Source organism: Mesorhizobium sp. NZP2298 (assembly GCF_013170825.1).
In the GTDB taxonomy this organism is placed as follows: Bacteria; Pseudomonadota; Alphaproteobacteria; order Rhizobiales; family Rhizobiaceae; genus Mesorhizobium.
In genome coordinates this window covers 2264916-2493062 of record NZ_CP033365.1, presented here as the reverse complement: position 1 = coordinate 2493062, position 228147 = coordinate 2264916, and the positions used below count along the sequence as shown (strand labels likewise).

Below are 228147 nucleotides of genomic sequence, written 5' to 3'. Positions count from 1 at the left end.
CGGTCTATCTGTTCGACGGTGTGCTCGGACTGATCACCGGTTCCGGCTGCCTCGATGCCGGCATCTTCATCAACGGCTTCCGCTCCCTCAACGATATCGAATTCCCTGCCCGCTTCTTCGCCAACCTGCCGCACATCGTCATAGGCGGCTTCGCCGTCTATGTCGGTTTCTGGCTGTCGAAGCGCATACACGACCACTTCGCCACGGCCTGACCGGCCATGCTCGTGTTCCGCTGGCTGAAGCGCCTCATCAAGACGATCCTCTGGCTGATCGTCATCGTCATCCTGGTCCCGATCGCGGGGCTCACCTATGGCTTTCTGACGACGCCATCGCTCGACAAGACGCCGCTGCCCGGTATTGCCGACGGCGCGCCACCCAAGGCGCTGGCCGACAAGGTCCGCGCTGAAATCCCCGGCTACCAGCGGCCGGAGGAATCGACCTTCCTCACCTATCCGGAATGGGCGATCGTCTACGCCGCGCGTGAATACGCCGGCTTCGTCGCCAAGGACCAGCCGAGCGGCTTTCCCTACTGGTCCTATGTCGGCCGCTTCTGGCAGGACTACGCCACGGTGATCCGCGCCAGTTCTCCCTACAAGTTCAACTATGCCAACCATCAGATGCTGGTCATCATCGGCACCAGCCACTCGATCGAGCACATCCTGCAATGGGCCTATGAGAACACGGTCGGCCGCATCACCGAGGCGACATCGGCCAAGCGCACCGCCGCCGACATCTACCAGGCCAAGGTGGCGGCGGAATACGCAGGCTTTCTCGACCAGGTGCCGTGGTACCAGTTTCCCTATGGCGAGAAACGCGCCGGCCTGTTTGCCGTGCAGCCGGCGCCGGGAGACAGCTCCGTCCGCACCAGCGAGCGCAAGCTCGCTTTCGGTCTCGCCGACACCATCAAGCAGGGCTATGCCGACCTGATAAGGCAAGCGCTCGCCGCCACCTCCGACCCGGCCTTGCTCGACATCCACGTCTGGGCCAAGGGTCCGGTCGGCGAAGCCACCCGCAACGAGCCCGACACCTTGCTGGAACGCGACATGGGAGCCGACGGCACCATCTTCGTCACCAAGCGCTATCAGGTCTTCACCGACATGATCCCCCGGCTGATCGACAAGGGTGTCTCCTTCGTCGAGATCGGCGGCAATGACGAGATCATGGTCACGATGCTCTCGACCGACTCGATCGCCGTTCCAGAAGGCATGCGCATCCTGTTCAGCTATCCGCTGCCGGCCGACACCGCGACGCGCCGCACCGGCATGGTCGTTGCCGTGCGCAAGCTGCATCTGGTGCTGCCGTCGCTGATCAAGGCCGGCGCCAGGCTCGAACATGTTTACGACTACTGAGACGACAGCCGCACCATGCGTCGACTGATCCGCATTGTCGGCTGGCTCGCGCTCACGCTGGTCGTGCTGATCGTTGTCGCGCCCGTCGGCTTCCGCGGCGCCGCGGCCTTGCGCGAAACGCTGTCGCCGCAGGAAGCGGCACCGGCGGGAGCCTTGTTCGCGACCGTGGACGGGCTGAAGATGCACTATCAGGTCTGGGGTCCGCCGGACGGGCCGCCGCTGCTTCTGTTCCACGGCACGGTCTCCTGGGCCGAAACCTACCGCGATATCGCCGCTCCGCTGGGCGAACAGGGCTTTCGCGTGATCGCGGTCGACATGCCGCCCTTCGGCTATTCCGAAAGACCAGCCAACCAGGACTATTCGCGCGCCGCCCACGCAAAGCGCGTCCTCGGGTTCGCCGACGCGCTCGGCCTTCGCCATTTCAGCGTCGGTGTCCACTCCTATGGTGGCGGCGGTGTGATCGAGGCCGCTTTCTCGGCCCCGGATCGCATCGACGCGCTGATCCTGCTCGACGTGGCGCTTGGCCTCGGCCAGACCGAGGCGCCAGCCTTGCCGTTCGCATCCCTGCTCGACAGGGATTGGCCGCGCCAACTCCTGGCCGCCTCGACCTTCACCAATCCGTTCATGACCGGGTTCGGTTTGCGCCAATTCATCGAGAATGACGATCTCGTCACGGCGGAGCGCATTGCGATCTACACGCGCCCTTTGAACGTCAAGGGCACCACCAATGCCGTTGGCCACTGGCTGTTCAGCGGCCTCTACAATGACGAGCGGAAATCGCTTGCCGCCAATCGGGTGAATTATCGCGCCTTCATGCCTCCGGTTCTCGTCATCTGGGGGCGAGATGATACGACCACGCCCCTCGCACAGGGCCAGGAGATCGCCTCGCTGTTTCCACATGCCGAGCTGGCCGTTCTCGATGGCGTCAACCACATCCCCCAGGTCGAGCGCCCGCAAGACGTGGTGCGGCTGATCGCCAATTTTCTCAAACGGACCTTGCCGGCAGCCCAATAGGCACGCGCCGCCATGCTCATTCCACAATCGCGGCCAAATCCCGCCTTGTTCGCGCGCGATGGAAGGGGCAAGCCGCCTGAAAGCCCTGAATGGGCGCCCGGGCGGGCATCTCGAAGGGACAAGACCGTGATCAAGACCGCCCTTGTCGCCATGACCATTGTCGGCTGCGACTGCGACGCCAGGCTGTGCGAATATATCGGCGAGACGCCGGCCAAATGGTCGACGATCGCCGAATGCGAAGCCGCGATGAAGAGCCAGATCCTGCACGAGCGCAACTTTAACTATCCGCTGGTGTCCGGCATCTGCCGCGCCAAGGGTTCGTCGTCCTCCTCGCATCTGGCCGCGATTGCATCCCAGCCGGAACTGAAGCCGGCCAGCAGGGTCGTTCGCACCGAAAGCCCGCTGCCGCCGGAACTGAGCCGTCGGCCAAGCGTCCCGGTCGGCACGCCGACGACGGCCGTCGAAGCGGATGCTGCCCGCCCCGTCGCCTATGAACAGGTGGTCGATGGCGGCACCGGCGTGCTCTACCGCACCAAGAACGGCTATGCGGTGGTCAAGACCGATCTCGGTCGCGCTGCATCGGCGACCGCCGACGCGGCCAAACGCTCGGTGAACTGGCTGGCCGGCCTGGTGCCGACAGGGCTGTAGAGCAATTCCAGGAAAAGTGTAAAACCGTTTTCCCGGGAAAAGCGCGCAGCGCCTTCCCTTGGGAATTGCTTCAAAACAAATAGCCTGACCACTTACATCTTCAGCTTCAGGCTCTCCCAGAACTTGTCGATCAGCGGCTGTTCGGTGGCCGCGTCCTCGCCGGCAACGCGCGTGATGAACAAGAGCCCCTGATCGGCGAGGCCGTAGCCGACGATCTCGAAATGAGCGGTGTCGGTGCGCGTCTTCACCTCGGCGCGGATGCCCGTCAGTTCCTTTCCGTCGGCAAGCTTGCGCGTCGTCGGCTGCTGCGTCAGCTCCGCACCGGCCTGCACCGATTCCCTGGTCATCTCCTGCAGCATCAGCTGGTTGAGCGACACAGGGTTCATCTTGCCGTATTCCTGCACCACGACGATCGTGCCCAGCGCCGAGGCCATCAGATATTGCGTGATGTTTTCGCCGAGATCGGTCTTGGTCACCGAAATGCCGCTTGGATGGACGAAGGAGAAACTGTCGCCGGAAAAGGTGGCGAAGTCGTTGCGCTCGAGCGTCACCTTGCTCTGCTTGCCGCCGGGCAGCGTAATGGTCGTGCTCTCACCGGGATCGATATCGACCGCCACGCCGTCGATGGTCAGCTTGAAGGCCTTGAGGTCCTCGGCCCCTGCCGGTCCAGCGCACAGCGCGATAAGAGTGAGGGCCGCCGCTGATGCCATACGCATGATTGTTCTCCTGCTCCATTCCTGAGCAGTTCGCTGGGGAAAGCACTGCGCGGTTTCCCGGGAAAACCGCTTTACACTTTTCCTGGAACTGCTTCCTGCGCCACCCCGCTCAGCGCCTTGATGGCACGGTAGAAGGTCGAGGAAAACAGTTCCGTGGGGTCATGTTGCCGCTTCGCCGCCAGGAAGGCCGGCAGTTCGGGATAGGAGGCCAGCAACTCCCTGGCCGTGTAATGCAGTTGGTAGGGCAGGAAGAAGCGCCCGCCATGCTTGATCGTCACATCGATCAGCGCCCGTGTCAGCGCCCGCATCCTGGCATTGCCGTCGGCATCGGTGGGCTGGTTGATGTAGAGCACCAGCGAATAGGCGGGTTCCGGCGCGTAGGTCAGCGCCACATCCTCCTTGTGGACGATGCGCACCGAGGCATTGAGCACCGGCAGTTGCTGGTTGCGCAGGATCTCACGCGCTTCGCTGATGAACGCGACATAGGCAGCGCGTGGAATAAAATATTCGTGCAGGATATCGGTTTCGTCAGTCAAATCGTTGAACAGATACGGCACCGAATCGTGCATCGGATTGTTGCGTGTGACGAGGCAGGCCTCCCCTTCCGCCATGGCGGAGGTGCGCGCCACCGTGCAGCTTTCGAACTTCGGCTCCAGCGTCTTTTCGGTGAACCACTTCAGCTCTTGAAACACGCTGCCCCATTTCGCCAGATTGATGATCACCCGCTTCAGCCCGACGCCCTCCGGTTCGCCGATTTCAGGCTGGTCGGCCGGCGGCTGGTCGGCCACCTTGTCGTAGCGATAGACGATCATGTCCTCGAGGAAATTGCCCGGTGCCGTCGACAGGTGGCCGTAGAACAGGCCGATATCCTTGTTCGGCTCCAGCACCTCGGCGAAGAATTTCGGGAAATCGTCGGATCTGATGATTTCGCGCGAGGTGCGGTAGACGGCGTTGTCGACGATATCGAGCGTCGCCTCCAGCACCACGCCGAACAGGCCATAGCCGCCGACGACGTGGCGGAACAGGTCCGTATTCTCGCTCGGCGAGCACGTGGACACCGACCCATCGGCCAGCATCACCCGCATGGAGCGGATCGAGCCGGCCACCGAGCCCGCCTGATGGTCCATGCCATGCGCGTTGACCGACAGCGAGCCGCCGACCGAAAAGATGTCGGTCGATTGCATCGCCTTCACCGCGAAGCGTGGATTCAGCAGGTTCTGGATGTCGTGCCAGCGCGCGCCCGGCTGCAAGGTCATGGTCCTGGCCGCCGCGTCGACGGTGACCTTGTTGAATTTCCTGAGGTCGAGCACCAGGGCGTTGTCGTCGAAGGCTTGCCCGCCCATCGAATGACGGATGGCGGCCAGCGATACTTTCAGCCCGTTGGCGCGAGCGAAGGCCAAAGCCTTGGCGATATGATCTTCCTCGCTGACCTCGACCACGCCATAGACCGGCGTGCGCGACAGCCCGCTGGCATCATTGATGTCGCCGCCCCTGACCGACCAGGGCAGCGAAGGATCGAAAGCTGGGACATTCTCCAGTGGCTTGAGCGGCAGGGCAATGCCGTCGATATCTGCGATGCGCCCGGCATTCTTCGGCCCCGAAGGCCCGCGCGCCAGCCGCGCCATGGTGGTTCCGCCCCAGAGCACCGCGCCGCCGACAACCGCCGCGCCAAGCACCAACCGGCGCGACAGGCGAAACCCTTTCTGTTCGTCAGCCATGCGGATCCCCCGTTGCCCAAGGGATAGCGCGGCTCTTTGGCGAAAACCATAGGGGCGCCGGGCAGAGCCATGGCGCCACTTCGGCGTCAGGGCAGCTGATGTTCCGATATTACGGGGCAAGTCTCGCTGGGTTGCACTGCCCCTCATCCAACTGCCGGCACCTTCTCCCCGCAAACGGGGAGAAGGGAGAAGCCTCTACGAAGCCTTCTTGATCGACGTCACCATGCCGGTCTTGTCATCGACGGTTACCGCCACCTTGGCGCCGACCTTCAATTTGCCGATCTTCGCCTCCGGCGACAGCTGGTAGATCTTGCCGTCGTCGAGCGTGATCGACTTGGTCGTCGGATCGACCGCCTGGATGGTGCCCTGAACGGACGCGGCATAGGCCGTGCCGAGGAACGCGAGCAGAGCGGCGGTGGTTACGAGGGTTCTTTTCATCGGATGTACTCCGTGCTGTTTCGGTTTTCCGGGCCGTCGCCTTGGGTAACGACAGCACCGAACGAACTGACACTGGGCCGGAAAGCCTGCTGGCCGCAAATCACGTTGAGTGAATTTTCGCAAAGGAAATCATAGGCTTAATTCTGACACATTGCCTGAGCCCGATGCGGTTTCCAGCCGCGTCGATCAACTCGACACGTGCAGTTCGTCCACGAAAAGAGTCGTTTAGCCGATTGGGGCGGGCGCGTCGCGGCCATCACGCAGCCGCCACAATCCACCCCGGATTGTATCACGCAACACCCTGCCGATCTTCCATTGATACAAGTTTTGTTTCATGGATAAGCTCAACCGGGACTATAAAAATCGGGTTAACACTCGCGCATTGGTTGCAAATTCGAAATGAATGCAGGATCATTCTAACCGCTGCGACGAGGGGGGAGCCGCCATGAGACTGGCAGTCCGAACCATCATATCTCTGATGCTGGCGCTTGCGCCGGGATTGGCCAGCGCACAAGGCGCTGATCCAGGCGATGACAAGACGATTACCTTTGCCCCGGGCGATCCTGAAATGACGGCGGCGACCGCCCAGGCGCTCGCCAGCCTGGATGAATTCCTGGCCCTTGCCGAAGCGCCTCCCTCCGGCACCGAGCGGTTCAAATTGAAGGTCAAGGTGCGTGACGGCAACGTTACCGAGCACTTCTGGGTCATCCCGTTCCGGCACACCGAAACCGGCTTTGCCGGCATATTGGCGAACCAGCCGGAAGAAGTTCGCAATGTCGTCCTCGGCCAGAATATCGAATTCACCAGGGACGATGTTTCCGATTGGGGCTACACCCGCGACGGACGGCAGGTCGGTAGCTTCACCGTCTGTGTCATGTTCAAGAGAATGCCGAAGGAAGAAGCAGACTACATGCGCGGCAAATACGGATTTGACTGCTGATCGTGGCGGCCGGCTAACTGGCTTCGTCCTTCACCCCGATCTTGCGCACCAGTGCGGCCGTCGCCAGCATGGCGCCCATGTCGGAGATCATCGGCGCCACATGCCTGGTGTAGTCGAGCGGCACCGAAATCTCTGGCAGTTCGAAGAAGTTCTTCGCTTGCGGCAACAGCAGGAAACCGTCGCCGCCATTGAGCCCGACGCGAGCCGGGTCGTCCGGCCAGGTTTCACCGAGCCATTTCAACGCCTGCGCCAGCCGACCGGTCACCAGCGGCCGCGCCGCCTCGAGATTGTCGGTGCGGAATTCATAGGCGGCATCAAGCAAGGGCTCGCCCGATGACAGCTCCTGCAGCTTGGACCCGAACAGGCCGCGGAAGAAGCCGACGACAGCGTTGGTGCGCCGCGTCGCCACCAGGATTCCCGGGAACGGCTCGACAGCCTCGAAGGCGACGATGACGCCCTTGAAGGCCGTCGATGAGCCCTTGCCGGTCCCTTCCCGCAGTTCCGCCTCGTAAAGCTCGAATGGAAACTCTTCGTAGCGGCCGGAAACGACATCGTCGAACGATTGCCGGTTGAAAGCCCCGACCGCCTCGCGCGGCAGCCGGTCGAACGAGTTCGGCCTGCCGCCACGCTGGTAACGCACCTCGCGGATGAAGCCAAAGATGATCGGCAGCAACGTGTCGCGGAACGATTGCTGCAGCCGCGTCGCCGGCTTGATGGCCTGGAAGTAGAGCAGGATCGAAGCGGCGAATCCGATGACATAGAGGAACACATGCGGCGTCGAGAACCATTGCTCGTTGGGATCGGCGACCTTGTTGAACAGCCAGGCGATCACCACCACGGCCACCAATGTCAGGCCGACGAACAGCGGCACCCGCCAGCGCACCTGCCGCACCGCCGAGGCCCGCGCCGCCTCATAGGCCTCGATATTCTTCCGGATGCCGGCGATGACAGTTTCATCAGGCATGAAATCCGCTGTTTCCACCGCCACCCCCGCTGCCTCGACAGGTTCATGATAGCTGGTTTTGCGTGAGGTATCGACTGCAGGCTCTCTCCAACAAATGTTCGCCCGTAGAATAGTGTCGTCGCTTGCAGCGCTAAGGAAAGATTGCTCTCAGCCGTCTTTCAACCTTTCCCCTCATCGCACCCTCAAGCCCCTCCACCGGCACCAGCCGCTCATGATCACCGCCCCGCAGCCGCACGAACGGATGCAGCCGGTAAGAGGCAATCGCACCACGCGTCTCGGCATCGGCACTGACATCGACGACGAAGATCCCGCCAATGCGCCCCGGCCATGGCTGTCGCGCCAAGGCGGTGCCAAGGAAATCGCCGAGCCCGTAAGCGACGATCGCGTCGCCGATCCGCTCCACCGGCTGCACCACATGCGAATGGTGGCCGGCGATCAGCCCGACACCCTGCTCGGCCAGGCGCCTGGCCAAAGCCCGCGTCCCGGCGCGCGGAAAATGCCGGAACTCCCAGTCCCAATGCGGCACCGCGCAGAGAAGATCGACGCGCGGCCAGCCGGCCAGATCGCTGCCCATCGACACACGCCCGGCAAACAGGCTCTCATCTGCATTGCGCCACAGCGTGAAGGCCGCCAGGCCGACATCCAGCGGGCCCACCTTGACTGTCTGTGCCGGGCCATTGGCGGCCAGGCCGATGGTGCGGATGCCGAGCCGCTTCAGCGCCGCCACAGTCTCGTCGAAACCCGCGACGCCTTGGTCGAGCACATGATTGTTGGCCAGCGAAAGCACGAGCTTTTCGCGCGCAAGACCGGTCGCGGCGAGCGCCTCGGCCAGAAACCGCTCGTTCATCGCATGGTGCGTGCCGAGCCTCGTGCCCAGCACCGCGCTTGGCCTGTCCACGACAGGGCTTTCGCAATTGCCGATCACAAGGTCGGCGCCGCCGAGCAGCGCCTTGATCGCCGGGTCGCAGTCCGGCGCACGGCTGTTGGCCACCGCCGAGATGTCGCCTATGAAGGCAAGCCGCACCGTCTCTCCCGGCGGCGGCTCCATCAACGTCCCCGCCATCGGCGCAAACCCGTTGCCGTCGCCGCCAAGCGACGGTTTCAGGAAACGCGGCAGCCATGACAGTTTGTAGGAAAGCGGATAGTTCGACACGCAATGCCCAATCGTTTGCCTTTGTGTAGACGCTCCGGAAGGCGGGTAGAAGCACACCCCTCGACAATCATGCAACGAAGTGGACAGTGCATTGGCGCTGACAGGCGCGATGCCTCAAATAGCCCAAATCTGTGTATGATTGTCGGCGACAAATGCTTGGGAGGGGAAAGATGACACGAATAGCAAGCCTGCTGGCATCCGCCTTCATTGTGCTTTTGCCCTTGTCTTCCGCCGGCGCCGCCATGCCCGAAGCGGCAACCGCGCTGTTCGAGGCGAAGACCGTGGCCGCGCGCGACAGCGCCCTGTCGACGTTGGAGGCCGCCGCGGCGAAAGATCCGGCATCGTCCTATGCCGCCGGCGCCGGCGAATTTTTCACCGCACTGGAGTTGCTCGCCAGCGGCCTTCATCGCCACGGTTTCGAAAGCCCGCAATCCTTCATGCTGCCGCTGATGCAGCTGCCGGTGCCATCAAACCCAAACCCCGAGCCGCTGACCTATGAAGAGTTCCGCGCCATACTGGTTGCCTTCCGCGACCGGCTGGAAAAATCCGCCGCGACGCTGGGCTCGGTTCCGGCCAATGCCGATATCGGCATGGTCATCGACCTCACCCATGTCGGCATCGACCTCAACGAGGACGGCACCATCGCCCCGGATGAGAGCATGGCGGCCATCATGGCCGCGCTGTCGCGTGGCAGTATCTCGCAAGGCGATAGCGCACCCGCGCTCACCTTCCGCTTCGACCGCGCCGACGGCTACTGGCTGCAGGGCTATGCCGAGTTCCTGATGGCGCAGGCCGATTTCTGGCTGGCGCATGATTTCAGGAGCACTTTCGACGGCTCGTTCCACATGCTGTTCCCGCGCGCCAAGCTGCCGCTGCAGGATATTCTCGTGCCGCCGCCGAGCGAGATGGGGTCGAACATCTTCTCCTCGGAATGGCGCATCGCCGATTTCATCTCGATGGTGCACATGATCAACTGGCCGGTGGTCGAGCCGGAACGCCGCAAGGCGGCGCGCCAGGAATTGCTCGAAATGATCCGGTTGTCGCGCGAGGACTGGAAGGCGATCCGCGCCGAGACCGACAATGACCGCGAATGGCTGCCCGGTCCGCAGCAGAAGGGCGAGAACCCGCTGACGGGCCTCGAAGTCGGCGAGGAACAGGTGCAAGCCTGGCTCGCCGCCTTGACCATGGCCGAGGACCTGCTCGAAGGCCGGGCGCTGCTGCCGCATTTCCGTATCACCGGCAAGGGCATCAACATGAAGCGCTTCTTCGACGAACCCAAGCCCTTCGACCTGGTGCTGTCGATTACTGGCCCCGGCATCGCGCCCTACCTCGAAAGCGGCAGGATCCTGACCAGCGAGGATTTCGACCAGATCCAACGAGAGTTCGGCGGCGGCGGGTTTTTGACGTTCGCGCTGTGGTTTAACTAAGAAAAGTCATCTCAAGTCGAGAGGAGCGCGCTGCAAGGCGTGTTGAGATTCAGGACAGGCCGAGTCGAAAACGGTGGGTTCCGAGAACCGGAGCGGAGCGTACTTTTGGGTACGTGAGCACCGGAAGCGCAGGAAACCACCGTTTGCAGACCGGCATCACCTGAATATCAATGCGCCTCAAAAAATCGCCCCCTGATACAGCACCGCCTCGGCCTCCTCGGGCGCGAACCGTCTGGCCAGCGAGCGAAACGCGCTGTGCACGCCGTCGCGGTCGATGTTGCAGCTTCTGAGATGCCGCACCGCAAGCGTTGGATCAAAGGCGCTTCGGCCATGCAGGACGCGCTGGTTGTCGAAGACCAACACTTCGCCGGGCTGCAACTGGTGCTGGAACTGGTTCTGCGGATCGCAGATCAGCCGCGTCAGCTCCGCCAGCGCCTCGATCAGGCCGTCGATCTGGTCTTCAGGCGCCCATTGCGGCGCCAGGCAGCGGTCATTGTAGCGGATGCCGGTGACCGCGCCTGCCGCATCGAGGCTGATGACATGCGCCTCGGCGCTGAAGAAAACCTCGCCTTCATGTTCGCGGTGAAAGGTAACACCGTGCCGCGTCAAGAGATCGAACAGGTCGGGCGTGCGCGTCCGCATCCGTTCGGCGACATGAAAGCCGTCGACCATCAGCGACGTGCCGCCGGCGCCGGCGCCCGTACGGATGGCGTGGAAGAAGATGAAGCCCGGCGGCGCGTAGCGGAACGGCTCGTCCGTGTGCGGGATCTGCGCCCGCGCCGTCTCGCCCGCCACCCGCGCATCCGGCCGCGAGATGAGGTCGAACACCTTGCCGTAACTCGTCTCGCGGATCGGCCCGTAGCGGCCGGCGACCCGCGCGGTTGCTTCCGTCTCGGCCGGCACGCCGGTCAGCATCGCTATGCCGTGATCCCTTAGCGCCCGGAGCGACTGGAATAGCGCTTCGTCCTCCGCGACCACCGCGTCGAAGGCGAAGCGGCCGAGCCGTGCGGTGAGATCGTTATTCCACATTTGCGGCGTGAAACGGCCCGGACCCGAGCCGCCGGCATGACCCGCCAGGAAGGTCGGATCGTAATGCGACACATGCCCGTCCTGCCAGATGGCCGTGACCTGCCCCGGCACGGAGACATCGAAACTTTCTGCATGGATTGCCTTGTCGACATCAGCCGGCGTCAGCCACCTCTTGCCCGAGGCGGTGTCGCCACATTGCCCGCATTCGCAGGCCAGCCGCAGCCAGCGCGTCGAGAGTTTTGCCGATCGGCCGTCCGCCAATTCGACGGCAATGCGTGCGCCTTCCACGCGCATGGCGCGGACTGGCGCGACGGCATGTCTTTGCTGTTGCTTTGGCGTGTCGAGCATCTGGCTTCCCCTGCGGTTGAATTTCCTCGACCAGCCTAGGCAAGGAAAGTCCAGCACTCAAACGAGTTCCCTTCTCCAGGTTTTGAGGTAAATTCAAAACATGACGACGCTTAGGGATTTACCGCTGTCGGGGTTGCGAGCGCTGGTGGCCGCCGCCAGGGCCGGCAGTCTGACGCGCGCGGCCGAAGAGTTGGGCGTCACGCCCGGCGCTGTCGGCCACCAGATCCGGCAGCTGGAAGAGCGACTCGGCGTCAAGCTGGTCCGGCGCGAGGGCAACGGCATCGTGCTCACCCGTGCCGCCGAGGCCGCCTTGCCCGATATCGATCGCGCCTTCGATGCGCTGGCCTCCGGCATGCGCCGGCTGCGCTTCGAACGCCAGGCCGAAACCTTCACCATCTCGGCCGATCCATCTTTCGCTTCGCTCTGGCTGGCGCCGCGCCTGGCCATGGTGCGGCCGGCCTTGCGGCGGCTCGAGATTCGCATCGTCGCTTCCGTTGGACTCGATGCCATGGCGGAGGAAGGTATCGACCTCGCCATCAGCTACCGCAAGGGATCGGCATCTGACATCGCCGCACTCGACCTCTTCACCGAACGGGTCATCCCCGCCTGCGCACCGGCGCTGGTCCAGGATCGTGCCGGGACGGACAGGGCCGAAGTGCTGGACAGGATGCCGCTGCTGCACATCGACCCGATGATGGGCGACGATGTCTATCCCACCTGGCGGGACTGGTTCGTCGTGGCGGCGCGACAAAGGAAGGACATCGACCAGGGTCCGCGCTTCGGTTTGACGATCGTCGCCGCGCAAGCGGCGATCGCCGGCATGGGTGCGTTGCTGGCCAGCGAACTGGTGCTGCGCCGCCATCTCGACGCGGGCCACCTCGTCGAGATCGCGCGCGAAGTACCGGCACTGACCATAGGGCGTCGCATCGTGTGGCCCGAGCACGGCCCGAAGGCGCGCCACGCCGCGACGGTGGCGGCGGCGCTTCTGGCGGCGGCCGGCGCCGGCATCGATGGCGCCCTGCCGCGATGAAACTCCAATGCATGTCGCCCGGCGCGCCTTAGAAAAACAGCCTCTGGAGCCGTAGAAGCCCGGCCACTGCGCCGCTATGAGCGCGTTCGCGATCACGCCGATCGCGGCGGTCGTCCAGGCGATATCGCCGGACTGGCCAAAGACCATGAACGGAAATCCGGCGGCTATGACAACAATCGCCACGAACAATCCAAGCCATCCGACGCTTGGCCGCTTGGCCACCCGGCTGAGGAAATACGCGATCCCGACCAGCAGGATCCTGAGCGGGTCCAATATCTGGGCAATGACGATGGCGGTCAGAAGCATGGCCGGGAATTGAGCCTCCAAATCTAGCGCTGGAACCCGTGCAGCCGGGCAAGCAACCACTGCACCGGGTTGCCGACGAAGGCGCGGGTGACGAACGTGTCGTGCGCGGCATCCGAGGCAAGCAACGCGATAGTGCCGGCTTCGAGGCTGCGGGGCGGATCGGAACTGGCGTTGATGCCCTGGCCCGCCAGCAACTGCCTGATCTCGGCATTGCCGGAGGCCGAGGATTTGCCATAGGCGCTGACGAAGAAACGCTTCCGGTGCTGCGCGACCCAGTTGGCGAAAATGTCGGCCTCGTCGAAGACGGCGTCGAGAAGGATGACGCCGAACAGGCGTGCACTGATGTCGCCATTCCTGAGCACGAAAGCGGTCGGGTTGTAGCCGCCGCTATAGGCGACCAGCACCACCGGCATGGCGTCGAACCTTGCCGTTTTGGCACCGCTCAATTTGGCCAGGCCTTGCGCCGCCTCTGCCATGAATTTCGCAAAATAACCCGGCGTCCAGAAATTGCCGGCGCTGGAATCCTGCGCATTGCTGGCGAATTGCGGCGCCACCAGCACGGCGTTGAGGCCGGACGCCGCGACCTGCGAGACGACCCGCTGGCGGCCGACGACATCGCGCTGCAAGGTTGCGCCGTTGCCATGGAAGAATACGACGATGACCGCCGGCTTTGCCGGATCGAACCCTTTTGGCACGGCCAGCAGCGTCGAGCGGTCGGAATAGGTCTCATCTTCCCAATAGACGCCGCCGCGCGGTGAGGTGTGGCCGCGCCTTCCGTCCGCCGCCGTCACGTCGAGAAACGGCGCGGAGCCATCGGGCAGCTTGCCCCGGTAGGGAAAGGGTGACGCCTTGAACGGCACGATGGTCGAGATGGCCTTGTGTAAGCGCGCCCCCTGGCTTGCCACCGGAAACGCGGCCGTGGCCAGCAGTCCGGCAACGATGGCGCGCCGGTCCGGCATCAGGCCGCCACCAGCCGCACATCAGGCGCCTTCGACGGCAACAGCACGGCGAAGAAGGCGGGGATGGCGATGAGATAGGCGATCGCCGACCATTGCAGCACGGCGCTCAGCCCGAAGCTGGTGGCGATGATCGGCACGGCAGCGGAGCCGATGACCGAGAAACAGCCATTGATGCCCCACGCCCAGACGAAAAGATGCTCCTTGCCGAGCCGCGCCAGCCAGGTCATGGCGGTGGCCATCGGCATGCCCATCAGGAAGGCCGGCGGCGACACCAGCAGGAAGCAGAGCAGCAGCCGCACCGCATAGGGATAGGCGCCGATCCGGTCGAGCACCGGCGACAGATAGAAGCCATAGGCGAGCAGCAGCACGCAGACTGCCAGCAGCACAACGGGCAGCAGCGTCCTGGCGCGGTCGAAGATGCGCTCGGCGAACAGGCTGCCGAGCCCGGAAAACACCAGCATCGAGGAGATCAGCACCGAGGCCGACACGGTCGGATTGGCGAGCGCCACGGTGAAGCGGCTGATCAACCCGACCTCGACCATGATGTAGCCGAGGCCCAGACAGGCGAAATAGAGGATGGTGCCGAGCTTGCCGCGCGAGCGCGAGAACACGATGCGCCAGCCGAGGAGGACCGGCAGCAGCACCAGCGATGCCGCGGTGATGCAGGCGATGCCGAGCGTCGCCCAGATCAACAGGTAGCCCCAATCGTCCTGGAACAGGTCGAGCCGGTCCAGCGTGCGCGGCAGGTCGGCGACCTTCACATAGGCAGCGAAATAGGGCTGGTCGTTGCTGAGCGCCCGCACATCGAAGACGTAATCGCTGGCCAACCTCTCCCAGCCGCCGGTCAAAAGCGCGTGCCATGTCATGCGCTGCAGTTCCGTCGCCGGCAGCACCTGCGGGCCGGCATCGCCGCCGGCGCCCGCGCAGGCGTCGAGCGTCGGATCGGCAGGCGCCGTCGGATCGCAGTCGGGATTTGCGGGCGCGGTAGCGTCGGCTGGCGCGGTCGCATCGGCGGCGGGCTGCGTCAGCGTCGCGTCCTGTCCGCTGCCGAAGATCGAGGCGCGGTAATCATCGAGCACCTTTTGCGCGCCCGAACCGTCATAAACCATTCCTGGATAATAGACCTCTTCCCAGGACATCGACCTGGTGTAGTCGCGCAGCGTCTTGATTTCGGCCTCGCTGAAGCCGCCGCGCTTGAACAGCACAGTCGTGGTCGACAGGTAACTCGACACGGCGAAGATATCGTTGGCAGCGCCTTGCGGGTCGAAGGTTTTCGCTGCCTCGGCAACGGTCGAATAGAGCTTCAGCACCGATTTCGGCGGCTCTTCCTTGTTCCACAAGGTGACCGACAGCACGCCCCCATCGGTCAGCGCGTGCATGTAGCTCAACATCGCCTCATGCGTGTAGGCGTATTTCTCCGAAATGGCGAAGCCGCCCGGATTGGACAGGCCGACGCTGTCTGCCAGACTGAGATCGATGACGTCGTAGCGCTCTGTCGTGTTGGCGAGGAACAGACGCCCGTCATAGTCGATCACCTTGAGCCGCGGCTCGGCCAGGATATCGCCGGTGACGTCCTTCAGAACAGGATCCCGGAACGCCCGCAGCGTCATCGGGTTGCTCTCGGCGACGGTCACCGAGGTCGCTCCGGCATTGAGCGCGGCCTGCGTCGAGATACCGCCGCCGAACTGCACCACGAATGTCTTGGGCTTGTCCTTGATGACATAGGGATAGTGCATCGGCAGGTAGCGGAAATAGACCTGCTCGGCCGGCGCCAGATTGCGCATGATGCCTTCCGGCCCGTCGCCGTCGCGGTACATGCCGACATAAGTGTTGGCGGGAACCTCGGGCATGCCGAAGGCGGCATTGTCGCTCAGGCCCGGCGCGAAATGCATGTAGGAGCTGGCATAGACCTGCAGGTCGCCGAAGGGCGAGACGCTGCGGTAGATACGTTTGCCGTCCGGGAAGTTACGGGCATAGGCGACACCCTTGTACTGCGACACGGCGATGTCGGGGATGCCGAGCCAGCCTGGCAGCATGAGGTAACCGGCGATCGACAGCGCCGCCACGACAACCCCTGCGACAACGCTTTTCCAGGCGCCGAAGGCGAAGAACCACAGCAGCGACCCGGCCGCCCACAGCAGCAACGGCACGACGATGATGGTTTCCGGCGCGAACAGATAAAGCGACACCAGAACCACGAGGCCGGCCAGCCCCGAGCCGGTAAGGTCGGCGAAATAGACGCGGCCGAAGGCGGTGCGGCTTTTCAGGAAGACGATGCCGAGAAAGAACGCGCCGGCCAGGAAAGGCAGAAGATAGAGCAGGAAATTCGCCAGGAGCCGCCATTTCTGCTCGGGGTCGGAAACCAGGAAGATGGCGTTGAACGGCACTGTCTGGGCAATGAGGTTGGAGCCGACCGCGAGCGGGCCGATCAGCAGCAGGGCCGCCGTGGCGGCCCCTTGCCAATGGCGGTCGAACCAGCCCTTGCCGGCGAAGATAACGACGCTGGACAGCGAGAAGCCGAGCATGGCGAGGCTGACCACCAGCGAGCCGAAATGCGACCAGCTGCCGACGGCGAAGACGCGCATCACAGCGATCTGCAGCGCGATGATGGCGCCGGCGATCAGCCCGACCGCCAGATAGTGCGCGAGCCGCGGCGCCTCGAGCGAGGCGATGCTTGGCCGAGAGGTCGATACGACAGCCGTCATTCAAGCCCCTTGATGCGGCGGTTCAGCTCAACAGGCTTGGACCGGCGCGCCAACTCATCCGTTGTGCGTGCCGACGATCTGGTCGCCTTCCAGCTTGGTGAACGGCACGAACGGCACCACCTTGCCATTGTAGATGTCCGAGCGGACGATGTTGAACGTGCCGTCGGCGAGCTGCTGCTTGATCACCTTGAGCACGTGCTGGGCGCCCGGCGGACCGACCGGAATGACCATGACGCCATTGGGCTTGAGCTGCTGCAGCAGCGACGGCGGGATGTGGTCGATGCCGCAGGTGACGATGATCTTGTCGAACGGGCCGACGCTCTCCCAGCCATAATAGCCGTCGGCGCTGCGGCTGGTGACGGAGCCGAACACGCTGTAGCCGCGATCGATCAGCGCGTCATAGGTGCGGCGGGTGCGCTGTGCCAGCGGATTGATGATCTCGATCGTGTGTACCTTGTCGGTGAGATTGGCCAGATAGGCTGACTGGTAGCCGGAGCCGGTGCCGACCTCGAGCACGGCTTCGCCAAACTGCACGTCGATAGCCGTCGTCATGCGCCCGACGAGGTGCGGGCCGGAAATGGTCACGCCGTAGCCGATGTCGAGGAAGGCATGATCATAGGCGCGCGCCAGATTCTGCGGCAGCACGAATTCCTCGCGCGGAGTGGCGAGGAAAGCGCGCTTGTTGCGGTCGTCCAGCACGTCCTTGTTGTAGACCATGATCTGGAAGCGATCGAATCGCTCGGCCAGGAACTTCGGATCCTCCCCCCGATTGGCCACCATCCAGTCGATGAACGATTTTTTGTCGTTGAATGGGAGTTCGGCGTTGCGGTCGTAGGGAACCGGCACATTGGCCCTGACCGAGGTCGGAAGAATGGAAAACGCCGCAGCACCCGCCGACAGCGCCAAGAAGTCCCGACGCTTCATGGAAAAGCCTCCAAAAGTGGCCTTTGCCACCCCAAAACCAAGCACTTAATCCGATTGCACCGCCTCCCAAAACGAGTCAATGGCCGTCGAAAGACAGCCGCCTGGCCAGGGATTTTGTGGCAGGAGGGCAACAGTTTGGCCGGTCGACAGGGCCTTTTTCAGCTGAAACGGTCGCCAAGCACCCTCGCCAGGCGGGACCCCGGGTGGCTTTTTGCAGATTTGGCGCAGGCCGTTTTGCTTGACTCGGCCGCCAAAAACAGGCAGCAAACTTGCTTCGGAAGGGCTGCAATACCGCGTGCATGATCGTGGACGAGCCTTTTTTGGCACAAAGTCCACGTCTCTTGGTTGGTTTTGAGAGGGATTGGTTAACCAACTTTGTCCATATTTTGAAGCAATCGGCAACCAACGACAGGCGCGGCAAACGCGTCGGGGACCACCTGGGATCACTCACAGAATGGTCGTCGCGGCTCACAAGGCCACGTACGGGGAAAACCGATTGGAGCAAGATTGGTTGCATGGCGTTGTCGAGTAAACGAAAAATAATCTGGGACCAGCGCGAGGGCGGCGAGTTCGTCGATGCGCCGCGCACCCCTTCCTTCAACCCGCAACGGATCGTCCGCTGGGTCGCGGTGCCCGGTGTCAGCGCTGCCGTCGGCCTCTGGCTGATCGGCACCATGGCCGGCCTCAGTTCCGTCGGCGCCTCGCTGTCGGCGACATCGGGCGGCCTGCCGCAGACGCTGTCCATGCCTGGCTCGCTGGCGCTGGCCGATCCGCTGAAGCAGTATTTCCTCAGATCCTCGGCGCCCTTCGTGCTCGCCAATGCCCATGGCGGCGCGCAGGCGCTGCACGACCACGCCGTGCAATGCGGCGCCAGTTGCTTCAAGCTGGCCAGCGTGAGCCCGCTGGCGGAGAAATCCGCACGCCTCGTGGCGCAGGCAAAGCCGGAACCAATTGTGAAGTCGAAGGCGCAGGAGCGTTTCGAACGCGTGGAAGCATCGCTGTCGCCAACCAGGCTTGCCGCCGCCTTTGCCGGTGCCGGCAAGGCTGTTGCCACGCCCGACGCCCGCCCGGTGATTTCCAAGGCCGCGCCGCAGATTACCGAGGCATCGCTGGTGCCCTCCGTTCAGGTCATGGCCAGCCTGTCTGATGACATGCCGGCTCCGGCGGCGGAACGCTTCGCTCCTGCCGATGCCGGTTCGGTTGTCGTGCAGACCGCGCCCGCGCCAATGGGCTTTGCGCAGTCGGAGACGCCTGACAACACGCAACTGGCGCTGGCCCTCGTGGAGTCGATGCCCGTCGAGGACGAAGCATTTGCCTCGCCGCTGCCGATGACTGAATCCTCCGCCGATGTCGCGGTTGCGCCTGTCGAGACCCAGCAGGAACAGCCCGGCGACGCCGCCTCCTTGCCGGATGCGCTGACCGACGACGTGCCGCTGCCGACCCGTCGCCCGCAATATGACGCGCCGCAACCCAAGGCCGTGGAACAGGATGAGCCAGCTCCGCAGCCCAAGATTGCTCAGCCCAAGCTCGCCCAGCAGAAGCCAGCGCCGCAGGCAAAGCCGGTCCAGCAAGCCCAGCCGGCAAGGCCAGCCCGGGCCGGCCGGTCTGGCGAAGGCGGCGACGTGCTGGCCTACGCCAAGCCGGACACGCCCTCTGGCGGCCTTGGCCAGGCGTTCAGGAACCTGTTCAACGGGCCGAGCGCCGGAAGCGGAGCCGGCCACGGCGTCGCCGTCTATGACATCAGCGCCAAGACCGTTTACATGCCCGACGGCCAGCGGCTCGAGGCACATTCGGGCCTCGGCGCCATGGTCGACCAGCCGCGTTATGTCCACGTCAAGGATCGTGGTCCGACGCCGCCCAACACCTACAATCTGTCGCTGCGTGAATCGCGCTTCCATGGCGTCGAGGCCCTGCGCCTGACCCCGGTCGGTGGCGGCAACAAATACAACCGCGACGGCCTGCTTGCCCACACCTACATGCTGCGCGGCGGCCGCGCCGAGTCCAATGGCTGCGTCGTCTTCCGCGACTACGCCCGCTTCCTCGCCGCCTTCAAGAAGGGCAAGGTCACGCGCCTCGTCGTGGTGCCGCGCCTGAACGGATCGCCGACCCGCGTGGCGGCGGACAACGCACGCGGCGCCTGACCGCGACAGGCAGGCAATCCATGGCACTGCCTCCTCCTGACAGCCTTCTGTCAGGAGCTGCATCCGGGCATGCGGCTTGCCTCATCGCGCTCTTTCCATTTTCGCCAAGACCTCCCATATTCGGGTCATGGCCAAATCCCCCGATAAAAGAACGCCGCCGACGGCGGATGCCGACCGCGCCGCGCCGAAGCGGCGCAGCCCGCTGACCGATTTCCTCGACGCCTCGGAGCCGCTGCACAGAGGCGGCTTCGCCGAGATGCCGCAGCCCGAACTGTCGGGCACGCCGCTGACCGGTTCGATCGCCGACTGGGCCGAGCAGATCGAACAGGAGGCAGAACGCGAAGGCCGCCAGATCGGCAAGGGCGACGGCGGCAAATCGCCAAAGCCGTCGAAGAAGATCCCCGAACGCTCCGCCGCGCCCGGACGCACCGCGCGCGGCACCTCGATGGGCGGCGCGGCCACCGCCCGCGAACGCGCGGCGGCGGGCCTCAATCCGGTCGCCGGCCTCGATGTTTCGCTGGAAGAAGCCGAGACGATGACGTCGAGCGGCGTCACCGCGACGGTCGCCGCTCTGTCGGCACTGATCGAATCCGGCAATCCGCTGCACAAGGACGGCGTCCTCTGGACACCGCACCGTCCCGCCCGGCCGGAAAAGTCCGAGGGCGGCATCGCCATCAAGATGGTGTCGGATTTCGAACCGGCCGGCGACCAGCCGACCGCGATCAAGGATCTTGTCGAAGGCGTCGACAACAACGACCGCACCCAGGTACTGCTTGGCGTCACTGGCTCCGGCAAGACCTTCACCATGGCCAAGGTGATCGAGGAGACGCAGCGCCCCGCCTTGATCCTGGCACCCAACAAGACGCTGGCCGCGCAGCTCTATTCCGAGTTCAAGAAGTTCTTTCCCGACAACGCGGTGGAGTATTTCGTCTCCTACTACGACTACTACCAGCCGGAAGCCTACGTCCCGCGCACCGATACCTTCATCGAGAAGGAATCCTCGATCAACGAGCAGATCGACCGCATGCGCCATTCGGCGACGCGGTCTCTGCTCGAGCGCGATGACGTCATCATCGTCGCCTCGGTGTCCTGCATCTACGGTATCGGCTCGGTCGAGACCTATACGGCGATGACCTTCCAGATGCAGATCGGCGACCGGCTCGACCAGCGCGCGCTGCTCGCCGATCTCGTTGCCCAGCAATACAAGCGCCAGGACATCAATTTCGTGCGCGGCTCGTTCCGCGTGCGTGGCGACACGATCGAGATCTTTCCCGCCCACTTGGAAGATCGCGCCTGGCGCATCTCGATGTTCGGCGACGAGATCGAACAGATCACCGAGTTCGACCCGTTGACCGGCCAGAAGACCGGCGAGCTGAAAAGCGTCAAGATCTACGCCAACTCGCACTATGTGACGCCGCGCCCGACGCTGAACCAGGCGATCAAGTCGATCAAGGAAGAACTCAAGCACCGGCTGGTGGAGCTGGAGCGGGCCGGCCGCCTGCTCGAAGCACAGCGGCTGGAGCAGCGCACCCGTTTCGACCTCGAAATGCTGGAAGCCACCGGCTCCTGCGCCGGCATCGAGAACTATTCGCGCTACCTCACCGGCCGCCAGCCGGGCGATCCGCCGCCGACCCTGTTCGAGTACATTCCCGACAATGCGCTGGTCTTCATCGACGAAAGCCACGTCACCGTGCCGCAGATTGGCGGCATGTATCGCGGCGACTTCAGGCGCAAGGCGACGTTGGCCGAATATGGCTTCCGCTTGCCCTCCTGCATGGACAACCGCCCGCTGCGCTTCGAGGAATGGGACGCCATGCGCCCGCTCTCCGTCGCGGTTTCGGCAACTCCGGGCGGCTGGGAAATGGAGCAGGCCGGCGGCGTCTTCGCCGAGCAGGTCATCCGCCCGACCGGCCTGATCGACCCGCCGGTCGAGGTGCGCCCAGCGAAAAGCCAGGTCGACGATGTCGTCGGCGAGATCCGCGAGACCACAAAGGCCGGCTACCGCACGCTGGTCACGGTGCTGACCAAGCGCATGGCCGAGGACCTCACCGAATACCTGCACGAACAGGGCGTGCGCGTGCGCTACATGCACTCCGACATCGACACGCTCGAGCGCATCGAGATCCTGCGCGATTTGCGCCTCGGCGCCTTCGACGTGCTGGTCGGCATCAACCTTCTGCGCGAGGGCCTCGACATCCCCGAATGCGGCTTCGTCGCCATTCTCGACGCCGACAAGGAAGGATTCCTGCGTTCGGAGACCTCGCTGATCCAGACCATCGGCCGCGCCGCCCGCAACGTCGACGGCAAGGTCATCCTCTATGCGGACCAGGTCACCGGCTCGATGGAGCGGGCGATGGCCGAGACCAACCGCCGCCGCGAAAAGCAGATGGAATGGAATGCGGCCAACGGCATCACGCCGGAGTCGGTCAAGTCGCGCATCTCGGACATTCTCGACTCGGTCTACGAAAAGGACCACGTCCGCGCCGACATCTCGCAGTTCACCGACAGCGCCGGCGCCATGATGGGCAACAACCTCAAGGCCCATCTCGACGCCATGGAGAAGCAGATGCGCGACGCCGCCGCCAATCTCGACTTCGAGAAGGCCGCCCGCATCCGCGACGAGATCAAGCGTCTGCGCGAGATGGAACTCTCGATCTCAGAGGACCCGCTGGCCAAATACGCCGACATGGAGAGCCCGGTCTCGGGCCGCGAAAAGGGCAAGCACAACAAGGGCGTGGCCAAACACCGTACGGCGGAGGAGCAGGAGCGTTTCCGCAAGCTCGACGAAGCACGTGCCGCCGAAGAGGCGGCCAAGGCGGCCCGGCCCAACCTTTTCCGCAAGCCGGCCCTCGACGAGATGGGCGCCGATGGCGCCGTGCCGGTGAAGAAGCCGCTATTCGCCAAACCATCGATTGACGACATGGGCCCAGGCACCGACATGCCGACGCCGGCGGGTGCCGTGTCGCGCTCGCTGTTCAAGAAACAGTCCGCCCAGGAAGCACACGGCTCCGATTTCGGCATTCCCGGAGAGCCGGTCAAACCGCTGTTCAAGAAAAACTCGCTCGACGAGATGACGGTGCGGCGCACCGAAAAGCCGGTCGAGGGAAAGATGCCGGCAAAGCCCCAGCCGATCTCCCCCCTCGTGGGGGAGATGCCCGGCAGGGCAGAGGGGGGCGCGAAGGAACGCGACGGCAAACCAATCGTCCGTCAGCGCGCCGGCATCGGCTCTTACGAGGATCCAGGCGATACGCGCCGCGAAAAGCGCCGGCCGGGCAAGACGGGTCGGCCGGGGCGGTAGCGCTTTTTCCCTTCTCCCCTTGTGGGAGAAGGAAACTGCGCCCCACTTGCCTCCACCCCCGCCTTTGGTGTAATCGCTCCCCAACACTCGAACGTCTTGAAAGGAGGGCTCACGTGTTTACGTTCCATCGTCAGCGTGGCCCGATTTCTGCCCTGCGAGCTAGCTTGCAGGGCTGACCAGGGACGGTCCGGGTTTTTTCCCGCTTCGATTTTTTGGTCTGCCCTTCGTGGTGCGCAACGCCGAGCCTGATGGCCAGCACGCGCACCGTCAAAGTGCATCCGGAGGTGTCTCCGGCAAGACCAGAGAAATCCAAAATGGCCCTGATCAGCCTCAAATCCCTCGGCGTCACCATGAGTGCGCCGCTTTTCGCGCACCTCGACCTCACCATCGGCACTGGCGACCGGCTCGGCATCGTCGCCGCCAATGGCCGTGGCAAGTCGACGTTGCTGAAATGCCTGACCGGCGAGATGGAACCGACCTCCGGCGACATCACCCGCACGCGCGGCCTGCGCGTCGGCCATGTCGAGCAGGCCGTTCCCCCTGCCCTGCTTGGCCGCACCTTCCATCAGGTGGTTGCCGATGCCTTGCCGCCGGATCAGGCCGACAGCGAGATGTGGCGCGTCGACGTGGTGCTGGATTCGCTCGACGTGCCCGAGCCGATGCGCGGCCGGGAAATGCGGGCGCTGAGCGGCGGCTGGCAGAGGCTGGCGCTGATCGCCCGCGTCTGGGTCACCGATCCCGACGTGCTGCTGCTCGACGAGCCGACCAACCATCTCGACCTTGCCCGCATCAGCCAGTTGGAAAGCTGGCTGAGCGCCCTGCCGCGCGAAGTGCCTGTCATCATCGCCAGCCACGACCGCGCCTTCCTCGACGCCACCACCAACCGGACTCTGTTCCTGCGCCCGGAACAATCGCCGGTGTTTGCGCTGCCCTACTCCCGCGCCAGACAGGCGCTCGACGAGGTCGACGCCTCGACGGCGCGCAAGTTCGAGCGTGACATGAAGGTCGCCCAGCAGCTGCGAAAGCAAGCGGCCAAGCTTAACAACATCGGCATCAATTCCGGCAGCGACCTGTTGACGGTGAAAACCAGGCAGCTCAAGGAACGGGCGGAAAAGCTGGAAGAGGCGGCGGTATCAGCGCATCGCGAGAAATCGGCCGGCGCAATAAAACTGGCCAATCGCGGCACCCACGCCAAGGTGCTGATCACGCTCGACGACGCAGCCGTCCAAACGCCGGACGGCACGCTGCTGTTCAGGACCGGCAAGCGCCACATCTGCCAGGGCGACCGCATCGTTCTGCTCGGCCGCAACGGCGTCGGCAAGTCGCGCTTCGTCAGCCTGATCCGCAACGCCATCGTCGAGCCCGACACGGTCGCGAATGTGAAGGTGACGCCGTCGACGGTGCTCGGCTACAGCGATCAGGCGCTGTCCGGCATAGGCGGCGACGACACACCGCTGGCGATGGTATCGCGCCGCTACGATGTCGGCGAACAGCGCGCCCGCTCGCTGCTTGCCGGCGCCGGCGTGGTCATCGAGATGCAGGAGAAAAAGATCGGCGTGCTGTCCGGCGGGCAGAAGGCGCGGCTGATGATGCTGGCGCTGAGGCTCGCCAACCCCAACTTCTACCTGCTCGACGAGCCGACCAACCATCTCGATATCGATGGCCAGGAAGCGCTGGAGGAAGAATTGCTCAAGTACCAGGCCAGTTGCGTCCTCGCCTCGCACGACCGCTCCTTCATCCGCGCCATCGGCAACCGCTTCTGGCTGATCGAGAAGCGGCGCCTGACCGAGGTCGAAGACCCCGAGGACTTTTTCCGCGAAGTGGCTGACGCGGGTGGTTGAAGGCGATGCCTCGGCCGGGCTGGCATTCGAGCTTGCCGGCCCGCACTTTCCCGCCAGCCGAAAAAGGCGCATCCTGAAGGTTCCGCAAGCCGAGGGAGGAGACCGGTCATGCGCGGGGTGGACGTCGTCAAGACCCTTTATGATGCCTATGCGAAACGCGACATCGTGGGCGCGCTGGCCCACTGCTCCGACGATGTCGTCTTCCGCTGGGTCGCCGAACCGCAGGCGCCTTATATCGGAACGGGCAACGGCAAGCAGGAATTCCTTGCCCGCCTCATGGCGCTGGACAGTGATTTCGAATACCGGAACTTCGTCCCGGTGGACATTATCGACGGCGGCGACAAGGTCGCGGCGCAGGTCGAAATCCATTTGACGCGAAAAACCACCGGCAAGGAATTCGTCATGCGCGCCGCCAACTTCTGGACCCTGCGCGACGGCAAGGTCATCGAGATGGTGGAGTATTACGACACGGCGCTGGCCGCCTCGGTCACCTGAAATAATTTCGACGCCCTGTCGGATCGCCTGAACCTGCCTCGTCCTTGGGATGCCTGCACGATGATGCCGGCTTCAACCCAGGGAGAACCTTGTCATGTCCGTCCTTTCATCCATCGGTCGCATCGCAACCCAATATGCCGCGGCACGTGCCCGCCATCGCAGCGAACGCATCCTGCTCTCGCTGCCAGCCGAACTGCGCAAGGACATCGGATTTCCGGAACTCTTCGAAGCGCGGAACAGCCGTCGCGCAACCACCTTCACGACCAAGGTCATATGACCGCGACCAGCCTGTCCATGCGATTGTCACTCAACACCTCCGGTTGCCCGGTGTGCCCGGGCCCGGCCCGCTAAAAAATTTTCGCGGCCATGTAGAATTGCCGTCACCTCGTGCGTCCTAGGCTTTGCAAGGCCAAGCCAAACGCAAAGAGGAGCAAGACATGACCGACCAGACCCCACCACGAGCCGAAGTGCTTGGCGGGTTGACCCCCTATCTGCAGGTCGACGGCGCCATCAAGGCCGCCGAATTCTACAAGAAGGCCTTCGGAGCCGAGGAAGTCTTTGCCTATCCGGCCGACGAAAAAGGCCGCACCATGCACATCCACCTCCACATCAACGGCTCGACGCTGATGCTCGGCGATGCTTATCCCGAACACGGCCACCCGCATAAGGATGCGCAGGGCTACACGCTGCAGCTCCATCTCGACAACGACGATATCGATGCCTGGTGGCAGCGCGCCGTCGATGCCGGCTGCGAAGTCGTGACACCGCTGCAGGTGATGTTCTGGGGCGACCGCTGGGGCCAGGTGAAGGATCCCTTCGGCGTCGCCTGGGCGATGAACGCGCCGGTGAAATAGGTTTTCCTGGCGAGCAGGCGTCGCCCGCCAGGGCTGACGCGCTCACCGCGCCGGGTCGTACCCCGCCGACCCGGCGCTCATTTTTCAACAGAGGAGTTTATCATGTCCTATGTCGATGGTTTCGTGCTTGCCGTGCCAAAAGCCAAACTCGACGACTACAAGAAGCTCGCCAACCTCGCGGGCCCCATATGGATGGAACACGGCGCGATGGCCTATGTCGAATGCATCGGCGACGACGTGCCCTATGGCGAGGTGACCTCGTTTCCGCGTGCCGTTCAGGCAACGGACGACGAGATCGTTGTCTTCGCCTGGGCGGTCTATGAATCCAGGCAAAGCCGCGATGCGGTGATGGCCAAGGTGATGGCCGACCCGCGCTTGACACCCGATTGGGGGCCGATGCCTTTCGATATGAAGCGCATGATCTTCGGCGGCTTCCAGCCGTTCATCGAGCTTTGAGCGGCTGAGCCCTCTCAGCTTCGTCATCCACGGGCGGAGCAGCCGCGAAGCGGCGTCACGAAGACCCGAGGATCCATGCCGCGACCTCGATCGAAGGACGCAGCTGAGCAGTATTCTGTACCGTTTTCAAGGCCTTAACGTCGCGGCATGGATCCTATGGTCTGCGCCGCGTCGCTTTGCTCCTTGCTCCGCCATAGGATGACGAAGCGGTGAGGGCTCCGGCCCATCGGCGAACGATGCGCTAATCCAGCCTATCCAGCAGCGGCTTCAGCCGATCCCCATAGCGTTTCCACAGGTCGACCGAGCCTTGATACATCGGCTGACGCACCTGCGCGGCGGACGCCGTGCGCACCGGCCGGTCGGTCGCGTGGAAAGACAGCACGGCATCGTCCCAGGGCAGGCCGAGATAGTCGATGAGCGCCCGGCTCTGCCCTTCCTGATCGGCGACGAAATCCTCATAGCGAACATCATGCACGACGCCGGGCAGCACCTTGTGCCAATGCGCCATGATGTCGATGTAGAGGTTATGGAAGTCGGCGAGTTCGTCGAGGTCATAGCCGTAGCGGTGGCTGTCGCCGCGGAAATGCACCTTGTAGATCGACAGGCAGGTTGCCGCCGCATCGCGGGTGACGTGGATGATCCTGGCCTTCGGCATCATCATGTGGATGAAGCCGACAAGCAGGAAGTTGCCCGGCATCTTGTCGGTGACGTGGCCGATATGCGGATAGCGGGCATGCAGCATGTCGAGATAGGCCTGGCCTGCCTCGGCAAAATCCGCATCGTCCGTGTCCGACACGCCCCAGGGGAAGCCGCCCGGCATGGTCGACGGGAACTGCTTGCCGACCACCTTCTTCAAGATGCTGAGCTCGCCCGCACCATAGACCTTCGGATGGCTGGCGATGATCTGCTCGACCAGCGTCGTGCCCGAACGCGGCATGCCGACGACGAAGATCGGCGCGTCATCGGTGATTGGGCTCGGTCTGTGCCTTTGGAAGAAGCCGGCATCGAACACCGTCTTCATCGCCTCGAAATCCGCACGCGTCCTGACGGGATCGTAGTTGATGCCCTTGCGGCGAATGGCATTGCCTTCGGCGAAATAATCGAAGGCCCTGTTGTAGTCCTTCAAATCGTCATTGGCCTTGCCGAGGCCGAAGGACAGCTGCATGCGTGCCAGGCTGTCCTGCGGCGCCTTGGCGTGCTGGGCTTCCATGCCGGCCAATTCGGCATCGCGCTCCTTCTGGCGCTTGACCTGCGTCAGCATCAGCCAGGCCGTGGCCATGCCGGGATTGATCGCCAGCGCCTGCCGGAACAGATCGGCCGCCTCGTCGAGCTTGCCCTTTTCCATCAGCCCGACGCCAAGCCCGTGCAGCAGGTCCGCATCCTTGGGGCGGATGGTCAGCGACTCGCGAAAAGTCGCCAGCGCCTCATCCAGCCGCCCTGATTCCTGCAGGGTTTCGGCAAGCCCGATGCGGGCGCGCACATGAAATGGATTGCGCGCGACCGTACCGCGATAGATCTCCTCGGCCTCCTCGAACTGGCCGAGCTGATTCAGCGACGAGCCGAGATTGTCGCGCGCCGCGAGTTGGTCCGGCCGCAGATCGACCGCGCCACGGAAGAAATCGATGGCCGCGGCAACGCGGCCGAGGTCACGCATCACCGTGCCGAAATTGTTGAGGAAATCGGGGTTCGTGGGCTGCAGGCTCACGGACTGTTCGAGGAGATCCAGCCCTTCTTCGCTGCGTCCGGTCTGATGCAGCAGCAGCCCCAGGAAATGTGCCGCGGCCGCGTGTCTGGGCTGACGCGCCAACACCTGCCGGTAGATTGACTCAGCCTCTTGCCTGCGCCCTGCCTGGTGAAGTTGCAGCGCCTGCTGCACATACTGGTCAAGGCCCAGGGGCGGTTGTCCGCCCGCGCCAGACCTGGCTCCCGCACCCGCCGCTCGTCTCTGATCTCTGTTAATGGGAAACCTGCCGTGTTTGTCCGCCTCTGCGATCTAGGCCATTGGCGCGGCAGGTTCAAGTCTCAGTGTGGTTCTGCGGCCTTTCCATCGCCATGAACGCGATCAGACCAGGCGGTTGCTTTCGGCGACCTGTCTGGCCCGCCTTACGGTGCCATCGGTATCGGCGATCGTTCGCCTTGCAGCCTCATCGCTTCTGATGGTCAGCCGTGCCGACTTGACGATCATCGGCTGGCCGGTCGGGCCAACGGCAACGGCGTGTATGATGCCCGGCTTGGCGATCGGGTTGATCGCGACGGTCTTCCCCCTTGAGCCTCTTGTGGAAATCATGGTTCTGTCCTCATTTCGGAGTAAATAAAATGGCGCGCAAGGGAAACACCCTTGCGAATTTTCAATATTTTTTAGAAATATTCCAAACTGATAGCATAATTATATGAATATTCATAGCGATGTGTTTTTCGATGAGAGGTGGAAAATTTCGGAAATCTACTTGAATAGCCAGCCATATCGACATATGTAAGACAAATCGTTTTGGCCAGAATTGGCATCTCGCGGCGTCAGAGGTTTTCGACCCGCCAAATCTTATTCCAAATCGTTGCTACCGGACGCGCCGCACCTTCGCCGCGCGACGATATCTCAACACGCGAAAGACACATATGAACACCGGAACCGTGAAGTTCTACAATGGCCAGAAGGGCTTCGGCTTCATTCAGCCGGCCGATGGCGGCAAGGACGTTTTCGTCCATGTCAGCGCGCTGGAGCGCGCCGGTTTCCCGGGTCTCGCGGAAGGCCAGAAGCTTCAGTTCGAACTGGAGCGTGACGGCAAGGGCCGCGAGTCGGCCGCCAATCTGCAACTGATCTGATCAGGCCGAGTTCGATGAACGCTGACCACGGATGTACTGGCAGCTCTCGAAAGAGGCTTATTTCCAGCGATTGCCGGAAATAGGAAAGCGGGGCTTGTCCCCGCTTTTTTTGCATTCAGGCAGCGGTTTTACATGACGCCCAACGCGTGGGCACATCAAGGCCAGGACAATGTCGGACCGAACCACCCATTCCATCGCGCATTTCGCGGCTCCCTTCACGTTCGGGGGGCTGGAAGGGCCGTTGCCGGCTGGCGACTACGACATCGATCAGGACGAAGAACTGATAGAGGGCGTGTCACGCATTGCCTGGCGCCGCGTCGCCACCTTCATTCACCTGCCGGCAAGGGCTGTTAAGAACCCGACCACCAGCCAGCTTGTCGCCATCGACCACCTCGAACTCGAAAACGCGCTGAAGCGCGACCGGGAGAATGCAGCATGATCCGTTTCCAGCAGAATGCGCGTCCGCGCACGGATACCCCCTCGCATCTCTTCGCCATCGGCCAGACCGTGCGCATGAAAAGCCGTGGCGGCCTCCTCCTCAAGACAGCCGAACTGTTCGAGATCAAGAGCAGGCTGCCGGTCAAGGACGGCTCGCCGCAATACCGTATCCGCAGTGACCAGGAGACCCACGAACGGGTCACCACGGAAGACAATCTCGAACCGGCCGGCAATCCGGTGGTTGGCAACAATCCGGCGGCCTGAGACCTCAGCAACGTCAGACAACCCGCACGAGGAGCAGACAATATGGCCAAGGGCCAACAGCGCAGCAACCGCGAAACACGCAAACCCAAGAAGGACAAGGTGGTGGCCAAGCCCGCCTCTCCGTTCGGCTCGTCGGTCAAGCAGGCCGAGAGCGGCCTGAAGCCAAAATCGAAGGGCTGATAGCCTGGGGTGCCTCGCGCGCCCCAGCCCTGCTCCGAAGCAGGCTGCAAACTGACAAAAAGGCCTTGCCAAGTCCTGCCACGGAGGCTTGCTTGAACTTCGTCATCGAGTTCTACCGGTCGCGCGACGCCGAGGAAGCGATGCTCGACAGGGTGTCGCTGGAAGCACCGACGCTACGCGCCGCCCTGCAGGGCGCGGCCGCTCTGTTCCACAGCCTGGCCATGCCGCAGACCCCCGACCGCCTGCGCATTTCGGACGAGCACGGCAGCGAGCTTTATGCCGGTCCGGCCGATGGAGCGTATCCGGTCTAGGGCATTTCACCGTTTTCACCGAAACGGCGAACCGGTCCGCCTCTTTGTTTCGACGCAATCCCGGCCGGAAAACCGTTCACACTCTTCCTGGAATTGCTCCGGGCTGCCACCAGTATCATTGCCGCGCAACCGCAACCGGCCCGCGACGTTGACCCTGCACATCGACACGCAGGAGCCGCCAATGTCCCTCACCGCCTTTGCCATCAACTGTTCCCTGAAAGCCTCGGGCGAAAAGGAAAAATCCTCCACCGACAAGATCGTCGCCGATCTGCTTTCGGCGCTCAAGCCGCATGGGGTGAAGGGCGAGGTCGTGCGCGCCCTCGATCACGACATCAAGGCCGGTGTGCTCTCCGATATGGGCAAGGGCGACGACTGGCCCGCCCTGCGTGAGAAAATCATCTCCGCCGATATCTTTATCCTCGGCTTGCCGATCTGGATGGGCCAACCCTCCAGCGTGGCCAAGCGCGTCATGGAGCGCATGGACGCTTTCCTCTCCGAAACCGACGACAAGGGCCGCATGCCGGCCGCCGGCAAGGTGGCGCTGGTGGCGATCGTCGGCAACGAGGATGGTGCGCACCATTGCCATGCCGAATGCTTCCAGGCGCTCAACGATGTCGGCTTCACCATACCGGCCAATGGCGGCGTCTACTGGGTGGGCGAAGCCATGGGCGACGTCAACTATGTCGACCTGCCGGCGACCCCCGAAAAGGTCGACGGAATGATCGAGATGGCCGCGTCAAATGCGGCACATCTGGCTGCCCTGCTGAAGGGCAAAGCCTATATCGGCGTGGACAAGTAACGGAGTTCCCGCCTCCTCAGCACGGCCCGTCGCCGACAATGCGGTAGTCCGCGGCGCGGGCTTCGCAGGCATTGGGGAAGCTGCGCGTCTCGCCATGGCGGCGGGCGCAGACCGGAGCGTATTCGCGGGTGCAGAACGTCTGCTCTTCCCCGCCGCCGCCACCGCTGTCGCGGCAAGGACCGTCGCGCACGACGCGGTAACCGGCTCGATCGGCAAGGCATGCATTGGCGAAGGTCTGGCGATCACCGCCGCGACGGGCACAGACCGGTTCGTATTGCCTGGTGCAGAATTGCGGTTCGGGACGCGGCGGACGTGGACGAGGCCCCGGCCCGTCATCGACGACGACGGTGCAGGCGGCCAGCAGCGCCGACAGGAACAGGACGGCAAACCCTTGCCGCGAAAAAACTGACGCCAGGAATTTCATGCTGATCTCTCCCTCGATCCCATCCCGATCGCGATCCTCGCCATTCGCCCTTCAAATGCAACCCCGTTCGCGGCTATCCACACTGCAAACGGAGGGCCATGGCGGGCATTCGATCGCGCCGCTGGGCCACCCCTGGCCCATGCGTGACCCTGTCCGTGGGCCGATGACCCGCCGGACAACCAGGCCTATCTGCGGCCGGTCGACGCTCAGATCGGTCGATTCATGCGTCGGGATGCCCTCATAGCGGCGGCCCGCGGCGCTATCTTGCAACCTTCACGTTTCCGTGCGATAAATTCCGTGTTCGGGCATTTGCGACCCGGAGAGCGGAACGTTTTGGACGACCTTTCCCCGATACTGTGAATCTCTGACGGCCCCGTTTTTCGGCGGGGGGTTTGACCATGCGCCAATGCATGACTGCCGAAAGCAACCACCGGGAACTGCCCTCGACGCCAGGTGGCGGGCAGGACCACCAAAGACTGAACGGGTGAAGGAGTTTCCCCAATGGCCCAGACCGGCACCGTTAAATTCTTCAACGCGACCAAAGGCTTCGGTTTCATCACGCCCGACGGCGGCGCCAAGGACGTGTTCGTCCATATTTCCGCGATCGAGGCATCGGGCCTGCGCACGCTCGTCGACGGCCAGAAGGTCACCTTCGACGTCGAGCCGGATCGCATGGGCAAGGGCCCGAAGGCGGTCAACCTCCGCGCTGCCTGAACCATCGGCACGCCGCGCGTCCTTGAGGGCGAGCGAACGAGGTTCCAAGGCTTGCCCAGCCTCTGGGCACGCAGACAGATTTTGAAAGGCGCGGCGGTTTTCGCCGCGCCTTTTTCATGCCCGCGATGCAGCATGAATGCATGTCGCCCCAAAGTGGATCCGGTTTTGGATCGACGACATGCATCATACCAAGGGCTTGAAGCGTGACGCGCCTTAAGTGCCCAAAAAACTTTCTCTTGCCGATGACGCTAAAATAAAGGACAAATTTCCTCTCGGGCATTTGCCGGCCCGAGACTGGAGTTTATGGGATCAAAGGAGCTTCCCATGCCGCAGACCGGCACCGTCAAATTCTTCAACCATGCCAAAGGCTTCGGCTTCATCACGCCTGACGATGGCGCGAAGGATGTCTTCGTCCATATTTCGGCCGTGCAGGCGTCGGGTCTTCCCGGTCTCGAAGATGGGCAGAAAGTAACATTCGACACCGAGCCGGACAAGCGCGGCAAGGGGCCCAAGGCCGTCAACCTGTCTGTGGGCTGAGCCGGCTTCACGCTGTCGGCTCCGGCAGGGCAGCCCAGCTCATTTCGAGCGTGGTTCTTGACGCCCTCTCGGAAACGCGGGCGAAATCCGTTCAGCCTCCGTTCAGCCACGGTCGCATATTAGTCTTGGGTAAAGCCGGACCGCATCCCCTGCAAAACTGCACGGCCCGGTGCGAAGGAGACCAAGATGAACAGAATTTTCAAGACAGCCGTGCTGTCCGCCGCCATGGCCGCCACCATGCTCGTGGCCCTGCCCGCGGCCAATGCCGATGAGTGGCGCCATCACCGCCACCACGGAAATGGCGACGCCGTTGCCGCCGGCGTGCTTGGCCTCGCCGCCGGCGCCCTGATTGGTGGCGCGCTGGCCAATGACCAGCCACCGCCTTACGCTGACCGCTACTACGATGACGGTTATTACGATCGTGACGTGCGGATCCGCCCGGCTCCGGTCCGCCGCTACTACGCGGAGCCGCGGGTGGTGTATGCCGATCGCTATGCCGAACCGTGGACGCGTGACTGGTACGAATACTGCTCGGACCGCTACCGCACCTTCAACTCCCGCACCGGCACCTTCACCGGCAATGACGGCGAGCAGCATTTCTGCACTGCCAACTGAGTGCATGTCGCCCAAAAGTGCGTAGCGGTTTTGGGACAACGACTTGCACCAAACAAAGCGCGAAAGCGCTTAGGGCTTCCCTGCCCCAGACAAAAAAGCGCTGACCGCAAGGCCAGCGTTTTTTTGTTGGGCGCCCGGGTGTGATTCACGTCAGGAATGGATTGGTCCTGCGCTCCTCGCCAAAGCGGCCGCCGGGACCGTGGCCGCAGATGAAGCCGATATCGTCGCCCAGCGGCAACAGCTTGTCCTTGATCGAAGCGATGAGCGTCGCATGGTCGCCGCCCGGCAGGTCGGTGCGGCCGACCGAGCCACGGAACAGCACGTCGCCGACATGGGCAAACTTGGCCGCGCGGTTGTAGTAGACGACATGGCCCGGCGCGTGGCCGGGGCAATGCAGCACCTCGAACACGTGGCCGCCGAACGACACGGTCTCGCCCTCGGTGAGGAACCGGTCGGGCACACAGTCGCGTGAGCCGACAATGCCGTAGCGCTTGCCCTGGTTCTCCAGATTGTCGAGCAAGGGCTTGTCGGCCTCGTGCGGACCGATGATGTCGATGCCGAGCGCCTCCTTCAATTCCATGGCACCGCCGGCATGGTCGATATGTCCATGCGTGATCCAGATTGCCTCGGCCCTGATTGCATTGTCCTTCAGCACCGCCAGCACCTTGTCGATGTCGCCGCCCGGATCGACGACGACACCACGCTTGTCGTCCATGTCGAACAGGATGGTGCAGTTCTGCTGAAACTGTGTGACCGGCACGATGCCGGCATTGAGCTGACCCATGATCGTCCTTTCGTATCCCTGGCGTGATGTAGAGGTGCCGGCGAAACGCGTCCACCCCTCGAAAGACGAACAGTCAGTCATCTGAAAAACAGAAATGGGCGGCCGAAGCCGCCCATTTGAACAAACCTGAGACCGTCAGGCTTACTTCTTCATGGCGCCCAGGACCGCGCCGATAATGCCGGTCAGGATCGCGCCGCCGCCGGCGCCGCCGACGATGTTCTGCAGATTGAGCGCGCTGCCGAGACCGCTCGTCGCCGCCGCAGCTGCGTCTGGAGTGATCGTGCCGCCACCGAGCAGGCTGCCGAGGATCGCCGCGCCGCCGACGCCGCCAATGGCTCCGCCAAGGATTTTGGGAAGCTGCCCCATCGCCGCCGTCTTGATTGCCGCGCCGACCGCCTGACCACCGATGATGCCTGTAATGATCTGGATGATGATCGGAAGAAGCGTGTTCATGTCCATATGATTAGTCCCTCCATAGCTGCCAGCCTCCCGGGCCGACACCATCATGAGACGCCGAATTGGATGAAAGTCAAATGCAGAAACGCTGAAATAAAAGGGGCGGCTCGAAAACCGCCCCTGCTTGCGTGAAAAGCTGTGACTATCGTTATTCTGCGGCGATCGCGTGCTTGGGCTGAACCGCGGCAGAATAGTCGTTCATAAGATTCTTGGCGATTTCGCCGACCTCGAATCGGTAAGGGCCTATCTCCGAAACCGGCGTTACTTCCGCCGCCGTTCCAGTCAGGAAGCATTGCTCGAAACCTTCGAGTTCTTCCGGCATGATCGCGCGTTCAATCACTTCCAGGCCGCGATCCTTGGCCAGGCCAATGACCGTGCGGCGGGTGATGCCGTCGAGGAAGCAGTCGGGCGTGGGTGTATGGATCTTGCCGTCCTTGACGAAGAAGATGTTTGCGCCCGTTGCCTCCGCCACTTGTCCGCGCCAGTCGAGCATCATGGCGTCGGCATAGCCTTTTGCTTCGGCTGCATGCTTGGACATGGTGCAGATCATGTAAAGGCCGGCGGCCTTCGACCGCGACGGCGCCGTGCGCGGGTCGGGCCGGCGCCACTCCGCCACGTCGAGGCGAATGCCCTTGAGCTTCTGCGCCGGATCGAAATAGCTCGGCCACTGCCAGATGGCGATGGCGACGTTGATGCGGTTGTTCTGAGCCGAAACGCCCATCTGCTCGCTGCCGCGCCAGGCGATCGGCCGGACATAGGCGTCCTGGAAGCCCTGCTTCTTCAACAGCGTGGCCGAGGCGTCGTTGAGCTCGGCGACCGAATAGGGAATCTTGAAGCCGAGCAGGCGCGCCGATTCATGCAGGCGCTCGGTGTGCTCGTTGAGCTTGAAGATCTCGCCGCCATAGGCGCGCTCGCCCTCGAAGACCGCGCTGGCGTAGTGCAGGCCGTGGGTCAGCACGTGGATCTTGGCGTCGCCCCATTGCACGAACTCGCCATTCATCCAGATGAAGCCGTCCAGTTGATCGAAGGGAACGGATGCCATGGTAACCTCCCGCGGGCCACGGCCCGCATATCTCAGTGTCGTTGCGTGTTCTTTTTGGCCGCGCCATGCGATTTGAGACGCCGGCCGGTGTCTCGAAGCGTAGGCGGATAATCGCGCTCTGGCAAACTCAGGAAATTCCGGAAAAAACCGGCCTGACTTGCCTTTTCGTTCGCAATCCGCCCAAAAGCTTGTCAAAAATTACCATTGCAGGGAAATTACGTCAATAGTACTGACATAATCTCCCGTTCCCATGGAGAAATGATGACGGATCGAAGCCCTTCTGCCGGAAAACCGATCAGGACCGCGATGTCAGTCGAGGACGGCATCGACTTCGCCATCATCGAACTGTTTTTCTTCGCCTATCGCGACTTCACCTCCGATCCCGACCAGATCCTGGCCGACTATGGTTTCGGCCGTGCCCACCACCGGGTGCTGCATTTCGTCAACCGCAGGCCGGGCCTGACGGTCGCCGAACTGCTCGACGTGCTGAAGATCACCAAACAGAGCCTGGCGCGGGTGCTCAAGCAGCTGATCGACACCGACCATGTCGTGCAATTGCAAGGCCCGCGCGACCGTCGCCAGCGCGAACTCTACCCGACAGCCAAGGGCCGGGCGCTGGCACTGGCCCTGGCGCGGCCACAGTCGCGCCGCATCCGTGCTGCATTGGAAGATTCCGGCGCCGCCGAACGGACCTTGGTGGAACGCTTCCTCGAAGCGATGGTCAATCCGGAACTGAGAGCTCAGATCGACGTTGGGTCCGCAAAAATGTCAGGGAAAAGCCATGGAGAGCACTGAGAGGGTCGATCAGGCGGCCGCACCGGACGACGACGCGCCGCATCTGCTTGTGGTCGACGATGACACACGCATCCGCAATCTTCTCAAGCAGTATCTGACCGAAAACGGCTTTCGCGTCACCGTCGCCGGCAATGCCGGCGAAGCCAGGCGCAAGCTCGCCGGCCTCGACTTCGACCTACTTGTGCTCGATGTCATGATGCCCGGCGAGAGCGGCGTCGATCTCACTAAATCGCTGCGCGCCGAAAAGAACGTGCCGATCCTGATGCTGACCGCACTTTCGGAGACCGACAGCCGCATCTCCGGGCTGGAGGCCGGCGCTGACGATTACCTGCCCAAACCCTTCGACCCGCGCGAGCTGATCCTGCGCATCAACAACATCCTGCGCCGGGGCGGCCCGGCGACGACGCCCAAGGTCGAACAGCTGGTCTTCGGTCCCTACACCTTCCAGATCGCCAGGCGCGAACTGAAGCGAGGCGGCGAGGCGCTGAAGCTGACCGACCGCGAGCAGGAGATCCTGGCGATCTTCGCCGCGCGGGCCGGCGAGACCATCCCGCGCCACGAACTGGTCGGCGACGATTCGGAAGTCGGCGAGCGCACCATCGACGTGCAGATCAACCGGCTGCGCCGCAAGATCGAGCGCGATCCGTCCAACCCCGTCTGGCTGCAGACCGTGCGCGGTATTGGGTATCGGCTCAGCGTGGAATAGAATATCGGACGCGGCTCTAGGGCATGATCCCGAAAAGTGGGAATGGTTTTTCGGAAAAGATCACGCTTAAACAAAGAGTTGGATCAGACTGACGATTGAACCAGACGTCGTTCTGATCTAGTGCCGCGGGCGAAATGAAAAGAGCCAATGGCGACCACGGAACTGGAACAGCCGGGAAATGACGGCTTGAGCGCACGTGCCACGCGAACGCTCAAGGCGGTGCCGCGCATCTGGAACCGGTTCTGGCGCCTCGTTTCGCTTTACATGCCCAAGCGCCTCTATGCGCGCTCGCTGATCATCGTCATCGCGCCGATGATCCTTTTGCAATCGGTGGTCGCCTTCGTCTTCATGGAACGCCACTGGGCAACGGTGACGCAGCGCCTGTCGCAGGCCACCGTGCGCGACATAGCCGCCATCATCGACCTGATCGAGACCTACCCGCACGACGCCGATTACGCCAACATCATCCGCATCGCGCAGGACCGCATGCAGCTGAAGGTCGATTTGCTGCCGCCGGATCCCTTGCCGCCACCCGGTCCAAAACCGTTCTTCTCGATCCTCGACGACGTGCTCTCGGCCGAGATCACCCGGCAGATCAACCGGCCGTTCTGGATCGACACGGTCGGCAATTCCAACATCGTTGAGGTGCGCGTCCAGCTCGAAGGCAAGGTGTTGCGCGTCTTCGTGCGCCGCAGCCAGGCCTATGCTTCGAACACCCATATCTTCCTGATCTGGATGGTCGGCACCTCGCTGGTGCTGCTGATGATCGCCATCCCCTTCCTGCGCAACCAGATCCGGCCGATCCTCACGCTCGCCGAAGCCGCCGAAAGCTTCGGCAAGGGCCGGCCGATGCCGCGCGATTTTCGCCCGCGCGGCGCCGAGGAAGTTCGCCGTGCCGGCTTTGCCTTCATCCAGATGCGCGAGCGCATCGAGCGCCAGATCGAACAGCGCACCGCCATGCTGACCGGCGTCAGCCACGACCTCAGGACCATCCTCACCCGCTTCAAGCTGCAGCTGGCGCTGGCCGGCGGCAAGACCGAGACCAAGGCGGCACTCAACCAGGACATCGATGACATGCAGTCGATGCTGGAAGGCTATCTCGCCTTTGCCCGCGGCGAAGCCTCGGAGGACCCGGGACGTTTCGATCTCGAAGCCTATTTCCAGAAGCTCGGCGAAGAAGCCGCCTTGCGCAAATGCAAGCTGTCGACGACGCTTTCCGGCGACCCGACGGTGCATGTACGGCCGAACGCCTTCGCGCGGTTGCTGTCCAATGTCATCGGCAACGCATTCCGCTATGCCAAGACGGTAGAGGTCAATGCCAACCATGGCCGTGGTTCGCTTGTGGTCACCGTCGATGACGACGGTCCCGGCATTCCGGTCGACAAGCGCGAGCACGTGTTCAAGCCCTTCGTGCGACTGGACGAGGCCCGCAACCTCGATGCCAGCGGCACGGGACTCGGCCTGTCGATCGCCCGCGACATCGCCCGCAGCCATGGCGGCGACATCACCCTCGACGACAGTCCGCTCGGCGGCCTGCGCGCGGTGATCAAGGTCCCGGCCTAGGCGAGCCCAAGTACCAGGCGAAGCATCAAGCTTCATCCGCCCGTCATGAAACCATGGTGAAGAGCGCGCATGAAGCGCGCGACCACACTTGATTCGGCTCAACCGCCTCACTTCGACCCCGTGCCCACCCGGGTGCGCTGGAGCGAAGCGAGGGCAGCAGGCTGGTCGCCATTCCGGCATCGTCTCAAGGCAACCGTCGACCTTTCCAGCAAAGGGCCGCCATGCGCATATTGATGGTCACCGACGCATGGCGCCCGCAAGTCAACGGCGTCGTCCACACGCTGGAACGGCTCACCGAAACGCTCAAATCCTTCGACGTCGCGGTGGATTTCCTGACGCCCAACATCTTTCGCACGCTGCCCCTGCCGACCTATCCCGACATCCGCCTGGCGCTGACCACGCCCGGCCATGTCGCGAAGCTGATCGACGGCTACAAGGCCGACCACATCCACATCGTCACCGAGGGGCCGCTCGGCATCATGGCGCGGCGCTATTGCCGCAATGCCGGCCGGCCATTCACCACCAGCTATCACACGCGCTTCCCCGAATATCTCAGCGCCCGCCTGCCGGTGCCGGAGAGCTGGGCCTATCGCTGGCTGCGCGATTTCCACAATTCCGGCCAGGGCACGCTGGTGGCCACCCAGTCGCTCGCCGACGACCTTTCGGCGCGCGGCTTCACCAAGCTCAGGCCCTGGACGCGCGGCGTCGACACCGACCACTTCCGTCCGGACAAGAGGAAGGATCTCGGCTTCCCCGGCCCGGTGTTCCTTTGCGTCGGCCGCGTCGCCATCGAAAAGAACCTGCCTGCCTTCCTCGACCTGGACCTGCCCGGCAGCAAGGTGGTGGTCGGCGAGGGTCCGGAGCTTGCCAAGCTCAAGGCGCGCTACCCCAATGCGCATTTCCTTGGCCACCGCCCCAATGACGAACTGGCGGAGATCTACGCCTCGGCCGACGTCTTCGTCTTCCCCAGCCGCACCGATACGTTCGGCAACGTGATCATCGAGGCGCTGGCCAGCGGCACGCCGGTCGCCGCCTATCCGGTGACCGGACCGATCGACATTGTCGGCGACGGCTTTGGTGGCGCCGTCTCGAACGATTTGCGAGAAGCCTCGCTTGCCGCGCTCAACGTCAGCCGCGATCAGGCCCGCGAACGCGCCATGCGCTACAGCTGGAAAGCCTGCGCGGAGATGTTCATGGATACGGTCGAAGAGGCGCTCGGCACAACGCGCAAGCTGGCGGCCTAAAGCCTGGCGCACGGGATGTATTGAGATTCAGGTCAAGCCGAGCTGAGAATGGTGGGCTCCGAGAACCGGAGCGGAGCGTACTTTTGGGTACGTGAGCTCAGTTCTACTGCGACGCAGTAGAACGGGGAAGCACAGGAGACCGCCGTTCGCAAGCCGGCCTCACCCGAATCGTCCTAGAACAACCGCCCGCCGTCCGGCACCTTGCGCTCGATGGCGCCCAGCACGACGGCGCCCTCCTCGTCGGGAAAACCGAGCGTCAGCACTTCCGACATGAACGGACCGATCTGGCGCGGCGGAAAATTGACCACCGCGAACACCTGCCGGCCGACCAGCGTCTCCGGCTCATAATATTTGGTGATCTGCGCCGAGGATTTCTTCACCCCGATGTCGGGTCCGAAATCGATCTTCAGCTTGATAGCCGGTTTGCGCGCCTGCGGAAACGGTTCGGCCTCGACGATCGTGCCGGCGCGGATGTCGACACGATCGAAATCGGCAAAACTGATCTCGGGCTTACGCTCGCTGCTCGCACTCATATCTCTGCCTTACAAGGGCTCAGGCGTTGCCGTAGGTCTCGAACAGCACGCCGGCCAGCGCGTCCTTGGCCGAGGTTCCCGACCAGACGACGAACTGAAACGCCTGGAAATAGCATTCGCAGGCTTCCAGCGCCGAGGACAGAAGCACCTCGACCTGCTGGCTCGAGGGTTCGACCCCGCCGGCCAAAAGCAGCGACTGGCGGAACATGATCGCGCCCTCCTGCTCCCACAGGTCGAAATGGCCGAACAGCATCTGTTCGTTGATCAGCGACAACAGCCGCATCACTTCCAGCGCGCGGGTCTCCGGCACTTTGATGTCGAAGGCGCAGGCCAGGTGCAGCGCCTCGAAATCCTCCATCCAGGAGAAGGAGACGTGATAGTCGGTCCAGCTGCCGGCAACCGAGATCGAAATTTCATCGTCGCCGGCCCTTTCGAAGGACCAGTCATTGTTGTGGGCCACCTGCTCGATAACATCCACCGGATGGATTTCGCGGGAGAATTCGAGTTCGAGAAGTTCCATGGAATGCTTCCTGTCGTTCTGAGGAGCGCCGCCACACGCTCCGCGGGAGGGCACACACAACGAACAATCTGATCTAGAACTCGGACGGCCAGGACTTCTCGACGCAAAGACCCCAGACCGGACCCCACCGCCCGGCCGCATGACCCTGCTCCGAATCATGCAACAAATTCAGTCTATTGATCGGGAGTCGCGTGAACAGCCCAATTTTTCGCACTGCGGCATTCGCATGTGGAAAGGCGCTGTCACAAAGATTCATGCAATGCCGTTAAGCGATTCACGGCAAAGCGATTTTCGGACTTTGACTATGTGGAAAAGTTTAATGATTATTTTTTTGCGCGCGGCTTCGCCGCCGCCGCTGGTGCGGCATCCCCGCCCAGTTCGGCGAGCCTGGCTTCGAGCGCTTCGATACGGGCGGCAAGCCGGGCATTCTCGTCGCGGGCCTTGGCGGCCATCTCGCGCGCGGCCTCGAATTCCTCGCGCTGCACCACGTCCATCGAATTGAGGATACGCTCCGCCTGGCCCTTGAAGGCGGTCTCCACCTCGCGCCGTACGCCTTGCGCGGCACCGGCGGCGTCGGTCATCAGCTTGGCGAATTCATCGAGAATGCGGTTCGGTCCGGTCGACATGGCAAATCCTCGCTTGCTCGAAATGACGTAGTGGCGCTGAGCGCCGAATGCAAGAACGTTGAGGCCCAGTACGGCCTCTGCGTTGCTATGGCGCATGGACGCTGCCATGCCGGCGGGAAGCTCTCGAACCGCCCCAAGCTATACTTGAGAACATCAAATCGCCTATGGTGTTGTCGTCTCCTATTTGCGTCAGAACGCTCTAATCAGGGTCAATCAATGGCAACGCCTCCGCGCCGACCGACAAATCCGTTCGCAGCCGCCGAAGCGGCCTTCAAGCCGGTCAAGAAGCCGGCAGCGCCAGTTCGCGAACCCTCGACCGCACCGAATGTCCGCGAGCTTGTCTCGATCCGGATCGACCGGGCCGTGCTCGACCATTTCCAGGAAGACGGCCCCGGCTGGCAGGACAGGATCAACGACGCATTGCGGCAGTGGGTGGCCGCCAAGGGGTGAGTTGACCACGCACGTCGCGATGGCTCGCAACGGTGATCCGTCGCGGCACTTGACGGCGACCGGCTTGCCTTGACCCCGCCAAAACCCTGCCGCATGGTCCGCGCCCGAACGCGACCGCAACCGAGAGCTTTCCGTTGAACGAATATTTCCTGCTGCCGCTGGCCTCGTTGCCTTTCCCCAACATCAACCCGATCCTCATCCAGATCGGGCCGCTGGCGGTGCACTGGTATGGCGTCGGCTACATTATCGGCATCCTGTTTGCCTGGTGGTACGCCAAGCGTCTTGCCGCCAACCCGAAACTGTGGCCCGACGGCGTGCTGCCGATGAAGCCCGAGGACCTCGACGATTTCATCGTCTGGGCGGCGATCGGCGTCGTGCTCGGCGGCCGCACCGGCTATGTGCTGTTCTACGACTTGGCACGCTACATCGCGCACCCGCTCGACATCTTCGCGGTCTGGCAAGGCGGCATGTCCTTCCATGGCGGCCTGCTCGGCGTCATCCTCGCCATGACGCTGTTTTCCATCAAGCGCGGCATCCGCACCTGGTCGCTGTTCGATGTCGTGGCCGCCGGCGTGCCGGTTGGGCTTGGCCTGGTGCGCGTCGCCAATTTCATCAATTCCGAGCTCTGGGGCCGGCCGACGGACGTGCCCTGGGCAATAGAATTCCCCAATGGCGGGCCGTTTACCCGCCATCCGAGCCAGCTCTATGAGGCCCTGCTCGAAGGCCTGGTGTTGTTCCTGGTCCTGCGCATCCTTACCCATTCGCGCCTCAAGCTGAAGACGCCGCGCTTCGTCGGCGGCGCCTTCATCTGCGGCTACGGCCTGTCACGCGTCTTCGTCGAATTCTTCCGCGAGCCCGACCAGCAGCTCGGCTACCTCCTTGGCACCAACTGGCTGACCATGGGAATGATCCTGTCGACCCCGATGGTGCTGATCGGCATTTGGGCGATGGCAACAGCCAAGCCGGTGACGCAAGCGCAGCCGCAGGCGACATGACGAGGCTGAAGACCCGTATCGTCGACCTGATCGAGGCGCTGGGGCCCCTTCCCGTCAACGAATACATGGCGCTATGCCTGTTCGACCCCGCGGACGGCTACTACACGACGCGCGAACCCTTCGGCGCCGCTGGCGATTTCGTCACCGCGCCGGAGATCAGCCAGATGTTCGGCGAACTCGTCGCCGTGTGGCTTTACCAGGCTTGGACAGCAATCGGCCGGCCGATGCCTGTCACCATCGCCGAGATCGGCCCCGGTCGCGGCACGCTGATGAAAGACATGCTGCGCACGCTGTCGCGGCTTGATCCGACCCTGGCCAATGGCGCCGCCTTCGCCATGATCGAGACCAGTCCACGCCTGACCGAAGTCCAGAAACAGACGCTTGGCGCCACGCCTTTTGCGGTTCGCTGGCATGAGACCATCGACACCTTGCCCCATCAGGCGCTGCTCATCGTCGGCAACGAATTGTTCGACGCCATACCGATCCGCCAGTTCGTCCGCGCCGGCACCGGCTGGCGCGAGCGCATGGTGAGCCTGGACGACGAGAACACCCTTTGTTTCTTCGCCGGCGCCGGCTCGGTCGACCCGACGCTGCTGCCCGTCGACGCGGCTGAAGCGCCGCAAGGGGCGATCGCCGAGGTGGCGCCCGCCCGCACCGCCCTGATGGCGGCCATTGCCGAACACATGGTCCGAAACGGCGGCGCCGGGCTGTTCCTCGACTATGGCCACCTGCAGCCGGGTGTCGGCGACACGCTGCAGGCCTTGCGTAGGCACAATCACGAAGATGTGCTGGCCAATCCAGGCGAGGCCGACCTCACCTCGCATGTCGATTTCTCCGCCCTTGCCGCGATCGTGCGCGCGCATGGTCTCGACGCCCATCTGTCGACACAGGGCAGTTTCCTGCTCGGCATGGGCATACTCGAGCGTGCCGGCCGGCTTGGCGCCGATGCCGGCCAGGCCGCTCGCGACAAGATCACTGAAGACGTCGAGCGCCTCGCCGGGCCGCGGGCGATGGGCGAACTGTTCAAGGTGCTTGCCGTCGTGCCGCGCGGCGCCGCCGTCCGACCCTTCGCGACAGCGGATTGACTTTTCGCCGCTGCCTCTTCCAATCTCCCGTCGGGCAGGAGAGAGGCCGAACCGCCGGCCGCCCCGCTTCTGCTTTTTCTTGACGAAACCGCCCATACGGACAACAACGCCCGCATGCTGAATCAGACCAAACCGGATCCCGTTCGGTCCCCGCTGCTAGACAAGGCGCAGGCACAAGGCATCCGCCACGGCTATTTCACCCGCGCGGGCGGCGTCTCGACCGGCATCTACCAGGGTCTCAACATCGGTACCGGATCTAATGACGATCAGACGCTGGTGGCCGAGAACCGCGCCCGTGTCGCCGCCTGGATGGGTGTGCCGACGAACCATCTGTTGACCGCCTGGCAGATTCATTCCCCCGATGTCATCGTCGCCAGCGGACCCTTTGCCGGAGAACGGCCCAAGGCCGATGCCATCGTCACCGATCGCCCGGGCATCGCCATCGGCGCCTCGACCGCCGACTGCGGCCCGGTGCTGTTCGCGGATGCCGGGGCGCGTATCATCGGCGCGGCGCATGCCGGCTGGAAAGGCGCCTTCACCGGCGTGCTGGAAAACACCATTGCCGCCATGGAAGGCCTCGGAGCCCGGCGCGAAAACATCGTCGCCGTGCTCGGCCCCTCGATCGGCCCTGACAATTACGAAGTCGGGCCGGAATTCATTGCCCGCTTCGTCGAGGCCGACGCCGAAAACATCGGCTACTTCGCGCCGTCCGCCACATCAGGCCATGCCATGTTCGACCTCAATCGCTATACGGTCGACCGGCTGGCAAGGGCCGGCGTGACCGCGGAGGGCCTTGGCCGCTGCACCTATGCCGAGGAAGATCTGTTCTACTCCTACCGGCGCACCACGCACCGCAAGGAGCCCGATTACGGCCGGCAGGTTTCGGCTATCGTTTTGGAGAATGAATAATGGCGCTGCATTTTGAACGGTCGGAATTTGACGCGCGGCGCGACCGGCTGATGATCGAGATGGCCGAGAAGAAACTCGACGCCATCCTGCTGTTCGCGCAGGAAAGCATGTACTGGCTGACCGGCTACGACACGTTCGGCTTCTGTTTCTTCCAGTGCCTGGTGGTGAAGGCCGACGGCTCGATGGTGCTCTTGACCCGCTCGGCCGACCTGCGCCAGGCGCGCCACACCTCCATCATCGACGACATCGTGCTGTGGACCGACCGCAACGGCGCCAACCCGGCGATCGACCTGCGCAATTTGCTCAACGATCTCAATTTGCTCGGCGCCCGCATCGGCGTCGAATACGACACCCATGGCCTGACCGCGTACAATGGCCGCCGGCTGGACGAGCAGTTGCAGACCTTCGGCCAGATCGCCGACGCGTCCGGCATCGTCGGGCGGCTGCGGCTGTTCAAGAGCCCGGCCGAAATCGCCAAGGCCGAGAAGGCCGCCAACCTCTCCGACGATGCGCTGGACGCGGCGCTGCCCCTGATCAAGCAGGGCGGCGACGAAGCGCTGATCCTGGCTGCCATGCAGGGCGCGGTCTTTGCCGGCGGTGGCGACTATCCGGCCAATGAATTCATCATCGGCTCCGGTGTCGATGCGCTGCTCTGCCGCTACAAGGCAGGCCGCCGCAAGCTGACCAAGAACGACCAGCTGACGCTTGAATGGGCCGGCGTGTTCCATCATTACCATGCGCCGATGATGCGCACGGTGCTGACCGGCAAGGTATCGAAGCGCCACCAGGAGCTGTTCGACGCCGCGCGTGCCGCCCTTCTCGCGGTGGAAAAGGCGATGACGCCGGGTAACAGTTTCGGCGACGTCTTCGACGCACATGCCCGCACCATGGAGGCACACGGCCTGACCAAGCACCGGCTGAACGCCTGCGGCTACTCCGTCGGCGCCCGCTTCACGCCGTCCTGGATGGACATGCCGATGTTCTACCAGGGCAACCCCGAGCCGATCGCGCCGCACATGACGCTGTTCGCCCACATGATCATCATGGATTCCGACACCGAGACGGCAATGACGCTTGGCCGCACCTACCTGACCACCGAATCCCAGCCGAAGCCGCTGTCCCGCCATGATCTCGACTTGATCGTACAGTGAATCCATAATGGGAGGCGTTCTTCGCCAAGGAGTTAGAAGGCAAATGGGACGATCGCATGTGACGACCGTGTCATTGCTTGTGGCATTGGCTCTTGCCTCCTGCACCAACGCAAAGGACGTTCTCGAACCTTCCGCCATCACCCCGCCGGCGACCTCGACACCGGCAGCGCCGGGCAGCACGGCGGCCACCGTTCCCGCAACGTCACCAACCGCGCCTGCCGCCACCACGAGCACTGCCGCGACCACCACCACGCCGCTTACCTCAGCCCAGAGTGCCGCCATCATGTCGAAGACCCGGCTGCAGATCGCGCCGATCGTCGGCGCTTCGGTGGAGGCCGCGACCCCGCTGACGGCGGAACTGCAGACGCGCGCCAGGCAGCGCGGCATCACGCTCGCGGGCAGCGCCGACCAGACCGCGACCCATGTGCTGAAGGGTTATTTCTCGGCGATTTCGGAGGGCAAGGACACCACCGTCATCTATGTCTGGGATGTCTACGACCCGGCCGGCAACCGCCTGCACCGCATCAACGGCCAGATGAAGGCGCCTTCGGTCAATTCCGGCGCCGGCGCGGGCGCCGACGGCTGGAAGGGCGTCTCGCCGGCCACCATGCAGGCGATCGCCGACCAGACCATCGACCAGTTCGCGGCATTTCTGGGCGGCAAGGCTGGCTAGCAAGGCATGCTCGAGTGTTGCCTCTCGGCGATGGCACAAACCTTTCTTCAGCTTAGCCGGCGGATTCCCGATCTCGGCGCTTGCAATACCAGCGCGGGCCGCTAAAAGCCCGATTAAAAGGTGCGGGAGAGTCTGTCAGGCCTTCCCATCCCCCACCAGGAACGGTGCATGAAACTCTTCGCGGGCAATTCCAACAGGGTGCTGGCCGAAGCGGTCGCCCGCTATCTCAACATCCCGCTGGGCAAGGCCAGTGTCAGGCGCTTCGCCGACCAGGAAATCTTCGTCGAAATCCAGGAAAACGTGCGCGGCGAGGATGTTTTCATCCTGCAGTCGACCTCGTTCCCGACCAACGATCACCTGATGGAACTGCTCATCATGATCGACGCTTTCATGCGCTCCTCGGCCAAGCGCATCACGGCGGTGATTCCCTACTTCGGCTATGCCAGGCAGGACCGCCGGGCCTCGGGCCGCACGCCGATCTCGGCCAAGCTGGTCGCCAACATGATCACCCGCGCCGGCGTCGACCGCGTTTTGACGCTCGACCTGCATGCCGGCCAGATCCAGGGCTTCTTCGACATCCCGACCGACAATCTGTTCTCGGTGCCGGTGATGGCCCGCGACGTGAAGGCGAAATACAAGCAGCTCGGCAATGTCGTGGTGGTGTCGCCCGACATTGGCGGTGTGGTGCGGGCGCGGGCGCTGGCCAAGCGCTTCGACGCGCAACTGGCCATCGTCGACAAACGCCGTGAGCGCCCGGGCGAATCGGAAGTCATGAACATCATCGGCGCGGTGGCCGGCAAGGATTGCCTGCTGATCGACGATATCGTCGATTCCGGCGGTACGCTGTGCAACGCCGCCGATGCGCTCCTGGCCAACGGCGCCACCAGCGTCACCGCCTATATCACCCATGGCGTGCTGTCGGGCGGCGCTGTCGCCCGCATCAGCGGCTCGAAGCTGCAGGAACTGGTGATCACCGATTCCATCCAGCCGACGCAAGGCGTGCTCGACGCCCCCAACATCCGCGTCATCTCGATCGCCGACCTGATGGGCGAGGCGATCTCGCGCACGGCAACCGAGGAATCGGTGTCGAGCCTGTTCGACTAAACTATGGCGCCGGCCCCTCGAGCCGAGGCGGAGCTCGCCGCACGCTTTCGCCATTGTCGCGCGCGCCGCGCATATAGCCGCGCGGCGAGGAGCCCAGCATACGCTTGAACATGGTGATGAAGGCCGGCACGCTGTCATAGCCCAAGTCGAGCGCCACCCTGGTGATGGGCTCGCCATCGGCGAGCCTCGGCAGCGCCGCGAACAGGCACGCCTGCTGGCGCCATGTCGACAAGGACAGGCCGGTCTGGCGCTGGAAGGCGCGCGTGAAGGAGCGCCGGCTCATGCCGACGGCATCGGCCCATTCGTCGATCGTTGCGTGCGGCGAAGGCGCCGCGACGAAGCGACGGCACAGCGCCGCCAGCCTCGGATCGGACGGGAATGGAAGCCCGAGCGGCCGTTCCGGCAAGGTCGGGATTTCATGCAGCAGCAGGTTCATGATCAACCCGCCGCGTCCTTCCAACTCGCCGCCTTGCGGCAGCTTCTCCGACTCCACGATCAGGCTGTGCATCAGCTCGGTGACGCCGACGACGCGCAAGCCTTCGGGCAGCCCGGGGATCGCACCCGGCATGACATAGACCGAGCGCATCGAGACGTCGCCCAGCATCTCTACGGAATGTTCGATGCCGGCCGGAATCCACATCGCATGGTCGGGCGGCACCATCCAGCGCCCGTGCCGCGTCTTTACCAGCACGACGCCGACCAACGCGTGCAGCAGCTGGCTGCGGCTGTGTCGATGTTGCGGCACATGGTAGCCGTCAGGATATTCGGTCGGCAACGCCACCGCCGGCCCGGCCACTTGTTCCAGCCACTGCCAGCGGCTCTCGTGCAACTTGCCGAGATCGGCATTGCCGGCGTGGAAGATTTCCCTGCCATGTGGCATCGGCTATGGCCCACTCGCGAAACTATTGGACCAAACCACGAAAGAAGTCGCCCTGCAAGCGGCTTATAAGGCAACCGTCCCTAGGGCTGCCGCAGGAGCGGCCGCCAGATTACCTGCGGGCGTGCCCGCCAAAAAGACCACGGAGCCTACCTTGACCGATACGACAGCCGCCAGCGTCGCGCCACCAGCGAGCGCCAGTCACGCCTCAGCCCAGGCGACGGCCTTCACCGTCATCCTGGCGGTGAGCCTGTGCCACTGCATCAACGACATCATGCAGTCGCTGCTATCGGCCATCTACCCGCTTCTGAAAGACAATTACGGCCTCGACTTCTGGCAGATCGGCCTTTTGACCTTCACCTTCCAGGTCACGGCATCCCTGCTGCAGCCGATCATCGGCATGATCACCGACAAGCGGCCGATGCCCTATTCCCTGCCTTACGGCATGGCGGCGTCGCTGATCGGGCTGGTCGTGCTGGCCTATGCCGGGCACTACTACCTGCTCCTGATCGGCGCCTCGCTGATCGGCATCGGCTCGGCGATCTTCCATCCGGAATCCTCGCGCATCGCCCGCTTCGCGTCTGGCGGCCGGTTTGGCCTGGCGCAGTCGCTGTTCCAGGTCGGCGGCAATTTCGGCCAGTCCATGGGCCCCTTGCTGGCTGCCTTCATCGTCGTGCCGTTCGGCCAGACCAGCATCGCCTGGTTCGCCGTCGGCTCGCTGATCGGCATCGTCATCCTGTGGCAGGTCGGCGGCTGGTACAGCCGTCTGCGCGCCGCGCAAGGCAACCGCAAGGCGGCAAGCTTCGTCTCGCCCTTCCCGCGCCGCAAGGTGATGTCGGCATTGATCGTGCTGACCTTGCTGGTGCTGAGCAAGAACGCCTACATCGCCAGCCTCGCCAGCTACTACACCTTCTACTCCATCCATAAGTTCGGGGTGTCGGTGCAGATGAGCCAGGTGATGCTGTTCCTGTTCCTCGGCTCCTCGGCGCTGGGCATCCTGCTCGGCGGCCCATTCGGCGACCGCTACGGACAGAAGGCCATGATCTGGTTCTCGATCGTCGGCGTCCTGCCCTTCACGCTGGCGCTCCCCTACGCCAATCTGGAATGGACGATGGTGCTGACCGTGCTGATCGGACTGATCCTGTCGTCGGCCTTCTCCAACATCGTCGTCTTCGCGCAGGAACTGGTGCCGGGCCGCGTCGGCATGATCGCCGGCATCTTCTTCGGCTTCGCCTTCGGCATGGGCGGCATCGCGGCGGCCGTGCTCGGCGTCGTCGCCGACATGAAGGGCATCGATTTCGTCTTCCAGATCTGCTCGTATTTGCCGTTCCTGGGCCTGCTGACGGTGTTCCTGCCCAACATGAAGGAAGCCCGGAAGGCGCAGGCTGCCTGACCCGGCAGATCCGAATCCAGATGAAAGCACCCGCCCGGATGAGCGGGTGCTTTGTCTATCCAGCAGAACGCCTTACGCCTTGAAGAAGGCCAGCAGGTCGGCGTTGATGACATCGGCGTGAGTTGTCGCCATGCCGTGCGGAAAACCCTTGTAGACCTTGAGCTCGCCCTTCTTGAGCAGCTTGATCGACAGCAGTGCCGAGTCGGCGATGGGGACGATCTGGTCGTCATCGCCATGCATGACCAGCACCGGTACGTCGATTGCCTTCAAATCCTCGGTGAAGTCGGTTTCCGAGAATGCCTTGATGCAATCATAATGCGCCTTGGTGCCGCCCATCATGCCCTGGCGCCACCAATTGTCGATGACGCCCTGCGAAACCTCGGCGCCTGGACGGTTGAAGCCATAGAACGGACCGGCCGGAACGTCGCGGAAGAACTGGGCGCGGTTGGCCGCCTGGGCAGCGCGAAACCCGTCGAAGACCTCGATCGGCAGGCCGCCGGGATTGGCCGCGGTCTTGAGCATGATCGGCGGCACCGCGCCGATCAGCACCGCCTTGGCGACGCGGCCGCCCGAGCCGTGCCGCGCCACATAGCGCGCCACTTCGCCGCCGCCGGTCGAATGGCCCACATGGATGGCGTTCTTGAGATCGAGATGCGCCGCGAGTTCAGCGACATCGGCGGCGTAGGTGTCCATCTCGTTGCCGATATCCGTCTGCGTCGAGCGGCCATGGCCGCGCCGGTCATGGGCGATGACGCGGTAGCCCTGTGCCAGGAAGAACAGCATCTGGGCGTCCCAGTCGTCGCTGCTCAGCGGCCAGCCATGATGGAAGACGATGGGCTGGCCGGCTCCCCAGTCCTTGTAGAAAATCTGCGTGCCGTCCTTGGTGGTGATCGTGCCGCTGCCGGAACCGGATTTTGTCTGCGAAGCCATCTCAATCTCCTTTGATTGCTTTTCGCGATAAACAATATCGCGATATCTATATGGCTAGCGCAGCCTTGAACCTCTGTCTATAGAAATATGTATCGCGATATCATTTTTCGTGGTACCGAAATTCCTACGTCGGCAAACAAGGAACGCGTCGTGCCTCTCCCGTTGGACAACCAGCTCTGCTTCACGCTCTATGCCACCAGCATGGCGATCAACCGCACCTACAAGCCGATGCTGGACGAGATGGGGATAACCTATCCGCAATATCTCGTGCTGAACGCACTGGGCGAGGCCGATGGCATGTCGGTCGGCAGGGTCGCCCACCGGCTGGCCTTGGAATCAAGCACCGTCACGCCGCTGGTCAAGCGCATGGAACAGGCCGGCCTTGTCACCCGCCAGCGCAGCCAGACCGACGAGCGTCAGGTCCAGGTCGACCTGACATCGGCCGGGCGCGCGCTGCTCGTCCAGTGCAACTGCCTGAACGAGACCCTGATCGAGCGCTCGGGCATGACGCTGGCCGAGCTCGATGCCCTGAACCGGCAGGTGCAAGCGCTACGCGACGCGTTGAGCAGCAATCTGGCCGGCACCAGCTGAAGCTTGAGTGCCTCGGCGCAGCTTGAACTGCGCTCACGGCGGATGCGGTACGAAAGCGGATTGCGTTTGCGTCATGTCAACGTCGATTGATTTGGTGAGTGCGGGCCAGTCAATCGCAGCGCTCGTTGCACGGACTTGCAATCAAGCGGAACCGAAATACTTACCTCGTTCGCCCTCTTGTGTTCAGATCCGAACGAACGAAACTGGAGCTTTACGATTCGCGCGGTATTGACCTATGGGCCCCCTATTCCGCTATAGGGTATAGCGCGAGCAATTCTGTGGCAAAGGTGCGGTAATGGGTGTCAACAGCCCCAAGATAAGCGGCTTCGTCATAACCTATAACAGTGGAGAAATTCTCAAGACTTGCTTGCGCTCCTTGCGCTTTGTCGATGAGCTCATTGTCGTCGACAAATCATCCACCGACGGCACGGCTGCCGTCGCGGCCGGCTTTGCCGACAAAGTCATCTCCGTGCCCTGGTCGCCATTGCCCACCGAGACGCGGTTTGTCGCCTACGATGCATGTTCACACGACTTCATACTCTATCTGGATCACGACGAATGCCTCAGCGTCGAGGCTATTCGCTGGGTAAGGGAAAATGCCGGCTCCCATCCGGCTGGCGTGTTTCGCATGCCCAAGCGTGAATACATTATGGGACGCCACGACGATGATGCGTATTACTGGCCTTCCTACAATGTGCGCGCCTTTCGCCGCGGCGCGGCGGAATTCGTCTCGACGCTGCATGAAGAGGTCGGACGAATAACGAGCGAGGTCTACGATGTCCCACATGACGGAGGCGTGTGCATCCACAATCTGTCGCATCGGGATGCGCATCAATGGATTGAAAAAACCAATCGTTATACGAACGAGCGAGACAGGGTCTCGTTCTTCGACGCCAGCACCCCCTTGGAGACTTTCGGACAAGAGCGCATAGCGTACTGGCTGGCTCAATCCAGGTCGCGGTCGGACTACGTTGTCGCCACCGCGCTGCTGCGGGCGGTCTACGACATAGTGGACCGGGTAAAATTATGGGAAGCGCAGGATGGCCTTGATGGCGACGCTGCATTCGCCGCCGTCTGCGCGGAATTGGAGGCAACCTACGACATTGCCGACCGAGCGAAGCTTTGGGAGACCCGCGGCGGGCCTGAGGGAGAGGCAATATTCGCCGCCGTCCGCAAGGAGATGGAAGCATTTCATAACCCGTTGAGGTCCGACCGCCGTCAAACATCCGCCCAGACAGTCGGACCGGCAGTTCGACCGAAGCGGCCATCCCGTCTCAAGAAGACCTTGAGAAAGATCCGCTCGCGCTTGACGGGAAGAACGCGTTGACGCGGGAAAACGGCGCGTCTGCATTCGCCATGCACACCCAGCCGCTTCGTGTTTTGACCCTTCTGGTGCGTCACGGAACCGAGAAGTATCCGACCGCATGGCGGGACTTGCGAGCCATGTTCGCCCACCAGATGCCGGAGGTAGCGCATCGCATGCTCGTGATCGACAATTCGCTGCCAGTCGGTCATTGCTCTGATCTCGACTGCGGGGTCGAACTGATCGGCGCGTCGAACGAAGATTGGGAGTTCTCCGCGTGGGACTGCGGCATCAATCATACCGGCGCCGAACTTCATCACTACGATCTCATTCACTTGGCCACTTCGGCTTTCGCGGCATCCACATCCGACCATCTCAAATTGATTGATGGTGGCTCGTTGCGGTCGTTGCTTGGCTTGCAGGGAGCGCTGGGTTGCATCGATTCTCGCCGCGAGGCCTTCTCGATTTTCGGAATCCGCTCGCAGGCCTGGCTCCGCAGCTCGTTCATCCTGATGCACCCGCGGCAACTCAGCAGCCTGGGATCCTTGGTAAGCGTCGGCAGGAACGCACCGATTTTCAGCGGCAACCCTCGGCAACCCTTTCGTGATGACGCACCGATCTCGCAAGGATATCAGCAGTTTTTGCTGCATTGGCTCACCGGCGACAGAGCCGGCAAAGAGGTAGTCTGGCATTCAAGGTTCGATCTTACGCCTGAAACGCTACCGTTTTTCGAAAGCAAGGCCCGGGCCATTCTCAATGAGCAGATGCTCACCAACCGGTTGCTAGCCAATGGATGCGCGCTTGTCGACGTGCCATGGCTGGCGCGGAAGGCTAGGACGGCGAGCACGGAATCCGAGAATGATATTCCGGACTGGCGCGTGCAAATTACCTTCCGGGCACGATCCAAACGCACTTTGACCCAAAAGCTTCGCCGCTGGTTGTCAAAACTTATGTCGCGGCAATGATGCCTGCCATCGGTCGTTGCCTCTCCCAACGCAGGCTTGGCGTCTCCTTGACGGACTGTCGGATGATGAGACTTCCGGGTATATCGTCGATCCTGGAACTGCCTTTCAAGCCTTACAGCCCAACCGCTTGCGCCTCTCGCTGCCTTCCGCTATAGAGCCGCCACCCGCGTAGACACCCTTGGAGGCAACGCGGCGGAAGGCTGCCTTCCCTTGTGATCCCGAACAAAGGTCCGTCTCAAAGCGGTAGCCTTCATTCGGAAATCCAGGACCGGCGGCTTTCGACGTTTACGGCTCGGGCACATTGCCCACCGCGAACGCTCCATAACACGCGAAAGGAAAAGCCATGAGCCACGATACTTACGAGCTCAAGGCCGAAGCGCGCGAACAGGTCGGTAAGGGGTCCGCCCGTGCAGTTCGCCGCAACGGTAAAGTGCCTGCAGTAATCTATGGTGACAAGCAGCCTCCCCTGGCGATCGCTCTCACCTACAAGGACATCTACTACAAGATCCATGGTGGCGGGTTCCTGACCACGGTCGCCACGATCGATGTCGACGGCAAGAAGATCCAGGTCCTGCCGAAGGACTTCCAGCTCGACCCGGTCAAGGATTTCCCTGTCCATGTCGACTTCCTGCGCATCGGTAAGGACACCGAGGTCAATGTCGACGTGCCTGTCCACTTCCTCAATGAGGACAAGTCGCCCGGCATCAAGCGCGGCGGTGTGCTCAACATCGTGCGTCACGAAGTCGAGTTCCACTGCCCGGCCAATGCGATCCCGGAATTCATCACCGTCGATCTCACCGGTACCAATATCGGCGACTCGATCCACATCTCGGCGGTCAAGCTGCCGGCCGGCGTCAAGCCGGTGATCTCCGATCGCGATTTCACCATCGCGACCATTGCCGGTTCGTCGGCGATGAAGCCGGAGACGGAAGAGACGGCCGAGGCCGCACCTGAGGCGGCTCCCGCCGCCGAAGAGAAGTAACTCTTTTCCGCCCGGAGCAGACGATGCTTGTCTTTGCAGGCCTCGGCAATCCGGGCGCGAAATACGCTGATAACCGGCACAATGTCGGCTTCATGGCGGCGGACGCTATCGCCCGCCGCCATTCCTTTTCGCCCTGGTCGAAGAAATTCCAGGGGCTGATCGCCGAAGGCACGCTCGGCGGCGAAAAGATCATCCTGATCAAGCCGCAGACCTTCATGAACCTGTCCGGCCAGTCGGTCGGCGAAGCACTGCGCTTCTACAAGCTCGACGTTTCCGCGCTCACCGTCTTCTATGACGAGATCGACCTTGCCGAAGGCAAGCTGCGCATCAAGACCGGCGGCGGCGCCGGCGGCCACAACGGCATCCGCTCGATCGACGGCCATGTCGGCAACGCCTATCGCCGTGTGCGCATCGGCGTCGGCCACCCCGGCGTCAAGGAAATGGTCCAGCACCATGTGCTCGGCGACTTCGCCAAGGCCGACCGCGAATGGCTCGATCCCTTGCTCGACGCGATCGCCGACAACGCCGCCATGATCGTCAAGGGCGACGAATCCGGCTTCATGAACAAGGCCGCTCTCGCCGTCCAGGGCAAGGCCGCGCCCGAACCGGAAAAGCCGGCGCGGAAGCAGGAACCCAAGCAGCAAAGTCACGTCCGCCAGGCGCGTCCGCAGCAGCCGGCGGTCAAATTGCCGGAATCCGGCCCGATGGCCGCCATGCTGAAGAAACTCTTCGGCAACAAGGACTGAGCGCCACGCATGCGGCCTTACGGGGCTTGACGTTGATCACCCCTATCGCCCATAGCCCTCATCAAATTTCGCTTTCCCGATAGGACTGGACAAAATGGGTTTCAAATGCGGCATCGTTGGCTTGCCCAACGTCGGCAAGTCGACGCTCTTCAATGCGTTGACCAGGACGGCGGCGGCGCAGGCCGCCAACTATCCGTTCTGCACCATCGAACCGAACACTGGCGAGGTGGCGGTGCCAGATCCGCGCCTGCAGAAGATCGCGGCCATCGGCAAGTCGAAGGAGATCATTCCGACCCGCATCTCCTTCGTCGACATTGCCGGCCTGGTGCGCGGCGCCTCCAAGGGCGAAGGGCTGGGCAACCAGTTCCTCGCCAACATCCGCGAGGTCGACGCCATCGTGCACGTCCTGCGCTGCTTCGAGGATGACGACATCACCCATGTCGAGGGCCGCATCGACCCTGTCGCCGACGCCGAGACGGTCGAGACCGAGCTGATGCTCGCCGACCTCGACAGCCTGGAGCGCCGCATCGTCCAGATCCGCAAGCGCGCCGGCAGCAAGGACAAGGAAGCGGTGACGGTGCTGCCGATGATGGAGGCCGCGCTCGAACTGCTGCAGGCCGGCAAACCGACCCGCGTGCTGCTCAAAGGCATCTCGGCCGAAGACTTGCGCATCCTGCAGGGCTTGAACCTCCTGACGTCGCACCCCGTGCTCTATGTCTGCAACGTCGCCGAGGCCGATGCAGCCACCGGCAACGAGCACACCCGGGCCGTGGAGAAGATGGCCGCAGCGCAGGGTGCCGGCACGGTGGTGATCTCGGCCGCGATAGAGGCCGAAGTCGCCCAGCTCTCCGACGAGGAAGAGATGGAATTCCTGTCCTCCCTCGGCCTCGACGAGCCGGGCCTCAACAAGGTGATCCGCGCCGGCTATGAGCTTTTGCATCTCATCACCTATTTCACCGTCGGGCCGAAGGAGACGCGCGCCTGGACCATCCACAAGGGCGACAAGGCCCCGCAGGCCGCCGGCGTCATCCACACCGACTTCGAGCGCGGCTTCATCCGCGCCCAGACCATCGCCTACAACGACTTCGTCACGCTGGGCGGCGAAGTGGCGGCCAAGGAAGCCGGCAAGGCGCGCGACGAAGGCAAGGAATATGTCGTCCAGGACGGCGACATCATGCTGTTCAAGTTCAACACCTGAACAGCCGCGTCGCATTCCCGACAGGGTGAGGCCGTACGCGGCTGCCATCGGCCGGTCCTTTCCGCTATCCCGTCAATGAAGCGGAAGGGCGAACATGAACAGGACGATCCCAACCCTGGTCGGTTTCTCGGCCATTCTGACCTGGTCGTTCCTCGCGCTGCTTTCGACCGCGGCCGGACCGATTCCGCCCTTTCAACTCGCCGCCATGACATTTCTGCTCGGCGGCTCCGTCGGAGCCGCCAGCTGGATCGTTCGGCCCTCGGCGATCAGGTCGCTGCGGCAGCCATGGCAAGTCTGGGCGATCGGCACGGCAGGGCTGTGCATCTACCATTGTGCCTACTTTTTCGCGATCCAGTCGGCCCCGCCCGTCGAAGTGAGCCTGATCGCCTATCTCTGGCCATTGCTGATCGTTGTCTTCGCCGCCTTCCTGCCGGGAGAACGACTTAAACCTCACCACATTGCGGGTGTGGTCCTCGGCCTGGCAGGCGCCATCGTCGTCATCACGAAGGGCGGCAGCGTGGGGCTTGCCGCCGGGGTGAAGCCGGGCCACGTCATCGCGCTGTTCTGCGCTTTCGTCTGGTCCGGTTATTCCGTCCTGTCGCGCCGCTTTGGCCAGGTCCCGACCGATGTGGTCGCGGTTTACTGCCTCATCACCGCGGCGGTCGCCCTCACGCTGCATCTCACGCTTGAGAGCACGGTGTGGCCGCAAACACCGACGCAATGGAGCGCCATCGCCGTTCTGGGCGTGATCCCTCTTGGCGCCGGCTTTTACGCATGGGACTATGGCTGCAAGCACGGAGACATCATGATCCTGGGCGCGATCTCGTATGCCGCGCCGCTGTTCTCGGTGATCGTGCTGCTGCTGGCGGGTTTCGGCGTCTTCCACTGGTCCGTGGCGCTGGCTTGCGTGCTGATCACGGTTGGCGCGCTGATTGCCGCCAAGGACATGTTGCTCAAGCCGAAAAGAGAGGCCGCGGCGGAAACAGCAGCGCGCGCCTAGCCCAGGTCGATTGGCGGGGCGCCACGCTTCCATTGCCCCGCCACCATCCGGCCGCTCACCCAGACCTTGGCGATATTCGCCCGCGCCGCGTTGAGCACGATCTTCTGGAAGACATCGTCAAGCGTGTCGTCGGCCGCGTTGATGTGGATGTTCGAGGCGCTCGCCCTGGTGTCGATCAACAGCGCGTCGAATTCGTGCCCGACGCGAAAACTGCCTGTCGGCAGGTCCAGCGCTTCGGCACCGCCGGCGGTCGCCAGCCAGAACGCCTCCTGATGGGTGATCGGCTCTCCGGGCGCGCCGCGCTGCTCGGGCGGCAGCCCGGCATGCACGCCGCTTTGCAGCGTCCTCGACGCCGACAGAGCGTGCCGGCAGCCGTCGAACAGGGACGGGCTGTAGCCCCCCGAAATATCCGTCCCCAGTCCAACATGCATCTGCCGGTCCAGTGCCGCGCGCAGCGGAAACGCCGCATTGGCGAAGTAGACATTGGAGAGCGGGCAATGTGCGACGCCGGCACCCTTCTCCTTGATGAGGTCCATGTCCTGCCCGTCGATGAAATTCGAATGCGCCAGGATGGTGTGGCGGGTGAGCAGGCCGAAACCGTCCAGGCTGGCCGCATCGGTCTGACCGAAGCGCTCCTCCACGAATTGCTTTGCCCAGTCACTCTCCGAGCAATGCGTCTGCACATGGCAGCCGAATTCGGTCGCGAGTTCACCCAGCCCCTGCAAGGCCGCATCCGTGCAGCTCGGGATGAAGCGCGGCGTGATCACCGGCTGGACCAGCGGCCTCTCGCCCGAATCCAGTGACTGGACCGCCACGATGAAACGCCTGGTGTCCGAAACGGCACTCGCCGCATCGGCATCGCGGTAGAAGGGCGGGCACTGCTGGGCATCGTCCATCGCCACCTTGCCGACCAGGGCGCGCTGGCCCTTTTCCATGCAAGTCCCGGCAAGCGCCAGGCTCGCCTCGACATGGACGGTGGCGAAATAGAGCGCGGTGGTGGTGCCGTTGGCCAGAAGATTGTCGACCAGATCGGCATAGACCTCGCGGGCATAGTCGACGTCAGCGTAGCGGGCCTCGAGCGGAAATGTATATTTCTGCAGCCAGACTTCGAGCGGCACATCGAGCGCCTTGCCCATCTGCGGCCATTGCGGCGCATGGATGTGCAGGTCGACCAGGCCGGGCAGCAGGAACTGGCCGTCAGCAAGCCGCACCAGCGTACCGGACAGGCGGGCATCGCTTTCCCGCGCCGCATAGTCCGGATGGCCGGGCGCCAGAATCTCGGCGATCCGCCCCTGCGCATCGATGCTGAACAGATGATCTTCCAGCACTTCCAGCCTGCCGCGCTCCGGCGTGTGGAAGGCGGTGCCGAGCAGCGTGAAAGGTTCTCTTGTCATCTGTCGCTCCGGTTGTGCTGGCGCGTGAGACCGTCACTGCGTGGCCCACTAAAAAACAGTTGGCAAACCTTTGCGCCGCTGTCCTTTGCCGGCGACTGATCACATGATCGTGTAGAGATTTCCAGAGGGGACATCATGGCCAGAGGGGAGACCATGGAAAGCGTTGCGCCAGAGATCACTCTGATCGCCCAGTCGGACGATCCGTTGCCCTTGGGCAAGGCCGCCCTGCTCGGTCTCCAGCATGTGCTGGCGATGGACGTCTACATCGTGCCGTTCATCATCGCATCGGTGCTCGCCTTCAGCGTCGGCGATGCCGGCGCCTTCATCCAGTCGGCCTTCGTGGCGGCGGGCATCGCAACGCTGATCCAGTCGCAGCTCCTGATGCGGCTGCCTGTGGTGCAAGGACCGTCCTTCGTCCCGATCGGCGCGGTGCTGGCGATCGCCTTCGGCGCCGGCGGCGGCATTGGCGGACTGTCGGCGGTGATCGGCGCGCTCATTCCGGGCGCCATACTGGTCATGCTGCTCGGGTCGCCGACAAGGATCTTCCATCGCCTCGTCAACCGTTTCGTGCCGCCCATCGTCGGCGGCGCCATCATCATCGTGGTCGGCGTCGCCTTGATGCCGGTGGCACTCAAGGAAAGCGTGTTCGCCGTCCATGGCACCGCCACCGTTGGCGGCAACATCATCCTCGCCTTCATCGCGGCGGCGGTGCTTGTCGGCTGCATGCTGACCGGCATGACGCTCGGCGCGAAAGGCGCGTGGCTGCGCCTGCTTTCCGTCATCATCGCGCTTGTGGCCGGCAGCATCGCAGCCGTCTTCATGGGCCAGCTGGACATGACGGGCGTTTCCGCCGCGACCTGGTTTTCCATGCCGCGCATTGCGTTCCTCAACCTCGACGTGACCTTCTCGCTGTCGGCGACGCTGACCATGCTGATCGTCTACATCGTCGTCCTGGCCGAGACCACCGGCACCTGGTTCGCCGTCGGCGCCGTCATCGACAAGCCGCTGTCGGATGAACAGCTCGACAGGGGCGCCACCGGCGAAGGCCTCGGCTGCCTGGTCAGCGCCCTGCTATGCAGCACGCCGGTCACCGGTTACTCGTCCAATGCCGGCATCATCGCCATCACCGGCATCGCCAGCCGCGCCGCCTTTGCCGCGGCCGGCATCTTCCTGGTGCTGTTCGGGCTGATCGGCAAGCTTTCGGCGGTCATCGCCTCGATCCCGGGGCCGGTCATCGGCGGCGTCTTCGGCGTTCTCTGCGTCGTCATCGCCATGAACGGTTTTCGCGTGGTTCGCGGCACGCCGTTGACCGAGAGGAACATGCTGGTCATCGGCCTGCCGATCCTGATGGCACTGTTTGCCACGCTGGCGCCGCCGGATTTCGTCAAGACGCTTCCGGATATCGTGCAGTACATTCTGGGTTCATCCATCGCCTTCGGCGCCGTCTGGGCCATCGTGCTGCACCAGATCCTGCCGAACGCCCGATAGAGAGATCGGGAGGCCGGACACCAGAGTCCGGCCTTCCCGATCCCCGGCCTCCCAGTCTTTGTCGATGAACTTCGTCCCCGAAAATGAACTGCCGCGGGAGCTGAAGAACAGGCTCTCCGGCTATCGCTGGCACCGGCAAACCATCGGCAAATCAAAGGCCGGTGTGTTCCGGCTGGTAGCCGACGACAAGCCGGCCCTGTTCCTGAAATGCGAGCGGAACGGTCCCTTTGCCGAACTCGCCGATGAAGCCGCGCGGTTGCGCTGGCTTGCCGGACAAGGCATCGCCTGTCCCGATGTGATCGCCCTGGAAAGCCATGCCGGTCACGACTGGCTGCTGATGTCGGCCGTCGCCGGCGAGGATTTGGCGTCGGCGCCGATCGATCCGGCTGATGTCATCGAGATCATGGCCAGCGCGCTTCGCGACCTGCACACGCTGGATATCGGCTCCTGTCCCTTCGACCATCGCCTCTTCAGGCGGATCGCGGCCGCGCGATCGCGCATGGAGGCCGGCGACGTCGACGAAAGCGATTTCGACGATGAGAGGCAGGGCTGGACCGCCGCGAAAGCCTTCGCCGAGCTTGAGGCGCTGAGGCCAACAACCGAGGATCTTGTCGTCGCCCATGGCGATGCCTGCCTGCCGAATGTCATGGCTGCCCGGGACAGTTTCAGCGGTTTCATCGATTGCGGCCGGCTGGGCGTCGCCGATCGCCACCAGGATCTGGCGCTCGCCTGCTCGAGCATCCGCTATAACATCGGCGAGACCTGGATAGAGCCCTTTCTCGAACGCTACGGACCACCGCAAGAGCCGGCGAAGCTCTCCTGGTATCGGCTCCTCGACGAGTTTTTCTGAGCGGCCGATACCGGCCTGTCCCTGGTGGGCTTGTCTTGATTTTGTCATGCCACGGGTCTAAGCGGCAGGCACACGGTCGCGTACACGACGAAGGCCGTGCAATCCGACACGACGCGCAATCCGAACGCACCTTCGCAGGGGAGATCTGGCGATGATCAAGGCATTTGTCGTGGACAATGACCGCCTGCGCGTCGTCGATGACCTGCTGGCGGATGGCGACAGGGTCGTCTGGGCCGACCTGGTCAATCCGACCAAGGAGGAAGAGGCCACCATCGAAAGCTGGCTCGGCGTCGCCATCCCGACCCGCGAGGAGATGGAGGAGATCGAGATTTCCAGCCGCCTCTATATCGAGGACGGCGCCTACTTCATGACCGCCACCTTGCCCGCGCAGACCGAGATCGACGATCCCCTGATGTCGCCGGTCACCTTCGCACTCGCCGGCAACAGGCTGATCACCATCCGTTATCATGAACCCAAGGCCTTCAAGACCTTCCCGCTGCGCGCCGAGAAGGTGGCGACCGGCTGCACCACCGGCGACACCATCCTCATTGGCCTGCTTGAGGCGATCGTCGACCGTCTCGCCGATATCCTCGAGCGCGCCGGCCGCGACATCGAGGGGATTTCGCGCGACATTTTCGAGGCGCGCTCGACCAAGGTGTCGAAGCGCAACCGCGACTTTCAGGAATTGCTCAAAGCCATCGGCCGCAAGGAAGACATCACCTCCTCCGTCCGCGACAGCCTGATCTCGCTGCAGCGCCTCGCCGGCTTCCTTGCCCATGTCGCCACCCAGACCAAGATGAGCAAGGATGTGCGCGCCCGCATCAAGACCTTGTCGCGCGACGTGTTGTCGCTCGCCGACCACGCCACCTTCCTGTCCCAGAAGATCTCCTTCCTGCTCGACGCCACGCTCGGCATGATCTCGATCGAGCAGAACGCCATCATCAAGATCTTCTCGGTCGCCGCCGTCATCTTCCTGCCGCCGACGCTGGTCGCCTCGATCTACGGCATGAATTTCGATATCATTCCCGAGCTGAAATGGGAGCTTGGCTATCCCTTCGCCATCGGCCTGATGATCCTGTCGGCGATCCTGCCCTTCTGGTATTTCCGCCGCCGCGGCTGGCTCTGACCGCTGCCGCCGGCAGCCTTTCGCTGGCGCTGGCTTACCAGAAAGGACTTGACCAAATCGCCCGTGGCCTGCATCCGGGTTTGCCGATCCATGCGGGTCGCGCGTTCCGCAACCGGATTCCAGACCATGACCGGAAAGACATGGGCCTATGAGGATTTCGTCGAGGGTGCCTCGTTCGACCTCGGCACCAAACAGGTAACCGCCGCCGAGATCATCGAATTCGCCAGTGAATTCGATGCCCAGCCCATGCATCTCGACGAGGAAGCCGGCAAGGCCAGCATCCTGGGCGGCCTCTCGGCCTCAGGCTGGCACACCTGCGCCATGTTCATGCGCATGTGGTGCGACGCGTTCCTTTTGGATTCCACCTGCCAGGGTGCGCCCGGCGTCGACCAGGTCAGGTGGAAGAAGCCGGTCCTGGCCGGCGACAGGCTGGTCGGCACCATGGTCGTGATTGCCAAGCGCCTGTCGAAGTCGAAGCCCCATCTCGGTTTCGTCACCTTGCGCAGCGAGCTGGTCAACCAGCGTGGCGAAAGTGTCTTCGAGCTTGAGAACTCCGTCATGTTCCTGACGCGTGACGCGGCGGGGAATGTGGCATGACCCTGGACGAATTCTTCCGCACCGGCACCACCGTTACGCTCGGCTCGCATAAGTTCGAAGCCGAGGCCATCAAGGCGTTTGCCCGCAAATACGACCCTCAGATCTTCCACATCGACGAGGAGGCCGCGAGGAAAAGCCTGCTCGGCGGGCTTTGCGCCTCCGGCTGGCACACCGCCGCCACCTGGATGAAGCTCAACCTCGAAACCCGGATGGGCGCCGAGTGGACCGGTCCTGGCCCCGCGCCCGAATTCGGCCCCTCGCCCGGCTTCAAGAACCTGAAGTGGCTGAAACCGGTCTTCGCCGGCGAGACCGTCACCTTCACCCGCACCGCGCTGTCCCATCGCCCGATCTCGTCGCGTCCCGGCTGGCGGCTTTTGTCGCTGCGTTCGGAAGCTTTCGATTCGATCGGCGACAAGGTGCTGGAGTTTGAGAGCGCCGTGCTGGTGAAAGTGGAGTGATTTCTTCCTCCGCCCCGTCTACGGGGGTGAGAAGTGGTCCGCAACGCGGACGGAAAGCCAATTGCTTGGCTTTCCGAACGACGAATGCCCGCAGCGATAGCGAAGGGCCGGCATGCCCGAAGGGCGGATAAGGGGCGGCGCGAGCGGTGGTGCCTTAAACTCGACGGTCGTACTTGCCCCTCACCTTGCTCCGCTCGTGTTGCTCGCTTCCCTCTCCCCGCAAACGGGGCGAGGGAAAAACCTAATGTCCCTCGAACCCGATCAGCGTCCTTACCGGAACACCCAGTGCCTCGAGCTTGGCGCGCCCGCCCAGATCCGGCAGGTCGATGACGAAGCATGCCGCCAGTATATCGGCGCCGATCTGGCGCAGAAGCCTGACCGCCGCTTCCGCCGTGCCGCCGGTGGCGATCAGATCATCGACCAGGATCACCTTCTCGCCCGGCGAAACGCCGTCCTTGTGCATCTCCATCTCGTCCAGCCCGTACTCCAGGCTGTAGGCGACGCGCACCGTCTCATAGGGCAGCTTGCCCTTCTTGCGGATCGGCACGAAGCCGGCCGAGAGCTGATGGGCGACGGCGCCACCCAGGATGAAGCCGCGTGCCTCGATGCCGGCGATCTTGTCGATCTTCTGCCCGGCATAGGGATGCACCAGCTCGTCGATGGAGCGACGAAAGGCGCGCGCATTGCCGAGCAGCGTGGTGATGTCGCGAAACAGGATGCCTGGCTTGGGGTAATCCGGAATGGTGCGGATGGCCGAGAGCAGCGTCTCTTCTAGGGAGGATTTCATGGGCAATTGTTCCGTTGCCTTACAGTTTTGCCGGTAAGCGGCCGAAAAGAAAAGGGCGCCTTTCGGCGCCCTTGCATTTTCAGGTGCCGGCGCGGCTCAGTGCGCCACGCCTTCCCACACCTTGCGCTTGGTCATGTAGACGAGCGCGCCGAACAGAAGCATGAACACCAGCACGCGGAAGCCCATCTTCTTGCGGGCCTCCATGTGCGGCTCGGCGGCCCACGCCAGGAAGGCAGCCACGTCGCGGGAGTACTGGTCGACGGTCTGCGGCGAGCCGTCATCATAGGTCACCTGGCCGTCGGAGAGCGGCTTGGGCATCTTCAGCGACACGCCCGACATGAAGTACGGGTTGTAGTGCGTGCCTTCAGGGATGACCATGCCGGCCGGCGGCGTCTGGTCGTAGCCGGTCAGCAGCGAATGGATGTAGTCGGGACCGCCGGCGTCATACTGGGTGAAGATGTCGAAGACGAACTGCGGAAAGCCGCGCTCGACGCCGCGCGCCTTGGCCAGCAGCGACATGTCGGGCGGAGCAGCGCCGCCATTGGAGGCAGCAGCGGCTTGCTCATTGGCGAACGGCGCCGGGAAATGGTCCGACGGCTTGCCCGGACGGTCGAACATGTCGCCGGCATCGTTGGGGCCGTCATGGATGGTGTATTCGGCCGCCAGCGTCTTGATCTGCGCGTCGCTGTAGCCGAGGTCCGACAGCGTGCGGAACGCCACCAGGTTCATCGAATGGCAGGCCGAGCAGACTTCCTTGTAGACCTTCAGGCCGCGCTGCAGCTGCGCCTTGTCGTAGGTGCCGAACGGACCGGTGAAGCTCCAGTCCATTTCCTTCGGCTCGTTGATCGGGAAATGCGTCGGAGCCGCCGCATTGTGCGCCTCTTCGGCCGCGAACGCCGCGGTGCCGGCGGCCACAAGGCCGATGAGCGCAAGCGAGGTGAGAATCTTTTTCATGCCAAATCCCCTTAGATTCTCTACCGCTCAGCCCTTGGTCTGTGGTGCGGCCGTGGCGCCCGCCGGATGCCCGCTGCCACCCTTGTTCTTCTCCAGCACCGCCTCGGTAATCGAGTTCGGCAGCCTGCGCGGCGTCTCGATCAGGCCGAGGACCGGCATGATGATCAGGAAGAAGGCGAAGTAGAACAGCGTTGCCATCTGCGCCATGAACACATAGCTGCCTTCCGCCGGCTGCGAGCCCAGCCAGCCAAGCAGGATGGCATCGGCCACGAACAGCCAGAAAAACAGCTTGTACCAGGGCCGGTAGACAGCCGAGCGCACCTTCGAAGTGTCGAGCCACGGCACCAGGAACAGCATGGCGATGGCGCCGAACATGCACAGCACGCCGCCGAGCTTGGAGTTGATCGGCCCTATATTGAAGGTGATGGCGCGCAGGATCGCGTAGAACGGCAGGAAGTACCACTCAGGGACGATGTGGGCCGGGGTCTTCAATGGGTTGGCAACCGTGTAGTTGTCCGGATGGCCGAGATAGTTCGGCAGGTAGAAGACGAAATAGGCGAAGAAGAACAGGAACACGATCATGCCGAACGCGTCCTTGATCGTCGCGTAAGGCGTGAAGGCGACGGTGTCGGTCTTCGACTTGACCTCGATGCCGGTCGGGTTCGACTGGCCCACGACATGCAGTGCCCAGACGTGCAGCACGACAACGCCGGCGATCATGAACGGCAGCAGATAGTGCAGCGCGAAGAAGCGGTTGAGCGTCGGATTGTCGACGGCGAAGCCGCCAAGCAGCAATTGCTGGATCCACTCGCCGACCAGCGGTATGGCGCTGAAGAAGCCGGTGATGACGGTGGCGCCCCAGAAGCTCATCTGCCCCCATGGCAGCACATAGCCCATGAAGCCGGTCGCCATCATCAGGAGGTAGATGATGCAGCCCAGGATCCACAGCAGTTCGCGCGGTGTCTTGTAGGAGCCGTAATAGAGGCCTCGGAAAATGTGGATATAGACGGCGACGAAGAAGAACGAGGCGCCGTTGGCATGCATGTAGCGCAACAGCCAGCCGGAATTCACGTCGCGCATGATCTTCTCGACCGAATCGAAGGCCAGCGTGGTGTCGTTCGAGTAATGCATGGCCAGCACGATGCCGGTCAGGATCTGCGCCACCAGCATGATCGACAGGATGCCGCCGAAGGTCCACGCATAGTTGAGGTTGCGCGGCACCGGGTAAGCGATGAAGCTGTCATAAACCAGCCGCGGCAGCGGCATGCGGGCGTCGAACCAGCGTCCGAGACCGGTTTTGGGCGTATAGGTCGAGTGTCCCTCGCTCATCGAAATATCCCCTGCCTCAACCGATAAGGATCTTGGTATCGGAAATGAACTTGAATACCGGCACAGCCATGTTCTCTGGCGCCGGGCCTTTGCGGATGCGGCCGGCGGTATCGTATTGCGAACCGTGGCATGGGCAGAACCAGCCGCCGAAATCGCCTTCCTGGCCGAGCGGGATACAACCCAGATGCGTGCAGACCTGAACCATCACCATCCAGGCTTCCTTGCCGGGCGTGGTGCGGTTGGCGTCGGTCGCTGGGGCGTCGGCCGGCAGATTGGCGTTGCGGGCGATCGGATCCTTGAGATCGGCGAGCTTGACGGCCTCGCCGTCCTTCATTTCCTGTTCGGTGCGGTTGCGCACCACCACCGGCTTGCCGCGCCACTTGACGACCAGCGACATGCCCGGCGTTAGCGAAGAGACGTCGACCTCGACCGAGGCGAGCGCCAGCGTCGAGGCATCGGGGCGCATCTGGTCGATGAACGGCCATGCGAAGGCACCCGCGCCGACCACCGCAGCCATGCCGGTGGCAACGTAGAGAAAGTCTCGACGGTTGGGATCGTGGATGTCGGTTGCGCTCACGGGTGCCTGATCCTTTCGCCTCTTCCGCGCCGGTGGCCGAGCCTTGTTCCCCGCTCAATCACGCCAACCCGACAGCGCATGGCGAACAGGCTAGCGAATTCCTCCGGCATTTGGACTTCGGTTTATGCGTGAAGCCCGTTTTTGTCCAGACGGGTCAAGGCACAAGGGCAGATTGTCGCGGGGACAAAATCCCCTATTGCGCGGCAAGGCGGGCAACGGCCGCGAAAGGCGGCTAAACAACCGGGAAATATCAGCAAAATCCGGCGTCCTTGTTTACCTCGACATAGGACACCGGTGTGATCTATCTTCCCTGGCATGGCGCACGTCATCGACCGTGAGGAATGGGCCGTTCGTTCCGACGGCTGGAAGGGCGAGTTGGAATGCGGCGCCTACGGCTCCAACTCCTGCCTGATCTTCAACTACCTGCCTGATGTCGGCGGCGGCCCGCGGCTGCATTCCCACCCCTACGCGGAGATTTTCATCATCCGCCAGGGCACCGGCCTGTTCACCATCGGCGATAAGGAAATCGAGGCCTCCGCCGGCCAGATTGTCATCGTGCCACCTCACACGCCGCACAAATTCACCAATCTCGGTCCGGGGCCGCTGGAGACCACCGACATCCATGAGAACGGCAGTTTCATCACGAAATGGCTGGAGTGATCCCTACATGGCGCCGAGCCTGACCAGCACGGCTTTGGGGATGTCGTATTCTCGGATCACGGCGTCGTGCTTTCGCAGGCCGCACAGTTCTCGCTGGATGAAATAGCCATGCACCGCGGCGGCCGCCTCCTTGAGCAGAAGGGCGCGCGTCTGCTCGTCGCCATTGTCGCGCAGTCTGGCCAGGGTTTCTTCCACGCGCTGTCCGGCACGGCCGAGCGCGGCCGCCTTCTCGGCGAGGACCTCATGCCCAAGCGCGTCGAAGGCCGCTTCAGCGGCCGAGGTGGCGGCAGGATGAGATGGCGGACGCAAGGACATTTCAATACCCCTTTCCGAACACCATGCGATGGGTGACGAATTCTTCGCCTTCCACGCGCTGAAAGCCAAGCCGTTCATAGAAAATGAAGGCTTCCCGCGGCGCCCGGGTGTTCAACACGGTGAAATAGCGGCGTGCCCGATCGATGACGGTCTCGACCAGCATGCGACCAAGGCCGGCGCGACGGTGAGGAGCGCTGACGAAAAGGTGCCGGACCCGGCCATGGCCCCTGCCCTCGACATAGGGATCGATGTTGAGCCCGCACACACCGGCGAGTTCGGCGCCATGCCATGCCCCGAACAGCGCCTCGCCCCGCTTCAGGAACTTGTTGCGGCCGCCAGAGCTATTCCCGCTTGCCCAGCCATCCGCCAGGCGCACCAGCATCCAATAGCCTTCCAGCCGGCTCTCGTCCTTCAGCCTGTCGAAGGCCGGCGTGGTCGGCCGCAGCCGCTTGATCTCATAACCGATCTCTGGGCTGAGCGTTCCACCCATGCGCCTACTCCGCCGGCCGCGTCTCTTCGAGCACGCTTTCCTCGTGATAGAGGAAGCCGCCGGACTGCCGCTTCCACAGCCGCGCATAGAGCCCGTCGAGCGCCACCAGTTCGTCGTGCGTGCCTTGTTCGACGATGCGGCCGCCATCCAGCACCACCAGGCGGTCGAGCGCGGCGATCGTCGACAGCCGGTGGGCGATGGCGATGACCGTCTTGTTCTCCATCAACCGGGTGAGGTTCTCCTGGATCGCCGCCTCGATGTCGGAATCGAGCGCCGAGGTCGCCTCGTCTAGGATCAGGATCGGCGCGTCCTTGAGGAAGACACGCGCGATCGCCACACGCTGGCGCTGGCCGCCCGACAGTTTCACGCCGCGCTCACCGACAAAGGCTTCGTAGCCGGCACGGTCCCGGTTGTCCCGCAGACCCAGGATGAAATCATGCGCCTCGGCCTTCCTCGCCGCCGCGATCACCTCGGCATCGGTCGCGTCGGGCATGCCGAGCTTGATGTTGTCGCGCAGCGAGCGGTGGAACAGCGCGGTGTCCTGGCTGACGACGCCGATATTGGCGCGCAACGAGTTCTGCGTTACCTGGGAAACATTCTGGCCATCGATGGTGATGGAACCGCTTTCCAGGTCGTAGAGCCGCAGGATCAGATTGGCGAGCGTCGTCTTGCCGGCACCCGACGGCCCGACCAGCCCGACCTTCTCGCCTGGCCGCACGACAAGGTCGATGCCGTTCAGTACACCGAACCCCTTGCCGTAGTGAAACTCGACATTCTTCACGTCGATGCGCCCGCCGGCGACGACGAGCTCCTTCGCATCGGGTGCGTCGGTGAGCCCGAGCGGCTGCGAGATCAGCGCCTTGGAATTCTCCAGCACGCCGAGATTCCGCAGAATGCTGTTGAGCTGCATCATCAGCCGGCCGAGCAGCATGTTGAGCCTGAGCACCAGCGACAGCGTGAAGGCGACCGCGCCGACGGTGATCGAGCCCTCGACCCAGAGATAGACGGCAAAACAGCCGATCGCCGTGATCATGATGCCCGACAAAGTCGTCAGCGCCATGCGCACGCCGGTCAGCCTGCGGGTGAAAGGACGCAGCGCGTCGAGATAGATGTCGAAGCCATTCCTGATGTAGCGGTCGTCGCCGTCGGCCGCGAACAGCTTCAGCGTCTGCACGTTGGAATAGGAATCGACGATGCGGCCATTGATCATCGAGCCCGCCTCGGCGGTCGCCTCGGCATGCTTGCGGATCGCCGGCAAATAGAGCCTGGCCAGCCAGCCAAAGGCCACGATCCAGATCACCACCAGCGCCGCCAGCCTGAGATCGAGCCCCGCGACCAGCGCCAGCGTCGTGACCGTATAGACGAGCATGAACCAGACGACCTCGATGAAGCTCTCCATCAGGTCGCCCGTGGCCTGGCCCGCCTGCCAGACCTTGGTGGCGATGCGGCCGGCGAAATCGTTCTGGAAGAATGCGTAGGACTGGCGCGAGACGTGGCGATGCGCCTGCCAGCGCACCAGATTGTAGAAGCCGGGCGTGATCGTCTGCTCGTCGACCAGCGCCGACAGGCCGACGACGATGGTGCGGATGACCAGCACCACCGCGACCATGAAGACAAGCTCCGGGCCGGCGGCGGTCCACAACGCATGCCAGCTGCGCTCGCCGGGAAGCTGGTCGAGAATATCGACAAGCCGCCCGACGAAGTAGAACAGGCCGGCTTCGACCAGCGGCGCGATGCCGCCGATGACCAGCATGGCGAAGAAGGCGAATTTCGCCTGGCCGACATAATGCCAGAGAAAACCGCCGACGCCCGCCGGTGGCCGAAGATTCGCCGGCTCCCTGAATGGATAGACCCAGTTCTCGAACCAGCGATAGACGGCTGTCATCATTCGGCAGCTTGGCCCTTTGCAATTGCGTCATTGGCGACTTCGGTCGGTATGTCCTCAAGCAGGAACCCGCCCGACTGGCGTTGCCAGAGCTGCGCGTAGAGCCCGCCTTTGGCGACCAGTTCGTCGTGCGAACCTTCCTCGATGACACGACCCTGATCCATCACCACAAGCCTGTCCATCGCCGCAATAGTCGACAGCCGGTGCGCGATCGCGATAACGGTCTTGCCCTGCATGAGCTTGTAGAGATTCTCCTGGATGGCCGCTTCGGCCTCGGAATCCAGCGCCGACGTCGCCTCGTCAAGGATAAGTATCGGTGCATCCTTCAACATAACGCGAGCGATGGCGATGCGTTGCCGCTGGCCGCCGGACAATTTGACGCCGCGGTCGCCGACATAGGCGTCAAACCCCTTGCGGCCGTTGTGGTCCGAAAGTCCGCCGATGAAGTCCAAAGCCTCGGCTCGCCGCGCCGCCTCGACAAGCATATCGTCGGTGGCGTCGGGGCGGCCATAGAGGATGTTCTCGCGCACCGAACGATGCAAAAGCGAGGTGTCCTGCGTGACCATGCCGATCTGCGCCCGCAGTGAATCCTGCTTCACACCGGCGATCTCCTGGCCGTCGATCAGGATCCGGCCGCCCTCCAGGTCGTAAAAGCGCAGCAAGAGATTGACCAGCGTCGACTTGCCGGCGCCCGAGCGGCCGACAATGCCGACCTTCTCGCCAGACTTCACCGCCAGCGACAGGTTTTCGATGACGCCTTTCTGCTTGCCGTAGTGGAAGCGGATATCCTCGAAACGGATCTCGCCCCTGGAAACGGCGATCTCCTTCGCATCCGGCCTGTCCTCGACAAGGCGCGGCAGCGAGATCGAGGCGATGCCGTCATGCACCGTGCCGATGTTTTCGAACAGGCCCGACATTTCCCACATGATCCATTGCGACATGCCCCACATTCTGAGCACCAGGCCGATGACCACGGCGACCGCGCCGATCGTCACCACTTGCCCCATCCACAGCCACAGCGAGATGACGGTGACCGAGAACAGGAGCAGCGCGTTCAGCATGTAAAGTGTGCCGAAAAGCACCGTCACCAGCCGCATCGACCGATAGACCGTGTCGAGGAAGCCCATCATGCCTTCCCTGGCGAAAGTGGCCTCGCGGCGCGCATGGGAAAACAGCTTGACCGTCTGGATGTTGGAGTAGCTGTCGACAACGCGGCCGGTCATGATCGAGCGCGCATTGGCCTGTTCCTCGCCGACCTTGCCCAGCCGGGGAATGAAGAAGCGCAGCAACAGTATGTAGCCGACCAGCCAGACGCCCAGCGGCGCGGCCAGCCGCCAGTCGGCCGAACCGACGATGAACAGCATGCCGAGGAAGTAGACGATGACGTAGTTCAGGACGTCGATCACCTTGATGACGCATTCGCGCACGGCGAGTGCCGTCTGCATCAGCTTGGTGGCGATGCGGCCGGCGAACTCGTCCTGGTAGAAGCTCATCGACTGCTTGAGCAGGTAGCGGTGCACCTGCCAGCGGATGCGCATGGGATAGTTGCCCATCAGCGTCTGCTGGTTGAGCAGCGAATGCAGCCACACCGTGCCGGGCAGCGCGAACAGTACGATGAAGGCCATGCCGGCGAGCTTCCAGCCCTCCGTCTGCAGGAAGGTTTCGCGATTCTGCCCCGACAGCCAGTCGACGATGCGGCCAAGGAAGCCGAACATCCACACTTCCGCGATGGCGATCGCCGTCACCAGCACCGCATCGATGAGGATATAGGGCCATGCCCCGCGCGTATAATGCAGGCAGAAGGCAACCAGGGTCTTGGGCGGCTCGACCGGTTCCGCTGCGGGGAACGGATCGAGCCTTCTTTCAAACCAGCTAAACAACAACATAAGTCATGCCTGTGAAATCTGTTTTCCGCTTACGCGGCTTGGCGACGTACGAAATCCCCGGCCCGCATGGCGCCGAGGGCCGACGGTCGGGAATCACCCGGACCGTCGGCCCTGCTTCGCGCTATATAGGGGTTCGCGGGCTTTTCGCCGACAGGCGCGTTTGTCGATCCTGCCGACACCGTGCCGCCAGCCCGGTTTTTCGCGCCCGGTCGGATCAGCCGGATGATCCGGCGCACCAGCGACGGCCGGCTCGGATCGGGAACGGCGCGCGAGAAATCGACATCCGGCAGCATGCCGCGATGCGGGCGGCGGCGGACTTCGGCATGAACCGCCGACGAATAAGTGTCGCCGATCAGTAGCGCCCATGTCGGCAGCCGGTGGACATGCAGGCTCCTGGAGCCCGGTATTCTGTAGGGATCGAACATTGGTCCGTCCTCCGTGTGAAAATAGCGATAAAAAGGCGAAGCAACATCCTCCGCCGGCATTCGGCCGGAGGCGTGGGTTGCGTCGGTCCGGACGCGACGCCAAGCATCGGTCCGGACATGTTCAGACTGGGCGTTCAGCCCTTTTGACTTTTTGAAAAACATCGCAGGATTCCTTCAAGGGCCGAAAAGGTGTTTCGGCGGGAATCGGTGCGATCAAGTCTTAGAGAGTCAGGAGAATCGTCGTACCGAAACCGCCGGCAGGCGTACAAGCCCACGAGAGGGGCGCTGGATGTGCATGGTCATCATGAATTACCCCTCCATCGGTTCGGGTTGACAATGCTGGCCGTATACCCGACTTCGCAAAAAATGGCCACCCGCAGGTCCAGGAATTTCCAAAACCGAGAGGCCCCTGTGGCCGATCTGCCACTTATTAGAAGGACGCGGAAATGAACCGTCGTCTCCGCATCGCGCTCTACCAGCCTGACATTGCCGGCAATACCGGGACAATCCTGCGCTTCGCCGCGTGCCTCGGGCTCGGCGTCGACATCATCGAGCCGGCCGGCTTTCCGCTCTCCGACAAGGCGCTGAAGCGCGCCGGCATGGATTATCTCGAAATGGCTGCTCTGACCCGCCATGTCGACTGGCAGACCTTCGAGGATTGGCGCAAGGCCAGCGCGCACCGGCTGGTGCTGCTGTCGACCAAAGCCACGACCGCCTATACCGGCTTCACCTTCGCCGACGGCGACATCCTCTTGTTTGGCCGCGAATCCGCAGGCGTGCCGGATCCTGTCCATCAGGCGGCGGATGCGCGGCTGACCATCCCCATGCAGGGCACCGCGCGCAGCATAAACGTCGCGTTGTCCGTCGCCATGGTGGCGGGCGAAGCCATCCGGCAGCTCGGATAGGATCGGCGGCCCGTCGACAGCGCCCTTGCCGTCGCCGACGACAGTGGTTTCTCCAGTCATTCTCACCCAGGCGCACATCGCCTTCTCCTGTCATTTGCCCGATCAGTATTTCTTCGCTACAAGCTCAACCTAACTTGAGGTCAAGCGGAAAAGTCGGAAATGGCTCCAGTAACGGAATTGACGGTCGGCCAGGTGGCCATGCGCAGCGGCGTCGCGGTGTCGGCGCTGCATTTCTATGAAGCGCGCGGGTTGATCCGCAGCCATCGCACGTCGGGCAACCAGCGGCGCTACGGCCGCGACGTGCTGCGGCGGGTGGCGATCATCCGGATCGCCCAGGAGGTCGGCATCTCGCTCGCCGAGATCGGCGAGGCACTGGCATCACTGCCGGAAGGCCGCACGCCGACGCGCGATGACTGGAGCCTGCTTTCAACGGCCTGGCGCGATGGGCTCGACCACAAGATCGCTCAGTTGAAGAAACTGCGCGACGGGCTGACCGACTGTATCGGCTGCGGCTGCATGTCTATCGACAAATGCCCGCTCAGGAACAAGGGCGACCGGCTGGCAAGGCAAGGCACGGGGGCGAGGCGTCTGGTGGTGGGGTCCTAATCCGCCACCGGCAACCGCCTTATCGTGAACTCGATCAGGTCGCCGGGGCGCTCGAACCAGCTTTCGATCTCGGTCCAGTAGGCTTGCTTCGGAAAGCGCTCGAACCATTCCTTGGCCTTGAGCCGCGCATCGGAGCGCGGCAGGACGAAGGTTTCGCGCAGGAAACCGTCGCGCGGCATGCGTGCGCGCTCGGCCCGACTTTGGTCGAGCCTTTTCTTCAAGCCATCCAGCGGCGGTCTTGCCGGGGTGCGCACGAAAAAACTCCTTGCACCGCAGCGCATGATCCGAAACCGGGTTTCGGAAAGGATCACGCGCAAAACCAAAGTCCTGCGGCGTTCCCTGCGCGTCCAATAGACGCGCGGCGCTGCAACGGGACTTGACCCTGTTCCTCAGGAGATTAGGGATCGCGCCCGGAAAAGACGAGTCTTTTGTCGACTCACCGCCCCGCAATCGGAGACGGCACTTGGAACGACCCGAACTACCTGCCGGCCTGCCCGCCGACATCGAAGAGAAGAAGATGAAAGCCCGCCTGTGGTTCGAGGCGCTGCGCGAACGCATCTGCGGCGCCTTCGAGCAGATCGAGCAGGATCTCCAGGGCCCACTGGCCTCATGGTCCCCGGGCCGTTTCGAGAAGACGCCTTGGGAGCGTGACCAGGGCAAGGGCGGCGGCGGCACCATGTCGATGATGCATGGCCGTGTCTTCGAGAAGGTCGGCGTCCACACCTCGACCGTCTATGGCGAGTTCTCGCCTGAATTCAGGAAGCAGATGCCCGGCGCCGAGGAAGACCCGCGTTTCTGGGCATCCGGCATTTCGCTGATCGCGCACCCCTGGAATCCCAACGTGCCGGCCGTGCACATGAACACGCGCATGGTGGTGACCTCGCGTCAGTGGTTCGGCGGCGGCGCCGACCTGACCCCCGTGCTCGAACGCCGCCGCACCCAGGACGATCCCGACACCGTCGCCTTCCACCGCGCCATGCAGTTCGCTTGCGAGAAGAACGCCGGCGTCGCCGACCATCCGAAATTCAAGAGCTGGTGCGACGAGTACTTCTTCTTAGCCCACCGCAACGAGCCGCGCGGCACCGGCGGCATCTTCTTCGACTGGCTGCATTCGGGCGAGGAGAAAGGCGGCTGGAATGCCGACTTCAACTTCGTCCAGGATGTCGGGCGTTCCTTCCTTGTCGTCTACGGCCACCTCGTGCGCGCCAACTTCAACGAGAACTGGACCGACGGTGACCGCGACGAACAGCTCATCCGCCGTGGCCGCTACGTCGAATTCAACCTGCTTTATGACCGCGGCACCATCTTCGGCCTGAAAACCGGCGGCAATGTCGCCTCGATCCTGTCCAGCCTGCCGCCAGAAGTCCGCTGGCCGTAAATGTCAGGTAAGCGCAAGGCGCACGGAGCTTTGATGCAACCAGACTGCCCCTTCCGTGTTATCGTCTCTGCCCTGCTCATGGTCCAAAGGCCTCACTTGTGATCGACCGTGGGCAAAGGAGTTGTGGAGCCTTTGACAGGCTTCACGGAGGAAAAAGGAGAAATCCGATGAAGCAATTCCACTGCGGGTCGCTCGTTCCCGGCTGTGACTGGCACACCCGTGCCGACGAGGAAGCCGAAGTGATGCGCCGTGCCGTCGAGCATATGCGTGAGACGCATGGTGAGACTGTTATCCGCGAAACGATGATCGAGGCGATCCGCTCGCGCATCGAAAAAGCCCGCGACGCAGCCTGACCTGAAGCAGCTAGTACCCTATCCGGCGTTCAGGGCTTGCGCGGCGCGTTCGAGCAGCGCGCCGCGGTCCGGCGCAAATCCGGCATCGATCCATTCCGCCTCGAGGTTCTTGAGGATTTCACCCAGCTTCGGCCCTGGGGTCGCGCCGAGCGCCGTCAGATCGGCGCCTTTCAGCGGAAACACCGGCTTTTGCCATTTGAGCGCGAAGGCCAGCAGGCGCGAAAAGCCACCGGCCTCTAGCAGCGCGTCATTGTTCTCGACAGCGCGCACCCGCGCTGCCGCAAGCGACAGCCGCAGGCGGTCGACAAACCCTTTCCGGTCGCCGCGATAGAGCCGCTTGGCCAGTTCGCCCTCGGTAATCTTCGGCTCGACGGCGGTCGTGAGTGCCCAATGGCGCAAGCGGTATGCTTCATCGGTCGAAAATCTGAGTCGCTCGGCAAGCGTTTGCATGCGCGCGGCATCCGGCGGCACGATCGCCTCCAGCCGCAGCAGCGGATCCGCCGCCCAGCCGAGATCCGTTTCGGCTTTGGTCAGCCCATGGATGGCATCGATGCCCCATTTCTCGCTTTCCGGCAGCGCGGTGGTCAGCACACTTGCCTGCCGCATCCACAGCAACGCCCGCGACGGGTCAGGTGCCGACAGAAGCTTCTTCAGCTCGGACCAGACGCGCTCCGCCGAAAGTTGAGCCAAGCCCTCCTTCAGCCGGGCGCAGGCTTTCAGCCCTTCGGCGTCCGGCCGGCCCTCGCCATACCAGGCGAAGAAGCGGAAGAAGCGCAGGATGCGCAGATAATCCTCGCGGATGCGCGCTTCCGGGTCGCCGATGAAGCGCAGCCGGCGCGCCTCGATGTCGGCGATGCCGCCGACCAGGTCGACGACAGTGCCATCGGCGTCGGCGTAGAGCGCGTTTATGGTGAAGTCGCGCCGCTCGGCGTCGAGCTTCCAGTCGCGCCCGAACGACACCTTGGCGCGGCGGCCGTCGGTCTCGACATCGGCGCGCAAGGTGGTGACTTCATAGGGCTTGCCGCCGGCGACGACGGTGATCGTACCGTGCTCGATGCCGGTTGGCACCGGCTTGAAACCTTCCGCCCCGGCGCGGCGAATGGTTTCGTCAGGCAAACAGGTGGTGGCGATGTCGACGTCGGCAACCGATTGGCCCATCAGCGTGTTGCGCACCGCGCCACCGGCGACACGCGCCTCTTCGCCCCCTTCAGCCAGGGCGGCAAGCAGGCGCTGCAAATGCTTGTCGGCGAGCCAGTCGGCCCTGCCCGCGATCGAAACACTCACGCATAAAGCCTTTCATAGAGCGTGCGGATGATGCCGGCGGTGACGCCCCAGATGCGCCGGTCGCCATAGGGCATGTCATAGAAGAACCATTCGAGATCGTTCCACATGCGGCTGTCGCGCTTGTGGTTCAGCGGGTCCATCAGGAAGTGCAACGGCACTTCGAAGGCGGCATCGACTTCGTCGGCGTTCAAGCTTAGCTGGAAGCCCGGCCGAACGATGCCGAGCACCGGCGCGATCCTGTAGCCGCTGCCGGCGACATAGTCCGGCATGCGGCCGATGATCTCGATGCGGTCCCGGCCAAGCCCGATCTCCTCGAAGGTCTCGCGCAGCGCCGCCGCTTCCGGGCTTGCGTCGGTCGGGTCGATGGTGCCGCCGGGAAAGGCCACCTGTCCCGAATGGCTGCGCAGCTTTTCGGCCCGTTTGGTCAGGAGAACCGTGGCCTCGCCATCATGATCGACCAACGGGATCAGCACCGCCGCGTTGCGCAGCGCCTTGCCCTGGTTGAGGCGCGGATGGCCCGGATTGAAGCGATGGTCGCCATAATCGTCACTGGCATGCGCTTGCGGCTGCGCGGCAAAGCGCGCGCGAAAATCCGCCGATGAAAACGGCGCCGGTGACACCTGGTCCATCATGCGCTCAGCCGCTTCAGTTGGCCAGCCGGCATGATTGGAAACACAGCGCCCTTCGAGCGGACCGCGAACATGGTCTCGCCGCCGACCTCGATCTCTTCGCCATGCCCGACCAGTTCGTACATGACAGGCCGCGCCACCAGCGCTTCCAGCCGGCCGCGTACCAGCACATAGGGCTTCAGGCCGCCGGTCTCGTTCTCGTCCACGAAGCGCAGCGGCCGCTCCGGTCCGGCCTCGACCACGTCGCCGACATTGGTGCGGAAGGTGATGATCTGTTCCTCGCCGCTGCCCGAAACATCCAGTTCGACGGCGATGAACGGCGCGTCGGCGACGCGGATGCCGACTTTTTCCACCGGCGTCACAAGATAGGTCCTGCCGTCCGCGTCCTTGCGCAGCACCGAGGAGAAAAGCTGCACCAGCGGCATGCGGCCGATCGGCGTTCCCAGGTAAAACCAGGTGCCGTCGGCCTTGATCTCCATGTCGAGATCGCCGCAAAAGTCTGGATTCCAGCGCTCGACGGGGGCCGCGCCCTTGCCGGCACGCGCCGCGCGCGAGATCAGCGCCTCGAGGCCCCGCGCCTCGGTTGCCTGGGTAAGGCTTTGTTGGCGATGTTCGTCGTGTTCCGTCATCGTCACGAAATAGTCACTGTTGTTCCGCTTGTCAGCCTAAGTCTGTGATTTAAGTTCGACCATAGGCGCTACGCGAGGCCGAATCGCGGCAACCTATGATATGGTGCGGGCCGGTATTTCCAAGCAAAGGGATCGATGCGACATGAGCGTGATGGTCAAGGAAAGCCCGATCAGCGAAACGGACATGATCGCTGAGGCCGAGAAGGCGCTGGCTGACATTTCCAGGATCCGCGACGGGGTCGGCCGGGTGATCTTCGGCCAGGAGAACGTCGTCGAGCGCACTTTGGTGGCGGTGCTGGCCGGCGGCCATGCGCTTCTGGTCGGCGTGCCGGGCCTTGCCAAGACCAAGCTGGTCGAGACGCTGGGCGTCGTGCTCGGCCTCGATTCGCGCCGCATCCAGTTCACGCCCGACCTGATGCCATCGGACATTCTCGGCTCCGAGGTGATGGAGCAGGACGAGACCGGCAAGCGCTCCTTCCGCTTCATCTCCGGGCCGATCTTCGCCCAGTTGCTGATGGCCGATGAGATCAACCGCGCCTCGCCACGCACGCAGTCGGCGCTGCTGCAGGCCATGCAGGAGTACCATGTCACCATCGCCGGCGCCCGCTACGATCTGCCGGCGCCCTTTCACGTGCTGGCGACGCAGAATCCGCTGGAGCAGGAGGGCACCTATCCGCTGCCCGAAGCCCAGCTCGACCGCTTCCTGATGCAGGTCGACATCCTCTATCCCGAAATCGAGGCCGAACGCCGCATCCTCCTGGAGACCACCGGCATCGAGGATGCGAAGGCTCAGAACGTGCTGCAGCCGGCACGGCTGAAGGAGATCCAGACGCTGATCCGCCGCATGCCGGTGCCCGAAAGCGTCGTCGAGGCGATCCTGACCCTGGTGCGCTCGGCGCGTCCGGGCCAGGGCAATGCCGAGACCGACAAGCATGTCGCCTGGGGCCCCGGCCCGCGCGCCAGCCAGGCGCTGATGCTGTGCACGCGTGCCCGAGCGCTTTATGAGGGACGGCTCGCGCCATCCGTCGACGATGTGCGGGCTCTGGCCGAGCCGGTGCTGCAGCATCGTATGGCACTGACCTTCGCCGCCCGCGCCGAGGGCACCAGCGTGCGAGATGTGGTGGCGAAGCTTGTGAAAGGGATTTGATGACGCGAATCGGCGAGGTCCAGGCTCCGGCAGCGACGCGCGACGCGCTCGCCCGTGGCCGGTTGCGGGCTTCGCTTGTGCCCGACCTGCTGGTCGAGGCGCGCCGCATCGTCAACACCGTGATCGCCGGCTGGCATGGTCGCCGCAAACGCGGCATCGGCGAGAATTTCTGGCAGTTCCGGCCCTATGTCGAGGGCGATTCCTCGCGCATCGACTGGCGCCGCTCGGCGCGCGACGACCACACCTATGTGCGCGACCGCGAATGGGAAGCCGCCCATACGGTGTGGCTGTGGGCAGACCCTTCGCCGTCGATGCTCTACAAGTCGACCGGCGCCAGCGTTTCCAAGCAATCGCGTGCGTTGGTGCTGGCGCTGGCCATGGCCGAATTGTTGTCGCGCAGCGGCGAGCGCATCGCCTGGCCGGGACTGACCGATCCGTTCACGGCCCGCAATGGCGCCGAGCGCATCGCCGCCCAGTTGATGCATGCCGGCGATCTGCCGGCCAAGCCTGATCTGTCGGACATCAGGCGGTTCTGCGACATCGTCATCGCCAGTGACTTTCTCGATCCGGTCGAAGAGACGATGGAATGGCTCGATGTGCTTGCCCGCCACGGCGTGCGCGCGCATCTGATCGAGGTCGCCGACCCGGCCGAGGAAACCTTCCCCTATGCCGGCCGCACCGAGTTCACCGATCCCGAGACCGGCGAAAAACTGACCGCCGGGCGTGCCGAAATGCTCGGCGACGAGTATCGCCTGCTCTACACCGCACGCCGCGCGGAATTGGCCGGCTGGTGCAAGCGGCTCGGCTGGAGTTTCACCGTCAACCACACCGATCGGCTGGCGTCCGACGCACTGGTGCGCCTGCACATGGCGATGACCGCCGATGGCTCCTATGCCGGCCTGAATGCAGGCAGTGGTCAGCCGGGGAAGGCTGTCGCATGAGCTGGCTGCCGCTCTCCTTTGGCGCTCCCATGGTGCTATGGGGCCTGCTGGCATTGCCGGTGATATGGTGGCTGCTCAGGCTGACGCCGCCCAAGCCGCAGAGTGAGATCTTCCCGCCGCTGAAAATCCTGGCGCGGGTGCTGAAGCGCGAGGAGACGCCGCAGCAGAGCCCATGGTGGCTGACGCTGCTCAGGCTGCTGATGGCGGCGCTCATCGTCGCGGCATTGGCCGAACCAGTCTTCAACCCGCGCGAAAAGCTGCCGGCCGAGGGTGCTGCCCTTGCGCTGGTCATCGACAATGACTGGGCCAGTGCCGCCGACTGGAACAAGCGCGTCGCCACCGCCGAACGGCTGATCGCCGACGCCGGCTCGAACGGCGTGCCGGTCATCATCGCCTTCACCGCCGAAAAGGCCAATGCGGAGATCGGCCCCTTCGATGCCGCCGCCGCACTCGACCGGCTGCGCGCCGCCAAGCCGCGGCCAATCCCGACCGATAGGCCCGCCGTCTATGCCCGCGTCGCCGGCGTTCTGGAGGGCTTGCCCGGCGCCAGCGTCGCCGTGCTGGCCGACGGCCTGGCCGCGAAGGGCGACGAAGCCGCCTTCAACACGCTGTTGTCGAAAAATGCCGCTCGAATCGTCTGGGCAACCGCCGACCGGTTTTCGCTGACCGGCCTGACTGCCGCCGACAACCAGGTTGACGGCTTTGCCCTCACCGCCATCCGCGCGCCGGGCGACCCGGCCCCCGCCCAGGTCACCGCCGGCGCCTTCGACGACAAGGGCCGCCGCATCGCCGATGCGACGCTGACCTTCGCGCCCGGCGAAGCCACCGTCACCGGCACCATGGCGGTGCCGTTCGAGCTGCGCAATGATTTCGCCTCGATCGCGCTCGACGGCGAGCGCCAGGCGGGTGCGGTGCGCGTGCTCGACGAAAGCTCCAAGCGTCGCCGCGTCGGACTGCTGTCGCAGGCCGAGGCAGACCAGGCGCAGCCGCTTCTGTCGCCTCTCTACTACATCAGGCGCGCGCTGCAGCCTTTCGCCGACCTGGTCGAACCCTCCAGCGCCGATCTCGCCGACGCCATCCCGCAGATCCTCGACCAGAAGCCGGCGATGATCATCATGGCCGACATCGGCACCATTCCCGCGCAGGTCCGACAAAGGCTGGTCGACTGGGTCGACAATGGCGGCACGCTGGTGCGTTTCGCCGGCTCGCGGCTGGCCGCCGCCGGCAATGACGACGATCTGCTGCCGGTCCGCCTGCGCACCGGCGAGCGTTCGCTCGGCGGCGCGCTGTCATGGACATCGCCGCAGCCGGTCACCGAATTTCCCAAGGCCGGCCCGTTCGCCGACCTGGCGCCGCCGACCGAGGTCACCGTGAGCAGGCAGGTGCTGGCCGAGCCGACACCCGATATCGTCGAGCGCACCTGGGCGGCGCTAGCCGATGGCACGCCGCTGGTCACCGGGCTGAAGAAGGGCAAGGGCACGCTGGTGCTGTTCCACGTCACGCCCGAGGCGACATGGTCGAACCTGCCGATCTCGGGCAGCTTCGTTGAGATGCTGCGTCGCATCGTCCAGCTGTCACGCAACCAGGGCGCGGCGATCGCCAATGCCGAAGCCGCCGCCACCTCGCTGGCGCCCTACCGCATGATCGCGGCCGACGGCTCGCTGGTGCCGCCGACGCCGGATGCGCGGCCGCTGGTGCCGGGCGCCGGCGCTTTGCCAGTGAACTTCGAGAACCCGCCGGGCCTGTACGGCTCGGAAACCGGCGTTTTCGCCCATAATCTGCTCGATGCCGCAACCAGATTTGAGCCGCTGGCGCGGCCGCAAGTCGCTGTTCCGGTCACCACGATCCAGTATGCTTTCGACGAATCCCGCAACCTGAAGGGTGCGCTGGTCGCGGCCGCGCTGGTACTGATGCTGCTCGACACGCTGGCGGTATTCTGGATGGGCGGCCTGTTTTCCCGTCGGCCGCGCCGGGCCGGTGCCGTAGCCACCACCGCGGCAGTCCTGATTGCCCTTGGCGCGCTGTTCGGCCATGCCGATTACGCCCGCGCCGACGATGCCAAGCCGGGCGACGAGGCAGCGATCGCGGCGATCTCGAAGACCCGCATCGCCTATGTGCTGACTGGCGTGCCGGGCGTCGATTCAATCAGCCGCGCCGGGCTCGAGGGCCTGACGCGCTTCCTGATCGAGAAGACCGCGCTCGAACCGGGCGCGCCGGCCGGCGTTGATATTTCGAAGGACGAGCTATCCTTCTATCCGCTGATCTACTGGCCGATCGATCCGGCGGCACCCATGCCGAGCCAGGCCGCGATCGCCCGCATCGATGCCTATATGCAGCAAGGTGGCACTGTGCTGTTCGACACGCGCGACCAGTTCGCCAACGGCATCGGCGCCGATTCCACCAGCCCTGCGACCGAGCGGCTGCGCGACATCCTCGGCAACCTCAACGTGCCGCCGCTGGAGCCGGTGCCGTCGGACCACGTGCTGACCAAGTCCTTCTTCATCCTGCCCGAATTTCCCGGCCGTTTCGCCGGCAGCCCGCTTTGGGTCGAGGCATCGCTCGACGCCAGCAACGCCGACAACCGGCCGGTGCGCACCGGTGACGGCGTCTCGCCGATCATGATCACCGCCAATGATTTCGCCGGCGCCTGGGCGGTCGACGAGAATGGCGACCCATTGCTGCCGACCGTGCCGGCCGATCCGATGCAGCGCATCTATGCGCTGCGCGCCGGCGTCAACATCATGATGTACATGCTGACCGGCAACTACAAATCCGACCAGGTGCACGTGCCCATACTGCTCGAACGGCTGGGGCAGTAAGATGACGCTCCTTGTTGCGCACCCCCAGCGGATCGGCCTTCCCCTCAACGGGGAGGATAGGACATGAACTGGTCCATCTCTTTCGAACCGCTGATCTCCTGGCCGCTGCTCGCCTTGGTGCTGGTGCCGCTGGCGCTGCTTGCGCTCGTCGGCCTGTGGTTTCGCCAGCGCGGCGGTGTCCTGCGCTTCGTCGCCCTGCTGGCGCTGGCCGCCGCGCTGTTCAACCCGGTGTTCCTCAATGAGGAGCGCGAGCCGCTGAAGAGCGTCGTTGCGCTGATCGTCGACCGCAGCCAGAGCCAGGACATCGGCGACCGCACCAGGCAGACCGATGAAGCGCTGGCCGGGCTGCAGCAGCGTCTTGGCCGCTTCAAGCAATTCGACGTCCGCGTCGTCGAGGCCGGCAAATCCGATGCCGCCGAGGAGCGCACCGAAACCCGGCTGTTCGGCGCGCTGGAAGGCGCTTTCCGCGACGTGCCGCCCTCGCGCATCGGCGGCGCCATCATGATCACCGATGGCGAGGTGCATGACACGCCTTCGGGCGCGCCCGACTTCAATGCCCCGCTGCATGCCCTGATCACCGGCAACGACCACGAAAAGGACCGCCGCATCCGCTTCGAGAACGCGCCGCGCTTCGGCCTTGTCGGCAAGCCGCTCGACATGACATACCGCGTCATCTCGACGGAAAACGAAGCCGGCCCGGTCGATGTGCGCGTTTCCGTCAATGGCGAGCAGGTCGCCGTCGAGCATGCCACTGTCGGCCAGACCATGCCGCTGCAGGTGACCATTCCGGGCGCTGGCCGCAACATCATCGAACTTGCCATCGACCGCGAACCGGGCGAACTCACCGACACCAACAACCGCGCCATCGCGCTGGTCGACGGCATCCGCGAGAATTTGCGCGTGCTGCTCGTTTCAGGCGAGCCGCACGCCGGCGAGCGCACATGGCGCAATCTGTTGAAATCCGATGCGTCTGTAGATCTCGTCCACTTCACCATTCTGCGGCCGCCGGAGAAGCAGGACGGCACGCCGATCAACGAATTGTCGCTGATCGCCTTCCCGACCCGCGAGTTGTTCGTCGAGAAGATCAAGGATTTCGACCTCATCATCTTCGACCGCTACCAGCACCGCGACGTGCTGCCGATCCTCTACTACGACTACATCTCCGAATATGTCGAAAAGGGCGGCGCCCTGCTGATCGCCGCCGGCCCCGAATATGCCGGCGAGGCTTCGATCGCGCGCACCCCGCTGATGTCGGCCTTGCCCGCCATGCCGACCGGCGAGGTGGTCGAAAAAGCGTTCTATCCGCGCCTGACCGACCTTGGCCAGCGTCATCCGGTGACGCGCGGCCTCGACGGTTCGGCCACCGAGCCGCCGCATTGGAGCCGCTGGTTCCGCACCATCGGCGTGCAGAATCCGCAAGGCGAAGTGGTGATGAAGGGCGCCGACAACCGGCCCCTGCTCCTGCTCGACCGCAAGGGCGAAGGCCGCGTCGGCATGCTGTTGTCCGACCAGGGCTGGCTGTGGGCGCGCGGCTTCGAGGGGGGCGGCCCGCACGTCCAGCTCTACCGGCGCATCGCCCACTGGCTGATGAAGGAACCCGAGCTCGAGGAAGAGCGGCTGACCGCCGAGGGGCGCGGCATGGTGCTTGAGATCCGCCGCCAGACCATGGCCGACGATCCCGGCCCCGCGCAGATCATCACGCCCTCCGGCAAGACCGTGACCGTCAAGCTCGACAAATCCGAGCCCGGCGTCTTCCTGGGCAGCGTCCAGACCAATGAGATCGGCCTCTTCCAGGTTGCCAATGGCGATCTCACCGCGCTCGCCCATGTCGGGCCGGTCAACGCCCCGGAATTCGCCGACGTCATCTCCACCGAGGACCGGCTGAAAGCGCCGGCTGAAGCCACCGGCGGCAGCGTGCGCCGGCTGGCCTCGTCCACGGCCACCGGCGGCGACGTGACGCTGCCTTCCATCGTGCCGGTGCGCTCGGCCGGCGATGCCTTCGGCAGCGACTGGATCGGCCTGCGCACCACCGATGACAGCGTCTTGAAGGCCGTCTCGCGCGTACCCCTGTTCGGCGGCTTCCTCGGCCTCGGCCTGCTGCTCCTGGCGATGGGTTCGATGTGGTACCGCGAGGGAAGGTAGCCGCGCCTCTTCCTTCTCCCCCCTGTGGGAGAAGGGAAACCGCCCTGCAGCCGCTGCCCTCCGCTATGGCTCCGGGCGTTCGTCGTTTCAATCGACAAATCGTTGTCGATTGATCGCCCTACGGGCGACCACTCCTCATTCTTCCGGTTCCGTCGTGAACAGCAGGGGATAGCCCTTGGCCTTGCCGGCATCGGTGGCCCGCATCGCCTTTGTCTCCGCGACATCCTTGGTAAACACCGCGACCACGCAGACGCCGCGCCGGTGCGCGGTGATCATGATCCGGTGCGCCTGGTCCTCGCTGAGCTTGAATTCGCCCTTCAGCACCGTCACCACGAATTCGCGCGGCGTGAAATCGTCATTGATGAGGATGACCTTGTAGAGCTTCGGCCGCTCGGTCTGCGGCTTGACCTTGGTGCGGGGTTTCGTGGTGATTTCAGGCATCGGAACCGACAGTTTCGCGATCGGGCTTCGCCGCGTATTTTGCCACGGGCGTCAGCGATCGTCCATTTTGATTGGCGTGCGGACCGCCGGCGGGCGGGCCCGGTCATTCACAATCATGTGGGAGATTGTCGGTCGCGGTTCAACGGCCCTGGCGGCCGAAGACGCGGCGGTTTGCGCCGGCGTCCGCCCGGCGTTCCATCCAGGCCGCGATCGGCCATCCGGCAACGCAGACCAGCGTCACGGCAAGAAGCACGATCAGCAGCCACGCCTGGACAGGTGTGATGTAGTCCCAGTTGCTGGAAATTATCGGCGCGAACAGCGAGGGCTCGGTGCGACCACTGGCAGGGTCGGGCACGGGGCTCGCGGTGAGCAGAATCAGCGCCCTGGCGACACCGGTGGCAACCAGGCCGCCAATCACCATCGAACGCAAAATGGACGAAAACCGCTTCTTCATGCGGATTGTCCTACACGGCCGGCGTTGAAAACGGGTTAAATCAGATCGAGATTGCTGGCTGTGGGCCGCCGGTGCTCAGCTGCTCGATCGGGTGCCTGGCAGAAGGCCGCCCCAGCCGGTGCGGCTGGAGCGGCCTTGATGGAAATCTGTCGTCGGACCTGGATCAGGCCTTCGGAGCATCCTTGGCCTTGGCCTTCTTCACGGTCTTCTTGGCAGGAGCCTTCTTGTGCTTGACCTTCTTCACCGGGGGCTTGGCGGTAGCGTCAGCAGCCGGAGCGGTGGTGGTCGTCGTGGTCGAGGCCGCCGGAGCAGCGGTCGTGGTGGCAGCGGCGTTGCCGAGAGCGGGCATCGCGAAAGCCAGGGCAACGGCGAGACCGGTGGCGGACAGGATGGACTTTTTCATGGCTTCATTTCCTTTTTATGCGGGTCGATTTGAGTGTCACTGGACCGGGTCGTTCGGTGCCACTCCAAGCAGCTTCAAAGCATTGGCGAGCATCCGGATGCCCTGTGCCTGTTTCTTGGCGGCGCAGTACCGGTTGCCCTTTCTCTGAAGTGCCTTTGCCGCGGTGACCTGCGTTGCCGTGGCGTGGGTTTCGAGGGCTTCATCAAATTGGTGGCTGAGATTGGCGCACCGTTCGCTCCGGGTGAGCGGCGCCTTTGCGTCCGATTGTCCAACAGCGGCAGTGACCAGGCCAAGGCCCAGCAACGCACCCAATAAACTGATCGACAACCTTGGCATCGGTTTTTCCGTGAACCCGGAGATTTTGCGTCGCAGCCGGTAATCTGACCGCCACGGCACCGTTATGCCGCCTTACCTTTTCAGGAGTTTTTCCCGATTGTAGAATTTTGTTTCTGGATTGTGTCTGCCGGGCCCCCACCGCTTTCCATGTGGAGAAGGCGGAATTCGTTCTCCCTTGAAATCCAAGGCACTGGCCAACATATGGACCGAATTCTATCGTGTGGCTCACCTGCCAGGAATGGCTTGGCCGGCAACCGGGACAGGGTACCTCGTGAAATCCGACGCACATATACTGATCGTCGACGACGACAAGGGCATCCGCGACCTGCTTCAGGAGTTCTTCCAGAAGCGGGGCCTGCACACTTCGGTTGCCGCCGACGGCATCGAGATGGAGACCATCCTGCGCCGCTCGCAGGTGGACCTCATCGTCCTCGACGTGATGCTGCCCGGCAAGAGCGGGTTGGAACTGTGCCGCGACCTGCGCGCCCAGTACACGACGCCGATCATCATGCTGACCGCCGTCACCGAGACCACCGACCGCGTGGTCGGCCTGGAGATGGGCGCCGACGACTATGTGCCCAAGCCCTTCGATCCGCGCGAACTCCTGGCCCGGATCCGCGCCGTGCTGCGGCGCAATGGTGCCGCCGAGCCGAAACGCGCCGCGACCAAGCAGATCTATCGTTTCGCCGGCTGGACGATGGACTGTTCGCGGCGACGGCTGACCGCGCCCGACGATGTCAGGGTCGAACTGACCATGGCCGAATTCAACCTGCTGCAGACCTTCGTCAAGAGCGCCCAGCGCGTGCTGACCCGCGACCAGCTCATCGAACTGTCCGGTGGCGACAGCGACTATTCCTTCGACCGCAGCATCGACATCCTCGTCAGCCGGCTGCGGCGCAAGATGGAAGATGACCCCAAAACGCCCAAGCTGATCCTGACGGTGCGCAGCGGCGGCTACCAGTTCCTGCCCGAGACGACCTCCGAATGAGACGTCTCCTGCCGCAGACCTTGCCTGCCTGGGTGCTGCTGATTGTCATTGCCGGTCTTTTGATCAGCCAGGTCGCGACCCTCTATATCGTGTCACGCGACCGCGCCGCCGCCAACGACGTGGTCGATCTCTATCGTCTCAACGACCGCGCCTTCTCGCTGGTGCAGCTGATGAGCGGCGCCACGCCCGAGGAGCGCAAGGCAACCGCGGCAGGCCTGTTCAACTCGACTTACGCCCTTACCGTCTCGGACACGCCCGCCGTCACGTCCTCGATCGCCGGCGACGACGAGCTGGCCGAACTCGAGGACATTCTCGTAGGCCGGCTGTCGAAGTTCGGCATCACCGATGCGCGCGTGCGGCGCGATCCGGCGACACGCGAGGCCGACGACGCCAGCGGCACCGCGTCCGGCCCCGATATCGGCCAGGTGGAGCGCGACCTCCTGGTGCTCGCCGCCGATTTCGCCCAGAGCGACAAGCTGACGGCCTCCTTGCGCTTCGCCGACGGCCAGTGGCTGAACTTCACCGAGCCGATCACGCCGATTGGCCCGATCCTGAGCTTCGACAGCCTGCCGCTCTATGCGCTGATCGCCGGGCTGGTGGTGATCATGTCGATCTGGTCGCTGCGCCGGCTGACCGCGCCCTACCGGATGATGGAAACCGCCGTGAACAGGATCGGCAAGGACCTGAAGAGCCCGCCGATCGCCGAGAGCGGTAGCCGCGAGGTTCAGGCTGCCGCGAGAGCGATCAACGCCATGCAGGCCAGGCTGCGCGAATATGTCGAGGACCGCGAGCATCTTGCCGCCGCATTGGCGCACGACCTGCGCACGCCGATGACGCGCATGCGGCTGCGGCTGGAATTGTTGCGCAAATCGGCGGTTCGCGAGGCGCTGGCGCACGATCTTGCCGATGTCGAGAGCATCGCCAGTTCGGTGATCGACTTCGCCACCTTCGAGGTGAACGAGGAAAAGACCGAGCGCATCGACTTCTGGTCGCTCGTGGAATCGATCGCCGACCCTTATCCGGAGGTGTCGTTCGACAATGACGACACCCGTTCGCGCGGCCTGATCTGCATCGCGCGGCCGGTCGCGCTCAGGCGCTGCGTCACCAATCTGGTGCAGAACGCCGTCACCTACGGCAAGAAGGCGCATCTCAGCCTGCACCGCTCGGACGGCAGGATCACGCTCACCATCCGCGACGAAGGACCTGGTATACCGCAGGCCCAGATCGATGCCGTGTTCGGCTCCTTCGTGCGCCTCGAACAGTCCCGCAACCGCCAGACCGGCGGCCTTGGGCTGGGCCTCACCATTGCCCGCAACATCGCGCGCGCCGCCGGCGGCGAGATCCGCCTGTCCAATCATCCGGACGGCGGATTGCTGACGGAGCTGCGCCTGCCGCTGGCGGCCTGACGGAATTGCGTCAAAACAGGAGCTTGCGAGGCGCCTACCGCCGCAACACCGCGCTCAGCACGTCGCGGATGCCGATGGCGCCGACGAAGCGCGACTGATCGTCGAACAGCGCCACCGGTGCCGTCTGCGAGCGGTGCATGGCCAGCATCACGGTTTTCAGCGACGTGCCGGGGGTGGCCCAGAAGACTTGCGCCGCTTCCTCCGGCTGGGCCTCGACATCGGCGCAAGATACCCACACCGCCGGCTTGCCGTCGCGCTCGGCCGCCGCCACCAGCCCGTGCTCGTCGATCTTGAAGCGCGTCGTCTTGCGCCGGTCGAGCCACACCCAGCCGTCCTTGCCTTCTTCGAGGTCGCGGCGGTCGCGCATCACGTTCCAGGCGGTGAGCACCGAGAGCGGGTTCACATTGGCGATGAAGTCGCGGACATAATCGTTGGCGGGCCGCAGCACGATGTCCTCCGGCGCGCCGGTCTGGACGATACGCCCGCCCTCCATGATGGTGATGTGGCTGCCGATCTTCAGCGCCTCCTCGAGGTCATGGCTGACGAAGATGATGGTCTTCTTCAACTCGGCCTGCAGCTGCAGCAATTCATCCTGCAGCTTGGTGCGGATCAGCGGGTCGAGCGCCGAGAACGGCTCGTCCATCAGCAGGATCGGCGCCTCGGTGGCGAAGGCGCGGGCGAGACCGACGCGCTGCTGCATGCCCCCCGACAGTTCATGCGCGTATTTCTTCGACCACTGGTCGAGATTGACCAGCTTGAGCTGCTTGTGCACGCGTTCCTTGCGTTCGGCTTCCGGCACGCCGGCAAGTTCGAGGCCAAGCCCGACATTTTCCTCGACCGTGCGCCATGGCAGCAGGCCGAACTGCTGGAAGACCATCGCCACCTGCTTCTGGCGCAAGCGCCGCAAGGTCGACTCGTCGCAAGTGACCACGTCGACAATCTTGTCGCCGTCCTTGACCAGAACCTGGCCGCGCGACACCACGTTGAGCCGGTTGACGGCCCTGAGCAGCGTCGACTTGCCGGAGCCCGACAGGCCCATCAGCACCGAGATTTCACCCTCATGCACCGTCAAGCTGGCGTCGGCGCAGCCCAGCACATTGCCGGTCTTTTCGAGGATTTCGGCGCGCGTGGCGCCCTTGTCGATCATCGCCAGCGAACCGGCCTGGTCGGCGCCGAAGACGATATCGACGTTCTTGAAATCGACGGCGACGGTCATTTCTTGCCTCCAACGCCAATGCGGGTCATTCGGTCGAGCACGATGGCCAGCACGACGATCGCCAGGCCCGCTTCAAGTCCGAGGTCGATGCGACGCGACCCGAGCGCGCGGTTGATTTCGGTGCCCAGGCCGCCGGCGCCGATAAGGGCGGCGAACACCACCATCGACAGCGACAGCATGATCGACTGCGTCAATCCCGCCATGATCGTCGGCAGCGCCGAGGGCAGTTCCACCTTCCACAGAAGCTGCCTTTTGGTCGCGCCGAACGCCTCGCCGGCCTCGATGATCGACTTCGGCACCGAGACGACGCCGAGATGCGTGAGCCGGACCGCGGTCGGGATGACGAAGATGATGGTGACGATGAGGCCGGGCGCGTTGCCGAGACCGAACAGGGTCAACACCGGGATCAGGTAGACGAAGGTCGGCAGCGTCTGCATCAGATCGAGCACCGGCAGCATGACGCGGTAGACCTTCGGCTTGTGCGCCGCCCAGATGCCGAGCGGCACGCCGATGGCCATGGCCATGGCGGCGGCGGCGACGACCAGCACCAGTGTCTGCACCGTCTGCTTCCAAAGGTTCTGGTTGATGATGAAGATCAGGCCGAGAAAGACCCCTATGGCGAGCGGCCGCGAGCGTTGCAGCAGCCAGGCGATGACAGCGATGACCAGCGCCAGCAGCACCGGCGGCACCATCAGCAGGAGGTCGACCAGCCCATCGAGGATGAAATTCAAGCCGTTGGAAAAGGCCCTGAAGATGGTGTCGAAATTGTCGGTCAGGAAACCGAAAAAGGACTTTCCCCAGGCCCCGATCGGGATCTTGTGATCGACCATGAATTTGGAAATCGGATCCATCTCACCCCTCTTCCACCGGAGCTCTGCCTTCGGCCCCGTGCTGTCGCAACGTCATCTTGTCACAGGATGTGAAAAAGGGCAGCCCTTTGTTAAACGGCTGCCCATCTTCATCCGGTCATGCCGGATGCAAGGTCGGCTCAGCTTCCGAGGGCGGTCTTGATGGCCGCTGCCGCATCGCCGCCGTCGAAGGTGGTCACGCCAGCGATCCAGGGCGCGATCGCGTCCGGGTTCTTCTTCAGCCAGTCGGTGGCAACCGCCTGGGCGTCGCCGCCCTTGAGGATCGCGTCCATCATCTGGCCTTCCATATCCAGATTGAACTTGAGGTTGGCGATGAACTTGCCGGCATTCGGGCACTCGGTGGTGTAGCCCTTGCGCACATTGGTGAACACGGTGGCGGCGCCGAAGCCGCTGTCGCCCATGCCGTCCAGATAGGTGATCTTCATGGCGCCCATCACCGGATGCGGCGTCCAGCCGAGGAAGGCGATCCACTCATTGTTCTTCATCGACTGCTCGGCCTGGGTCAGCATGCCGGCCTCCGAGGATTCGACCAGCTCGAAGCCCTCGAGATTGTCCTTCGGGTTCTTGATCATGTCGAGGATGATGCGGTTGCCGTCATTGCCGGCCTCGATGCCGTAGATCTTGCCGTTGAACTTGTCCTTGAACTTGCCAAGGTCGGTCAGCGACTTGACGCCGGCGTCCGCGACATAGGTCGGCACGACGATGCCGTAGCCTGCACCGGTCAGGTTCGTGCTGATGGTCTCGACCGAACCATCGGCAGTGTAGTCCTTGATGTCGTTGGTCATCGACGGCATCCAGTTGCCGAGGAAGACGTCGAGGTCCTTGTTCTTGAGCGAAGCCATGGTCACCGGCACTGACAGCTGGATCACCTTCGGCTCGTAGCCGAGCGCCGTGAGCAGCACCGAGGCGAGCCCGGTGGTGGCCTGGATGTCGGTCCAGCCGACATCGGAAAGACGCACGGTCTTGCAGCTTTCGGCGTCACCGGCGAAGGCGGCGCTCGTGGACAACAAAGCCGCCAGCCCGAGGCCGGCGACGAAGGAATTCATACGCGACATAGACAGTCTCCCATTGTGATTCTTTGGCGAAGCGTAGTTACGGTTTCTCTGCCCGCCTTGTTTCGTCAGCCAAACACCATTCTGTTTTGGATTCAAGCGTCAAGGCAATCACGATCAACGGCGCCGACTGGCCAATCAGCGACACGGTTGACGCTTTTATCGTGCCAAGTGTTCTTTTAAGAGGCTTGGCGTCTTTTTTGGAGGCGAGCCGGCTTTTTCAGGGGAATGCGGCTGCGGCCCCTCCCCGCGCCGAGGCAACTCAGCTTAAAAGAGCGGCATGGCCAAGCTCTACTTCAACTACGCAACGATGAATGCCGGCAAGACGACGATGTTGCTGCAGGCATCGTACAATTATCGCGAGCGCGGCATGACCACCATGCTGTTCGTCGCCGGCCACTACCGCAAGGGCGACAGTGGCCTGATCTCGTCGCGCATCGGGCTGGAGACGGAAGCCGAGATGTTTCGCGATGGCGACGACCTGTTCGCCCGCGTCGCCGAGCATCACGACCACACGACGGTGCATTGCGTCTTCGTCGACGAGGCGCAGTTCCTCGAGGAAGAGCAGGTCTGGCAATTGGCCCGCATAGCCGACCGGCTGAACATCCCGGTGATGTGCTACGGCCTGCGCACCGATTTCCAGGGCAAGCTGTTTTCCGGCTCGCGTGCGCTGCTGGCGATCGCCGACGACCTGCGCGAGGTGCGCACCATCTGCCGCTGCGGCCGCAAGGCAACGATGGTCGTGCGCCTCGGTGCCGACGGCAAGGTTGCCCGCCAGGGCGACCAGGTGGCGATCGGCAAGGACGTCTATGTCTCGCTCTGCCGTCGCCACTGGGAGGAAGAAATGGGCCGCGCCGCGCCCGACGATTTCATCGGCTTCATGGAACCCTGAACACGCTTCCCTGCGATCCGCGTCAGGCCGCCGAGACACGCCAGCGCGGGAACCGCCAGCCCAACCGGACACCAAGCGTCGCCACGGCGATCAGTACCATGCCGGCGGCCTGTGCCGGCCCAAGCGGATGCCCGTAGATCGCCCAGTCGATGATGATGGCAACGACCGGATAGATGAAGGTGATGATGCCTATCACCGGCGTCGTCAGGCGCGGAAAGGCCGAGTTCATCAGCACATAGGCGATACCGGTGTGCAGCACGCCAATGCTGACCAGCCAGCCCCATGAATGCGCGGGAACATGCTGGCCGATCCCGGCGAAGGGCGCGAGCATGACAATCCCGACGATCGTCTGGCAAAGCACGGTGACCTCGGCGCGTTGCTGGCCCAGGCCCTTGGCAAGGATCGTCGCCACCGCATAGAGCAGCGCGGCGACCAGCGTCAGTGCGATGCCCAGCGCCCATCCCGTGCTGGCTTGCGCATGCGAGACCACCAGCCCGCTGGCCAGCACGACGCCAAGGAACGCGCCGAGCATCCACAGCATCTGGTCAAGCGAGATACGCTCCTTCAGGAAGACCACCCCGATGATAACCACGAAGAAGGGTTGGACGTGATAGACGATCGTCGTCGTGGCGATCGACGTCATGGCGAAGCCGGCGAAGAAGGCCGTCCAGCTCAGCACCATGCAGGCCCCGGCAAGCGCTGCCAGCGCGAGGCGGGACAAGGACAGGGTGCGGTCCGGCAGATAGCCACGCAGAAGGCACCACGCGCCGAGGAACGCGGCGCCGAACACGCATCGCCAGAAGACGACGGTGACGGGATGCAATCCCGATTCCGTGACGAAGGCGCCGACCGTGCCGGCGATCGTCATCGCAAAGGCGAGGCTCGCGGCAGGAAAACGGGAAGTTGACAGATCCTTCATCGACGTTCCTCGAGCGCACGACACCCATCTGGCCAGCAATATAGCTTTCAAACAAGCGAATAGATTTGGAACAAGCTATTCGATATGCTGATAGCACCATGGCCGCTCCGCTTGACCTCAACCTCTTGAAAACCTTTGTCGCCGTCGTCGAGAGCGGCAGCCTGTCCAACGCGGCACCGCGGGTTGGCCGCAGCCAGTCAGCCGTCAGCATGCAGATGCAGCGGCTGGAGGAGATGGTCGGCAACCAGCTTCTGGTGCGCGGTCCCCGAACCGTCACGCCCAACGCGATCGGCGAGGATTTCGTGATTTATGCGCGCCGGCTGCTGAAATTGTCGGATGAGGCATGGGCCAGCGTCACCCGGCCAAAGGAGACAGGCAGCGTGCGCCTCGGCGTGCCGGACGATTATGCTGCGTTCCTGCTGCCACCCGTCCTGTCACGCTTTGCCGCGGACCACCCGCTGGTGACGGTGGAACTGATCTGCGAACAGTCGACCGCACTGGTGAAAACCCTGGCGGAAGGGCGGCTCGATCTGGCGATCGTCACCCGGCTGCCGGAGCAGCCGCTTGACGTGATCCGGCTGGAACGCTTCGTCTGGGTCGCCTCGCCCAACCACGTCGCCTGGCAGACCGATCCCTTGCCTGTCGCCTTGTTCGAGCCGGGCTGCGCTGCCAGGATGAGTGTCCTGCAGGCGCTTGGCGATGCCGATCGCGCCTACCGTTGCACCTATTCCAGCGCCTCGCTGCTGGGCCTGGTCGCGGTCGTGCAGGCCGGTCTGGCGGTCGCCGGTTTGGCGCAGCGCAGCGTGCCGCCATCGCTACGCATCATCGGCGGCAATGAAGGGCTTCCAGTACTGCCGGATCTCGAAATCGGCATCCTGCGCAACCCGCTGTCGACGACGCCGGCGGTCGATCGGCTGCACGACTTCCTGCGCCGCGATCTGGCGCAGCAGGCCTGAGGTCATCGTCCGGTCGCGGGAGATCGTCCGGAGGTCCGCCTTGCCAACCCGCCGCGATGCAGCGTTTGTTAAGGCCTCGGTCCTATAAGGCCGTCAGCCAAGCTCTTCGGGGTCAGCCATGCTTCGAGCCGTTTCCACAGCCAGTCTTCTTCTGCTTGCCACCTCCATTGCCGCCCATGCCGGCGGCGACCCCGTGCAGGGCAAGCACGTCTTCAACCGGTGCATCGCCTGCCATGAAGCGGCCAGCGACCGCGACAAGGTCGGCCCGCATCTCATGGGTGTCGTCGGCCGCACCGCCGGTACAGCCGAGAGCTTCCTTGGCCATTATTCCGAAGCGATGAAGAGTGCCGGCGCTGCCGGCCTCGTCTGGGACGAGGCAAATCTTGCCGAATATCTCAAGGCTCCCAAGCTCAAGGTTCCTGGCAACAAAATGGCTTTTGGCGGCCTGACAAATGACGACGACATCGCCAATGTCATTGCCTATCTGAAGGCCGATCCGAAGCCCTGAGTGCACGCCGGGGCGGCGCGGCCGCGCCGATCTGTTTGCCTGCAACAGGTTCAATCCCCTCCCGAATTCAGGATTTCCGCGTCGGCGGAGGCTGACTGTTTTGCCGGCATGAAAGTTCAATGACAGTTGAACCAGTTCCGGCGGACCGGCTAGTCACGCCATGACCCCACCTGCATTGTCTTTCAAGGCCTTGGCGGATTCTTTTGTTTTCATGCGACCCCTGTCTTCACGTCTTTCAATCCCCGGAAGCCCCACATATATTCGCCGCTGTTCGCAACCAGCGACCGGAAGCCGAAGCGGGAGGCCCCTATGGCGACATTGCAGAATTTCGACGCCGAAATTGCCAAGACCAAGCAGGTCGTCCAGGACATGCGAACCAAGATCGAGCAGTCCGGCACCGTGCTCGACACACTGGCCACCGCGGACAAGAAGATCGGCGACGCCAATTTCGACATCGAGAACGCCCGCATCGAGGATGTGCTGAAGCAGCAGAAGGTGATGGAAGGCAACATCGCCGACCTGATCATCGGCCTTGAGGACGCCACCAACGTCTTTGGCGCCGAGTTCGAGAGCATGAAGAACTATACCGGCTGGGAAAACTTCGTCGGCGTCTTCTCCAGCCAGCGCAAACAGCGCCTGCGCACGGACCGCGTGCGCAACATGTCGCTGGCCGGCAATCTGCAGGAACTTCTCGCCAAGTCCGACACGATCGTCGGCATCCTGAAGGCGCAGAAAGAGATTCTCGACCAGCGCTACAAGACTTCCGAGACCAGCCTGTCGCAGGTGATCGAGCGCCGCAAGACCACCATGACCAACCTCGAAGCCGTGCAGAAGCGCATCGAGGAACTCAACCCGATGCTGCTCGATATCGAGAACAAGATCGCCGCCTCGACCAGCCAGAAGGATCGCACGCAGCTCGAGGGCGAACGCTCCAAGCTCGCCACCGAATACAATGAGAAGCAGGCCAAGGAGCAGGAACTGCTGGCCGAGAGCCAGACGCTGGAGCGCTATACCTCGATGTTCCAGACCTTCGTCGATTCGCTCAACAACCAGATCGCCGCGCAGTCGACGCTGATCAACAAGCTGACCATCGATACGGAGCAGCGCATCGTGCTCTACAAGGCGCTGGAAGATTCGCTGAAGACGGCGGCCCAGCAGGACGTCGCCCACAAGATCAACACGCTGGGTAGTCAGGTCGACAACACGGCGGAAGAAACCATGGCCGGCATCGGTGCCGCCTCGCAGAAGCATATTGGCGACCTGCTCGAGATGCACGAGAAGAACATGGTCGCCAGCGCCGATATCCAGCGCCGCAAGAAGCTGGCCGACGACGCCTTTGCCCGCCGCTTCGATGAAGTGCTGAAGAAGCACAATTCGGCCAACTACGTGCAGTCATAATTGCCGCGCGCACCGGTGCGACAATCCCAGGGCTGACAGCATGACCCCCGAAAACGACGCGGCGGCGCGGTATTTCTCGGCAATAACGGCCGCGCTCAGCGGCCTTGAAGTGTTCATGCGCGACGACCGCTCGCCGCTCTACCGGCACGGCATCGTCGCCAAGATCGTTGCCGAATATATCGCCCGGCTCGACAAGTCCTTCTCCTGCTGGCGCAACCGGCTGGGCTTCATGGACACGTTTCGTATTTCGCGCGCCGAAAGCGGCTTCCCGGTGTTCCAGAACCTGCTCGAACTGGAGAACGACCGCCGGCAGGCTGATGCACGCCTTGCCAACATCCCGCTAGCCGGCGAACTGCGCGAGGAGATGGCCGACTTCATCCTGCGCCACAAGGAATTCCCCGAAGCGTTGCAGAAGTCGATGGCCGAGCGGCTCTACCTCGAGGACGTCAAGAGCGAGCAGACCTTCGGTCCCTTCACGCTGGCGCAGACCGCCAAGGTCTCGGTCAATCCGAAGACGGCACGGCCCTATTATCTCGTCCATTGGGCCACCTTCGACGGCAGCGCCAACCTGCCGCTGGTCTACATGGTGACGGTGGAGGATTCTTCTGAAAGCATGATCCGCCAGCTCGTCGACCGGGACGGCAAGCTCAACGAAAAGGTCGACATCCCCCTGCCGGTCGATGGGCTGCTCAATCCGGAGCTTGCGCACCGTTTCGACGATTTCACCGAGAAGAATTCCGCCTACACGCTGTCGCCGGCGACGATCGCGGTCAATCTCGACAAGGATTTCGAGCCCCTGCACCCCAAGCAGTTGCGCCGTGTCGTGCTCGGCCCCTTTTATTCAGCGGGCATTACCGACAACAATTCGACGGTGACCGAGGTGCTGGCCAAGGTGCGCAAACCGGAAAACGCCTGGCTGCTGACCTGGACCATCCAGGAGGTCTACTCCAAGGGCGAGAAGCCCGGCCGCAAGGGCCTGTTTTCCAGCGAGAAGACGACGCAGGAATTCTTCATCAACACCGACGACCTGGAAGCCGCGCGCCAGGGCGTGTCGAGTTACGAAAATCACGCGCTGATCCCGCACGAGGCCTACCAGGCGCTCTACGCCGCCGGCGAGGCACAGAAGATCTTTGGCGGCTACAAGGTCCACATCCTGTCCAACGGACAGGTCATTTCAGACGTCTGACCGTAACACCACGGAGCATCCTTCATGGACACCGGCCTGACCACCATCCCGGAAGCGGCGATCGAGAAGCACCGCGCCACCGCGCAGAGCTTCATCACCCGCATCGTCGTGCTGGAGGATCCCTCGCGCGAATCCGGCACGGCATTGGCCGGTACCAACCGCCGCTTCGTCTCCACCGTCTCGGTCGGCTCGGTGCGCCGCACGCGCGAGGTCGAGCTGTCGAAGACGGTCGGCGCCGTCCATCCCGACGACCAGTTGCTCACCATCCCGCAGCACACGCTTTTGTTTCGTGCCCGGCGCGGCACGGCAATCGCGCTCGCCATATCGCATGTCTTCGCCGAAGGCTCGGACCTCGAAGGCCTGCAGGCGAAAAACACCCGCGCCCCGCTCGAGGGCGACGAGGCGTCGGCCTTCAAGAAACTTCTGTCGGCCTCGGCCTACATCTCGGCTTTCAGCCTTGCCTCCTACCTGTTCCAGCTTATCGACAGCGACGGCGAGGCGCCCAACGACATCCCCGAGCCGGATTTTCTCTTCGACACGCCGCAGGATGCGGTGAAGTCGATCCTCGCCGGTCTCGACAAGGCGATAGCGGGCTCGAAGGACGATGCCGACCTGATGACGCGGACACGCGCCTTCGCCCGCGTCGCCATCGACGGGTTGCTGGCGCGCAAAGGCCGTTTCGACGGCATCGGCCCGTTCGAGAACGCCCATATCCGCATCGATGCGGATGACTTCACCCTCGACGGTTTCGACGTCGCGCCCGGCAAGCGCTCCAAGCCGCTGGTGATGACCTTCAAGAAGCCGGAAGAGGTCGTCGGCAACCACATCGCCAAGTACCAGTCGGTCAAGCTCGCCAAGATGCTGATGGCCTATGATTTCGAGCGCGAACTGAACCCGTTCGTCGACCTCGGCGGCTTCCTGTTCACCTTCATCGGCGACGGCGCGCCCGGCACCGGCAAGACGACGCTGATCCAGATGATCGCCGGCCTCGTCAACGGCTACTGCCAGGTCGCCGGCTATCCCTTCGCCTATGAGAATTTCGGCGTCGACCAGATTTCGTCCTACCAGGGCAAGTCAGGCCAGAACTGCCGGCAGTTCATCAACAATGTCTTGAACCCGCGCGTCATCGGCTTCGGCACCATCGACGACATCGACCAGGTGGCGGCGCGCCGCTCCGACGACCGCGCCTCGGCCGGCCAGCAGGAGATCACCGGCGTCTTGATGGACGCCTTCGCCGGCGCGGCTACAGTGGTGCGCGGCAACTGCTCGTTCGGCATGTTCTCCAACTATCCCGAAAACGTCGATGATGCGCTGCGCCAGCGCGCTGGCGCCCGATGGCTGGTCGACGGCCCGCAGACCCGCGACGACTATATCGACATCTTCGTGCTGCTCGCCGGCAAGAACCACAAGATACCGCTCGGCGATCACGAACTCTACGCCGCGCAGGAGATCCAGCGCGCCGTTACCGAGGCTTATGAAGAGCACGAGAAGCCGCAGGAAGACGGGCTGATGAAGGTCTATGAGCGTTACATGAAGGAAAATGGCGCGCCCAAGACGATGGCCGACATCGGCACCTACCTGCACCTGATCAAGGATGCCGAGCCCCGCTTCACCGGCCGCGCCATCAAGAACGTCACCGACGCCATCAAGATGCGCGCCATGGACATCGAGCTTCCCGACGACTGGTTCGAGAAGCCGGAAGCCTTCATGCACAAGGGCTACGACGAGAAGAAAGCGATGATCGAGGAACTGCGCGGTCCGTTCTCGATGGACATGGTCATGCAGGAGATCAACCGCTACGCCGACAGCGAGTTCCGCTATTCCGACAAGTCCGACGACGCAGCCGTGGAGAAGCTGCTGCGCGACGCCCGCCTGCGCGAGAGGGCGGCACGCGAGATGGAGGAGATGAAAAAGAAGGGCAGTTGGAATGCCTAAAGGTACGCAATGACCTCCGCCAAAAAAACCGACCTGCTTCGCGACAACGAGCTGATCTACGGCCGGCTGCTCACCGTCGACGAGCCGCATCTCATCCAGCGCTACAACAAGGCGCTTGCCGCCTTCGGCCTCAAGCCGACCAAGCTCAAGAGTTTCCAGATCGACCGCACCGGCTTCTCGCCCGAGATCGCTGACGAGTGCGGTGATTACGACTATCTCGACCCCAACGAGGTCAATCGCCGCTTCATCATCCTGACGCCGTCGCAGATCGACCTGCCGGTGGTGCACACAGCCTTCTCCAACACCTCGCAGCTGATGTTCGAGTTCATGTCCAAGAACCAGCGCGCCATCGACGCGCTGACCATCAAGGACGTCATCTACGGCGAGATCGAGGACTCCGTTCCCAAGGTCAACGACATCGAGGACTTGCTGTCGATCAATCAGGTGGAATTCAAGGTGCTGTCGGCGGAGGATGTGCTGGGCAAGGCCGCCGAACTCGGCAAGCTGGTCGACCGGCTGAGGCAGGAGCCGGACGCCTGGCGCGACAATGCCATGCTGACCCGCATGGTGGACCTGGCGAAGGTTTGCGGCGATATCCGCGAGAACGCGCTGGTGCCCGACCAGGTGATCTTCCGCCACAATGCCTACTGGACCAGCCATTTCGGCGGGCTCTACGTGTTCGTCGATCCCGACATGACGACGGTGATCAGCGATCCTGCCGCCCCCGGCTTCCGCCGTTCGCGGCCGTGGCAGGTGAGCTATCTCTCGATCAACGACGCCGACAAGGTGTTCAAGTTCCTGGCCTCGACCGGCCGCATCGAGCTGCCGCGCGCCTCCTGGATCGAGGCGTCGGGCTATCTCGAACACCGCGCCGAGATGGTGGTGCGTGCGCTGATTCGCGACGCCGAGCCGAACCGCAATCTGACCGATGTCGACAAGGTCTGGCTGCAGACCTGGATCCAGGGCCATGCCGACCTGATCACCAAGGACGGCAACTTTCCCTTCCTCAACGCCGCCAAGCGGGAAATCGCCCAGCTTGGCCATCTCAAGATCGAGGATGTGTTCCCGCAGCAGCGCTTCCTGGTGATCCGCGCCAAGCCGGACCATCCCGACGCCTGGCTGACCAACCGGCTGATCTCGGATTTCGTGCCGACCGACTTCGTCTCGCGCTACATCTTCAACAAGCAGGGCTTCTACAAGGACTATGACGGCTTCAGCGACGCCTGGCGATCGCATGTTGTGGACGTTCTGAAAACCACATATTTGAAGGACAAGGTGGCGTTTCGCACACGCCTCTACGGCCTGACTGACTAGAACGAAATGAACCCGTCATTTCGTTCTGACTTATTGTTTTGGCGCATGATGTTATCCAAGAAGTCTGCAACTTTTTGGCATCATGCTGAGGGGGTGACGTGAGCCATGCTTGATCCGATCGTGAATTTCTTCACCCGCATTTTCCAGTGGATCGGCCGCGGCATCGGCCTCGTCATCGGCGTGATCCTGTGGCCCTTCCTGTGGGCGGGGCGCTGGTATACGCAGCGCGGCTGGATCCTCAAGGCTGTGGTCGGCCTGGCTTTGCTGGTGCTGGTCGGTCTCTATGCCAATTTCTTCTACGCCACCCAGTGGTGGAGTAATTTCAACCCAGCCTATCCCGACACCTACAGCTTCGAGAAACGCAATATTTCCGCTGGCGAACAGGTCGCCGCCGGCGCCGGCACCGACACCGCGAAGACCTGCGGCAACTCCGCCATCGCCCAGGTGGCGGCCGACCTGATCGACTTCAACGTCAATCAGAACGCCTGGGTCTCGTCGATGGTCCTGTACAAGCTCGGCTTGTTCGGCATCGACTGGGACGACACGCCCTGGATGGACAACAAGGCTTCGTTCCAGCGCGGCATCAACCAGGCTGTGCGGCGCACCGCCACCGAGCTTGCCGACAATCTTGGTCGTGTGCGCACCACCTCGCAGATCGACACCAATTTGCAGGATGCCCGCGGTCAGCTGCAGTATGACGAGTCCATCTGGTACATCAGCCGCAACGGCATGACCGCGACCACGCCCAGCATGTACCGCCGTGCGATGGGCAATCTGCGCTCGTTCAACGCTCGCCTCGCCACCTGCCAGGCCACTTTCGATGCCCGCGCCGACAATCTGAAGCAGTATATCGACCGCATCGCGTCGGATATCGGCTCGACTTCCGCCATCCTCAAGGAGCGCGCCGAGAACCACAACAATGGCTGGTTCGACACCCGCGCCGACGACCGTTACTGGTTCGCCTACGGCCAGCTCTATGCCTATTACGGGCTGATGAAAGGCGCCCAGGCCGATTTCGAGGACGTCATCAAGGAAAAACACCTGCAGAGCCTGTGGGACACGATGGACGCGCAATTCGTCTCGGCCCTGCGCATCCAGCCCTTCATCATCGCCAATGGCCGCGAGGATGGCTGGCTGCTGCCGACGCATCTGACGACGATGGGCTTCTACATCCTGCGCGTGCGCTCCAACATGGTCGAAATCAGCAACGTGCTGACGCAATAGCGTTCGCCAGCCGCAATGCATGTCGCCCGAAAGTGGTCCCGGTTTTGGGAGAACGACATGCACAAGACAAAAGGCTGAAGCGCGAAGCGCTTTAGCCCGGCGATGGCGAATTTGCGCCGTCGCTTCTGTCGCATTCCGTGCATTGTGCGGCTGTTTTGAGACGGCGGAAGCGCCCCTGCTCTGGCTTCTATACGGCGCGGCAAGCGGAGCCAGAAAGAACCGAGAGCAGGTCGGCCGACCGCAGAGGAATTTTCTCTATAGGAAACATAGTTGCATGAAAGTTGACGCCACGGCAGCGACAGGGTTAGAACATGCCCGCGCTCCCGGTTCCAACCTGCTTGCGATAGAGATCAACCCCGTCCCCTCCACCGTCCAATCCAGAGGAAAGCCGTTATGGCCGAAGTGAAGTCCGACATCGAGATCGCGCGCGCCGCCAAGAAAAAGCAGATCCAGGAGATCGGCCAGAAGATCGGCATCCCGACCGAGCACCTGCTGCCCTATGGCCACGACAAGGCCAAAATATCGGCCGAGTTCATAAAGTCGGTGAAGGGCAACAAGGACGGCAAGCTGATCCTGGTCACCGCCATCAACCCGACCCCGGCCGGCGAAGGCAAGACCACCACCACGGTCGGCCTCGGCGACGGCCTCAACCGCATCGGCAAGAAGGCGATCGTCTGCATCCGCGAAGCCTCGCTTGGCCCGAATTTCGGCGTCAAGGGCGGTGCCGCCGGCGGCGGCTACGCGCAGGTGGTGCCGATGGAGGACATGAACCTCCATTTCACCGGCGACTTCCACGCCATCACGACGGCGCACAATCTGCTTTCGGCGCTGATCGACAACCACATCTACTGGGGCAATGAGCTCGGCATCGACACCCGCCGCGTGGTGTGGCGTCGCGTCATGGACATGAACGACCGGGCGCTGCGCGAAATCATCTGCTCGCTCGGCGGCGTCGCCAACGGTTTCCCGCGCGAGGCCGGCTTCGACATCACCGTCGCTTCGGAAGTGATGGCGATCCTGTGCCTTGCCACCGACCTCAAGGATCTGGAAAAGCGTCTCGGCGACATCATCGTCGCCTATCGCCGCGACAAGTCGCCGGTCTATGCCCGCGACCTCAAGGCCGACGGCGCCATGGCCGTGCTTCTGAAGGACGCCATGCAGCCCAATCTGGTGCAGACGCTGGAGAACAACCCGGCCTTCGTCCATGGTGGCCCGTTCGCCAACATCGCCCATGGCTGCAACTCGGTCGTCGCCACCACGACGGCATTGAAATTGGCGGACTATGTCGTCACCGAAGCCGGCTTCGGCGCCGACCTGGGTGCTGAAAAGTTCTTTGACATCAAGTGCCGCAAGGCCGGCCTCAAGCCGGCGGCGGCGGTCATCGTCGCCACCGTGCGCGCCATGAAGATGAATGGCGGCGTCAAGAAGGAAGACCTCGGCAAGGAAAACGTCGAGGCGGTGAAGAAAGGCTGCGCCAACCTCGGCCGCCACATCGAGAACATCCGCCAGTTCGGCGTGCCGGCTGTGGTCGCCATCAACCACTTCTATTCCGACACCGACGCCGAAATCCAGGCGATGAAGGACTATGTCGCCTCGATGGGCGAAGAGGCGATCCTGTGCAAGCACTGGGCCAAGGGCTCGGCCGGCATCGAGGACCTCGCCAACAAGGTGGTGGCGCTGGCCGAATCCGGCGCCTCGCAATTCGCGCCGCTCTATCCCGACGCCATGCCGCTGTTCGAGAAGATCAACACCATCGTCCAGCGCATCTATCGCGGCTCGGAGGCGATCGCCGACAAGTCGGTGCGCGACCAGCTCAAGGCCTGGGAAGACGCCGGCTACGGCAATCTGCCGGTCTGCATGGCCAAGACCCAGTACTCCTTCTCGACCGACCCGAACCTGCGCGGCGCGCCGACCGGCCACACCGTGCCGGTGCGTGAGGTCAGGCTTTCGGCGGGTGCGGGCTTCGTCGTCATCATCTGCGGCGAGGTCATGACCATGCCCGGTCTGCCCAAGGCGCCGTCCTCTGAAAAGATCTTCCTCAACGAAGCCGGCCAGATTGAAGGCTTGTTCTAAAATCTTTCAATTCCAAATGGCAAAGGGCGCCGCAGCGATGCGGCGCCCTTTGTGTTTGCGGATATTCCTACGCTGCGTTGCGCGCCAGCGCCCGCTGATTGGAGGCGTAGATCGTGTCGCGCTCCGGCAAGGCGCCGGTCTTCAGGCACTCGGCCCATTCGGTGGTCTTCAGCACCGCGGCGAAGCGCGACTGAAGAATGATCGTGACCACGCGGTGGATCTCCTCGGCCGAGGCATAGCCGGCGCTGTTGGCATACGGAACCGAGCCTGTCGCGTCGGACAGGAACTCGACGGCAAACCCCATATGCACGGCGTGGATGATGGTCGACAGGTCGCAATTATGCGTCATGTAGCCGACGACCGTGATCGTATCGATGGCATTGGCGCGCAGCCAGTCCTCGAGGTCCGTGCCGGTGAAGGCCGAGGGCAGCGTCTTCTCGACATAGTGGTCGCGGCCGCGCCTGGCGATCTCCGGATGCAGTTCGCCGCCATGGCTGCCCTTGGCGAAGATCGGTGACGTCTCGGGCGCCATCTGCTTGATAACAACCACCTTGATGCCGGCGGCCGTGGCGGCATCCATGGCGCGCGCCACATTGACGACGCTGTCGCGGAACGGCGGATGCTGGATGGCCAGGTTGCCGCCATCGTAGTCGTTCTGGACATCCACGACGACGAGTGCGCGGCGCGGTGTGGTGTTGGCTCTGTCAGACATGGTGTTTTCCTTCCGGCTTGAATGCGATGGGCCGAAAATAGACCGGTCGACAAGCAGCCAAAAGTGGCCCGATTGACATTGTTCGAAAGAATTGGGACAACTCAGCTTCCCACACTGGAAACGCCGATGACCGCTCCGATCATTGCTGTCCTCGCCTTCGACGGCATCAGTCCGTTCCATCTCTCCGTGCCTTGCCTGGTGTTCGGCGCCGACCGCACCAGGCTCGGCCTGCCGCGCTTTGACTTCCGCGTCTGCGGGGCCGAGGCAGGCATGATCGAGACGGATGCCGGGCTGAGCATCCTTGTCCCGCATGGGCTCTCCGCGTTCGACGACGCCGACATCGTCATCATTCCGAGCTGGAAGGATCTCGAAGCCCCTCTGGCCAGGCCGTTAAATGAAGCACTCGGCCGCGCGCACCGGCGCGGGGCGCTGATCGTCGGCCTGTGCCTCGGCACCTTTGCCATCGCCGCGGCCGGCCTGCTGTCGGGCCGGAAAGCGACCACGCATTGGGCCTATACGGACCAGTTGCAGGCCTTGCACCCCGACATTTCAGTCGATGCCGATGTGCTCTATGTCGATGACGGCGACATCGTCACCTCCGCCGGGGTCGCCGCCGGGTTGGACTGCTGCCTGCATATCGTGCGCGCCCGCTATGGCGCCGACGCGGCACTACGGCTCGCCCGGCATGTCGTACTCTCACCGCACCGGCAGGGCGGGCAGGCGCAGTTCATCGAACGCCCCGTGGCAAGAAGCGCGAATGCCGACCGCTTCACCCAGGCGCTTGACGCGGTGCGCACGACGCTCGGCGAAACGCACAGCCTCGACAGCGTCGCCGAATTGGCAGGCCTCACTCGGCGCACCTTCACCCGCCGCTTCCAGAAATCGATCGGCACCAGTTTTGGCGATTGGCTGACCAGCCAGCGCATCGAACTGGCGCAGCGGTTGCTGGAAGCCACGGAGAAATCGATGGATGTCGTGGCCTTCGAGGCCGGCTTCGGCAGCGCCGCATCGCTGCGCCAGCATTTCGCCGCGAGGCTAAGGACATCGCCGGCGCAATACCGGCGGGAGTTTTCCAGGCGGGCCGATCAGGGCACGCGCGTGGCGCACGTCCTTTCATCCTGAACGGCAAAGGCGCCGTATCGATACGGCGCCTTTGCATTTCCAACCGCCGGAATCAGGCAACGTCTTCCGGCGATGGCGCACGCTTGCGGCCGGTGACCATGGCGCGAACCATATTCTCGTGATGACGCAGGCTCGCCAGCAGTACGCCGCCGACATGAAGCCCGATCAGCACCAGGATGCCATTGCCCAGGATCTTGTGCGTGTCCTCGACCCAGGCCACGCCCCACCAGGCATCGGTGGTCTGCATCCAGCCGGTCAGCGCGATCCCTGCGACGCAGGTCAGAAGCGCCAGCACCATGGCGCCGCCGGCAGGGTTGTGGCCTAGATAGCGCCTCTCATCACCCTGCGCCACGTCGGCGAGATAAGCGCTCACCGCGCGCGGCCCACGAACGAACTGGCGGAAGCGCGTGTATCCCGATCCCGCCAACCCGGCGATCATACGCCGCGATCTACACCGATGCGCTGGCCATCGTGCTGCGCAACCTCATCGAGAATGCCTTGCGGCATGGCGCCGAAGGCGGCGAGGTTGTCGTGCGCATCTACGAGGACGCCCGGCTCAGTGTGATCAACCAAGGTCCGGTGGTTCCCGTCCCTCAGGGCTTGATCAAACGGTTCGAACGCGGCGCGACTCGTGCGGAGGGGTCGGGCCTCGGATTGGCGATCGTCAGCAAAATCCTGCAACAGATCGACGCGACGCTGGTCCTGAACTCGCCAGCATCCGGCCGGCAGGATGGTTTTGAGGCAACGATCCGGTTTCCCACGGCGTAACGTCAACGGCGCTTGACCAGTCGCGCCGGATTGCCCACCACCGTCTCGTTCGCGGGCACATCACGCGTCACCACGGCGCCGGCGCCGACGATGGCGCCCTCGCCGATGCTGACGCCGCCAAGGATGATGGCGCTGCCGCCGATCCAGGCATGGGCGCCGATCTCGACCGGCCTGGCGATCTCCAGCCCCGCCTGTCGCCCCGCAACTTCCTTGTGGTGCTCGGCGCAATAGATCTGCACGTTGGGGCCGAGCAACGTTTCCTTGCCGATGCGCACGCTTGCCGTGTCGAGGATGGTGCAGCCGGCGTTGAGGAAGACGCCATCGCCAAGAACGATGTTGAAGCCATAGGCGCAGTGGAACGGCGCCTCGATGCGCGCGCCCTCGCCCACGCTACCAAGCAATGCCTTCAAGCCCGGCCCGAGATTGCCGCGCTGCCGCGGCGGCAGGCAATTGTGCTCGAACACCGCGTCGCGCGCCGTGACGCGCAGTGCCTCCAACTCGTCATCGAGGCAAGTGTACCATTCGCCGGCCGCCATCTTCGCGCGCTCGCTTCCGGCCATGGCGTGGTCTCCCATTGACGTCTTTGAAAAGCATGAGTGCGGCCGGCACAAAAGCGCCAATCCGAGTACTGGTCAAATATCGGACCTATGGTAGCCTGCCGTCTCAAGGCCGTCCTGGCCACTGATCGAGGGGGATCAACATGCTCTTGCTTCTTGCACTTCTGATCGGCGTCATTGCCGGCCTGCGCGCCATGACCGCGCCGGCCGCCGTCGCCTGGGGCGCGTATCTGGGCTGGCTGCCGGTTGCCGGCACCTGGGCCAGCTTCATGAGCCATTGGGCCGCTGTCGGCATCTTCACCATCCTGGCCATCGTCGAGCTCGTCACCGACCAGCTGCCGTCGACGCCAAGCCGCAAGGTGCCGCAGCAATTCGGCGCCCGCATCCTGCTTGGTGCTTTCAGCGGCGCGGTGATCGGTGCGACCGGCGGTTCCACCATAGGCGGCCTGATCGCCGGCGCCATCGGCGCGGTCATCGGCACGTTGGGCGGCGCCGAAGCGCGCGGCCGGCTGGCGGCCGCTTTCGGCAAGGATCCGCCCGCCGCCTTCATCGAGGACGCGGTGGCGATCATCGGCGGCCTGCTGATCGTGGCGGCGGTGGCATGACGGCCCAGAGCTTAAACGCAAAGACCTTCGACGCCATCATCATCGGCGCCGGCCAGGCGGGGTCGCCATTGGCGGGCCGCCTGTCAGCCGCTGGCATGAGCGTGGCGCTGATCGAGCGCAAGCTGGTCGGCGGCACCTGCGTCAACACCGGCTGCATGCCGACCAAGACCATGGTCGCCAGCGCCTATGCCGCGCATCTGGCGAGGCGTGCCGCCGACTATGGCGTCACGCTCGGCGGCCCCGTCGGTGTGGATTATCAACGGATCAAGGCGCGCAAGGACAAGGTCACCAACGACGCCCGCGGCAATCTGGAGACATGGATCGCCGGCATGAAGGGCTGTACCCTCTATCGCGGCCATGCGCGCTTCGAATCCGCCAACACTGTGCGTGTCGGCGACGACCTTTTGAGCGCCGAAAAGATCTTCCTCAACACGGGTGGCCGCGCGTCCGTGCCCGACCTCCCCGGCATCCACGACATCGACTACCTGACCAATTCCTCGATGATGGATCTCGACGTGCTGCCGCGCCACCTCGTCGTCGTCGGCGGCAGCTACATCTCGCTCGAGTTCGCGCAGATGTTCCGCCGCTTCGGCTCGGACGTCACCGTCATCGAGAAGAGCCCGCGCCTGACCGGCCGCGAGGACGAGGACGTCTCGGCCACCATCCTCTCCATCCTCGAAAACGAAGGCATCGCGGTCCATGTCGGCGCCGACGACATCGGCTTCGCCAAGAGGGGTAACGACATCGCGGTGACCTTCACGGCCGGCAAGCCGCCGGCCGTCGGTTCTCACGTGCTGCTGGCGCTCGGCCGAACGCTCAACACCGACGATCTCGGCCTCGATAGAGCCGGCGTCGCCGTCGACAAGCGTGGTGCCGTCATCGTCGACGACCAGCTGCGCACCAGCGTGCCCGGCATCTGGGCGATGGGCGACTGCAACGGTAGGGGCGCCTTCACCCACACCTCCTACAACGACTACGAGATCGTCGCCGCCAACCTGCTCGACAATGATCCGCGCAAAGTCAGCGACCGCATCGAGGCCTATGCGCTCTACATCGACCCGCCGCTCGGCCGCTGCGGCATGACGGAAGCGGCGGTGAAGAAATCCGGGCGTCGCGCGCTGGTCGGCCAGCGGCCGATGACGCGCGTCGGCCGCGCCGTCGAAAAGGGCGAGACGCAAGGCTTCATGAAGATCCTTGTCGATGCCGACACGCGCGAAATCCTCGGCTGCTCGGTGCTCGGCCCCGGTGGCGACGAGGCGGTGCATTGCGTGCTCGACCTGATGTACGCCAAGGCGCCCGTCGACACTCTGGCGCGCGCGGTGCACATCCACCCCACCGTGTCGGAACTGTTGCCAACGATCGCGCAGGAACTGAAGCCTCTGGCCTGAAATCTATTCGCTATCCGGCCCGGTCAGCTTCGCCTCCAGCCGGCCGAGCAGCAGCATCGCCCCTTTCAGCTCGTCGTCACCGACATCACTGAGCAGATCGGCGCGCAGCACCGCCAGCAGGCGCTCGATCTCGGTCACACGGCGGCGCCCGGCATCGGTGAGCGACAGGATCTTGGCCCGCCTGTCGGCGGCATCCTCGGTGCGCGTCACCAGCCCCTCCTCGACCAGCAGGTCGACGATGCGCACCAGGGACGGCCCTTCGAAGCCAAGATGATCGGCAAGGACACCCTGGCGCCGATTGTCACCCAGCCGCGACAGCATCACCAGTGGCATGGCGGTGGCATGCGACAGGCCGCAATCGTCGAGCGCCTTGTCGGCCGCGCGCCGCCAAAGCCTTGCGACTGATATAACCAGTTGGCCAAATCTGGCACGATCCGGGTCTTGCTTGGACATACCGAAAAAGATAACATGCTATTTATTAGGTTGCGATAAAATTCTTTTCCCTGGCGAAGCCCCAGTCGCCAAGAACCGGAAGCCGACGACCGAGCTCCAAAGATCGCCCTGACGGCCCTTTTCGGCCGCCGCGACCGCGAGGCGCCGCACCCGGAAAAACGTGAGGACCGATATGTCGAAACAAGATTCCAACAGCTCCGGCGGCATCTGGCTGCTCGTGCTTTTCGGCCTGGTGCTGATGATCATCGGCCTGCCGCTGCTCTATGGCGGCGTCCAGCTCATCGGTCTTGGCGGCTCCTGGTATTATGCGCTGGCCGGCGCCGGCATCATCGTTTCCGGTTTCCTCTTCGCCTTACGGCGGCGCGCAGGCTTCTGGCTCTACCTCCTCATCTTCCTCGCCACCATTGCCTGGGCGTTATGGGAGGCCGGGCTGAACTTCTGGCCGCTGGTGCCGCGGCTGGTCGCGCCGGCGGTGCTGGCGGTGATCGCCCTCCTGCTGGCGCCGCTTTTCCCGTCATCCGGCGGCGGCAAGCGCGGCCCGTTCGCCGTTGCAGGTGTCCTCGTGCTTGGCCTTATCGCCACTGCAGCCTACGCCTTCCAGCCGCATGGCGTGATCCGCGACATGGTCGCCGCCAGCGAAGCGCCGCCGCTTGCCGCGGCCGCCTCCAGCACCGACTGGCGCCATTACGGCCGCACGCCCGCCGGCACGCGCTATGCGCCGATCGGCCAGATCAACAAGGACAATGTGAAGGACCTCAAGGTCGCCTGGACCTTCCGCACCGGCGATATACCGGTCAAGGGCGCCGAGGACCAGAACACGCCGCTGCAGATCGGCGACACGGTCTACACCTGCTCCTCGAAAAATGTCGTCAACGCGCTCAACGCCGAAACCGGCGAGCCGCGCTGGGAATTCGACCCGAAGGCTTCGGCGCCGCTGTGGCAGCGTTGCCGGGGCGTCAGCTACTACGAGCCGACGGCCGATGCCGCGGCCAGTGGCGCCTCAGCGATCTGTGCGGGGCGCATCGTCATGACCACCATCGATGCGCGGCTGATCGAGATCGATGCCAAGACCGGCCAGCCCTGCCCGGATTTCGGCCAAGGCGGCACCGTCGACCTCAAGCAAGGCATGGGCGAGGTGAAGGCCGGTTTCTATTTCCAGACTTCGGCGCCCACCGTCATGCGCGACCTGATCATGGTCGGCGGCTGGGTCTGGGACAATGTCGAGACCGGCGAGCCGTCCGGCGCCGTCAGGGCCTTCAGCGCCAGGACAGGCGAGCTGGTATGGGCCTGGGACCTCGGCAATCCGGCGATCACCAAACTGCCGCCGGAAGGCCAGAGCTACACGCGCGGCACGCCCAACGTCTGGTCGACGCCGAGCTATGACGACGCGCTCGGCCTCGTCTATTTGCCGACCGGCAACGCCACGCCCGACTTCTTCGGCGCCGAGCGCAGCAAGGCGGCGGAGGATTACACCGCTTCGGTCGTCGCGCTCGATATCGCCACCGGCCGCGAGCGCTGGAAATTCCAGACCGTGCATCATGACCTGTGGGATTATGACCTTCCCTCGCAGCCGGCGCTCTATGATGTGCCCGACGGCAAGGGCGGAAAGGTGCCGGCGCTGATCCAGGTCACCAAGCGCGGCCAGATCTTCATGCTCGACCGCCGCGACGGCAAGGCGATCGCCGAGGTGCAGGAAAAGCCGGTGCCGCAAGATGGCGGCGCCAAGGAGGATTTCCTGTCGCCGACCCAGCCCTATTCGGTCGGCATGCCTTCGATCGGCGATCAGCCATTCACCGAGGCCAGCATGTGGGGCGCCACTCCGTTCGACCAGCTCTATTGCCGTATCGGCTTCAAGAAGCTGCGCTACGAGGGCGAATTCACACCGCCGGGTCCGACGCGTTCGCTGCAGTTTCCCGGCTATTATGGCGGCATGAACTGGGGCAGCGCCTCGATCGACGAGGCCAACGGCTACCTGATCGTCAACGATATCCGCATGCCGCAATTCGTCGAATTGCTGCCGCGCGCGGTGGCGGACAATTATGGCCCCTCGGCGGCGCATGACGGTCTGGGCACCCAGCTCGGCACGCCGTATGGCGCGCTCAAGAACGGCTTCATGTCGCCGCTCGGCGTGCCCTGCCACCAGCCGCCCTACGGCACGATCAGCGCCATCGACCTGAACACGCGAAAACTCGTCTGGCAGATTCCGGCCGGCACGCTGCAGGACACCGGCCCGCTTGAGATGAAGACCGGCCTGCGGATCCCGATCGGCATGCCGTCACTCGGCGGCCCGGTGACGACGGCGGGCGGGCTCGTCTTCTATGCCGGCACGCAGGACTATTATCTGCGCGCCATCGACGTCGCCACCGGCGAGGAGCTTTGGAAGGGCCGCCTGCCGGTCGGCGCGCAGGCAACGCCGATGACCTACACCTCGCCCGAGAGCGGCCGCCAGTTCGTCGTCGTGTCGGCGGGCGGTGCGCGTCAGTCGCCCGATCGTGGCGACTACATCATCGCCTATGCCTTGCCAAAGGCGCCATGATCGGGAAAGGCTTGTTCCCTCAACGCTGATCACAAACGAGGCGCCGCGGCGCCTCGTTTCAATCTGCTCCACGCTTTCTGCATTGCTGCAATGCAGCAATATACATTGCACCCGGCATGACTCCTCGCGCAGACTGAAATTGAACCGATTCAGTCTGGACGTTCCATGCCCTTGCCGATCCTTGCGCTTGCCATTGCGTCTTTCTGCATCGGCACCACCGAGTTCGTCATCATGGGCCTGCTGCCGGAGGTCGCCGCCGACCTTGGCGTGTCGATCCCGTCGGCGGGGCTGCTGGTCACCGGCTATGCGCTCGGCGTCGTCTTCGGCGCGCCGATCGTCGCCATGGCCACCGCGCATCTGCCGCGCAAGCCGGTCCTGGTCGGGCTTACGGCTTCATTCGTCGTCGGCAATCTGTTTTGCACCATCGCACCTGATTATTGGACGCTGATGGCGGCGCGTGTCTTCACCGCTTTTGGGCACGGCGCCTTCTTCGGCATCGGCTCGGTCGTTGCCGCCAGCCTCGTGCCGCGCAACAAACGCGCCAGTGCAATGGCGCTGATGTTTGCCGGCCTGACGCTTTCGAACATCCTGGGCGTTCCCGCGGGCACAGCCCTCGGCGAGGCGTTCGGCTGGCGCTCCACATTCATCGCCGTTGTCGGCATCGGCCTGATCTCTGTCGCGGCGATCGCCTGGCTGGTGCCGTCCGATGTCACTGAGCCGAGCGGTGGTGGCCTGCGCGGCGAGTTGCGCGTGCTGGGCAGTTTGCAGGTCTGGCTGGCGATGCTGATCGCCTCGCTGGCCTCGGCCAGCCTGTTTGCCGTGTTCACCTACATCAAGCCCTATCTGACCGACGTGTCCGGCCTGTCCACCTCGGCAGTTACCTGGGTGCTCCTGCTGTTCGGCGCCGGCATGACGATCGGCAACATCATTGGTGGGCGCCTGGCCGACTGGAAGCTGATGCCGACCGTCATCGGTACGCTGCTTTTGATGGCGGTCCTGTTCGTCGGTTTCATGCAGTTCGGGGCCATCGCAAGTGTGGCCATCGGCATCGTCTTCCTCTGGGGCCTGCTCATCTTCGTCGTCGTGCCGCCACTGCAGATCCGCGTCGTCGAGGCGGCCTCGGAAGGGCCGAACCTTGCCGCCACGCTGAACCAGGGCGCCTTCAATGTCGGCAATGCCGGCGGCGCCTGGATTGGCGGCGTGGCCCTGTCGGCCGGCGTTTCCTACGCCAATCTGCCGCTGGTCGGCGCGGTGCTCGCCTTGCTGGCTGTCACCGTGGCAGTGCTGTCGCAGGCATTGGACCGGCGCGCGCCCGTCTCGCTCCAGGCTGCCGCGGAATAGACGTCTCTTCCGTCAGAGGGATGGAAATCTTGCGCCCATAGCGCGGCCGGCTGGACCAATCGACATCGATAGCCTCAAATGGGCATGTCTTCTTGCTCTTGATGGAGGAAGTCATGCAGAAATCGATCGAACGCATCGCCGGTGATAGCGAAGGCGTTTCCTACGAATTCCCGGTGTTCCGCTTCACAGGCAGCGACAAGGCGGCGCCCTCGGCCTATCTGCAGGCCGCACTCCATGCCGGCGAACTGCCAGGCGTCGTCGCCATCGACGCGCTGATGCCGGCGCTGAACAAGGCGGAGGCCGAAGGCCGCATCAAGGGCAGCATCACCATCGTACCGTGGGCCAACCCGATCGGCCGCGCGCAATATCATTTCGGCGAGCACCAGGGCCGCTTCCATCTGGGCACCCGCACCAATTTCAACCGCGGCTTTCCGCTGCTTGCCGCGCCCGACGCCAGGCTCTTGCCGGACACCTCGTTTGGCGGCGCCGACCAGCGGCTGAAGTCACGCCTGGTGCAACTGTCGATGGGCCACGACATCGTGCTCGACCTGCACTGCGATGACGAGGGTCTTGCCTATCTCTACGTCCACACCAGCCTGTGGCCGGCCATGGCCGATTGCGCCGCCGCCATGGGCGTCGATGCGGTGGTGCTGTGGAGCGAGGACACAGACGGCACCTTCGAGGGCGCCTCGATCATGCCCTATCAGAACGTTCCCGCCGATGTGGCGAAGTTCGACCGCCGTGTCGCCACCACGGTCGAATATCGCGGCATCCTCGATGTCGATGGCGCGCTGGCTGCCGCCGATGCCGAAGGCCTCTACCGGCTGCTGGTGGTACGCGGCGTGATCGCCGACAGCGCACTCCCCGCACCCGGCCCTTTCACCGGCACTGTGGCCCCCCTGGAAAACATCGACATGATGCCCGCGCCCCGGGCCGGTGCTGTGCTCTATGACGTCAAGCCCGGCGACCGTGTCGCCAGGGGCACGCGCCTCGCCACCATCGTGCACGCGCCGGGCGAAGCCGATGGCCGCGCGGAAGTGTTCGCGCCGCAGGACGGCATCATCCTGACCCGCCGCTCGCGCCGCATCATCCGCGCCGGCGAGGACCTGCTGAAGCTGGTCGGCGACAGGAAGAGCGCCGACGCACGATCAGGGACGCTGGAAGACTGACCTAGCCAGAAATGGCCAACCGCGCTTTCGCCTCCAGCCATTCCGCCATCTGCCGGTAGGGCACCGGGCCATGGCTGATACGGGCGACGCCGAGTTCGGCCAGCCGCTGGCGCGGCGGCACATGCGCCAATGCAATGATGTTGACCGGCAGCGTCGTGGCCTTGCAGAGCGCCTCGATGAGGCCCTCGTCGCCGAGACCCGGCGCGAAGAAGCCGCTTGCTCCGGCCTTTTCATAGGCATGCGCCCGCTCGATCGCCTGGTCGAGCAGCGCCTTGTCATGCGCATCGGGCTTGGCCTTGAGGAAGATGTCGGTGCGGGCGTTGAGGAAGGCCGGGATACCGGAGGCCTTGACGGCGGCCGCGGCCGCTTCGACCCGCCTTACCTGCACGCCGATGTCGTGCAAGCCCGTGCCGCCAACGATCTGGTCCTCGAAATTGAAGCCGATGGCCCCGGCCTGCAAGGCACGTGTCACCGTCTTGGCAACGACCTCCGGTTCGACACCATAACCGCCTTCGAGGTCCATCGTCACCGGCAGATCGACCGCCGCCACGATACGCTTGATGTTGTCGAGTGCCAGGTCCAGCGGGATTTTCTCACCATCGGCATAACCGAATGCTGCCGCGACCGGCCAGCTGCCGGTGGCGATGGCCTTGGCGCCTGCCTTCTCCACGATCTTTGCTGAGCCCGGATCCCAGGCATTGTAGAGAACGATCGGGTTGCCCTTCACGTGAAGGGAATGGAACGTCCGCGCGCGCTCGGCCTGTTCGGTCATTGGTGTTTCCCGTCTTCATGGTGTTGGGTATCCAGCCTAGACGCGACCGCCAGCTCTGGCGATGTGCCATGAGCCTGGGAACCGGCGGCCACCGAAGAGGCTTTTCAAATCAGTTGCGCATCCAGTTTTTCGCCGCTATGGATTTCGCCATGAACATGCGTTCGACCAAGACCATTTGGTGGTGGGCCTGCTGACAGCGGCCTGTTCGAACGCGCGTGCGTGAAAAGTAGAGGGTGGCCGCAACGGAAAGTCCGGGCGGCCATTTGTTTTTTCCAAGCCAGTCCCGGGTCCGTTGCCCCAACAAGCCAGATGGAGACGGCAATGACGATGAAGGTTCTGGAAAACGGCGCTGAAAGCTTCGTGACCGCGGGTGGCATCACCATCACCCGCGAGCGCCACGACCGGCCCTATGCAGGCGCGATCGACACTTACGTCGACGGGCTGAATTCGCGCCGCGGTGCCGTGTTTTCCTCGAATTACGAATATCCCGGCCGCTACACGCGCTGGGACACGGCCATCATCGATCCGCCTCTGGTCATCTCCGCGCGCGGTCGCGCCATGCGCATCGAGGCACTGAACGGGCGTGGCGAAGCACTGTTGCCGGTCATCGGCAAGACGCTCGGCGGCTTGGCTGATGTCACGATCGCCGAGACGACCAGGAAGCTGATCCGCCTCGATGTCGCCAAACCGGGCCGTGTCTTCACCGAAGAGGAGCGCAGCCGCGTGCCTTCGGTCTTTACCGTGCTGCGTGCCATCACCGCTTTGTTCAAGACAGCGGAAGACGCCAATCTCGGCCTCTATGGCGCCTTTGGCTACGACCTCGCCTTCCAGTTCGACCCGGTCGACTACAAGCTCGAGCGCAGGGAGAGCCAGCGCGACCTCGTGCTGTTCCTGCCTGACGAGATCCTGGTCGTCGACCATTATTCGGCCAAGGCCTGGACTGACCGCTACGACTATTCAGGCGAGGGTTTTTCGACCGAGGGCCTGCCGCGCGACGAAATCGCCGAGCCGTTCCAGACCGCCGACCGCATCCCGCCGCGTGGCGACCATGAGCCCGGCGAATATGCCAACCTTGTGCGCCGCGCGATGGACTCGTTCAAGCGCGGCGACCTGTTCGAGGTCGTTCCCGGCCAGATGTTTTATGAGCGTTGCGAGACGCAGCCATCCGAGATTTCGCGCAAGCTGAAGTCGATCAACCCCTCGCCCTATTCCTTCTTCATCAACCTGGGCGAAGGCGAATACCTGATCGGCGCCTCGCCCGAAATGTTCGTGCGCGTCAACGGCCGCCGTGTCGAGACCTGCCCGATCTCGGGCACCATCAAGCGGGGCGACGACGCCATTTCCGATAGCGAGCAGATCCTGAAGCTGCTCAATTCGAAGAAGGATGAATCCGAGCTCACAATGTGTTCGGACGTCGACCGCAACGACAAGTCGCGGGTCTGCGAGCCGGGTTCGGTGCGCGTCATCGGCCGCCGCCAGATCGAGATGTATTCGCGCCTGATCCATACCGTGGATCACATCGAGGGCCGGCTGCGCGAAGGCATGGATGCCTTCGATGCCTTCCTCTCGCATGCCTGGGCGGTCACCGTCACCGGCGCGCCGAAACTGTGGGCCATGCGCTTCATCGAGCAGAACGAAAAGAGCCCCCGCGCCTGGTATGGCGGCGCCATCGGAATGGTCAATTTCAACGGTGACATGAACACCGGCCTGACGTTGCGTACCATCCGCATCAAGGACGGCATCGCCGAGGTGCGCGCCGGCGCCACATTGCTGTTCGACAGCATTCCCGAGGAAGAAGAAGCCGAAACCGAATTGAAGGCATCCGCCATGCTCTCCGCCATCCGCGACGCCAAGACGGGCAATTCCGCCAGCACCGAGCGCACCACCGCGCGCGTCGGCGACGGCGTCAACATCCTGCTCGTCGACCACGAGGACAGTTTCGTCCACACGCTGGCCAACTACTTCCGCCAGACCGGCGCCAATGTCTCGACCGTGCGCACGCCGGTGCCGGAGGAAGTCTTCGAGCGGCTGAAGCCGGATCTCGTCGTGCTGTCGCCCGGGCCTGGCACGCCGAAGGATTTCGACTGTGCCGCCACCATCAAGAAGGCGCGCGCCCGCGACTTGCCGATCTTCGGTGTCTGCCTCGGCCTGCAAGCGCTGGCCGAGGCCTATGGCGGGGAACTGCGCCAGTTGCACATCCCGATGCACGGCAAGCCCTCGCGCATCCGCGTCTCAAAGCCGGGCATCATCTTCTCGGGCCTGCCCAAGGAAGTCACCGTCGGCCGCTACCACTCGATCTTCGCCGATCCGGTGCGGCTGCCCGATGACTTCATCGTCACGGCCGAGACAGAAGACGGCGTGATCATGGCCTTCGAACATCGCAAGGAGCCGATCGCCGCGGTGCAGTTCCACCCGGAATCGATCATGACACTCGGCCACAATGCCGGCATGCGCATCATCGAGAATATCGTCGCCCATTTGCCGCGCAAGGCCAAGGAAAAGGCAGCCTGACGGAATGGCCGAAGCCGACAATGCCATGATGATCGCGACGAAAGCCGCCGGCAAGCGCAAGGTCGCCAACCTTGCCTTCTGGTCGATCGTGATCGCCTTTGTCGTGCTCGCGCTGAAGGTCGCCGCCTGGTACGTCACCGGCTCCGTCGCGCTCTATTCGGACGCACTGGAATCCATCGTCAACGTCATTGCCTCGGTCGCCGCCTTCTGGGCGATCCAGGTCAGCTACAAGCCCGCCGACCAGGACCACCCGTTCGGCCATCACAAGGCCGAGTATTTCTCGGCCGTGCTCGAAGGCGTGCTGATCGTCGTCGCCGCGCTGTTGATCCTGAACGAAGTCTGGCGCTCCTGGCAAACGCCAGCGCCGCTCGCGCAGCCCTGGAAAGGTCTTGCCATCAATGGCGTCGCCACTGCCATCAATGCCTTCTGGGCCTGGACGCTGATCCGCGTCGGCCGGGCCGAGAAATCGCCGGCGCTGGTCGCCGACGGCAATCATATCATGACCGATGTGGTGACCTCGATCGGTGTCTTCGGCGGCCTGGTCGGGGCGATCCTGACCGGCTGGCAGATCCTCGATCCGGCACTTGCCGTCATCGTCGCGCTCAACATCCTGTGGCAGGGCTGGCACGTCATCGGTTCGTCGATGAACGGGCTGATGGACCGCGCCGTCGACACGCAGGAACATATGCGCATCCGCGACATCATCTCGTCCAACTGCAAGGGCGCGCTGGAGGTGCACGACCTGAAAACCCGCATCGCCGGCCGCGCCACCTTCATCGAGTTCCATCTGGTCGTCGACGCCGACATGTCGGTCGGCGCCAGCCACGTCATCTGCGACCGCATCGAGGACGCGCTGAAAGCCGAAATCCCCTCGGTGCGCGTCACCATCCATGTCGAGCCCGACGATGAGGCGAAGCTGCCCAAGGGCACGACCGCCGTGCCGTTTGCGTAGCCTCGCGCTAGCCTGAGGTCTGTCGAGATTCAGGTCAGGCCGAGTCGAGAATGGTGGCTTCCGAGAACCGGAGCGGAGCGTACTCAAAGTACGTGAGCACCGGAAGCGCAGGAAGCCGCCATTCGCAGCCCGGCCTCACCTGAATATCGACAGGCCTCAAGGTGCGCAGGCCGATTGCGGCATAGGCTCCAGCCGATAGACCTTGTCGTCCGACTTCGTCTTGCCGTCGGCGGCCTTCGAGCACAGATCGACGATCGCCAGGCTGCTATTGGGATTGGCCAGCATCATCATGCCGTTGGCGCCGCGCTTGAGGAAGATCTCCTTCTGCACGATGTCGCAGGCAAAATCGCTCATCTTCGAGCTTGCCGCGCAGCGCCACTGGTCCGCCTCGCCCTGGCAGGAATAGGTCTGCGTGACCTTGGCGCCATTCTTTCTGGTCGTCACTGAGACGGCAATGTCGGCGCCATCGGGCCAGTTGGCGGCGTCGCCCCCCGAGGCGAAGGATGCCAGTTCCACAGGTCCGCGGAACACCCGGATCGACTGCGTCAGCTGGTTGGGGTGCGAACTCATATGGGCCGCGTCGTAGTCACGACCATAGCAGAAGGGCTGGTCCGGCTTCAGCCGCACGCGCAACGGGTCCCCTAGCGCCGGATCGACGGGATCGATGCGGGCGAACTCGGCCTGGCAGGTTGCGGCCGGCATCGGGTCAAGGCGGAAATTATCATCCTCCGAGCCGAGCGCCTGGCGGTTGTATTCCGCCTTGCCGAGTTGCTCCGCGGAGTCCGGATCGAGGTAGATATCGGAGGACAGATCAGAGAGGAGCAGCCGGCCCTTGTCGTCGACTTTCAGCGAGGCCAGCGTACGATCGCAATCCATGCCGCAGCGGATCGGGCCTGATGTACCGTCCTCGGATTCGTGATTGCACCAGCCGCCGGCCCATTCCGGCGCCTTGGCGCCACGCACCGTGGTGGTGAGAAAGCCATTATACGATGTGTCGGCGTTTGCCGTGGGCTCTTCGTTCGGCCGGCTGACCGGGTCATGGCCGTAGTAGAAGAAGATCCGCGCCACCTTCTGCTTCGGATGCGCCTTGAGATGGGCTGCGTCATAGACCCGGCCGAAACAGGCATCCGCCCCGTTCGGGCTGAGTTCCCTGAGTTTAAGCGTGTCGCCGGCGACTGCCGTGCCTGAGAGCAAACCGAGCAGCACCACGCCAAATCCAGCGCCCGCAATTGTCCTCCATTCCCCTGCCCTGAACGTCATGTGATCCCTCCTCGCATCGACAGGACGTAGCGTCAATTTATGCTAGTATTGCGGCCGGGGCCACGCAAATCGCGGTGAAATCGGAGGAGGAAGCCATGCGCCGGCGTGACATGTTCCGTGCGGTTCTTGCCGGAACCGGAACGTTTCTTGGCTTGCGGGCGGTGCAGGCGGCGGCCACCGAGGCCGCCAAGCTGAAGGTCGTCTATCACCTGAGCGATGTGGACAAGGTCAATTTCGTGCTCGGCAACATCAAGAACCACTATGAGGGGACCGGCGGCAATGTCGACATCGTGCTGGTCGTGCATGGCCCGGCCCTGGCCGCGTTCAAGTCGAAGGGCATATCGGCCGCGGTCTCCGGCCGCTTCGCCGGCCTGGTGAAGCAGGGGCTCGAGCCGCAAGCCTGCGCCAACACCATGCAAGGCATGGACATTTCGCTCGCCGACCTGCTCGAAGGCTTCCATGCCGCCGACAAGGGCGGCGTGGTCAAGCTCGCGGAACTGCAAAGCCAGGGCTATGCCTATCTCCGGCCATAGTGCACAGTCTCGACCATGGGACCTGGAACGGCTGGTCCCGTTGAACACTCCGGAGGACCGACAGTGCCCACCACGACCGCGCTTACCATTCCCGATCTCGCCGGCAAGGCGGTGCTTGTCACCGGCGCCTCTACCGGCATAGGCGCGGCACTCGCGCTGGCCTATGCCGCGCAGAAATCCAAGGTGGCACTGCATTACAATTCGAGCCAAGAGGCCGCCGAGAAACTTGGCAAGACCATTCGCGACAGCGGCGGGGAGGTCTTCCTCGTCCAGGGCGATTTTTCGGTTCCCGCCGATGTCGAACGCGTTGTCGAGGACAGTGCGCGGCATTTCGGCCGTCTCGACGGACTGGTCAACAATGCCGGCGGCATGCTCGGCCGGGTGCCCTACGCCGAGCAGACCGAAGCGCATTATGACGCGGTGATGGACCTCAATGCGCGCTCGGTGCTGACCGCCTCCCGCAAGGCAATCCCGTGGCTGAAGAAGCAGGGCGGCTTCATCGTCAACACCTCCTCGATCGCCGCGCGCAATGGTGCGGGCGGCGGTGCCGGTCTCTATGGGTCGGCCAAGGCCTTCGTCTCCAATGTGACGCGCGGCATGGCCAAGGAGCTGATCGGCTTCGGCATCCGCGTCAACGCCGTGGCGCCCGGTACCATTCTCACCCCGTTCCACGAGCGCTATTCGACCGAGGAGCAGATCAAGGGCATGGTCGCCACAATTCCGCAGGGGCGGGCCGGCACGGCGCAAGACTGCGTCGGCGCCTATCTGTTCCTCTCGTCGGACCTGCTGAGCGGTTACATCACCGGCCAGGTGATCGAGGTGAATGGCGGCCAGTTGATGCCGTGACAGGCTATCTGCATACTGAAAGCCCGCATACTCTTGTCGGAGACTTTGAAGGGGAGGCAACAGAATGTACGGACTGATCGGCAAGATGCGGGCGGCGCGCGGCCAGCGCGACGCGGTCATGGACCTGCTGCGCGACAGCACCGGCGCCCTGCCCGGTTGCCTGAGTTACATCATCGCTCGTGACCCCGCGGATGCCGATGCGATCTGGGTCACTGAAGTGTGGACCGACGCTGAAAGCCACAAGGCCTCGTTGCAGCTTCCGGAAGTCCAAGCGGCCATCGCCAAGGCGCGGCCCTTCATCGCCGGCTTCGAGTTCCAGGTGGAAACCCACCCCGTCGGTGGCTTTGGGCTGGCTGACGGCAAGACGGATTGAGCCGGACGGCTAATGCCCACACGGTGGCGGTCTTTGAGGAGCAACCTTTGATGCGAACGGTAAACATTCGCGATGCGAAAGCCCATCTGTCGCGCCTCGTAAGACAGGTAGCCAAAGGTGAGTCGTTCATCATCACCAACGCCGGCAAGCCATTGGCCAGAATCGTGCCTATCGATCAGCCCGCACCGCAGAAGCGACGGGTTGGTTTTATGACCGGCCTTTCAGTCCCTGAAGATTTCGACCGCATGGGTCGCGATGAGATCGAGCAACGGTTCGGCGCCAACATATGAAAGCTGTTACTCGGCGCCAGGACGCGTGAAACCATCATTTTTTCGTAAACCGTGGTTCGCATTTTCACGCGCCAGGTCTAAGACCGAAGAATGGATTCCTCGGCCCAGCAGCCACCTCCTGACCAGCCCGCCACCGAGCGCATGGCGCGGATAGGCAGGCCCTGGCAATGGCTGATCCTGCTCACCATCTCCGCCCTGTTTGCCGGCGCGCTCGAAGTTGCAGCCTTGCCGGCAGCGCTGCTGATCGGGCCAATGCTGGCGGCGATCGTTGCCGGCACCAATGGCGCCACGGTACGCGTGCCTCGCCTGCTGTTCGGCTCCGCCCAGGCCATTGTCGGCTGTCTCGTCGCCGCATCGATCTCGGCCGACATCTTCCCTGTCTTCTACGCCGAGTGGCCGCTGTTCCTTGGCGTGGTGATCGCCACGGTAGCGGCCTCCAGCCTGCTTGGCTGGCTGATCAGCCGTTGGCGCATCCTGCCCGGCACCACCGCCGTCTGGGGCTCTTCGCCGGGGGCCGCCACCGCCATGGTGCTGATGGCCGGCGCTTTCGGCGCCGACCAGCGCCTCGTCGCCTTCATGCAGTATCTGCGCGTCATCTTCGTCTCGATGACAGCGGCGATCGTCGCCAAGATGTGGGTCGACACGTCGGGCATCGAAATCCCGCCGATCATCTGGTTTCCGCAGATCGATGCCCAAGCCTTCGCGACCACCATCGGCATCGCAGTCGCAGGTGGGGTGGCGGGAAAGCTGTGCCGGCTGCCCTCGCCCTTCTTCCTCGGCACCTTCATCTTCGGCGCCGTCATCCATCTCGGCCTTGGCGTCGAGATGCAGCTGCCGCCATGGCTGCTGGCGGTCAGCTACGCCATGGTTGGCTGGTCGATCGGGTTGAATTTCACCAGGCCGATCCTGCGCCATGCAACGCGCGCTCTGCCGCAGATCATCGCCTCGATCGTGGCGCTGATCGCATTCTGCGGCGGGCTCGCCTTCCTGATCAGCCATCTCCTGGGCATCGATCCGCTGACCGCCTATCTGGCGACCAGCCCCGGCGGCATGGACAGCGTCGCCATCATCGCCGCCGCGGCACAGAACGTCGACATCTCCTTCGTCATGGCGCTGCAATCGGCGCGTTTCCTGATCGTGCTGCTCATCGGCCCGAGCGTCGCGCGGCTGGTGGCCAGAAGCATCCGGGACTGACCTGCTTCAGCGCCATCGGTGCCTCATTCCTCGCCGCCCCCATTTTCGCCCTGCGCGCCGCGGCGCCAGTAAGCGGTGACCAGATGCCCGTCGCGCGGCAGGCCCATTCCTTGCGCACGATCTTGCGGATCTCGCGGAAGTCGGTGAACTCGCATCCCGCCCACACGAAGAGGCCGTCGGCAAGCGCATCGTGGCCGCGCTCGCGCAGGGCGGTCGGCAGCAGGCCTGCGGTGCCGGCTTCGCGGCCGGCCGGTAGAGCCAGCTAATATCGATGTTCTCGCCTTGCGACAGCGCGATCACAGCGCCGGGGTTTCCATCAAGAACTTGACTAAGTGATCATATTTTCATCGGGACGCCGGAGAAGACCCTATCCGGCCTCTGCCGGCTCGGCTTTGCCATCATCGAGGTCGAAGCGGAGACGTCCGGCCTCGATCCGCACGCGCAAGTGGCGATACCTCGCGAGATAGCGAACCCCGACGAGAGCCGCCGCAAAGCCGGCAATGGCGGCCACGCCAAGCGCCCAGCGTGGGCCGACATCATCGGCCACCCAGCCGACCACCGGCGCGCCGAGAGCGGTGCCGCCCAACGTTATGGCCAGCAGGATCGCCATCACACGCCCACGCATGGCAGGTTCGGTCGAAAGCTGCACCAGACCGATCGTCGAGGTTGTCATTGTCTGCGCCGAGACGCCGATGACAACGAGCGCCAGGCCGAACAGCCAGTAATTGGGCATGATCGCGGCCAGGCTGAAGCCAAGGCCAAAGATCGCGGCGCCCGCCAGAAGAAACACCAGGCGGGGCTGCTCGCGCCGGGCCGCCAGCAATGCGCCGGTGACCGATCCGATCGCCATGGTCGACGTCAACAGACCGTACTGGCCGGCGCCCGCGTGAAAGACGGAAACGGACATGGTCGAGATGAAGATCGGGAAGTTGAGCCCGAACGTTCCGATCAGGAAAAGCATCAGAAGGATGGTTTTGAGATCGGGACGCTTCCATACATAGGCAAAACCCTCGGCAAGCCTGCCGCGGCTCCGCTGCGTCTTGTCCTTCAGGTGAAGCTCACCGAGGCGCAGCAGGCCGAGCGAGGCAAGGACAGCGGCAAAAGATGCCGCGTTGATCAGGAACACCCAGCCGGAGCCGACGGAGGCGATAAGGGCGCCGGCGACGGCAGGCCCGATCATGCGCGCGACATTGAACGAGGTGGAATTCAACGCCACGGCATTCGACAGGTCTGTCTCGCCGACCAGATCCGAGACGAATGTCTGGCGCGCTGGTGAATCAAACGCGGTCGTGCAGCCGAGCAGGAATGCGAACAGATAGACGTGCCACAATTGCACCAGCCCGGCGACGGTGAGCAGGCCGAGACCGAGCGCGAGCAGGCCCATGGCGGCTTGCGTGGCGAGCAGCAGCTTGCGCCGGTCGAGATGATCGGCGGCAAAGCCGGTCCATGGCAGCAAGAGGATCTGCGGCGCGAATTGCAGCGCCATCACCACGCCCATGGCGGTCGCGTTGTTGTGGGTCAGTTGGGTCAGCACCAGCCAGTCCTGGGCGGTGCGCTGCATCCAGGTTCCCACATTGGACACGATCGCGCCGCCGGCCCAGATCCGGTAGTTGAAATTGGCCAGCGAACGGAACGTGCCTTTTGCCGGGCCGCTCATCCGTCAACTGGGGCATTGCCGCCGTTGAAGCGGCCGAACATGCGTGCCATCGCCACCCCCATGAGGAGGGTGCCCAACCCCAACGCGACGACATCAGCGGTGGATCGCAGGTCGAAATCCCCGACACGGACCACCAGGAGATAACCGACCGCCAGGTTCAGAAATCCCCACAGAGCATTCACTGTCGAGGAGGAATGGCCCTGGCCGCGCGGCTTGGCGAAGGGACTTTGAAAAGGCCGCCCCATCACGCCGCTGACGAAATGCGGCACGGCATTCGTCAGCACGGCGCCACCAAGGAAATAGGACACACAGTCGATCCATTGCATGTCAGGCACTCCCCTTGGCCAAGAGATCGAGGATGTCCTGTGTCGTGCCGTTTTCGCCCAGCCTCGGGAAAATATGCGCGATGCTGTTGGTATGGGCATCGAGGTTCATGTCGGTCATGGCATCGATGGCGAGCGTAACGTTGAACCCGAGATCGCGAGCGTGACGGGCGGTCGCTTCGACGCCCATGCAGGTGGAGACGCCGGCGATCACCACCTGGGTGACGCCCTCGCCCTTCAGCCAGGCTTCGAGATCGGTGTTGACGAAGGCGCCCACGGTGCGCTTGGTCACGATGTGATCCTCCCGCTGCCGCTTCAGTTCGGGGACAAGATCAGTCCAGCCGGCGGGAAATTCCCGCGCGCGCGGCGCCTGCTCCGTCCGGCCCGAAGGCGCGCCGGCGACGTTGACGAGCACTACCGGCAAGGCGCGGCCGCGGAACGCATCGGCGAGCGCGCCGGCCCGCTGTATGACGTCGCCGATCGGATGGGCACAGGGTAGCGAAACGATCCCCTTTTGCAGATCGATGACGATGAGTGCGGTCTTCGGGTCAAGCGTGGTGACTGCCATTATGCTTCCTTTCGGCGGTCGAACGGCGGCGTGGATCGCGGATATTGAAAAGTCAGGAGTCGGCGAGCCGTTTCAACAATTCGACGGCGCCTGCGAGTTGCTCCTGCTCCTCGCGGTCAAGGGTCGCCTGGATGGCGCGGAACAACCAATCCTGTCGTGCCGCCCGCCCGGTCGCGATCATGTCCCGGCAGGCTGCCGTAAGCGACAGGAGGATCTGCCGGCCATCGGCAGGATCCGGCGCGCCTTCCACCAGACCGGCCAGTTGCAGTGCTGACACAATGGCGCCCATCGACTGCGGACGCATATCCTGGGCGCGCGCCAGCGTCGTCACCGTCGCCGGACCCTCGCGCTCCAGATGAAGCAGCGCCGATTTCTGCGACATGGTCAAATCACCGGTATCGGCCTGTTCGCGCAGCCGCCGGATCAGCCTGCCGGCCACCACCCGAAGCTCGGCCGCCAGGGCCAGCGCATGCGCGACTTCGGGATCGTTCTGCGGGGGCGACTGATCTTTCATGGCGGCTTTGTAGTAGATATGAAGCTAAACTTCAAAGTTTAACTTCATATCTCGAAATCACAAGACCGTGACCCCGGGCCGATCGAAGACCGTGAACCCGGGCCGGCCGGAGGCCGTGCCCCGCTGGCCTGCCTATCGCGCCATGGCGAGGCGCTCGGGAAGGAAATCGACGAAGACGCGCACCTTCGGCGACAAATGGCGATTGGAGGGCCACAGCATCCGGAACTGGCCACGGCCATCGACATGATCGTCCAGCACGGTGCGCAGCCTGCCGTCACGCAACGCTTCCCGCACCAGGAAATCGGGCATGCAGCCGATACCGAGACCGGCGATCGTGGCGCCCTTCAAGGCTTCCATGTTGTTGCAGGTCAGCATCGAGCGTGGGTCGGCGGCATCGGCGATGAACGGCCACTCCTGCAGCTTGCCGCTGTTGGGGAAGCGGAAGCGGATGCCGAAATGCCGGGCGAGATCGGCCGGCACCCTCGGCGCGCCATGACGCTCGACATAGGAAGGCGCGGCGCACAGAAGCAGCCGAAACGGTGTGAGCGGCCGCGCCACCAGGCGGGAATCCGGCAGCTCGCCGCTGCGGATGGCGACATCGACGCCTTCCTCGATGACATCGACGATGCGATCGTTGAAATCGATATCGAGCTCGATCTCGGGATAGCGGGCCATGAACTCCGACAGCACCGGCAGCAGCAGATGATAGGTGACGATCGGGGTCGAGACGCGCAGCCGACCGTGCGGCGTCTCCCGCGTCCGCGACAGCATCGCCTCGGCATCGTCGATGTCGTCGAGGATGCGGCGTACCCGCTCGTTGAACAGCCTGCCCTCTTCCGTCAGCCCGATGCGTCGCGTGCTGCGCTGCAGAAGGCGCACGCCGAGTTCCTGTTCGAGCCTTGCGACACTCTTGCCAACGGCGGAGGCAGAGATGCCGAGCGCACGCCCGGCGGCGATGAAACTGCCAAGCTCGGCGGTGCGGGCGAAGGCCAGAAGGCCATTGAGACGATCCACTGCGCTCCTCCATTCGAGCGTTTCAGTCCGGTATATCCGGAGATATAGTAGCGTTTTTCCTGAAAGGCCGCCGAACTATCTTGTGGCTGCGACCGACGCCGCAACCCATGCGCCATGCCGGCCGATGCTGCTTCAGATAGGAAAATCCATGACCTTGCAGAACACAACCGGCCCGACCGCGAGATGGCTCGTGCTCTTGTCGGTATGCCTTGCCGCGATGACGATGCCCTTGACCTTCACCGGCCCGGCCGTCGCGCTCTCCCGCATCGCGGCCGATCTCGGCGGCAGCCCGATCGCGCTCAATTGGGTGACGAACGCCTTCATGCTGACCTTCGGCGCCGGCCTGATGGCATCGGGAGCGCTGGCTGACAACCATGGTCGCAAGCGCGTCTTCCTTGCCGGCCTCTGCCTTTATGTCATGGCATCACTCGGCGCGATGCTGGCGCCCGACATCGTCTGGTTCGACATGTTCAGGGCCGCGCAAGGGATCGGCAGTGCCTTGGCCTTCGCCGGCGGCGCCTCCGCACTTGCCCAGGAATTCGAGGGACCGCTGCGGTTGCGCGCCTTCTCCTTCCTCGGCACCAGTTTCGGCATCGGCCTGGCCTTCGGCCCTATCGCCTCCGGCCTGCTCATTTCTGCATTCGGCTGGCGGTCGATCTTTGTTCTGGTTGCAGTGCTCGCGATCGCCGCGGCGGCCCTCGGCCTGTGCACCATCAGGGAATCGCGCGACCCGGATGCAACCGGACTCGACTGGGCGGGAGCCGGCACCTTCACCGTCGCGCTAGCCGCGCTGACTTATGGCGTGCTGCAGGCGCCGCAGACCGGCTGGACCGATCCCGTCGTCATCGCGTTGATCGCGGCGGCAGTACTCTTCTTCGCAGCCTTCGTCATCGTTGAGCGGCGCGTGCGCCGGCCGATGCTCGATCTCACCCTGTTTCGCTTTTCCCGCTTCGTCGGCGTCCAGTTCCTGGCGGCGGCACCCGCCTATGGCTTCGTCGTCCTGCTGGTGCTGTTGCCGATCCGCTTCATCGGCATCGAAGGGATGAGCGAGATCAAGGCCGGGCAATTGATGATCTGCCTCTCGGGACCATTGCTGATCCTGCCCTTGCTTGCCGGCCAGTTGGCGCGCTGGATCGCTCCGGCCACGATCTGCGGCGCGGGCCTGCTCATCGCCGCCGCCGGCCTCGTCTGGCTGAGCCTGACACCACCGGTCGCCATCGCGCTGGTAGCGCCGCTGATGCTGATCGGCATCGGCATCGCTCTGCCCTGGGGATTGATGGACGGGCTCGCCGTCAGCGTCGTGCCGAAGGAGCGCGCCGGCATGGCGGTCGGCATCTTCAACACCACCCGTGTCGCCTGCGAGGGCGTGGCGCTGGCCATCGTCATGGCGATCCTGTCGGGCTTCACTGCGGCACAACTCGCCACTCGAGGCGCATCTTCCGCGGACGCGGCCGCCGCGGCGCAATTGCTGGTCACCGGCAATGTCGGTGAAACGGCGCAATATTTGCCGGTGGCCAATGCCAGCGTTCTGGTCGAGACCTATGAGACGGCGTTCGATCGGCTGCTGATCGTGCTGGCCGTAATCACCGTCGTCACCGCCCTTGTCGTCTTCCTCGGCCTGCGCCGCGGATCGGCGACAGAACACGAGGCGGTCCCGCTGACGGCGTGCCAGGAGGCATGATCATCCGCGACGACATCAAGTGATGACGAGGCTCGCTATGCGGTCACCATCCAGCGTGAAAGTCATGTCGCCTTCGCCGTTGAAGCCCTTGCCCTTGACGGCGAAGCGGACGCGATAAGTGCCGCCCGCCGGCGTGACGCTGACGATGCTCAGATGTGACTTCACGCCGATATTGTCCGACTGGTTCCAGCGCGCGATCTGCTCGCGGCCCTGGAACGATCGTCCCCAGTCGCTCAGGAACGCGTCGTCGGCAAAGGTATCGAGAAAGGCTTCCGTGTCACCCTTGTTGGTGGCTTCGACGAAGCGGCGGATGGGGTCGGGTGTGGTCATCAGTCCAATCTGTGCATCAGGTCATCATCCAGCCAGCGGCCAAAGAAATAGACCAGCTGCTTGTGCCACCATGGCCAATCATGGCTGACATCGCCACCCCAATAGTCGACCCAGGCCGGAATCGACTTGTCGCGCAGTATCTGCTCCAGCTGGCGCGTCTCGACCAGCATGCGCTCTTCCCATGCGCCCTGCCCGCAGCAGAAGATCAGCCTCAGCGCCTTCAAGCGAGCCAGCAGCTTGGGGTCGACGATGCCGGGCAGATAATCGAGCGGCGAGTTGTGGAAGATGTCGCCCTCCAGCGCCTTGCCGAAGAAATCGCGGGCCGAATAGACGCCCGACAGCGAGATGACGCCGCTGGCCAGCTCCGGAAAGCGGAAGACGAAGTTCGAAGAGTGGTAGCCGCCCATCGAACAGCCTGAAAACAAGGGCTTCAGCTTGCGCCCGCCATTGGCGGCCGCTGCGGTGGACAAAAATTCCGGCAGCGCCTCCTCGCGCACATAGCGGAAATAGGCCTCGTGCCGGGCGATGCGGTGCGCGGCGTCGTGATGCTTGTCGAAGAAGGATTCCGAATCGATGCCGTCGACCGTGAACAGCTGGATGCGGCCGGTGTCGATGAATTCGGCCAGTGCGCCCACCCCGCCGGAATCCTCGAACTGGTAGAACCGTCCCTGCGAGGTCGGGAACACCACCACAGGTCGGCCGGCATGGCCGTAGCGCTTGTATTCCATGTCGCGGCCGAGATTGCGGGCGAAATGCTTGTGATAGGAGATGTCCATCGCCTTAAGCCTTTTCCGCGTGGATATAGGCGACCGCCTCACGCAGATCAGCCTGATCCTTCGAGCGCATCTGGTAGGCGTAATTTCCCATGGCGCGGCTGAAAACCTCTTCTATGGGCTGATGGTGGACGATCTTGTCGCGGTGCGCCGCTAGCACGTCCTCATGGCTGTGCAAATAGTGGAGGTGCCGCTTGCGGCTGGCATAGGCGGTGAAATATTTGCCCTCATAGGGCCCGCCGGCGGCGTCCTTGACCACCATCTCGGCCCATGCCGCATAGACGTCGATGTCGAACGTGTAGTTGATCGCGTCGGTCATCCAGGCGCCGGGCGGCCGCATGTTGACCTCCAGCGCGATGATCCGGTCGTCCCGGGTCTCGAACAGCTCGATGTGGAAGAAGCGCTCGCGCACGTCGAACGCCTTCAGGATCTTGCGTCCGGCCTCCTCGACAACAGGTCGGATCCGGGGAAAGCAGGTGTAGCTCATGTGGCGGTCCTTGTTGACCACCTCCATGACGCTCTGATCATAGCGGTGGCTGGCCGCCAGCACCACCTCGCCGTCGCGGTTGACCAGCCCGTCATAGGTCACCACCAGCCCCTCGATGAACTGCTCCATGACGAAGGTCACGTCCTCGGGCTTGTCCCGGAAGAACTGGTCGAGCTCCTTGGCGTTGGAGATCTTGAAGGTGTTCGAGGCGCCGGAGCCCGAATCCGGCTTCACCACGACGGGATAGCCGACGCGGCGGATGAAGGTCATGGCGCCGGCGCGGTCGGAGCATTTGCGCTGCGCGATCGTCTCGACGCCGCTCTTGCGGAAGAAGGCGCGCATGCGGCTCTTGCGCTTCAGGTTCTTCACGAAATCGAGCTTGGTGCCGTAGATGTTGAAATCGGTGCGGATGTTGGCTTCCAGTTCCAGCCAGTGCTCGTTGAGCGATTCGAAGCGGTCGATGCGGCCCCATCTGTGGATGAAATGGCCTATCGCCCGGAACACCGCATCGTAGTCCTCCATGTCGGCGACGCGGTAATATTCCGAAAGTGCTGCTTTCAGCTTGCCGTCCAGCGCATCGTGGGGCGCATCGCCAATGCCGAGCACTGTGGCGCCCGCCTTCTTCAGCCGGTCGCAGAAATCGGCGCCATTGGCGGGGAAATGCGGCGAGAAGAACACGAAATTCATGGACGACCCCCTTCCCCGCGATGGCGCACCGCAGCCCCGCCGGCGCCCAAGTCTGGCGCATTTGCGGCGTGCGGGAAAGAGCATCCCCATTGGGGATAATAGTCGACGGATACCGGCCCGCTTGCCTCTCACGGGCCGCTCCTGTATGAGAGCCGGCATGAACACGCGCGCCACCACCGCTTCCCGTCAGACCGGCTTTGCCGGCGAGACCGTGCGCGCGCTTGCCTCGACCCTGCTTCTTCTCGGCCTTATCGGCGATCGCCGGGTTCGCTGAAGGAGCGCCCGGCGGTCGAACCGCCGCGCAAGCGCATGCTCCTTGGCAGTCATATCAAGCGAACGAAAATCTGGTAAAGGCGCCACTCGCCACCCATCCGTCCAAGACGGATCCGAGGGCCGCCGGGAGAACAAGACGATGAACGCACGAGAAGAAATCCGCCCTGATGCCGCGGTAGCCGGCAAGAATGCTCCAAACGGCGTGACCCAGTCAGCCCACGGCATGCCGGACGCGGCCCGCAAATATCAGCCCTATCCGACCGTAGGCCTCACCGACCGGACCTGGCCCTCGAAAGTGATCGACAAGGCGCCGATCTGGTGCTCGGTCGATTTGCGCGACGGCAACCAGGCGCTGATCGATCCGATGGGCCATGAGCGCAAGGCACGCATGTTCGGCCTGCTGCTCGACATGGGTTTCAAGGAAATCGAGATCGGCTTCCCCTCGGCCTCGCAGACCGATTTCGACTTCGCCCGCTGGTGCATCGAGGAAGGCAACGTCCCCGCCGACGTATCGCTGCAGGTGCTGGTGCAGTGCCGGCCCGAACTGATCACCCGCACCTTCGAAGCGCTGAAGGGCGCCACCAACCCGATCGTGCATTTCTACAATTCGACAAGCGAATTGCAGCGCCGCGTCGTTTTCGAAAAAGATGTCGGCGGCATCAAGCGCATCGCCACCGACGCCGCCAAGATGATCACCGACATGGCGGCCAAGGCCGGCGGCGGCTACCGTTTCGAATATTCGCCGGAGAGCTTTACCGGCACCGAGCTCGAAGTGGCGCTGGAGATCTGCAACGCCGTTACCGAGATCGTCAGGCCGACTTCAGACAACAAGCTGATCATCAACCTGCCGTCGACGGTCGAGATGTCGACGCCCAACGTCTATGCCGACCGCATCGAATGGATGTGCCGCAATCTCGACAACCGCGAAAATCTGATCATCTCGCTGCATCCGCACAATGACCGCGGCACCGGCATCGCCACCACCGAGCTCGGCCTGATGGCCGGCGCCGACCGCGTCGAAGGCACGCTGTTCGGCAATGGCGAACGCACCGGCAATGTCGACATCGTCACCCTGGCGCTCAACATGTACACGCAAGGCGTCGATCCGGGCATCGACTGCTCCGACATCAACCGGATGAAGGACGTTTATGAATATTCGAACCAGCTGAAGATCCCCGAGCGTCATCCCTATGTCGGCGAACTCGTCTACACCGCCTTTTCCGGCTCGCACCAGGACGCCATCAACAAGGGCATGAAGGCCTTGAAGAAGGCCAACACCAGCCTGTGGGAAGTGCCCTATCTGCCGATCGACCCGGCCGATGTCGGCCGCAGCTACGAGGCGATCATCCGTATCAACTCGCAGTCGGGCAAGGGCGGCATCGCCTATGTGCTGCAGGCTGATTATGGCCTCAACCTGCCGCGCAATTTGCAGATCGAGTTCAGCCAGGCGATCCAGGCGATCACCGACGCCGAAGGCAAGGAGGTGCCGGCCAAGCGCATCCACGATAGCTTCCTCGAAACCTACATCGACCAGCCGGGCGCGCGCCTGAAATTCCTCGACCACCACACCTATCCCGATACCGAGGTGAAGGGCCGGCGCGTTGTCGAGGCGGTCATCCTCGACAACGGCAAGGAAGTGACCATATCAGGCACCGGCACCGGTCCGATCGACGGCTTCGTCGACGCGCTGTCGCGCCATGTCGGCGTCGAGATGTCGGTACTCGATTACTCCGAGCACTCGATGCAGCGCGGCTCGAATGCTTCGGCCATTTCCTACGTCGAGATGGAGTATCCCGGCGGCAAACTGTTCGGCGCCGGCATCAACACCAACATCGTCGCCGCGTCGCTGGAAGCAGTGACTTCGGCCGCCAACCGCATCGTCGGCCGCAAGGCGCGGTAGCATTTTGCGGGTCATCGGCGCGAGAGATTCGACTGGCTCTCGCGCCGCTATTTTTTCAAGCCGGAACAAGAGCTTGGCCACATCCATCCGCGTCGTCCCGTGACCGACCGCGCCCCTGGCCATTAACCACCGGAAAATTATCCGGTTAGGTACGCGATCGCATAAGGGCTGCGTACTTGTGTGGCGATGCGGGCACTATATGATCGTGCCTCAACCTGTGCCGACTTCGAGAGGATCGACACTTGCAGCATGCCACGCCTGCCGCCCCCGCAGTGCGCGAGACACTGGAGCGACTGCTTGCCAGCGAAACGTTCGGAAGATCCGAGCGCGCGCGCAAGCTGATCCGTTATCTCGTCGAACGCGAGCAGGCCGGCGAAGCCGACAGGCTGAAGGGCTTTTCCATCGCCATGGACGTCTTCGGCAAGGACGGCGATTTCGATCCGTCGACCGATGCCGTGGTGCGAGTGCAGGCAGGCAGGCTGCGCGAACTGCTGCAGCAGTATTTCGCCAATGAAGGCATCGCCGAACCCGTCCGCATCGCCATTCCACGCGGCGGCTACGTCCCGGCCTATGAGCTCAACGCGATCCGTTTGCCGGAAACCGTGGAACCTGCCGGACAGGCCGAACCTGCGCCTGCTCTGCCCGAACCATCCGGCGACGCTGCCCCCGCCGCGGGATTGCCTGCCGTGCCCTCTGCCGGTCCCTCGGTTGCGCGCCATCTCAGGTTCTTCTGGATGGCGATCGCCCTGGTCATCGCCATGCTCAGCGTTCTGATCATGCGTCAGGGCAGCGGCGCGCTGCTCGCGGGCGGCGACGTGCCGGCAGCGGTCGAGGCCGCCGGCCAGACCAGCAGCATCGCATCGTCGCCTGCGAGCGAGGCCTTGCCGCTCGTCTATATCGCCGTCAAGGCCGGCGGCACCGACGCCAGCCGCGTTGCCGCGGCGCTCCGCGCCGGCCTGAGCGGCTTCGACACTATCGACTTCATTGGTCGCGACACAGTCGACAAGACCGATTCGGTCGCCAGCGCGACAAGCTTCATCTTCGATGTCCTGCCTGGACCGGGTGCTGGCGACGTGACCATCGAATTGCAGAGCGTGGCGACCGGACGGGTACTTTTGTCGCGCAACCTGACCGCCGCCGACAGCGCGCCATCGGCCGTCGAGGACCGTATCGCCGGCATACTAAGTTCCGCCCTTCCCGCGTCCGGCACCATCTACAGCTATATCGAGCAGAGCGGCATTCAGACCGCACTGACGCAATGCCTGTTGCTCAACGACAAATATTATCTCGACCAGAACGCCAAGACGCACGAGGCCGCCTATCGCTGCCTCGAAACCCTTGCCGACAATGGCGCCAGATCGCCGCTGGTCTATTCGGAGCTCGCCTCGCTGCATCTGGAGGCTGTGAACGACCACTACGCCTATCCGCCGGACGCGACGATCGAGAAGGCGATGACATTCGCGCATCGCGCCGTGCAGATGGGGCCGACCAGCCCCTATGCGCATCGCTCCTACGGCTACATCAATTCGCGTATCGGCAACGCCGACGAGGCCCTGCGCTGGATGCGCAAGGCCTATGACCTTAATCCCTACGATCTCGCCATGGCCGCCGCTTATGGCTATGGGCTGATCTTCACCGGCCGGTACGCCGAGGGGACTCCGATCCTGGCCCATGCGGTGGATGCCTCCAGCGGCCATCCGACCTGGTGGGATTTCGGGCTTTTCGCTGGCGAACTCATGCTCGGCGACGCGAACAAGGCGGCCATCGCCAGTTCCGCCCTGCGAACGACCGCAACGAAATCGCACTACCTCGCCGCCCGCCTGATCGGCGCCAGGATCTCCGGCCAGGACGGTCAAGCGCGAAAGCTGATCGATGAGCTGAGCACCAAGTTCCCGAGATTCGCTGTCAATCCGCGTGCGACCTTCATCGACCGAAAATATCCGGCCGACCTGACCGAACGCCTGGTCGGCGCCTTGCGCGCCGCCGGACTCGGCAACGCCAGCTGATGTCCAATAGACCGGACCTGTTTGGACCAACGGATGGTTGGACGCCCGCGAGCGGCGGATAAAGCCACAATCGCGCTGATTTAGCCGGCTTTGCCGTCAAAGCCATGGAATCGCATGCTCGCGCCCAGGCGCCAGTCGCGAAAACTTTACTGGTCATCCGGCTGGACAAGGAGCAATCCACCCACATTTCGAGTTTTCCCGCAATTTAACACCTTCCGCGATCATGATCTCATCGCTCCATGCCACCGAACAGGGTGTTGGCTCGAAGACCATCGTCCTGCTGCACGGTTTTGGCGGTTGCTCCGACGGCTGGCGCGACGTGGTCGCCTCGCTCGCGCCTTCCGTGCGCACGCTTGCTTACGACTTGCCGGGGCATGGCCTGTCGCTCGATTTTCCGGGCGCCGGGCCTGCAAAGGTCGCGGCAAGGGCTGTTCTTGCCGATCTTGCGGCGCGCGCGGCCAAACGGATCCATCTCGTAGGGCATTCGATGGGCGGAGCGGTGGCGACCCTGATGGCGCTGGCCGAGCCGGAGAAGGTGGCCTCGCTGACCCTGCTGGCGCCCGGCGGCTTCGGCCCGGAAATCAACGGGCCACTGTTGCGTCGCTATGCCGGCGCACGCAGCCCATCCGAGATCCGCGCCTGCCTTGCAGCGATGTCGGGACCACGGGCACGGCCTTTTGATCACGCCGCCGACACCCTCTGCGACATGCGCAAACGGCCCGGGCAACTGGAAAAACTCGTCGAGATCGCCGCCGCCATGACCAGGGACGACCGGCAAGGCGTCATCCCGCGCGACCAGTTGGAGAGGCTGGCCATGCCGGTGATGGTGGTGTGGGGCAGTGATGACGCGGTGCTGCCCTTCACCCAGGCGGATGACCTGCCGGCGCGCTTTCATGTGCATCACGTGCTTGAGGCCGGCCATATGCTGGTCGAGGAAGCACCCGATCTGGTGGCTAACATCATCCAGCGCAATATGAACCGTCGCGCCAGGACCATTCGCCCGAGACTCGCCACCGCGACTGGTTGAGGTCTTCCGCCGCAACGGTGCCCAGCGCCGCGCGCCGTCTATCTCGCCAGTGCATTTTGCCGGCGGCTGTGTTAACTGCGTGTTAACCAACCCCGCGAGGCAGACGCCGATGAAGGACGCAGGCGAAAAGATCGATCCGTCGAGAAAACTGTCCGATGCAATCCGTGATGTGAAGAACGCCTTCGCCGACCGCGACGATGTCGTCATCGACATGCGCGAGGCGCATCGCATGCGCCTCGATCTCCTGGCAGCTGAACTTGCGCCTGTCTTCGCCGACGTGCCCGCCGACATGGACAATTTCGATTTCGTCGTTTCCTCCGGGCTACAACCGCGCCTGTGGATCGATGCCGTCAGCCATGTCGCGATGGGCCGCGACCGCCGCACCTACCGCTTCCTCAAGGACACTCGCATTGGCCGCGTGGTGCTTGCCGAATCGACCGAGATGAAGCCGATTGCCGATTCCGTGACTCGCTATGTCGCCGAGCGCATCGTCGAGCGGCAGAGGATGATGGAAGGCGGGGTCGAACCGGCCGTCGCCGGCATGAAGCGCGCCCAGGTGACGGAAGCCGAGCCGCCGCTGCGCTCGACGACGCGCGGCAAGGGCTGGTCGGCCTTCCTGTCAGGCCTTGGCCTGATCGCTGCCGGCGCCCTGGTCGGCCTGGCGGTGTCGGTTGCCCTGTTCTGGGACCGCCTCGTGGCTATGGTGTTCAGCCTGCGGCAATAGAAGCGCTGGCCTCCACACCCAGTTCCATGGTCTGCAGATCGGTAGGCGGTATCGCAGGCCCGGTCAGGCCGCGCCGCGTCAGGCGGATCCGCCAATTGCCCTTTTCGCCATCGATGTCGAACAGATTGTACTGTGCCGCCGGATGCTTGCCTCCCGGCGCCTGACCGGCGGCGGCGACGCCGACCACCGGAACCTTGGCGTCGCGCGGACCGATCTGGAACAGTGAGGGTAGATGCGAATGTCCGTGCAGGACGAGCTCCGCGCCGTGCCGGCGGATGATCTTGTGGAAGCGGGCGATGCCGAACAGGCGCTTGTGCTGCGAGACGGCGCCGCGCACCGGCGGATGGTGGATCATGATCGCGCGAAACAGGCCTTGCGCGGCCGTGTCGCGAAGGATCTTGCCGAGCCGCTCCGCCTGCCCCTCCATGAAGAAGCCGTTGGCCATGAAGGGAGCCGTGGCACGCGCCGTCGAGACGCCGATCAGCGCGACATTGCCGCGCACGCGCAGATAGGGAAATGCGTTGCGGTCGACCGGTGCGTTGACGCCGTCGCCGCTCATCCAGGCCGCCCATGCGCGGCAGACCTTGTCGAAGGCGCCAGGCACGTAGGCGTCGTGGTTTCCCGGAACCACCGAAACATCATGCGGCGATCCCAGCGTCTCCAGCCAGTGTTTGGCCATCTCGATCTCGCCGTCGAGCGCCAGATTGACCAAGTCGCCGGTGACCGCGAGATGGTCGGGGTTCTGCGCCTTGATATCGGCGGTGATGGCATCGATGACAGCATCGTGCATGTGACGGCGGCGGTTGCGCTGCCAGTTGACGTAGCCGAGCACGCGCTTGGAGGCGAGATCGCGATAGGATACATCGGGGAGCGGCCCCAGATGGACATCGGAAATATGCGCGAGCCTGAACATCCATCCCTCATAGGCGACCAGCGTCCCGCTTTCCACTCAAGGTTTCCTTATCACCCAGGGTTTCGCACCTGATGGCAAATCCGGAAGATGCCTTCCGCCAGACCGGTTGGCCGGGGCTGCGCGCCAGACTGTTCCATCTCTATTTCGTGCTGCGGCGGCCAATGACGCTCGGCGTGCGCGGCCTCATCCATGACGCCGCCAACAATTCGGTTTTCCTCATCCGACATACCTATGTGCCGGGCTGGCAGCTTCCCGGCGGCGGCGTCGAAACAGGCGAAACGCTGGCCGAAGCATTGGCGCGGGAACTCGCCGAGGAAGGCAACATCGCGCTGACCGCGCCGCCGGTTCTCAAATCGATGCATTTCAACCGCCGCTCCAGCCGCCGCGACCATGTCGGTTTGTACCTGATCGAGCATTTCAGCCAGACGGCACCGAAGCAGCCGGACCACGAGATCGCCGAAGCCGGTTTCTTCCCGCTGGATCGCTTGCCGGAAGGCACGACGCCAGCGACGCTCCGGCGGATCGCCGAGGTTTTTCGGGATGAGCCGACATCGCCCCACTGGTAGATCAGGCCAGCTCCCCGAACCGGGCCCGGTCATGCGGCGCGGCATAGTCCAGTTCCGGCCCTACCGGCACGATCCGTGTCGGATTGATCGTTTCATGACTGCCGTAATAATGCGCCTTGATGTGATGCAGGTTCACCGTGCCGGCGACACCAGGCACCTGATAGAGGTCGCGCAAATAGTTCGACAGGTTCGGATAGTCGGCGATGCGGCGCAAATTGCACTTGAAATGGCCGACATAGACCGGGTCGAAACGCACCAGCGTGGTGAACAGCCGCCAGTCGGCCTCGGTGATGCGATCGCCCACCAGATAGCGTTGCCTGGAAAGGCGATCCTCCAGAGTGTCGAGCGCCGAGAACAGCTCGCCGAAGGCTTCCTCGTAGGCCGCCTGCGTGGTGGCGAAGCCCGCGCGGTAGACACCGTTGTTGATGGCGGGATAGACCAGCGCGTTGATCGCATCGATCTCGCCCCGCAACGCTTCAGGATAGAAATCGAGGCTGGCGTCACCCCATTCGTCGAAGGCTGAGTTGAGCATCCGGATGATTTCGGAAGACTCATTGGAGACGATGGTCTGCTCCTTTTTGTCCCACAGCACCGGCACCGTCACCCGGCCCGAATAGGCTGGATCCGCCTTGGTATAGATCTCGTGCAGGAAATCGAGGCCGTAGAGCGTGTCGCCGGTGGCTCCGTCTTCGGCGAGAAACGTCCAGCCATTCGCGCCCATGAAATGATGCACAACCGAGACCGAGATAATCCCCTCGAGCTTCTTCAGCGCGCGAAAGATCAGCGTCCGGTGCGCCCACGGACAGGCGAGCGAGACATACAGGTGATAACGGCCGGGCTCGGCCTTGAAACCGCGGCCGCGGTCTCCGGCGGGCGTTCCGTCGCGCGTGATCCAGTCGCGCCATTGCGATTGCGGCCGCACGAACTTGCCGCCGCTTTCCTTGGTGCCGTACCAGCGGTCCTGCCATTTGCCGTCGACCAGCAATCCCATGGGATGTCCTTTCGCGTTTCCACCTCATGTAGAGCGCGATGCGGCAGGCCGGAAATCATTCAGGGCTGAACAGATTGTCAATCGATAGGGCCAGCGAAGGCGCCGATTGCGGCGGCCGAAAATTGATGCTAGCGGACACTCCGCATGTTCGACTTTGCTTTGATCCGGTTTGACCGACGACGAAAGGGCGCCCGCGCTTGAAGCGCTGACTGGCGAATGCTGCCGTTCGCAGCAACCTTTCCTCCTCTACCGGAACGCAAAGACCATGAGCCTTGCCGACGTGAAATACCTGCCGGAAACTCCGGCGCACGACCCTGAAATCGAAGCCATCAATGACGAGGCCTTCGGGCCTGGCCGTTTCGTGCTTGCCGCCTACAAGATCCGCGAAGCCGGCGGCCACGAGCGTGGGTTGTCCTTCGTCGCGGTCGACGGCGATATCGTCGTCGCCTCGGTGCGCATGACCCGCATTGCCGCCGGTGCCGGCCGCGCGCTGATGCTCGGGCCGCTTGCCGTGCGGCCGGCCTTCAAGAATCTCGGCATCGGCCGCCGGCTGGTGGCGATCGCACTGGAGGCCGCCGCAAAGTCCGGGGCACCGGCCGTCATACTGGTCGGCGACGAACCCTATTACGGGCCGCTCGGCTTCAAGCGCATCCCGCGCGGCCAGATCTCGATGCCGCGTCCCGTCGACCTCGACCGCCTTTTGTCGCACGAGATCACGCCGGGCGCGGTTGCCAGGCTCACGGGCGAGGTCGGTCATGCCAGCCAGGCCAGGGTCGCCGAGCACGTCTAGGCGATGGCTTGACCTGGCCCCTCGATCTAGGCCTGATCCGTCGTGTCCTCCTGGAGCAATTCCAGGAAAAATGTGAAACGGTTTCCCACGGGAATTGAACCGCTTTTAGGAAAGGATGACGCCATGAATCCGAACGGCCAGATCGCGATCGTGACCGGTGGCGGCTCCGGCCTTGGCGAGGCAACGGCGCGTGCGCTTGCCGCCAAGGGCGCTCGCGTCGCCATCTTCGACGTCGGCATCGATCGCGCCGCCAAGGTCGCGGCCGACATCGCCGGCATTGCCGTGCAATGCGACGTCAGCAGCGCCGACAGTGGCGCCTCAGCCGTCGCCGAGACGGCAAGCAAGCTGGGCGAGCCGCGCATCCTGGTCAATTGCGCCGGCATCGCCATTGGCGTGAAGACGATCGGCAAGGATGGGCCCCATCCGCTCGACCAATACCGCAAGGTGATCGAGGTCAACCTGATCGGCACCTTCAACATGATCCGCCTCGTCGCCGACCGCGCCGCCAGGCTCGAGCCGCTGCAGGGTGGCGAGCGTGGCGTCATCGTCAACACCGCTTCGGTCGCCGCCTATGACGGCCAGATCGGCCAGGCCGCGTACTCCGCCTCAAAGGGCGGCGTGGTCGGCATGACACTGCCGGTGGCGCGCGACCTTGCCCGTTCCGGCATTCGGGTCTGCACCATCGCGCCCGGCATCTTCAAGACCCCGATGATGGCCGGCATGCCGCAGGACGTGCAGGACTCCCTGGGCGCCGCCGTGCCTTTCCCGTCCCGCCTCGGCGAACCATCCGAATATGCCGCCCTTGCCATGCACATCATAGAAAACCAGATGCTGAACGGCGAAACCATCCGCCTCGACGGCGCCATCCGCATGGCGCCGAGGTAATGCATGTCGCCCAAGAGCCTGCCCACGGCCTCGAGTCGCGGGTGCCGGGCGGTTTTAGAATGGCGACATGCATGGAACGCTTGCCAAGAGCGGCATCATCGTCTGATAAGTGGAATAGAAAAATCAACTTAGCAGGGCGAGAACCTTGGACGACCGAAAGAAGGATGTGATCCGCGACACCGACGCCGAGGCAATCCGATTGGCGAAAACACTTCTGCGCAGTGCCCGCTTCGGCGCACTGGCGGTGCTGGAGGTGCAGACCGGGTCGCCGCTGGCAAGCCGGGTCGGTGTCGCCACCGACATCGACGGCGTGCCGCTGATCCTGGTCTCGATGCTTTCGGCGCATACGCCTGCCATCCTTGCCGATCCCCGCTGTTCCCTGCTGCTCGGCGAGCCCGGCAAGGGCGACCCGCTGGCGCATCCGCGCCTGACTCTGATCTGCCGGGCGTCGCGGCTGGACCGCGGCTCTGACGCGCATGCTCGTGCCGAGCGCCGCTATCTCAACCGCAATCCCAAGGCGAGCCTCTATGCCGCGCTTGGCGACTTCTCGATCTTTCGCCTCGAGCCGGAGCGCGCCAGCCTCAATGGCGGTTTCGGCAAGGCCTATCTGCTCGATCGCTCCGATCTCGTCACCGGCGGGCCCGTCGTCGAAGAGCTTGCGGCGAGCGAACAATCCGCCATCGAGCACATGAACGCGGATCATCTCGACGCGATCGCGGTTTATGCGCATCATTATGCCGGGGCATCTGGCGACGGCTGGAGCATCGCGGGTTTGGACGCCGATGGCATGGATTTGGTGTCGAAAGACAATGTTTGCCGGGTATTCTTTCCGCAACCCCTGGTGGCAGCACAGGACCTGCGACCCATTCTGGTCGCCATGGCCAGGAGCGGCCGGGCTGCTGCCGGGCAGGCAACCAACGAAACTTAATTGCATTTGATCGAAAGCAACACTTGAGATTTGAAAGAAATGTTCTACCCTTCGTGAAGGGCGCTGACTCGTCGGTGGCCTTTCGCTAGTGGATTTATGGATTCAGGCACCATTGCCCCCATGGCGCCTTGATGAGCAAACAGCATGGGGCATTCATGGTCTCGACAAAGCTAATCGCCAACGCCGAATCGGCTGCCGAATTTCTGATGCTGATGGGCAACGAAAAACGGCTATTGATCATGAGCCATCTGATCGACGGTGAAATGTCGGTCGGCGCTATCGCCGAAAAGGTGATGCTCAGCCAATCCGCCCTCTCGCAGCATCTGGCCAAGTTGCGGGCGCTTGACCTTGTGGAAACCCGCCGCGACCGCCAGATGATCTACTACTCCTGCAACTCCGATGCGGTGCGCGAGTTGCTTGTCGTGCTGGATGGTATTTTCGGCGGCGGCAAGGAGGATCTGTCCCAGATGGCGCAGAGATTGCGCCGCGCCGGCACTTGACCGGACGCGGCCGCGGCCGTCTACCTCGCTGACGATTTCCGGAACGTGGCCTGCGCGTCTTCCTCGACGCACAAACCACGCTCTCGATATTTGAGCGGAGGATATGGACCCAATTCGCATCGAAGACCCGGGCGATCCCAGGGTCGCCGCCTATCTTGATATCCGCGAACGCGATCTCGCCGGCAGGCATGGGCGTTTCGTCGCCGAAGGCAAGGTGGTGCTCGACCTGCTCCTGTCGTCTGGCCGCTTCGGCGCCGAATCCATCCTGGTCCTGGAAAACCGGCTCGGCGGCCTGGGCGACATCCTGTACAAGGCGCCGGCGAACCTGCCGGTCTATGTCGTCACCAGTGCGGTGATGGACGCGATCGCCGGCTTCCACATGCATCGCGGCATCCTGGCCATCGGCCGCAAGGAGCCGCCGCAAGCGACCGGGCCATTGCTGGATGCCTTGCCCGACCGGGCCCTGGTGGTGGTGCTGGTCGGCATCGCCAACCACGACAATATGGGTTCGATCTTTCGCAATGCCGCCGCCTTCGGCGCCGATGCGGTGCTGATGGACGCGACATGCTGCGATCCGCTATACCGCAAGGCAATTCGCGTTTCTGTCGGCGCCGCGCTCAAGATCCCGTTCGCATCCTTCACCGATGCCCCTGGCTTTGTCGCAACGCTCGCCGAACGGGGTTTTGAACAATTCGCCCTGTCGCCGCGCGGGCGAACCGACATACGCGATGCAAGGCCGGCCGAACGCCTGGCGCTCTATCTCGGCACCGAGGGCGAAGGCCTGCCCGAAAACCTGCTAGCCAGCCTGCAGACCGTGCGGATCACAATGTCGAAAGGCTTCGACAGCCTGAACGTCGCCGCCGCCTCGGCCATCGCCCTGCATCATTTCTCACATCATTAGCGCAGCAAGAGCACGACGGTGGCACTGCGGCCACTTCAGTTCGTGGCCGCTTTCTGCAACGCCCGCACGCGGTCGGCGAGACTGAGGTCGCCGCCGTCGGATCGGCCGTCCTGCGGGCCCGCCAGCGCTTTTGCGATCGGCGAATCAGGTCCCTCGAGCTTGGCCGTCAGGTGGACGACTTCAGCCGCCAACTCGTTCATCTGCTCGCGCAGCGCGGCGCTGCCATTCGCCGAACCCGACGATGCCACGGCGCCGAGATCCGCCTTGAGCCGCTTGTTCTCGCGCGCCAGCGCCGTCAACCTGGCCTCCAGCCGTTCGCGATCGCTGTCGAGCTTGGCGATCGCCTGGTCCAGGTCGTCGCGCCTCGCGGCCTCGTCATCCCTTCCCGCTTCATCCGGCCTGCCGACCAGCCGCAAGGCCGGTGCGCCGTCCTCGGCCTTCGCCTTTTCGCGCAGCCGCACCAGTTCCTTCTCGCGCCGGTCGAGCTTGTCCTCGCGGTCGGCGAGCGTCGCCAGCAGCCGTTCGACCTTCTTGTCGAGTTCGGCCGCCCTTTTCTTCTCCGCCTTCAGGGCATCGCGCGCGGCCTTGCTTTCGGCCGCGATTTCCTGATGGCGCCGGTCGGCTTCCTTGCGCTGGCCGCGCAGCAGCGAGATGTCGCTGGCGAGCTTCTGCAATTCGGACTCGCGCGCCACGAGCTCGATTTGCCGGCTGCTGGAGGAAAAACTGGCGTCGTCGTACATGTGCTCCAGCTTTTCGAGTTCGAGCGCCCGCTTCTCCAGCTTGCGTTCGGTTTCCTTGAGCCGCTCAGAAAGCTGGTGCAGCTCCTCTTCACGCTGCCGCAATGCTTCGTTTTTGGCGCCAAGTTCCGCGAGCGCGTGATTCTTGTCCGTGCGCTCGACCGCCAGCCCCTTCAACGCCTCGCGGCCGCGATTGATCTCGACGAGTTGTTCCGCCGCCTTTTCGCGCAACGCCTTGACGTTCATCTCGAGGCGGCGCGTCGACATGGCGTACTCGGCCCTGATCCGGTCCTTGTCGGCCTGGATCTCGGCCTGCGTCAGCGGGATAGAGGCCTCGATGCGCCTGCGGGTCAGGGAGACCGCTCGCCGCCAGACAGCCGGGGCCACGATCAGCGCCAGAAAGCCGGCGCAGAGAAAGCCGAGGGCAAAGAACAGGACCGACTGAACCAAAAGACAACCCGCTATCGGCGGCAACCACCTGGACTGGACCGCATCATACTGGCATGGCGGAAATCCGGCGCTGCGGCAAGAGCCTGCCGCGGCGCATGCATCATCACCGACCTACAATTCCCACGGAAAAGCCGGCATTGCGGTCACGGCGGACTGGAATCAGAACGGATTCCAGGTCGCCCGCTCGGTCAGCTTCAGGTAGCCGAGATTGACGCCGAGCCGGGCGCCGACACCGGTGCGGATCGGCACCAGAAGCACATTGTTGTTCTTCAGCACATTGAAGCCGACACCCGCCACCACATAGGCCGAACCGGCCACGCCGCCATAGCGGTTGTAGAGGTTGCCGACATCGTCGAGATTGTAGACCAGCATCATCACCCGGGACCCCTCGCCGCCGAAATCCCAGCCCAGCGACGGGCCTTGCCAGAACACTTTGTGGTCGCCGGCATTCTTGGTGTAGAGCGTGCCTTCGCCATAGGTCAGGCCGCCGATCAGCGCACCCGACCCCTCCTCACCGAGGAGATAGCCATTGGGCAGGCCGTAGGAGGCGAAGATCTTCTCCACGACCGTGGCGAGCCCGCCCGATGTCGCGCCGAAGAACTTGTGACCGGAATCGACAATCTCCTGAGCGGTATATTCCTGGGCCCGCAGGGCTGAAGTCGAGAAGACGAGGACGCCGATGAGCGTGATCGCCATTGAGAAGACACGGAGTACACTCCGGTCATAGAATCGGGAAAACATGCTTCCAATCTCCGTCATGGAGCACTTTCGCCGACGCCTCGCATCCGGTCCGGCTCTTTAGGCGGCCGTTAAGGATGACAGTTAGGGGCAAACTATGCCGTAATTCTTTTTCAACCATTAACTCCCACAGGAAGATGGCGGTTCGAAGGCTGGCTTTGGGGTCGCGCGGCGCCGGCGGCCTGCGCGAACACGCCATTTGCCAGACGACAATTTTGGGTTTGTTGCTGTACCTACGAGTGCTGTGTATTCAGAAAGCCTCGGGTTGGAGCATGATTCGTGTGCGCAGGCGCGATAATCAATCGCTCGGCCACGAATTGTGGAATTTTGCAGGGATTTTCACCGATGGCCGATCTGTTCACCCTTTCCGCGCCTGACCTGGCGGCGCTTCTGTGCAGCCGCGTGTGCCACGACATCATCTCGCCGGTCGGCGCGATCAACAACGGGCTCGAACTGCTTGACGAGGGCGGCGCCGACGAAGACGCCATGCGGCTCATCCGCCAGAGCGCCATGAACGCTTCGGCCAGGCTGCAGTTCGCCCGTATCGCCTTCGGCGCGGCCGGTTCTGCCGGCATGCTGATCGACACCGGCGACGCCGAAGCGGTGGCGATCGCCTTCCTCAAGAATGAAAAGCCGGAACTGACCTGGAACGGGGCCCGCGCGCTGCTGCCCAAGAACAAGGTCAAGCTGCTGCTCAACCTGATCCTGGTCGCCAATGCCGCCATTCCGCGTGGCGGCAAGCTGGTCGTCACCCTCGAGAATCTCGAAACCGAGCCGCGCATTTCCCTGTCGGCAAGCGGCCCGATGCTGCGCGTGCCGCCGAAATTCCTCGAACTGCATTCCGGCCACAAGCCGGAAGAGCCGATCGATGCGCATTCGGTGCAGCCCTACTATACACTGCTTCTGGCCCGCGAGGCCGGCATGACGATATCGATCCACGCGACGGCGGAAGAAATCGTACTTTCGGCAGCCTGAGCAGCTTGTCGACAGAGCAAAGTATTTCAGCGGCGTAATATTGTCGTGATGGCTCAGCCGGAAGCGCCATCGAAGCATCCGCAAAGAAAAAGCCTCTCAAACGCATCTTTGCAAAAATTTTACCCAATGGCTTTCCGGGTTCTTTACCAGATTGGTCTAGGGTGCGCAGCAGATGCCCCGCACGACCGGATTGCCCAAGGGCAAAGAGGACCCGGAATGAAACGCTGCATGTTCGTCGACGATTCAAGCGTCATCAGGAAGGTTGCAAAACGCATCCTGGGCGGTTCCGACATGATGGTCATCGAAGCGGCCAGCGGGCTTGATGCACTGGAGATGTGCGCCGCCGACATGCCCGACATCATCGTGGTCGACGGTGCCCTGCCGGACGTCCAGGCGGTTGACCTCATCCGCCGCGTACGCGCCATGGAGAGTCCGATAAAGCCGCAGATCCTGATCTCGCTGGTCGAACTCGATATCGCGTCGATCATGCGGGCCAAGCGCGCAGGCGCCCAGGGCTATCTCCTGAAGCCGTTCAATCGCCCGCAGCTGCTCGAGCGCTTTCGCACCCTTAAGATCGCAGCCTGAGACGCCGGAACGGTTCACCGTTTCATGGAAACACCGAACCGCTCTATCTCATTGTCTTGCACGCAAATCCGGACGGAAAACCGTGTCACGCCTTCCTGGAATTGCTCCGGCAGCCACCGCCATTGCTGACCGCTGACGCAAAAACCCGGCCGAAGCCGGGTTTTTTGTCGAAGACGACAACAGTCGGGTGGCTCAGGCGCTGACGCGGATGTCCTCGGGTTCACGCAGCACATAGCCGCGGCCCCAGACCGTCTCGATGTAGTTCTGGCCACCGGACGCGGCGTCGAGCTTCTTGCGCAGCTTGCAGATGAAGACGTCGATGATCTTCAGCTCCGGCTCGTCCATGCCGCCATAGAGATGGTTGAGGAACATTTCCTTGGTGAGCGTGGTGCCCTTGCGCAGCGAGAGCAGCTCCAGCATCTGGTATTCCTTGCCGGTCAGGTGCACGCGCTGGCCGCCGACCTCAACGGTCTTGGCGTCGAGGTTGACCACCAGGTCACCGGTGGTGATGACCGACTGGGCGTGGCCCTTGGAGCGCCGCACGATGGCGTGGATGCGCGCCACCAGCTCGTCCTTGTGGAACGGCTTCGTCATGTAGTCGTCGGCACCGAAGCCCAGGCCGCGAACCTTGTCCTCGATGCCGGCCATGCCGGAGAGGATGAGGATAGGCGTCTTCACCTTGGAGAGACGAAGCGTTCTCAAGACCTCGTAGCCGGACATATCGGGTAGGTTGAGATCGAGAAGGATGATGTCGTAGTCGTAGAGTTTGCCCAGATCGACACCCTCTTCGCCGAGGTCCGTCGTATAGACATTGAAACTTTCCGATTTCAGCATCAGTTCGATGCTTTGTGCGGTTGCACTGTCATCTTCTATCAGCAGAACACGCATTTCATTCCCCTTTTCTGCTGCCGGACCATTTCACGACCCGTCCTGCCCCGGAGCAGTGGTTGCCTTGTGCAGAGGCTGCCATCGAATGGTTAACAAAACCTAATTTCCCGTCCATGACGGTATCAGATTTTTTAACCCCTTTCTACACCCTCTTGAATCTAATAACGAATCCCAGACCCAAATTCCTAATGCAACACATTAATAACCTGGACTAAGCGACTCCAGGGACTCATCGACGCGCCTTCGCTTCGGCGACCGGAATTTTTACCCGGCCTTAAGCCCTGACCCGTATGATTAACAATGCCCGTAAACGAATGGTTACCGTCGGCAAAAAACTTTAGGGTTTTGTTTCCCATAGTTCGGGGAAAGCCGGTGGACACGGGCAACGCCTGGGCGTTTCCAGGTGGTTTGGACGATATGTGCGGGTGTGCGTTTCCGGGAGTACCGAATCATGAAGTCACGTGAAAACCTCGTTCGGCTGAAACAGTTTCAGGTGAATGAGAAGCGGCGGCAGCTGCTGCAACTCGACATGATGATCGCCGAGTTCGAACGCATGGCCGTCGAACTGGAGCTTCAAATCACCGCCGAGGAAAAGAAAGCCGGCATCACCGACATCAATCATTTCGCCTATCCGACCTTCGCCAAGGCGGCACGCTTGCGCCGCGACAACCTCAGAAATTCGCAAAGCGACCTCGCGCAACAGCGAAGCGCTGCCGAATCACTACTCGGCGAAGCTGAAGCGGAGCTTTCCAAGGCCGAAATGCTGGAATCGCGTGACACCAAGATTCGCGAAGCCGAGATCGGCGGCCGCAGTGCCATGATCGGTTGAACAGGCCGAGATCGTCGGCGTGCCCGCGGGCGCGCAGCTGGAGCAATTCCAGGAAAGTGCCTGGCGGTTTTCCGTACGGACTTGCGTAAAAACAAGAAATAATGCGGCGAGCTGCCCTAGGCGGCCCATTCGCCTTCATTTGCCGCAATCGCCCTGGCTCGCGCATCCTTGATGTCTGGGGCATGCTGTTCCGCCCAGGCCCTGATCTGGGTGAGCAGTCCCGCCAGGTCCTGGCCGAGTTCGGTCAATTCATATTCGACGCGCGGCGGAATGACCGGGAAGATCCCACGCCGCCCCAGGCCGTCACGCTCCAGCACGCGCAGCGTCTGCGTCAGCGTCTTGGGCGTGATGCCTTCGAGCTTGCGGGCAGATGATAGCGGCAGCAACCAAGCGAGAGAAATCCCACGCGTGCCGTTATCCAGAATTCCGTCGGCGGACCAGACGTCCTTGTCATTGCCGATCAGCCCGACCCGACGGCAAAGGCTAGTGAAGCGCTGGTTCGCGTCAAGGCCGCCGGCATCAATCCGGTCGATGGCGCGATTTTACCAGCCGGATCAGCGACATCGATCTGGTGCTGGGCCCAATCGGCGGCGAGCACGCAGAACACTTTCTGAAGGTCATCACGAATGGGGTGTGCTGGTGTCCTTGCTGAACCTGAACGACACAACCGGGGGCACAGGCCAGCGCGCGACCGCTAACGCCTTTCTCGCCACCAGACCGATCGGCAAGGTGGCGCTAACGGTCTGACCGCGGGAAATTGCCTCAGGACCAGGAACCTGTCTGGAAAAGCAAAAGGGCGCGGAGTACCGCGCCCTTTGACTGTGCCAGGCCGGCTCTAGTGCCGGTATTGCTGGATGCGCGTGGTGCGCAGCCCGGCAAGGCCATATTCGTCGATCGACGCCTGCCAGGACAGGAATTCCTCGGTGGTCAGCTTGTAGCGCTGGCATGCCTCTTCAAGGCTCAAAAGCCCGCCGCGCACCGCCGCGACCACTTCCGCCTTGCGCCGGATAACCCAGCGACGCGTGTTCGTCGGCGGCAGATCGGCAATCGTAAGAGGGCTGCCGTCAGGCCCAATAACATACTTGACTCTAGGTCTAACCAGATCGGTCATCGTACTCTCTACAAAAAACTCAAAGACCCAATCCCCGCCACGTTACCGCCACAGCTTTAAAAATTGCCTAAGCAGACCCTAATGACTAGGTAAGGATCGTGAACGGCGCGTTAGTCTTTTCGCAGGCATTTGAAACATCGGGCTCGAAGCCTTGAATTGGTTGGGAAAAATCCGACGGATGGCGGATCGTCAGCAATCCGTGAATCGGCGTGCAAGCTGGCGTCGTGGGAAAGCTTGACCTATATTCTCGACATTGGCATTCAGACGCCGCGCAGAATGAAAGCATCATGAACAGTCTCGACCTTCCCGGACGTCCCGAAAACACCCGCATCGTCGTCGCCATGTCGGGCGGCGTGGATTCGTCCGTGGTCGCCGGCCTGTTGAAGCGCGAGGGCTATGATGTCGTCGGCGTCACCTTGCAGCTTTACGACCACGGCGCGGCGACACACCGGGCTGGCTCATGCTGCGCCGGACAGGACATCGACGATGCCCGCCGCGTCTCGGAGACGTTGGGCATTCCCCACTATGTGCTCGACTATGAGGAGCGTTTCCGCAAGGCGGTCATCGACCCCTTCGCCGAGAGCTATGTCGCCGGCGAGACCCCCATTCCTTGCGTCTCCTGCAACCAGACGGTGAAGTTCGCCGATCTCCTGGCCACCGCCAAGGAGCTTGGCGCCGACGCCCTCGCCACCGGCCACTATATCCGCTCCGGCGCCAATGGCGCCCACCGCGCGCTCTACCGGCCGGTCGATGCCGATCGCGACCAGAGCTATTTCCTGTTTGCCACCACGCAGGCGCAGATCGACTATCTGCGCTTTCCCCTGGGCGGCCTGTCGAAGCCGCAGGTTCGCGCGATTGCCGAGGAGATGGGGCTGACGGTGGCCGCCAAGCAGGACAGCCAGGACATCTGCTTCGTGCCGCAGGGCAAATATTCCGATATCATCGCCAAGCTGAAGCCGTCCGCCGCCAATCCGGGCGACATCGTGCACATCGATGGCCGCGTGCTCGGCCGCCATGAAGGCATCCTGCGCTACACGATCGGCCAGCGCCGCGGCATCGGCATCGCCTCCGGCGAGCCGCTTTATGTCGTCCATCTCGACGCCGAACGGGCCCGCGTCGTGGTCGGCCCGCGCGAGGCGCTGGAGACGCACAAGATCTATCTGCGCAACATGAACTGGCTTGGCGACGGCCCGCTCGCCAATGTGCCCGCCGGCGGCATCGAACTGTTCGCCAAGGTGCGCTCCACCAGGCCGCCGCGTCCAGCGGTGCTGCGCCATGAGGCAGGCGTGACATCAGTCGAATTGGCGGACGGCGAATCCGGCATCGCGCCCGGACAGGCGTGCGTGCTCTATTCCGATGACGGCAACGAAGCCCGCATCTTCGGCGGCGGTTTCATCGAGCGCTCCGAGCGTGGCGCCGAGGCCGAGGCCATGCTGACGAGGCTGGCGGCAAGGCCGGCGCGAATTCCCGCCGAATAGACGGCCGGCGCCTTCTCAGTCTTTCGATTTGGTGTGGGTGACCGTTCCCGCCGTCAGGATGCGCAGCACCCTGATCGCTTCCTCGCCGCTGGTACGCGGTTCGGACCGCGTCTCGATGCAGTGGATGAAATGCTCCAGCTCGCGCGTCAGCGGCATGCCTTGCGCGACCGCGACATAGGATGGCTCGTTGGTGGTGAACGCCCATTGGCCGCTGTCCTGCCAGACCGCGTGGCGGTAGACGGCAAGCTTGCGCTCCCACGGCTCGACATCGTCGAACACCGCCATCGCCTTGGTGCCGACCACGGTCAGACGCCGCTCGCGGTAGGGATTGAGCCGCGAGGTGAAAAGATGGCTGCGCAGGCCGTTGGGGAAGCGCATGTGCAGATGCGCGAAGTCGCTGAGATTGTCGAGGAGTGCGGCGCCCTCGCCGCGCACCTCGATCGGCTCGGTGCCGGTTATGGCCAGGATCATCGACAAATCATGCGGCGCCAGATCCCACAGCGCATCGTTCTCGGTGTGGAACTTGCCAAGGCCGAGCCGGTGCGAATGTATGTAGCGGACCTCACCGAGCTCGCCATTGTCGATCAGCCCCTTCAGCGTCTCGAAGGCGGGATGGAAACGCAGGACATGGCCAACCATGAAGACGCGACCATTGTCCTTCGCCGCCTGCACCGCACGCTCGGCATCCGGCACCGTCAGCGCGATCGGCTTTTCCACCAGCAGGTCCTTGCCGCTTTCGGCGGCGCGCACGGAAAGGTCGGCATGGAACTGCGGCGGCAAGGCCATGACGATGGCGTCGATATCGTCCCGGCCAAACAGCTGGTCGGGATCGATCGCCAGGCAATCCTGTTCGCTGGCAAAGCCTTCGGCTCGCGCCCGGTTGACGTCGGAAACCGCGTACAGCGCGCCAAGCGCCTTGAGGGTGCGGATATGGTTGCTGCCCCAGTATCCGCAACCGAGGACTGCAATGCGCGGCTTCATCTGTTTCAACTCTAAAAACTCTTGGCCGAGACATAGCGACGTGCCCCTTCGAACTCAACCCCGGCGGTTGCAACCAAATGTCCACGCGGCAAAGCTTTTTTCGGCAATGAGAATATGCGGCGATAAGGAATGCTTCGAAGCTTGACAGGCTCGCCCTCCCAACCTTATATCCGCGCGACCTTGGCGAACGCCTCGAAATGCCTTTCGATTTAAGGTGGATTTCGGGCCTTTCGCCGCCCTGGCGGGGTAGCTCAGTTGGTTAGAGCACGGGAATCATAATCCTGGGGTCGGGGGTTCAAGTCCCTCTCCCGCTACCAAATTTCTTAATAAATATTAGTGACTTACAGAGAGGACATGCCGGTAGGCTGCCTTAGATTCATAAGTCTTGCATACCCCACGCCACTCCTACACCATTTCCCAGTTCGTTCAGCTATAGCTACATCGGTCAACAAAGTGGGCGAGAGCGCCACCCCGGGGCACCTCGTTGGAGATGATCGGTATGGTACTCGAGCATTGGGCTGGCGCGTCCTGCAAGACCTCGCCATCTTCGTGGAATGGAGCCGGAGGCCGTCATGACTGATTCCGAGGAAGCAGAATGCCGTGCCGCTCTCCGCTATCCTATCCGGGACTGGACAGCAGGAAGATCATGATGCGTCCCTAGGTGGGCATCTCGCAACTCCGAAGGCGCCCCGCTACCGGGCTAGTGCGCCATGAGGATCGGAACGGAACAGTTGTCGAGAAGTGATCTCGTCGCACCGCCAAGGATGGCCTCGCGAAAGCGGGAATGCACGAAGGCCCCCATGACAATCATGTCGACGTCCTCGTCGGCGGCAAATGATCTTATCCGTGCTCCAACATCGCCTTTCCCTTCGGCAAGGGTTGCGAGTCTGCATGTTATGTCGTGCCGCGCGAGATAGGTCGACAGGTCAGCGCCTGGCGCCATGCGTGACAGATCCTTCTCATTGGTCACGGTCACCGCAACGACCGACTTCGCCGTGGCCAGAAGGCCAAGGGCGTCCTTCACTGCACGCGCGGCGCGCGCGCTTCCGTCCCAGGCAATCGCCATTCTGCCCGAAGCGGAAAAAACGCCGGATGGCGGGACGACAATAACGGGGCGGCCGCTGTCGAAAAGCGCGTCCTCAATAGCATTTCGCGCTAACTCATCAGCTGCATCCGCAGCATCCAGCACGGTCAGGTCGTGGACCCGAGCTAACTGGACAAAGCGGGCGTCTCGCCGCTCGAAGGGCGAATGTGCCTGCTCCGCGACAAGGTCGACATTCGCCCGGGAAATGAGCTCGCTGGCGCCGTGCAATGTCGCGGACGACAGTCGCTCGAGCCGGTCAACCTCCTGCTCAACCCACGTCGAAGCTGTTCCTGCCGTCAAAGGGAAGGGTTGCGGCAACGGTGATGGGAGAACATACAGTGACAGCGATGCGCCATGCGCAGATGCCAGATCGATAGCGTATTTGACGGCAGCTGTAGTCTGGAAGACTTCCATGGCAGGAATGCCGACCAGGATGCATTTTGGGCCATCGGCGCTTATTTTCGAGTCCTTACTCATCGGTCGTGCAAGCTCCTCATGTAAGCGATGAATCGCGTCGATTTGCTCAGGGCTTGCCACGAACTCCGGCTATCCGGATGTCCGGTCGAAATCCCGGTTGAGCCTGATGTCCTCTTGACCGACCGCAAAGCGCGCAATTTCGACAACATGCTCGCCATCCGCCTGACTTCAAGGAGACGGTTGCGTCAGCGTAGCCTCCTTTTCGCCCGGATTGTCATGATCCTGGGTAATCTGGCCGTCGATGACTTCGATCATGCGATCGCAACGGTCGGCGAGATCATGGTTGTGTGTGACAATCAAGAAGGTCGTCCCACGCTCCCTGTTGAACCGCCGCATCAACTCGAAGACGCCGTCGGCCGAGACGGTATCGAGATTGCCCGTTGGTTCATCGGCGAGCACCAGCGAAGGGTTCATCACCAGGGCGCGGGCAATGGCGACGCGCTGCTGCTGGCCGCCGGACATGTTCATCGCCCGATTGTCGCGCCAACGCCCAAGGCCGACCTGGTCGAGGAGTTCGTCGGCGCGTCGCGCCATCGTCGCGTCAGGCCGGCCATGGTCGACAAGCATCGGCATCATCACATTTTCATGCGCGGTGAAGGCTGAGATCAAATAGTGGTACTGGAAGACAAAGCCGATGGCGTGGCCACGCAGGTGGGTCAATGATGCCTCCGAAAGCCGCGTCGTGTCTTCGCCCGCAATTGACAGGCGGCCGGAAGTCGGGCGGTCGAGCAGCCCTATGATATTGAGAAGCGTGCTCTTGCCGGAGCCGGACGGGCCCATCAATGCCACAAATTCTCCCGCGCGCATGGCAAGGTCGATACCGTGGAGCACTTCGGTCTCGACGGGCGTGCCGACGTTGAAGGACTTGCGAATGCCTTCGAGGGCAAGCAGATCAGCCACGGATCGCCTCCACCGGATCGAGGCTTGCGGCGCGCAGCGCCGGCACAATTCCCGCTACAACGCCGGTGAGTGTGGCAAGTGCTGCCGATGATAAGAAGAGACTTGGCTCGATCACGAGAGGGAACAACTCCGAACCGTTAGCCTGGCGGGCATAGCGATGCCAAACCAGCAGTGCGGCAGCGCCGAGGACGGAACCGACGAGCGAGCCGAGGAAGCCGAGCACGCCACCCTGGATGAGGAATATCCTCAGGATCTGTCCGCGCGAACTTCCCATGGCGCGCAGGATGCCGATGTCCTTCGAACGCTGGAGGACCGACACCACGAGCACGGCCGCGATACCGAATGCGACCGACAAGCCTACGAAGAGGCGAATGAGCGTACTGGAGAGGTTCTGGGCGCTGATGGCGGTGAAGAACTGGGCGTTGGTTTTGATCCAGCTGTCAGCCTCAATGGGAAGGGTGGCTTGGATATCTTGCGCGACGGTCTCGGCCGCATAGACGTCGGTGACGGTTAGGTCGATCGTCGTCACGCCGCCGATCAGGTCAAGCAGGCTTTGCGCTGTTCGCAGCGCGACATAGGTGTTGCGCTCATTCGCTCCTTTGCTGCCGAGGTCGAAGATGCCTTGGATGGTCAGGATGCGGCTGCCACCCGCGGCCGTGGTCACGTTGAGCTTGTCGCCGACCGTCGCCCCAAGGTCGTTGGCGAGATCGACGCCGACAAGGATATCGTCGGAGCCAAGGCTGGAATCACCGACGGTGATGTAGTCTGGGACGCGCACGATGCGGAAGTAGTCGTCCGGTTCCATCCCAAGGATGCTGATGCTGCGGCTGGCATCGCCCCGCACCGCAAGAGCTGAGCCCGACACGGTGGGTGACGCGATGACCACGTCCTGGCGCGACCGCATCGTCGCAAGGATCGTCTGCCACTGATCGACAGACAGGATGCGCTGCGTCGGCCGCTGCACGATGGCCGCCTCGATCACCCCATCGTCGTGCAGCCTTAGCGGCCGGGCGACTTCATCGGGCGGCACGATTTGGATCTGCGGCTGCGAGGTGAGCACCCGGTTGGTGAAATTGGTCTGGACACTGGTAAGCATGGCTGACATGAACACGATCACGCCAACGCCGATGGCAATGCCGCTAAGGATAAAGCCCGTCTGCATCCGTCCTTCGGCCAGGAACCTGAGTGCCGCGATCCAGGCGAATGTCAGCCAGCGCTTCACGGCGTCACCGGTCTGATACGCTGGCCCGCTCTGACACCCGCGGCAACCGGGACGACAAGGTCGCCCTGCGAAAGACCGTCCAGTATCTCGACTTGGTCACTTGCCCGAAGGCCGGTCCGGACTGCCTGTTCGCTCGGCCGGCCATTGCGAACCACAAGAACCCAAGGTGACGCAGATGTGGGATCATGCACCACTCGAGCCGGAACAATGAGTGTTGACGTACGCTTGTCGACGCTGATGTCCACTGACACTGTCATGTCCTGGCGCAAGTAGGTCGGGGGCTTTGTGACCGTGAGTTTCACCTCGATAGATGCGCGCGCGATGTCGACAGATGGGTTGATGTACGATACCTCGGCATCGAAACGCTGGTTGGGATAGGCATCCGCCGACGCTATCGCCGCCTGTCCCATTTCAAGCAGGCCGAGATTCTTCTCGTCGATCTGAAGCACCAATTGGATGTTGCCGGCGGGCGCAAGCACAAGAAGCGCGTTTCCTGGCTGGACAACGGCGCCGCGCTCGACATTGCGGGTTATGAGAACCCCGTCTCGAGGTGATCTGATGGTGGCATAGGCGAGGCGGGCCTGCGCGGTCGCAAGATTGGCCTGCGCCTGCCCTAGTTGCGTTTGCGCCATCACATAGTCGCTGCCGTCGGGCTGCGAGGTGTAGACTTCCAACTCCGCGGTGCGGACCTGCGTATGTGCGACGTCAAGATCCTTCGTAGCAGCGTCGAGGGTCGCCTGGGTGCCGAAGCCTGTCCTGGAAAGCTGATCCGCCCTCTGGAAGGCTGCCTCCGCGTTGACGAGTGTGGCGCGCGCCTGCTTCAATGCCTCCTGGGCCGCCGGCAAGGTGAGTTCGCGTATCTGCCGCATTCGCGCATCGGCCTGCGCGACGGCGCCTTGCGCTTCGACCATCGCAGCCTTGAGCTCCGTGGGTTCGAGGGCAATGAGCGGCTGCCCCTGCTTGACGGTTTGTCCTTCGTCGACCAGCACGTCCTCTACCGTGCCGGTGATCTGGCTCCCGATATCGACGCGGTAAGGCGTCTCCACATGGCCGCTGGCGACGACGGTTTTCACGAGATCGCCGCGGACCACGGGATAGACGACGACTTCGGGACCCACCAGCCAGCGCGCAAGCGCCAAGGCAATTGCGACCGCCAGCACAAAAAGTGTCGCCAGCGACCATTTATGGACCCAGGCAAAATGCCCCGCAGCGGACAGGCGGGATTTGCGCGATGTGGCTGGGTGCAGGTCAGTATTGGTTTGTAACATGACGGCTCCGAGGAAAGCAGCGCACTCCTCCAGTAGACTTGGCGCACGCCTGTCACCTTGCGCCAAGTCAAATGCCGTGCGGTTGCCGATAATTGCCCTTTGTCTGGGTGAACCGATGCTCTCGGGGCATATGAAGGACGATTTTTCCGTCGTTGGTTCTGATGAGTATCGTGCGGCCGATTCGAGGTTCGCCCCGCTTGTTGGACAGCCTCATTCTTCCAATCTCGCCAATGCGTCGGGCAAATCTCGATCCGCTCCTGCGTTCCGGATTTGATCCAGCCGTGGAGAGCACGCCGGCAAGCAAAAACAAACGCGTGTGGACCATCCCGGTCTATCACGGCCACTTCAAGATCCCGATCAGAAGGTGCGGTTGATATCGGTTGCCACATTCTGTGCTTGTTGCCGCGAACAGCTTTGACCTAAGCAAATACACGTCTCACTGGATGGCCAGGAAATACATGCCTCCGTCACGATAGATACCGAGCAGTAGAGAGCCGGAGGGAGATTGATGTACCAGCTCCAATACTTCTTCTGGCGAATGAACGACCTGCTGATTGACGCTCAGGATCACGTCGTCCGCCGCCAGACCGGCATCAGCCGCTCCGCTGTCTTCTCCCACCGCCAGAACCAGGGCTCCGTCCGCCTTTTTGTTTCCCATTCCCGATATCGTCTCGAAATCGCTGAGGATGACTGAGTCGAGATGACCCACCCCCGCGATCTGCGTCTGGCGAGCGTTTCCCTCCATGGAAAGTCTAGCCGTAATGGTCAATGGACTGCCGTGACGGATCATCGACAACTTCGCGGAAGTATCCGGCGACATCGCGCTCATGATGTTCTTGAGACGAGCCGCATTTTCCACGCTTGCTCCGTTTATCGCGGTGATGATGTCACCCACAGCAACACCAGCCCCTTCAGCCACTGAACCTGACAAAATCTGGTTCACAACAGCTCCCGATTGTATGTCGATACGAAACGCCTTGGCGAGATTCGGCGTAAGATCCTGCACCACCACCCCGAGCTGCACGCGTCGTACCTCACCGTAGGCAACAAGCTGTTCCGTTATCTGTTTTGCCATCGCGGCCGGAATGGCAAAGCCGATGCCGACATTTCCACCGTTTGGCCCGATGATCGCGCTGCTGATTCCGACGAGTTTACCATCGAGGCCGACGAGGGGGCCGCCCGAATTGCCTGGGTTGATCGAGGCATCGGTCTGGACATAATTTTCGTAGCCGCTTCCCAGTCCTGACCGGCCTAGTGCGCTGACGATACCCATCGTCGCCGTTTGCCCTAACCCAAACGGATTGCCAATCGCGACGACATAATCGCCGACGCGGAGTTTTGAAGAATCTCCGAAAGGCAGTGCCGTCAGATGGTCGGCCGCGATCTTTATGACGGCGAGATCTGTTTCGGCATCGTTTCCGACGAGCTGAGCCTGGAAGGTGCGGCCGTCATTGAGGATGACTTCGATTGTGTCCCCATTCTGGATGACATGGTTGTTGGTGAGGATGTATCCATTCGCGGCATCGATGATGACGCCGGCACCTGCCGCGACGAACCCGCGTTGTTGTCCGGCATCCCCGGAAAGAGCGGAGAATTGTTGGGGCAGGGAATCCGAGGCATTTGTGTCTGGAGGCGATCCATTCTGGCCTTGCACCACGATGCTAACGACGGTTGGAAGGACCCGTTCGAGCATTGGAGCGAGCGAGGCTTGGGTCGTTGGAACAAATGAGAACGCTGCCTTTACGGGGCATGTCATCGACGCAACCGAAAGGGCGAACCACACGACCGTCACTAATATGCGTAGAGAGAAAGTGATCATCATCGATCCATGTCATCGTCACGGAGACACGCATTTTCGGCAAGCGCTGATTCCTGCCCAAGATCAACCGAAGTTGCCCTTGCTGGAAACGACCGCGACGCCAACTTGCGATTCGTCGATCTTTGCCAACCGCGTGCTCCAGCTTTGATCCCCTGTCGTTCAGGCGGCTGTGCAGGTTCTGGCGCGCTTTTCATGCAACCCCTTGGGCATCTAACACCTGAAGTCTATGACGGCTGGCGAGTTGCCGTTTTGAGCCGGATCAAGTGCGCTGCGGAATATTGATGAGCCGGCTTGGGTAGGAGATCTTGGTTTTTCCGTGCGCCGATGGCCCGTCAAACAGCTACATGGGTCTTATGATCAATCCCGCGCGGTCCAAGGAATGATCCTCTTCCAATTTTGACGGCTGCAAGCGCGTTGCATGCTTGCGGCACTTAAATTCGCGTCGATTTGCGCTAGCTCAAGGATTTCCGCGTGCAGCCGGATCTAGTGGCTATCAGGGGCATTCGAACTTTTATCGGAGTAGGCAAATGGCTGGTCACACCTGGAAACTTATTTCCCGTACGGGGCTCAATATTATCGTGCGGCCGGCGGGCGCGGATGACGATGCAATCCTTGATGAGCTATTTCATCACGTGCGCCTAGAAGATTTGCACTTCCGTTTCTTGGCAGGCATGAGGCAAGTGCCGCCGGAGCAGATCCATGAAATGACCCACGTCGACCATCGCACGGTAGAAACCTATATCGGCTTTCTCGAAGACAATCATACTCCGGTTGCCACGGCCATGCTGGCACGGGAAGGCACGAGCGGCCGTGGTGAGGTCGCAATTTCGATCCGCGCCGACTACAGGGATCATGGAATTGGTTGGGAAATGCTCGCCTTCGTGGTCGGTCAAGCTGAAAGATGGGGGTTGAAGGTGATTGAATCGATCGAGAGCCGAGCCAGTCACGACGCGATCGAGTTGGAGAAAAACATGGGGTTTACCGTCCATTCATATCCGGATGACCCCACGCTTTTGCTCGTTTCGAAGAAACTGGGAACCGCCTGACTCTCTTTGCGCGGTTTCGATCAGTCCCAGAATGGCTTTGCCTTGCCGAGTTTGTCATGAATATGAGTGCTTGATCGCACAAGCTTCTCACTTCGCGCTGCTTCGGTGCCCGAGACGACCCCTGCAAAGAACGCAATCTGCCGGGCATTTGGATTTGCTGCGGACGATGTGTCCTCGACCATCGATCTGCACAACTGAGTATGTCCGACAATGTCGTTGAGATTGCCGAGATGGTCCTGCAGGCGCTCCAGGATGCGCAGAAATTTTGCCTGGTGTCTCTTTGAGGTTTCGCTCTGGAAAAGGCTCTGGAAGAATTCGCTGCCATAGCGAAGTTTTTTTGCCGCGATACGCAGCTTGTGCCGCTGGCGAGCATCAAGGTCGTCTAGCTTCCTGCTCCGCTTTACGATCTTCGAGGTTCGTGATGAAAGCGCTTGGCGGGCAAAGTCGTCGATGTTGTGATCCTTGAGACTGCCACGCAATGCGTCATCCGATATTATCCAGTCTCCGGCTTGGATCCATTCAGCCGTGTCAAGAAGCAGATTGCGGAACCTATCGGTCTCGATAGCCGTGCGTGCTCGGGCTTCTGCTTGCGCCCGAAGCCGGCCGACCTCTCCATCGAAAACCTTGAAAGCATCGTCGCCAGCGTATGCCTTCCGCAGGCGTGCGAGGATGCCAGCCGAGAAGACGTGGAGTTCTCTCGCTTGAGCGAGCTCATCAGCGAGCCATTTCAGCTCCGTCTTGATCAGGGCGCTTTGCCGGTCGCCGAGCATCTGTGAAAAGAGCGAAATAGCAGCGAGTAATCGCCGGAGCCCGACGCGCATCTGGTGAACGCCTTCCGGATCGCCACGATTTACCGCCTCCCAATTGGCGGTGATCTGACGGAGGCAGGATTCCGCAATTTGCCGAAAAGCTGCCGTGACGTCCGTGCCGGACTGAAGTGTGATTTTCCCAGCGAGAGCCGCTTGCGCAGGTTCGTCATCGATCAATTCATATCCGCGCTCCGCCTTACTGCGGACTGAAAGCCGCAATGGCGCAGCGTTCGCGAGCGACCGGGCCAACTTGAACAGTTCCGTGCGATCTCCCTGCTTGAGCTCGATCTCGATCTCGCAAATCGCTTCGGTCTTATTGCCGGTCACGATCTGGCCGTGGTCAAGCGCGAGTTCCATGGTGGCATGAGCGGTCTTGATGGGGAGCGTCTTTCGTTCGGTTTGGGTCTGGAAGACCGGTTTCAGTGCCCGGGCAAACTTCTTTGACAGCAGTGGTTTCAGAGCCGTATCGCCGGCCGCGTCGAGATCGGGTATCGTTCCCTCTATCTCGGTTTCCCACTCGCCTCGCGTGGTGAGGTCTGGAGAAGAGCTGTGCTCGCACTTGACTGTCTGGATATGGTGCCGTCCGTCGGAGCGAACACGAAGTGATATGCCAGCCTTCCGCAGTTTGGATTTATCCGTATCGAAGTAGACGGAATTGAGCTGCTTCGTCTCGGCTGCTTCCGCTGCCTGCCGCACCATTGGAACGTTCTCTATGGATGGGAACGATGCCAGTGGCAGTTCCAACTTAAGCTCGATTTCCTGGTGACTCGACATGGGTTTTGGAACGTCTCCCTTGAGTATCAAACAGCACGACGCAAAGCGGTGTTTCGCATGCTTGTCCTTGTGGTCGTCTGGGTGAGTCCGACTATCGCCGAGACGGTATCAGTCAACGGCTTTCTCGCATCAATCCTGCTCAACTCTATGCCGTCGGCGCCAGTTGGCGAGACAACACTTCGACTGTTGCATCGGATGGGCCGATATTGGTCCGCGCTGCAAGCGCAGTCCGACCGATCTTGGCCAGGATACGTGCAGCTCGACATTGTTCTGGAGTGATCACCACGGTGAATAAGTGCTCCTCCAATCGGTTCGACATTTCGGTCTCGTTCCGAAGCAAGATAGGTGGCGATCAATCGCGCCGGTCGCCAGTGAACTGGAGCAGCATGACGAAGAGGTTGATGAAATCGAGATAGAGGGTTAGCGCGCCGATCAGGGCCTTTTTCGATGACGCTTCATCCCAATCACCTTCCACATAGATATCCTTGATCCGTTGCGTATCGTAGGCCGTGAGGCCAATGAAGAGCACTACACCTATCAGGGAGATGGCAAATTCAAGAGCGGAGGAGCCGACGAAAAGATTGATCAGGCTCGCCAGGATGATGCCGATCAGCCCCATGAACAGAAACGAGCCCACACGCGTCAGATCGCGCCCGGTCGTGTATCCGTAAAGGCTCATAGCCCCGAAGGTCGCCGCAGCGATGAAGAAGGTCCTGGTGACACTCGCGCCTGTGTAGACCAGAAAAATTCCCGAGAGAGACAGGCCCATCAAGACCGCATAAATCCAGAACGTCGTTTGCGCCGCGGCGAGGCTCATCCGGTCAATTCGAAAACTGAGGAAAATGACGGCGACGAGGGGAGCAAACATCACCACCCAGATCAGCGGCGTGCCTGCGATTTGCTCATAGAAGCCTGTTGTCGCCGCGAGATAGCCGGCCGCACCGCTGACGAGCAGGCCGCCGCCCATGAAGTTGTAGACCTTGAGCATGTACTGGCGCAGACCCGGATCGAAATCAGCGGCAGTGTGCGAACCCACATCGAAGCCGGTTCTACGGATATTTCCGGGGCTGCGCGCCATGGGTTTGCTCCATCATCACGATTTGAGAAGGAACGTTCGCACCATATTGACCGCTCTGAATTGACTCGGATCAACGTCCGCTCTTCTGCACTCTGTTTTGATTTCAGCAGATTGGTAGTGGAGAGCGACGTCATGGTCGGAATTACATTAAGCCCTGAACAGATCCGAACCGCCCCACCCGAGGTGCGCCAGTGGCTGGAGCATGAGATTGCCGCGTCCCTCGGTTTGCGGGCCGGTTCCGGGGTGGCGGTGGCGAACCCGCCGCATCTGGTTGCCTGCACGCCGCAGGAGGCGATGACTGTCTATGCGGCTATCCGCGGCATGTTGCCTGTCGTCAACGTCTTCTTCGAGCTCGGCCGCGAGGGCGAGAGCATCGGGCAGGAAGGTGTGGAGGCGTTCCGGCTCGTGGACATGCAGCGGCATGCGCGCCTGCCCGGCATGCAGCAAGTATCGGCCTGCCTCGAGGTCATCGACCAAGCGTTCCGGCAGATCCGCAACGATGCCGGAGCGACACTCTATGCCATGGATCCTAAGGGCTATTGCGTCATTGCGACCGAGACCCAATACGCCATCACGGCCGTCTGGAACGAAGTGGTGTCGTCCCAACAATTGCCGATGGCTGGCAATCCGTCCGGCAATGAAGCCGCTGTTTCCCGGCCGGCGCCTTTCCCATTTGTAGAAACCTCCGGCACGGTTCCGCCGACTTCCATCCATATGGACGGCCTTGCGCCTGCGGCGACTGCCAGCGGGGCAGTTGCTAATGTTCAGCCGAATGGTCAGGCTGCCTGATCTCCACTATTCGTTGCCCTCCCAAGTCGTTTAACGACACTGAACTACCCCGGCCCTTCCGGGGTTTTCTTTTTTCAGCACCCCTAGGAAGGCCATCCCGGTATCAGCGCTACTGCATGGTCAGCAGCGCCTTGCGGAACCGGAGCGACGCGAGCCAGAAAAACAGGACTCCTATAAGAACGAGCGCCAGCATCTGTGGCCACACGATTGCCAAGCCCGCGCCGCGATAGAGGACCGCCTGTGACAGGGCGACGAAATGCGTCGACGGTGAGATCATCATCGCTTTCTGAAGCCAGGTCGGCATGCTCTCCATTGGGGTCGTACTGCCCGACAGAAGGTTCATGACCACCAGAACCGGCATGGCGATCAGGCCAAACTGAGCCATGGAGGTCGACACGGTGGCGATGAGAATGCCGAGCGCTGTGACTGAGAAGAGGTAAAGGACCGCAGACATCACGAACAGCGTAAGCGAGCCGGCGACGGGAACGCCCAACAAAAGCTCGACGACCATAAGCAGCGACAGGATCGCCGCTACCACGATGACCAGACCATTTGCCCATATCTTGGCGAGCATGATCTCGACAGGCCTTACGGGCATGACGAGAAGGTGCTCAATCGTGCCGTGCTCACGCTCACGGATGAGAGCCGCGCCTGCCAGAATTACCGCGAGAATGCTGATATTGTTGATCACCTGCATGACGGCGGTGAACCATTCGGATTTGAGATTGGGATTGAACTTGGCGCGGACCACGAGTTGAATTGGATCGATCTGCGCAACGTTGGGCATCGCGGTGAGCACTTCCTGGAAGAGGATGCTCTGGATGTAGGAGGCGCCGTTGCCGGCCTGTGACATGGCGGTCGCGTCGATGTCGAGGCCAATCGAAGGATGCCGGCCGGCGATCACGTCCTGCTCGAGTTTCGGCGGTATTTCGACGACGAAGACGAAGCGTCCGGAATCCATGGCCGGATCGATCTGATCCGCGTCGATCAATACAGGCTCCTTGAAGAAAGGTTTCATGAGCGCGTCGCGCAGCCGGGCGGAAAGCATGGAATGGTCTTCGTCGACGACGGCGACGGATGCATTCTCCACCTCGAATTTCGCGCCCGTCGCCACGGTATAGATGGCGAAGGTGAAAGTATAAAGGATCAGCAGCATCAGGACCGGATCGGATCGAAGGCTATAGAGTTCCTTGACACCAAGGCGCAGAATCCTGACCAAGGAAGCGATCATCTCACGCTCCCTGCTTGCGCAGCGCAACCACCGCGGCGGCGATAAAGCCTAGGCCGAAGAGGACGAGCACGGCGAGGTTCGGCCACAGTGCCAGGAAACCGAGTCCCTTGTCGAAGACACCGACACTGATCGGCTGATACCAGGCAGCCGGGAAGGCTAGTCCCATCAGCCGTCCACTGCCGGAAAGGGATGAGACGGGCACCAGCAGGCCGGAGAAGTTCACGGCCGGAATCATGGCGATGATCGCGGTGGCGAAGATGGCGGCGACCTGTGTTTTGACGAAGCTCGATATGAGCAGGCCGAAGCCGGTCGTCGCGAGAACATAGGCAAGCGTGCCGACAGCGAGCATCGCAAAGGATCCCTTCAGGGGCACCCCGAAGACCAGCCGCGCCAAAATCACGAGCGAAAGGAAGCTCAGAAAGGCGATCACCACGTAAGGAAGTTGCTTGCCAAGCAGGAACTCGACGCGGGTAACGGGCGTCGCCCGGAAATTGGCGATCGAGCCTGTCTCCTTTTCTTTGACGATGCCGATCGCCGTCATGATCGCCGGGATCAGCACGAGCATGAGCACGATGACGCTGGGCACGATGGCGTTCACGCTCTTGAACGCCTGATTGTAACGGAAGCGTGGCTCGATTTCGATCGGATAGGGCGAGACGGTTTTGCCGCCTTGCCGCATCGCCTCGTCTGCAACATAGCTCAGTGCGAGACCTGTGACGTAGCCCCGCGTTGTCTCGGCGCGGAAGGGCATGGCGCCATCGAGCCAGACGGCGACTTCAGGTTGGCGCTTGCGCAGGAGGTCCCGACCGAAATCCGGCGGAACCTCGACAGCGAGCTTCAGTTCACCGCTTCTCAGCCGTGCTTCCATGTCCTCCGGCGACGAGATGGATGGCCGCTCGTCGAAATAGCGTGACCCCTGGAAGCTTTCCAGCAATTGCCTGCTCTGCGCGGTTCGGTCCTGATCGAAAGCTGCGAACGGCAGACGCTCGACATCGAAGGATATGCCATAGCCGAAGGTGAGAAGCAGAATTATCGGTCCGAGGAAGGCAAAAGCCAGTCGCGCCGGGTCACGGATGATTTCGAGTGCCTCGCGCCACGCATAAGCCCACAGACGACGGGGATCAATGACCCTGGACCTGACGGGCTTTTTTGATGGGGTCGGGGCGGCGAGATTTGCGGTCCCGACTTCCTTTCCCATCCCGGCTTTCTCGAGTACCTCAATGAAGACGTCCTCAAGCGTCTGTTTCCTGCGCTGTTCCTTCAGTTCGAGCGGGCTACCAACCGCGAGCACCTTGCCGTCATGCATTAGCGAGATGCGGTCACAGCGCTCGGCCTCGTTCATAAAATGGGTGGACAGGAAGATGGTGACGCCGTCCTCCCTCGACAGGGCAATGAGGAAGCGCCAGAACCCATCACGGGCGACCGGATCGACGCCTGAGGTCGGTTCGTCCAGGATGAGGATCTCGGGTCGATGGATGACTGCGACTGCGAGTTGCAACCGCTGGCGGATGCCAAGCGGCAGACTCTCTGGCCGGCTGGCGACGACACCAGAAAGGTCAAAGCGGTTGAGCATCTCTTCGACACGGGGTTCGATTTCGTTATGCGGCATGCCGAACAGTTGCGCGTGCAGCACCAGGTTTTGCCGCACGCTCAGTTCGCCGTAGAGCGAAAAGGACTGTGACATGTAGCCGACGCGCCGGCGGGTCGCCATATCGCCTGCGTCCAGTGGCTGGCCGAACAGCGCTGCCTTGCCCTCACTGGCAGGCAGAAGGCCGGTTAACATCTTCATGGTCGTACTTTTGCCGGAACCGTTCGAGCCGAGAAAACCGAAGATCTCGCCCTTCTCGATGCGAAAGCTCACGTGATCAACCGCGGTGAAGGCACCGAAGCGGCGCGTCAGGCCTTCGGCCTCGATTGCCGGGACACCGTCGTGAACGACGCGCGGCGCAACCTTCACCGCCACATCCGCCTGTCGTACGTCTTCCGGCATCAAGGCAACAAAGGCACGCTCCAGCGTGGCCTGGCCTGTCTGTTTCCTGATTTCTGCCGGACTGCCGGTGGCGATGATGCGCCCACCGTGCATGGCGGCCAACCAGTCGAAGCGCTCCGCCTCTTCCATGTAAGCGGTGGCGACGAGGACGCTCATGGCGGGGCGGCGCTTGCGCATTCCGGCAATGAGGTCCCAGAACTGTCGTCGCGATAGGGGATCGATGCCAGTGGTCGGCTCGTCGAGGATGAGCAGATCTGGGTCATGGATAAGCGCTGAGCAAATGCCGAGCTTCTGCTTCATTCCGCCCGAGAGTTTGCCGACCGGCCGGTCACGGAATTGGGCAAGGCCCGTGGCGGCGAGAAGTTCGTCGATGCGGGCGCGGCGCTCAGCGCTGTCCTGCCCGAAAAGGCGGCCGAAAAAGTCGAGGTTTTCCGCAACACCCAGCGTCGGATAGAGATTGCTACCGAGTCCCTGCGGCATATAGGCGACGCGCGCGCAAATCGAACGTCGTTGGTTTGCATCGACAATGTCGCCGCCGAGGACCTGGACATTTCCGGTCTGGACGCGGACAACGCCGGAGACAAGCCCGAGCACGGTCGACTTGCCTACCCCATCGGGCCCAATGAGGCCCGCCATGCATCCAGCTGGAATGACGAGATCGATATTGTCGAGAGCCAGGGTCTTGCCATAGCGGTGAACGACGTGATCGAGACGCGCAGCGGTCTCACTCATTGCGGCAGCTTCACGTCGAGCTCAGACGGCCAAACCGCCGTACGGCTGGTACGTACGTACGCTACGCCACGCACGCCGATCTTCACCTGCGCCTCATATTGCTTGAGCAGGCTCGAAGCGATCTGCAGTTTGACGCGGAACATCAGTTTCTCCCGTTCGTCGCTCGTTTCCACGGTCTTCGGCGTGAACTGCGCGTCCGATGCAACAAAGGAAACCGTGGCCGGGACCACATACTCGGGGGCGGGATCGAGAATTATGCGTGCGTCGTCACCGATGGCGAGACGTCCCGCTGCTTGCGCGGGCAGGAAAACGGTCATGTAGACATCCGAAAGGTCAAGAAGCGTAACGATGGGGGCGCCGGCGGCGACCACTTCGCCGGACTGCACGAGCTTGTACTCTACCCTGCCTCGCCGTGGAGCTATGAGGACCGCGTCACTAAGGGATGACTGGATCCGAGCGACCTCGGCGCGGGCGGCATCTGTCGCGGCATGTGCCTCTTCGAGGCCCGCCGCCGCGGCAGCGCCGGCGGCCTGAGTGGCAGTCAGCTGACTTCGCCGCAGGTCGAGATCCTGCCTGGTGCCATAACCACGGGCATTCAAAGTGGACGCGCGATCATATTCCTGCTGGGCAAGCACGAGTTCGCTGTCGCGCTGCGCGATCAAGGCTTCAGCTTCAGTCGCCGCCTTTTCTGAGCGTCTAACCTCCGCTTGCGCGCCGGCTAACTGCGCCTGAAGATCGGCGGTATCCATTCGCGCCACGACAGCACCGGCATCGACGGTCTGGCCCTCATCTACCAGGACTTCTGTCACACGGCCGGCAAGCTTGGCTGAAACCAGTACCTCTTCGGCCTCGATGCGGCCGTTTGTCATGGCGATGTCGTCTGGGAGTTGCTTGCCGCCCAGCCGTTCCCACAACGCTTGCAGCCTTCCGCCGAAGCTCGTTTCGTCGGTTGCCATCGCCCGCCCGCTTCCGAAGCCGATACCTGCTATCAACACGGCGGCAATGAACAGTGGTGAAGAAGAACGCATGGTACAGCTCCAGGTAACGGTTGACCTTGGGAGGCAATGATGTCCCAAGGCCGCACAATTATCGCAGCGCTCAGTCCCTGAAATTGACGTAGATCATCAGGCTGCCGATTGAACGCCTGTGTTGCTTCTTCGCTGAATGGATTCAGCCCGACTGGAATGCGACCCGAAGTCAGGGGCTTTGCTGTTCTCCAGGTACGAAGCCGTCATCCCAGCCAACTTCGTTGCCTGATCCACCAGCGGAAGGTCGTGCGCGTGAACATCCGTTGCGCCGTACTGGCGCAAGATCTCCGTCGCCCGCGCCTGTTTGAAGACGCTTGGTGTGCGGACCCACAGCAAGAGCCCTCCCCGAGCCAGATGATCAGCAAGATCATGGGCATGATGTTTCTTCAGAATGCGGGCCAGCAAAGTGCCGACTGCTCCGCCGAGCCCGCCGGCGACTGCGATGGTGACGATGGCGCCGCCCAAGGGACCGCTGCCGCCGATGATGAGGCCGGCTGTTCCAACGGCGCCGATATAGATCAGCGTTGCGATCAAGGCGCCTTGCGCATCGCCGAATGATTCTGGAGAAACATAAGCAGCCCGAGGCGTCTCGGGATCATCTTCGAGATGCTGCGACGTATGCCATGCCAGATCGGGAGTTTTCTCGATCGTCTCTTCTGAAGCCAGCAACGTGACGTCGGCATGATTGAACCCTGAGATCAGAAGCTGGTCTATGGCCTTTTGCATCTTGGCGTCGCTATCGAAGACGCCGACAATTTCCCAAGCGTCCATTCTCTCTCTCCTGTCCGGTTCACCCGCCACTTTCATGGAATGCGAGGTCCTGCGCATTGAGATGCATCAAAGTGTGACCTGCATTGTTCGCTAGATTGGTGCGAAACAGCCTTGGAGCGTGTCATGGACCTTATGGAAGCGTTGCGCACTCGTCGTGCCGTGCGTGAATTCACGCCCGATCCCGTGGATGAAAGCACGATCGAGGAATTGATCGGGGCTGCCATCCTGGCCCCGAGCGCGGTGAACCTCCAGCCTTGGGGCTTTGGCGTCGTGCGCGGAAGCGAGCGCCTGCACGCACTCTCGGCGGAAGCCAAACGCTACGTGCGGGCACATTTGCCAGCAAGTTCGCCGTTGGCAGGTCATGCAGCCGATCCGGCCTTCGAGATATTTCACGGCGCGGCAGCACTCGTCGTCATCTGCGCCGTCAACGGCGAAAGCCAGTCGTCCGAGGATTGCTGCCTGGCCGGCGAAAACTTCATGCTCGCCGCACACGCAAGAGGCCTGGGCACTTGCTGGATCGGTCTTTCGCGGGCCTGGCTGAACGAGCCAGCGATCAAAGCCGAACTCGGCATCCCGGCCGAGTGGCGACCGGTTGCGCCGATTGTCCTCGGCCACCGCCGGGCGCTTCCTTCGCCGACCCTGCGCGAGAAGGCAAAGATCGTCTGGAACCGGTGAACACCATGTCCATTCACGTCACGGTCAATGGCCAGGCACGCGACGTGGACGTGCCGCCCGGTTCTTCCCTTCTCAGCCTGCTGCGGGATGATCTCGGTCTGACCGGGGCGCATTACGGTTGCGGCCATGGCGCTTGCGGTGCCTGCTATGTGTTGGTCGACCGTAAGGCCGTCCCGGCTTGCGTGACGGTCGTCGAGCATGCCGCCGGCAAGGAGATCGTCACGATCGAGGGCCTGGCGAGGGGCGAGGTCCTCCATCCGGGTCCAGCAGGCTTTCCTCGACGAGGACGCCATGCAGTGCGGCGCCTGCACCAGCGGCATGGTCATTTCCGCTGTGGCGCTGCTGGAGCGGGTGCAGCAGGCGGCGAGTTGGACACTGCTTGAGGAACTCAAAGTGAAGGACGGTGTGGTGACAACATCCTCCTGGCGGGACTGCCCGGTCGCCACAGTCCATGATGCGCCCAACTCGATCGAGGTTGTCTTTGTCGGCGATGCCAAATTTGCCTCGACCGGTGTCGGCGAACCGGGCGCGGTGCCAACGGCAGCAGCAATCGCCAATACGGTGTTCGCCGCCACCGGCAAACGAATCCGGCGACTGCCGATCGCCGCAGCCTGACCGGTCCGAGTCACCTCATCTTGGACGGAAGCATCATCGTCTCGCCATCGACGACGAATTTTCCATAGCCGTGGTGATGGATTGTCTTGGGGTCTGTCTGCGCCGGATCGATCCACGCTTTGACCACCTCCAGCACGAAGAGATCGTATCGATTGACGAAGCGCGTATTGGTCACCTTGCACTCGAGGTTGGCGAAGCATTCCACGATCAAAGGGGCAGAGACCCATTCCGCCGGCTTTGGCGTCAGCTCGAATTCCTCGAACTTCGACACGTCGCGTCCTGAACAGTTGCCGATCTTGACGACCTTTGCGGCCAGTTGGACGGCAGGGATCGCGATGACGCATTCCTTGGTCTTGCGCAGCGCGGCGAAGCTGTAATCGCCCTCGCTGACCACGCAGGCGACCAGCGGCGGCTCGAACTCCAGCATCATGTGCCAAGACATGGTCATGACATTGGCCTTGCCGCGATCCGCGGTCGTTAGCAGGACGACCGGTCCTGGTTCGAGAAGCTGATAGACCTTCGCCAGCGGCAGATCCTGCATCATCTCCTCCTCTCAGGCCGCGGCTGGCACTGGCGGGGCGGCCGGTACAAGGTCCTTCACCGCCTGCCATGTTCGTCTCCCTTTTTCTGATGAGAGATCAATCACGCAAAACCGGGCATGCCGAAATTCAGTCATATCCGTAAGGGTATCTACTTAGGGAACCCTTCACACCGCCGGCGATGGCGTTGCAGACAGCTTCGATAAGCGGTTCACCAAGGAAAGGCTTCATCACGAATGTCACGCCTGGTAAACTCGGAGGAGTCTGGAAGAGGCTGGCGAGGAGGATGATTGGTTTGGTGAACCGAAGAAATTGCTCCGGCACAAGTTTCCAATCCTCGATGGCACACTCGTCGATGACGGCACAGACGGCTCCGCCTGCGCGCTCCGAGGCGAAAGCAGCTGTCGCATAGAAATGGCTACTGGTTTGGAAGCCCGCACTTTGCAAAGCGAATTCCAACGAGCGCCGAAAAGCCTGATCCGGCGCTGCCACAAGCACAATCTCTGATGCGGTCACATTCAGGCCTCCGCCGACCTCCGAGTCGATTTGGTCGACAATGACCGTTTCTCATGTTCGGACGAGTGACGCTTTGCTACAGATCAATGGGACAAGTCACCGTGGGAAGGTAACGCAGGCTGTAGTTCGAGCGCGGTGATTGTGGCAGGGATGTCGATGGTAACCGATTTTCAAGACGTCAGCAGCGATCGATACTAATGCCTCTGGTCGCCAAAATCCGTGGCGAGCGCCATGCGCACGAGCTCTGGAAGGCTTTTTGCCTGCATCTTTGCCATGACATTGGCTCGATGGACCTCGACGGTGCGGGGGCTGATATCAAGGTCGTAGGCGATTGACTTGTTCGGTAGGCCTGCAACGACGGCAGCGAACACTTGACGCTCGCGATCTGACAACTGCTCAAGCCGAGATTGGACGACCGAGGCATCCGCGGCACCATCATGCGTCTTGTCGAGCAGAACCGCCGCCCGTTTGATGGCATCGATCAACACCTCGTCTTCGAAGGGTTTTTCGATAAAGTCCACGGCGCCTGCTTTCATGGCAGCGACGGCCATCGATACGTCTCCATGGCCAGTGATTACGATAGACGGAACCATGGCATGTGCATCCCTCAATCTGCTTAGTAGCTCGACGCCGTCCAGGTCCGGCATCCTGAGATCCGTGACAAGACATGCCTTGCCGAGCCCAGGGGCAGCAGCCAGGAAACTCGTGGCGGAATCATGGAGGCGTACCGTGAAGCCCGTGATCGTGAGGAGAAAGGCAAGCGATTTGCGAACCGGTTCTTCATCATCGACGATGTGCACGACATAATCGTCAATTTGCATCTGCTTGCTCTTTCCCGGTTGTTGGTAGTGAGAAACGGAAGGTCGCACCCCCTTCACCGTTGCGGCTGACTGAAATGTCTCCCCCATGGGCCTGGATAATGCGCCTGGAAATGGAAAGGCCGATGCCCATGCCGCTCGCCTTGCTAGTGACGAAAGGCTGAAACAGACGGGCCGCTATGTCATCTGATATTCCCGGACCCGTATCCGCGACCTCAATGGCCACATGTCCATCCCCGTCGGACAAGGTCCGAACGATCAGCTCACGCGGGTCGCTTTCACGCATGGCCTCCATGGCGTTGCGCATCAGGTTCATCAAAACCTGCTGGATTTGCACCCGGTCGACAAGCACCATGCCGTTGTTTGCGGAAAATTCGAACACCGACCGTATGCCTCGCTCACGAGAGCCGACAAGCGCCAAGGCTCCGGCCTCTTCGATCAATCCGCGGACATTTTCACGTGTTTTTTCGGTCTCGCCGCGCGTCACAAATTCTCGCAGGTGCCGAATGATGCCCCCGGCACGCAGCGATTGCCTTGCCGTCTCCTCAAGCGCGTCTTTCATCTGTAGAGCCACGGTATCGTCCATATTCCTGAGCAGGCGCGCACACCCTTGCGTGTAATTGGCGATGGCGGCGAGCGGCTGGTTGAGCTCGTGAGCAAGTGTCGAAGCCATTTCGCCGAGTTCATTGAGACGGGCCAGCCGGGCCAGTTCCCCCTGGATTTCCTGTAGACGCGCCTCGGATTCTTCACGCTCCGTGAGGTCTCGGATAAAACCTGTGAAGAAGACTCCTTCGGGTGATTTCATCTCGCCGACAGTGAGTTTCATGGGAAAAGTCGAGCCGTCCTTTCGTCGCCCGACGACGACGCGATCGACGCCGATAATCCGCCTCTCGCCGGTCGCCAGATAGCGGTGAAGATAACCGTCATGCTCACGATGATAGGGCTCGGGCATGAGCATGTGAACGTTCTTGCCGATCGCTTCCTCCTCTGGGTAGCCAAATTGACGAACGGCCGCAGCGCTGAAGGAATTGATGATGCCATGCGCGTCGATCACCACCGTCGCGTCAGGAACAGTATCGAGAATCGAGCGAAGATGCGCTTCACGGGCCTTGAGCGCGCTTTCAGTCCTGTCCATGGCACGGCGGGCGTGATGCAGCATCTCCCCCATCCAGGCGATCACGAGACCGACAATCGTGACGACGATCAGCTGCAGCCATCTGTCTTCGCCAAACCCACTGATGTAGAGCCCGCCGGCAAGCGACAGCGCGACTGCCAGCAAGCCGGGGCCTATTCCCCCGGCGATCGAAGCCACCAGTATGACCGGAACGAAGAGGATGAACGCTGCCTGGTCGCCAAGCAATGTCTGCAGGCCAAGGCGAATGGCGAAGACGACGGCAACCAATACCGCTGCCAGAAAGTATCCCACCCTCCCCTCAAATCGTCTGGAGAAGATGATTTGAAGCAGTCGTCCGCTCATTCCAGGTATGTCTCTCGCCGGCATAGGTTCCACCAATTAAAATAGCTGGATCGCCAACACGCCTTGGCGACTGGTCTGATGCTCCGGCTGATATTGGCATCGTGAAGGATCGGAAATGGCTTCGCGAGAACCTGCACGGTAGGGGGCCAATGTTTGACCGAAGTCAACGATACGTCGGTAAACACGTGAAAGAAAGGCCGTCGAACGTTGGAAAATCAGCCGAGGGAAACGGACATGGACCGTAAGAACAAGTTCAATATCGGCTATTTCATTTTTGCCTTCCTCCTGCTCGGCCTGTTTCAGGTGTGGTTGGCATCGCGCGATGTCTCCCAACTCTCCTACAGCGATCTCATGCAGATGGTGAATCAGGGGAAGGTAGCCTCGGTGACGATCACCGAGTCCGCGATCCAGGGTCAGTTCAAGACGCCGCAAGACGGAAAAACGCTCTTCATCGCTAACAAAGTCGATCCGGTTACAGCCGAGACTTTTGAGAAAGCTGGGGTGAAGGTTTCGGGCGGCAGCGACAGCAACTGGCTGACCACGATCCTGTCATGGGTCTTGCCGGTCCTGGTGTTTTTCGGGCTCTGGATGTTCGTCTTTCGTGGATATGCTGACCGACAAGGCATGGGGGGCCTGATCAATATCGGCAAGTCAAAGGCCAAGGTCTATGTCGAGCGCAAGACCGGCGTAACCTTCAAGGATGTGGCTGGTGTCGACGAGGCCAAGGCGGAACTCCAGGAAATCGTCGCCTTCCTGAAGGACAAGGATAAGTACGGTCGTCTCGGAGCGCGTATTCCGAAAGGCATCCTGCTCGTCGGTCCGCCAGGCACCGGCAAAACGCTTATGGCGCGCGCGGTCGCGGGCGAAGCACAGGTACCTTTCTTCTCGATCTCTGGCTCGGAATTCGTCGAGATGTTCGTCGGCGTGGGTGCCGCCCGCGTGCGCGACCTCTTCCAACAGGCACGGCAGGCGGCACCCTGCATCATCTTCATCGACGAGCTCGACGCTCTCGGGCGCGCGCGCAGTCCGTTTGCCGGCTACGGCGGCGGTGACGAAAAGGAGCAGACCCTGAACCAGCTCCTGTCGGAGCTTGACGGTTTCGACCCGCGTGTCGGCATCGTGCTGCTTGCCGCGACGAATCGCCCGGAAGTTCTCGATCCGGCGCTGACCCGCGCCGGACGTTTCGATCGTCAGGTCGTTCTGGATCGACCTGACCGCAAGGGGCGTCAGGCGATCCTGAAGGTCCACATGAAGGCAATCACCGCTGCTCCGGAAGTGAATGTTGACGACATTGCCGCCATCACCCCGGGCTTCACCGGCGCGGATCTCGCCAACCTGGTCAACGAGGCGGCGATCTTCGCCACGCGGCGCAATGGCGAAAAGGTGACGATGGATGATTTCACCAATGCGGTCGAGCGCATCGTTGCCGGCTCGGAGAGAAGGGGCCGCCTGCTTCGACCGGAGGAACGCGAGCGGGTTGCCTATCACGAAATGGGTCACGCACTGGTCGCGACGAACCTGCCGAAGACCGATCCGGTGCATAAGGTATCTATCATCCCGCGCTCGATCGGCTCACTTGGCTACACGCTGCAGCGCCCAACAGACGATCGCTTCCTCATCACCACGAGCGAGTTGAAGCAACGTATGACGGCTTTGCTCGCGGGACGTGCCGCGAGGAGATCATCTATGGCGAAGTCTCGACGGGCGCGGCTGACGACCTCGCCAAGGCGACCGATGTCGCGCGCCAGATTGTGACGCGCTTCGGCATGAGTTCGGTCGGTCAGGCCGTGCTTGAGGAGCAGAAGCAGCAGTGGCTGGGGGACGGATCAGCGCTCCATCCCCGGGACTATTCGGAGGCGACCGCGCGGGAGGTCGACCTCGCCGTTCGGGAAATGCTCGATGAGGCCTATTTGGCCGCGACGGATCTGCTCGGCGCGCACATGTCGGATCTCAAAGCGGGTACCAGACTTCTCCTGGAGCACGAGACGATCACGCCGGACGATTTTCCCCCGTTGCAGCGTGGCCAAGTGCCCGTGGTCCTGTCCGGGAAGGCCAAAGTCACTCCAGTCGCGGAAGCAGTGGGGCATGGTGGCTGACGTCTCGCGGTCAGCTTCAACAAGCGAAGGCGTAACGCCTTCGCCCGAGGCAGTTCTTGTCAACCTGCCCGATCATCCCCATGCCACATTGGGGATGATGGCGGGATGGGGCGCCGGGCTGTTGGTCCTTGCTGGCCTCGTTACCTTCATCCTTCATTTCGGTGACTTCGAGACATTTCTGACGACGCTGCGTCGGGCGGATCCGCTCTGGCTTGCCGCCGCGGCGCTCTGTCAACTCGCGACCTATGGCTGTGCCGCCGGCGTATGGTGGTGCGTCCTGCGCCGGACAGGAGCTGCGCGGCCATTGACCAGCCTGCTCAGCCTGGCGCTGGTCGAGCTCTTCGCCAATCAAGCTCTTCCGAGCGGCGGGGTGAGCGGCAGCATCATGGTCATTCGCGGTCTCGTGCGGCGCGGCGTTGGATCGCCAGCGGCGATCACGGCGCTTCTGGTTGCGGGCCTCTCCTATTATACGGCCTATCTGCTGGCCGGTCTGTCCGCGTTCGTCCTGCTGTGGCATTTCGGTGATCTTAGCGGGGCATGGCTCTCGCTCTCCATCGCCTTCGTGGCGGTCGTGGTGCTGCTTGCCGGGGCGGTGCTGGCGGTGACCCGTTCGCGTGGGCGGTTCATTCCCCACGCGGTGCTGCGTTGGCAGCCAGCCATCAGGTTCTCCGCCCTGCTTCGCCAGGTTCGCCTTGATACCATTCGTGACGGCCGCGTGGTTTTCGAGGCTGTCGTCTTCCAGTGTGCGGTTTTCCTGCTCGATGCGGCGACGCTCTGGTGTGCCGGCCACGCCGTGGGTCTGGCGCTTTCCCCGGCAAGTGCCTTCATGAGCTTCGTGTTGGCTTCGGTGGTAGCCACGTTGTCGCCCATCCCGTTGGGGCTCGGCACGTTCGAAGGAACATGCGTCGGCATGCTCCACCTTCTGGGAGGCGGCCTCGAAACCAGCCTTGCAGCAACGCTCATTCTGCGCGGTTTTACGCTCTGGCTTCCGATGCTGCCGGGTCTGTGGCTGATCCGGAGGGAAATGAAGGCGATGCCGACAGGCGCCACATCACCCCAGGGAACGGCCCAAGCGTGAGGTGACCTGCGGCACCGGGACAAGCTAGTCCTTCTTGTCGAAGGCCTGATCAGGCGGTTGGAACGAGAATCCGCCGTAACGTCCCATCCTTCAGCCAGAATTGGTGATAAAGTGCCGCGCAGGCATGCAGACCGATCAGAACGATGAAGACGGGCTTGCCCCATGTATGGATATCGGCCCAAGGGTCGCCGAGATAGTAACCCAGCAGGCCGAGGACTGGCATCGCCACCAGCATTACGTAGAAGGCCGTGTGGCTTGCCTGCGCGGCGACATCCATCCAGCCACGCTGAATGGATGCCGGCGCGCCAATCGAAAGGCGGATCGCCAGCCTGATCGCCACCAGCCCCAGGATCGCCCATCCGGCCCAGTAATGCAGGTCGCCCCAGAGCTGTTCGGAAGGTGTGGGCACAGTGCCTCTCTCGATTGCGCGGACGACGAAGTTCATCGACTCCCCGAAGACCAGTTGAAAGATCACGATCGCCGCAATGATCCAATGCAGCCCGATCTGGGTTGCGGTGTATCCCTGCCTTGCCTGAATCGACATTTTCACTCTCCTGCCGTCCAATCATATTTCCAGTTGGCCAGAATTTCTCGAAAAATTCGCCATCCCGCGTTGACACGGATCAACACGAGCGGCGGGCTTTGCGGAGACACTTGTTCTGCGAGGCACGGAATAGTTCCTGCCACAACGGCGAGGTAACGAACCATGGACGACAGCACTTTGAAGCAGGACATCATCGATGAACTCGACTTCGAGCCCAGCATTGATGCGGCCGATATCGGGGTTGCTGTCGCGAGCGGCGTGGTCACGCTGACAGGCCATGTTCCGACCTATGCGCAAAAGAGCACGGTCGAGGACGTCGTTCGCCGCGTGAAAGGCGTCAAGGGCATCGCCGAGGAGATCGAGGTCCGCCCGTTTGGCACCAACCGCACGGCCGATGACGAAATCGCCAAGCGCGCCATCAACTCGATCGACTGGAATACATCCGTACCTGACGATGCCGTCCAGGTGAAAGTCCAGAAGGGCTGGGTGACGTTGACCGGTAAGGTCGAGTGGCAGTACCAGAAGATGGCTGCCGCCGATGCGATCCGCGATCTGGCTGGTGTGATCGGCGTTCAGAACGACATTTCGGTCAAGGCGCATGCTTCCGCTTTCGACGTCAAGCAGCGGATCGAGGGAGCGCTGAAGCGTAGTGCCGAGGTCGAGGCGCAGGCGATCCGGGTGAAGGTGCTCGACGGCGGCAAGGTCACGCTGGAAGGTCACGTCCATGACTGGTCCGAGCGGAGCGCTGCCTCGCGTGCTGCTTGGGCGGCACCGGGCGTCAACATGGTGGACGACCGGCTCACCATTGGCTGAAGTGCATCGGTGAGAAAGATATAGGAGGCGGTCAATCATGTCCGCCTCCTCTTCATTGCGGGACAGCGTTCATGAAGGCGATGGTGCTTACGGCGATCGGACGGCCTCTGGTGTTTATGGAGCGGCCCGATCCTGTGCCTGGGCCGGGTGACATCAGGCTCAAGGTGGAAGCCTGCGCCGTATGCCGCACCGACCTTCATGTCGTGGACGGCGATCTCGATCATCCGAAGCTGCCGCTAGTGCCAGGTCACGAGATCGTCGGCATCATCGATATGGTGGGCGAAGGCGTCGACAGGGCAAGGATCGGCCGCCGGGCCGGCATCCCATGGCTCGGCCACACGTGCGGCGAGTGTCCCTATTGTCGATCCGACGCGGAGAACCTTTGCGATCGCCCGCTTTTCACCGGCTATACGCGAGACGGCGGTTTTGCGACCCATGTCGTCGCCGATGCGGCCTTCACTTTCGATCTCGATCAGGATGCCGGTGCGGTCGCACAGGCGCCTTTGCTGTGCGCCGGCCTGATCGGTTGGCGCTCGCTGAAGAAGGCTGGGGACGGAAAGCGGATCGGCCTCTACGGCTTTGGCGCTGCCGCCCACATCATCGCGCAGGTCTGCGCCTGGCAGGGGCGCGACGTCTATGCCTTCACGCGGGCTGGCGATGTCGAGGCGCAGCATTTCGCCAAGAGCCTGGGCGCCGTATGGGTCGGGGGCTCCGACCAGATGCCTCCCGTTCCGCTCGACACCGCGATCATATTTGCGCCAGTCGGCGAACTCGTCCCGGCGGCTTTGCGTGGGGTGCGCAAGGGCGGCGTGGTGGTTTGCGGCGGAATCCACATGAGCGACATTCCCCGGATGCCATACTCGATCCTGTGGGAGGAGCGGCACCTGATGTCGGTCGCCAACCTGACACGACACGACGCCGAGGAATTTTTTCCGATTGCGAAGAAAGCCGGAGTGAAGACGTACACCACGATCTATCCGCTCGATCGTGCCAATGAGGCGCTTGCCGACCTGCGCGCCGGCCGGCTGAGCGGCGCGGCGGTGCTGGTACCGCAAGCCGATTGACATTCGCCGCCGGGACGTTTTCCCCAGCAGCGGCCTTTTCGTGTAGGCCCCCGTATCCCGGCATCTCCGAACGGCGCTGCCGCGGGGGAATCCATTTCCGTGCCACCTCGTTGACCGAGGTCAACACCGAGTTCGTTTGTGAAGCGCATGGATGAGCTGAATTTCACGACCAGCCAAGGAGACGTCGAATGAAAGCGCTCGTTTATGAAGGACCGGGGAAGAAATCCCTTGAGGAACGCCCGGTGCCTGGAATCAATGCCGCGACCGACGCGATCGTAAAGGTCACCAAGACCACGATCTGCGGTACCGACCTCCATATCCTGAAAGGCGATGTGCCCACCTGCACGCCCGGCCGCATTCTTGGCCACGAAGGCGTCGGTATCGTTGAAGAGGTTGGCGCCGGAGTGACCCAGTTCAAGAAGGGCGACCATGTCCTGATCTCCTGCATCTCGGCATGCGGCAAATGCGAATATTGCCGGAAAGGCATGTATTCCCACTGCACGACAGGCGGTTGGATACTCGGCAACACGATCGATGGCACGCAGGCCGAATATGTGCGCATCCCCCATGCAGACACCAGCCTCTACCCGATCCCGGAAGGAGCCGATGAAGAAGCTCTGGTGATGCTGAGCGACATATTGCCGACCGGCTTCGAATGCGGCGTGCTCAACGGCAAGGTGGAGCCCGGCGCGACGGTCGCCATCGTCGGTTCCGGACCGATCGGACTTGCCGCATTGCTTACGGCACAGTTCTACTCGCCGGCCGAGATCATCATGGTCGACCTCGATGAGAACCGGCTGGAGACCGCAAGGCGCTTCGGTGCCACGCAGACCGTGAAGGCGAGCGGCGAAGAGGCCAAACGGCAGGTACTTGCCCTTACCGGTGGACGTGGTGTCGATGCGGCGATCGAGGCAGTCGGAATTCCACCCACATTCGAACTGTGCCAGGAAATCGTCGCGCCCGGCGGCACGATCGCCAATATCGGCGTCCACGGCACCAAGGTGGACCTGCATCTCGAAAAACTGTGGTCACAGAACATCGCCATCACCACGCGGCTGGTGGACACCGTCACCACGCCGATGCTGCTCAAGACGGTTCGTTCAGGCAAGATCGATCCGTCGAAGCTGATCACGCACCGCTTCAAGCTCGATCAGATCCTGGATGCCTACGAAACGTTCGGAAGCGCGGCGAAGACCCATGCTCTCAAGGTCATCATCGAAGCGGCTTGATATTCGCTTCGGGCCTAATCTCGTTATATATCGTTACAGAACCTGGCGTCGGTCTTTGACCGGCGTCAGGTTTTGCCTGCTTCAGGTCTACCGATAGCTTTTCCTTATCCTGCGCAGGCGTTTGTGGTTTGGCCGGTGTCTTCCACGATTCCGTTCCCGCGCGAAGAACCATGATTTGGTGACTTCCGAAACTGCCAGATAAAGCACCGTGATGATGATCAGGCCAGTCATGATCGACAGCGGCAAGGGCACGAAGCCGAGCCAGTTCGCATAAGGCAGATAGGGAGTCGCGAAGGCAAGCACGGCCACGCCGAGCGCCAGCCAGCAAAGCAACGCGCTTGGGCGGCTGCGCCAGAAGGCCTTGTGTGTACGGATGACGAGCAGGATGCCGAGTTGGGTAGCCAGCGATTCGACGAACCAGCTGGTCTGGAAAGTTGCCGGGTCTGCCTTCGCCAGCAGAAGAAGGAAACCGAAGGTCAAGAAGTCGAAGGCGGAGCTGATGAGGCCGAACGTGACCATGAAGCGGCGCACGAAGCCGATGTCCCAATGCCTTGGCTTGGTGGTCTGGTCGGGGTCGACAGTGTCGGTGGCGATCGCTAGCGCCGGAATGTCCGCGAGAAAATTGTTGAGCAGAATCTGCGGGGCGAGCAGCGGCAGGAACGGCAGCGCCAACGATGCGATCGCCATCGAAACCATGTTGCCGAAATTGGCACTGGTCGCGATGGAAATGTACTTCATCGTGTTGGCGAAGGTCGCGCGCCCATCGTCGACCCCGCGCGACAAAACGCCGAGATCGCGCTTGAGCAGGATCATGTCGGCGGCCTCGCGCGCCACGTCCACTGCGCCGTCGACGGAGATGCCGACATCGGCTTCATGCAAGGCAGGGGCATCGTTGATACCGTCGCCGAGATAGCCGACGACGTGGCCGCGTCGCCTCAGTGCTTCTATGATCCGCTCCTTCTGGTTGGGATCGATCTCAACGAACAGATCCGTGCTCTGCACCCGGCCAAACAGCGCCTCCTTTGTAAGCTTGGTGAGTTCCTCGCCCGTGAGAATGTTCTTGTGGCCAAGTCCAACGGTTTCGGCCAGATGCGCCACCACGTAGCGATTGTCGCCACTGATGACCTTGACGGCGATGCCGCGATCTTTCAGCGATTCCAGTATTTCCGCCATCCCGGGCTTTGGCGGGTCGAGAAAGAGAAGAAAGCCGGCGAATGAAAATCCGGTCTCGTCTTCCATGCGGTATGCATCCTGCCGGGCGAGGTGGCGGACGGCGAGGCCGAGTACACGGTAGCCCTGCATGCACCAGTCATGCACCATCCTATCGATTGCGGTTCGGTACGCCGCGTCGAGCGGCTTGGTCTCCGTTCCTGTCACGACTGACGAGCAGACGTCGAGCACGTTCTGGACCGCGCCCTTGCAAATCATCAGGTCGTTGCCGCTCGGCCCCCGCACCACCACCGAGAGCCGTTTACGGATGAAGTCGTACGGAATCTCGTCGACCTTGGAGTACTCGGAAAGCCGATCGTCCGGCTTTGCGTCGGCGGCGATCGCCTCGTCCAGCGGATTGGCCATCCCGGTCTGAAGCGTCGCGTTGAGCAAGGCCCAGCGATGCACATCCGGCGACGGTGCGCCGTCAATGCCATTGCAGGCGTCGAGATGGATGACGCCTTCCGTGAGCGTTCCCGTCTTGTCGGTGCAAAGGAGATCCATGCTGCCGAGATTTTCGATCGCATCGAGCCGGCGCACGATGACTCCATTGGCCGCCATCGTGCGGGCGCCGCGCGCAAGCGTGACACTGATGATGGCGGGCAAAAGTTCCGGCGTCAGGCCGACGGCGAGCGCCAGGGAAAACAACAGCGAGTCGATCGGCGGGCGGTGAAGCAGGAGATTGGCGAAGAACACCAATATGACGATGACCAGCATGATTTCGGTCATCAGATAGCCGAAGCGACGGATTCCCCGGCTGAATTCGGTCTCTGGCACGTTGCGCGCCACGACCGCCGCGATCGAGGCGAACTCCGTTCGGTCGCCAGTTCTGGCCACGACCATCGTTGCGGTGCCGCTGCGCACCGACGTCCCGGTAAAGACGGTGTTGTTGCGCTGGCTGATCTGGGCATCGGGCGCCGATAGGCCTGGTGCCTTCACCACAGGGAAGGTCTCGCCGGTCAGTGCCGATTCGGAGACGTTGAAGTCACGTGCCTCCAGGAGCACCCCGTCGGCGGGCACAAGGTTGCCTGCTGACAGCCTTACGACATCGCCGGGCACCAACTCTTCTGCGGCAACGGACGTTTCCACCCCGCCGCGCAGCACTTGCGCCTTGCGCGATATCCGCGCCGTCAGCGCTTGCATCGCTTTTGAGGCGCCATACTCCTGCGTGAAGCTGAGAGTACAACTTGCCAGGACGATAACACCAATGATCACCGCTTCGCTGCCTTCTCCGACAAAGACGGAGACGATTGCCGCAAATACGAGGATCAACACCAGCGGGCTGCGGAACTGTCGCGCGAATGTGCCGAGCGCGGTGGCAGTCCCTTTACGGCCGATTGCGTTCGGACCGACTTCGTTTAGGCGCGTCAGCGCTTCCGGTTCGGAAAGGCCGGTCGTCCTCGCACGTAGGTCGATGAAGAGGTCTTCAATTGGCCTTGACCAGTAGATGTCTGTCTTGGACGCGTTGGTGACGCTTTGAACATCCATGTCTGTGTTCCCTGCCGGAATGATGCTGCATAAGAGACAACGACAAATCTAGCGTAATTCAGAAGGCATCGGCATGATCGCGCCTTGACTGGCATCAGGGGAATCGGATGCCGTTTGACCGATGGGTTTTGCGCCCGCCTATCCGGGACGATAGACATTGGACAGCGATGCGGTACGGCGCGCTACGACCGTCGCTGCTAGTTCGGCATGAGATACGGTCAGTGATCACGAAACATGGCGATTGGCAGATACCAAATCGACTGGCGGCATTGCGCGCATTCCTCTCCTGCAGATACGGGCGTGGCCGCAGGATAACGTCTCCCACTTAGGGCGTGTTGATGCGGATCAAGCGCGCCTGCTGTCCAGGAAAAGATCAGCGTGCGTGGATCATGCCAGTGAGATCGCCAAAGGAGGCAATCCCGATCAGATCAATGGCATCAGGAGATAGGCAATCACGGCCGACATTGCCGCGACCAAGGTTGCTGCCGCAAAGCGCAGCCAATAGCCAGGCGGGCCCATCAAGATCGCAACCCCCACTCGTCCGATTGCATTCGTTCCAAGAGCGGCCAGCGTTGCCTGGCCAGCGGTTTCGAGAGAGACGGCCTGCCCTGCCATTCGCGTCGCCGTTAAGGTTGCGACATCCACATCGAAGGTCCCGGACAGAGCAGATGTTGCAATCAGGCCTCCACTACCCAATTGACCAACGAGGGCTGAACTGGCGACAGCAACGATTCCAAACGTGGCGGCGAAAACCATGAGTGGGGTGAGGTCGAACGGATTTCGGTTTGACACGACCGGTATCGCGCCATCACGGACACCTGTGAGCAGGAGAAATCCAGAGGCGCCGAACGCGCAGGCCGCGGCCAGCATGGGTGCCGCGATAGTCCCAGCCATCCGCGGCTGCACCAGCAAAACGATCGTCGCGACGCGCAGGATTGAGACCATAGCCGCCAATGCAGCGCCTCCGGCTAACGGTTTTGCGTCGCCACCCGCCTTGGCGGATCTGGCAAAAGCCAGCGTCACCGCCGTTGACGATATGAGCGCCCCGGCCAACGCGCTCACTACCAGCCCTTTCGTGGGGCCAAGGACCCGTACGGCGATATAACCGAGATAGGAGATCGCTGCCGTCAGCACCGTGAAGAACCAGATTTCCCAGGGATTGAGACCTCCCCAAGGATCGATTGTGTGATCGGGGAGCAGTGGCAGGATGATCGCCGTCATCACAGCGAGCATCAACGCGGACCGCAATTCGACCCATGACAGCCGCTGCAGCAGCCCATGCAGCCATTCCCTGCTGGCGAGTGTGGCGGCGAGCGCCGTGCCTGCAGCGGCTGCGGCCTGATAGTCGCCGGAGACGGCCAATCCTCCAAGCGCAAAAACGCTCAAGGCTGCGACCACTCCGGTGACGCTGAAATCATTGTCGCGACGGGCTTCTCGCAGCGCGAATATCGCGAATACGGTCGCGAAGCCGAGAAATCCGGCAACGAATACGGACGGTTGGCCAAAGACGGCAGCCAACGCGGCGAAGACTCCGCCGAGCAATCCGGAAATGCTGTATGTGCGGATGCCGGCCGTACGGCTGCCGGCGGGCTCATCACGCTCCCGCCAGCCGCGTTCGAGGCCGACGAGCAAGCCGATGGCGAGTGCCAGGCCGAACCTGGGGATCAGCTGATCCATTAGATCGCTCCAGCGATGCCGATGACGCGCACCTTACCGCCCCGTATACGCAATCGCCTATTGCTTCTCGATAAAAGTGCCGCGTTCGCCGATGACAATGCGCACCGCGTCCTCCATCCTGCCGATCGCGGCGGGCTTTCCGGTCGCCTCGGAAAATTCGATCGCGGCGGTGACCTTCGGTCCCATCGAGCCGGATGGAAAGTCCCTGCCCGAAATCTCGGACGTGCGCACATGGCCGAGCGCGCGGGCGGCGTTCGTGCCCCATCCTACATAGACGGCATCGACATCGGTCAGCATGAGCAGCATGTCGGCCTCGAGCTGGCGGGCCAGCAGCGAGGAGGCGAGGTCCTTGTCGATGACGGCCTCGACGCCCGCAACGGCGCCGCTCTCCAGCTCGACGACGGGTATGCCACCTCCGCCGGCACAGATGACGATGACCCCATGCGCGACGAGGAAGGAGAGCACCTCCGTTTCCAGGATCGCCAACGGCTTTGGCGACGGCACGACGCGGCGCCATTTGTCGTTGTCTGGCGCGATTGTCCAACCGCGTTCGGTGGCGAACCTGCGTGCCGTCGCCTCGTCATAGACCGGGCCGATCGGCTTGGTGGGACTGGAGAAGGCGGGATCGCGCGGATCGACCTTTATCTGCGTCAGCAGCGTGGCAAAGAGCCTGTCCTTTATCACGTTGCCGAGTTCCTGCTGGAGGACGTAGCCGATCATGCCGGCACTCTCGGCATCCAGCACGTCGAGCGGGAATGCGCTTTCGGAGGAAGCCGCGGCCTGCAGAGCAAGCAGCCCGACCTGGGGCCCGTTGCCGTGCGTGATGATGAGCGTGTGACCATCGCGGATGAGATCGCCAAGAACGGCCGCAGCACGACGCACGTTGGTGCGCTGGTTCTCCGCGGTCATCGGCTCCCCCCTGCGCAGCAATGCATTGCCACCGAGCGCAACGACGACGCGCATCTCAGTTGCCGATCGTGGCGACGAGGATCGCCTTGATCGCGTGCATGCGGTTCTCGGCCTGGTCGAAGACGATGGATGCTTCGGACTCGAACACCTCGTCCGTGACCTCCATGCAGTCTATGCCGTACTTCTGCGAAATATGAGCGCCGATCTCCGTTTCGGTATCGTGGAACGCAGGCAGGCAGTGCATGAACTTGGTGTAGGGGTTTCCGGTCGCTGCCATCAGCTTGCGCGTCACGCGATAGGGCGTCAGGAGCTTTATCCGTTCGGTCCAGCCGCTCTCGTCCTCGCCCATCGACAGCCAGACATCCGTATAGATGAAGTCGGCACCGAGCACGCAGCTTTCGACGTCGTCATCCAGCCTGAAGCGGCCCCCGCTCCGTTCAGCCAGCCCCCGAATGTGCGCGCAAAAATGCTCTTCCGGCCACAGCTTCTTCGGGGAAGCGATGCGGATGTCCATGCCGACCTTGGCGGCGCCGATGGCCAGCGACTGTGCGACGTTGTCACGTCCTTCGCCGACAAACGCGACCGTCATGTCCGAAAGATGCTTGTGCGTGAACTCGCGCATGGTCATCAGGTCGGCGAGGATCTGGGTCGGATGATCCTCATTGGTCAAGCCGTTGTAGACCGGAACGCCGGCATAAGCGGCGAGCAGCTCGACCTGATGCTGTCCGAAGCCTCGATATTCGATCGCATCATACATGCGACCGAGCACGCGAGCGGTGTCTTTCATCGATTCCTTGTGGCCAATATGGCTGCCCGTAGGACCGAGATAGGTGACATGTGCGCCTTGGTCATAGGCGGCAACTTCGAAACCGGATCGGGTGCGTGTGGAATCCTTCTCAAAGATGAGCGCAATGTTCTTGCGGCTTAGCCGCGGTACTTCCGTCCCACTCTGCTTGGCGGTCTTGAAATCGGCGGCTAGCTTGAGCAGGTAACGGATCTCGGACGGCGAGAAGTCGTCGAGTGTCAGCACGTTACGGCCATGGAGATTGACGGGCATGTCGGCGTTTCCTTGTTAGGCTCCGATTGTATTCAGATCGCGTCGCGCGCGATCGGACAGGTCATGCAGTGGCCGCCGCCGCGACCGCGGCTGAGCTCGCCACCTTCCACCGTAATAACTTCGATGCCGGAATGGCGTAGCAGCGTGTTGGTGTAGACATTGCGATCATAGCCGATGACGACTCCAGGCTCGACCGCGATGACGTTGTTGCCGTCGTCCCATTGTTCGCGCTCGGCTTCGTAGCCGTCGCCGCCTGTTGCAACGATGCGCAGGCTTTTCAGGCCAAGCGCCTCCTTGACGACTTCCGTGAACGGCTTGGTCTCCTCCACGACTTCGACCGCCGCCTCACCTTCGCCAGGACGCAGCGAGAAAGTGCGCAACCGCTCGACGACGGGCGGGTACATTGTGACGAGATCGCGGTCGCAGAAGGTGAAAATCGTATCGAGATGCATGAAGGAACGGTCGCGCGGCATCAGCGCAGCGATCACGCGCGTGGCTTCGCCGGCGGCGAACAGGCTGCGCGCAAGTCCTCCGACCGCCTGCGGTGTGGTGCGTTCGCCCATGCCGACCAGGACCACTCCACCACCGACCGGCATGACATCGCCGCCTTCCAGGCTCACGCCCGGGCCTGGATTGTCGGGCGACACGAAGGGCAGGCCGGCATCACGAAAGCGGGGATGAAAGCGGTAGACGGCCTCGACATTGGCGGCTTCCGGCTTACGCGCCGGCCAGTACATGGCGTTGACCGAAATCGCACGATAGATCCAGCAGGAGGAGTCGCGGGTGAAAAGCTGGTTGGGCAGCGGAGGAAGCACGAAGTCCTGCGGCAGCAGCGTCTTGCCCGTCAGTCCGGCAGGCTTGAAGGGCAGTTCTGCCCGAGCAATGCCGCCGACAAGGAAAGTCGCCAGATCCGTGGCGGGCATCTCGTTGAGCCAGCCGCGCATCTCATCAACCATGTCGTAGCCGACCACCGAGGTATCGACCCTTCGGTCGAGCAGCCATTTGCGGGCGTCCGGCAACGCCATGGTCTCAGCCAGCAAATCAGCGAACTGATGCACCGTCACGCCGCGTTCGCGCAGGGCATCGACGAAGACGTCGTGCTCCTGTCTGGCGCGCTTGACCCACAGCACGTCGTCGAACAGCAGGGCCTTGCAATTGTCCGGGGTCAGACGCTGCAGGCTGAGGTCGGGTCGGTGCACCATCACCTCCCGCAGACGGCCGATTTCGGAATGAACGCCGAGAGCGGTCCCAAGAACAGTCATGGGTTGTTCCTTTCAATTGTGCAGGTTGACTTCAGAGCGCGCTAACCGCGCCCATCCACATTTCGTATGCGGCGTAGAGCCCGACCGCGATCAGGGCCACCGCCAACACTGCCTCGACTGGATGGAAGAGACGTGCCTGGTTTTCGCGCCGTGCCCAGACGTAAAAGATGATACCCACCGCATAGAGGATGGCGCACATGAACAGATACGAAAGTCCTGCCGCATAGACGAGCCACAGACCATATATCGTTGCCAGTAGCCCGATCAGCAGAGCGCCGGTGCGGTTTTCGCCCGGCTGGTAGCTTTCGCCGGTGATGGCAAGTTTCGCCGCATAGGCGCCAGAGAAGACGTAGGGCACCAGGATGGCCACCGAGGCGATCGAGAAAAGCGCCTGATAAGTGCTCTGGGCATAAAGGGTAATGATCAAGAACACTTGCACGAGCAGGTTGGTGACAAGCAAGGACGTGGATGGCACGCCGCGCTCGTTCTCGTAGCCGAAGAACTTTGGCATGGTGCCGTCATTGCCAGCGACGTGCGGGATTTCGGCTGCGAGCAGGGTCCAACTCAGGAAGGCGCCAACAACTGAAACGACGAGCGCGAGGTTGATAAGGATCGCACCCCATGGACCGACCACGGCCTCCAGAACGCCCGCCATCGAAGGGTTCTTCAGAGCGGCAAGTTCCGGCTGGCTCAGGACGCCGAGCGATAACAGAGAAACCAGCGCATAGAGCGCCAGGCAACTGAAGAAGCCGAGCACCGTGGCGGTGGCGATATCCTTTCGGCGTTCGGCACGGGCGGAAAAGACGCTGGCGCCCTCGATGCCGATGAACACCCACAGTGTCACCAGCATGGTGCTTTTCACCTGCGTCATGATCGTGCCGAGGCTGGCGTTACCGAGTCCGGTGAAATCAAGCGACCATACCTGCATCTTGAACGCCACTGCGACTATGCCAACGAACAGCACGATCGGTGCGATCTTGGCGATCGTGACAACCGTGTTCACGATCGCCGCCTGGCGCACGCCAGCCATGATCAGGAGATGGATGGCCCAGAGCAGCACTGATGCGCCCAGCACCGCCTGCCAAGTGTTGCCATCGCCGAAGGCTGGATAAAAGTAGGACAGAGCGCTGAAGACGATGACGGCATAGGAGACGTTGCCCACCCAGGCGCTGACCCAGTAGCCCCAAGCGGCGTTGAAGCCGATGAACGGACCAAAGCCGGCCTTGGCATAGGCGTAAGGACCCGCGTCCAGGGTCGGCTTACGGGTGGCCAGCGACTGATAAACAAAGACCAGTGCCAACATGCCAACTGCCGTGATGCCCCAGCCGATGATGATGGCGAGCGGGCCGGCACCGGCCGCCATGTTCTGCGGCAGGCTGAACACACCCGAGCCGACCATCGAACCGATCACGAGGGCGGTGAGCGCGCCAAGGCGCAGCTTATTGCTTGATCCTGCCGATGTCGAAGTGGCCAACACAGCAGGCGGGGGAGTATCAGAAGTGGGAATATCAGTGACGGCCATGGCAGGTCTCCGAGGTTTTGGCTGTTTTCCCGGAGACGATCGTTTGGTTCCGTCGGGATGACATTGACGCGGGTCAAATCGACGTCAGGTTTTATTTGGTGAGGCCGGACGTAAATTGTTCAAGAGTGATCGCTACCGCAATTCGAACAGCTCTTGATGGAACCGCTCGTCCACAGGCAAGCCCTGAGCGGCGAAGTCTGCCCGTAGTGCTGCTCCGAACTTAATGGGACCGCAGAACCAAACGCTTGCTTCTGGCCAGCCGGGGACCATCTCGCGGATACGCTCGCCAGAAAGCTTGCCGTCACGCGCGTCTATCAGGGTGTGGAGACGTACGTTGGCGGCGCGAGCATCCTGCGCGAGGCGTTTCAGTGCTTCTTCATCGACCTCACGCGTGGTGTGGAACAGGTCGATTTCGGGACGAGTCTGGGTCGATTTTTGAGTTGCCATCTCCTTCAAGCGCGCGACGAAGGGTGTGATGCCGATGCCGGCGCCTACCCAAATCTGGCGTGGCGAACCGTCATCGAACGTGAAGCAACCATATGGGCCCTCGACGGTGACCTTCTGGCCCACTTTCAGCCGGTCGACCAAACCGCTCGTGTGATCGCCGAGTTCCTTGGAAATGAAGGTGATCGCGGGGTTGGAGGGGTCCCAAGCCGAAGCGATTGTGTAGGGATGCGCCCCTTCGAATGGGTTGGACGTCGCAAACGCGAATTGTCCAGCTTCGTGGCCTGCCAGCCTTGCCCCACCTCAATCACAGTTTCAAGGGAGCGGACGCCCGGATAGTGGCGCATCTCGGCAATCTCGCCCATGACGCGCCTTCCGGCGCCAATCCGCCCAAAGAGCGAGATCACCGCCGCGTAGCTGCCGGCAACCAGTAGAACGGCGACGATTGGTCCGAGAGGCGTCACCCACATGCCATAGTCGAGCAAGACGACTGCATGGAATGCAAGTGCAAGGTAGACGACGGGCATAAGTCGGTGGCTATAGCGAAACCACCGGTAAGGGATGAGCTTGATCAGCGCGATCAGCAGCAGGGCGACCACGGCGTAGAAAGCCAATTGCCCAACATCCTCCGCCGTACCGTGAAAGTTCCCAAGAAATCGGCGAATCGGGTCTGTGATCTCTGGGCGTGGCCCACGGGCCGGGGGCACGAGGAACCCAAGCCCAACTGCCCATTTAGGTCCTTCGGACCAGAGCCAGTGAAAGATCGCAAGCCCCAGCACGCCGATCCCCAGCCATTTGTGCAGCCTGTACATCTTGTCGAGGCCACCCAATCCCACCTCGGGCCAGCGCGGCCGAATCGACAGAAGCATAGCTACACTCATGGCTCCGATGGCCAAGACTCCACTGAACTGCATAAGCAATTCGCGCAGAGGAAAGACATTCGTGGCCGAGAAAATTGCGCTATTCCAAGCAAGCCAAAGTAGGCTCAGTACAATCCAGAAGCCCCAGAACAGCCGTATATTACCACGCGTCACGATCGCCTCATTCCGTATCCGGCTTGCTCATACTCGAAGAGCGGAACACCGCCATGACCTGCATCAATGGCGCCATCCTATTTTCTGTCGGTCCGATGACGATGGTCATCAGATACTGCAATCCGTTTTAACCATGGCGCAATGCGAAGCGGCATTGAGCAGGATCAAGGAAGTATTGGACGATGACGATATCAGCTCGACGCGTTGTGCAGTGATGTTGACGGGCGGCGCCGGCAGGCATGGGCTTGGAACTGATCGCCTGGTGTGGCGGCCATCACCAGTTCTTGTCGTAATCCCGGCGCGCATCTATCCGCGCCTGATGAAACCTGGGAAAAGTTCACCCAAACGCGAAGGTGTTCGATTCTCGGTGAGCAATTTGCAGCGTTCTGCTTGCGAGCTTGCGGCCGCCAGCGCCTGCAAGGGCCGTCCATTGTGCATGCTTTGGCCCGCCAATGGGTATTGGTTGGTTCCGCATGTACGTGCCACGTCGCGCAAGGGATCGCCGATCGGCAGCGAGAGCGGCATGACCTGGGGCAGCGCATTGAGCAGGCCGCTGCCAACGTCTCCCGAGAGACGGTAGGCGCCGCACAGGAACAGCGTTGCCTGCGGGTCGCCCGAGAAGTGGTCAGCTCCGTGACACGCCCGGAATTCCTCGGGTTCGAGGCAGTCGGCGCCGGGCTCATGCCCGATATCTCCCCGCCGAGTAGCTTCGGTCCGGCGACAGTCTCCTGAGGTCATGGGCATTCTTGCGAAGCATCTCGCCTCGTCGCTCATGGCCATCCGGCCGCTATCCATTCCTCCACCGCAACTTTGTTGGCGCTCTGAAATTGGTCAAGCCCAGACGTATCGACTTGCATGGCCACCGTTGACGCCACCCTTGTAGATCAACCCGATGAACAAACGAAGGAAGCTGGAGCTGACATTCTCGATGATAGCGCGGGACAGCGCCGTCAACTGCGCCCTGAAAACACTATCCCACCACCGCCGAAAAATGCCCTTCAATGGGTCTGCCTTGACTTGGAACAAGGCGACGTCACTCGAAACAGTATCGGTCTTCCTATCCTTGGGGACTGACGGGTGTTGTTCATTGGAGCGAAAGGAGCATCAATCGGTCGGGCAACCGTTTGGACAGTCACGGCTCGCAAAAGCATAACGAATGAAACCAAATAATGGAGGAGGTGGAAGGTGGGTCGCGAACGTATCGGCTGCGACAGGTTGCGCGCCAAGGTCACGAGTGCGGAGCATGCAGCTTCATTCATCGCCTCGGGGAGCACCGTTGGAATGAGCGGCTTTACTGGCTCCGGTTACCCCAAGACCGTTCCTCTCGCATTGGCTAGACGGATCGAAGTCGAGCACGCAGCCGGCAACCCCTTCCGCATTCGCGTGTGGACCGGCGCTTCGACCGGCCCTGAACTGGATGGCGCCCTTGCCAAGGCGGACGGCATAGAATTCCGCCTGCCCTACAATTCCGATCCGGTCGCCCGCGAGATGATCAACCGCGGCGAAATGGAGTATTTCGACATGCATCTGAGCCAGGTCGCGCCGATGGCGTGGCAAGGCTTTCTCGGGCCACTCGATACGGCAGTCATCGAAGTCGCCGGGATCAGGCCCGATGGCTCGCTCATTCCGTCCTCCTCGGTCGGCAACAACAAGACTTGGCTCGACCGCGCACGGCAAGTGATCCTGGAGGTCAACAATTGGCAGAATGCCGCCCTCGAAGGGATGCACGACATTTACTACGGCACGGCACTGCCGCCTCATCGAGTGCCCATTCCACTCATCCGTCCGGACCAGCGCATTGGCGAGCCGTGTTTCCGCTGCGACCCTGAAAAGATCGTCGCAATCGTCGAGACCCACGCGCCAGACCGCAACCTTCCTTTCTCGCCGCCGGACGAGACGGCTCGGTCCATCGCCGGGCATCTCCTGGAGTTCTTCCGTCATGAGGTGGCGAAGGGAAGACTTCCCGCATCCCTGCTTCCGATCCAGTCGGGTGTCGGCAACATTGCCAATGCCGTGCTTGGCGGTCTCGTCGATGCGGCGTTTGAGGATATGACCGCCTATACCGAGGTGATCCAGGACGGCATGCTGGACCTGCTCGAGTCCGGCAAGCTTCGCATGGCTTCCGCGACGGCGTTTTCGCTGAGCCCCGAGGCCGCGGCACGGCTCAATGCCGACATGGCGCGCTTCCGGGACAAGATGATCCTTCGGCCCCAGGAAATCAGCAATCATCCGGAACTGATCCGGCGTCTGGGCTGCATCGCGATGAACGGGCTGATCGAGGCCGATATCTATGGCAACGTCAATTCCACGCACATCATGGGATCGCGAATCCAGAACGGCATCGGCGGGTCAGGCGATTTCGCGCGCAACGCCTATGTTTCCATCTTCATGACGCCCTCGACGGCCAAGGGCGGGAAGATTTCCGCGATCGTGCCGCAAGCGAGCCACGTGGATCACATCACCCAGGATGTTCAGGTGATCGTGACCGAACAGGGCCTCGCCGATCTGCGCGGCCTCTCGCCCAAGCAGCGCGCCGAGATCATCATCTCGAATTGCGCGCATCCCGACTACAAGCCGGCATTGGCCGACTATTACCGGCGGGCCAGGGAGCATTCCTACGGTCAGCAGTCACCGTCGCTGCCCGGTGAGGCGCTTTCCTGGCACCAGAGGTTCATCGAAACCGGAACTATGCTTCACTGAGGTACGGCAGATACAGGCTGTCCATGGCTGCGCCAAAGGGGCCGACAGGTGCCGCGAACAACCGACGTATCAAGTGTGATTTCCCGCAATGGTGACGGCTCCTCGATGCCAATTTGATCAGGTCGACCTAGCCCTGGCTCCGAGTTCGACCCTTCATCTCAGGGCAAACCGTTTTGTTGCAACCGATTCGTCAAAAGCGGCGTCGCGCTGCAAAATCCTGCTGCTGTGCCCGCGCCGATCAGCTCACAAAACTACGCCGGCACAGGTGGAAATGCGGCGTTTCATGTGGTTCAACCTAAGCAGTTCGCCGCGAAGGTGCCGATCCCGAAACGGCTGATGCACATTCTCGAGGGTGAAGCGCTTCTGAACGACGCTTCCGGCCTCGTCTGCATGCGTTTTGAGCAAGATCAATTTCGCCAGGGTTATGTAGTGCTCCATTGGCCGGGCCAGCGCCTGCGGCGCCTGAATCACTATCGAGGCTCCCATGAAAACTCCCGCACAATCTTTCATCGTCGAAGTCAAACGCAAATACCGCATTCCGCCAGACCATTCGCCCCTTTTGGCGATTCAGAATGGAAGCCGCGCGGCGGAGAAGATTACTCCTCTATCGACGAGTCGTAGTGCCTCGAACGAGCCGATTCGCTCGCTGAAAGGCAATAGAAATCTGCTCCACCTCCAAATCCCCGCAGCCAAGTGACGTGGTGCTCGATCAATATTTCGTTCGGTTGACATGGCAAAACGAGCTCCCGTTCAAAGCCCTCCCCGTCAAACACCGGCCGGAACGTGAGGATTAGCGATCATGTGGAGCGAAGTGCTGCCAAGGTGAGTTGAGCGATCATTTTTTCTTCGTCGGTCGCAACAACGCGGATTTCGATACGGCTTTCCGGCGCGCTAATCACCGCATCGCCGCGCTCGTTGGCTGTGTGATCGAGTACGGCGCCAAGCCATGCGAGCCTTAAACAAATGGCGGCGCGGACCTGCGGTGCGTGTTCGCCTATGCCGGCGGTGAAGACGATGCCGTCCACCCCGCCGAGTGAGCTTGCCATAGCGCCGGCCTCCCGCGCGATGCGGTAAGCGAAAAGCTCGACGGCTTCGGCGGCGCGCTGATCGGTGCTGCCAAGGAGTGCGCGCATGTCGCTGGAGATGCCACCCGACACGCCGAGCAGGCCGGAGTGCTTGTACAGAAGGTCCTCCACCTGTTTCGCGGTCATGCCGCGTTCCTGCAATAGATACAGGATCACGCCCGGATCAAGATTGCCGGGGCGCGTGCCCATCATCAGCCCGTCCAGCGTGCTGAAGGCCATGGTCGTGTCGATGCTTTTTCCGCCGCTGAGCGCGCACAGGCTTGCGCCATTACCGAGATGGGCGACGATCACGCGGCCTCTGGCCAGCTTGGGCGCGATCTCATGTAGACGGCCGGCAATGTATTCGTAAGACAGGCCATGGAAGCCGTAGCGGCGAACACCCATGGTCTCGTATTCGCGTGGCAGCGCGAAGCGGCTGGCGACGAGCGGCATCGTGTTGTGGAAGGCAGTGTCGAAGCACACGACCTGCGGAAGCTTTTGCCGTGCGGTCGCGATCGCCCGGATTGGCGCGACATTCTGTGGCTCGTGGAGCGGGGCTAGCGGCGTCAGCAGGTCGAGCGCGGCAAGAAGTTCGGGCGTCACCCGTTCCGGCCGGGCGTGGTTTGGACCACCATGCACCACCCGGTGACCCACAGCGATCAGCCGCTCCTCGCCGACATGGGCGTCGATCCAATCGATCATGTTTCCGAAGAGCATTCGGAAATTCCCTGCGGCGTCCGGCCAGCGCTGATCGACAAGAACAACTCCGTTAGCATCACGCGCCACGAAATGCGGATCGGCAGCGATCTCCTCGATCTCGCCGCGTACAGCAAGGTCGAACCGATCTGTGCCGGTCTTGAACAGCGCGAACTTGAGGCTGGAGGACCCGGCATTGAGAGTCAGGATCGTGTCCGCCATTACCAAAAACCTCCTAGCCCCTCACCCTGCCCGTCTCAGGACGGTGGACCTTGATCCGCATCAAGGCAATCATATCGGAGCTGTATCATTTTGAGGGCCGATGTGCCCTACAGGGCTGCGTTCTCCGGGCGGTCCGTCATGGCTCGCTCCGCAACTTGCCCTGCGGTGCTTCAACAAGGAAGGCGAATGACAAATGCAAGAGAGCAATCCAACGTCCAACGAGGCAGCCCCGCTTGCACCCGACGAGATTGGTCTGATCAATGCATGGTGGCGCGCGGCCAACTACCTGTCGGTTGGCCAGGTCTACCTCCTGGCCAACCCGCTCCTGCGCGAGCCGCTGACGATGGAACATGTCAAGCCGCGGCTGCTTGGCCATTGGGGCACCACGCCCGGCCTCAATTTCCTCTATGTCCATCTCAACCGCATCATCCGCGAGCGGGATGCGAACGTTCTTTTCATCGCCGGTCCGGGTCATGGTGCTCCGGGCGTGGTCGCGTCGACCTGGCTCGAGGGAACCTACAGCGAGCTCTATCCCGATGTCTCGCAGGACGAGGCCGGGATTTGCCGTCTTTTCCGCCAGTTCTCCTTTCCCGGTGGCATCCCAAGTCATTGTGCCCCGGAGACGCCTGGCTCCATCCATGAGGGCGGCGAACTGGGCTATTCGCTCAGCCACGCCTACGGCGCGGTCTTCGACAATCCCGATCTGGTCGCCGCTTGCGTGATCGGTGATGGCGAAGCCGAGACCGGGCCTCTCGCCACCTCTTGGCATGGCAACAAGTTTCTCAATCCGAAAACCGACGGCGCCGTCCTGCCGATCCTGCACCTGAACGGCTATAAGATAGCCAATCCGACCGTGCTCGCCCGCATCGGCTGGGAGGAACTGCGGTCGCTGCTTGTCGGCTACGGCTATCGTCCGATCCTTGTCGAGGGCGACGAACCTGAGATGATGCACCAGAAGATGGCGGCCGCGCTCGACGATGCCTTCGCCGAAATTGGCGCCATCCAGGAGAAGGCGCGCACCGGCGGTAGCGTCGAGCGTCCGATCTGGCCGATGATCGTCTTAAAATCGCCGAAGGGCTGGACCGGGCCGAAGACTGTCGACGGGCTGAAAGCGGAAGGGTTCTGGCGCTCTCACCAAGTGCCGTTCACCATGGAGAAGCCGGAGCATCTGGGGCTGCTTGAGGAATGGCTGCGCAGCTACAAGCCGGAGGAACTATTCGACGAGACAGGCCGGTTGAAACCGGAGGTCGCTGCACTGGCGCCAGCGGGCGACAAGCGCATGAGCGCCAATCCGCACGCCAATGGCGGGGCTCTGATGCGACCGCTCAGGATGCCGGACTTCAGGGACTATGCCGTGACGGTCCACAGTCCGGGCGACACGGATGCGGAGTCCACGAAGATTACCGGCGGCTTCCTGCGGGACGTGATGCACAACAATGCCTCGACCCGCAACTTCCGCGTCTTCGGCCCGGACGAGACCGCCTCCAACCGGTTGCAGGACCTTTTCGAGGTGACCGACCGGGCCTGGGATGCCGAGACGCTTTCCTACGATGATCATTTGTCGCCGGAAGGACGCGTGATGGAAATCCTTTCGGAACATACCTGTCAGGGCTGGCTGGAAGGCTATCTGCTCACCGGTCGGCATGGCTTCTTCTCATGCTATGAAGCCTTCATCCACATCGTGGATTCTATGTTCAATCAGCACGCCAAGTGGTTGAAGACCTCGAAGGAGGTCGCCTGGCGCCGCCCGATCGCTTCGTTGAATTACCTGCTGACCTCGCATGTCTGGCGGCAGGACCATAATGGCTTCAGCCATCAGGACCCCGGCTTCGTCGACCATGTCGCGAACAAGAAGGCCGACATCGTACGCGTCTACTTCCCTCCGGACGCCAACACGCTGCTCTATGTCACCGACCATTGCCTAAGGAGTTGGAACCGCGTCAACGTCATCGTCGCCGGCAAGCAGCCGCAGCCGCAATGGCTGATTATGGACGAGGCGATCAAGCATTGCTCGGCCGGCATCGGCATCTGGGAATGGGCGAGCAACGACCGCGGCGGCGAGCCCGAAGTGGTCATGGCCTGTTGTGGCGACGTGCCGACGCTGGAGACGCTGGCCGCCGTCGATCTGCTGCGCCAACACCTCCCCGACCTGAAGGTCCGCGTCATCAACATTGTGGACCTGATGACACTGCAGCCCAAGACCGAGCATCCGCACGGCCTGTCCGACGCCGATTTCGATGAGCTATTCACGAAGGACAAACCGGTGATCTTTGCCTATCACGGCTATCCTTGGCTTATCCACCGGCTCGCCTACAAGCGCACAAACCACGACAACATGCACGTCCGCGGCTTCAAGGAAGAGGGCTCCACCACCACCCCCTTCGACATGGTCGTGCGCAACGATCTCGACCGTTTCCATCTGGTCGCCGACGTGATCGATCGCGTGCCACGGCTCGGGCCGATCGCCGCCTATGTCAAGCAGGCCATGCGCGACAAACTCATCGAGCACAACCAGTATATCCGTGAACACGGCGCGGACATGCCCGAGGTGGCGGGATGGCGCTGGCCGGGAAGAGAATGAGCGGGTTTGCTGCTCGACGGAACTGAGTTCTAACGAAGGGAGAAAAAGATGATCCTGCCAAATGGGGCATTCGTCGCGGTCATAGACGGTAAAAGGATGCGGCTTTTCCGCAACCACGGCCACGAACCGCACGTCACCCTGATCGACCTTCCTGAGCTCGATCTCGACCCGGAAAATACAGGGTCCGGCGGACGGCATCGCAGCAGTTCCGCCAATCCGGACAGCTCTCGTCTCGAGGAAGACAATTTTGTCGCGGCAGCGGCAGCCTATCTGAACCGAGAGGCGCTTGCGGGGAAGATCGGGGCACTTGCGATCATCGCCGATCCGCGCACACTTGGAGAATTGCGCCAGCATTTCCACAGCGTGCTGGAAGCGAAGCTGGTGGGACAAATTGCCAAGGACTTGGTGGAGCATTCAAGGGAGGCGATTGAAGCCGCCATTGCCGAATCGTGACTGCCGCGAAGGGTGGAGGAGTCAGCGTGCTGGATCTGGCCACTGTTTCTCCGCTCCATCGTGGTTCTTCTCGGCAAGTTGCGAAATTCGTCCGGGACAGACCACGTGATTTCCAGTGCCGCTGACCCACAACCAACCGGGCCGCCATACAGCATTCGTGAATCATCACTCGCTGGCCTCGGTCAAACGCATGGCGGTCGGCCAGTCTATATTGGTGCGGAAGGGAGGTCGGGATGAACAGGCGGAACATGCTCATGGGCGCGGGGGGCGCGCTGCTTATGGTCGGGGCGGGAGCCGCGGGCTGGCGCTCAGCCGCCGGATCGATGGCCGACTATGATGGCTATTCTGCCCGCCTTCGCATGCCGGTTCCGGCCGAACCGAAAATGGCAGACGTCATCCGCTATGCAACACTCGCTGCCAACAGCCACAATACCCAGCCCTGGCGCTTTCATGTCGAAGAGAGTTCCATCGACATCCAGCCCGACTTCTCGCGCGCAACGCATGCGGTCGATCCGGACGATCATCATCTTTTCGTCAGCCTCGGCTGCGCCGCCGAGAACCTGCTGATAGCGGCGACGGCGGCAGGCCTGCCCGGGGAACTGCAAATCGACCCCGATCGTGGGTATCCGCGTTATTCATTCGGCAAGGGCGCGGTCCGTCCTGACCCGCTGCTTGCGGCCATCCCCATGCGCCAATCCACGCGCGCGACTTATGATGGACGTCCAGTGGCGATCACCGATATCGAAAAGCTCCGACAGGCCGCCGAGACGCCAGGCGTTCGCGTCGTTTTTCTTACCGATCGTGCGCAGATCGACCGGGTGCGGGATCTGGTCGTCGCCGGCAACAGCGCGCAGATGGCCGATCCAGCCTTCATGACCGAACTGAGGCAATGGCTTCGCTTCAATCCACGCAGTGCCATGATGACCGGCGATGGGTTATTCTCGGCGGCCAGCGAGAATCCCGTGCTGCCGGACCCTCTCGGCCACATCGCTTTCGACCTGTTCTTCAGGGCCGCGAGCGAGAACGACAAATATGCACGCCAGATCGACTCCTCCCCAGGGATCGCCATCCTTCTCGCCGACCGCGCGGACCAAGCCCACTGGATCGCGATCGGGCGCGCCTGCCAGCGTTTGTTGCTTACGGCAACCAGTCTTGGGCTCAAGCATGCCTTCATCAACCAGCCGGTCGAGGTTGCACGGCTCCGACCAGATCTGGCAGCTCTCGTCGGCGAGAACGGACGGCGGCCCGACATCGTCATCCGCTTCGGCTACGGGCCCCAACTACCCTTCTCGCCCCGCCGTCCCGTGGCTGCCGTACTGAGCTAAGGCATATCGTCCGCGCGACGCGCTTGGTGGCGTGATTTGACGGGATCATCAGCGCCAGCAACGCTTTGCATCGGCCACGGCCTCATTCGTGTTCCTTCGAAGACGAGGGCCATCGGCAGAAATTGCGAGAAAAACTCTTCCACATTTTGATCCGGCGCAATGTCTCTACCGTTGAACGGAGCCAAGTTCGCAGACTTGGATATCTGGTCAACAGGACACACGGTCATGCTTCAGGTCTTTATTGGAACGATTGTCTTCGGGATCCCGGCGACTCTGTGCCTCATGGCGCTTAGAGATGGATACGAAGGGAAGAACAAAGTGGTCTCTATGTCGATCTTGCGGCGACGCCACTGACCCAACTGACGATTGGCATAAGCACGCCGATAAAGTTTTCCAGAATTGCAATCGTGATCTGGCGTAAAAGTCATTTGAATACGCCTAGCGACAATGATAGTGCCGGCGTATCAATGCTGAATCCTTTGTGTGGATAGGATGACAATCCGATAACGAAGGCAGATATTTTTGCATTAGAATCGAACGCCGCTTCGAAGCAATTTGCCATCATAACGTGGAGCTCTCGAGCCCGTTGCACCTATCTGCATACGGTTTTTGTTACAATTGTTGCCGGAGAACGTAACGTTGGGCAGTCGATCAACACGATCCATCTTGCTGAAGACGAAATCCGTAATTTCGGTTATTCTTGACAATTTTTTCATGACGGAAAATTAATATTAAAAATAATTAGCTCAAATTATAATATTATTCACGTTGTACCCTGATAATTATCTCATCCGGAAACGAGCCGGATTGGAAAGTTTCCGCAATCGAGGATCGGCGGGTAACATGCTGCATTTCCAGAACACCATCCTCGAAATGATCGCCAGGGGCGAAACGCTCGAAGCGACGACGGACCGACTTTGCCACCAGATCGAGAAACTGTTGCCGGGCGTCTGGTGCTCCGTTCTGCGCGTTGACGGTAACGGCTTGTTGCATCCCCTGCCAGGCTCCAGCTTCCCGGATGGATATACGGCTCGGCTTGAAGGTCTGATGATCGGCCCGCTGGTGGGCTCCTGTGGCTCTGCGGCCTATCTCGGAAAGGCCGTCGCTGCGACCGATATCGCGACCGACCCGCGCTGGATCGCCTTCAAGGAGCCCGTCCTGGCGCTTGGCCTGAGGGCCTGCTGGTCGAGCCCGATCTGCGACGCGGAGGGCGCCGTGCTCGGCACCTTTGCCCTGTATTTTCCAGAGAAGCGCGGCCCCACCCCGCGCGAGAAGGAGGTCGTCGCCTCGTCCACCTCCCTGTGCGCCATCGCGCTCGAGCGCCACCAGCGGGTGATCGAACGCGAGCGCAAAGCCTATGTCGATGCCCTGACAGACTTACCGAACCGGGCGAGTCTTGACGTCGCTCTGGAGCGCTTGCCCAGCGCGGAACCGGGCGCCTGGGCGTTTCTGGTCGTTGACCTCGACAACCTCAAGGCCGTCAACGACACCTTCGGCCACGCGGCCGGCGACGCTCTGTTGCAGGTGGTAGCGTTCCGTATCGCCGCAAGCGTGGCGCCAGACCGGGTCTTTCGCATGGGCGGCGACGAGTTCGCCGTGATCCTCCAGGGAGCAGAAGCGCTCGCCAGCATCGAGAGTATGGCGCATCATATTCTCGATGCCCTGGCTGTGCCCGCCGACTGTGACGGACATGTGATCGTGCCGCGGGCAACGATCGGCGGTGCAGTGTTGTCCGCTGACGACCGCGATGCGAAAAGCGTGCGCCAAAATGCCGACTTCGCACTCTACCACGCCAAGGAAACCTCGCCGGGCGGCTTCATGCTTTATTGGCCAGGAATCGGCAGCGCGATCAAGACCCGTATCGAGGTGATCCGCGATGTCGACGCGGCATTGAGCGAAGGGCGGATCGACGCGTTCTATCAGCCGATCCTGCGGCTCGACAGCCGCGCGATCGTCGGCATGGAGGCGCTCTGCCGCCTTCGCAAGCCGGACGGAGAGGTCGTCTCTGCCGCCGAATTTCATCAGGCGACCTCCGATGCGAGCGTCGCCTCGCATCTGACGGAACGCATGATGGCGATCGTCGCGGCGGACGCGCGCTCCTGGCTGGATCAAGGTATTCCGCTGCAGCATATCGGCATCAACATCACCTCAGCCGATTTTCATAGTGGCACGCTGTACGCACGTCTCGAAGCAGCCTTCGGTCGCGAGAACGTTCCCTTAAAGCACATCATTCTGGAGGTCACGGAGTCGATCTATCTCGGCCAGCGCGATCCGATCGTCGCTCGGGAGATCAAGGTGTTACGCGCCCATGGCCTGCGCGTCGCACTCGACGATTTCGGAACTGGCTTCGCTTCGCTCACGCATCTGCTGACGGTGCCGGTCGATATCATCAAGATCGACAAATCCTTCATTGATCGCCTTGTCCAGGGAGATCCAAGCCTGGCCATCGTCGAGGGCTTGATTGGCATCGCACGCAAGCTCGACATCCGGGTCATCGCTGAAGGCATCGAGAACGAAGCTCAGGCCAGTCTGCTGGCGGAGATCGGTTGCCAGTTCGGTCAAGGATATCTGTTCTCACAAGCGGTGTCCCGCCAGATCGCAACAGGACTTTTGGTTCGGTTCGCTCAACCAATCGGCGAGCACGAGACCGGGATGGCAGACGATCTGGCTGGCAAAGACCAATTCGATCGCCCGACAGGACGCCCCCACGGCCGGTTCCTAGGGTGAAAGACTGCTGCGGGTCCGCAGCACAAGACCCGGGGAGGGAAACAAATATGCGTCTGCCAACCGCGTTACGACTCTTTCGGAAGAGTCTCGGTCAAGCCGAGCCCACGCAAGTTCCGGGAAGTCTGGTTATGCCTTCGGGCATTGTCGCCGAGGAGCCGAATTTTCGAATGCTCGCCGAGAACAGCGGTGACGTCATCATGCAAATCGGACCGGACATGAAGGCGCGCTATGTTTCACCGTCATGCACCCGACTTCTAGGATGGCTACCCGAGGAAATGCTGGGGCATGGCCCGGAAGTGTTCGTTCCGCCCGAGCATCTCCAGGGCATCGCTGCCGAAACCGCACTTATGCTTGCCGGGGCCGACGAAGGCGCACCTTTGGCGCTCGAGGTCCGACGGAAAGATGGCACGACTGTCTGGGTGGAGAGCAAGGCGCGCATCGTCCGAGATCCTGTAACTCGCGTTCCAAGCGATTTCGTCCTGATCATGAGAGATATAACAGAACGCAAGCAGCTCGAAGAGCAGCTCCGCGCGCTGGCGATGGCGGACGGATTGACCGGACTGGGCAACCGCCGAGCCTTCGACGAGGCCTTGGACAGGGAATGGCGGCGCACCGTTCGGATTGGCGGAAAGATGTCCCTGCTGCTGCTCGATGTCGATCGGTTCAAGGGGTTTAACGACCGATACGGCCACCAGGTTGGCGATGATTGTCTTCGTGCCGTTGCTACTGCCATCAAGAATGCCCTTCATCGCCCCGCTGACGAGGCAGCCCGATACGGTGGTGAAGAGATCGCCATCATTTTGCCAGATACCGATGCCGATGGAGCGGTTGAAATAGCGGAACGGCTGAGGGTCGCAATCGAAAAACTCGGTCTGCCTCATGCCGATAATCCGGAAGGCGGCGGGTATGTCACCGTCAGCATCGGATCCGCCACCGCACTGTCCCGGTCCGGCGGGACGATCAGCATGCCGGAGGGCCTGCTTCTTGCCGCCGACACCGCCCTTTACAAGGCCAAGCACAAGGGCCGCAACCGCGTTGAGGTCGCGCTGCTCCTTGCACCGAAAGATCCAGATGCGGCCTAACTGTGAAACTCTAGCGCCCAAGCGGGGAGTCTCCAAATGCTTAAGAAATGTCAGTGTTGCGCGCTTTCGGACTCCCTCGCCCATATCGTGCAGCGGGGAAAGCTTTGTAGAGATTGTGCGATCAAGTTGGGCCTTGAATACCGCCGTCAAAAGGCTTCCAGAACTGCTCCCCAGCAGCGCAGTCGTCATCTTGGCGTCGCCGAAGACAGCTGGCCATTTTCTGAACGACAAGTCGATGGTGACGATGATCGAGGTCTGTTCATAGAGACCGTCGAAGCAGTCCTCCTGGCGTCAGGCGGTGGGGCGGCCCCTCCCTTAGTGCGATACCAACACCGGTGGCAAGAATTGCTCAAGGAGGGATTCGGTCATTCCCCCAAACAGGGCCTCACGAAACTGCGAATGGCTATAGGCACCCGCCACGATAAGGTCTGCTTCCTCCAAGGCGCGTGAAGCGAACAGCGCCTCGATTGCCCTGCGAAATGCGAGGAGATAATCGCCTCTTTCAGATCACCGAGCAGCAGATAGATGGCATCGCCGGCAAGCAGGAGGGCGAGCATTGGCTCGCGCATAACCTCCAGCACGATGCCGGTTCCCGTTGGCGATCTCCCTGCCCTGCTCGGGCAGATCCACGCTGCATCGAAGGGCACCGTCAGCGAAGATCGCGCGCCGGAAAAATCCGAAGCTCTCAAGCCTGCGGTAGCGATCAAGAAATCGGCCGCGCCGGACTACATCATCAGCCTCGAGGACGGGAGGAAGCTCAAGTCGCTGAAGCGGCACCTCGCGACCCACTACGGCCTGACGCCGGACGAGTACCGCGCGAAATGGGGCCTGCCAGCGGATTACCGCTTCGAGAGATGCTTTCCATCATTCCGCTTTTCCTCCCCCGCCAAGAGGGGGCAAGACGTATCACATTGAGAACATATCATCGGCGGTCCACCGGCAGGCGCTTAAGCACGGCAACCTTTACAGCATCGAAGACCAGGCCAAAGCCGATTGTCGTTCCATACAGCGCCAGAATGAGCCAATCCGGTAACGGCGCCATGAACCACCCGGCCCAGGCGAAGGTCGTTGCGACGGCCGCCGCGATCGCAATCGCCCCCAAAAGCACGGCCGCAGGACGCGATTGCCAGACATGGTCGCGCTCGCGCAGCACGAGGCTCGTCGCCTGCCCAGCCAGCACGAGAGTAAGGAAGGTGAGACTCTGCATCGTTTCGGCGTCAAACCGTAGCCAGAACCAGCCAAGAGCCAGTATCGTCATGGCATAGGTCAGCTTCACGGCCCCCAATGGCAGCGCGGCAAGCGTCAATTCTCGGATGCGCCACGCGTTGGGATAGGGCGTAGGCTTGGCACGGTCACCAGCGCGCGCCATCATCGCGATGTCCCCGGTCAGCATCCAGAGAACCTGGAGCAGCGGTGTCATCACTGCGTGACCCGTCATCACCAGCCCGCCGCCCATGACGATCAGCGTCACCGCCTTGTTGACCAGCATGCTCAGCGTGAAGGTCAGCACACGCCGGAAGGCGGCCCTGCCCTCCTCGATACAAGCCACGATGCCGCGCAAGCCTGGCGCGGTCAGCACCAGACCAGCAGCGGACTTGGCGACGTCGGTGGCACTGGCGACGGCGATGCCCATCTGCGCCTGGCGCAGCGCGGGAGCGTCATTGGCGCCGTCGCCGCACATGCCAACAGCATGGCCCTCGCTTTGAAAGGCGCGCACCAGCTTGAACTTGTCTTCCGGGAACACGCCGGCGTAGACAGCATAGTCCTGCGGCGCTGCCTTCTCCGGGATTCGGCCTGGCGGACAAACCGGCCCATCCAACCCGATGGCGTGAGCGACGGTACCCGCGGTCTCAGCGGTGTCGCCAGTGATCATGATCGGCGCGATGCCCAGTGCCTTCAAGTCGCTGAGCAAGGGCTTTGAGTCCGCACGCGGCGGGTCGCTGAGCCCGATAAGGCCGAGCACCGCCATGGCTCCCGCGCTGCCGGCCGCGACCGCCAAGACGCGATATCCCTCGCTGCTAAGGTTGGTTATGGAGGCCTGCATATCTGGAGTTAAGGGCGCGAGTGTGGAAATGGCGATCGGCGAACCCTTGGCGATACGAATCTCTTGGCCGTCCGGCCCGGCGGTGATCGCCTCCGACATCTTGACCGCGGGATCGAAGGGCGTGAAGCGGAGCACCTTCAAGGCCGGCTCCGATGAATGGGAGACTGCTGCGCGGACGGCTGCATCGACAGGGTCCTGGCCATCGGTCGAGCTGGCGGCGGCGGCGTGGGCAAGCACCGCGGCATCATTCATTCCCGCAGCCAGGACGATCACCTGGCCGACGCCGAGACTGTTTTCCGTCAGCGTTCCGGTCTTGTCGACACAAAGCACGTCTATCATCGCGGCTTCCTGCAAGGCGGAGAGCCTGGCCAGCAGCACGCCCTGACGTGCAAGTTTTTGCGCACCGACTGTCGCCGCCAAGGTGAACACCGCCGGCATGGCGACAGGCACGGCGGACAGAAGCGCGGCCAGCACCAGCGGCACGATTTGCGCCACCGTCATGCCGATGGTGTAGGCGTAGGCGACCATCGCCACCACGATTGCCATGTTGACCGCGGTCAGCGCCTTGACGACGCCGAGCACGGCCTTCTGCTCGCTGCTCTCGACGTCCGCGGTCTTAACCAATTCGGCGGTGCGGCCGAAATAGGTTCGCGGACCGGTCGCCACGACTTCGGCGACCGCTTCGCCCCGCCGCACCAAAGCACCGGCATAGGCGGTAGCGCCGCCTTGCTGCTCCACGGCAACGGATTCACCTGTCAGCATCGACTGATCCAGAAGCACCGAGCCGGACAGCAGGCGCACGTCGGCCGGCACGATGCCGCCAAGCGAAAGCTGCACGATATCGCCCGGTACCAGCACCGATGCCGGAGCATCGGACCACGCACCATCGCGTCTTAGCCTCGCTTTCGGGGCCAGTTGCTGCCGAAGCAGGGCCAGTGTCGCGCTCGCGCGCCCTTCCTGCACGATTGCGAGCAGGACATTGATCACAAGCAGTATGCCGACCATAGCCGCTTCAAGTCGCTCACCTGCTACCAATTGCAGGACGATGGTGATCTCCAGCATCCACGGCACCGGCGACCAGAAGTGGCGTAACGCGCGGCGAACCGGATGCTCCTCGGTCGAGGCAACCTCATTCGGACCGGCTTCGGCGAGAAGCCGCGCGGCCACTTCCTTGGAAAGGCCCGGAGGCAACTCAACGGCATTGTCTTGAGCTACAGCTTCCAAGGGCATGAACCTATGATTTGTGCAGGGTTCACATGACGAACCTGCCGCAGTTGATATCGGACGATCGCCAGGCGCATTCTTTGCCCGGCCGTTCCAGCAGGACAATCTTCCCGACTGCGACCTGCGATGGGCCGTGGGTCAGATATCAAGCTGCCATATCGTCGGCTGTGGTGGAAATGACCTTCTGATTACTTTGAGCCGACTGCCCAGGGCGAGCGTTCACTATGTCGTCATCCCGGCCATCGTCGTTCGAGAGTGTCCCGGCGCTTTCGTCAATGTCCTCTTCGCCCGGAGGCGATCAGGGATCAGAACAAGATTGACCAGGCAATATACGAATCATATATGGTTCATATGTTATCTGCTTTAAGAGGCGTTGATGGGCATCGTGAAAATCGACGACGACCTGCATGAGGAAGCTCGTCGAGCCAGTACAGTGATGTGCCGGTCCATCAATGCGCAGGCCGAGTTCTGGATGAAGGTCGGCATGCTGGCCGAAGCAAATCCGACCCTCTCCTTCAACGAGATCGTGAAGATGCAGTTCGCGGCGGCGCATGTGGGTCTCGCGGATCTAACGGTCGCCTGACATGGTAAAGACCCCGTACGCACTGGCGCTCATGCGCGTATCAGGCAGGATGCTGGCCTCGGTCTTCGAAATGTTGGACGAGCAGGAACTCGCCGGCATGTCGACATTGGAGGTCAACGATCTGGTGGACCGCTTCATCACCGTGGATCTCGCCGCGCGTCCGGCGAGCAAAGGGCAATATGGCTTCAAATATGTCCTGAACTGCTCGATCAATAATGTCGTCTGCCATGGTGTGCCCGATCCAGGCGAGATCATCCGTGACGGCGACATCATCAACCTCGACATCACGCTTGAAAAGAACGGCTTCATCGCGGACTCGAGCAAGACCTATCTGGTCGGCAATGCCGCACCAGCCGCGAGGCGGCTCGTGCGGGTCGCCCAGGAGGCCATGTGGAAAGGGATACGGCAGGTCCGGCCCGGAGCACATCTGGGGGACATCGGCTTCGCGATCGAACGGCACGCCAAAAGAAACAGCTATTCAGTTGTGCGAGAATACTGCGGGCACGGCATCGGCCGCGAGATGCACGAGGAACCGCAGGTGCTCAATTTCGGACGGCCGGGAACGGGCTTGAAGCTGCGCGAGGGCATGGTCTTCACCATAGAGCCGATGATCAACCAGGGCACCCGCAAGGTTTCGACCGGGAGCGACGGATGGACGGTCGTGACCAACGACCGGAAGCTCTCCGCCCAATTCGAGCATACGGTGGCCGTCACGAGGACTGGCGTCGAAGTCTTGACCCTGCGCCGCGACGAGATGCTGGAGCGCAGTGCGTGATCTTTACCGAAATTTCGGGCTACAGTGCCCAGCATGTTCGCACTGGAGACTGGAAATGTCAGTTGCTCAAGAAGGAACTTCATCCGAAGTTCCCTTGCATCCCGAGGAAATCAAGTCCGTTTTCGACCTGCGTGTGGGAAAGCACATCACGTTGCAGGGCAGTGCCAGGATCACACCCGCAGGCGTGATCAGCGTGGGCATCGCAGTCGGCGCCATGATGCTTGCGTTGGGCTATCTGGTGTCGTCGACGAGGCATCGCAGGTAGGCTGCGCGGCCCGACGGGAAGGTGGTCGAGCGCTGGACGTATCGGTTGTTGCCCTTCAGTGGAGGGTTCCTCACTGCCAAGTATGCGACTTTCGAGCACAGACCGGAAACATCTAACTTTCGCAAGGCGGCTTCGTACACAGACACATCGCCGTCGCCTGGACTGGAATCGAAGGTGCGCTTTTCGAGAGAAAGACTACCAACCGTTTCCAGGTCGGACGTTTCAGGTGTAAAGTTCTTGGGCTTTAACTTGGCCGATGAGTGAGGAGATCGTCGTCATGTTGAAATTTTCCCTATATCGAAAAATGGAACTGGCTACCATCATCTTGGGTTTGCTTGGCGGCATCGCCCACGCGGCCGATGTGCCTGTCGCCATCGAAGGGGGCTCGGTTCGCGGCGTGACTGCGGATGGTGTCGTCAGCTTCAAGGGCATCCCCTACGCCGCACCGCCTGTCGGCGATTTGCGCTGGCGCGACCCGCAGCCAGTGAAGCCTTGGGAAGGTGTCCTGGATGCCAAGGAATTCGGCCCATCGTGCATGCAGGTGGACGATCTGCCCAAGTCCGAAGATTGCCTTACCTTGAATGTATGGCGGCCAGCCGCGACGTCCGACAAGCCGATGCCTGTCATGGTGTGGATCTACGGCGGGGCCCTGGTTCACGGTAACACGCCGCAATACCCCGGCGCAGCGCTCGCCTCACAAGGAGTTGTCGTCGTCAGCATCAACTACCGAATGGGCCGGCTGGGTTTTTTTGCCTTCCCGGCGCTTGCCAAGGAAGCCCCCGACGAGGTGCACGGCAACTATGGCTACATGGACCAGCTTGCAGCCCTGAAATGGGTGCAGCACAACATTGCCGGGTTCGGTGGAGATCGGAAGAATGTGACCATCTTCGGAGAATCTGCCGGCGGTGGTTCGGTCATGGCTCACCTGACGTCGCCCATGTCGCGCGGTCTTTTTGCTCGCGCCATCCTGCAATCGCCCGGCGTCCCGACGGCGCGGGCCAAATCGCTTCCCTTGACAACTCTTGACGAGGCCCAAAAACGCGCCCTCGCCTATGCACGCTCCATGGGCATCAAGGGCGAAGATGAAAAGGCGCTCGCTGCCCTACGCAAGCTGCCGGCGGACAAGGTCGTAGCGGGCACTTCATCCGGGGCAACAATCGACGGCATGGCCTCCGGCAGGCCGGTTGTGGGAGTGGCAGGTTCCATAATTGACGGGAAGTTCCTGACCGAGACGCCCGAAGCTGCTTTCGCCGCCGGTCATCAGGCCATGGTGCCGGTCATGGTTGGCGCCAACAATCGCGACCTTGGCGTTGGCGTAGCAAAAAACAAGAGAGCGCTGTTCGCCATGTTCGGATCGAACAAAGGCGAAGCAAGAAAGCTCTACGATCCAAAGGGCACCGAGACGCTGGACGAACTGAAACAGCAGGTGCTGGCGGACAAAACGCTGGTCGAGCCGTCGCGTCATCTCGCCGACGAAGTGGCCCGTGCCGGCCAGCCGACCTATTGGTATCGCTTCTCCTATGTCGCCGAAGCGCTGCGCAGCAGCCCAAAATGGAAGGGCACGTTGCATGGCTTTGAGATACCCTATGTGTTCAACATTCCCGCCGCAGTCGTGAAGGACAAGGTGACCGAGGCCGACAAGGGCATGGGCGTTTTGGCCAGTTCGTATTGGGTGGCATTTGCCAAAACCGGCGACCCGAATGGCAACGGGCGGCCGGAATGGCCGCCCTACAATGCGTCGGAGGACAAGGTCATCGACTTCACTAATGATGGTGTGACCATCGGGCCTGATCCATTGAAGGCCCGGCTCGACTTGTGGAAAAAGGTTTATAGTGGCGGTTGAAGTAGGAAACTCGCCCCCGAGAACCAGGGTGTCAATCTTGATCCTGACGAGATCGCAGCCCCGCAACTTGCTATCGATTGCTAAATCGAAGAGGGCTCGATCGCGCAGTCGCCGCTCTCGATCGAGAAAGAATCGGATTGCCCATATCTGTCGAGGGTTCAGGGGGCGTTTCGTTCCGACCTTCTTGCCCGCGTTCCACGCGCGGCGATCGGGGGCGGTGGGGTCATAGTGAGAATGTCCCATTTCGTTTCTCCTTCGACCATGATTGGCCGCGAGAGGACCGTCCAGGTACATCCTCGGTTGGGATTGTGGGAGCCGGCAGCGGACGATCCGGTTCTAACCGACGTCTGCGGTAAGCTCTCGTTCCCAAACCAACCCACAATCGGTCGTCGCACTTGTCAAAGCCGCCTCCAGTACGAGTGCGACCTCATCGTTGGCGAATAGCTCAGTGTCAGATCTTCACAAACCGATAGGCGAAGCGATCGGTCTCGCCCTTGATCGAAGGATCGAACACCTTGGTCGAGTGCGCATCATCCTTGTTCGCGAGGATGGTGCTTTCCGCGTCCAGTACGAAGCCGGCTGCCTCTACCTCCTCGCGGACGGATGCAGGGTCGATCCGATGCAACGACTGAGTGTCGCTCGTGCCCGACCCAGCGGCGGCGGCGTGGTCGACGATGACGTAGCACCCACCGGGCTTCAGCCGCTCGTGGACGGCTCGATTGAAGTCGGCCGCCGTCGCGCCCCTCTTCTGGATCAGGGCGGTGTGAAGATCGTGGTAGAACAGGTGCAGCCACAGGACATCCGCTGGCTGCGTGGCCCGCGGCATCGCCACGAGGTCCGCCGAGACGACTTCGACGTTCTCTCGGCCCGGCTCCTTCGCAAGCGTCCGCATGCGGCCGACCGGATCGTTCTTGAAGTCGGCGACTTCGGCCGGCACGAAGCTGTAGACCCGACCTTCGGGTCCCACGACGTCGGAGAAAAGGCGCGTCCAGTCGCCGTCGCCTGGGTAAACGTCAATGACAGTGGAGCCCGCATCGACACGTGCGAACCGGATCAATTCGGATAGCTTGGATTGGTCGTACATCGGTATCTCCTTTATGGTTGGGCATTAGACGAGCGCGCGGGCGCGTCCATCCGCGCGGCGCGCGCCAGTGCTTGCGTGTCGACATATTCCCGGATGTTGGTCAGTCTGCCGTCCCGGACGGTGATGGCGAAGATCCAGTCATCCTCGAACGTCTTGTTCGTGGCTTTCATCCTTCCCCTCGCGAAGCCGACGACGAGGACCCGGTCTCCTTGCGCCACGAACTCCCGGGGTTCCGTGGACGTTTCTATCGACTTCGATGCTGTCTCCAGCAAATCCGCCAGCCCGGCGTGTCCGTGGCGCGTTCCGGCCAGCGGCCAGTCTTCGCCCGGAATGATCCACTCGATGTCTTCGGCGACCAACGTCAGCAGAGCCTCCCTGTCGCCGCGGCCGATCGCGGCGAAGAAGTCCTTCACGGTCTGGATGTTCTCCTCGATGATCATGGGAATTTCTCCATTTCGCACGGATCGCATCGCGCTCGATCCGATCCGTGCATCGTGGCCCTGCCGGTTGGCACGTCGTTCCTCAGTCGAACTTGACAAGGTCCTTGAAGATCAGTTGACCCCAGCTGTTTCCGCGCGCCTGGACCAGCAGCCCACCTTCCGACAGCTCGCCAAGTTTGATCGGCGCGAAACCGAGCTTTTCCGCGAGCGCACCAATCTCCGCTGCGGCAGCGTCATCGTCGCTCGCCAGGAACACGACTCTCCTGCCACCATGCACGGCCGGATCCTGGTCAAGGACGGCAGCGATCAGATGGTTGAAGCCCTTGACTAGTCTTGCACCAGGGAATGCCTGCGCGATGAACTTGGAAGAAGGCTGTCCCCCCAGTTTTTCAGGAGGCACGCCGTAGGCATTGGTCACATCGATGATGGTCTTCCCCTGCCAGGTGGCAAGCGCCTTCGCGACCTCCGGGTGCGACTCGAAACGGACAGCCAAAAAGATGATGTCCGCCTTGACCGCGTCCGCCAGCTTTTTGGGAATGACCGTCGGGCCGATCGCGGCCGCATCGGCTGCAAAGCGTTCCGGGTCGCGCGTCGTTGCAACGGACACGTCGATGCCCTTGCGGGCAAACGCCTTGGCCAGGGCCTTGCCGATATTGCCAAAGCCGATAATTGCGTAACTCACAATGTTTCTCCTATCTTGTGTGGAACTAAAGTTTGAGAAGCGGGGTCACTACTGGCGGGACTGAAGGGCCAGCCACGGGACCGCGCCGGGCTCAAACCTGCGCCATGCCTCCATCAACGGCGAGATCCACACCGGTGATGTAAGAACTCTCATCGGAGGCAAGGAACGTGACAGCAGCCGCGATTTCCTCTGGTTTACCCCTGCGACCCATTGGGATCTGGGAAGCAAACTGGGCGACCGCTTGTTCGGCTTGCTCAGGGGTAAGGCCCGTTGTTGTCGCCAAGGCGGGGGTCTCGATTGCTCCGGGGCTCATCGTATTCACTCGGATTTTGCGGTCTTTCAGCTCTAGGGTCCAAGCACGCGAGAAGTTGCGCACTGCCGCCTTACTCGCGGCGTATGCGCTGAACCCCGGCAAGCCCAGCACGTTCGAAACCGAAGAATTCAGAATAATCGAACCGCCGTCTTTGAAGAGGGGAAGGGCCTTCTGCACAGTGAAGAACAGCCCCTTCACGTTCACGTCGAAGGTCTGGTCAAAGTGGGCCTCAGTAGCCGCTGCGAGCGGTGCGATTGTCCCCGCGCCAGCGTTCGCGAAGAGAATGTCGATGTGACCATGTTTCTCTTTCACGATGGCAAAGAGCCGGTCCAGATCTTCCAAGCGTGACACGTCGCCCACGACCGTCGTAACATTAATCTTGATGAAGGCCGCGGCCTCCTTCAGCTCTTTCTCTCGTCGCCCGGTGATTACGACGTGTGCACCTTCTTCTACAAAGCGCTTGGCCGTCGCCAAGCCAATCCCGCTGCTTCCGCCTGTGATGACTGCAACCTTACCTTCGAGTTTTTTCATAATATTTCACCTTTGGTCGTGTGTTTTGTCGTAAAGTTTGAGAAGCGTGGGAGTCAGAGTTGCGCCAGGCCGCCGTCGACGGCGACCTCGCTGGCGGTCATGAAGCTGCTGTCCGGCGACGCGAGAAAGGCGGCCACCGCCGCGATCTCCGCGGGATCGGCCATGCGCTGGAGCGGAGTCATCGCGCCGTAGGCCTTCTGGCCCTCCTCGCCCAGCGCTTCCTTCGCGAGTTCAGTCGCCGTCGCCCCGGGCGACAATACATTGACCCGGATGCCGGTGCCCTTCAGGTCCTCCGCCCAGGTCCGCGCGAGGTTGCGCACGGCCGCCTTGCTCGCGCTGTAGGCAGTGAATCCCGGGGCGCCCGTGGTGCCGGCGCTCGATCCGGTCAGGATGATCGAACCGCCCGGCCCCATCAGCGGCAACGCCTTCTGGACCGTGAAGATCGTGCCCTTCACATTGGTGTCGAAGGTTTCGTCAATGTGCTCGGCGGTGATCTTGCCGAGCGGAAGCGGGCCTCCGGCCCCGGCATTGGCGAAGACGATATCGAGGCTTCCGCGCTCGGCCTTCACGGCCGCGTAGAGCCGGTCGAGGTCGGCCTCATCCGAGACCGAGCCTTTCACCCCGCGGGTATTGGGCCCAAGGTCCGCCACAGCGGCGTCGAGCGCTTCCTGTCGGCGGCCGAAGATGAAGACGAACGCGCCCTCCTCTACGAATCGCTTTGCAGCCGCGCGGCCGATGCCGGTAGCGCCGCCGGTGATGACGGCGGTCTTTCCATTCAATCTGATCATGACTTGCATCCCTCCAGGCTTCCGCCTTGGTCATTCGGGAACGTCCCGAGGCCTTGAAGATGGGTCTGCCAGGGTCAGGCGTTGAGTGGGGAAGCGCGCACATCGGTGGTGCAAAATCGATCCGGTATGGCTCGACGGCAGCCGCGACGATAAGGTTCCGCCGTTCGGAAATGCAGCCCGCTCGTAGACATGCTACGATACCGCCCTGTACTGCTGTAGGATAGGTTAGACCTTTGGACGGCGCACCGCGCGGTGCGGGATTGCACCATGATCGACTGGGATGACGTTCGCTACTTTCTTGCCGTCGCACGCGGAGGCTCGGTGCGGGCCGCCGCCAAGCACCTCGGCGTCAACCACGCGACCGTGCTTCGACGCATCGCCCAGCTTGAAGAACGCCTTGGGGCGCATATGTTCGAGAAGCTGCCTTCGGGCTATCGCCTGACGGCAGCGGGGGAGGAAGTCCTCGAGCTCGCGGAACAGATGGAAGCGTCGTCGCAGCAGCTGGAGACGCGCGTCTTCGGTCGCGACCAGAGCGTGCGCGGGCTTCTGCGCGTGACACTGGCACCGACCCTCGCGACACACCTGCTCATGCCGGACCTCGCCGATTTCGCGCATCTCCATCGCGACATCGAGATGGAAATCTTGTCGTCCGGCGAGCTGGCAAATCTGACCAACCGAGAGGCCGACGTCGCGATCCGCGTCGTTTACGACCGCAAAACCCTGCCGCTCAATCTCCACGGTCTGAAGGGACCGGAGCTGTTCGGCGGCGTCTACATATCCCGGGATCGACTAGCCGCATGGCGTTCGGGCGCGCCTGATCCCATCCGGTGGATCGTCATAAGCATTCATGGAATCCCGGACTGGGCTCACGAAGGTGAGGTTCGCACCGCCGAGGTTCCGTTCAGGGTCACGGACGGCGAGGCGCAGATCGTCGCGGTGCGGCAGGGGCTCGGGATGACGACACTGCCGTGCTTCATCGGCGATGCCGACCCCCTGCTGGTGAGGGTGCCGGGCACCGACCTGCACATGTATGGAACGCTCTGGCTTCTCACACAGGGCGAGACACGCAAGACGAAGCGCGTGCGGCTCTTCACCGAATTCATATCCCGCAGGCTCGCGGCATACGCGCCGCTTCTCACGGGGCTGTCCGTATCGCGCGACTGACGCGCGTCAGGTCGCCGGCGAAGCTTGCCGTGGATACAACTGCACCCTGCCCCGAATTTGGGCCGGAGAACGAACCCGCTGCGCGGGATGGGCGCGTGGTTTTGCCCAGGCCAATCCCGTGGCGCTGATGCCTATCCAAAGTGCTGACCGAGCTATGGGCGCCACCTGCGAATGCGAAGCATGATCGGCTGCATTGCCTTCTGCGATCGCTCGCTGGATAGTCCCGGCAATGTTCGACACGATTGCGACTCACTGGACCCAGATCCTGGCAATCATCTCGGTGGTGATGGCGACCGTCGGCATCGCCCACGCCGTCATGACCAAGGAGGATGTCCGCGCCGCCACCGGCTGGGTCGGCGTGATGGTGCTGTCACCGATCCTCGGCGTGCTGATCTATGCCGTGGCCGGCATCAACCGCATTCGCCGCGCCACGATCACCGCGCAGCGCCCGCTTGCCGGCGATGCGGTGGCCGCCAAGCACGAGGGTGACGTCGCTGCCGAGGAGGCGCTCATTGTCGAACGGTACGGGCAGCGCTTCACCGGTCTGCGGACGCTGGGCGACAGGGTGGCGCGGCGCGCGCTCAACCCAGGCAATGCCATCGACGTGCTGGAGACCGGCGACGAGGCCTATGCCGCCATGTGCAAGGCGATCGACGGCGCCGAACGAAGCGTCCTGCTTGAGACCTATATTTTCGACAATGACGCCGTCGGCCTGCTGTTCGTCGAGGCGCTGGCCGGCGCCGTCGGGCGCGGCGTCACCGTTCGGGTGCTGATCGACGCCGTCGGCGCCCGCTATTCCGTCCCCAGCATCCTGGGTCATCTGCGCAAGGCCGACGTTCCCGCCGACGTCTTCAACGGCAACATCGTCATGGGCCTGCGCTTGCCTTACGCCAATCTCAGGACCCACCGGAAGATCCTTGTGGTCGACGGCACGGTTGCCTTTACCGGCGGCATGAACATCCGCAAGGGTTTTTCCGCCGAGTTCGCGGGCCCCAACAGCGCAAGGGACACGCATTTCAAGGTCACCGGGCCTGTCGTCGCCGACCTGTTCTCGGTTGCCGCCGAAGACTGGCGTTTCGCCACCAACGAGGCCCTGAAGGGCGATGCCTGGCGAATTGCGCCGCTGTCGCCGCCACCTGGCCAACCGATGCTGGTGCGGGCGGTTGCATCCGGGCCTGATGCCAGCAATGAGACCAACCACAAACTGCTGATCGGTGCGTTCTCGGTCGCGCGCAAGTCGATCCGCCTGATGTCGCCCTATTTCCTGCCGGACCGGGAGCTGATCAGCGCCTTGATCACCGCCGCCCGACGCGGCGTCGAGATCGATGTCGTGGTGCCCGCGGTGAACAATCTCTTCCTCGTCGACCGCGCCATGACCGCGCAATTCGACCAGATCTTGAAGAACTATTGCCGCATATGGCGCACGGGAGGCCCATTCGACCATTCCAAGCTGCTTTCGATCGACGGCGTGTGGGCCTATGTCGGCTCGTCCAATCTCGACGCCCGGTCGTTGCGGCTCAACTTCGAGATCGATCTGGAGGTCCTTGACGCGGGCTTTGCCCACGAGATCGAAACCCGGATTGGATCGGCAATTGAAACGGCCATCCCTGTCACTCTGGACTCCTTGCGGGCCCGGCCCTTCATCATCCGGCTGTTCGACCGTATCCTATGGCTGGGATCACCCTATCTCTAGAGAGGTCTGACTTAAACAAAACGACGTGTTTGGCGGATAGTTTGATGTCGGTCATGGAACATAGGCGCAAAGACTCTATTTGAAGTGCATGGTGAAGGCAGCAGGAATGGCAAGCACACGATGCGAATGAACGGACGCAGCCTTCCGGCAAGCGTGCTTTTGACCATCCGTGACCGGCGGATGCGGAAGGCAAACGCAGCCGCGCACAAGGCGACCGCCGCCACTGGCACGCTGGTCGCTTCCTACAATGTCCATAAATGTATCGGTGTCGACCGGAAGTTCGACCCTGAGCGGACCAGCCGCGTCATCCGCGAAATCGACCCTGATGTCATCGCCCTGCAGGAGGCGGACAACCGTTTCGGCGACCGTGACGGCCTCCTGGATCTGCCCCGCCTCGAGCGGGAAACCGGCCTCGTGCCGGTGCCGATCTCGGCCACAGGCAAGGGTCACGGCTGGCACGGCAATGTCCTGCTGTTCAAGAAGGGTGTCGTCCGTGACGTGCATCAGATCAGGCTTCCGGGCTTGGAACCGCGCGGCGCGGTGGTGGCGGAGATCGACCTCGACGGAAACCGGACATTGCGCGTCATCGCCGCCCATCTCGGCTTGCTGCGCCATTCACGCTCCCAGCAGGCTCGCGTCGTGCTGGACATCATGAGCAGCGCCGATGAGAAGCCGACCCTGCTGCTTGGCGACCTTAACGAATGGCGGCTTGGAAACCGCTCCGCGCTCAACACGCTGCATGCGACTTTCGGGCCGCAACCGCCGGCGGTCCCCACCTTCCCTTCCAACCTGCCGCTCTTGGCGCTCGACCGGATCATGACCAATCGGCACGGAATGATAGCGGCGGTCGAAGCGCACGATACGCCGCTATCGCGCGTTGCCTCCGATCATCTGCCGCTCACAGCCTTCGTGCGCCTGGATCATATGGTTTCAGCCGATCACACCACCATGACTAGCATGATGAATGACTAGAGCATGATGCCGAAAAGTGTGAAGCGGTTTTCGGACGACATCATGCTCTATCTCCTTGATTTAGAGCCGGATTCAGATGTCAGGTCGACTCGACCTGACACGATCCGGCTCCAGGCGTCGCAAAGCGTGTGGATTTACAGTGGAACGCTCGGTTCTTCCGCGAGTTGATATGTCGAGTTTAAGTCCTGAACTCGCAGGAGGACGAAATGAAAAAATTGATTTTAGCTTCCCTTTTGGCATTGACGGCGACAGCGGCGGTCATTGCACCAACGCAAGCCGCTAGCGTCATTATCCAGTCCGACGACGGCAACCGATATTCACCGGATGATGAGTCCGATAGTGGCGGCATTATCGTTCGCCGGCACCATGACCGCCGCTATGACAATCAGTATGATGGCGACCAGAACGTCCAGTATGACAATAATGGCCAATACCGGCGCCACCACCGGCATCACCGCTGTCACACCGAAACAGTCGTGCATTGGCGCCATCACCACAGGGTGATCGAGGACGTTCGCGTCTGCGGCTAAAACCTCGGCTTGCTCGGTTCCGCCAGAACCTGATCCTGGGCGGCGAGTGAGCACCGCGAAGGTCTGGCATAGCCACGGTTCTTTACATCGACGTGGCTATGCCGCATTGCACAATTTCGCGGCCTTGCCCACAATGCGGGCATGGTCCGATCCTCCCTAGCCGTTCTGGTGATCGACGAAAATCGCATCCGTGCCTCGATCATCGAGGCGGGACTGCGCGAGGCTGGCCATGAACGGGTCACCATCATCCATGACGTGACCGGCATCGCGCGGCGGATCGCCGAGATCGAGCCGGATGTCATCGTCATCGACCTCGAAAACCCCAACCGCGACATGCTCGAAAACATGTTCCAGCTGTCGCGTGCCGTGAAGCGGCCGATCGCCATGTTCGTCGACCGCTCGGACCAGGCCTCGATCGAGGCCGCGGTCGATGCCGGCGTGTCCGCCTATGTCGTCGACGGGCTCAGGCAAGAGCGCGTCAAGCCGATCCTGGACATGGCGGTGAGCCGCTTCAATGCTTTCTCGCGCATGGCGCGCGAACTGGAAGAGGCGCGCAGCGAGCTCGAGGGCCGCAAGGTCATCGACCGCGCCAAGGGCATATTGATGAAGTCGCGCGGCCTCTCCGAAGAAGCCGCCTACACGCTGCTGCGCAAGACGGCGATGAACCAGAACCGCAAGATCAGCGAGATCGCCCAGAGCCTGGTGACTGCCGCCGGGCTGCTCGGACCGGCGGAGGACGAATGAGCATGGGTGCCGAGCATCAGATCACCGCCGGATTCATGCCGCTTTTCGACAGCGCCGTGCTGGTCGCGGCAAGCCAGCTTGGCTTCGCCGCGCGCGAAGGCATAAATCTCACGCTGCACCGCGAGACGTCCTGGGCCAACATCCGCGACCGTATCGCCATCGGCCACTTCCATCTCGCGCATATGCTGGGGCCGATGCCGCTCGCCTGCAATCTCGGGCTGACGCCGCTCGCTTCCGAAACCATCGTGCCCTTCTCGCTCGGGCTTGGCGGCAATTGCGTCACCATTTCCAACGCAGTCTGGGCCGGCATGGCCGCGCATGGCGCGGAACCCGATCTTGATCCGGCGCTAGCCGGGGCGGCACTTGGCGGCTTCATCCGCGAGCGGGCGGCGGCCGGTCGCGAGCCGTTGCGCTTCGCCGTCGTGCATCCCCATTCCGGGCACAATTACGAACTGCGCTACTGGCTGGCCGCCTGCGGCGTCGATCCCGACCGCGAAATCGAGATTGTCATTGTACCGCCGCCCTTCATGGCCGACGCGCTGGCCACTGGGCGCATCGACGGCTACTGCGTCGGCGAACCCTGGAACAGCGCCGCGGTGGCCGCCGGCACCGGCCATATCGTCACCGTCAAGGCGCAGATATGGCGCAACAGTCCGGAGAAGGTGATCGGCGTGCGCAAGTCCTGGGCGGACGAGAATCCCGAGGCTCTGGCCGCGCTGCTGCGTGCGCTGCATCATTCGGCGCGCTGGTGCCAGGATCCGGGCAACCACACCGAACTGGCTGCCCTGATGGCGCAGCCCGCCTTTCTCGGCCTGCCGCCGGCCGTGCAGATGCCGATCCTGACCGGTCATCTCCGATTGGGTGGCGAAGCGGAACGAGATGTTGACGACTTCTTCCTGCCCTTCGACAAGGCAGCGAACTTTCCTTGGAAGAGCCATGCGCTTTGGTTCTACACGCAGATGGTGCGCTGGGGGCATGTGGCACACACGCCTGAAAATCTCGCCATTGCGCGCGACTGCTACAGGCCCGACCTCTACCGCGCGGCGCTGAAGCCGCTCGGCGTGGCACTTCCCGGCGCCAACGCCAAAGTCGAGGGCGCGCTCAAGGTCGCCACCGCGGTCGGCGCGACCGGGGCGGGCCTTGTGCTCGGTCCCGACGGTTTCTTCGACGGCCAGATCTTCGATCCCGACGAGATCGACGCCTACATTGCCGGCCAGAAATCGGCCCGCGAGGAGGTCTGATCATTACAGCGACACTTTTGTGCATTGCACAAAAATTGTGCGTTCGATGGCTCCGATGAACAATCTTTGACCTGCGCGGCCTGCGGGGCCGCGCGGCGATGATCGCTTTGCATCACTGATTTCATTGACCTTTTTCCTGCCGCCCGAAACTGGAACGGTTCCTGCTTTGAATTGACCGAGCCCTTCTGGGGCACTCGAACAGGCGTCCAATGGCGGGCGCCCACAGGCAAAGCTGCCGCTCAGGTCAAGACGCGATCCGGATTTCCGGGCGCGAAGACCTGGCCGGCGGCTTTTTTGTTTTTGCCGATACGCAATCGACGGCGCTGATCCCAGGCGGCGTCAACTGGAGACGACGATGGCAATACAGATCGGGACTGTCACCACCCTCAAGGATTTCACACGCCGCGATTTTCTGGCGAGCAGCGCGCTGACAGCGGTGCTGTTCACCGCCGCGCTCCTGCTCCACTCCGCCGGCTCCAAAACTGACGGCAAGGATCCTGAAGTGACAGCGCAAAGCTCGGTTTCATCCAGCTCCCTGATGCAGCACCGCTGATAATTGCAACGAACAGACAGGCGCGGTGCCTCCCACGCCGCAAACCGGAGCCGACCATGACCTTAAATCTCCCAGCCGAGCCCAGCCAAGACAATGCTCCCCGGCAGGCGCTCGCAATGTCCACCATCGCCTTCACCGTCTGCTTCGCGGTGTGGACGATCTTTTCGATCATCGGCGTGCGCATCAAGCAGGAGCTTGGGCTGAATGAGACTGAGTTCGGCCTGCTCGTCGGCACGCCGATCCTGACTGGTTCGCTCGTGCGCATGGTGCTCGGCGTCTGGACCGACCGCTATGGCGGGCGGCTGGTCTACACGGCGACCATGCTTGCCGCGGCGGCCGCGACCTTCCTGCTGGCCTTTGCGCATACCTATGGGCAGATGCTGGTCGCAGCGCTTGGCGTCGGGCTCGCCGGCGGCTCCTTCGCCGTTGGCGTCTCCTATGTCTCGCGCCTCTTCCCCGCCGACCGGCAGGGCACGGCCCTTGGCATCTTCGGCGCCGGCAATGTCGGGGCTGCGGTCACCAAGTTCCTGGCGCCCTTCGTGCTTCTCTCCTGGGGCTGGCAGTCGGTCGCGCTGATCTGGGCGGCCGCACTCGTCGTCATGGCCGCCATCTTCTGGCTCGCCACCAGCGACGATCCGGTCATCCGCGAGCGCCGTGCCGGCAAGGCAGCACCGACCAGAAGCTTCTGGCAGGAATTCGCGCCGCTCAAGAACCTGCAGGTCTGGCGCTTCGCCTTTTACTATTTCTTCGCCTTCGGCGCGTTCGTGGCGCTGTCGCTGTGGCTGCCGCGCTACCTGATCGGCGTTTACGGGTTCGGGCTTGCGACCGCCGGCATGATCGGCGCCGCCTATTCGATTCCCGCGAGCGTCTTCCGCGCCTATGGCGGCGTACTTTCCGACCGGATCGGCGCCCGTACCGTGCTCTATTCGACCTTCACCGTCAGTGCCGTCGCGACTCTCGTTCTGTCTCTCCCCTCGGCAGACTACGTCGTGCGCGGCATCAGCGGGCCGATCGCCTTCCATTTCGAGATTGGCCCGCTCGCTTTCATCGCCGTTGCCTGCGTGCTTGGCTTCTTCATGAGTCTCGGCAAGGCTGCGGTCTACAAGCACATTCCCGCCTACTATCCGCAGAATGTCGGTGCTGTAGGAGGCGTCGTGGGCATGATCGGCGGGCTCGGCGGCTTTGTCCTCCCGATCGCCTTCGGCGCGCTCAACGACCTCACCGGCGTCTGGTCGAGCTGCTTCATGCTGCTGTTCCTGATTGTCGTCGCCTGCCTTGCCTGGATGCATGTCTCCATCCGCCGCATGGAGCGTGCGGCATCTGCTGAAGCTTCACCCCTTTCCTACGCGGCTGAGTGAGACTGGATATGACCGAGAAACTCGTCATCATCGGCAACGGCATGGCTCCCGGGCGCATGCTGGAGCATCTGCTGGAAAAGGCGCCCGGCCGCTACCAGGTCACCATCTTCAACGCCGAGCCGCGCGTGAACTACGACCGCATCATGCTGTCGCCTGTTCTGTCGGGCGAGAAGGATTATGAGGAGATCATCATCCATGGTGACGGTTGGTACATCAAGCACGGCATCACCCTCTACAAGGGCCACAAGATCGTTGCCATCGACCGGCAGGCCAAGACCGTTACCTCCGATCATGGCGTCACAGAGCCTTACGACAGACTGGTCATCGCCACCGGTTCGGTGCCGTTCATCATTCCGGTGCCCGGTCACAATCTGCCCGGCGTGCTGACCTATCGCGATCTGGACGATGTACGCGCCATGATGCTTGCCGCCCAGTCGCGGGCCAAGGCCGTGGTCATCGGCGGCGGCCTGCTCGGGCTGGAGGCGGCGGCCGGACTGAATGCGCAAGGCATGGACGTCACCGTGCTGCATGTCATGCCGACGCTGATGGAGCGCCAGCTCGATCCGGCCGCCGGCTACCTGCTGCAGCGCGCGGTGGAGCAGCGCGGCATCAAGGTCATCACCAAGGCCAACACGCAGGCAATCAGCGGCAACGGCAAGGTAGAGCAGGTGGAACTCGCCGACGGCACCGTCATTCCGGCAACGCTGGTGGTGATGGCGGTCGGCATCAGGCCGAATGCGGCACTGGCGAAAGAGGCTGATATCGCCGTCAACAGAGGCATCGTCGTCGACGCCGGCATGCGCAGCAACGACCCCGACATTTACGCGCTCGGCGAATGCGCCGAGGTCAACGGCATGGTCTACGGGTTGGTGGCACCGCTCTACGAAATGGCGCGTGTTGCGGCGAGCCAACTCGCCGGCGACGAGGCTGCCGCCTTCGTCCATTCCGACACGCCGACCAAGCTCAAGGTCACCGGCATCGACTTGTTCTCGCTTGGCGACTTCGCCGATGGCGACGACCGCCAGGAGATCGTGCTGCGCGATGCTTCGGCCGGCGTCTACAAGCGCTTGGTGCTCAAGGACGACCGCATCATCGGCACGGTGCTCTATGGCGAAACATCAGACGGCGCCTGGTTCAACGATCTGAAGAAGAAGCAGACCGATATTTCGGAGATGCGTGACACGCTTATTTTCGGTCAGTCATACCAGGGGGGTGCCCCGCTGGACCCTATGGCGGCCGTTGCAGCCTTGCCGGATGATGCGGAAATCTGCGGCTGCAACGGCGTTTGCAAGGGAAAGATCACTGGCGCGATCACGGGCAAGGGCCTGACCTCGCTCGACGATGTGCGTGCCCACACCAAGGCATCGGCCTCCTGCGGCTCCTGCACGGGATTGGTCGAGAAGCTGATGGTGCTGACCCTTGGCGATGCGTACAACCCCGCCGCCGTGCAGCCTATGTGCTCCTGCACCACGCTCGGCCATGACGAGGTACGCCGGCTGATCAAGGCCAAGCACCTGAAGACCATTCCCGCCGTCATGCAGGAGCTGGAATGGAAGACCTCCTGCGGCTGCGCCAAATGCCGGCCGGCGCTCAACTACTACCTCGTCTGCGACTGGCCGGATGACTACGCCGACGACTACCAGTCGCGCTTCATCAACGAGCGCGTCCACGCCAATATCCAGAAGGACGGCACCTATTCAGTGGTGCCGCGCATGTGGGGCGGCGTCACCAACGCCGCCGAACTGCGCGCCATCGCCGATGTCGTCGACAAGTTCGGGATCCCGATGGTCAAGGTCACCGGCGGCCAGCGCATCGACATGCTCGGCATCCGCAAGGAGGACCTGCCGGCGGTGTGGGCCGATCTCGGCCAGGCCGGCTTCGTCTCCGGCCACGCCTACGCCAAGGGCCTGCGCACGGTGAAGACCTGTGTCGGCTCGGACTGGTGCCGCTTCGGCACGCAGGATTCGACGGGGCTCGGCATCCGCATCGAAAAATTCATGTGGGGCTCATGGACCCCGGCCAAGGTCAAGATGGCGGTGTCGGGCTGTCCCAGGAACTGCGCCGAGGCGACCTGCAAGGATGTCGGCGTCATCTGCGTCGACTCTGGCTACGAGATCCATTTCGCCGGCGCCGCCGGCCTCGACATCAAGGGCACCGAAGTGCTCGGCCTTGTGAAGACCGAGGATGAGGCGCTGGAGCACATCGTGGCGCTGACACAGATGTACCGCGAGCAGGGCCGCTATCTCGAGCGCATCTACAAATGGGCCAAGCGCATCGGCATCCCCGAGATCAAGCGCCAGATCATGGACGATGATGCCAAGCGCAAGGCCTATTACGACCGCTTCGTCTTCTCCCAGAAATTCGCCCAGGTCGACCCATGGTCGGAACGCGTCTCCGGCAAGGACAAGCACGAGTTTCGGCCGATGGCTTCGGTCGGGTTTGCCGAGGCGGCGGAGTGAGCGCGTGTTCCTGAAAAGAGGGAACCGGTTTTCGGTCGAGAACACGCGCAAAAAGGGAATTCACATGAATTGGATATCGATCGGCACGATCTCCGACATCCCCCGTCGCGGCGCGCGCTGCGTCGCCACTCCGCAAGGTAAGGTCGCCGTCTTCCGCACCCAGGACGATCAGGTCTTCGCCATCGACGATCACTGCCCGCACAGAGGCGGTCCACTGAGCCAGGGCATCGTCCAT

The 228147-nt window shown here is 62.6% G+C and carries 226 protein-coding genes, 1 tRNA gene and 2 pseudogenes (2 of these 229 running past the window's edge); 132 read left to right on the top strand and 97 right to left on the bottom strand.

Annotated features, from left to right (window positions below):
* From EB231_RS12045 to EB231_RS12030, 4 genes are all read left to right on the top strand, one after another.
* A protein-coding gene (locus EB231_RS12045) for a DUF4383 domain-containing protein (RefSeq protein ID WP_172348995.1) crosses the window boundary here: on the top strand, positions 1-212 show its final stretch. The gene continues 223 nt to the left of window position 1, outside the view; only the last 212 of its 435 coding nucleotides appear in the window; its start codon lies off the left edge, out of view; it ends in the stop codon at positions 210-212.
* 6 nt (positions 213-218) lie between these two features.
* Positions 219-1349, top strand: a complete 1131-nt coding sequence (locus tag EB231_RS12040) for a hypothetical protein (RefSeq protein ID WP_172348994.1) — start codon at positions 219-221, stop codon at positions 1347-1349.
* Between the two features lie 15 nt (positions 1350-1364).
* Positions 1365-2363, top strand: a complete 999-nt coding sequence (locus tag EB231_RS12035; RefSeq protein WP_172348993.1) for an alpha/beta fold hydrolase — start codon at positions 1365-1367, stop codon at positions 2361-2363.
* 126 nt (positions 2364-2489) lie between these two features.
* A complete protein-coding gene (locus tag EB231_RS12030; RefSeq protein WP_172348992.1) occupies positions 2490-3011 on the top strand; it encodes a hypothetical protein in 522 nt (173 codons plus the stop codon).
* Between the two features lie 92 nt (positions 3012-3103).
* Here EB231_RS12030 and EB231_RS12025 read toward each other — a convergent pair whose 3' ends face one another.
* The 3 genes from EB231_RS12025 to EB231_RS12015 form a co-directional block, all read right to left on the bottom strand.
* Positions 3104-3727 (bottom strand): hypothetical protein, encoded by a 624-nt coding sequence (locus EB231_RS12025; protein WP_172348991.1) that lies wholly within the window; start codon positions 3725-3727, stop codon positions 3104-3106.
* A 71-nt stretch (positions 3728-3798) separates the two neighbouring features.
* Positions 3799-5445, bottom strand: coding sequence for an FAD-binding oxidoreductase (locus tag EB231_RS12020; protein WP_172348990.1), 1647 nt, complete (start codon positions 5443-5445; stop codon positions 3799-3801).
* 195 nt (positions 5446-5640) lie between these two features.
* Positions 5641-5883, bottom strand: coding sequence for a DUF1344 domain-containing protein (locus EB231_RS12015; protein WP_172348989.1), 243 nt, complete (start codon positions 5881-5883; stop codon positions 5641-5643).
* Between the two features lie 445 nt (positions 5884-6328).
* Here EB231_RS12015 and EB231_RS12010 point away from each other — a divergent pair, with 445 nt between their 5' ends.
* A complete protein-coding gene (locus EB231_RS12010; RefSeq protein WP_172348988.1) occupies positions 6329-6823 on the top strand; it encodes a YegJ family protein in 495 nt (164 codons plus the stop codon).
* Between the two features lie 13 nt (positions 6824-6836).
* On the opposite strand, the gene EB231_RS12005 is transcribed toward EB231_RS12010, so the two are convergent.
* Positions 6837-7787 carry a DUF3137 domain-containing protein gene (locus EB231_RS12005; protein WP_172348987.1) on the bottom strand — a complete coding sequence of 317 codons (951 nt, stop codon included), beginning with the start codon at positions 7785-7787 and terminating at the stop codon, positions 6837-6839.
* Positions 7788-7917: 130 nt separating this feature from the next.
* Complete coding sequence (locus tag EB231_RS12000) at positions 7918-8940, bottom strand: CapA family protein (protein ID WP_172348986.1); 1023 nt, start codon at positions 8938-8940, stop codon at positions 7918-7920.
* A gap of 170 nt (positions 8941-9110) precedes the next feature.
* Here EB231_RS12000 and EB231_RS11995 point away from each other — a divergent pair, with 170 nt between their 5' ends.
* The gene (locus EB231_RS11995) at positions 9111-10367 is read left to right on the top strand and encodes a hypothetical protein (protein WP_172348985.1); all 1257 of its coding nucleotides are present in this window, start codon (positions 9111-9113) and stop codon (positions 10365-10367) included.
* A 177-nt stretch (positions 10368-10544) separates the two neighbouring features.
* On the opposite strand, the gene EB231_RS11990 is transcribed toward EB231_RS11995, so the two are convergent.
* Entirely contained in the window at positions 10545-11744 is a 1200-nt protein-coding gene (locus EB231_RS11990; RefSeq protein WP_172348984.1) for a clavaminate synthase family protein, read from the bottom strand.
* A gap of 100 nt (positions 11745-11844) precedes the next feature.
* On the opposite strand from EB231_RS11990, the gene EB231_RS11985 reads away from it, so the two are divergent.
* Together EB231_RS11985 and EB231_RS11980 are read left to right on the top strand one after the other, a co-directional pair.
* Positions 11845-12774, top strand: a complete 930-nt coding sequence (locus EB231_RS11985) for a LysR family transcriptional regulator (protein WP_172348983.1) — start codon at positions 11845-11847, stop codon at positions 12772-12774.
* 76 nt (positions 12775-12850) lie between these two features.
* Positions 12851-13093 carry a hypothetical protein gene (locus EB231_RS11980; protein ID WP_172348982.1) on the top strand — a complete coding sequence of 81 codons (243 nt, stop codon included), beginning with the start codon at positions 12851-12853 and terminating at the stop codon, positions 13091-13093.
* A gap of 10 nt (positions 13094-13103) precedes the next feature.
* Here the strand turns inward: EB231_RS11980 and EB231_RS11975 are convergent, their stop codons facing one another.
* From EB231_RS11975 to EB231_RS11965, 3 genes are read right to left on the bottom strand one after another with little or no spacing between them, the layout of a single operon-like run.
* Positions 13104-14039, bottom strand: coding sequence for a hypothetical protein (locus EB231_RS11975; protein ID WP_172348981.1), 936 nt, complete (start codon positions 14037-14039; stop codon positions 13104-13106).
* Positions 14039-16744: a hypothetical protein gene (locus EB231_RS11970; protein WP_172348980.1), complete on the bottom strand. Its 2706-nt coding sequence runs from the start codon at positions 16742-16744 to the stop codon at positions 14039-14041. The genes EB231_RS11975 and EB231_RS11970 overlap by 1 nt, the downstream gene beginning before the upstream one ends.
* 54 nt (positions 16745-16798) lie before the next feature.
* The gene (locus EB231_RS11965; protein WP_172348979.1) at positions 16799-17668 is read right to left on the bottom strand and encodes a protein-L-isoaspartate O-methyltransferase family protein; all 870 of its coding nucleotides are present in this window, start codon (positions 17666-17668) and stop codon (positions 16799-16801) included.
* Between the two features lie 515 nt (positions 17669-18183).
* On the opposite strand from EB231_RS11965, the gene EB231_RS11960 reads away from it, so the two are divergent.
* The 7 genes from EB231_RS11960 (at position 18184) to EB231_RS11930 (ending at position 26753) form a co-directional block, all read left to right on the top strand.
* A complete protein-coding gene (locus tag EB231_RS11960) occupies positions 18184-19809 on the top strand; it encodes a DUF2778 domain-containing protein (protein ID WP_172348978.1) in 1626 nt (541 codons plus the stop codon).
* A gap of 127 nt (positions 19810-19936) precedes the next feature.
* Entirely contained in the window at positions 19937-23107 is a 3171-nt protein-coding gene (uvrB, locus tag EB231_RS11955; protein ID WP_246740921.1) for an excinuclease ABC subunit UvrB, read from the top strand.
* Positions 23108-23421: 314 nt separating this feature from the next.
* The gene (locus tag EB231_RS11950) at positions 23422-24948 is read left to right on the top strand and encodes an ABC-F family ATP-binding cassette domain-containing protein (RefSeq protein ID WP_172348977.1); all 1527 of its coding nucleotides are present in this window, start codon (positions 23422-23424) and stop codon (positions 24946-24948) included.
* Positions 24949-25056: 108 nt separating this feature from the next.
* A complete protein-coding gene (locus EB231_RS11945) occupies positions 25057-25443 on the top strand; it encodes a nuclear transport factor 2 family protein (RefSeq protein WP_172348976.1) in 387 nt (128 codons plus the stop codon).
* Between the two features lie 94 nt (positions 25444-25537).
* Positions 25538-25720, top strand: coding sequence for a hypothetical protein (locus EB231_RS11940; protein WP_172348975.1), 183 nt, complete (start codon positions 25538-25540; stop codon positions 25718-25720).
* A 160-nt stretch (positions 25721-25880) separates the two neighbouring features.
* Positions 25881-26297, top strand: a complete 417-nt coding sequence (locus EB231_RS11935) for a VOC family protein (protein WP_172348974.1) — start codon at positions 25881-25883, stop codon at positions 26295-26297.
* 102 nt (positions 26298-26399) lie between these two features.
* On the top strand, positions 26400-26753 hold the full coding sequence (locus EB231_RS11930) for a DUF1428 domain-containing protein (RefSeq protein WP_172348973.1): 354 nt from the start codon (positions 26400-26402) through the stop codon (positions 26751-26753).
* Positions 26754-26994: 241 nt separating this feature from the next.
* On the opposite strand, the gene EB231_RS11925 is transcribed toward EB231_RS11930, so the two are convergent.
* Positions 26995-28629, bottom strand: a complete 1635-nt coding sequence (locus EB231_RS11925) for a tetratricopeptide repeat-containing sulfotransferase family protein (protein WP_172348972.1) — start codon at positions 28627-28629, stop codon at positions 26995-26997.
* Positions 28630-28815: 186 nt separating this feature from the next.
* On the bottom strand, positions 28816-29040 hold the full coding sequence (locus tag EB231_RS11920; RefSeq protein ID WP_172348971.1) for a hypothetical protein: 225 nt from the start codon (positions 29038-29040) through the stop codon (positions 28816-28818).
* A gap of 326 nt (positions 29041-29366) precedes the next feature.
* On the opposite strand from EB231_RS11920, the gene EB231_RS11915 reads away from it, so the two are divergent.
* The 6 genes from EB231_RS11915 to EB231_RS11890 all read left to right on the top strand — a co-directional run bounded on the left by EB231_RS11915 (position 29367) and on the right by EB231_RS11890 (position 31565).
* The gene (locus tag EB231_RS11915; protein WP_140777249.1) at positions 29367-29573 is read left to right on the top strand and encodes a cold-shock protein; all 207 of its coding nucleotides are present in this window, start codon (positions 29367-29369) and stop codon (positions 29571-29573) included.
* Positions 29574-29742: 169 nt separating this feature from the next.
* Entirely contained in the window at positions 29743-30012 is a 270-nt protein-coding gene (locus EB231_RS11910; protein ID WP_172348970.1) for a hypothetical protein, read from the top strand.
* Positions 30009-30275 (top strand): hypothetical protein, encoded by a 267-nt coding sequence (locus EB231_RS11905; RefSeq protein ID WP_056578914.1) that lies wholly within the window; start codon positions 30009-30011, stop codon positions 30273-30275. The genes EB231_RS11910 and EB231_RS11905 overlap by 4 nt, the downstream gene beginning before the upstream one ends.
* Before the next feature lie 42 nt (positions 30276-30317).
* Positions 30318-30455, top strand: coding sequence for a hypothetical protein (locus tag EB231_RS11900; protein WP_171883285.1), 138 nt, complete (start codon positions 30318-30320; stop codon positions 30453-30455).
* A 92-nt stretch (positions 30456-30547) separates the two neighbouring features.
* On the top strand, positions 30548-30766 hold the full coding sequence (locus EB231_RS11895) for a hypothetical protein (RefSeq protein WP_172348969.1): 219 nt from the start codon (positions 30548-30550) through the stop codon (positions 30764-30766).
* Positions 30767-30947: 181 nt separating this feature from the next.
* On the top strand, positions 30948-31565 hold the full coding sequence (locus tag EB231_RS11890; protein WP_172348968.1) for a flavodoxin family protein: 618 nt from the start codon (positions 30948-30950) through the stop codon (positions 31563-31565).
* 16 nt (positions 31566-31581) lie between these two features.
* On the opposite strand, the gene EB231_RS11885 is transcribed toward EB231_RS11890, so the two are convergent.
* The gene (locus EB231_RS11885; RefSeq protein ID WP_172348967.1) at positions 31582-31989 is read right to left on the bottom strand and encodes a Kazal-type serine protease inhibitor family protein; all 408 of its coding nucleotides are present in this window, start codon (positions 31987-31989) and stop codon (positions 31582-31584) included.
* 501 nt (positions 31990-32490) lie between these two features.
* On the opposite strand from EB231_RS11885, the gene EB231_RS11880 reads away from it, so the two are divergent.
* From EB231_RS11880 to EB231_RS11870, 3 genes are all read left to right on the top strand, one after another.
* Positions 32491-32703 carry a cold-shock protein gene (locus EB231_RS11880; RefSeq protein WP_006202520.1) on the top strand — a complete coding sequence of 71 codons (213 nt, stop codon included), beginning with the start codon at positions 32491-32493 and terminating at the stop codon, positions 32701-32703.
* A 324-nt stretch (positions 32704-33027) separates the two neighbouring features.
* Positions 33028-33240 (top strand): cold-shock protein, encoded by a 213-nt coding sequence (locus EB231_RS11875; protein WP_008877668.1) that lies wholly within the window; start codon positions 33028-33030, stop codon positions 33238-33240.
* A 186-nt stretch (positions 33241-33426) separates the two neighbouring features.
* Positions 33427-33855, top strand: coding sequence for a BA14K family protein (locus EB231_RS11870; RefSeq protein ID WP_172348966.1), 429 nt, complete (start codon positions 33427-33429; stop codon positions 33853-33855).
* A 145-nt stretch (positions 33856-34000) separates the two neighbouring features.
* On the opposite strand, the gene EB231_RS11865 is transcribed toward EB231_RS11870, so the two are convergent.
* The 3 genes from EB231_RS11865 to EB231_RS11855 all read right to left on the bottom strand — a co-directional run bounded on the left by EB231_RS11865 (position 34001) and on the right by EB231_RS11855 (position 36137).
* A complete protein-coding gene (locus EB231_RS11865; RefSeq protein WP_140777263.1) occupies positions 34001-34639 on the bottom strand; it encodes an MBL fold metallo-hydrolase in 639 nt (212 codons plus the stop codon).
* A gap of 141 nt (positions 34640-34780) precedes the next feature.
* Complete coding sequence (locus tag EB231_RS11860; protein ID WP_172348965.1) at positions 34781-35098, bottom strand: hypothetical protein; 318 nt, start codon at positions 35096-35098, stop codon at positions 34781-34783.
* A gap of 145 nt (positions 35099-35243) precedes the next feature.
* Entirely contained in the window at positions 35244-36137 is an 894-nt protein-coding gene (locus EB231_RS11855; RefSeq protein WP_172348964.1) for a branched-chain amino acid aminotransferase, read from the bottom strand.
* Between the two features lie 261 nt (positions 36138-36398).
* Here EB231_RS11855 and EB231_RS11850 point away from each other — a divergent pair, with 261 nt between their 5' ends.
* From EB231_RS11850 to EB231_RS11835, 4 genes are all read left to right on the top strand, one after another.
* Positions 36399-36932 (top strand): MarR family winged helix-turn-helix transcriptional regulator, encoded by a 534-nt coding sequence (locus tag EB231_RS11850; RefSeq protein ID WP_172348963.1) that lies wholly within the window; start codon positions 36399-36401, stop codon positions 36930-36932.
* The gene (locus EB231_RS11845; protein WP_115142172.1) at positions 36919-37638 is read left to right on the top strand and encodes a response regulator; all 720 of its coding nucleotides are present in this window, start codon (positions 36919-36921) and stop codon (positions 37636-37638) included. The genes EB231_RS11850 and EB231_RS11845 overlap by 14 nt, the downstream gene beginning before the upstream one ends.
* A gap of 147 nt (positions 37639-37785) precedes the next feature.
* Positions 37786-39201, top strand: a complete 1416-nt coding sequence (locus tag EB231_RS11840) for an ATP-binding protein (RefSeq protein WP_172348962.1) — start codon at positions 37786-37788, stop codon at positions 39199-39201.
* Between the two features lie 221 nt (positions 39202-39422).
* Positions 39423-40445 (top strand): glycosyltransferase family 4 protein, encoded by a 1023-nt coding sequence (locus EB231_RS11835; RefSeq protein ID WP_172348961.1) that lies wholly within the window; start codon positions 39423-39425, stop codon positions 40443-40445.
* A 173-nt stretch (positions 40446-40618) separates the two neighbouring features.
* Here the strand turns inward: EB231_RS11835 and EB231_RS11830 are convergent, their stop codons facing one another.
* The 3 genes from EB231_RS11830 to EB231_RS11820 form a co-directional block, all read right to left on the bottom strand.
* Entirely contained in the window at positions 40619-40978 is a 360-nt protein-coding gene (locus EB231_RS11830; RefSeq protein WP_172348960.1) for a tRNA-binding protein, read from the bottom strand.
* A gap of 19 nt (positions 40979-40997) precedes the next feature.
* Entirely contained in the window at positions 40998-41498 is a 501-nt protein-coding gene (locus EB231_RS11825; protein WP_013893499.1) for a type III secretion system chaperone family protein, read from the bottom strand.
* A 323-nt stretch (positions 41499-41821) separates the two neighbouring features.
* Positions 41822-42124 (bottom strand): accessory factor UbiK family protein, encoded by a 303-nt coding sequence (locus tag EB231_RS11820; protein ID WP_172352876.1) that lies wholly within the window; start codon positions 42122-42124, stop codon positions 41822-41824.
* Positions 42125-42340: 216 nt separating this feature from the next.
* Between EB231_RS11820 and EB231_RS11815 the strand changes: the two genes are divergently transcribed.
* The 7 genes from EB231_RS11815 to EB231_RS11785 all read left to right on the top strand — a co-directional run bounded on the left by EB231_RS11815 (position 42341) and on the right by EB231_RS11785 (position 48491).
* Positions 42341-42574, top strand: coding sequence for a BrnA antitoxin family protein (locus tag EB231_RS11815; RefSeq protein ID WP_019860643.1), 234 nt, complete (start codon positions 42341-42343; stop codon positions 42572-42574).
* 134 nt (positions 42575-42708) lie between these two features.
* The gene (gene lgt, locus EB231_RS11810; protein WP_172348959.1) at positions 42709-43569 is read left to right on the top strand and encodes a prolipoprotein diacylglyceryl transferase; all 861 of its coding nucleotides are present in this window, start codon (positions 42709-42711) and stop codon (positions 43567-43569) included.
* Positions 43566-44654, top strand: coding sequence for a class I SAM-dependent methyltransferase (locus EB231_RS11805; protein ID WP_172348958.1), 1089 nt, complete (start codon positions 43566-43568; stop codon positions 44652-44654). The genes lgt and EB231_RS11805 overlap by 4 nt, the downstream gene beginning before the upstream one ends.
* Before the next feature lie 114 nt (positions 44655-44768).
* Positions 44769-45563, top strand: a complete 795-nt coding sequence (gene pgeF / locus EB231_RS11800; protein ID WP_172348957.1) for a peptidoglycan editing factor PgeF — start codon at positions 44769-44771, stop codon at positions 45561-45563.
* Positions 45563-46714, top strand: a complete 1152-nt coding sequence (locus EB231_RS11795; RefSeq protein WP_172348956.1) for a M24 family metallopeptidase — start codon at positions 45563-45565, stop codon at positions 46712-46714. The genes pgeF and EB231_RS11795 overlap by 1 nt, the downstream gene beginning before the upstream one ends.
* 43 nt (positions 46715-46757) lie before the next feature.
* Positions 46758-47387: a hypothetical protein gene (locus EB231_RS11790; protein ID WP_172348955.1), complete on the top strand. Its 630-nt coding sequence runs from the start codon at positions 46758-46760 to the stop codon at positions 47385-47387.
* A 168-nt stretch (positions 47388-47555) separates the two neighbouring features.
* Positions 47556-48491 (top strand): ribose-phosphate pyrophosphokinase, encoded by a 936-nt coding sequence (locus EB231_RS11785; protein WP_019860650.1) that lies wholly within the window; start codon positions 47556-47558, stop codon positions 48489-48491.
* A gap of 1 nt (position 48492) precedes the next feature.
* On the opposite strand, the gene EB231_RS11780 is transcribed toward EB231_RS11785, so the two are convergent.
* On the bottom strand, positions 48493-49371 hold the full coding sequence (locus EB231_RS11780) for an AraC family transcriptional regulator (RefSeq protein WP_172348954.1): 879 nt from the start codon (positions 49369-49371) through the stop codon (positions 48493-48495).
* A 151-nt stretch (positions 49372-49522) separates the two neighbouring features.
* Here EB231_RS11780 and EB231_RS11775 point away from each other — a divergent pair, with 151 nt between their 5' ends.
* Positions 49523-50761: an MFS transporter gene (locus tag EB231_RS11775; RefSeq protein ID WP_172348953.1), complete on the top strand. Its 1239-nt coding sequence runs from the start codon at positions 49523-49525 to the stop codon at positions 50759-50761.
* Positions 50762-50833: 72 nt separating this feature from the next.
* On the opposite strand, the gene EB231_RS11770 is transcribed toward EB231_RS11775, so the two are convergent.
* Positions 50834-51691, bottom strand: coding sequence for an alpha/beta fold hydrolase (locus EB231_RS11770; RefSeq protein ID WP_172348952.1), 858 nt, complete (start codon positions 51689-51691; stop codon positions 50834-50836).
* 150 nt (positions 51692-51841) lie between these two features.
* Between EB231_RS11770 and EB231_RS11765 the strand changes: the two genes are divergently transcribed.
* The 7 genes from EB231_RS11765 to yddG all read left to right on the top strand — a co-directional run bounded on the left by EB231_RS11765 (position 51842) and on the right by yddG (position 58476).
* Positions 51842-52282, top strand: a complete 441-nt coding sequence (locus tag EB231_RS11765; RefSeq protein WP_172348951.1) for a MarR family winged helix-turn-helix transcriptional regulator — start codon at positions 51842-51844, stop codon at positions 52280-52282.
* A gap of 295 nt (positions 52283-52577) precedes the next feature.
* The gene (locus tag EB231_RS11760; protein ID WP_172348950.1) at positions 52578-53609 is read left to right on the top strand and encodes a glycosyltransferase; all 1032 of its coding nucleotides are present in this window, start codon (positions 52578-52580) and stop codon (positions 53607-53609) included.
* Positions 53606-54550, top strand: a complete 945-nt coding sequence (locus EB231_RS11755; RefSeq protein ID WP_246740920.1) for a hypothetical protein — start codon at positions 53606-53608, stop codon at positions 54548-54550. The genes EB231_RS11760 and EB231_RS11755 overlap by 4 nt, the downstream gene beginning before the upstream one ends.
* Positions 54551-54893: 343 nt before the next feature.
* Positions 54894-55532: a 50S ribosomal protein L25/general stress protein Ctc gene (locus tag EB231_RS11750; RefSeq protein ID WP_172348949.1), complete on the top strand. Its 639-nt coding sequence runs from the start codon at positions 54894-54896 to the stop codon at positions 55530-55532.
* Positions 55533-55555: 23 nt separating this feature from the next.
* Complete coding sequence (pth, locus tag EB231_RS11745; RefSeq protein WP_140777318.1) at positions 55556-56278, top strand: aminoacyl-tRNA hydrolase; 723 nt, start codon at positions 55556-55558, stop codon at positions 56276-56278.
* Between the two features lie 94 nt (positions 56279-56372).
* Positions 56373-57476: a redox-regulated ATPase YchF gene (gene ychF / locus EB231_RS11740; protein ID WP_172348948.1), complete on the top strand. Its 1104-nt coding sequence runs from the start codon at positions 56373-56375 to the stop codon at positions 57474-57476.
* A gap of 94 nt (positions 57477-57570) precedes the next feature.
* Positions 57571-58476: an aromatic amino acid exporter YddG gene (gene yddG, locus EB231_RS11735; RefSeq protein WP_172348947.1), complete on the top strand. Its 906-nt coding sequence runs from the start codon at positions 57571-57573 to the stop codon at positions 58474-58476.
* On the opposite strand, the gene guaD is transcribed toward yddG, so the two are convergent.
* On the bottom strand, positions 58473-59870 hold the full coding sequence (gene guaD / locus EB231_RS11730) for a guanine deaminase (RefSeq protein ID WP_172348946.1): 1398 nt from the start codon (positions 59868-59870) through the stop codon (positions 58473-58475). The two genes, yddG and guaD, sit on opposite strands and share 4 nt — an antisense overlap.
* A gap of 135 nt (positions 59871-60005) precedes the next feature.
* On the opposite strand from guaD, the gene EB231_RS11725 reads away from it, so the two are divergent.
* The 5 genes from EB231_RS11725 (at position 60006) to EB231_RS11705 (ending at position 64389) form a co-directional block, all read left to right on the top strand.
* Entirely contained in the window at positions 60006-61358 is a 1353-nt protein-coding gene (locus tag EB231_RS11725; RefSeq protein WP_246740919.1) for a uracil-xanthine permease family protein, read from the top strand.
* Positions 61359-61422: 64 nt separating this feature from the next.
* Entirely contained in the window at positions 61423-62208 is a 786-nt protein-coding gene (locus EB231_RS11720) for an APH(3')-II family aminoglycoside O-phosphotransferase (protein WP_172348945.1), read from the top strand.
* Between the two features lie 151 nt (positions 62209-62359).
* Entirely contained in the window at positions 62360-63334 is a 975-nt protein-coding gene (gene corA / locus EB231_RS11715; RefSeq protein WP_172348944.1) for a magnesium/cobalt transporter CorA, read from the top strand.
* 126 nt (positions 63335-63460) lie between these two features.
* Positions 63461-63931, top strand: coding sequence for a MaoC family dehydratase (locus EB231_RS11710; RefSeq protein ID WP_172348943.1), 471 nt, complete (start codon positions 63461-63463; stop codon positions 63929-63931).
* Positions 63928-64389 carry a MaoC family dehydratase gene (locus tag EB231_RS11705; protein ID WP_172348942.1) on the top strand — a complete coding sequence of 154 codons (462 nt, stop codon included), beginning with the start codon at positions 63928-63930 and terminating at the stop codon, positions 64387-64389. Before EB231_RS11710 ends, EB231_RS11705 begins: the two co-directional genes overlap by 4 nt.
* A 241-nt stretch (positions 64390-64630) precedes the next feature.
* On the opposite strand, the gene EB231_RS11700 is transcribed toward EB231_RS11705, so the two are convergent.
* From EB231_RS11700 to petA, 4 genes are all read right to left on the bottom strand, one after another.
* Positions 64631-65176, bottom strand: a complete 546-nt coding sequence (locus EB231_RS11700; RefSeq protein WP_172348941.1) for an adenine phosphoribosyltransferase — start codon at positions 65174-65176, stop codon at positions 64631-64633.
* A 96-nt stretch (positions 65177-65272) separates the two neighbouring features.
* A complete protein-coding gene (locus tag EB231_RS11695) occupies positions 65273-66130 on the bottom strand; it encodes a cytochrome c1 (protein ID WP_172348940.1) in 858 nt (285 codons plus the stop codon).
* 27 nt (positions 66131-66157) lie between these two features.
* Positions 66158-67459, bottom strand: coding sequence for a cytochrome b (locus EB231_RS11690; protein WP_056577996.1), 1302 nt, complete (start codon positions 67457-67459; stop codon positions 66158-66160).
* Positions 67460-67475: 16 nt separating this feature from the next.
* A complete protein-coding gene (petA, locus tag EB231_RS11685) occupies positions 67476-68036 on the bottom strand; it encodes a ubiquinol-cytochrome c reductase iron-sulfur subunit (protein ID WP_172348939.1) in 561 nt (186 codons plus the stop codon).
* 315 nt (positions 68037-68351) lie between these two features.
* Here petA and EB231_RS11680 point away from each other — a divergent pair, with 315 nt between their 5' ends.
* Positions 68352-68696: a cupin domain-containing protein gene (locus EB231_RS11680; protein ID WP_172348938.1), complete on the top strand. Its 345-nt coding sequence runs from the start codon at positions 68352-68354 to the stop codon at positions 68694-68696.
* Positions 68697-68699: 3 nt separating this feature from the next.
* Here the strand turns inward: EB231_RS11680 and EB231_RS11675 are convergent, their stop codons facing one another.
* From EB231_RS11675 to EB231_RS11655, 5 genes are read right to left on the bottom strand one after another with little or no spacing between them, the layout of a single operon-like run.
* Positions 68700-69011, bottom strand: coding sequence for a DUF6665 family protein (locus EB231_RS11675; protein ID WP_172348937.1), 312 nt, complete (start codon positions 69009-69011; stop codon positions 68700-68702).
* Position 69012: 1 nt separating this feature from the next.
* Positions 69013-69501 carry a GNAT family N-acetyltransferase gene (locus EB231_RS11670; RefSeq protein ID WP_172348936.1) on the bottom strand — a complete coding sequence of 163 codons (489 nt, stop codon included), beginning with the start codon at positions 69499-69501 and terminating at the stop codon, positions 69013-69015.
* A 4-nt stretch (positions 69502-69505) separates the two neighbouring features.
* Entirely contained in the window at positions 69506-71389 is a 1884-nt protein-coding gene (locus EB231_RS11665) for an ABC transporter ATP-binding protein (RefSeq protein WP_172348935.1), read from the bottom strand.
* Positions 71386-73272: an ABC transporter ATP-binding protein gene (locus EB231_RS11660; protein ID WP_172348934.1), complete on the bottom strand. Its 1887-nt coding sequence runs from the start codon at positions 73270-73272 to the stop codon at positions 71386-71388. The genes EB231_RS11665 and EB231_RS11660 overlap by 4 nt, the downstream gene beginning before the upstream one ends.
* A gap of 29 nt (positions 73273-73301) precedes the next feature.
* Positions 73302-73697, bottom strand: coding sequence for a hypothetical protein (locus EB231_RS11655; RefSeq protein WP_246740918.1), 396 nt, complete (start codon positions 73695-73697; stop codon positions 73302-73304).
* A 446-nt stretch (positions 73698-74143) separates the two neighbouring features.
* On the opposite strand from EB231_RS11655, the gene EB231_RS11650 reads away from it, so the two are divergent.
* Together EB231_RS11650 and soxR are read left to right on the top strand one after the other, a co-directional pair.
* The gene (locus EB231_RS11650; protein ID WP_172348932.1) at positions 74144-74602 is read left to right on the top strand and encodes a tRNA (cytidine(34)-2'-O)-methyltransferase; all 459 of its coding nucleotides are present in this window, start codon (positions 74144-74146) and stop codon (positions 74600-74602) included.
* Positions 74603-74761: 159 nt separating this feature from the next.
* Entirely contained in the window at positions 74762-75208 is a 447-nt protein-coding gene (gene soxR / locus EB231_RS11645; protein ID WP_172348931.1) for a redox-sensitive transcriptional activator SoxR, read from the top strand.
* Here soxR and EB231_RS11640 read toward each other — a convergent pair.
* Complete coding sequence (locus tag EB231_RS11640; RefSeq protein ID WP_027030665.1) at positions 75205-75462, bottom strand: hypothetical protein; 258 nt, start codon at positions 75460-75462, stop codon at positions 75205-75207. The genes soxR and EB231_RS11640 overlap by 4 nt on opposite strands.
* A gap of 209 nt (positions 75463-75671) precedes the next feature.
* Here EB231_RS11640 and hemF point away from each other — a divergent pair, with 209 nt between their 5' ends.
* Positions 75672-76586: an oxygen-dependent coproporphyrinogen oxidase gene (gene hemF / locus EB231_RS11635; protein WP_172348930.1), complete on the top strand. Its 915-nt coding sequence runs from the start codon at positions 75672-75674 to the stop codon at positions 76584-76586.
* Positions 76587-76753: 167 nt separating this feature from the next.
* Positions 76754-76939, top strand: a complete 186-nt coding sequence (locus tag EB231_RS11630) for a DUF1059 domain-containing protein (protein WP_172348929.1) — start codon at positions 76754-76756, stop codon at positions 76937-76939.
* Positions 76940-76957: 18 nt separating this feature from the next.
* Here the strand turns inward: EB231_RS11630 and EB231_RS11625 are convergent, their stop codons facing one another.
* Genes EB231_RS11625 through EB231_RS11615 form a run of 3 tightly spaced genes read right to left on the bottom strand, consistent with a single transcriptional unit; the run spans position 76958 to position 79481 of the window.
* A complete protein-coding gene (locus EB231_RS11625) occupies positions 76958-78223 on the bottom strand; it encodes a CCA tRNA nucleotidyltransferase (protein WP_172348928.1) in 1266 nt (421 codons plus the stop codon).
* Complete coding sequence (locus tag EB231_RS11620) at positions 78220-78852, bottom strand: CoA pyrophosphatase (RefSeq protein ID WP_172348927.1); 633 nt, start codon at positions 78850-78852, stop codon at positions 78220-78222. Before EB231_RS11620 ends, EB231_RS11625 begins: the two co-directional genes overlap by 4 nt.
* Positions 78852-79481, bottom strand: coding sequence for a DUF1285 domain-containing protein (locus tag EB231_RS11615; protein WP_056578021.1), 630 nt, complete (start codon positions 79479-79481; stop codon positions 78852-78854). The genes EB231_RS11620 and EB231_RS11615 overlap by 1 nt, the downstream gene beginning before the upstream one ends.
* A 142-nt stretch (positions 79482-79623) precedes the next feature.
* Here EB231_RS11615 and EB231_RS11610 point away from each other — a divergent pair, with 142 nt between their 5' ends.
* The 4 genes from EB231_RS11610 (at position 79624) to EB231_RS11595 (ending at position 86530) form a co-directional block, all read left to right on the top strand.
* Complete coding sequence (locus EB231_RS11610; RefSeq protein ID WP_172348926.1) at positions 79624-80628, top strand: AAA family ATPase; 1005 nt, start codon at positions 79624-79626, stop codon at positions 80626-80628.
* Positions 80628-81569 carry a DUF58 domain-containing protein gene (locus EB231_RS11605; protein WP_172348925.1) on the top strand — a complete coding sequence of 314 codons (942 nt, stop codon included), beginning with the start codon at positions 80628-80630 and terminating at the stop codon, positions 81567-81569. The genes EB231_RS11610 and EB231_RS11605 overlap by 1 nt, the downstream gene beginning before the upstream one ends.
* The gene (locus EB231_RS11600) at positions 81566-84388 is read left to right on the top strand and encodes a DUF4159 domain-containing protein (protein ID WP_172348924.1); all 2823 of its coding nucleotides are present in this window, start codon (positions 81566-81568) and stop codon (positions 84386-84388) included. Before EB231_RS11605 ends, EB231_RS11600 begins: the two co-directional genes overlap by 4 nt.
* A gap of 63 nt (positions 84389-84451) precedes the next feature.
* Positions 84452-86530 carry a hypothetical protein gene (locus tag EB231_RS11595; protein ID WP_172348923.1) on the top strand — a complete coding sequence of 693 codons (2079 nt, stop codon included), beginning with the start codon at positions 84452-84454 and terminating at the stop codon, positions 86528-86530.
* A 135-nt stretch (positions 86531-86665) separates the two neighbouring features.
* Here EB231_RS11595 and clpS read toward each other — a convergent pair whose 3' ends face one another.
* From clpS to EB231_RS11575, 4 genes are all read right to left on the bottom strand, one after another.
* Positions 86666-86971: an ATP-dependent Clp protease adapter ClpS gene (clpS, locus tag EB231_RS11590; RefSeq protein WP_172348922.1), complete on the bottom strand. Its 306-nt coding sequence runs from the start codon at positions 86969-86971 to the stop codon at positions 86666-86668.
* 139 nt (positions 86972-87110) lie between these two features.
* Positions 87111-87425, bottom strand: coding sequence for a hypothetical protein (locus tag EB231_RS11585; RefSeq protein ID WP_172348921.1), 315 nt, complete (start codon positions 87423-87425; stop codon positions 87111-87113).
* A 163-nt stretch (positions 87426-87588) separates the two neighbouring features.
* Positions 87589-87828 (bottom strand): hypothetical protein, encoded by a 240-nt coding sequence (locus tag EB231_RS11580; protein ID WP_172348920.1) that lies wholly within the window; start codon positions 87826-87828, stop codon positions 87589-87591.
* A gap of 36 nt (positions 87829-87864) precedes the next feature.
* Complete coding sequence (locus tag EB231_RS11575; protein WP_115142115.1) at positions 87865-88164, bottom strand: hypothetical protein; 300 nt, start codon at positions 88162-88164, stop codon at positions 87865-87867.
* 271 nt (positions 88165-88435) lie between these two features.
* Between EB231_RS11575 and EB231_RS11570 the strand changes: the two genes are divergently transcribed.
* Together EB231_RS11570 and EB231_RS11565 are read left to right on the top strand one after the other, a co-directional pair.
* On the top strand, positions 88436-89152 hold the full coding sequence (locus tag EB231_RS11570) for a response regulator (protein WP_172348919.1): 717 nt from the start codon (positions 88436-88438) through the stop codon (positions 89150-89152).
* Positions 89149-90558: an ATP-binding protein gene (locus EB231_RS11565; protein ID WP_172348918.1), complete on the top strand. Its 1410-nt coding sequence runs from the start codon at positions 89149-89151 to the stop codon at positions 90556-90558. Before EB231_RS11570 ends, EB231_RS11565 begins: the two co-directional genes overlap by 4 nt.
* Before the next feature lie 34 nt (positions 90559-90592).
* On the opposite strand, the gene choV is transcribed toward EB231_RS11565, so the two are convergent.
* The 3 genes from choV to EB231_RS11550 form a co-directional block, all read right to left on the bottom strand.
* Entirely contained in the window at positions 90593-91774 is a 1182-nt protein-coding gene (choV, locus tag EB231_RS11560; RefSeq protein WP_172348917.1) for a choline ABC transporter ATP-binding protein, read from the bottom strand.
* Positions 91771-92625, bottom strand: coding sequence for a choline ABC transporter permease subunit (gene choW, locus EB231_RS11555; protein WP_140771483.1), 855 nt, complete (start codon positions 92623-92625; stop codon positions 91771-91773). Before choW ends, choV begins: the two co-directional genes overlap by 4 nt.
* 137 nt (positions 92626-92762) lie before the next feature.
* Positions 92763-93698, bottom strand: coding sequence for a choline ABC transporter substrate-binding protein (locus EB231_RS11550; RefSeq protein WP_172348916.1), 936 nt, complete (start codon positions 93696-93698; stop codon positions 92763-92765).
* Between the two features lie 277 nt (positions 93699-93975).
* Between EB231_RS11550 and EB231_RS11545 the strand changes: the two genes are divergently transcribed.
* Positions 93976-94587, top strand: coding sequence for a thymidine kinase (locus EB231_RS11545; protein ID WP_140771487.1), 612 nt, complete (start codon positions 93976-93978; stop codon positions 94585-94587).
* Positions 94588-94609: 22 nt separating this feature from the next.
* Here EB231_RS11545 and EB231_RS11540 read toward each other — a convergent pair whose 3' ends face one another.
* On the bottom strand, positions 94610-95506 hold the full coding sequence (locus EB231_RS11540) for a DMT family transporter (RefSeq protein WP_172348915.1): 897 nt from the start codon (positions 95504-95506) through the stop codon (positions 94610-94612).
* Positions 95507-95604: 98 nt separating this feature from the next.
* Between EB231_RS11540 and EB231_RS11535 the strand changes: the two genes are divergently transcribed.
* The 8 genes from EB231_RS11535 (at position 95605) to EB231_RS11500 (ending at position 106100) form a co-directional block, all read left to right on the top strand.
* On the top strand, positions 95605-96462 hold the full coding sequence (locus tag EB231_RS11535) for a LysR substrate-binding domain-containing protein (protein WP_172348914.1): 858 nt from the start codon (positions 95605-95607) through the stop codon (positions 96460-96462).
* A 118-nt stretch (positions 96463-96580) separates the two neighbouring features.
* Positions 96581-96970, top strand: coding sequence for a c-type cytochrome (locus tag EB231_RS11530; RefSeq protein WP_172348913.1), 390 nt, complete (start codon positions 96581-96583; stop codon positions 96968-96970).
* Positions 96971-97279: 309 nt separating this feature from the next.
* Positions 97280-98368, top strand: coding sequence for a hypothetical protein (locus EB231_RS11525; protein WP_172348912.1), 1089 nt, complete (start codon positions 97280-97282; stop codon positions 98366-98368).
* A gap of 40 nt (positions 98369-98408) precedes the next feature.
* Entirely contained in the window at positions 98409-99554 is a 1146-nt protein-coding gene (locus EB231_RS11520) for a hypothetical protein (RefSeq protein ID WP_172348911.1), read from the top strand.
* A gap of 24 nt (positions 99555-99578) precedes the next feature.
* Positions 99579-101489, top strand: a complete 1911-nt coding sequence (locus EB231_RS11515) for an AAA family ATPase (protein ID WP_172348910.1) — start codon at positions 99579-99581, stop codon at positions 101487-101489.
* A 9-nt stretch (positions 101490-101498) separates the two neighbouring features.
* Complete coding sequence (locus tag EB231_RS11510) at positions 101499-102803, top strand: DUF6638 family protein (protein ID WP_172348909.1); 1305 nt, start codon at positions 101499-101501, stop codon at positions 102801-102803.
* Positions 102804-102908: 105 nt separating this feature from the next.
* Positions 102909-104027 carry a DUF2333 family protein gene (locus tag EB231_RS11505; RefSeq protein ID WP_172348908.1) on the top strand — a complete coding sequence of 373 codons (1119 nt, stop codon included), beginning with the start codon at positions 102909-102911 and terminating at the stop codon, positions 104025-104027.
* 393 nt (positions 104028-104420) lie between these two features.
* Complete coding sequence (locus EB231_RS11500) at positions 104421-106100, top strand: formate--tetrahydrofolate ligase (protein ID WP_172348907.1); 1680 nt, start codon at positions 104421-104423, stop codon at positions 106098-106100.
* Between the two features lie 67 nt (positions 106101-106167).
* On the opposite strand, the gene EB231_RS11495 is transcribed toward EB231_RS11500, so the two are convergent.
* Entirely contained in the window at positions 106168-106812 is a 645-nt protein-coding gene (locus tag EB231_RS11495) for a cysteine hydrolase family protein (RefSeq protein WP_172348906.1), read from the bottom strand.
* A 126-nt stretch (positions 106813-106938) separates the two neighbouring features.
* On the opposite strand from EB231_RS11495, the gene EB231_RS11490 reads away from it, so the two are divergent.
* Positions 106939-107934, top strand: a complete 996-nt coding sequence (locus EB231_RS11490; protein WP_172348905.1) for a GlxA family transcriptional regulator — start codon at positions 106939-106941, stop codon at positions 107932-107934.
* A gap of 52 nt (positions 107935-107986) precedes the next feature.
* Here EB231_RS11490 and EB231_RS11485 read toward each other — a convergent pair whose 3' ends face one another.
* Positions 107987-108373 (bottom strand): cytochrome b/b6 domain-containing protein, encoded by a 387-nt coding sequence (locus EB231_RS11485; RefSeq protein ID WP_246740917.1) that lies wholly within the window; start codon positions 108371-108373, stop codon positions 107987-107989.
* Positions 108374-108405: 32 nt separating this feature from the next.
* On the opposite strand from EB231_RS11485, the gene EB231_RS11480 reads away from it, so the two are divergent.
* Positions 108406-108702, top strand: coding sequence for an ATP-binding protein (locus EB231_RS11480; protein ID WP_246740916.1), 297 nt, complete (start codon positions 108406-108408; stop codon positions 108700-108702).
* Positions 108703-108704: 2 nt separating this feature from the next.
* Here EB231_RS11480 and EB231_RS11475 read toward each other — a convergent pair whose 3' ends face one another.
* Positions 108705-109262 carry a sugar O-acetyltransferase gene (locus tag EB231_RS11475; RefSeq protein ID WP_172348904.1) on the bottom strand — a complete coding sequence of 186 codons (558 nt, stop codon included), beginning with the start codon at positions 109260-109262 and terminating at the stop codon, positions 108705-108707.
* Between the two features lie 140 nt (positions 109263-109402).
* Between EB231_RS11475 and EB231_RS11470 the strand changes: the two genes are divergently transcribed.
* Positions 109403-109864, top strand: a complete 462-nt coding sequence (locus tag EB231_RS11470; protein ID WP_172348903.1) for a DUF4126 domain-containing protein — start codon at positions 109403-109405, stop codon at positions 109862-109864.
* Complete coding sequence (locus EB231_RS11465; RefSeq protein WP_172348902.1) at positions 109861-111252, top strand: FAD-containing oxidoreductase; 1392 nt, start codon at positions 109861-109863, stop codon at positions 111250-111252. The genes EB231_RS11470 and EB231_RS11465 overlap by 4 nt, the downstream gene beginning before the upstream one ends.
* Before the next feature lie 3 nt (positions 111253-111255).
* Here EB231_RS11465 and EB231_RS11460 read toward each other — a convergent pair whose 3' ends face one another.
* A complete protein-coding gene (locus EB231_RS11460) occupies positions 111256-111705 on the bottom strand; it encodes a MarR family winged helix-turn-helix transcriptional regulator (RefSeq protein WP_172348901.1) in 450 nt (149 codons plus the stop codon).
* 172 nt (positions 111706-111877) lie between these two features.
* On the opposite strand from EB231_RS11460, the gene EB231_RS11455 reads away from it, so the two are divergent.
* The 3 genes from EB231_RS11455 to EB231_RS11445 all read left to right on the top strand — a co-directional run bounded on the left by EB231_RS11455 (position 111878) and on the right by EB231_RS11445 (position 116751).
* Positions 111878-114241, top strand: a complete 2364-nt coding sequence (locus EB231_RS11455; RefSeq protein WP_172348900.1) for a membrane-bound PQQ-dependent dehydrogenase, glucose/quinate/shikimate family — start codon at positions 111878-111880, stop codon at positions 114239-114241.
* Between the two features lie 165 nt (positions 114242-114406).
* Entirely contained in the window at positions 114407-115582 is a 1176-nt protein-coding gene (locus tag EB231_RS11450) for an MFS transporter (protein ID WP_172348899.1), read from the top strand.
* Positions 115583-115695: 113 nt separating this feature from the next.
* Positions 115696-116751, top strand: a complete 1056-nt coding sequence (locus EB231_RS11445; RefSeq protein WP_172348898.1) for a succinylglutamate desuccinylase/aspartoacylase domain-containing protein — start codon at positions 115696-115698, stop codon at positions 116749-116751.
* Position 116752: 1 nt separating this feature from the next.
* On the opposite strand, the gene EB231_RS11440 is transcribed toward EB231_RS11445, so the two are convergent.
* Entirely contained in the window at positions 116753-117523 is a 771-nt protein-coding gene (locus tag EB231_RS11440; protein ID WP_172348897.1) for an isocitrate lyase/PEP mutase family protein, read from the bottom strand.
* Positions 117524-117591: 68 nt separating this feature from the next.
* Between EB231_RS11440 and EB231_RS35515 the strand changes: the two genes are divergently transcribed.
* The 3 genes from EB231_RS35515 to EB231_RS11430 all read left to right on the top strand — a co-directional run bounded on the left by EB231_RS35515 (position 117592) and on the right by EB231_RS11430 (position 120986).
* Positions 117592-117717, top strand: a complete 126-nt coding sequence (locus EB231_RS35515) for a hypothetical protein (RefSeq protein ID WP_274609153.1) — start codon at positions 117592-117594, stop codon at positions 117715-117717.
* A 127-nt stretch (positions 117718-117844) separates the two neighbouring features.
* A complete protein-coding gene (locus EB231_RS11435) occupies positions 117845-120034 on the top strand; it encodes an anthranilate synthase (protein ID WP_172348896.1) in 2190 nt (729 codons plus the stop codon).
* A 4-nt stretch (positions 120035-120038) separates the two neighbouring features.
* The gene (locus EB231_RS11430; protein WP_281411437.1) at positions 120039-120986 is read left to right on the top strand and encodes a cation diffusion facilitator family transporter; all 948 of its coding nucleotides are present in this window, start codon (positions 120039-120041) and stop codon (positions 120984-120986) included.
* 156 nt (positions 120987-121142) lie between these two features.
* Here the strand turns inward: EB231_RS11430 and EB231_RS11425 are convergent, their stop codons facing one another.
* Entirely contained in the window at positions 121143-122246 is a 1104-nt protein-coding gene (locus tag EB231_RS11425) for a hypothetical protein (protein ID WP_172348895.1), read from the bottom strand.
* 95 nt (positions 122247-122341) lie between these two features.
* Between EB231_RS11425 and EB231_RS11420 the strand changes: the two genes are divergently transcribed.
* From EB231_RS11420 to EB231_RS11400, 5 genes are all read left to right on the top strand, one after another.
* The gene (locus EB231_RS11420; RefSeq protein ID WP_172348894.1) at positions 122342-122779 is read left to right on the top strand and encodes a DsrE family protein; all 438 of its coding nucleotides are present in this window, start codon (positions 122342-122344) and stop codon (positions 122777-122779) included.
* Between the two features lie 63 nt (positions 122780-122842).
* Entirely contained in the window at positions 122843-123625 is a 783-nt protein-coding gene (locus EB231_RS11415) for an SDR family NAD(P)-dependent oxidoreductase (protein ID WP_172348893.1), read from the top strand.
* A 64-nt stretch (positions 123626-123689) separates the two neighbouring features.
* Positions 123690-123998 (top strand): putative quinol monooxygenase, encoded by a 309-nt coding sequence (locus EB231_RS11410; protein WP_172348892.1) that lies wholly within the window; start codon positions 123690-123692, stop codon positions 123996-123998.
* 50 nt (positions 123999-124048) lie between these two features.
* Positions 124049-124288 (top strand): type II toxin-antitoxin system Phd/YefM family antitoxin, encoded by a 240-nt coding sequence (locus tag EB231_RS11405; protein ID WP_172348891.1) that lies wholly within the window; start codon positions 124049-124051, stop codon positions 124286-124288.
* A gap of 90 nt (positions 124289-124378) precedes the next feature.
* Positions 124379-125482, top strand: coding sequence for an AbrB family transcriptional regulator (locus EB231_RS11400; RefSeq protein WP_172348890.1), 1104 nt, complete (start codon positions 124379-124381; stop codon positions 125480-125482).
* Positions 125483-125849: 367 nt separating this feature from the next.
* Here the strand turns inward: EB231_RS11400 and EB231_RS11395 are convergent, their stop codons facing one another.
* The 5 genes from EB231_RS11395 to EB231_RS11375 all read right to left on the bottom strand — a co-directional run bounded on the left by EB231_RS11395 (position 125850) and on the right by EB231_RS11375 (position 129558).
* Entirely contained in the window at positions 125850-127139 is a 1290-nt protein-coding gene (locus tag EB231_RS11395; RefSeq protein WP_172348889.1) for an MFS transporter, read from the bottom strand.
* The gene (locus tag EB231_RS11390; protein WP_172348888.1) at positions 127136-127465 is read right to left on the bottom strand and encodes a hypothetical protein; all 330 of its coding nucleotides are present in this window, start codon (positions 127463-127465) and stop codon (positions 127136-127138) included. The genes EB231_RS11395 and EB231_RS11390 overlap by 4 nt, the downstream gene beginning before the upstream one ends.
* 1 nt (position 127466) lies before the next feature.
* Entirely contained in the window at positions 127467-128030 is a 564-nt protein-coding gene (locus tag EB231_RS11385; RefSeq protein WP_172348887.1) for an isochorismatase family protein, read from the bottom strand.
* A 52-nt stretch (positions 128031-128082) separates the two neighbouring features.
* A complete protein-coding gene (locus tag EB231_RS11380) occupies positions 128083-128544 on the bottom strand; it encodes a MarR family winged helix-turn-helix transcriptional regulator (protein WP_172348886.1) in 462 nt (153 codons plus the stop codon).
* Between the two features lie 132 nt (positions 128545-128676).
* Positions 128677-129558: a LysR family transcriptional regulator gene (locus EB231_RS11375; RefSeq protein WP_172348885.1), complete on the bottom strand. Its 882-nt coding sequence runs from the start codon at positions 129556-129558 to the stop codon at positions 128677-128679.
* A 148-nt stretch (positions 129559-129706) separates the two neighbouring features.
* Here EB231_RS11375 and EB231_RS11370 point away from each other — a divergent pair, with 148 nt between their 5' ends.
* Positions 129707-131239 carry an MFS transporter gene (locus EB231_RS11370; protein WP_172348884.1) on the top strand — a complete coding sequence of 511 codons (1533 nt, stop codon included), beginning with the start codon at positions 129707-129709 and terminating at the stop codon, positions 131237-131239.
* A gap of 15 nt (positions 131240-131254) precedes the next feature.
* On the opposite strand, the gene EB231_RS11365 is transcribed toward EB231_RS11370, so the two are convergent.
* Genes EB231_RS11365 through EB231_RS11355 form a run of 3 tightly spaced genes read right to left on the bottom strand, consistent with a single transcriptional unit; the run spans position 131255 to position 133516 of the window.
* Positions 131255-131569: a nuclear transport factor 2 family protein gene (locus tag EB231_RS11365; protein ID WP_172348883.1), complete on the bottom strand. Its 315-nt coding sequence runs from the start codon at positions 131567-131569 to the stop codon at positions 131255-131257.
* Positions 131569-132345 (bottom strand): esterase family protein, encoded by a 777-nt coding sequence (locus tag EB231_RS11360; protein ID WP_172348882.1) that lies wholly within the window; start codon positions 132343-132345, stop codon positions 131569-131571. Before EB231_RS11360 ends, EB231_RS11365 begins: the two co-directional genes overlap by 1 nt.
* A 4-nt stretch (positions 132346-132349) precedes the next feature.
* Positions 132350-133516, bottom strand: coding sequence for an ATP-grasp domain-containing protein (locus EB231_RS11355; protein ID WP_172348881.1), 1167 nt, complete (start codon positions 133514-133516; stop codon positions 132350-132352).
* 412 nt (positions 133517-133928) lie between these two features.
* On the opposite strand from EB231_RS11355, the gene leuA reads away from it, so the two are divergent.
* The 4 genes from leuA (at position 133929) to EB231_RS11335 (ending at position 139446) form a co-directional block, all read left to right on the top strand.
* Positions 133929-135689, top strand: coding sequence for a 2-isopropylmalate synthase (leuA, locus tag EB231_RS11350; protein WP_445299304.1), 1761 nt, complete (start codon positions 133929-133931; stop codon positions 135687-135689).
* A gap of 242 nt (positions 135690-135931) precedes the next feature.
* Positions 135932-137695, top strand: a complete 1764-nt coding sequence (locus EB231_RS11345) for a tetratricopeptide repeat protein (protein WP_172348880.1) — start codon at positions 135932-135934, stop codon at positions 137693-137695.
* 223 nt (positions 137696-137918) lie between these two features.
* Complete coding sequence (locus tag EB231_RS11340; protein ID WP_172348879.1) at positions 137919-138722, top strand: alpha/beta fold hydrolase; 804 nt, start codon at positions 137919-137921, stop codon at positions 138720-138722.
* A gap of 109 nt (positions 138723-138831) precedes the next feature.
* Positions 138832-139446 carry a hypothetical protein gene (locus EB231_RS11335; protein WP_172348878.1) on the top strand — a complete coding sequence of 205 codons (615 nt, stop codon included), beginning with the start codon at positions 138832-138834 and terminating at the stop codon, positions 139444-139446.
* Here EB231_RS11335 and EB231_RS11330 read toward each other — a convergent pair.
* Positions 139430-140359 carry a metallophosphoesterase family protein gene (locus EB231_RS11330; RefSeq protein ID WP_172352871.1) on the bottom strand — a complete coding sequence of 310 codons (930 nt, stop codon included), beginning with the start codon at positions 140357-140359 and terminating at the stop codon, positions 139430-139432. The two genes, EB231_RS11335 and EB231_RS11330, sit on opposite strands and share 17 nt — an antisense overlap.
* Before the next feature lie 71 nt (positions 140360-140430).
* On the opposite strand from EB231_RS11330, the gene EB231_RS11325 reads away from it, so the two are divergent.
* Positions 140431-140925: an NUDIX domain-containing protein gene (locus EB231_RS11325; protein WP_172348877.1), complete on the top strand. Its 495-nt coding sequence runs from the start codon at positions 140431-140433 to the stop codon at positions 140923-140925.
* A gap of 1 nt (position 140926) precedes the next feature.
* Here EB231_RS11325 and EB231_RS11320 read toward each other — a convergent pair whose 3' ends face one another.
* Positions 140927-141916, bottom strand: coding sequence for a glutathione S-transferase family protein (locus EB231_RS11320; protein ID WP_172348876.1), 990 nt, complete (start codon positions 141914-141916; stop codon positions 140927-140929).
* A 265-nt stretch (positions 141917-142181) separates the two neighbouring features.
* On the opposite strand from EB231_RS11320, the gene EB231_RS11315 reads away from it, so the two are divergent.
* From EB231_RS11315 to EB231_RS11295, 5 genes are all read left to right on the top strand, one after another.
* The gene (locus EB231_RS11315) at positions 142182-142706 is read left to right on the top strand and encodes a GNAT family N-acetyltransferase (RefSeq protein WP_172348875.1); all 525 of its coding nucleotides are present in this window, start codon (positions 142182-142184) and stop codon (positions 142704-142706) included.
* Positions 142707-142829: 123 nt separating this feature from the next.
* Positions 142830-143591: a 3-hydroxyacyl-CoA dehydrogenase gene (locus EB231_RS11310; RefSeq protein WP_172348874.1), complete on the top strand. Its 762-nt coding sequence runs from the start codon at positions 142830-142832 to the stop codon at positions 143589-143591.
* Between the two features lie 145 nt (positions 143592-143736).
* Complete coding sequence (locus EB231_RS11305) at positions 143737-144519, top strand: HugZ family pyridoxamine 5'-phosphate oxidase (RefSeq protein ID WP_172348873.1); 783 nt, start codon at positions 143737-143739, stop codon at positions 144517-144519.
* Positions 144520-144674: 155 nt separating this feature from the next.
* Positions 144675-145019, top strand: coding sequence for an ArsR/SmtB family transcription factor (locus tag EB231_RS11300; RefSeq protein ID WP_056578376.1), 345 nt, complete (start codon positions 144675-144677; stop codon positions 145017-145019).
* 103 nt (positions 145020-145122) lie between these two features.
* Positions 145123-145920: a TrmH family RNA methyltransferase gene (locus tag EB231_RS11295; RefSeq protein WP_172348872.1), complete on the top strand. Its 798-nt coding sequence runs from the start codon at positions 145123-145125 to the stop codon at positions 145918-145920.
* A 35-nt stretch (positions 145921-145955) separates the two neighbouring features.
* Here EB231_RS11295 and EB231_RS11290 read toward each other — a convergent pair whose 3' ends face one another.
* A complete protein-coding gene (locus EB231_RS11290; protein WP_172348871.1) occupies positions 145956-147107 on the bottom strand; it encodes a hypothetical protein in 1152 nt (383 codons plus the stop codon).
* Positions 147108-147266: 159 nt separating this feature from the next.
* Positions 147267-147803, bottom strand: coding sequence for a DUF1134 domain-containing protein (locus EB231_RS11285; RefSeq protein ID WP_246741013.1), 537 nt, complete (start codon positions 147801-147803; stop codon positions 147267-147269).
* A gap of 387 nt (positions 147804-148190) precedes the next feature.
* Between EB231_RS11285 and chpT the strand changes: the two genes are divergently transcribed.
* Together chpT and EB231_RS11275 are read left to right on the top strand one after the other, a co-directional pair.
* Positions 148191-148820: a histidine phosphotransferase ChpT gene (chpT, locus tag EB231_RS11280; protein ID WP_172348869.1), complete on the top strand. Its 630-nt coding sequence runs from the start codon at positions 148191-148193 to the stop codon at positions 148818-148820.
* A 216-nt stretch (positions 148821-149036) separates the two neighbouring features.
* A complete protein-coding gene (locus tag EB231_RS11275; protein ID WP_056578130.1) occupies positions 149037-149405 on the top strand; it encodes a response regulator in 369 nt (122 codons plus the stop codon).
* 192 nt (positions 149406-149597) lie between these two features.
* Here EB231_RS11275 and ctrA read toward each other — a convergent pair whose 3' ends face one another.
* Entirely contained in the window at positions 149598-150293 is a 696-nt protein-coding gene (ctrA, locus tag EB231_RS11270) for a response regulator transcription factor CtrA (RefSeq protein WP_006203583.1), read from the bottom strand.
* A 451-nt stretch (positions 150294-150744) separates the two neighbouring features.
* On the opposite strand from ctrA, the gene EB231_RS11265 reads away from it, so the two are divergent.
* A complete protein-coding gene (locus EB231_RS11265; protein ID WP_172348868.1) occupies positions 150745-151122 on the top strand; it encodes a flagellar export protein FliJ in 378 nt (125 codons plus the stop codon).
* A 116-nt stretch (positions 151123-151238) separates the two neighbouring features.
* On the opposite strand, the gene EB231_RS11260 is transcribed toward EB231_RS11265, so the two are convergent.
* A complete protein-coding gene (locus EB231_RS11260) occupies positions 151239-151508 on the bottom strand; it encodes a winged helix-turn-helix transcriptional regulator (RefSeq protein WP_246740915.1) in 270 nt (89 codons plus the stop codon).
* A 449-nt stretch (positions 151509-151957) separates the two neighbouring features.
* Positions 151958-152233 carry a CtrA inhibitor SciP gene (gene sciP / locus EB231_RS11255; protein WP_006203587.1) on the bottom strand — a complete coding sequence of 92 codons (276 nt, stop codon included), beginning with the start codon at positions 152231-152233 and terminating at the stop codon, positions 151958-151960.
* 287 nt (positions 152234-152520) lie between these two features.
* Between sciP and mnmA the strand changes: the two genes are divergently transcribed.
* Positions 152521-153711 (top strand): tRNA 2-thiouridine(34) synthase MnmA, encoded by a 1191-nt coding sequence (gene mnmA / locus EB231_RS11250; protein WP_172348867.1) that lies wholly within the window; start codon positions 152521-152523, stop codon positions 153709-153711.
* A gap of 15 nt (positions 153712-153726) precedes the next feature.
* Here the strand turns inward: mnmA and EB231_RS11245 are convergent, their stop codons facing one another.
* Positions 153727-154692, bottom strand: coding sequence for a Gfo/Idh/MocA family protein (locus EB231_RS11245; RefSeq protein WP_172348866.1), 966 nt, complete (start codon positions 154690-154692; stop codon positions 153727-153729).
* Between the two features lie 240 nt (positions 154693-154932).
* On the opposite strand from EB231_RS11245, the gene EB231_RS11240 reads away from it, so the two are divergent.
* Positions 154933-155009: transfer RNA gene (locus tag EB231_RS11240), tRNA-Met, on the top strand.
* A gap of 383 nt (positions 155010-155392) precedes the next feature.
* On the opposite strand, the gene EB231_RS11235 is transcribed toward EB231_RS11240, so the two are convergent.
* From EB231_RS11235 to EB231_RS11215, 5 genes are all read right to left on the bottom strand, one after another.
* A complete protein-coding gene (locus EB231_RS11235; protein ID WP_172348865.1) occupies positions 155393-156253 on the bottom strand; it encodes a universal stress protein in 861 nt (286 codons plus the stop codon).
* Between the two features lie 168 nt (positions 156254-156421).
* Positions 156422-157153 (bottom strand): ABC transporter ATP-binding protein, encoded by a 732-nt coding sequence (locus EB231_RS11230; protein ID WP_172348864.1) that lies wholly within the window; start codon positions 157151-157153, stop codon positions 156422-156424.
* Complete coding sequence (locus EB231_RS11225) at positions 157146-158375, bottom strand: ABC transporter permease (protein WP_172348863.1); 1230 nt, start codon at positions 158373-158375, stop codon at positions 157146-157148. The genes EB231_RS11230 and EB231_RS11225 overlap by 8 nt, the downstream gene beginning before the upstream one ends.
* Positions 158372-159643, bottom strand: a complete 1272-nt coding sequence (locus EB231_RS11220) for an efflux RND transporter periplasmic adaptor subunit (protein ID WP_172352869.1) — start codon at positions 159641-159643, stop codon at positions 158372-158374. The genes EB231_RS11225 and EB231_RS11220 overlap by 4 nt, the downstream gene beginning before the upstream one ends.
* Before the next feature lie 436 nt (positions 159644-160079).
* Positions 160080-161465 (bottom strand): trypsin-like peptidase domain-containing protein, encoded by a 1386-nt coding sequence (locus EB231_RS11215; protein WP_172348862.1) that lies wholly within the window; start codon positions 161463-161465, stop codon positions 160080-160082.
* A 524-nt stretch (positions 161466-161989) separates the two neighbouring features.
* Between EB231_RS11215 and EB231_RS11210 the strand changes: the two genes are divergently transcribed.
* Entirely contained in the window at positions 161990-162508 is a 519-nt protein-coding gene (locus EB231_RS11210) for a GNAT family N-acetyltransferase (RefSeq protein WP_172348861.1), read from the top strand.
* A 20-nt stretch (positions 162509-162528) separates the two neighbouring features.
* Here the strand turns inward: EB231_RS11210 and EB231_RS11205 are convergent, their stop codons facing one another.
* Positions 162529-164091 carry a CYTH and CHAD domain-containing protein gene (locus tag EB231_RS11205; protein WP_206681906.1) on the bottom strand — a complete coding sequence of 521 codons (1563 nt, stop codon included), beginning with the start codon at positions 164089-164091 and terminating at the stop codon, positions 162529-162531.
* A gap of 352 nt (positions 164092-164443) precedes the next feature.
* Entirely contained in the window at positions 164444-165169 is a 726-nt protein-coding gene (locus tag EB231_RS11200) for a Bax inhibitor-1/YccA family protein (protein WP_172348859.1), read from the bottom strand.
* A 132-nt stretch (positions 165170-165301) separates the two neighbouring features.
* On the opposite strand from EB231_RS11200, the gene EB231_RS11195 reads away from it, so the two are divergent.
* Positions 165302-165958 carry a hypothetical protein gene (locus tag EB231_RS11195; protein WP_206681905.1) on the top strand — a complete coding sequence of 219 codons (657 nt, stop codon included), beginning with the start codon at positions 165302-165304 and terminating at the stop codon, positions 165956-165958.
* 109 nt (positions 165959-166067) lie between these two features.
* Here the strand turns inward: EB231_RS11195 and EB231_RS11190 are convergent, their stop codons facing one another.
* The 4 genes from EB231_RS11190 to EB231_RS11175 all read right to left on the bottom strand — a co-directional run bounded on the left by EB231_RS11190 (position 166068) and on the right by EB231_RS11175 (position 171710).
* On the bottom strand, positions 166068-167189 hold the full coding sequence (locus tag EB231_RS11190) for an ABC transporter permease (RefSeq protein ID WP_172348858.1): 1122 nt from the start codon (positions 167187-167189) through the stop codon (positions 166068-166070).
* Position 167190: 1 nt separating this feature from the next.
* Positions 167191-169911, bottom strand: coding sequence for a ribosome-associated ATPase/putative transporter RbbA (rbbA, locus tag EB231_RS11185; RefSeq protein WP_172348857.1), 2721 nt, complete (start codon positions 169909-169911; stop codon positions 167191-167193).
* Positions 169908-170939, bottom strand: coding sequence for an HlyD family secretion protein (locus EB231_RS11180; protein WP_340163206.1), 1032 nt, complete (start codon positions 170937-170939; stop codon positions 169908-169910). The genes rbbA and EB231_RS11180 overlap by 4 nt, the downstream gene beginning before the upstream one ends.
* 96 nt (positions 170940-171035) lie before the next feature.
* Positions 171036-171710 carry a hypothetical protein gene (locus EB231_RS11175; protein WP_172348856.1) on the bottom strand — a complete coding sequence of 225 codons (675 nt, stop codon included), beginning with the start codon at positions 171708-171710 and terminating at the stop codon, positions 171036-171038.
* Between the two features lie 132 nt (positions 171711-171842).
* Here EB231_RS11175 and EB231_RS11170 point away from each other — a divergent pair, with 132 nt between their 5' ends.
* The 3 genes from EB231_RS11170 to EB231_RS11160 are packed head-to-tail and all read left to right on the top strand — an operon-like array spanning position 171843 to position 173000.
* Positions 171843-172385: a nitroreductase family protein gene (locus tag EB231_RS11170; RefSeq protein WP_246740913.1), complete on the top strand. Its 543-nt coding sequence runs from the start codon at positions 171843-171845 to the stop codon at positions 172383-172385.
* 5 nt (positions 172386-172390) lie between these two features.
* On the top strand, positions 172391-172768 hold the full coding sequence (locus EB231_RS35710; RefSeq protein ID WP_172348854.1) for a 2Fe-2S iron-sulfur cluster-binding protein: 378 nt from the start codon (positions 172391-172393) through the stop codon (positions 172766-172768).
* Positions 172677-173000, top strand: a complete 324-nt coding sequence (locus EB231_RS11160) for a xanthine dehydrogenase family protein molybdopterin-binding subunit (RefSeq protein WP_172348853.1) — start codon at positions 172677-172679, stop codon at positions 172998-173000. The genes EB231_RS35710 and EB231_RS11160 overlap by 92 nt, the downstream gene beginning before the upstream one ends.
* Positions 173001-173010: 10 nt before the next feature.
* Here the strand turns inward: EB231_RS11160 and EB231_RS11155 are convergent, their stop codons facing one another.
* The 4 genes from EB231_RS11155 to EB231_RS11140 all read right to left on the bottom strand — a co-directional run bounded on the left by EB231_RS11155 (position 173011) and on the right by EB231_RS11140 (position 176350).
* Positions 173011-173541, bottom strand: a complete 531-nt coding sequence (locus EB231_RS11155) for a flavin reductase family protein (protein WP_172348852.1) — start codon at positions 173539-173541, stop codon at positions 173011-173013.
* 127 nt (positions 173542-173668) lie between these two features.
* A complete protein-coding gene (locus EB231_RS11150; protein ID WP_172348851.1) occupies positions 173669-174055 on the bottom strand; it encodes a hypothetical protein in 387 nt (128 codons plus the stop codon).
* Positions 174056-174249: 194 nt separating this feature from the next.
* Entirely contained in the window at positions 174250-174870 is a 621-nt protein-coding gene (fixJ, locus tag EB231_RS11145; RefSeq protein ID WP_172352867.1) for a response regulator FixJ, read from the bottom strand.
* On the bottom strand, positions 174866-176350 hold the full coding sequence (locus EB231_RS11140; protein ID WP_246740912.1) for a PAS domain-containing sensor histidine kinase: 1485 nt from the start codon (positions 176348-176350) through the stop codon (positions 174866-174868). Before EB231_RS11140 ends, fixJ begins: the two co-directional genes overlap by 5 nt.
* Before the next feature lie 234 nt (positions 176351-176584).
* Between EB231_RS11140 and ftsH the strand changes: the two are divergent.
* Positions 176585-178446, top strand: a pseudogene (gene ftsH, locus EB231_RS11135) (ATP-dependent zinc metalloprotease FtsH).
* Positions 178436-179524: a lysylphosphatidylglycerol synthase transmembrane domain-containing protein gene (locus EB231_RS11130; protein WP_246740911.1), complete on the top strand. Its 1089-nt coding sequence runs from the start codon at positions 178436-178438 to the stop codon at positions 179522-179524. The pseudogene ftsH and the gene EB231_RS11130 overlap by 11 nt, the downstream one beginning before the upstream one ends.
* Before the next feature lie 49 nt (positions 179525-179573).
* Here the strand turns inward: EB231_RS11130 and EB231_RS11125 are convergent, their stop codons facing one another.
* Positions 179574-180068, bottom strand: a complete 495-nt coding sequence (locus EB231_RS11125) for a cytochrome b (protein WP_172348849.1) — start codon at positions 180066-180068, stop codon at positions 179574-179576.
* A 162-nt stretch (positions 180069-180230) separates the two neighbouring features.
* On the opposite strand from EB231_RS11125, the gene EB231_RS11120 reads away from it, so the two are divergent.
* The 3 genes from EB231_RS11120 to EB231_RS11110 all read left to right on the top strand — a co-directional run bounded on the left by EB231_RS11120 (position 180231) and on the right by EB231_RS11110 (position 183174).
* The gene (locus EB231_RS11120) at positions 180231-180881 is read left to right on the top strand and encodes a BON domain-containing protein (protein ID WP_172348848.1); all 651 of its coding nucleotides are present in this window, start codon (positions 180231-180233) and stop codon (positions 180879-180881) included.
* 71 nt (positions 180882-180952) lie between these two features.
* Positions 180953-181945 (top strand): zinc-dependent alcohol dehydrogenase family protein, encoded by a 993-nt coding sequence (locus tag EB231_RS11115; protein WP_172348847.1) that lies wholly within the window; start codon positions 180953-180955, stop codon positions 181943-181945.
* Between the two features lie 188 nt (positions 181946-182133).
* Positions 182134-183174 (top strand): zinc-dependent alcohol dehydrogenase family protein, encoded by a 1041-nt coding sequence (locus EB231_RS11110; RefSeq protein ID WP_172348846.1) that lies wholly within the window; start codon positions 182134-182136, stop codon positions 183172-183174.
* A gap of 87 nt (positions 183175-183261) precedes the next feature.
* Here EB231_RS11110 and mgtA read toward each other — a convergent pair whose 3' ends face one another.
* The 8 genes from mgtA to EB231_RS35110 all read right to left on the bottom strand — a co-directional run bounded on the left by mgtA (position 183262) and on the right by EB231_RS35110 (position 193611).
* Positions 183262-185871: a magnesium-translocating P-type ATPase gene (gene mgtA, locus EB231_RS11105; RefSeq protein ID WP_172348845.1), complete on the bottom strand. Its 2610-nt coding sequence runs from the start codon at positions 185869-185871 to the stop codon at positions 183262-183264.
* A 423-nt stretch (positions 185872-186294) separates the two neighbouring features.
* On the bottom strand, positions 186295-187548 hold the full coding sequence (locus tag EB231_RS11100) for an MgtC/SapB family protein (protein WP_172348844.1): 1254 nt from the start codon (positions 187546-187548) through the stop codon (positions 186295-186297).
* A 57-nt stretch (positions 187549-187605) separates the two neighbouring features.
* On the bottom strand, positions 187606-188511 hold the full coding sequence (gene arcC / locus EB231_RS11095; protein ID WP_172348843.1) for a carbamate kinase: 906 nt from the start codon (positions 188509-188511) through the stop codon (positions 187606-187608).
* A 1-nt stretch (position 188512) separates the two neighbouring features.
* Entirely contained in the window at positions 188513-189514 is a 1002-nt protein-coding gene (argF, locus tag EB231_RS11090; RefSeq protein ID WP_172348842.1) for an ornithine carbamoyltransferase, read from the bottom strand.
* Positions 189515-189546: 32 nt separating this feature from the next.
* On the bottom strand, positions 189547-190776 hold the full coding sequence (locus EB231_RS11085; RefSeq protein WP_172348841.1) for an arginine deiminase: 1230 nt from the start codon (positions 190774-190776) through the stop codon (positions 189547-189549).
* A gap of 31 nt (positions 190777-190807) precedes the next feature.
* Positions 190808-192298 carry an arginine-ornithine antiporter gene (gene arcD, locus EB231_RS11080; protein ID WP_172348840.1) on the bottom strand — a complete coding sequence of 497 codons (1491 nt, stop codon included), beginning with the start codon at positions 192296-192298 and terminating at the stop codon, positions 190808-190810.
* A gap of 132 nt (positions 192299-192430) precedes the next feature.
* Complete coding sequence (locus EB231_RS35115; RefSeq protein ID WP_246740910.1) at positions 192431-192886, bottom strand: hypothetical protein; 456 nt, start codon at positions 192884-192886, stop codon at positions 192431-192433.
* The gene (locus EB231_RS35110) at positions 192871-193611 is read right to left on the bottom strand and encodes a ferric reductase-like transmembrane domain-containing protein (protein ID WP_246740909.1); all 741 of its coding nucleotides are present in this window, start codon (positions 193609-193611) and stop codon (positions 192871-192873) included. Before EB231_RS35110 ends, EB231_RS35115 begins: the two co-directional genes overlap by 16 nt.
* A gap of 73 nt (positions 193612-193684) precedes the next feature.
* Here EB231_RS35110 and EB231_RS11070 point away from each other — a divergent pair, with 73 nt between their 5' ends.
* A complete protein-coding gene (locus tag EB231_RS11070; RefSeq protein WP_172347035.1) occupies positions 193685-194356 on the top strand; it encodes a hypothetical protein in 672 nt (223 codons plus the stop codon).
* Positions 194357-194961: 605 nt separating this feature from the next.
* Positions 194962-196476 carry an acetyl-CoA hydrolase/transferase family protein gene (locus EB231_RS11065; protein ID WP_172348839.1) on the top strand — a complete coding sequence of 505 codons (1515 nt, stop codon included), beginning with the start codon at positions 194962-194964 and terminating at the stop codon, positions 196474-196476.
* Positions 196477-196719: 243 nt separating this feature from the next.
* Here the strand turns inward: EB231_RS11065 and EB231_RS11060 are convergent, their stop codons facing one another.
* Positions 196720-196962, bottom strand: coding sequence for a hypothetical protein (locus tag EB231_RS11060; protein ID WP_172348838.1), 243 nt, complete (start codon positions 196960-196962; stop codon positions 196720-196722).
* Between EB231_RS11060 and EB231_RS11055 the strand changes: the two genes are divergently transcribed.
* Positions 196961-197173 (top strand): hypothetical protein, encoded by a 213-nt coding sequence (locus EB231_RS11055; protein ID WP_172348837.1) that lies wholly within the window; start codon positions 196961-196963, stop codon positions 197171-197173. The genes EB231_RS11060 and EB231_RS11055 overlap by 2 nt on opposite strands.
* A gap of 100 nt (positions 197174-197273) precedes the next feature.
* Here EB231_RS11055 and EB231_RS11050 read toward each other — a convergent pair whose 3' ends face one another.
* Complete coding sequence (locus tag EB231_RS11050; protein ID WP_172348836.1) at positions 197274-198458, bottom strand: acetate/propionate family kinase; 1185 nt, start codon at positions 198456-198458, stop codon at positions 197274-197276.
* Positions 198459-198651: 193 nt separating this feature from the next.
* Between EB231_RS11050 and EB231_RS11045 the strand changes: the two genes are divergently transcribed.
* From EB231_RS11045 to EB231_RS11025, 5 genes are all read left to right on the top strand, one after another.
* Positions 198652-201039 carry a phosphoketolase family protein gene (locus EB231_RS11045; protein ID WP_172348835.1) on the top strand — a complete coding sequence of 796 codons (2388 nt, stop codon included), beginning with the start codon at positions 198652-198654 and terminating at the stop codon, positions 201037-201039.
* 48 nt (positions 201040-201087) lie between these two features.
* On the top strand, positions 201088-201492 hold the full coding sequence (locus tag EB231_RS11040; protein ID WP_172348834.1) for a host attachment family protein: 405 nt from the start codon (positions 201088-201090) through the stop codon (positions 201490-201492).
* 383 nt (positions 201493-201875) lie between these two features.
* Entirely contained in the window at positions 201876-202817 is a 942-nt protein-coding gene (locus EB231_RS11035) for an Acg family FMN-binding oxidoreductase (RefSeq protein ID WP_340163205.1), read from the top strand.
* Positions 202818-203660: 843 nt separating this feature from the next.
* Positions 203661-205544 (top strand): sensor domain-containing phosphodiesterase, encoded by a 1884-nt coding sequence (locus tag EB231_RS11030; RefSeq protein WP_172348832.1) that lies wholly within the window; start codon positions 203661-203663, stop codon positions 205542-205544.
* A gap of 128 nt (positions 205545-205672) precedes the next feature.
* On the top strand, positions 205673-206626 hold the full coding sequence (locus EB231_RS11025) for a sensor domain-containing diguanylate cyclase (RefSeq protein ID WP_172348831.1): 954 nt from the start codon (positions 205673-205675) through the stop codon (positions 206624-206626).
* A 171-nt stretch (positions 206627-206797) separates the two neighbouring features.
* Here the strand turns inward: EB231_RS11025 and EB231_RS11020 are convergent.
* Positions 206798-206893, bottom strand: a pseudogene (locus EB231_RS11020) (ATP-binding protein); the annotation flags it as partial.
* 258 nt (positions 206894-207151) lie between these two features.
* Between EB231_RS11020 and EB231_RS11015 the strand changes: the two are divergent.
* Positions 207152-207541 carry a MucR family transcriptional regulator gene (locus tag EB231_RS11015; RefSeq protein WP_172348830.1) on the top strand — a complete coding sequence of 130 codons (390 nt, stop codon included), beginning with the start codon at positions 207152-207154 and terminating at the stop codon, positions 207539-207541.
* A 7-nt stretch (positions 207542-207548) separates the two neighbouring features.
* Here EB231_RS11015 and EB231_RS11010 read toward each other — a convergent pair whose 3' ends face one another.
* Positions 207549-209894 (bottom strand): HAD-IC family P-type ATPase, encoded by a 2346-nt coding sequence (locus tag EB231_RS11010; protein ID WP_206681904.1) that lies wholly within the window; start codon positions 209892-209894, stop codon positions 207549-207551.
* 376 nt (positions 209895-210270) lie between these two features.
* On the opposite strand from EB231_RS11010, the gene EB231_RS11005 reads away from it, so the two are divergent.
* The 4 genes from EB231_RS11005 to EB231_RS10990 all read left to right on the top strand — a co-directional run bounded on the left by EB231_RS11005 (position 210271) and on the right by EB231_RS10990 (position 213360).
* Complete coding sequence (locus EB231_RS11005; protein ID WP_172348828.1) at positions 210271-210477, top strand: ParD-like family protein; 207 nt, start codon at positions 210271-210273, stop codon at positions 210475-210477.
* A 1-nt stretch (position 210478) separates the two neighbouring features.
* Entirely contained in the window at positions 210479-211252 is a 774-nt protein-coding gene (map, locus tag EB231_RS11000) for a type I methionyl aminopeptidase (RefSeq protein WP_172348827.1), read from the top strand.
* Positions 211253-211307: 55 nt separating this feature from the next.
* Positions 211308-211517 (top strand): hypothetical protein, encoded by a 210-nt coding sequence (locus EB231_RS10995; RefSeq protein WP_172348826.1) that lies wholly within the window; start codon positions 211308-211310, stop codon positions 211515-211517.
* A 304-nt stretch (positions 211518-211821) separates the two neighbouring features.
* Positions 211822-213360 carry a carboxylesterase/lipase family protein gene (locus tag EB231_RS10990; protein WP_172352865.1) on the top strand — a complete coding sequence of 513 codons (1539 nt, stop codon included), beginning with the start codon at positions 211822-211824 and terminating at the stop codon, positions 213358-213360.
* Between the two features lie 451 nt (positions 213361-213811).
* On the opposite strand, the gene EB231_RS10985 is transcribed toward EB231_RS10990, so the two are convergent.
* The 5 genes from EB231_RS10985 to EB231_RS10965 all read right to left on the bottom strand — a co-directional run bounded on the left by EB231_RS10985 (position 213812) and on the right by EB231_RS10965 (position 217198).
* A complete protein-coding gene (locus tag EB231_RS10985) occupies positions 213812-214444 on the bottom strand; it encodes a class I SAM-dependent methyltransferase (RefSeq protein WP_172348825.1) in 633 nt (210 codons plus the stop codon).
* A gap of 11 nt (positions 214445-214455) precedes the next feature.
* Positions 214456-214884, bottom strand: coding sequence for a nuclear transport factor 2 family protein (locus EB231_RS10980; RefSeq protein WP_172348824.1), 429 nt, complete (start codon positions 214882-214884; stop codon positions 214456-214458).
* Positions 214885-214966: 82 nt separating this feature from the next.
* Positions 214967-215566 (bottom strand): NADPH-dependent F420 reductase, encoded by a 600-nt coding sequence (locus EB231_RS10975; protein WP_172348823.1) that lies wholly within the window; start codon positions 215564-215566, stop codon positions 214967-214969.
* Between the two features lie 91 nt (positions 215567-215657).
* Complete coding sequence (locus EB231_RS10970) at positions 215658-216410, bottom strand: SDR family NAD(P)-dependent oxidoreductase (RefSeq protein WP_172348822.1); 753 nt, start codon at positions 216408-216410, stop codon at positions 215658-215660.
* A 53-nt stretch (positions 216411-216463) separates the two neighbouring features.
* Entirely contained in the window at positions 216464-217198 is a 735-nt protein-coding gene (locus tag EB231_RS10965; protein ID WP_172348821.1) for an SDR family NAD(P)-dependent oxidoreductase, read from the bottom strand.
* 267 nt (positions 217199-217465) lie between these two features.
* Here EB231_RS10965 and EB231_RS10960 point away from each other — a divergent pair, with 267 nt between their 5' ends.
* The 10 genes from EB231_RS10960 to nirD all read left to right on the top strand — a co-directional run.
* Entirely contained in the window at positions 217466-218362 is an 897-nt protein-coding gene (locus EB231_RS10960; protein ID WP_172348820.1) for a LysR family transcriptional regulator, read from the top strand.
* Positions 218363-218591: 229 nt separating this feature from the next.
* Complete coding sequence (locus EB231_RS10955) at positions 218592-220055, top strand: phospholipase D-like domain-containing protein (RefSeq protein ID WP_172348819.1); 1464 nt, start codon at positions 218592-218594, stop codon at positions 220053-220055.
* 120 nt (positions 220056-220175) lie between these two features.
* On the top strand, positions 220176-221027 hold the full coding sequence (locus EB231_RS10950; protein WP_172348818.1) for an endonuclease/exonuclease/phosphatase family protein: 852 nt from the start codon (positions 220176-220178) through the stop codon (positions 221025-221027).
* A 206-nt stretch (positions 221028-221233) separates the two neighbouring features.
* On the top strand, positions 221234-221557 hold the full coding sequence (locus EB231_RS10945) for a hypothetical protein (protein WP_172348817.1): 324 nt from the start codon (positions 221234-221236) through the stop codon (positions 221555-221557).
* Positions 221558-221698: 141 nt separating this feature from the next.
* Entirely contained in the window at positions 221699-222301 is a 603-nt protein-coding gene (locus tag EB231_RS10940) for an ANTAR domain-containing response regulator (protein ID WP_172348816.1), read from the top strand.
* 2 nt (positions 222302-222303) lie between these two features.
* Entirely contained in the window at positions 222304-223542 is a 1239-nt protein-coding gene (locus EB231_RS10935; RefSeq protein ID WP_172352864.1) for a CmpA/NrtA family ABC transporter substrate-binding protein, read from the top strand.
* 355 nt (positions 223543-223897) lie between these two features.
* On the top strand, positions 223898-224095 hold the full coding sequence (locus tag EB231_RS10930; RefSeq protein ID WP_172348815.1) for a hypothetical protein: 198 nt from the start codon (positions 223898-223900) through the stop codon (positions 224093-224095).
* A gap of 56 nt (positions 224096-224151) precedes the next feature.
* A complete protein-coding gene (locus EB231_RS10925; RefSeq protein WP_172348814.1) occupies positions 224152-225453 on the top strand; it encodes an MFS transporter in 1302 nt (433 codons plus the stop codon).
* Between the two features lie 8 nt (positions 225454-225461).
* Positions 225462-227912 (top strand): nitrite reductase large subunit NirB, encoded by a 2451-nt coding sequence (gene nirB, locus EB231_RS10920; protein ID WP_172348813.1) that lies wholly within the window; start codon positions 225462-225464, stop codon positions 227910-227912.
* A gap of 64 nt (positions 227913-227976) precedes the next feature.
* A protein-coding gene (gene nirD, locus EB231_RS10915; protein WP_172348812.1) for a nitrite reductase small subunit NirD crosses the window boundary here: on the top strand, positions 227977-228147 show its 5' portion. It continues 159 nt past the right edge of the window; 171 of the gene's 330 nt are visible here — the first part of the coding sequence; its start codon is at positions 227977-227979; its stop codon lies off the right edge, out of view.

Bases quoted from the DNA above. Each gene is read 5' to 3' on its own strand.
- EB231_RS11385 (WP_172348887.1), bottom strand. From the start codon at position 128,030: ATGGCAGTCACCACGCTTGACCCGAAGACCGCACTCATCGTCATCGAT.
- EB231_RS11370 (WP_172348884.1), top strand. From the start codon at position 129,707: ATGACCTTGCAGAACACAACCGGCCCGACCGCGAGATGGCTCGTGCTC.
- EB231_RS11295 (WP_172348872.1), top strand. From the start codon at position 145,123: ATGGACCCAATTCGCATCGAAGACCCGGGCGATCCCAGGGTCGCCGCC.
- EB231_RS11845 (WP_115142172.1), top strand. From the start codon at position 36,919: ATGGAGAGCACTGAGAGGGTCGATCAGGCGGCCGCACCGGACGACGAC.
- ychF (WP_172348948.1), top strand. From the start codon at position 56,373: ATGGGTTTCAAATGCGGCATCGTTGGCTTGCCCAACGTCGGCAAGTCG.
- EB231_RS10990 (WP_172352865.1), top strand. From the start codon at position 211,822: ATGGAACTGGCTACCATCATCTTGGGTTTGCTTGGCGGCATCGCCCAC.
- EB231_RS11410 (WP_172348892.1), top strand. From the start codon at position 123,690: ATGTACGGACTGATCGGCAAGATGCGGGCGGCGCGCGGCCAGCGCGAC.
- EB231_RS11140 (WP_246740912.1), bottom strand. From the start codon at position 176,350: ATGAGCGGACGACTGCTTCAAATCATCTTCTCCAGACGATTTGAGGGG.
- EB231_RS11670 (WP_172348936.1), bottom strand. From the start codon at position 69,501: ATGGGTGGAACGCTCAGCCCAGAGATCGGTTATGAGATCAAGCGGCTG.
- EB231_RS11055 (WP_172348837.1), top strand. From the start codon at position 196,961: ATGAAAACTCCCGCACAATCTTTCATCGTCGAAGTCAAACGCAAATAC.
- EB231_RS11910 (WP_172348970.1), top strand. From the start codon at position 29,743: ATGTCGGACCGAACCACCCATTCCATCGCGCATTTCGCGGCTCCCTTC.
- EB231_RS11475 (WP_172348904.1), bottom strand. From the start codon at position 109,262: ATGGCCGGAAGCGAGCGCGCGAAGATGGCGGCCGGCGAATGGTACACT.
- EB231_RS35515 (WP_274609153.1), top strand. From the start codon at position 117,592: ATGAGCCTGGGAACCGGCGGCCACCGAAGAGGCTTTTCAAATCAGTTG.
- EB231_RS11365 (WP_172348883.1), bottom strand. From the start codon at position 131,569: ATGACCACACCCGACCCCATCCGCCGCTTCGTCGAAGCCACCAACAAG.
- EB231_RS11870 (WP_172348966.1), top strand. From the start codon at position 33,427: ATGAACAGAATTTTCAAGACAGCCGTGCTGTCCGCCGCCATGGCCGCC.
- EB231_RS10985 (WP_172348825.1), bottom strand. From the start codon at position 214,444: ATGTACGACCAATCCAAGCTATCCGAATTGATCCGGTTCGCACGTGTC.
- EB231_RS11025 (WP_172348831.1), top strand. From the start codon at position 205,673: ATGCCTTCGGGCATTGTCGCCGAGGAGCCGAATTTTCGAATGCTCGCC.
- EB231_RS11985 (WP_172348983.1), top strand. From the start codon at position 11,845: ATGACGACGCTTAGGGATTTACCGCTGTCGGGGTTGCGAGCGCTGGTG.
- EB231_RS11865 (WP_140777263.1), bottom strand. From the start codon at position 34,639: ATGGGTCAGCTCAATGCCGGCATCGTGCCGGTCACACAGTTTCAGCAG.
- EB231_RS11610 (WP_172348926.1), top strand. From the start codon at position 79,624: ATGAGCGTGATGGTCAAGGAAAGCCCGATCAGCGAAACGGACATGATC.
- EB231_RS11405 (WP_172348891.1), top strand. From the start codon at position 124,049: ATGCGAACGGTAAACATTCGCGATGCGAAAGCCCATCTGTCGCGCCTC.
- EB231_RS11605 (WP_172348925.1), top strand. From the start codon at position 80,628: ATGACGCGAATCGGCGAGGTCCAGGCTCCGGCAGCGACGCGCGACGCG.
- EB231_RS12020 (WP_172348990.1), bottom strand. From the start codon at position 5,445: ATGGCTGACGAACAGAAAGGGTTTCGCCTGTCGCGCCGGTTGGTGCTT.
- EB231_RS12025 (WP_172348991.1), bottom strand. From the start codon at position 3,727: ATGCGTATGGCATCAGCGGCGGCCCTCACTCTTATCGCGCTGTGCGCT.
- EB231_RS11485 (WP_246740917.1), bottom strand. From the start codon at position 108,373: ATGATCGCCGGGTTGGCGGGATCGGGATACACGCGCTTCCGCCAGTTC.
- EB231_RS11315 (WP_172348875.1), top strand. From the start codon at position 142,182: ATGAGCCTTGCCGACGTGAAATACCTGCCGGAAACTCCGGCGCACGAC.
- EB231_RS11690 (WP_056577996.1), bottom strand. From the start codon at position 67,459: ATGAGCGAGGGACACTCGACCTATACGCCCAAAACCGGTCTCGGACGC.
- EB231_RS11355 (WP_172348881.1), bottom strand. From the start codon at position 133,516: ATGAATTTCGTGTTCTTCTCGCCGCATTTCCCCGCCAATGGCGCCGAT.
- EB231_RS12035 (WP_172348993.1), top strand. From the start codon at position 1,365: ATGCGTCGACTGATCCGCATTGTCGGCTGGCTCGCGCTCACGCTGGTC.
- EB231_RS11695 (WP_172348940.1), bottom strand. From the start codon at position 66,130: ATGAAAAAGATTCTCACCTCGCTTGCGCTCATCGGCCTTGTGGCCGCC.
- EB231_RS11575 (WP_115142115.1), bottom strand. From the start codon at position 88,164: ATGCCAAGGTTGTCGATCAGTTTATTGGGTGCGTTGCTGGGCCTTGGC.
- corA (WP_172348944.1), top strand. From the start codon at position 62,360: ATGATCAAGGCATTTGTCGTGGACAATGACCGCCTGCGCGTCGTCGAT.
- EB231_RS10940 (WP_172348816.1), top strand. From the start codon at position 221,699: ATGGTCCGATCCTCCCTAGCCGTTCTGGTGATCGACGAAAATCGCATC.
- EB231_RS35710 (WP_172348854.1), top strand. From the start codon at position 172,391: ATGTCCATTCACGTCACGGTCAATGGCCAGGCACGCGACGTGGACGTG.
- EB231_RS11960 (WP_172348978.1), top strand. From the start codon at position 18,184: ATGGCGTTGTCGAGTAAACGAAAAATAATCTGGGACCAGCGCGAGGGC.
- EB231_RS11085 (WP_172348841.1), bottom strand. From the start codon at position 190,776: ATGACTGTTCTTGGGACCGCTCTCGGCGTTCATTCCGAAATCGGCCGT.
- sciP (WP_006203587.1), bottom strand. From the start codon at position 152,233: ATGACCGATCTGGTTAGACCTAGAGTCAAGTATGTTATTGGGCCTGAC.
- mnmA (WP_172348867.1), top strand. From the start codon at position 152,521: ATGAACAGTCTCGACCTTCCCGGACGTCCCGAAAACACCCGCATCGTC.
- EB231_RS11195 (WP_206681905.1), top strand. From the start codon at position 165,302: ATGGTCGGAATTACATTAAGCCCTGAACAGATCCGAACCGCCCCACCC.
- EB231_RS11060 (WP_172348838.1), bottom strand. From the start codon at position 196,962: ATGGGAGCCTCGATAGTGATTCAGGCGCCGCAGGCGCTGGCCCGGCCA.
- EB231_RS11425 (WP_172348895.1), bottom strand. From the start codon at position 122,246: ATGACGTTCAGGGCAGGGGAATGGAGGACAATTGCGGGCGCTGGATTT.
- EB231_RS11915 (WP_140777249.1), top strand. From the start codon at position 29,367: ATGAACACCGGAACCGTGAAGTTCTACAATGGCCAGAAGGGCTTCGGC.
- EB231_RS11995 (WP_172348985.1), top strand. From the start codon at position 9,111: ATGACACGAATAGCAAGCCTGCTGGCATCCGCCTTCATTGTGCTTTTG.
- EB231_RS11160 (WP_172348853.1), top strand. From the start codon at position 172,677: ATGCAGTGCGGCGCCTGCACCAGCGGCATGGTCATTTCCGCTGTGGCG.
- EB231_RS11585 (WP_172348921.1), bottom strand. From the start codon at position 87,425: ATGAAGAAGCGGTTTTCGTCCATTTTGCGTTCGATGGTGATTGGCGGC.
- EB231_RS11545 (WP_140771487.1), top strand. From the start codon at position 93,976: ATGGCCAAGCTCTACTTCAACTACGCAACGATGAATGCCGGCAAGACG.
- EB231_RS11700 (WP_172348941.1), bottom strand. From the start codon at position 65,176: ATGAAATCCTCCCTAGAAGAGACGCTGCTCTCGGCCATCCGCACCATT.
- EB231_RS11235 (WP_172348865.1), bottom strand. From the start codon at position 156,253: ATGAGTAAGGACTCGAAAATAAGCGCCGATGGCCCAAAATGCATCCTG.
- EB231_RS11245 (WP_172348866.1), bottom strand. From the start codon at position 154,692: ATGAAGCCGCGCATTGCAGTCCTCGGTTGCGGATACTGGGGCAGCAAC.
- EB231_RS10950 (WP_172348818.1), top strand. From the start codon at position 220,176: ATGCGAATGAACGGACGCAGCCTTCCGGCAAGCGTGCTTTTGACCATC.
- EB231_RS11325 (WP_172348877.1), top strand. From the start codon at position 140,431: ATGGCAAATCCGGAAGATGCCTTCCGCCAGACCGGTTGGCCGGGGCTG.
- EB231_RS11550 (WP_172348916.1), bottom strand. From the start codon at position 93,698: ATGTCGCGTATGAATTCCTTCGTCGCCGGCCTCGGGCTGGCGGCTTTG.
- EB231_RS11650 (WP_172348932.1), top strand. From the start codon at position 74,144: ATGAACCGTCGTCTCCGCATCGCGCTCTACCAGCCTGACATTGCCGGC.
- EB231_RS11935 (WP_172348974.1), top strand. From the start codon at position 25,881: ATGACCGACCAGACCCCACCACGAGCCGAAGTGCTTGGCGGGTTGACC.
- EB231_RS11795 (WP_172348956.1), top strand. From the start codon at position 45,563: ATGGCGCTGCATTTTGAACGGTCGGAATTTGACGCGCGGCGCGACCGG.
- EB231_RS11665 (WP_172348935.1), bottom strand. From the start codon at position 71,389: ATGATGACAGCCGTCTATCGCTGGTTCGAGAACTGGGTCTATCCATTC.
- EB231_RS11680 (WP_172348938.1), top strand. From the start codon at position 68,352: ATGGCGCACGTCATCGACCGTGAGGAATGGGCCGTTCGTTCCGACGGC.
- EB231_RS11040 (WP_172348834.1), top strand. From the start codon at position 201,088: ATGATCCTGCCAAATGGGGCATTCGTCGCGGTCATAGACGGTAAAAGG.
- soxR (WP_172348931.1), top strand. From the start codon at position 74,762: ATGGCTCCAGTAACGGAATTGACGGTCGGCCAGGTGGCCATGCGCAGC.
- EB231_RS11920 (WP_172348971.1), bottom strand. From the start codon at position 29,040: ATGATTTCCACAAGAGGCTCAAGGGGGAAGACCGTCGCGATCAACCCG.
- EB231_RS12005 (WP_172348987.1), bottom strand. From the start codon at position 7,787: ATGCCTGATGAAACTGTCATCGCCGGCATCCGGAAGAATATCGAGGCC.
- EB231_RS11905 (WP_056578914.1), top strand. From the start codon at position 30,009: ATGATCCGTTTCCAGCAGAATGCGCGTCCGCGCACGGATACCCCCTCG.
- EB231_RS11360 (WP_172348882.1), bottom strand. From the start codon at position 132,345: ATGGACATCTCCTATCACAAGCATTTCGCCCGCAATCTCGGCCGCGAC.
- EB231_RS11110 (WP_172348846.1), top strand. From the start codon at position 182,134: ATGAAAGCGCTCGTTTATGAAGGACCGGGGAAGAAATCCCTTGAGGAA.
- EB231_RS11450 (WP_172348899.1), top strand. From the start codon at position 114,407: ATGCCCTTGCCGATCCTTGCGCTTGCCATTGCGTCTTTCTGCATCGGC.
- EB231_RS11205 (WP_206681906.1), bottom strand. From the start codon at position 164,091: ATGTCGAGTCACCAGGAAATCGAGCTTAAGTTGGAACTGCCACTGGCA.
- EB231_RS11710 (WP_172348943.1), top strand. From the start codon at position 63,461: ATGACCGGAAAGACATGGGCCTATGAGGATTTCGTCGAGGGTGCCTCG.
- EB231_RS10935 (WP_172352864.1), top strand. From the start codon at position 222,304: ATGGGTGCCGAGCATCAGATCACCGCCGGATTCATGCCGCTTTTCGAC.
- EB231_RS11435 (WP_172348896.1), top strand. From the start codon at position 117,845: ATGACGATGAAGGTTCTGGAAAACGGCGCTGAAAGCTTCGTGACCGCG.
- EB231_RS11815 (WP_019860643.1), top strand. From the start codon at position 42,341: ATGGCAACGCCTCCGCGCCGACCGACAAATCCGTTCGCAGCCGCCGAA.
- EB231_RS11675 (WP_172348937.1), bottom strand. From the start codon at position 69,011: ATGTCCTTGCGTCCGCCATCTCATCCTGCCGCCACCTCGGCCGCTGAA.
- EB231_RS11620 (WP_172348927.1), bottom strand. From the start codon at position 78,852: ATGGACCAGGTGTCACCGGCGCCGTTTTCATCGGCGGATTTTCGCGCG.
- choW (WP_140771483.1), bottom strand. From the start codon at position 92,625: ATGGATCCGATTTCCAAATTCATGGTCGATCACAAGATCCCGATCGGG.
- EB231_RS11215 (WP_172348862.1), bottom strand. From the start codon at position 161,465: ATGATGATCACTTTCTCTCTACGCATATTAGTGACGGTCGTGTGGTTC.
- EB231_RS11500 (WP_172348907.1), top strand. From the start codon at position 104,421: ATGGCCGAAGTGAAGTCCGACATCGAGATCGCGCGCGCCGCCAAGAAA.
- EB231_RS11460 (WP_172348901.1), bottom strand. From the start codon at position 111,705: ATGTCCAAGCAAGACCCGGATCGTGCCAGATTTGGCCAACTGGTTATA.
- EB231_RS11705 (WP_172348942.1), top strand. From the start codon at position 63,928: ATGACCCTGGACGAATTCTTCCGCACCGGCACCACCGTTACGCTCGGC.
- EB231_RS10965 (WP_172348821.1), bottom strand. From the start codon at position 217,198: ATGATCAGATTGAATGGAAAGACCGCCGTCATCACCGGCGGCGCTACC.
- EB231_RS11850 (WP_172348963.1), top strand. From the start codon at position 36,399: ATGACGGATCGAAGCCCTTCTGCCGGAAAACCGATCAGGACCGCGATG.
- EB231_RS11900 (WP_171883285.1), top strand. From the start codon at position 30,318: ATGGCCAAGGGCCAACAGCGCAGCAACCGCGAAACACGCAAACCCAAG.
- EB231_RS35110 (WP_246740909.1), bottom strand. From the start codon at position 193,611: ATGCTTCTGTCGATTCGGCCGCGCTGGCCCGAGGTGGGATTGGGTGGC.
- EB231_RS11980 (WP_172348982.1), top strand. From the start codon at position 12,851: ATGAGCGCGTTCGCGATCACGCCGATCGCGGCGGTCGTCCAGGCGATA.
- EB231_RS11880 (WP_006202520.1), top strand. From the start codon at position 32,491: ATGGCCCAGACCGGCACCGTTAAATTCTTCAACGCGACCAAAGGCTTC.
- EB231_RS11785 (WP_019860650.1), top strand. From the start codon at position 47,556: ATGAAACTCTTCGCGGGCAATTCCAACAGGGTGCTGGCCGAAGCGGTC.
- EB231_RS11390 (WP_172348888.1), bottom strand. From the start codon at position 127,465: ATGCAATGGATCGACTGTGTGTCCTATTTCCTTGGTGGCGCCGTGCTG.
- EB231_RS11595 (WP_172348923.1), top strand. From the start codon at position 84,452: ATGAACTGGTCCATCTCTTTCGAACCGCTGATCTCCTGGCCGCTGCTC.
- pth (WP_140777318.1), top strand. From the start codon at position 55,556: ATGCTTGTCTTTGCAGGCCTCGGCAATCCGGGCGCGAAATACGCTGAT.
- EB231_RS11975 (WP_172348981.1), bottom strand. From the start codon at position 14,039: ATGCCGGACCGGCGCGCCATCGTTGCCGGACTGCTGGCCACGGCCGCG.
- EB231_RS11600 (WP_172348924.1), top strand. From the start codon at position 81,566: ATGAGCTGGCTGCCGCTCTCCTTTGGCGCTCCCATGGTGCTATGGGGC.
- EB231_RS11335 (WP_172348878.1), top strand. From the start codon at position 138,832: ATGAAGGACGCAGGCGAAAAGATCGATCCGTCGAGAAAACTGTCCGAT.
- EB231_RS11120 (WP_172348848.1), top strand. From the start codon at position 180,231: ATGGACGACAGCACTTTGAAGCAGGACATCATCGATGAACTCGACTTC.
- leuA (WP_445299304.1), top strand. From the start codon at position 133,929: ATGAACGCACGAGAAGAAATCCGCCCTGATGCCGCGGTAGCCGGCAAG.
- EB231_RS11655 (WP_246740918.1), bottom strand. From the start codon at position 73,697: ATGTTCGATCCCTACAGAATACCGGGCTCCAGGAGCCTGCATGTCCAC.
- EB231_RS11790 (WP_172348955.1), top strand. From the start codon at position 46,758: ATGGGACGATCGCATGTGACGACCGTGTCATTGCTTGTGGCATTGGCT.
- EB231_RS11525 (WP_172348912.1), top strand. From the start codon at position 97,280: ATGGCGACATTGCAGAATTTCGACGCCGAAATTGCCAAGACCAAGCAG.
- EB231_RS11565 (WP_172348918.1), top strand. From the start codon at position 89,149: ATGAGACGTCTCCTGCCGCAGACCTTGCCTGCCTGGGTGCTGCTGATT.
- EB231_RS11015 (WP_172348830.1), top strand. From the start codon at position 207,152: ATGGCATCGCCGGCAAGCAGGAGGGCGAGCATTGGCTCGCGCATAACC.
- EB231_RS11660 (WP_172348934.1), bottom strand. From the start codon at position 73,272: ATGTTGTTGTTTAGCTGGTTTGAAAGAAGGCTCGATCCGTTCCCCGCA.
- EB231_RS11125 (WP_172348849.1), bottom strand. From the start codon at position 180,068: ATGTCGATTCAGGCAAGGCAGGGATACACCGCAACCCAGATCGGGCTG.
- EB231_RS11515 (WP_172348910.1), top strand. From the start codon at position 99,579: ATGGACACCGGCCTGACCACCATCCCGGAAGCGGCGATCGAGAAGCAC.
- EB231_RS11950 (WP_172348977.1), top strand. From the start codon at position 23,422: ATGGCCCTGATCAGCCTCAAATCCCTCGGCGTCACCATGAGTGCGCCG.
- EB231_RS11275 (WP_056578130.1), top strand. From the start codon at position 149,037: ATGAAACGCTGCATGTTCGTCGACGATTCAAGCGTCATCAGGAAGGTT.
- EB231_RS11005 (WP_172348828.1), top strand. From the start codon at position 210,271: ATGGGCATCGTGAAAATCGACGACGACCTGCATGAGGAAGCTCGTCGA.
- EB231_RS11490 (WP_172348905.1), top strand. From the start codon at position 106,939: ATGACCGCTCCGATCATTGCTGTCCTCGCCTTCGACGGCATCAGTCCG.
- EB231_RS11805 (WP_172348958.1), top strand. From the start codon at position 43,566: ATGACGAGGCTGAAGACCCGTATCGTCGACCTGATCGAGGCGCTGGGG.
- EB231_RS11505 (WP_172348908.1), top strand. From the start codon at position 102,909: ATGCTTGATCCGATCGTGAATTTCTTCACCCGCATTTTCCAGTGGATC.
- EB231_RS11395 (WP_172348889.1), bottom strand. From the start codon at position 127,139: ATGAGCGGCCCGGCAAAAGGCACGTTCCGTTCGCTGGCCAATTTCAAC.
- EB231_RS10945 (WP_172348817.1), top strand. From the start codon at position 221,234: ATGAAAAAATTGATTTTAGCTTCCCTTTTGGCATTGACGGCGACAGCG.
- EB231_RS11440 (WP_172348897.1), bottom strand. From the start codon at position 117,523: ATGACCGAACAGGCCGAGCGCGCGCGGACGTTCCATTCCCTTCACGTG.
- EB231_RS11210 (WP_172348861.1), top strand. From the start codon at position 161,990: ATGGCTGGTCACACCTGGAAACTTATTTCCCGTACGGGGCTCAATATT.
- EB231_RS11100 (WP_172348844.1), bottom strand. From the start codon at position 187,548: ATGGATCAGCTGATCCCCAGGTTCGGCCTGGCACTCGCCATCGGCTTG.
- EB231_RS11530 (WP_172348913.1), top strand. From the start codon at position 96,581: ATGCTTCGAGCCGTTTCCACAGCCAGTCTTCTTCTGCTTGCCACCTCC.
- EB231_RS11300 (WP_056578376.1), top strand. From the start codon at position 144,675: ATGGTCTCGACAAAGCTAATCGCCAACGCCGAATCGGCTGCCGAATTT.
- nirB (WP_172348813.1), top strand. From the start codon at position 225,462: ATGACCGAGAAACTCGTCATCATCGGCAACGGCATGGCTCCCGGGCGC.
- EB231_RS11615 (WP_056578021.1), bottom strand. From the start codon at position 79,481: ATGACGGAACACGACGAACATCGCCAACAAAGCCTTACCCAGGCAACC.
- EB231_RS11115 (WP_172348847.1), top strand. From the start codon at position 180,953: ATGAAGGCGATGGTGCTTACGGCGATCGGACGGCCTCTGGTGTTTATG.
- EB231_RS11820 (WP_172352876.1), bottom strand. From the start codon at position 42,124: ATGTCGACCGGACCGAACCGCATTCTCGATGAATTCGCCAAGCTGATG.
- EB231_RS11885 (WP_172348967.1), bottom strand. From the start codon at position 31,989: ATGAAATTCCTGGCGTCAGTTTTTTCGCGGCAAGGGTTTGCCGTCCTG.
- arcD (WP_172348840.1), bottom strand. From the start codon at position 192,298: ATGGCCGTCACTGATATTCCCACTTCTGATACTCCCCCGCCTGCTGTG.
- EB231_RS11840 (WP_172348962.1), top strand. From the start codon at position 37,786: ATGGCGACCACGGAACTGGAACAGCCGGGAAATGACGGCTTGAGCGCA.
- EB231_RS11495 (WP_172348906.1), bottom strand. From the start codon at position 106,812: ATGTCTGACAGAGCCAACACCACACCGCGCCGCGCACTCGTCGTCGTG.
- EB231_RS10970 (WP_172348822.1), bottom strand. From the start codon at position 216,410: ATGAAAAAACTCGAAGGTAAGGTTGCAGTCATCACAGGCGGAAGCAGC.
- pgeF (WP_172348957.1), top strand. From the start codon at position 44,769: ATGCTGAATCAGACCAAACCGGATCCCGTTCGGTCCCCGCTGCTAGAC.
- EB231_RS11340 (WP_172348879.1), top strand. From the start codon at position 137,919: ATGATCTCATCGCTCCATGCCACCGAACAGGGTGTTGGCTCGAAGACC.
- EB231_RS11175 (WP_172348856.1), bottom strand. From the start codon at position 171,710: ATGGACGCTTGGGAAATTGTCGGCGTCTTCGATAGCGACGCCAAGATG.
- EB231_RS11470 (WP_172348903.1), top strand. From the start codon at position 109,403: ATGCTCTTGCTTCTTGCACTTCTGATCGGCGTCATTGCCGGCCTGCGC.
- EB231_RS11825 (WP_013893499.1), bottom strand. From the start codon at position 41,498: ATGGAACTTCTCGAACTCGAATTCTCCCGCGAAATCCATCCGGTGGAT.
- EB231_RS11760 (WP_172348950.1), top strand. From the start codon at position 52,578: ATGGGTGTCAACAGCCCCAAGATAAGCGGCTTCGTCATAACCTATAAC.
- EB231_RS11030 (WP_172348832.1), top strand. From the start codon at position 203,661: ATGCTGCATTTCCAGAACACCATCCTCGAAATGATCGCCAGGGGCGAA.
- EB231_RS12015 (WP_172348989.1), bottom strand. From the start codon at position 5,883: ATGAAAAGAACCCTCGTAACCACCGCCGCTCTGCTCGCGTTCCTCGGC.
- mgtA (WP_172348845.1), bottom strand. From the start codon at position 185,871: ATGGATGTTCAAAGCGTCACCAACGCGTCCAAGACAGACATCTACTGG.
- EB231_RS11830 (WP_172348960.1), bottom strand. From the start codon at position 40,978: ATGAGTGCGAGCAGCGAGCGTAAGCCCGAGATCAGTTTTGCCGATTTC.
- EB231_RS11035 (WP_340163205.1), top strand. From the start codon at position 201,876: ATGGCAGACGTCATCCGCTATGCAACACTCGCTGCCAACAGCCACAAT.
- EB231_RS11330 (WP_172352871.1), bottom strand. From the start codon at position 140,359: ATGTTCAGGCTCGCGCATATTTCCGATGTCCATCTGGGGCCGCTCCCC.
- EB231_RS11465 (WP_172348902.1), top strand. From the start codon at position 109,861: ATGACGGCCCAGAGCTTAAACGCAAAGACCTTCGACGCCATCATCATC.
- EB231_RS12010 (WP_172348988.1), top strand. From the start codon at position 6,329: ATGAGACTGGCAGTCCGAACCATCATATCTCTGATGCTGGCGCTTGCG.
- EB231_RS11540 (WP_172348915.1), bottom strand. From the start codon at position 95,506: ATGAAGGATCTGTCAACTTCCCGTTTTCCTGCCGCGAGCCTCGCCTTT.
- EB231_RS10960 (WP_172348820.1), top strand. From the start codon at position 217,466: ATGATCGACTGGGATGACGTTCGCTACTTTCTTGCCGTCGCACGCGGA.
- chpT (WP_172348869.1), top strand. From the start codon at position 148,191: ATGGCCGATCTGTTCACCCTTTCCGCGCCTGACCTGGCGGCGCTTCTG.
- EB231_RS11520 (WP_172348911.1), top strand. From the start codon at position 98,409: ATGACCCCCGAAAACGACGCGGCGGCGCGGTATTTCTCGGCAATAACG.
- EB231_RS11970 (WP_172348980.1), bottom strand. From the start codon at position 16,744: ATGACGGCTGTCGTATCGACCTCTCGGCCAAGCATCGCCTCGCTCGAG.
- EB231_RS12040 (WP_172348994.1), top strand. From the start codon at position 219: ATGCTCGTGTTCCGCTGGCTGAAGCGCCTCATCAAGACGATCCTCTGG.
- EB231_RS11855 (WP_172348964.1), bottom strand. From the start codon at position 36,137: ATGGCATCCGTTCCCTTCGATCAACTGGACGGCTTCATCTGGATGAAT.
- EB231_RS11930 (WP_172348973.1), top strand. From the start codon at position 26,400: ATGTCCTATGTCGATGGTTTCGTGCTTGCCGTGCCAAAAGCCAAACTC.
- uvrB (WP_246740921.1), top strand. From the start codon at position 19,937: ATGGCCAAATCCCCCGATAAAAGAACGCCGCCGACGGCGGATGCCGAC.
- EB231_RS11320 (WP_172348876.1), bottom strand. From the start codon at position 141,916: ATGGGATTGCTGGTCGACGGCAAATGGCAGGACCGCTGGTACGGCACC.
- EB231_RS11965 (WP_172348979.1), bottom strand. From the start codon at position 17,668: ATGAAGCGTCGGGACTTCTTGGCGCTGTCGGCGGGTGCTGCGGCGTTT.
- guaD (WP_172348946.1), bottom strand. From the start codon at position 59,870: ATGACAAGAGAACCTTTCACGCTGCTCGGCACCGCCTTCCACACGCCG.
- EB231_RS11050 (WP_172348836.1), bottom strand. From the start codon at position 198,458: ATGGCGGACACGATCCTGACTCTCAATGCCGGGTCCTCCAGCCTCAAG.
- EB231_RS11725 (WP_246740919.1), top strand. From the start codon at position 60,006: ATGGCCAGAGGGGAGACCATGGAAAGCGTTGCGCCAGAGATCACTCTG.
- EB231_RS10925 (WP_172348814.1), top strand. From the start codon at position 224,152: ATGACCTTAAATCTCCCAGCCGAGCCCAGCCAAGACAATGCTCCCCGG.
- yddG (WP_172348947.1), top strand. From the start codon at position 57,571: ATGAACAGGACGATCCCAACCCTGGTCGGTTTCTCGGCCATTCTGACC.
- argF (WP_172348842.1), bottom strand. From the start codon at position 189,514: ATGCCCGTCAATCTCCATGGCCGTAACGTGCTGACACTCGACGACTTC.
- EB231_RS11170 (WP_246740913.1), top strand. From the start codon at position 171,843: ATGGAAGCGTTGCGCACTCGTCGTGCCGTGCGTGAATTCACGCCCGAT.
- EB231_RS11770 (WP_172348952.1), bottom strand. From the start codon at position 51,691: ATGGCTTCGCAGACAAAATCCGGTTCCGGCAGCGGCACGATCACCACC.
- EB231_RS11190 (WP_172348858.1), bottom strand. From the start codon at position 167,189: ATGATCGCTTCCTTGGTCAGGATTCTGCGCCTTGGTGTCAAGGAACTC.
- choV (WP_172348917.1), bottom strand. From the start codon at position 91,774: ATGACCGTCGCCGTCGATTTCAAGAACGTCGATATCGTCTTCGGCGCC.
- EB231_RS11945 (WP_172348976.1), top strand. From the start codon at position 25,057: ATGCGCGGGGTGGACGTCGTCAAGACCCTTTATGATGCCTATGCGAAA.
- EB231_RS11130 (WP_246740911.1), top strand. From the start codon at position 178,436: ATGGTGGCTGACGTCTCGCGGTCAGCTTCAACAAGCGAAGGCGTAACG.
- EB231_RS11265 (WP_172348868.1), top strand. From the start codon at position 150,745: ATGAAGTCACGTGAAAACCTCGTTCGGCTGAAACAGTTTCAGGTGAAT.
- EB231_RS11835 (WP_172348961.1), top strand. From the start codon at position 39,423: ATGCGCATATTGATGGTCACCGACGCATGGCGCCCGCAAGTCAACGGC.
- EB231_RS10955 (WP_172348819.1), top strand. From the start codon at position 218,592: ATGTTCGACACGATTGCGACTCACTGGACCCAGATCCTGGCAATCATC.
- EB231_RS11890 (WP_172348968.1), top strand. From the start codon at position 30,948: ATGTCCCTCACCGCCTTTGCCATCAACTGTTCCCTGAAAGCCTCGGGC.
- EB231_RS11310 (WP_172348874.1), top strand. From the start codon at position 142,830: ATGAATCCGAACGGCCAGATCGCGATCGTGACCGGTGGCGGCTCCGGC.
- EB231_RS11580 (WP_172348920.1), bottom strand. From the start codon at position 87,828: ATGAAAAAGTCCATCCTGTCCGCCACCGGTCTCGCCGTTGCCCTGGCT.
- EB231_RS11780 (WP_172348954.1), bottom strand. From the start codon at position 49,371: ATGCCACATGGCAGGGAAATCTTCCACGCCGGCAATGCCGATCTCGGC.
- rbbA (WP_172348857.1), bottom strand. From the start codon at position 169,911: ATGAGTGAGACCGCTGCGCGTCTCGATCACGTCGTTCACCGCTATGGC.
- EB231_RS11200 (WP_172348859.1), bottom strand. From the start codon at position 165,169: ATGGCGCGCAGCCCCGGAAATATCCGTAGAACCGGCTTCGATGTGGGT.
- EB231_RS10930 (WP_172348815.1), top strand. From the start codon at position 223,898: ATGGCAATACAGATCGGGACTGTCACCACCCTCAAGGATTTCACACGC.
- arcC (WP_172348843.1), bottom strand. From the start codon at position 188,511: ATGCGCGTCGTCGTTGCGCTCGGTGGCAATGCATTGCTGCGCAGGGGG.
- EB231_RS10995 (WP_172348826.1), top strand. From the start codon at position 211,308: ATGTCAGTTGCTCAAGAAGGAACTTCATCCGAAGTTCCCTTGCATCCC.
- ctrA (WP_006203583.1), bottom strand. From the start codon at position 150,293: ATGCGTGTTCTGCTGATAGAAGATGACAGTGCAACCGCACAAAGCATC.
- EB231_RS11875 (WP_008877668.1), top strand. From the start codon at position 33,028: ATGCCGCAGACCGGCACCGTCAAATTCTTCAACCATGCCAAAGGCTTC.
- EB231_RS11430 (WP_281411437.1), top strand. From the start codon at position 120,039: ATGGCCGAAGCCGACAATGCCATGATGATCGCGACGAAAGCCGCCGGC.
- EB231_RS11380 (WP_172348886.1), bottom strand. From the start codon at position 128,544: ATGAAAGATCAGTCGCCCCCGCAGAACGATCCCGAAGTCGCGCATGCG.
- EB231_RS11400 (WP_172348890.1), top strand. From the start codon at position 124,379: ATGGATTCCTCGGCCCAGCAGCCACCTCCTGACCAGCCCGCCACCGAG.
- EB231_RS11220 (WP_172352869.1), bottom strand. From the start codon at position 159,643: ATGTTACAAACCAATACTGACCTGCACCCAGCCACATCGCGCAAATCC.
- EB231_RS11535 (WP_172348914.1), top strand. From the start codon at position 95,605: ATGGCCGCTCCGCTTGACCTCAACCTCTTGAAAACCTTTGTCGCCGTC.
- EB231_RS11445 (WP_172348898.1), top strand. From the start codon at position 115,696: ATGCAGAAATCGATCGAACGCATCGCCGGTGATAGCGAAGGCGTTTCC.
- EB231_RS11510 (WP_172348909.1), top strand. From the start codon at position 101,499: ATGACCTCCGCCAAAAAAACCGACCTGCTTCGCGACAACGAGCTGATC.
- EB231_RS11155 (WP_172348852.1), bottom strand. From the start codon at position 173,541: ATGCAGGATCTGCCGCTGGCGAAGGTCTATCAGCTTCTCGAACCAGGA.
- EB231_RS11990 (WP_172348984.1), bottom strand. From the start codon at position 11,744: ATGCTCGACACGCCAAAGCAACAGCAAAGACATGCCGTCGCGCCAGTC.
- clpS (WP_172348922.1), bottom strand. From the start codon at position 86,971: ATGCCTGAAATCACCACGAAACCCCGCACCAAGGTCAAGCCGCAGACC.
- EB231_RS10980 (WP_172348824.1), bottom strand. From the start codon at position 214,884: ATGATCATCGAGGAGAACATCCAGACCGTGAAGGACTTCTTCGCCGCG.
- EB231_RS11750 (WP_172348949.1), top strand. From the start codon at position 54,894: ATGAGCCACGATACTTACGAGCTCAAGGCCGAAGCGCGCGAACAGGTC.
- EB231_RS11285 (WP_246741013.1), bottom strand. From the start codon at position 147,803: ATGGCGATCACGCTCATCGGCGTCCTCGTCTTCTCGACTTCAGCCCTG.
- EB231_RS11045 (WP_172348835.1), top strand. From the start codon at position 198,652: ATGCAAGAGAGCAATCCAACGTCCAACGAGGCAGCCCCGCTTGCACCC.
- EB231_RS11720 (WP_172348945.1), top strand. From the start codon at position 61,423: ATGAACTTCGTCCCCGAAAATGAACTGCCGCGGGAGCTGAAGAACAGG.
- map (WP_172348827.1), top strand. From the start codon at position 210,479: ATGGTAAAGACCCCGTACGCACTGGCGCTCATGCGCGTATCAGGCAGG.
- EB231_RS11860 (WP_172348965.1), bottom strand. From the start codon at position 35,098: ATGGACATGAACACGCTTCTTCCGATCATCATCCAGATCATTACAGGC.
- EB231_RS11180 (WP_340163206.1), bottom strand. From the start codon at position 170,939: ATGCGTTCTTCTTCACCACTGTTCATTGCCGCCGTGTTGATAGCAGGT.
- EB231_RS11940 (WP_172348975.1), top strand. From the start codon at position 25,538: ATGTCCGTCCTTTCATCCATCGGTCGCATCGCAACCCAATATGCCGCG.
- EB231_RS11630 (WP_172348929.1), top strand. From the start codon at position 76,754: ATGAAGCAATTCCACTGCGGGTCGCTCGTTCCCGGCTGTGACTGGCAC.
- EB231_RS11420 (WP_172348894.1), top strand. From the start codon at position 122,342: ATGCGCCGGCGTGACATGTTCCGTGCGGTTCTTGCCGGAACCGGAACG.
- EB231_RS11455 (WP_172348900.1), top strand. From the start codon at position 111,878: ATGTCGAAACAAGATTCCAACAGCTCCGGCGGCATCTGGCTGCTCGTG.